The sequence below is a fragment of the Fluviicola chungangensis genome, from assembly GCF_007558725.1.
GTDB classification, from domain to species: Bacteria; Bacteroidota; Bacteroidia; order Flavobacteriales_D; family Crocinitomicaceae; genus Fluviicola; species Fluviicola chungangensis.
This window is the reverse complement of sequence record NZ_VLPL01000005.1, coordinates 115,343-346,028: the sequence shown is the minus strand read 5'-3', so window position 1 is coordinate 346,028 and position 230,686 is coordinate 115,343. Positions and strand designations below refer to the sequence as shown.

Genomic DNA, 230,686 nt, shown 5'->3' with positions numbered 1-230,686 from the left:
AAAATGGCTTTGATTCTGAATACGATTTCTAATAGTGGGTCAGGGTTAATACCGGTTCCACGTTTTATAGCGAATAAAAGTGCAGATGCACACATCGATGGTTTGTATGTGCCATTGTATGATTATCTCTGGGGTTGGGATCCGGACACTGAAAACGACGAAGAAAGAAAACAACATGGATATGATTATGCGAATCTCATGCTGGAAGCAGCGCCATGCGTTGGACCACATAATTTTGGTTATACAAATATTAATCGACCAGGTCATGCACAACCTGATGGACCTTATTCAGCTGTTCAGGATCCGGATGGCATCCCTTACTATTGGAATGTTCCTTTTGTTTTTGACACCGACCATGACAGATGGGACGATGGAAAAGTAGAGATTGTCGAGGCACAAGAATATGGTCCCCCACAGATAACTGGATATAGAATTGACGAGGGGTGGTTTTCAGGAGTGGATTATATGTTGCTATACAACCTGATTTATGCCAATAGCGAGGATGATAAACCCTTGTATCATGATCTGATTAACCGGGTAGTGGATTACGATATCAATACGGATGACTATACTGATATGATGGTTTATTCGGGAACAGGCTTGATGATTGGAGCTTTTGAAAACCTGAAAGTTAATGCGAACATTTACGGAAATACTCCTGTCACATTAAAAGCTTTGGATTATGTGCAATTGGACGCTGGAATCTACGATCCAAACAACATGCCGGATGGTATTACTATTGAAGTAGGAAAAATTACCTGCGGGAATGATTTCACTTCGTCTAATACACCATATTCCATTGCTGTCAGCGATTCCTGTCAAACATGTGGACTAGAAAACCAATTGGGTAGTTTTGTTGCTCCGGTAGCAAGTGGTAGAGACCGAAGTTTACCTTTGAAAGTACCTACTCCTTCTGAATTTCATTCCGATGTCCTATTCAATCAGCAGTTAGGGCTAACTGCGACAGTTGAAAATGAAGTAGCGGTATTTCCAAATCCCACAACAGACTTTGTGCAAATCGCCTCAGATAAAGAATTCAGCGAAATAATTGTTTTGGATCAGCATGGTTCTAAAATCAAACAATTTGCCCCTTCCAATTATTTGTACGATCTTAGTGACCTAGCATCAGGAGTATACACCATTGTTCTAACATTCAACAGCCATGAAACAAAACACATTAAAGTTACTAAGTTGTAGTTTAATTCTATTGTTTGTTTTTTCCTGCAAAAAGGAAAAGGGAGCTTTGGATGAACTTGATTCCGGGAGATTCGATTTTGTATGCATTTGGGAGAAAAATGGAGTTAAAGACACAGTGACAGGCGAGGCGTCCGGACCCTATTTACAATCAATGAACTATTATTTTCGGGTAAAAAAGGAAATCGGAGATATCAACTCTTTGCGAGAATTCAAGGTTGGCACTTATAAAGGAATGACCAATACTAATTTTTATGCTCCCGCATTATATATAGATGCGAGTATAACTTCTTCTGAAAATGACGCAGATAATCTGTTTGTTGGATTCGAGTCAGGAAATGTTTTGAGCGGTACTTTTAGACTAACCAGAAAACAGTAGATATGTTTAGAATCAGATTAATACCATTTTTTATTGTAATCTTTTTATTTGCAGTGATAGGCTGTAAAAAGGAAAATGGAAAGCATACCTATGAAATGAGCTTGATGTTTGACAATGGAGATGTTTTCAAAGATTATGGAATAATGTATGAAAAACCGATCCGTGGAAAAAAATACAGGGATAAAATTCATGATGCATTCAATTTGAACGAATCCCAAGGAAAAGCAGTATACATTGAAGTTTTTAACGGATATATTCTTCTAAAAGAAGGTGATAACAAATTTGTATGTTCAGACCAACTCTTTTGGGAGGGCTTGGTTGGAGATATATATCTTGAAGGAAACTATACCCGGAAAGGAAGAGCCTATACTGTGAGTGATGGATATTTTGAAGTCATTTGGCGTGATCAATTTGGAAACCCGCTATCTAATTCTGTTTTAACTGGCAAATGGACTTTAAAACGATAGCAGAGATTAATTAAAAGACTGTTACATCCTAGCTTAAAACTAGGGTGTAACCTTCTTAAATATCAAAAATTGATAGCAAACCTACTTTTCTGGTAGGTGTTTACTTTCATATTCCTACTTCTAAATTGATTTGAAGAAAACCTAATTTACAAATTTTCACTACGTAAACTTTATGCATAACAATAACACTTTGAATATTTCTTTTGAAGATTTATTCAAGCTAATTATTGGCTTTATTGCTGATGATTTAAAAGTACAAAAACATTTTTACAATCTAAGTCTTAGTGGGCTGGATACCACACAACTACAGCTGAATTTACATGAAGGAATTTTTCAATTGGTAGGATTTAAAAAGAATGAAATATCAGAGGAAGTTAAACAATGGTATTTCCAACAATCCGAAAAAGTTTTTAGGATTGATGGTATCGAAGATAAAAATACCTTGAATGAGTTAGCCATTGAAATATTAGATGGACTTTTGAAAGCTAGAAAGAAAATATTTAAATCGATTGAGAGGTAAAAATATGCAATCAATTCAAAATCCACGAAATTGTTTTCGCCCTTGATATCAATGATAGTGTAACCAAGCGGAAGGAAAACCTGCGAAAGAAAGCAAGGGAAATAATTTCTAAGGTGATAAAGACCTGGTGAATTGTTTTTGACTGCATCACATCTGCTCCAATACTGCAATGCGTTTTTCGATCGGAGGGTGGGTTGCGAATAAACTTGCAAATCCTGCTCCGTCTAAAGCTTTGTGCTCAATAAACATCTGTTTGACGTCTTCGCTTTTTACATTGGAAACTTCCGAATGTCCGGAAATTTTGCGAAGTGCGGAGGCCATGGCACGTGAATTACGTGTCATTTGTACAGCACCCGCATCGGCCAGGTATTCGCGCCTGCGGGACAAAGCGAATTTGAAGAGGATGGAAAGGAATAATGCGACAGCTGAAATTACCAGGGCAATCAAAACTCCCTTATTATCATCTTTATCTCTTCTGCCTCCACCCCAAAGTAAATTGCGGAACAGGACATCCACAGCGAAAGAAAGAATTCCTACAAAAATAATGGATACGATCAGTAAACGAACGTCTTTGTTCCGGATATGTGTCAGTTCGTGTGCGATCACGCCTTCCAGTTCTTCGTCATTCAACTGTTCGATGATCCCGGTTGTGAGAGTAACTGCATAACTTTTTTCATTGATTCCGCTGGCAAAAGCATTCAATGCAGGGGAATCGATCACAAACAATTGTGGCATTTTCATTCCGACGGACATGCACAGGTTTTCCGTCAGGTTGTAAACCCGCATATTCTCTCTCCGTTCCAAAGGCCGTGAACTGGATGCCATTTGAATCAAAGAAGCATTGAAGAAATAGGCGATCAGGAACCAAATCAGGACGCCTCCAACTACGAACGGAATGGTGGTGATAAAACGTTGATTTACCTGGTCTATGTGCTCTTTTCCTCCCATCATAAAGAAGAAAAAAGCATAGACTCCCGCTAAAATTAATAACGGGAATCCAGCCAATATTAAAGCCGATTTGAGGTTATTGCTTCGAATTTGTTCGTGAAGACCAATATAAGCTGCCATTAAAACCGATTAGAATTTAACTTCCGGTGCTTTATCCAATGTCTGACGTTGATCAACTTCCAAATCAAACATCGGTTCGGTTTTGTATCCTTTGAAACCGGCGATGATACTGCTTGGGAATTGTTCGATTCCATTGTTGTATTCCTTTGTAGAGGAATTGAAGAAACGGCGAACTGCAGCTAGTTTGTTTTCCAAATCACTGATTTCCTGCTGTAAGTGCATGAAATTCGTATTTGCTTTTAAATCCGGGTAAGCTTCCAACTGGATATTCAGTCCATTCATTGCAGAAGTCATTTTATTTTCTGCCTCGATCTTTTCGGCAATAGTTCCTGCACGCAAATACCCTGAACGAGCTTCAGTAACGCGAGTTAATACTTCGCTTTCGTGATTCATGTAACCCTTTACGGCTCCAAGTAATTGCGGGATTAAGTCATAACGTTGCTTCAATTGCACATCGATATCGGCAAAAGCGCTTTCGCGGTTGTTTTTCAATGAAACAAGTCGGTTGTTGATAGAGATTAACCAAATGATTAAGATCAATACAACACCTCCAATAATAAGTCCAGCGATCATGTTTTTAAGTTTAAAATGTAAAGCGAATATAGTACTAATTTTTGTTCGTGTGCGGGATTAGGAATTCTTAACTAAAAAGTGATTTTGGACGGTAGTATTGGGTGTATGAATGGGGAGCTTAATTATTTTGGATGAACGAATTAACTAAATGGTTTACAAATAGATTCAGGATTTATTGATTTGTGTTTAATAAGCGGTCAGGATTTAATTTCGCATATGAATTGCTCCATTTTATTGAATCCCTCAGGATTTAATTTGATTTTAAATTCGTGCACATTGTATTTGTAACTTACAATATTGGCTTCACTTAGTTTTAATAAGTGTTTAGTGATGGCAGGTTTACTTAGGTTTAAGACTTTCGATAATCTGGTATTCGTCAGGTTTTTATTTGTCTTTAATAATTGAATCATTCGTTTTCTTGCCGGATGGCAAATAGCTTCTCCTATCACGGTTACCTCAAAATCCTCCAGTGTGTAGTTGTTCGGTTTAAATGCTCTCATAAATAACTGTTTCTATTTAAGTTAGCAGAAAAGTTCATTTGATGCAATAGAAAATAGAAGAATTTTCAACGATTTTGCTGTAAACGAATTAACTAAATGGTTTACAATTGTGATCTGATCGGATTAACGAGTTAACTAAAAGGTTAACGGATACACCAATTAACAACAATTATAGTACATCACCGCTTTTCCCTTTTGCTTTGAAAAAGCCACGTGCCTTCCGTCTTCCGATCCCAGCAAATAATAAAACCCAATAGCTTGCCTATTGCTCTTAATTTCTTCCCAGGTCGCTTTATCGATGTAATAACTTTGGTCTTCAAAAACGTCGTTTTCTTCTATGGCGGGAACAGTGAACCGATCTTCTGAAAAAAATTCCTTCACTCGTTTGGTAATAAATGCGTCAGTTTCCTTTTTGGAATGGATATCGCCAGTGAAATCATAACCGAGCAGGAAATTGGCATCGAATGTTTCTTTCAGTAAATCCTTCCCTTCCGAACTGGTAATGGTCAAAACTGCTTTTCCTTTCAGTAAGCTTTCCCCCGTAATCACTAGTTGGAATTCATCTTGCTTTTTCGGATCCGAAAAGGCGTGAAGTACTTTGTTCTCAATCAGGTATTTCGATTTTTCTGCTGGTTCTTCCGATTCAGTCTGTACTTCTGTTTTCGGTTCCGTTTCCACGGATTTTACGGCCTTTTCTCTGGTGGATTCACCACAGGAAGTGATTGTGATGGATGCCCCGGTCAAAAACATTAAAAGTGTATAATTTACTTTGTTCATACCTTCTATTTTTTAATTTGCGCTAACTTGTTTAATATCCCTGCTTTCAACTCCAAATTCCCGATTTTAAGGTAGGGATACACGTTAACATTCTGATCTGCCATGTTTTACGATTTGTGTTTGATGTAAACGACTTCTTCCGTTCCGTTTGTCATTCGATTCTTCAGGTAAGTTAAGCCAATTTTTTCAAGTACGCGAACAGAAGCTCCATTTTCAGGCATGGCCCTTCCTACAATTGTTTCCATGCCGAATTGATTGAATCCGAGATCTAAACATGCTTCGGCAGCTTCTGTAGCATAACCTTTGCCCCAGAATTTTTTCATCAAACGATAACCAATGTCAAACTCATCGAGTTCAGGAGTATATTTCAACCCGCACCAACCCAGGTACTCCCCGGTTTCTTTCAGGATCATGGCCCAGCGACCGAAACCATACTTTTGATAAGATTCGTAATTCTCCAGGAATTTGCGTGCTTCTTCCACGCCTTCAAACGGATCGTCTCCGGTGTAGCGCAAGACTTCAGGGTCCAGGTTGAGCATATAAGCATTTTCTGCATCGTCGGGTGTCATTTCCCGGAGGAAGAGGCGAGGTGTTTCGATGATTTTCATTGGAATATGCATTCGGTTGAACGTTTACATCGTTCAGGTTTATAATATAAGCACCAAGATATCGTTTTTACGAATTATGAAAACAAAAGCGCCAATCAAAATTCTGACCTTAACACTCTTTATGAGCTTGATTTCCGGGTTTGTTCTATATCAGGGAGGATATCTCTTTTCCGGTAGAAAAAAAGAGAAGTATTTTTCAGATTCCAATGGTGGAACAGGAAGTCAGTTGGGATCGCTTTCCAAGAAAAAGTACGGATTGAGTACGTTTCAAAAATTGCAGTTATCCGGTGGGTTTGATCCGAAATATTTTGACACAATGTATGTCGAACCTGCCCAAAATGATCATTTCATCGGTAGTTCAAAATCAATGATCGTTAAGTTCAAAGAGCCGCAAATAGATTTGGGTTCATCTTATCTCAAAACCCAACTCAAAGCCCAACAAAAAAAGAAGAAGTAAGATGTGGTTATTGGAATTGCTTTTTGCAACAGGAATAAGTTTTTTGTTTCTCGTTTTGGTCTTTGTTCCAATGGAACGTGTGTTTCCCGCAAAGAGACGTCAAGCATTTTTCCGAAAACAGTGGTTTTTGGATCTGTGTTTTTTCCTCGGACAATACCTGGTTTGGAACAGCCTGGTGATTTGGATTTTGTATCATCTGAATGGTTTTATTCAGGGACAACTGTCTCTTTCGTATTTGAAATGGATGCATCAGCAACCGATTTGGCTTCAAGGACTGGAAGTACTTGTTTTAAGCGATTTGTTGATCTATTGGGGACACCGGTTACAGCACAAAGTAGATTTCCTCTGGCGTTTTCATAAGGTTCATCATACCGCAGAAACCATGGATTGGCTGGCTGCACATCGGGAGCATCCGATAGATTCTATTTATACTGTGGGGATTATTAATCTGCCTGCATTCTTGTTGGGATTTGATCTGGAGGCTATTGCAATGATTGTGGTTTTCAGAGGGATCTGGGCAATTTACATTCACAGCAATGTGCGTTTGAATATCGGTTTCCTTCAAAAGATCATTGGTTCACCGGCCTTGCATCACTGGCACCATGACCTGGAACGTGATCGCGGAAATTACGCCAATATTTCTCCCTTGATGGATATTCTTTTCGGAACCTATGTTTGCCCGGACCATGAGCCGGAATATTTTGGGATCAAAGAAGAATTCCCCCGGAATTATTTGGGACAACTCATTAAACCAATGATTCCGAAGTTTGTGAAAAATGCTTTGTCAAAAAGAAATTGATTCAAGTACTGTACCCATCGTTTTAATAAACAATTGGATAATTCGTAATTAATTGATCTCAATTCCCATAATACACACATCGTCAATTTGCTCCAGATCACCTTTCCATTTGAAGAACGTAGATCTTAAAATTTCGATTTGCTGATTGATCTTTTCATTTGAAATCTGTACCAGCAGGTTCTTCAGGTTTTTAGCCTTGAATTTCTTTGATTCCGGTCCGCCAAACTGATCCGCATATCCGTCTGTGATGAGGTAAATGCGGTCGCCTTTTTGCAATTCAACAGAGTGCGTTGTAAAAGGCTTCATGTCGAAATGTTTCCCGATCGGCTGCTTGTTCGGTTTGATCTCCATTATGTCCTGGCTTTCTTTTTTCCAGATCCACAAGGGATTATTGGCCCCGGCCCAGGTAATTTCGTTAGTATCCTTGTTCCAGGTACACAAAGAAATATCCATTCCGTCGGAAATTTCAATGTCTTCCTCTTCTTTAGAGAGTTCATCTACAATGAATTCCCTCGTTTTATCCAGAATTAAGCCCGGGTCTCTTAACCCAAATTCTTTGACCGATCGGTTCAGTGCATTGTGACATATGACACTCATCATAGCTCCAGGAACACCGTGTCCGGTACAATCTGCAACGGCAAAAATGATCGAGTCTTTGGTTTCTTCGAGCCAATAAAAATCTCCTGCCACAATGTCTTTTGGTTCGTATAAAACAAAATGTTCCGGCAATACGCGTTCTCGCAGTTGGTTGGAAGGAAGAATGGCTGTTTGAATGCGTTTTGCATAGTTAATGGAATCTAAGATCTCGTGGTTTTTCTCTTCAACCTGCCGGTTTTTCTCTTCGATGATTAACTTTTGCTTTTTGACCTCGTTCCACCGGCGATATAAAACAAAGGAGAATCCGAGGATCAGCATTCCTACAATGGCAATTGCCCAGTTAATGATCAATGCCTGTTCCTGCTTCTTTTTATTCTCTAAAGCAGTTGCAAGTTGATTCAAACGTTGGGTTTCACGCTCCTTGTCGAAGGTGTAGTTCATTTCTTCCTGGGTTTGCTTGCGAATGTTTTCTTCGTTGTCTAATTCTTTTTCGATCTCGCGGAACTTCACCAAATAGTCGTAAGCCATTTCAAAATCTTTTTTTTCATATCCCAGGTCAGATAAACTTTGGTAAACTGATTTCAGTATTTCTTTGGTACCTAACTTTTGCGCCAAGGTTTCTGCCTCGGATAAATAATTGCCTGCTTTCGCTAGCTGCCCTTGTTTCAGGGCAACCACTCCTAAATTTAATTTAGAGGTAGCAATACCAAGATTTTGTTTTAATTTTTGCTTGATTTCAAGTGATTTGAGGTGGTAGTACTCCGATTTTCCGAAGTCTTTTTTGTTTTGATAACAAACCCCCAAATTATTGTAATCATCTGCCAAACCGATGCTGTCTTTGAGTTCTAAATCAATGGCTACAGACTGATTGTAATAATGAATGGCTTTTTCATATTGTTTCTGGTCCATGAAAACAATAGCCAGGTTATTGATGGAGGCGGAAATGCCTTTTTTGTGATTTATTTCACGCCGGATTTTAAGCGACTTTTGGTGGTATTCGAGTGCTTTCTCATACAATTTTTCGTTGTTGTAGATCAAACCGATATTACTTAGAATATATGCTTCGTTATCGCGGTCTTTGATCCGTTCGGCAACGCGGAGTGCCCTGTAGAAGTGAGAAAGTGCCTGGGAATAATCCCCCTTGTAATCGTAAGCAATTCCGATATTGTTGTCCATTAGGCTGGCAATCGAATCTTGTTTGTATTTGTGTGCCAGTTTCAGGGATTCTTTTCCGTAGCGGATTGCTTTGTCATAATCGCCGTAGTACCAACCGTAAGCGATGGATTCATTGAATAAAAGTAATTTTTTCCGGATGTTTTTTTCCGATTTTCCAAGCTTATAAACGGAATCAATACCGCTGGTTTGTCCCCGGGAAGGAACAAAAAACAGCAATAAAGCAATAGTGAGCAAGGAATTTTTCACATCGCAATAATACGGAATATACTCATAAGCTTTGTTAAACCGAATAAACATTTCAGGTGTTTTATTCGTTGATCCGGGAACTGTTGTTACTTTTGTTGCTTCGCTGAAGCAAGGTCTGCTTAAGCATTGGAACACGTTTGATCGGAATGGAAATGGAATTAATCACCACGTATATTTGTAAGGACTTCGATATTGGCATTCACAACAACATGTTTGGTGGAAAATTGATGTCGCTAATTGATGACGCGGCTGGCTCTTTTGCTTCCCAGATTTGTGATTCCCCCAACATGGTTACCATCAAAGTGGATGAGCTGGTTTTCAAAAAGGCCGTAAAATCAGGTGCGATCCTGAAAGTATATGGCAAAGTACTGCGCTTCGGGAACTCCTCCATTGAATTGTACATGGAAATCCGCAAACACAATGTCTACACCGGGAACCAGGATCTGGTAACGCATACCAACATGACTTTTGTCCGGATTGATGAAGAAGGAAAATCCCTGCCGATTGCCGATTATGTTAAGAAACGTCATGCGCTTCGCATGGAGAAGTATGGGAAAGCTTTGTTGCTGCCGACGGAAGAAGGTTTTTCAGCGGAGTAGCTCAGACTTTTGATTTCAGGTAATTTTCTACCTGTTGCAACACCTCTCTTTTTTTTCTCCTCGGAAGAAATACCTCAAAATCATTGGTTTTTAATCCGATATAACCCGATCCTCCCTGGTCGCAGGTCACAATGTCATCCAGATTAATAATCACCGATTGACTTGCCCGAATCAGGCAAGGGACTTCTGAACATTCGTTTTCCAAAGTACTTAGTGGTTTCGACAACAGGAAAGATTCACCGTCCTTACAAAAAATAGTCGTGTACCCTCCTGATTGTCCGATCATATAGGCAATGGTTGAGCAGGGAATGTAATGCGTTTTTTTGTTTTTAATTACGGTAATTTTGAAATGCTCTTCCAATTGGTTTTTCACAGACCGGAGTACCAGCTTTTCTGAAACACGTTTCTTCGCTTTTTCAACGGCAGCACAAAACCGGTCTTTATCGATCGGTTTCAGCACATAGTCAATAACTGCATGTTCAAATGCCTGTAAAGCAAATTGCTCGAACCCGGTTACCAGGATAACCTCAAAAGTACGTTGCTGAAGCTGATTCAATAAATCAAAACCGGTACTGTCCGGCATCAAAATATCCAGGAACAGTAAATCGGTATCTTGTTGAATTTGCCTGCTTTCCAGAAAGACATTCAAGTTGTCGGACTCGCCGATAATGGTTATTTCCGGGTAATATTTTTGGATCAGGATCTGAAGAACTTCCCGGTTTGCTTGTTCATCGTCAATTAGATATGCCTTCATGCTGTTTGCGTTGATAGAGTAGTGGACTGAAAGTAAATATAACGGTGGTTCCTGATTTGGAACTGAAAACTTCGATGGAAGCGACCTGTTTCTGAAATTGTTGGTTCAGCGCATCAATCCGCTCGGATATCAGCTGGTTCCCTTTCGACAGATGCTCTTCACTTTGATTGGAACTGTTGAATCCGGGACCATTGTCACTGATTTGCACGATCAATTCCTGGTTTTGGTTCAGGTGAAATAGAATCAGGAGTTCCGGGTTGTTTTCCTGGAATTTCAGCCCATGCCAAATGGCATTTTCTAAAATGGGTTGAAGAAGTAAGGACGGGAATTGAATATCAATTAATTGATTTTCTGACAGATTGATTTCTTTCCGGATGTGGAACCGGTTGCGGAAGCGCAGTAATTCCAACTCCAAATATGCGTCCGCCAGTTCCAGTTCTTGTTGAGCGGAAATAAATTGAGTATCACTGTAATAGAGGATTTTGCGCATCAGGAAGCTGAATTTTGCCAGGTAATGAGCAGCCATATCGTTGTTTCCCTTTAAAATTAATGCTTGAATTGCAGCCAGGCCGTTACTTAAGAAATGCGGATTCACCTGTGCTTTTACAGCCAATAATTTGTATTCATTGAGTTTGCTTTCCAGTTCTGAACGTTCTGCACTTCTTCTTTTTCGTCTCAGGTTGATTGCCAGCAAGATTGAAAAGAGGATGGAAATGATCAGGATGACTGATATAATGTAGAAAAAAGTGCTTTCCCAAAAGGTTTCTTCAATGGTGAAACGAAATATTTTTGAATTATTAAATTGGACTTTTCCGTCAATCACCGGATGGACCTTGAGTTCGTATTCACCACTTTTTAGAGCGTCAAAGTTGATTTTGGTTCCTTCAATTTGCTGACTGATAGTCTTTTCTCCCTTTAATATATAGTAGATACCTAATTTATTTACATCGAATTGAAGGATATCAATATCCAAAGAAATGGGATGGTTTGACGGTATGGAACGTGGGAGAGTATTTAGTTCACGAGTACCCAACTTAAATTTGTTTAAAACGATTTCCGGTTTGTAAATGAACCTGTAGTCAGATAAATTTTGTATGATCAGATTTTTATTGTAAGATATAAGCAGCTTTTTGTCTAGAATGAACATATTTTCGGTTTCTCCGCTGAAAAAATGATACCATTTGATAGGGTGGGAAGAAGTTAATTTCCGGATATAAATCCCGTCATTTCCCCGTATGATAAGCTGTTTTTTGTAGACCAGTGAAGAGGAAATAGAGATACAGGGTGCTTTAATCTTACGAATTATTTTGTCCTTAAAAACAACGTACACACCATCGAATCTCGTGCACACCAGGAGTGTATGCTTATCTAGTGTATGGATTCCCGTAATACGAAGTTCTTTGTTGAAAATCTTCAATTGCTTAAACTGATCATTTTTAAGATTGAATTCGAAGAGTCCTTTGCCTGTCCCTAATAGCATAATGGAATCATTTAAGCGGGAGTAGCACTGGACTTCTTTTATCTGAATCCTTGATTTGGAAAAGTTAATGGGGATGGTCTTCAGATCTTTCCAGCAAGATTTGATTATATCATTCCGGACAATAAAATAGAGATTTTCCCGATATGTAAAGAACCCGAAAGCAGAGAGGTAAGGTGTCCTGAAATCTGCTATTTTCCTAAAATCGGGGGTGAAAATAGAAGTCCCGAAACCGTCGTTTAAGACCAGGTTGTTTTTGTTAGAAGTAATGGCATAAATCGCCTCATGAAAAGATCTTTTTAGAGGTGATTTGACAGGGACACATGTTATTCTTTTTTCCAATTTATAACCGGTTGATTGGTATACACATCCTGCTGAGTTTCCTACAAGGTTCATCCCAAGAATGCTTGCTGCCGAAGTTGCAGTGAAATTATAATGAATCCGGTTGTTGATGTTGGATGAGATAAAAACTCCTTTCCGGTTGAATGAAACTGCAATGCCGCCCGACTTTAATGGAGCTACACCACCGATAAGTTCTCCCTTAAAATGATGGTGAACCAGGTTTCCATCAGGCTCTAACTCGATTAATCCATCCAAGGTGCATAGCCAGATCCGGTTGTGGAAATATTCCAAGAAAAGAATATGGTCAAAATTCAATAACGTCACTTGTTTGCCCGTTTTTTTAAACAACCTCATATTGATCAGCAGGTAGTCTGTTTTTCCGATCGTTATCCGGTCCTCTCTAGAGTCGAAATTGATACTGCTCTGTAGGAATTTTTGATTCGTTTCCGGAAAACTGACGTTTATAGAGCTTTTTTTTTGTTTTGAGTTTCCGGTAAATTTGGTAAAGGGGAATTGTTTTTTTGATTGATAGGTAAATTGGATAACGGTGTCGTGTTTATTTGGGAAGGATATTTTTTGTGTTTTAAAAGAATATTTTAAAACGTTTAAATAAGTGGAAATATAAATATGGTCATTTTTGAAGCAAAGTTTGATAAAACTGAGCTTTCGACTAGTAAATTCCGACCCGTTTTTGGGACCTATCCAAATGGCTTTGTCCTGGTGTAATTTGAACAATTCATTTCTGGAATTCAGCAGGTAGATATTTCCCTCCGGATCCTTTTCAAAATCATACATGACTCGTCTTTCCAAGGGTAGGTTGGTACAGATTGGAAGGAATCTTTCACCATCAAACTTCATTGGTCCGTATGGAGTTCCGACAATTAGGTATCCGTTTTCATCGTAATTGATGTCATAACATTCATTGGATAAAAGCCCTTGTTCGTGGCCAAGGTATTTTCCATACAATTCCTGTCCTTTAATTGATTGAACAAGGAGGAATACCAAGGCTATAGAACAAATAAACTTCACGCTGCAAGAATACTAAAAAGAGACGATAATCCATTTATCGTCTCCTGACTCGATTCTAGGTGGGTAGTGTGTTGAGAGTGAATGAAGTTCAATTCTTTCAGAAACAACTGACCTGATGGTGGATACAAATAGACGGCTTTTAAATGTTTTCTGCCGACCATTTAATGAAAGAAATGACCATTTAATGGATTTATTTTCTTTTTTTTAATCATTCCGGTAATTGCCGGCAGCAAAATTTCGATTTTGGCTTATCTTTGGGGTGTTATAAAACAAAAAACGATTACATGGAGCAACAAGCACCCTACAAATCCAAAAATAACATCCGGATTGTTACCGCAGCATCCTTATTTGACGGCCACGACGCAGCCATTAATATTATGCGCCGTATTATTCAGTCTACCGGTTGTGAGGTTATTCACCTGGGTCACGACCGTTCAGTAGAAGAGGTTGTGGATACGGCAATCCAGGAAGATGCTCAGGCTATTGCCATGACATCCTACCAGGGTGGACATACGGAATACTTCAAGTATATGTATGATTTGTTAAAGGAAAAAGGTGCGCCACATATCAAGATCTTTGGCGGTGGCGGAGGAACTATCCTGCTTTCCGAAATTGAAGAACTTCAGAATTACGGGATTACACGTTTGTACCATCCGGATGATGGGCGTGCTTTGGGATTGCAGGGGATGATCAACGATTTGGTTGAACGTTCCGATTACCCGGTCGGAAATGTTCTGAATGGTGAAATCAACCATTTGGCAGAAAAACACGTTCCTTCGATTGCCCGTTTGATATCAGCAGCAGAAAATTATCCCGAACTGGCAGCCCCCGTAATGGAACAGGTACACCAGATGGCGGCTAAAAATGATGTTCCCGTATTAGGGATTACCGGTACAGGCGGTGCAGGGAAGTCTTCTTTGGTAGATGAACTGGTGCGCCGGTTTTTAATGGATTTCACCGACAAACAAATTGCGGTGGTTTCTGTGGATCCGTCCAAACGTAAAACGGGGGGTGCATTGCTCGGAGACAGAATCCGGATGAATGCAATCAAAAACAGCCGTGTGTATATGCGCTCTTTGGCAACACGTCAATCCAATCTGGCCTTATCCAAGCACGTTGCTGAAGCCATTCAGATTTTAAAAGCAGCAAATTACGACTTGATTATCCTGGAAACTTCCGGGATCGGTCAATCGGATACGGAAATTTTAGATCACTCGGATGTTTCCCTGTATGTCATGACTCCGGAATACGGAGCAGCTACGCAGTTGGAGAAAATCGACATGCTGGACTTTGCAGATGTCATCGCATTGAATAAGTTCGATAAAAGAGGCGCCTTGGATGCGTTGAGAGATGTGCGTAAGCAATATCAGCGAAACCATAATTTATGGGATAAGAATGTAGATGAAATGCCTGTTTTCGGAACTATTGCTTCGCAGTTTAACGATCCGGGAATGAACACCCTGTATAAGGTGATCATGGATAAGGTGAAGGAAAAAACGAACGCTCCTTTGGATTCGAAATTCGAGATCACCAAGGAAATGTCTGAAAAAATCTTCGTTATTCCACCGGATAGAACGCGTTATTTATCTGAAATTTCAGAGAACAACCGCAATTTTGATAAATGGGTAAATAAACAGGTGGATGTAGCTGATAAGTTGTATGGTTTGCAGCGTTCCATCGAAACGATCCAGGCAAGTTCCATGGACGACAAAGATCGTTTGGTGAAAGGTGTTCAGGAAGCATTTGAAACCGTAAAGCGCGATTTAGATCCGCATAACTGGCAGCTTTTGGAAGCATGGGAAGCAAAAAAAGCTTCGTACGCTGCTCCTGAATTTATATTCAAAGTGCGTGATAAAGAATTGAGAATGGCTACGCATACCGAATCCTTGTCTCATACGCAGATTCCAAAAGTAGCACTTCCGAAATTCAAATCCTGGGGCGATATCCTGCGCTGGTCATTACAGGAAAATGTTCCCGGAGAATTCCCATACACTGCCGGATTGTTTCCATTCAAAAGAGAAGGAGAAGACCCGACCCGGATGTTTGCCGGTGAAGGTGGTCCGGAAAGAACGAACCGACGCTTCCATTATGTAAGTTTGGGAATGCCTGCAAAGCGTTTATCCACAGCATTTGATTCCGTGACTTTATACGGAAATGATCCTGATTTGAGACCCGATATTTACGGGAAAGTAGGGAATTCAGGTGTTTCGATCTGCTGTCTGGATGACGCCAAGAAATTGTATTCCGGATTTGATCTGTCACATCCTGCAACTTCCGTTTCCATGACCATCAACGGGCCCGCTCCAATGTTGCTGGGATTTTTTATGAATGCTGCCATTGATCAGAATTGTGAGAAATACATCAAGGCAAACGGACTGGAAAAGGAAGTAGAAGCGAAGATCGCTGCTATTTATAAGGCAAAAGGAGTTGAACGACCAAGTTACCAGGGGCCGCTTCCGGAAGGAAATGACGGATTGGGCTTGATGCTTTTGGGAGTTACCGGAGATCAGGTTCTTCCGGCAGATGTATACGCCGAAATCAAAACAGAAACCCTGAAGCAAGTCCGCGGGACTGTTCAGGCGGATATTTTAAAAGAAGACCAGGCTCAGAATACCTGTATTTTCTCAACCGAATTTGCCCTGCGTTTAATGGGGGATGTTCAGCAGTACTTTATTGAAAAGCAGGTACGGAATTTCTATTCGGTTTCCATTTCAGGATATCACATCGCGGAAGCGGGAGCGAATCCGATTACGCAGCTGGCATTTACGTTGGCTAACGGATTTACGTATGTTGAGTATTACCTGAGCCGCGGGATGGATATCAATGCATTCGGACCGAACCTGTCCTTCTTTTTCTCCAATGGAATTGATCCGGAATATGCCGTGATCGGTCGCGTTGCCAGAAGAATCTGGGCAAAAGCATTGGCTAAGAAATATGGGGCAAATCCACGTGCCCAAATGTTGAAATACCACATTCAAACTTCCGGGCGTTCATTGCATGCCCAGGAAATTGACTTTAATGATATCCGCACGACATTACAGGCTTTGTATGCGATTTACGACAACTGCAATTCCCTTCATACCAATGCATACGATGAAGCAATCACAACTCCGACGGAGGAATCTGTTCGCAGAGCAATGGCGATTCAGTTGATTATCAACCGCGAATTGGGATTGGCTAAAAACGAAAACCCGTTACAAGGTTCATTCATTATTGAAGAATTAACCGATTTGGTTGAAGAAGCAGTATTGTCCGAGTTTGATCGCATTACAGAACGCGGTGGAGTATTGGGAGCAATGGAAACGATGTACCAGCGTTCAAAAATCCAGGAAGAATCGCTGTACTATGAAACATTGAAGCACAATGGCGATTTCCCGATCATCGGTGTAAACACGTTCTTAAGTTCCAAAGGTTCGCCAACTGTGGAGCCGAAAGAGGTGATTCGTGCTTCCGAAGAAGAAAAACAGTATCAAATCACTATGCTGAAAAACCTGCAGGAGAGTCATAAAGATAAACTGGAAGGAATGCTGAACGAATTGCAACGCACAGCCATCCAAAACAAGAATATTTTCGAACAGCTCATGGAAGTGTGTAAATATGCCTCGTTAGGGCAGATCACAAAAGCGTTGTTCGAAGTCGGAGGACAATACAGACGAAACATGTAAGTGCGTTTATACGAACAGGATATCCCTTCTTTTACATAAGTAGAAGAGGGGATTTTTGTTTGATGAGCGTTTCTTTTACTGAAAAATAATCATTGACAGCACAATAATTTTACCCGAAACTGTCTTTTTTTGAACCTTTTCAACATTGGTTGAAAAAAAAAGAAGAAAAATCTCACGTGTTAAATTTCAGAACATCTTTGTTGTTTTTTATTATAATCATCCTTCTATTGATTATTTTATGAACTTGATCGATTATTTTTTTTGTTAAGAATACAAACAAAAAATTATTGAAATTTTAACATTATTGTTATAGTTTGTTTACAATTTATTTGGTTTAATTTTACCGTTAAGAACTAAATAACTTTATGAAACTACAACTAATCAAGGGAGCTCTCGCCCTTTTTCTACTGCAAATTTGTCCTCTCTCCATTGGGCAAACAGTCACTCAACAATTAACATCAGAAGAAATTGCCAATCGGGTGGCTTATGTCCACGGAAGCGATTTTGTGATGACTAATCCAACCCTGGTTACTGCATTGGGGAATGTAATGACCAATCGGATTGAATACGGTATCTCACCGCAAATGGAAAATGAGAAGTATCCTTTGCTTTCCTCTTTTCCGTTGATGGCAAAGGCAAATCCGACAATTCAAGGGGCTGATTTTGCCAACTTTAATCTAAGTACATTCAATCCTTTGGTGTACAATCTTGAATTCTTTTCGGATAAAATCCAGGTGATTCGTATTGATAATACGAACTATATCATGGTTGTTAAACCTATTGTAAGAAGCTAGCCATGAGAAAGAATTATAAAAACGGATCTAAATCTTTGATCAAAGCATTTGGACAATTGACTGTATTCATCGCACTGTTTGGTTTTAATGGGTGGTCGCAAAGTGATGGCTGTACAGGAGTTCCATCTCTTACAGTAGGAGCTTCCTGTTCAACAACGAATTTTTCATTACCCGGAAGCTTTTCAAATGGGGGCTTAGTAGTATCTAGTTGTAATGTAACAGACAGGGATGATGGTTGGTATTCGTTTACAGCGACGTCACCGATGACTCAAATTACAGCAACAGCAACCTTGGAAAGTCTGGTAGTGGCGGTGTGGACAAGTTGTGCCGGTGGAAGCCAGGTAGGTTGTGGGAATGCCTCATCTGGAGGAAGCGTGACTGTTACCGTTCCTACCACTTCAGGAACGACTTATTATATTCAGTTACATCGACAGTCCGGGAATGGGACTGCATCCATGAATGGTACGATTTGTTTAACAGCCTTAACCCCTCCTGCAAACGACAATTGCAATACAGCAACCACACTTACTCAATCTTCAAGTTGTGTTACAACCAACGGAACGGTTGCGGGTGCAACGAATTCCGGGATTGCTTCTTGCACCGGTACGGCAGATGATGATGTTTGGTACTCGTTTACTGCAACTAACACAACTGCAATTATTACACGGACAACTACCGGTTCTTGGGATTCGGGGATTGAAATTTTTGCAAGCACAGGAGCCGCTCCGGGTTCTTGTATCGGGGCCTCATTAGGTTGTCAGGATGCGGAAAGCAACTTTACCGTAAACGGTCTTACGGTTGGAATGCATTATTATGTGCGGGTATATTACTGGTACACCGGAGGAATCGCTTCGGGTGATTTCACCATCTGTATTACAGAACCACCTGCATTACCGTCCGGTTCCATTGTAATGCCGGCTTCAGGAAGTACAACTGCTTGTAGCGGGAATTTTTATGATAGCGGAGGACTGGCTGATTATGCAAATTCAGAATCACGTGTTTTTACTATTTGTCCGTCAACAGCCGGAGCGAAATTAAAATTGGTTTTTAGTGCTTTCCAGACTGAAGGAGTAGATTATTTGGAAGTTTTCGATGGAAATTCGGTTGCCGCACCATCGTTAGGAACTTTTTCGGGATCAACAAGTCCCGGAACAATACAGGCAACACCAAGTAATGCTTCGGGATGTCTGACATTCCGTTTTACTTCTGATGGCTCGGTAGTCTATCCGGGGTGGGTTGCGGCAATTTCGTGTGTCATACCTTGTCAATCGATTACCTCTAACTGGGTTAGTTCGAATGAAGCTCCAATGGGCGATGGTGTTATTCGTATTTGCCAGGGGCAGAGCATTAACCTGGTTGGAAGCGGTACATTCGGTACATCAGGAACAGGTGCAACTTATTCCTGGTCAATGGGAAATGGAGTTTCTGTCAGTGGAGCGAATATCAATTACACATACCCGGCCGTTGGAAGTTACCTGGCGAATCTAACGATCACGGATCCCAACGGGTGTACGAACACCAATTACATTAACCGGAATATCCAGGTTTCGACAACACCAACCATTGCAACTTCTGCAACGCCTGCGACGCTTTGTACCAATCAAACTTCTGCTTTGTCAGCGAATGTAACAATGACCCCCTATACCGTGAATTGTACACCGCCGGTTTCGGGAACTACTTTTTTACCGGACGGATCGGGTGCTTCTTATTCGACTTCCATAACAACCAATTGTTACAGTCCAAGTGCAACGGTTACTACTGCTACTGATATTACGAATATTTGTCTCAATATGGAGCATTCTTATTCGGGAGATTTATCCATGCAGATTATATGTCCCAATGGGCAAAGTGTGAGTTTGATCACTTACCCGTCCGGAACGGGATCTGCTAATTTAGGTACTCCATGGGCTACGTCTACGGTAGATGGAAGTTCGACAACAACCACACCTGGTGTCGGGGCGAATTACTGTTTTGCTACTGGAGGTACAGCCTGGGCTACGGGATATGCCTCGGGTGGTACGTTTGTAAGCGGAAACGGACCGGGGACTTATACCGATACGTATATGCCTGCAGGAACGTATGCACCTATGCAAAGTTTTGCCGGTTTGGTCGGGTGTCCGCTTAATGGGAGCTGGACAATCCAGGTGACGGATAACCTGGCTTCCGATAATGGATATATCTTTAACTGGGATATCAATTTCAATGCGGCTTTATTATCTGCCTCTTCGTTTACACCAACGATTGTTTCTCAGGGATGGGTAGCTGCGCCAACGCTTTCCAGTACGGGAAGCACAACCGCAAATGTGACTCCAACCAACCAGGGGACTCCTTGTTTTACGTATAGCGTAACTGATAATTTCGGATGTACCTACACACAGCCGCAATGTATTACCGTGAATTGCGGTACTTCCCTGCCGATCGGTTTGGTAAGTTTTGAAGCGACAGCTGTAAATAACCATTCCGTGAGATTAAACTGGGAAACGAGTTCGGAGCAAAACAATGATTACTTCGTGGTTGAAAGATCATTGAACGGGGAAGACGGTTGGAAACAGGTTGCTGTTGTGGATGGCGCGGGTAATTCGGAAACGCCGAAATATTATGCGGATGCGGATGATATGCCTTTAAGCGGAGTGTCTTATTACCGCTTGAAACAAGTTGATTTCAACGGCCAGGAACGCGTTCATGAAATGGAATCGGTATATATCGATGTTGCGGGAATGAGCGACCTGGTTATTTTCCCGAATCCGGCAACTGACCTGGTGACTTTGAAAGGGGATATTGTTTCGTTGAGCACATTTAAATTACTTAATTCGGTGGGACAGGATGTACGTATGAATGTGACTTCATATAAACAGGGAGATGGTTCTCTGGTCTTGGATATTTCTCCTCTAAGAGCGGGTGTGTATATGATTAAAAACGGTTCCAGGGTGTATTCTTTGGTGAAACAATAGATCGTTTTTCAGATAAAAAGCAATAGGGATGCAATTAATTGTATCCCTATTGTTTTAGATGCATGTTCGGAAAATTTGCTATTTTGTAATCAAATTAATGGAAAGATGAAAAACCTGGTTGGTGTTGTGATCGTTTTATCCCTGGTGGGCGGTATGGTTTCCTGTGGTGCTGAAGAACAAGAAGAAAAGGCCCCTGTCGGAGTAGACCAAAAGACCCCTGAATACAAAGCGTATGATTTGGTTCAAAATCTGCAGATAGTGAAAGATTTGAAAGCAAGTGCCGAAGCGAAGAATCAAACCATTTCACTTCAGTTAAGTAAAGATTTGTTGAACGGGAAAAATGGGTATTACTGGTTTCAGGTTGTTCAGCATGTGGGAACTGCAAAATTGGTTAAGATGAACGTAAAAGTGCGTGAAAATACCTTTAAAGTGACCATACTAGACGATGATAACGGAGCCGATCTGAGTCCGGAAGAGTACGAAGCAAAATATCCTGTGAAATAAGGTCTTAGATCCTGTCCAATACGTATTCGATCAATCCGTTCATTTCTTTTTCGTAACCTTTACTGAACTCCATGCGAGGCCGGTTTGCAATTCCCAGGCAAATGGTAATGCATTCATGGCCCATTGCTTTCCCCAGAGCAAAAAGGGCAGAGCTTTCCATTTCAAAATTCACCACCCGGTGATGATTGAATGCAAATTGCTCCAGTTTTTCGTTCACGTTTGAAGTTCTCGTTCCCAAACGCAATGACCTTCCTTGCGGAGCATAAAAACCGGAACTGGTTACCGTAATTCCTGTATGTACATTCTTGCCTTTCAGTTTCTTTGCCAATATGTCTGAGCCCGCGGAACAATAGGGAGTGATTTCATCCGGGAACCCGACAAAAGAGTCCAGGGCGCTTGCGATCGAACGTTCTTCCGGGCTAAAAGCAATCGGGTAGAAATGGGCTACATTGTCAATTCCAATAGCGTGACTCGATAAAATATAACTGTGAACATCAATGTCTGCCTGCAGAATTCCACATGTTCCGATACGAATTAAGTTCAAGGAAGTAAGTCCGGGACGATTTTCACGGTTTTCCAGGTCGATATTCACCAATGCATCCAATTCATTGATTACAATATCAATGTTATCCGTCCCGATTCCGGTAGAAAGAGCGGTTACCCGCTTGCCTTTATAGGTTCCTGTATGGCAGACAAACTCGCGGTGTTTGGATTGGTGTGTAATGTCATCAAAAAAGGAAGAAATGGCCGCAACGCGGTCCTGATCGCCGACAAGCAAAATGGTCGTGGCGATGTCTTTGGGAGAAATTCCCAAATGATAGACCATTCCTTTTGAGTCCAATACCAATTCTGACGCAGGGTACTTCATTTAATGGAGAATTGAAAATTTTAAAATGTAAAAGTTAATGAAAAATTGAGAAGTGAATTGTATGCATCTGCTTTGGTTTTTATATCGAAAGCAGTGCTTTCTCTTCTTTTCAATTCTTCTTTATTCCATTTTCAATTATTTTTTAACGCTTCCAAAGACTTTGGATAATAAATCGGTAACGCGTGCTGCCGGGTCTTTTCGGATTTTGTTTTCTTCTTTTTCCACCATTTGGAATAATCCTGAAATGGCTCTTTCGGTAACGTATTGGTTCAGATCAGGATTGATTTTTTCTCCGCCTGTCAGACTCATGGCACTGTTGTATTTCGTAATGATCGGATTCCAGTATTCCGTTAATTTTACTTTGGAAATGGCGTCTTTTACTTTCGGTGAAAATGCAGCTACCAATTTAGAAGTGGTATTGTCTTTGAGGAAACGTGTTGCAGCTCCGTCACCACCATTTAAAATACTGAACCCGTCAGAGATACTCATGTTCAGGATTGCATCTTTGAAAATCGGTAATGCTTCTTTTGTTGCTTCTTCAGCAGCTCTGTTCAATGTTGTTTCGAATTTTTCTACCTGGGAACCTAATCCCCAATCAATTGCTTTTTCCCGCACTTTTAAAGCATCCGGAGGAAACGGCAGGCGGATTGCATCGTTTTTCAGAAATCCGTCCGTTACGGAGGTTAAATTCACTGAATTTTGAATCCCGACAGTCAGTGCTTCTTTCAGGCCTGAAATAACTTCTGAATTGGTTAGGGCCGGAGTTGTATTTGTTCCGGTGTTTAAAGCCTCAGCAGCTTCTTTTACGGTTTCACACGCCTGTAAACCAATCATTATAGAGCCTAATGCCAAGATTCTTGTGAATTTTCTCATGGATAATTTTTTATGTTCAAACTTAAGAATAATTTTGTCTTAGCTCAAAAACAGTACCATGATTAATGTTGAAATAATTTCAATCGGAGATGAACTCCTGATTGGACAGACGATTAATACTAACGCTTCATGGATGGGGGCTCAATTGGCGGCTAACGGGATCAAGGTTTCTCATGTGGTTACCATCTCCGATACCTGGGAAGCAATTACAGGTGCTTTGGAGGAAGCGCATGCAAGAAATCAGGTTGTTTTAATCACCGGAGGGTTGGGGCCTACAAAAGACGATATTACGAAACAGGTCCTTTGTAAGTTCTTCGATACGAAACTGGTGTTGGATCAAAACGTTTTAAATCATGTAACTTCCTTTTTCACCAAACGGAACCGGCCGATGCTGGAAACAAATAAAATGCAGGCAATGGTTCCTGAAGCTTGTGAAGTATTGTTTAACGAGCAGGGAACAGCGCCAGGAATGTGGTTTGAAAAGGAAGATACGGTTTTTGTATCCATGCCGGGAGTTCCGTATGAAATGAAATTTCTCATGGAATCACATGTGATTCCTCGTTTGATAAAAAAATATCCTTTTAAGAAACTGGTACAGAAAACGTATCTTACCCAAGGGATCGGTGAATCGTTTTTGGCAGAAAAAATAAGTGGTTGGGAAAATCAATTGCGAAAAGAAGGATTGGACCTGGCCTACCTGCCTTCGCCCGGAATGGTAAAGTTGCGTATCAGTTCGGGGTCCGGGGACCGGGCTCGTGTTGCTTCATTTGGGGAAGAGCTGAAACAAATGATCCCACTTTATTTATATGGTGAGGAAGAAGAGACTTTGCCTGAAGTGGTGGGAAGGTTGTTGCTGACAAACGAAGAAACAGTTGGTACAGTAGAAAGCTGTACTGGAGGAAGTATTATGGCCGGTTTGACAAGTATTTCGGGATCTTCAGCTTACGTTTCAGGAGGGTTGATTACATACAGCAACGATTTGAAAATCAAATTAGCTCAGGTGAACCCGGAAACACTGGAAGATTTCGGGGCGGTGTCCGAAGAAACGGTTCTGGAGATGGCAGCAGGAGGGAAGAAGGAATTGAATGTCGACTGGTGTATTTCTGTTTCGGGAATTGCAGGACCACTTGGCGGGAGTGATGAGAAACCTGTGGGCACCGTTTGGATTGCAATTGACGGGCCGGAGCGAAAAGTCTCCCGGAAATTTCTGTTTGGTACGGATCGTCAAAGAACGGTGCAAATGACAGTGCTCACAGCCTTAAATATGTTGCGTTGCGAAATTTTAGGAATAAATATTGAAAAAAAGCAAGATTAATGTTGCTTAATTGTTGGAATTTGCTTTTCTTTGCACCCGCTTTTAGAATAAGGAAAAATAAAATACAATGTCACGAGTTTGTCAAATAACAGGAAAGTCGGTAATGGTCGGAAACAACGTTTCTCACTCAAACCGCAAAACAAAACGCAAGTTTTACCCGAACTTGTTAACTAAGAAGTTCTACGTGCCGGAAGACGATATGTATGTTACATTGAAGATTTCTGCGTCCGCTTTGAGAACGATTAATAAGAAAGGTATTTCTGCGTGTTTGAAAGAAGCACGTGAAAAAGGTTTTTTAAAGTAAAATCCGGATTCGGTCACGCAAGTGGTTCAATCATAAAGAATTAAGAAAATGGCTAAGAAAGCAAAAGGAAATAGAATCCAGGTTATTTTAGAGTGTACTGAACACAAAGAGTCTGGAATGGCGGGAACTTCCCGTTACATTACGATGAAAAATCGTAAGAACACTCCTGATCGTTTGGAAATTAAAAAATTCAACCCGATCTTGAAGCGTTACACCCTTCATAAAGAAATTAAGTAATTCGAAGCGAAAGCTTCTTTATAAAAATTAAGTCATGGCTAAGAAAGTAGTAGCATCCCTGCAAAAAGGTGGAGGAAAAGAGCATACGAAAGTAATCAAGATGGTTAAGTCTGATAAAGGTTCTTTTACATTCAAAGAAGAGATTGTACACAACGATAAAGTAAAAGAGTGGTTCAGCAAGTAACCACATTCTTAAAGTTGTAAACTCGATATTGTTTTAGAAACCTCTCCGTCATTGCGGAGGGGTTTTTTTATGTATTTTTGAAATTATGGCATTATTTGGTTGGTTTTCGAAGGAAAACAAAGAAACACTTGATAAAGGACTCGAAAAAACAAAAGAAAGTTTTTTTGGTAAGTTAACGCGTTCACTGGTAGGTAAATCAAGAGTTGATGAAGAAGTACTGGATGAATTGGAAGAAATTTTAATTAGTTCCGATGTGGGTGTGAATACAACCCTGAAGATTATTGATCGGATCAACGAACGGGTTTCCAGGGACAAATATGTCGGTACGGATGAACTAAACAAAGTACTCAAAGAAGAAATTGCGGCTTTATTGTCTGAAAATGACAGCAATGGACCGACCGAATACCATATTCCGGAGCATAACGGGAATCCACATGTAATCATGGTTGTTGGTGTCAATGGGGTAGGTAAGACAACTTCAATCGGAAAGTTGGCAAATCAATTTAAAAAAGCCGGTAAAAAAGTGGTTTTGGGAGCGGCAGATACGTTCCGTGCCGCTGCTGTAGACCAATTGATTATTTGGTCAGAACGAGTGGGCGTTCCGATCGTTCAGCAGGGAATGGGGGCAGACCCTGCTTCTGTTGCTTTTGATGCATTGAGTTCTGCAAAAGCCCAGGGAGCCGATGTGGTTATTATCGATACGGCCGGAAGGTTGCACAATAAGGTGAATCTGATGAATGAACTTTCCAAGATCAAGCGTGTAATGGAGAAAGTTGTTCCTGATGCCCCGCACGAAATTTTATTGGTATTGGACGGGTCTACCGGTCAGAATGCATTCGAACAAGCCAAACAATTTGCTTTGGCAACTTCCTTAACAGGTTTGATCATTACAAAACTTGACGGTACAGCAAAAGGTGGTGTGGTGATCGGTATTTCGGATCAAATGAGTATTCCTGTCAGATTTATTGGAGTTGGTGAAGGTATTGAAGACCTGCAGGTTTTCCATAAAGAAGAATTTGTTGCTTCTATTTTTGGAGAATAGACAGAAAAATCAATTGACTAAATTGAAAATCTGGTAATTATATAACTAAATTTATAATTTTAGATGGTAAATTCGTGTTATAATAGTGACATGAATTCAAAACCATTTAATAAGACCTATGCAATAGTCGCATATTGTACGCTGATCGGCTGGATTGTTTCGCTCATCCGGGTTTCGTCTCTTACAGGGGAAGAACGCAGTTTCACGGCATTTCATCTGCGACAAATGCTCATCCTAATGTTGTTCGGATCAGCAGTCAGTATTGTTAATACCGTCTTATTTTTCCTTCCTTATTTCGGATTTATTGTCATTAATATCCTATCCTTCATGCTTTTTATTTGCTGGCTGCTTGGCTTAATTGCTTCCGTCCGGGGAAAGCAAACAGGTGTTTCATTTGTCATACGGGCAGCGGAAAATATGTTGGGTGATATGTTTGAATAAATTTAAACGATGTTAATAATTATTTGTTAAAATATAAACTCGTTAAGTTTCAGGTTAAGTTTTTTTAGTAACATTGGCTTGCTAAAACTAGAATTGAGTGCTCTAAATCAATTATTTCCGAACAGGATGAGGAGCACTCGTTCGAAAATGAAAAAACTGCTTTTATGAAAACTAACGGAGTAAAACTACGTGCCCTCTTCGCATGTTTGTTTTTTTCGGTGCTCTCGAATGGGGTATTCGCTCAAACAAACGGAGTCGTTCGGTGCTACACGGATGAAAATGATGCAATTCTGCGCGCCAATCACCCGGAATTGGAATCAGCACAACAATTTGAACAATGGATACAGTCTGAAATGGCGGCCAATTTGGCTGCTGGAAAAATTATCGGCGGTGTTTACCAAATTCCAGTGGTCGTTCATGTAATCCATAGCGGAACAGCAATCGGTTCCGGGGCCAATGTATCTTATGCTGCAATTCAATCACAAATCGACGTACTCAATGAAGATTTTAGACGGATATTCGGTTCAAATGGTTGGAATACGAACCCGGTTGGTGCAGATACACAAATTGAATTTTGTCTGGCCAGAAGAAGACCGGACGGTTCGGCTTTCCCTTTCAATGGTGCGCAGCAGGAACATGGTGTAAATAGGATTTTATTGTCAACAATAAACACCGCTATGGGAACTTCGGTTACGGCACCTGTATCGCAGACTAATGTGGAGAATGTTATAAAGGCATATACTTATAACGGAAACACTCCTACTGCCACTCGAGGTTGGGATCCGGCTAAATATATGAATATTTGGTTGTGTGATCTCGGAAACGGTTTGTTGGGATATGCTCAGTTTCCTCAATCTCCATTGGGAGGAATGGGCTGTTCTTCACCGGTTAACGGAACGGATGGAGTGGTTTTCCTTTACAGCTCCATTGGTAAAAGTTCCGTAACGGGCTTTCCTGGTCCTTACAACGAAGGAAGAACTGCAACACATGAAATCGGTCATTGGCTGGGATTGCGCCACATTTGGGGTGACGGCGGGTGTTCGGTAGATGATTATTGTAATGATACCCCCTTAGCGGCGGCGGCAAATTTCGGCTGTCCGACAATCAACAGTTGTACCAATGCACCGGATCCCGGAAATGATATGGTAGAGAACTACATGGATTACACCGATGACGCATGTATGAATGTCTTTACAAACGATCAGAAACAACGTATGCGGGCAGTATTGGAAGGTTCTCCCTTGCGTTTGTCGCTCATTAATTCGGATGCCTGTACACCTCCAAATCCAAGTGACGCTTCGATAACAGATGTTTTTGCACCCTTGGGAGACAATTGTGCTGGAGCAATTACACCTAGCGTTCAATTAAAGAACCGGGGATCAAATAACCTGACATCGGCAACAATTTCCTATAAAATTGACAATGGAACGCCGGTTACTTTCAGCTGGACAGGAAACCTTACTCCGAACTCAACTGCAACCGTTGCATTACCTGCATTTACTGCGCCTCTGGGGAATCACACGTTTATAGCCTATTCTACGCTTCCCAACGGAATCACAGATCCTTATGCCGTTTACGATACTTCTGGAATTGATTTTGCAGTTTCGAACGGAATTATGCCGAATTATACTCAGGATTTCGAAGGTCAGTCCTTTCCCCCGGATGTGAGATGGCGGGTGGACAACGTGAATGGTGATTGTTTCAAATGGTCACCTGCTTCGGGAATTTCTTCAACGGGAACATTTACAAACAACATTGCGCAGGTTCCGTGTTACGGAAACAGCTCTTCATCCAATGAAGATTTGTATACTCCTGTTTTCTTATTACCGTGTAATGCAACTGCTGCGACATTAAAGTTCGATGTAGCTTACCGCAAGAGAACATCCACATCGAATGATCAGCTGATTGTCCAGATTTCAACAGACTGTGGTGCTACCTGGTCGAATGTATACAGTAAATCGGGAAATGTAAGTCCATTCCTGTATCAAACCGCAGCTACGGTATCAGCTGAATATTTTCCGACAGCTGCTGCTGACTGGAGAACAGAGACGATCAGTTTGATGTCCTATGTGGCGGCAACATCGAAAAACATCCGCTTCCGGTTCAGAGGAGTTTCGGCAAATGGAAACAACATTTTTATTGACAATGTTAAGTTTGAAGGGACAACCCCGGGAGAAATTAATGTAGACGTGGCAAGCACGGATGTATTGGACGGAGGTTATTATACGTATGCAAATACCCTCTCGGGAGGATCAACGACTGCAACTTTTAACATTACCAATACCGGAACAACGAATTTAACCTTGACCAATCCAATTACGGTGACAGGAACAGGTTTTGCACTGGGAACAGGTTTCGGGACAACAACAGTTACACCTGGCTCAACAACCACCTTTACGGTTGTATTCTCCCCGAATGCGGCAGGAAATTTTACAGGAAATGTATCGTTTGGCACAAATGACTGCGACGAAGGAACTTACAATTTTGTATTGAACGGTTTGGGGATTGTTACTCCGCCTGTAGCAGATTTTTCTGCAGCTCAAACCACTATTTGTCAGGGGTCATCGGTTACCTTTACCAATTTGTCTACTTACGCAAACTCTTATGCATGGACTTTTACAGGTGGAACACCCGGTACATCTACAGCAACCAATCCTACTGTTACCTATAATACAGCCGGAACGTATGCTGTAACGCTTGTAGCAACGAATGCAAACGGATCAGATACGGAAACAAAAACAGGTTATATAACTGTTGTAGCTTCAACAGCAACCGCACTGCCTTTAAATGAAGGCTTTACGACAACGCCTTTCGTTCCAACCGGTTGGTCTCTAATTAACAACAATGCTTCTCCCACATCTTGGGCAAGATCAACAACGGTTGGTAATGCACCTACAGCTGGTAACTCTATGTGGTTTAATAATTTCGCATATAACGATTCGGATGATGATGTTGTTCGCTTGAAAACACTTACTTTCTCCGGTCTTTCATCTGCACAAATGACTTTTGATGTCGCATATGCTCCATACGATGCAGCAAATTTTGATGGTCTGGAAGTATTGGTTTCTACAAACTGCGGAAGTTCATTTACTTCGGTTTATTCGAAATCAAATACTACACTGGCAACGGCATCTGCAATCACAACGGCATTTGTTCCCTCAACAGGACAGTGGAGGACAGAAACGGTTGACCTGACGCCATACATCGGTCAGGCGAACGTGATCATTGCATTCAAAAACTTATCCGGTTATGGAAATAACCTGTATGTGGATAATATCAATGTAACGGGAGTTGTTGCTTCGACTCCTCCGACTCCAAGTTTTTCAACAGCTTCCAGTGCGGTTTGTGCCGGACAAAGTATTACTTATACGAATACTTCGACCGGTTCTCCTACGTCATATTCCTGGTCTTTCCCGGGTGGGACTCCGAGCACTTCTACCGCAGCAAATCCTACGGTTACTTATTCAACAGCCGGAACTTACAACGTGGTATTAACGGCTACTAATGGTTCCGGATCGAATACGGTCACGATGACAAATTATGTAACGGTAAATGCGGTTCCGGCAGCTCCAACGATTACTGCTGGTGGGGCAACGACTTTCTGTTCCGGAGGCTCGGTAACGCTGACTTCCAGTTCCGGGAATTCTTATTTGTGGTCGACCGGTGCGACATCACAATCCATTACGGCAACAACAGCCGGAACATATACGGTTCAGGTTACAAATGCTTCGGGCTGTCAAAGTGCGGCCAGTGCAACCACAACAATTACGGTTAATCCGACACCAAGTACACCGACGATTACTGCTGGTGGGGCAACGACTTTCTGTTCCGGAGGCTCGGTAACGCTGACTTCCAGTTCCGGGAATTCTTATTTGTGGTCGACCGGTGCGACATCGCAATCCATTACGGCAACAACAGCCGGAACATATACGGTTCAGGTTACGAATGCTTCGGGCTGCCAAAGTGCGGCGAGTGCAACTACAACAATTACGGTTAATCCGACACCAAGTACACCGACGATTACTGCTGGTGGGGCAACGACTTTCTGTCCGGGAGGCTCGGTAACGCTGACTTCCAGTTCCGGGAATTCTTATTTGTGGTCGACCGGTGCGACATCACAATCCATTACGGCAACAACAGCCGGAACATATACGGTTCAGGTTACAAATGCTTCGGGCTGTCAAAGTGCAGCGAGTGCAGGAACGACTATTACGGTTAATCCAACTCCTGCTGCACCGACGATTACTGCTGGTGGGGCAACGACTTTCTGTTCGGGAGGCTCGGTAACGCTGACTTCCAGTTCCGGGAATTCTTATTTGTGGTCGACCGGTGCGACATCACAATCCATTACGGCAACAACAGCCGGAACATATACGGTTCAGGTTACGAATGCTTCGGGTTGTCAAAGTGCGGCCAGTGCAACTACAACAATTACGGTTAATCCGACACCAAGTACACCGACGATTACTGCTGGTGGGGCAACGACTTTTTGTTCCGGAGGCTCGGTGACGCTGACTTCCAGTTCCGGGAATTCTTATTTGTGGTCGACCGGTGCGACAACGCAATCCATTACGGCAACCACTGCCGGAACATATACGGTTCAGGTTACGAATGCTTCGGGTTGTCAAAGTGCGGCGAGTGCAACCACAACGGTTACGGTTAATCCGACTCCTGCTGCACCAACGATTACTGCTGGTGGGGCAACAACATTCTGTCCGGGAGGTTCGGTGACGCTGACTTCCAGTTCCGGGAATTCTTATTTGTGGTCGACCGGTGCGACATCACAATCCATTACGGCAACAACAGCCGGAACATATATGGTTCAGGTTACAAATGCTTCGGGTTGTCAAAGTGCGGCGAGTGCAACCACAACGGTTACGGTTAATCCGACTCCTGCTGCACCGACGATTACTGCTAGTGGGGCAACAACATTCTGTCCGGGAGGTTCGGTGACGCTGACTTCCAGTTCCGGGAATTCTTATTTGTGGTCGACCGGTGCGACATCACAATCCATTACGGCAACAACAGCCGGAACATATACGGTTCAGGTTACAAATGCTTCGGGCTGTCAAAGTGCAGCGAGTGCAGGAACGACTATTACGGTTAATCCAACTCCTGCTGCACCGACGATTACTGCTGGTGGGGCAACGACTTTCTGTTCGGGAGGTTCGGTAACGCTGACTTCCAGTTCCGGGAATTCTTATTTGTGGTCGACCGGTGCGACAACGCAATCCATTACGGCAACCACTGCCGGAACATATACGGTTCAGGTTACGAATGCTTCGGGTTGTCAAAGTGCGGCGAGTGCAACCACAACGGTTACGGTTAATCCAACTCCTGCTATTACTTTGGGAACACTTACAAATCCAAGTGCGTGTGCTTCAGCTACAGGTTCTATTGATGTAAACGGAACGGGGTCCGGTTCTGTTTCCTGGTCAGGAACTGCTTCAGGAACAGCTTCGGTAGCTTCCCTGCCGACGACTATTCCGAACCTGGCCGCAGGATCTTATACAATCGTTCTGACAAGTGGAGCCGGTTGCGTATCGAATAGTATTACAGGAAGCTTAACGGATCCTGGATCACCGACACCGCCGGTAATTACTCCAAGCTCAACAATCTTGTGTCCGGGAGGGGCGGTAACTTTAACTTCTTCGTATGCTTCAGGAAACACCTGGTCAACTGCATCAACAGCATCCAGTATTTCTGTTACTGTTGCTGGAACGTATACGGTACAGGTAACGAATGCCGGATGTACTTCTACTTCCAGTCCGATAACCATTACTGATGCGGCACCATTTAGTGTAAATGCAGGAAGCGATGTTGCTGTTTGTTCAGGTGGTTCTGTTACCTTGACTGGAGCATCAACAGGTTCTCCGACTTTAGTATGGGATAACAGCGTCCAGGATGGGGTTTCTTTCGTTCCTGCAAGCACAACAACTTATACACTGACAGGGACTGATGGAAACGGATGTCAGCAGACGGACCAGGTTACGGTTACTGTTAATGCGAATCCAACAGTCGGATTGGCAGACTTAGGACAGGTTTGTACCTATAATCCGGCATTTGTTCTGACAGGTGGATCTCCTTCGGGAGGAACTTATTCGGGAACCGGAGTTTCATCCGGAAGTTTTGACCCGGCTGTAAGTGGTGCAGGAAGCTTCCCGATCACTTATACATACTCGGATGCGAATGGCTGCTCAGGAACAGCTCAAAGTACCATTGTGGTAGATCCGTGTTTATCAGTCAGTGAGAATGAAAAATGGAATATGTCCATTTATCCGAACCCATCAGTTGGCAAAATCGAGATCTTGTCTGACGTACCTTATTCCAACCTGAAAATGGTGGATGCACAAGGGAAATTAATTTTCGATATGGAAATTGATCAGTTTGAATCAGTAAAAGTACTTGATCTCTCATCTTATGCAAACGGACATTATACCTTACAGGTGTCAGGTGAATTCGGTAAAAAATATCACCAGCTTGTGATCAGTAAATAATTTAATTCAGGGAACAAAATGAAGGGAGCCAAGGTTATTTGGCTCCTTTTTTATTTCGTGCACTTAGATTATATGGATATCAGGTTCGTCAATATCTGAGATCGTTACTGGAAAGTCTATAAAATTTGCTTCCTATTTGAATGGGATTGTATCAGATTAATACTGTCTTGTCGGACTACACTTTTTCTTCTTAACTTTGATGTAAAGATTAATCAGGCATGCAAAAACTAAAGATCAACGGTCATGGACACATTTTACCGGAACCATCGGAAATCCCGAAGTTCATGCGTGAGAAAAAGTTGTTTTGGATAGATGATGACAAAAAATTCATGAGACAGGATGATTGGGCCCGGCCGATTACCGATCCGAGTTTCTTTTTTGATGAGAAAATAGAGTGGATGGAAAGACACAATATCGATCATGGTGTGATGCTGAATCTGTCGCAGGTGTATTGTAACGGATGGTCTAGGCAAGATGCATTCGATGCAATCCGTTGGCAAAATGATTTCAATGCAAGTGTCCAGGAACGCCGCCCCGATAAATTTACAAGCGGTTTTGTGGTACAGCCACTTTATATGGAAGATGCTTTAAATGAGATCCGGCGTTGCGTAGAAGGTCTGAATATGAATTTGTTGTGCCTTCCGACCCACTTTTTAAACAAAGACAACGAATGGCTTTCAGTAGTAGACGATTCGACTTTACCCTTGTTTGACCTGGCAAATGAATACAAACTGGCGATCGAAATTCATCCCTATGACGGGGAAAAGATGGTTGCTTTAAAAGATATGTACTGGCGTTTTCACTTGGTTTGGATGATGGCCCAAACTGCAGATACCTTGCACATGTATGCACTCAAAGACTTTGTCAATAAATACCCGGATATCCGCACGTGTTTTGCTCATGGGTGTATGCTGGGACAGGCAAATTACGGAAGAAGATTACAGGGATTTGACGGAAGACCGGACCTGTTTACCGAAACCAGGGACCCGAGGGCAAGCTTAGGTCATCCGAACTTGTTTTTTGACACCCTGGTACACGATTCCTATACCTTGCAATTACTCAAAATCCGGGTAGGCTCGTCCCAGATTGTTTCCGGGTTGGATGATCCGTACCCATTAGGTGAAATGGAAGGTGTAGCGAACTCCTATCCCGGAAGGGTGATTGACTTTGCGGTTGAAGTCGGGATTTTGGATCAAAAAGAATCGGATGCGATCTGGTATGACAATGTGTTGCGTTGGCTTGGAAAGACTTCAATTTAAGAGAAAACATGCTTAGAAAGAATTTCTTTCTTTTCAGTATATGCCTTTTAACAGGCGTTTATGGCTTTTCACAGGAACGAAAGGATACGCTTCCCCATTTACCGATTGAATCCGGACAATTCGTTAAGAATCAGAATCAACGGTTTGGTTTTTTTGAACGGGTGAAGGAGAACAATAAAAATGGATATGAAGCAGAAGTATTCAAATCTGTAGGAAAAGCACAAACGGATGTGGTGGATTTTAAGATTAATCGTCTTAAATTCCCATCTGTTGATTCGATTGAGTTTTACATACGCACGGAACGTATTGCAAGTACACGGGTCAATGAGATCAAACAACGGATCTTTTTACCGGCTTCGAATAAAGATTACGACCTGGTTGCGAAGTTCCAGGGAGGGGTCATTTCAACCCTACATGTTTCCGTATTGCCGGTTGTTATTCAAAAGGTACGGATTGTTCCCTTAATGAAAGCCAAAATCAACGCAGACAGCCTTGAAAAGGAATTGAATGTGCTCTTTGCTCCGGCAAACGTCCGCTTCGAAGTAACGGTAGACCCCGTGTTCGAAAGCGATGCGTTTGAAATGGGAGAATCTTTTGAAAATCCGGGTCCGGACCGTTTGAAATACACCAATCAGATGCGCCATGTTCGGGATGTCTATCAGAATAGTTATAAAGATAAAACAATCAATACGCTTCTTTTTTTTGTTATTCCCCGGTTTGTAAATCCTGCTTTGAAAGGATACATTGTGAAAAACAAGTCGTTGGGCTTTTTGATGAAAAACAATTCAAGGGAATTGGCGCACACTATGGCAATGGAGTACTTGGAAGGATTTGCCAATATAGAGTCGGAACAGGAAAATCCGGAAGTTTGGGGCCTGGATAACGAAATGTGGATCCGGGTCAATAAAAATCCGAGCATTTATTCCATTATCGATGATTATGAAGAAGTGGTTACGAACAACGGACTGATTGCCTATTATTTCTTTGAACAAAATAAAGACGGAAGCATTGTTTTGAAAAATAAGAGTTTCCTGGCTTCGGTTATTCGTCCGATGAAGAAAAATACGTATTCGTATCACCTTCAGATTGATAATATTTTGTACAAAACCCTGTTCCGCATCAAATCAAAACCCTTTAACATCCTGCATCTGCTAAGCGTATTGTTGTCTGTTGGAGGATTTGTTTATGGGTTCCGGAAATTACGCGGATGGCTGAAAATGCGCATGAAAAAGCCACGCCTGGTTTCCTTCTTTTCACGGTTCATTCAATGGACAGGTATACTCGTACTTTCATTTGTTTTAATGAAAGCTGTTGATTTGGGATATTCCTGGTTTGAAGTAACAGATGGAGTGATCAAATCGTATTCGGGATTGAATGAGAAGAAAGTTCTGGACCTGCTGTTTGATAACAGGCATCCCCATAAACTGGAGGAAAAACGTGTCGGATCTGAATTGATTGTCAAACGGAATAAGCAGTATTTTCTTTACGAACGAAAGAAAGTACTTTATTTTAAAATGAATGTTTCCAAACAGCAGGTTCCGGTAAAGTTGCGGCTGATCGCCAATTCGGATTCCCTGAAAACCGATCTGCTGGAAGAAGCGATCGATGCAAAAAGCCATTATATCGTGGTCAAAATCTATTCGGCTAAAGGAAAATGGCTTCGGGACCAGGTCTATAATCATTTGGGGGTGGATTTGACTTCCAAATTAAAATTAGAGGATCCTCCCAAACGGATATTGGTTTTTGTGAACGGATATCGTCCTACTTCCCTGGGAAGTACGTTTGAAGAGAATTTTGAAGATATCCGGAGCAATGGATTGGAATTCCCGAATTCACTCAATCGGTTGTTTACGGAAGACCGCTACAATTATTGGCATCCCTGGAAACAAATCGATGATACTTTCCGGTTGAGAATTAATCCGACAGAGTATTATTATGCAGACGGACATCATTCCGTTTCAACCTCCAATCACAGGAGCTTGCTGAACTTCAGTACAAACTCGGGTATTTACCCGAAAAGATGCCGGAATCCGAAAATGCATACTTGTTATACGACCAGTACGGTGGGTTCCAAACTCTTCGGCTCCCGGAAGGCGAAGACACTCAGTCTGCTGGCAACTAAGCCCAATAAACGAGGTTTTGCGGTTCGCGTAAACGGAGGAAGAATTGCGGGCCGAAATTTGTTCCAAATGCTCAATGAATTACCGAATTCTTCCAAAAATGACACCCTTTATTTGGTTGTACACAGCATGGGATTCGCCTATGCTCAAGGAATGATCGAACAATTGAGAGGCAAAATAAATTTTGGAGCTTATTACATTCTGGCACCTGAAAATGCATCAACCGGAACTGTAAACCGGAAAGAATGGAAGCACGTCTGGCAATACGGCAGTAACTTGCATACAGTGAACCAGGATGCACCCTGTCTGCAGGATGGTGTTGCGCCACAGGCTTCTGTGAAAGGATTGTCGGAAAAACAGCGAATTTATATTCCCAAAAACCTCTACAATCACAAGGGGTATTTTGATTCCCACTTTGTGGGCTGGTACGATTGGGTACTTGCAATTCCTTCGGGTAAAAAAGGGCATGTAGAACAACATTAACCGATTCCCGTTTTTACCATCATACTTCAAATTTCGACTGTCTGATTCACAGGGATCGGGTAGATGATTTACCTTTTTTACGGTATTGTAGATTCCTTCTCAAGAGGGCAATTTTGCTATTTAGAATTATTCTACATAAGATGAACCTGCATTTAGATAGTCGAAATCAATTGATAAGCCTGGGATTCAAAGAGTTGGTACAATCAATTCTTGGAGAGGTCACAATTGAGTGGCATGCGGGAAATCCAAAAGTGCAACATACATCTTCCGGTCAGAAGCAGGTAGTCGTTTACAACTTTGCAGGGAATTACCAGGAAATTGAGAATAATCTGAAAGAAACTCCGGAAGATGCCAATTGTGTTAAGGTGATACTGATTCAAAACAGAGATGTATCCGACCTTCCTAAATTGGTTTCGTTCGGTGTCTCCGGATTCATTGATGTAAATTGTACCCGGGATGAATTAAAAGAAGCCTTTCGAAAAGTGTTACACAACCAGAACTACTATTGTGAATTGGTTTGGAATAAGATCCTGAGCCACGATGATGAAAGTACCCTGTCTGCCCCGTTCAGCTTAACCAAACGCGAAATTGAAATCATAGAATCCCTGTTAAATGGTAAATCAACAATAGAAATAAGCAGGGAACTGGGATTAAGTCCGCATACCGTTCAAACACACCGCAAAAATTGTTTCAAAAAATTAAAAGTGAAATCCTTATCCGAGCTTTTATTGTTTGAAATGGAAAACCAGGTGTTCAAGAAATAAACCTACCCTGTCAAAGGTATCTTTTTCCGCTTGTTTTAGCGATTGCATCCACTCCGTTTCGAACCTAATTTTGCCGTGTTATTTAGATTGAGTTTAAATTAAAATAATCCGCTAGAACGGATACCCAATAAATAAAAACACATCACATGAAAAAAGGATTACTTCTATCATTCTTAACATTGGCTGGATTTTCAAATGCGCAGCTGGTAAGCGACTCAGTAACGATGGGCGCAGGATATGCAAACAACATTTGGTACAGCTTGCAAAACGATGAGCAAGGTACCGCTCAGGCCGCAAATAACTGGGATTTGGGTTTTGCGACAACAATTAACCCTTCCAATCCGCTGGCAGCATCGATTATTTTTAATAACAAGATCGGATCTGTCTATGCGGTTCCGGGTACGGACGGAACAGATTTGGCTACTGCTGATACTACGGGTATGACCTCATGGACTCCGCTTTACAACTCGGAAGCAACATGGAGTGAAGGAGCTTTGAATACTGCCAGTGCCGGCGGTACGGATTACGGTTGGGGAAATTACGATGCGGTAAACCACACAGGAATTGTTGCGAATCGCGTTTTTGCCATTAAATACTCAAACGGTTCTGTCAAATTGTTTACTGTTTCCCTGTCATTTATGTCTTCCGAATACACGGTGGACTACTCGAATGCAGACCACAGTGGGATAGGAACTGCAACTGTCGGGATCACAGCTTATGCGACAAAAAACTTTGTTTATTTGACTTTGGGCGGAACCGTAATTGACAGAGAACCCGTTTCGACGAGCTGGGATTTAGTGTTTACCCAATACGCTGCAAATAACGGCGCTCCTTATCCTTACAACATGGTAACAGGGATATTACACAATGTTGGAGTGCAAGTGGCTGAAGTTCACCCGGTAGATGATCCTGTTACGGATATGACATATACTTCGGTGACCTATTCTGAAGACATCAACACGATCGGGTACGATTGGAAAACATACGCAGGGACTTATACCATTGAAGATTCCCTGGTTTACTTCGTGAAAGATGCAGATGGGGATTACTGGAGATTGATCATGACCGGTTTCTCAGGAAGCAGTTTAGGCAAAACCCTGTTCAAAAAAGAAAAAGTAGCTACGCTGAATGTCGCTGAAAAGAACCAGTTGATTATGGGGATTTTCCCGAACCCGGCTGCAGATATAGTTACAGTAATGGTTGATTCCAAATCAAATGCAACGGTCAAAGTAATGAATATGACCGGTCAGGTGGTATTTGAAAACGCTGCCGGATCCGGCACGTTGGAAGTAATGACCCTTTCTACGGCAACTTTCACAAACGGGGTTTACCTGTTTGAAGTTTCGAACGGAACAGCGACAACAACGCAACGTTTGGTTGTACAACATTAATCTTTGATTGAATAGAAAATGAAAAAAATCAGTTTTTTATTTCTGACTCTTTTAGCACTGACAGCTGCTTGCAATTCGGGTGAAAAGCCGGTAGAAAAAAGAGAGGGAAAAACAGCAGAAAGACGAATCATTTCTTTAAGCGGTTCGGTTACAGAAATCATCTATGCGGTAGGTTCAGAAAAGGAACTCGTTGGGATTGATGTAACGAGTACATATCCTGCGGTCGCTGAAAAGCTCCCGAATTTAGGCCATGTACGCAAATTGGCCATTGAAAGTTTATTGGCATTAAATCCTTCCCATGTAGTGATGCTGGAGGATGAGGTGTCTCCGGACTTGAAATCAAAATTAAAACAGGCTAAGATCGAATTGATCACTTTTAAACACCCGAACAGCGTAGAGGGTGCAAAATACCTGGTAAAAGAAGTGGCTGCCTGGTTAGGAAAAGCAGATGAATCAGCACCCATTGTTACTCAAATCAATTCGGATGTACGGAAAATTTCAAAACCGGACAAAAAGCCTAAAGTATTGTTCGTGTACGCAAGAGGAGCAGGAACATTAATGGTTGCCGGGGAAAATACACCGCTTGAAAAAATGATCGTTTTGGCAGGAGGGGAAAATGCCGGTAAGGGATTCACGGATTTCAAACCGCTTACAAGTGAATCAGTCATTGCCGCCAATCCGGATGTGATTTTGATGTTTACCTCAGGAGCTCAAAGTTTGGGGCCTGATGGAATCTTCCATGTTCCCGGAGTTGCGGCAACAAACGCAGGTAAGAATAAAGCGCTGATCCAAATGGATGGACAGTTATTGAGTGGGTTCGGTCCCCGTGTGGCTGAAGCACTAATGGAGTTAAATAAAGAATTCAAAAAGATTAAATAGTTCAAGTGTTCAATTGGTTTTGAACCTCATTGAACCTTTTCAACTCATTGAACATTGAGAAGTATGTCAAGACAAAGGATAATCGGTTTTTCATTACTTATTTTACTGGTCGTTTGCTTTATTGTGAACCTCTCAGTAGGGAATGTTCGTATCCCGGTTTCTCATGTCTTTGGCAGTTTAATTGAGAAGCTCGGATGCACTACCGGTCTGGAAATAACGGATATCGAATACCAGGTTGTTTACAATATCCGGTTCCCAAGGGCAGTTTATTCGTGTTTGATTGGGGCAGGATTGGCGGTTTCAGGTGCAGCATTACAAGGAATTTTTAGAAACCCTTTAGTGGATTCCGCTTTAATAGGAATTTCAACGGGCGCCTCATTGTTTGCTTCACTATTCATTTTGTTCAACGGATTGGTTCCCTGGTTGATTCTGTTCAGCGAGGGATTTTCCCTTTCCATTGTGGCATTCTTTGGGGCCTCCCTTGTGGCATTTATTGTTTATCGCTTGTCATTGAGTCAGGGTGAAATCAATTCATTGACCCTCATTTTGGCAGGAATCGCATTGAATGCATTAACAGCAGCTTTGACAGGTTTGTTGACATTTTTTGCAACGGATGATGAACTGCGCGATCTGACTTTCTGGACCCTGGGAAGTTTAGGGTCGGCCAACACGGATTCACTTGGGTTACTGGCTGTATTCACGCTTGTTCCCATGATCCTTATTTTCTTCCGGGCTAAGAGCTTAAATGTATTGGCTTTGGGAGAAAGTAATGCGCACTACATGGGATACAAAGTGAAAAATATCAAACTCCTGGTGATCGTTTGTTCGACCTGTATGGTGGGATCGGCAGTTTCAATGGCTGGTGTAATCGGATTTATCGGCTTGGTGGTACCACACATCATTCGCATTGTATCGGGGCCGAATCATCAGTTATTATTGCCTTTCAGTGCTTTTTTCGGTGCCATTTTACTTGCTGTTGCCGATATGATCTCCCGAACAATTCTCCCGCCAACAGAAGTACCTATCGGGATTATTACCGCTTTGATGGGAACACCGGTTTTCATCGCCATCATTTTTAAACACAAACGCAAATTTTCGGTTTGATCGAAGCAAAAAACATAGCATTTGGAGTAAAAGGGAAACAAATCCTGCATCCGGTTAATTTCACGACTGATCGGGAAGAATTTATCGTCATTCTCGGTCCGAACGGAGCAGGGAAGAGTACCCTGGTCAAATTGCTTTCGAACGGACTAAAACCAGGCTCGGGAAGTATTTCCTATTATGGAAAAGAGCTGAAGGAATGGGCACCCGGCGATTTGGCAAAATACCGTGCGTATATGCACCAGGAAAGCATGATCGCCTCCAGTTTTACGGTTCGTGAAGTCTTGGAAATGGCCCGTTACCGCTATCCGGAAATCAAAAGCCAGTTTAACAAAACGGTTATTGAGAAAATTGCAAATGAATTAAACCTCCTGGCACTTTTAGACGTGGAATTCAATTTCCTTTCGGGAGGGGAAAAGCAGCGGGTCCAGTTTGGAAGGGTTTTGCTCCAATTGGAAAGTGAAGGGGAAATTCAGCCAATCAAATATTTGTTCCTGGATGAACCCTTGAACAACCTGGATGTGCGCTACCAAATCGAATTACTGAAGCATGCACGCAAATTTGTGGATGATAAACATGGGAGCGTGATTGTAGTGATGCATGATATTAATTTATGTTACCAATATGCAGACCGCGTTCTGTTGATGCAAAAAGGAAAAGTCATCCGGGATGGTTCTGTCCATGAAGTTATGATCCCGGAATTATTAAGCCAGACATACCAAATCGAATTAGAACAAATCCAATCATTCGACGGAGAGGTTTTTTACAGACATCTGTCTTACACGTCGAATTTACTTGATAATACACTAATAAAATAAAGATGGAAACAACGTTGTCACTAAAAGAAGCTTTCACACATTTAAAGGAAAGCGAACCTAAATTGAGAATCAGAGAATACGCGAAGCGATTGAATGCTTCAGAAGCGGAATTGGTCGCATTGAGTGTTGGAACTGCTGCGGTTCGTTTACGCCCGGAATTTACAGCAATCTTGGGTGAGATCGAATCACTTGGTTTCGTAATGGCTTTAACCAGAAATGACGATGTGGTCCATGAGCGTAAAGGAGTTTACGAGAACTTCAGTACTACTCCGCATGCATCCCTTTTTGTTGGAAAAGATATCGATTTACGCATTTTCCCAAATTCCTGGGCATATGCATTTGCAGTAACGGAAGGAGAGGACAAACCACGTCACAGCTTGCAGTTCTTCACTAACGATGGTGTTGCAACACACAAGATTTACATGGAACCCAAAAGCAACATGGAAGCATATGAAGCTTTGGTTGCGAAATACAAAGACGAAAATCAGTCATCTGAATTGGAGATTGGAGCTTTATTGCCATTGGAATCTCCTGAATTACCGGATAGTGAAATTGACGTGAAAGCATTCCGTGAACAATGGATTAATCTGAAAGACACGCATGAATTCTTCGGTTTGTTGAGAAAACACAAATTGACAAGAACACAGGCTTTGCGTTTGGCCCCGGATGAGAATTATGCGAAAAAAACCGATAACAAAGCATTGCGAAGAGCGTTGGAAGCGGCTGCTAAGGATCAGGTTTCGATCATGGTGTTTGTTGGAAATGCAGGTATGATCCAAATTCATACAGGTGAAGTGAAAAACATCGTGGAACACGGTCCGTGGATCAATGTGCTGGATCCGATGTTCAATCTGCATGCAAAAGAGGATGCGATTACGGAATCCTGGATTGTACGCAAACCAACAGAAGACGGAATGGTGACTTCACTGGAGTTGTTCAATACGAAGAAAGAACTGGTATGTACCCTTTTCGGGGCACGTAAGCCCGGAGTTCCTGAATTGGAATCGTGGAGAAAATTGATCGCAGCTTTGTAAATCATGAACCGGAAAACATATGTACTACTTTTGATGAGCGTCCTGAGTGGTGTGGCTGCCGCTCAGGATACCTTGTATATTAAGGATGAGGCGGGAACAGCTGTGTCTTTTGCACAAGTCGCGATCCAGGATGTGGATGCGAAGAAAATAAAGTTTGTCCAAACCAATGAACAAGGAATGTTACTCGTTCCGCATGGACTTTTTTCTGCTGGGAAATTGATCATAAAAGTCAGCACAGACGGTTTTCATCAGCAAATAGATACCATTTCAAAAGGAAGGCACCTCGTGTACTTAAAAACAAACACCAGGGATATCGGTGAAGTAGTGATTACCGGTCAATTGGGCGCAGGATCAGTGTCAGGGTCCACAAACAAAGTAAAACTGATTGATCGTGCTACTATTGAAGCAAAAGGAGCCGTTAATTTACGCGACTTGTTGCAAAATGAACTCAATATCCGCATCAGCCAAGACCAAATTCTTGGAAGCGGGATGTCCCTGCTTGGAATCGGCGGAGAAGGTGTAAAAATATTGATAGACGGAGTTCCGGTTATCGGCCGTCAAAACGGAAACATTGACCTGAGCCAGATCAATTTGGGAAATATTGAACGAGTGGAAATTGTTGAGGGACCGCTTAGTACCAACTACGGAAGCAACGCCATGGCCGGTACCATTAATTTGATTACAAAAAAGCCGAAGAATAAAGGCTACGACATAAACCTGGGAGCTTTTTACGAAACGGTTGGAAACTACAACCTGAACCTGGGAGTGACTTCGCGGATTAAAAACCATTCGATTTCGGCCTATGGTGCACGTAACTTTTTTGACGGCTGGACTCCCGGAGACAAATGGATCGAATTTCCGAAAAAAGAACTGGCAGATTCCGGGCGTTTCCAGCAATGGAAAATGAAAGAACAGTATTTGGGAGGATTAAAATACGGATACAAATTCAAAAAAGCGGAACTCATCCCGTCATTGGATTTGTTCCGCGAGAAAATCGTGAACCGCGGTTACCCGAGAGCACCTTATCAGATTTCTGCTTTTGATGACGAATATGTTACCCATCGTCAGAATGCAGGGTTGGAAGTGATCAGCTGGTTGAAAAAAGACTTGAAACTGGACATTCAATTGAATTATTCCAATTACAAACGTATCAAGAATTCTTACTTATCGGATCTAACTACACTTGACCGGAAATTGTTGGCGAATACGGAACAGGATACTTCGCGCTTCGTTTTATATTTTAACCGTGTTACGCTTACACGCAATAATTTTGACCGTAAATTCAATTACGAAGTCGGGTATGATATCAATTACGAAACCGGTTTTGGGAATCGCATTGAAAATAAACGAAAAGAAATAGGGGATTATGCCCTGTTCGGAACCTTTAATTGGTCACCCTGGAATTGGCTAAACCTCAAACCCGGATTGCGTATTACGTACAATTCCTTATACAAGGAAGCATTTGTGCCGGCTTTGAATGTAAAAATCGGGAAGAAGAAACACCTTTTACGCGGAAGTATCGCTTCCGGATTCCGTTCGCCTTCTATTAAAGAGTTATACATGGAATTTGTAGATATCAATCACAATATTCATGGGAATCCGGATCTGAAACCGGAAATCTCAAATCACGTTCAGGGCTGGTATAACTTCAACTGGGAACCAAAGAAATTCCAGTCCGGATTTGAATTGTCGGGGTATTACCAGGACATTCACAATCGCATCAGTTTGTCACAATCTGCCGATGGAGTGAACTACAGTTATTTCAACATCGATCGGTTCCATGCACGCGGAATTCAGTCATCTGTGAAAATAGGGCAAAAGCAATGGAGCGTGAGTGCAGGGTTCAATTACATCGGCACAGCTTCCAATTATTCGAACAACCGGTATGCTTATTCTCCGGAATTGGTTTCAACCGTATCGTACCAACTAAAGAACGGAACAACCAAATTCAGCGCGTTTTACAAGTACACCGGTAAAGTGGTGGCTTACTTTGTCAATGAAGACGCTTTCATCACGCAATCTTTCATTTCCGATTACAGCTTGTTGGATTTGCAGGTGCAGCACTGGTTCCTGAAGAAAACGCTGAGTGTTTCTTTGGGAGGCAAAAACCTGTTGGATGTAACCAATATTAACTCAGGAAGCGGTACATCCGGTGGCGCACACGGTTCAAATGCAGGAACCGCTCCGATCGCCTGGGGAAGAAGTTTCTATTTGAATATGACATACCTGATCAAATCAAAACAATGAAAAAAGCGCTTTTAATCGCATTGATCCCACTTTTAAGCGGATGTTTTAAAAAGGAAATCCCGGTGGATAAACCTGTTTACGGAGCTACATCCAGCCAGGTTGAATTGGGAGGGAATTATGCCAACCAGATTTATTATGACCTGGAAACGAGTTCCATTATCCGGCAAAATAACCGGGAGGTTTGGGACCTGGCTTTTGAAGCAGGAGAGAATGGTTTTCACATTTTACTGAACGAATCACGGATCATGGCAGCGGCACTTTCCAACGAAACAGATATCACAGCTTTAACGTCTGATGCCGGTTTGACTTATCACTGGGATTTTCATACCGGAAACCTGGATTCCACAGCAATCGGTGATTGGCAGAGTTTGGGAAAAGTGTATGCAATTGATTTGGGAACAGCACTTACCGGCGGAAGTTTGGGTAAGAAAAAACTGAAAGTTGTTTCGGTCACTTCTGCTGAATATCAAATCCAATTTGCAGATTTGAACAGTTCAGTCATTCAAACTTTTACCATTCCGAAATCGACCATCGCCGGATTCACCTATTTTTCCATGACCGGAAGTGGTTCTTTGGTGGATATCGAACCCAATAAGGAAACGTGGGACCTGATTTTCACAGCTTATTGTCATGTGTTTGACAGTCATACTCCGTATTCAGTGGTTGGGGTTTTATCCAATCGCTACGGAGTGAAGGTACAGGAAGTAACGATCCCGTTTGCAGATCTGAAACATTCCGATATTGCAGAATCCGCTTTTGAAGATCGCATCAACGTAATCGGTTACGACTGGAAAACCTACGATTTTGATAACGGGATTTATGTCGTAAACAGCAACCGAACCTTTATCGTGAAAACTGTTTCAGGCCGTTATTATAAAATGCGTTTCGTGGATTATTACGATGCAAATGGAATAAAAGGCGCCCCGAAATTCGAATTGCAGGAATTGATCCCTTGATTTTTTTAGCTCCGGTTAGTCACCTGTCTATATTTACGTTCACATATTTGAAAGGTGACTGACCGAACAGTAGGTGTGCGATTAATCGCACGCCTACTGTTTTATATCCCGTTTTCGCCAGAAAAAATTACCTTTGCCGCAAATAAATTTACAATGGCTCAAAAACCGGCAATTCCAAAAGGAACAAGAGATTTTCTACCCGATGAGGTGGCGCGCCGTACGTATATTTTCGATACGATCAAGTCTGTATTCAAGAATTACGGATTTGCACCGATCGAAACACCTTCTTTTGAATTGTCCACCACCTTATTGGGGAAATATGGCGAAGAAGGAGATCGTTTGATATTCCGCATTTTGAATTCGGGAGAAAAGATGAAAAAGGCAGATTTAGAAGCCTTACAATCTGAAAATTTGGCCCGTTTTGCAAATTCATTGGCTGAAAAAGCCTTGCGCTACGATTTGACCGTTCCTTTTGCGCGTTTTGTGGTACAGCACCAGAATGAGTTGTCTTTTCCTTTTAAACGATACCAGATCCAACCGGTTTGGAGAGCAGATCGTCCGCAACACGGCCGTTACCAGGAATTTTACCAGTGCGATGCCGATGTAGTTGGTTCGGATTCTTTGTTGTACGAAGTGGATTTCGTGCAGATCTTCGACCAGGTGTTGACCAAGCTTCAAATTCCCGGATTTACCATTCTAATCAACAACCGCAAGATCCTTTCGGGGATTGCAGAAGTTTCGGGAGAAAGTGAAAAATTGATCGATATAACGATAGCAATCGATAAGCTGGACAAGATTGGGGAAGAAGGGGTGGTGAAGGAATTGAAGGAAAAAGGAGTTTCCGACAAAGCCATTGAAATTATTTCGCCTTTGTTTAAAATTTCGGGAAGTAACGAGGCCCGTTTGGACCAAATGAAATCCTTTTTGAAAGACTCGGAAATCGGGTTGAAAGGAATCGAAGAACTGGAATTTGTCTTGAACCAAACGAAAGAATTGGGTCTGGAGCGTGCAGAAGTAGTATTCGACGTGACCCTGGCGCGCGGATTGAACTATTATACCGGAGCCATTTTCGAAGTGAAGGTAAACGACGTAAAAATGGGGTCGATCTGCGGTGGCGGACGTTACGATGACCTGACCGGTTTATTCGGGCTTTCCGGACTTTCGGGAGTGGGAATCTCTTTCGGGGCAGACCGCATTTACGATGTATTGAACGAATTGAACTTATACCCGGAAGATACGAATGCCGGTTTGACCCTGTTGTTTGCCAATTTTGGAGACAAAGAAGCTGCATACTGCATGAAACTGACGAAGAAACTGCGACAGAATGGGGTAGATTGTGAAGTATATCCGAGTGCAGCCAAGATGCAGAAGCAATTCAAATATGCAGATAACCGCAAAGTGAAATTTGTGGCGCTGATCGGTGAAGACGAGCTGAACAAAGGCCAGCTGCAGATCAAGAACATGGAATCGGGAGAACAGCAGGCAATGACGGAAACAGAATTGCTTCACTATTTTAAAGCTTAAACGAAAATGGACCATTTTATCATAGATAATCAATGGGTTTCTTTGGAGAAACTCGATGAAATACTAGCATCAAACGCAAAAATTTCCATTAGTGAAGATGCGAAAGCCGGAATTATAAAATGTCGTACTTACCTGGATGAAAAGGTGGCCAAAAGCGATCGGTTGATCTATGGCGTAAACACCGGTTTCGGAAGTTTGTGTGACACGGCAATTTCCACTGAAGATCTGGAACAGTTGCAACGGAATTTGGTGCTTTCACACGCTTGCGGAATGGGCGAGCGTGTTCCGGAAGAAATTGTCAGAAGATTACTGATTCTGAAAGTGATGGGGCTTTCTCACGGAGCTTCGGGAGTGCAATTGGAAACAGTAGAGCGTTTGGTTTTCTTTTACAACAATCACATTCATCCGGTTGTTTTCCAGCAGGGGAGTTTAGGAGCATCCGGAGATTTGGCTCCTTTAGCACATTTGGTGTTGCCGCTTTTGGGGGAAGGAACCGTATTATTCGAAGGAAAAGAATACTCCTCGCAAGAAATCAATGAACGTTTCGGTCTACAGCCGATTGTTTTGAGATCGAAAGAAGGATTGGCTTTGTTGAACGGAACACAGTTCATGTCGGGATATGCTTCTTACGCCATTTCCCACGCACGTAAATTATGGAAGCAGTTCAACGAGATTGCAGCTATTTCATTGGATGGATACGATGGGCGCAGAGAACCTTTCGGAGTACAGGTGAATGAAATCCGCAACCAGGTCGGGCAAATCAAAACGGCTGAAATTTTCAGAAACTTACTGGCTGACAGTGAATTGGCAAATCGCGAAAAAGCACACGTTCAGGATCCGTATTCGTTCCGTTGCATTCCACAGGTACATGGAGCTTCTTACGATACGATTGAACACTGTGCAACGATCATAGAACGTGAGATTAATGCCGTTACAGATAATCCAACTGTTTTCCCGGATGACGATATTGTGGTTTCAGCGGGAAATTTCCACGGACAGCCGCTTGCCTTGGCAATGGACTTCCTGGCAATTGCTTTGGCAGAAATGGGAAGTATCAGCGAACGCAGAATTTACAAATCGATTTCCGGCACACGCAATTTACCAGCATTTTTGGTTGCAAAACCAGGATTGAATTCCGGGTTCATGATCACGCAGTATACCTGTGCATCCATTGTAAGCCAGAACAAGCAGTTGTGCACCCCGGCCAGCGTCGATACCATTGATTCCAGTAACGGACAGGAAGATCATGTTTCTATGGGCGCCAATGCGGCTACGAAATTGTTCCGTGTGATCGACAATTGCTATTCGATCCAGGGAATAGAGCTTTTGCATGCCTGTCAGTCATTGGAATTCCGAAGACCGGCAACTTCCGGTAAACGGCAGGAAGAGATATTTGCTAACTTTAGAGGAAAAGTTCCTTTTGTAAAAGAGGACGGATATATGCATCCATTGATGCAAACGAGTAAAGAATTTGTAAAAAACGGAATATGAGTGAAGGATATACAGATATGGAGCAACAAGAAGAACAAAGACGCAAAAGACCGGTTTTATTAACGGTATTGTGCATTTTAAGTTTCGTTGTAGTTGGTTTTGGATTACTGGGCGCTTTGTTTTCTCTCATAAGTGGACAACCTACACCGGATGAAATTGATGCAGCTTATAACCAAATTGTCCAAATGGCAAGTGAAATGCGGGACAAGCAGTTAACAACCATTGCGGACATGTTGGAGCAGGGGGCAGAGCTAACAGTATATCAGCAACATCGGTATTGGTCGGTTTTAGGAATTAATACCCTGACAATGCTTACCGGTTTTGCAGGAGTTTTGTTGATGTTCAGGGGGAAGAAATTGGGTTTCCATTTGTACATCATTTATAACTTGTTGAGTGTGGGGGGGACTTTTCTGATCGTTCCGTCTCACATGGTTCCAATGGCTTCCGTGATTATGAACCTGATCATTTCAGGGTTGTTTATTTTCCTCTACAGCTTGAATTTGAAGTGGATGAATAAGTAATTGAAAATGGAGAATTGAAAAGAATTTAAAACAAGAAATTTGATTGAAAGATTTCGAAAGTTATATAAGTAATTAGCTTCTTTAGGAACGTTTGCCTCAGCCATAGTGGCAATAATTACACTGCTTGCTTTAAAGAGACAAACAAATAGTTCTTATATGCCCGATATTTTTTTGTCATTTTACACATCTAATAAGATCAAAGTCTGTGGATGGAATAAATATTTCGAATCTGGATGGTGATAATGATCTAAGTTTAAATGAAATTTTAACTATTGACTTTTTTCCGAGGTTTAATCTTGTGCATTGAATCAAATGAGGTAAAAAGCTTTTCAATTTTCCATTTTAATTTTTCAATTATTTGATAATTAAGTCATTTATAATTGATCATTATCTTAAAATTGGCTACCGTTCATTCTCATTTGAATGACTTTAAATTCTCCTGATAGACATTTAACTAAACAATTGAACATTTAACAAAACGTATAATTACTTCGTCTACATTTGTTTCATGTGATTTTAAAAATGCGAATGGGCCCTCGGATTTGAAAGATTCACATCATAAGTAAATGATGTCCAATCTATTAAGCTATTAAACATGCGCAAAAATTTACCTTTAAGTGTTCTTGTTTTCACCGGATTTCTTGCGACGGGAAATGCAATTGCACAGGAAACACACTTCAGTTGCGGAATTGACAAACAGCGTCAAAAACTGATTGCCGAAAACCCGCAAATCAAAGAAGATTATGAAAAACTGCTCCATCGCTGCACAGAAAACCGTGTTTCTCATGGAAAATCCGAAACTGTTCGTGTCATTCCCATCGTATTCCACGTTATTCATGAATATGGGGCAGAAAACATTTCCGATCAACAGATCCGGGATGCCGTTCGGGTTTTAAATGAAGATTTCGGGAAACAGAACCAGGATACGATTAATGTTGTTTCACCTTTCGATACCATTATCGGGAATACGCACCTGGAATTCCGTTTGGCTACCCTGGATCCATACGGGAATTGTACAAATGGCATTGAGCACATTTACAATCATCAAACAGTTCAGGCAGATGCCTATTCAAAACTGAACCAGTGGGACCGGGATAAATACCTGAATGTTTGGGTTATCGGAACAATGGGGGATCCGGATGTTGCTGGATTTGCCCATTATCCTACAGATGTTACCGGAGCCGGATTCTGGCGGGATGGGGTGGTTATTCTTCACAATTATACCGGAAGTATCGGGACAAGTGCTATTGGCCGTTCCAGGGTATTGACTCATGAGATCGGTCATTATTTGGGCCTGGCACATACCTGGGGAAGTGATAACGATCCGGGAATTGCCAGCAGCTGTAACCAGGATGACGGAATCGGGGATACTCCAAACTGTATCGGGTTAGAATCCTGTGATCTGAATGCGAATACGTGTGTTGAATCGACCATGCCGGGGAATTACTGGCCTGTAGACGTTAATGATAATACACAGAACTACATGGATTATTCGTATTGCAATGCGATGTTCACCAATGGCCAGGCAAACTTTATGAATAATGTGCTCGATCAGCCAACGAGCAGCAGGAATAATTTGTATACCGGAGAAAACCTGATGGCAACAGGAACGTCTACCTTAACTCCTGTGATTTGTATCCCGGTGGCTGATTTCTTTGTGGATGTCAATGGTGCAAGTGGAAACCTGGCACAAAATGCGAATGCCATGACAGCTTGTGTCAATGATCCGATTGCTTTCAAAGATGCTTCCTGGAAGGCATTGGTAACTTCCTGGTCGTGGAGTTTCCCTGGAGGAAGTCCCGCCACTTCTACTGCTCAGAATCCAACGGTAACTTACGCCTCACCGGGATGGTATTCCATTACTTTAACGGTTTCCAATACAGCCGGATCAGATACAAAGACGATCAATCACATGATTTATGTTCAGGGAGACTGGGCCGAATATACCGGACCGAGAATGGAAGATTTCAACCAGAACGGAAACTTCTGGATCACACATAATCCGGAGAATAATTACGCGTCATTTAACCGGGTTGCGACCGGCGGAAGAGGAAATTCAGGCTGTTTCAAATTAAACAATTTTAAAGACGTTTCGGGAGCTCAATTATTTACGGAAGATTGGTATTACAACGATCGTTTGGGAAATTCCAAGGATTACCTGATCTCGCCGGCAATTGATTTAAGAAACACCTCAAATATCACGATCTCATTCGATTACGCTTACGGGACAAAAGCCGTAGCTGCTGCAGATATTACGGAGAAATTAATCGTTTATTCCTCCAGGGATTGCGGTAAAACATGGATTCAAAAGGAAATGCTTACCGGAACAGATTTATTAACAGCCGGTTATGTAGGCAACACGGATTTTGTGCCGGATAACGACTTGGATTGGAAAACAGCCAGTTTCACGTATACCCCAACTGCAGCTGATAACAAAACCAAATTCAAGTTTGAGTTTATAGCGTCCGATTTTTCTTCCAATTTCTATTTCGACAATTTCAACATTACCGGAACGCTTGGCATTGAGGACAAGGGATTGGTGCCTGCTGTTTCTCTTGCTCCGAATCCGGTTGCAAGTGGTTCTGACCTCGTGGTTGAGCTTGCCGATTCGGGGACCGGAATGAAGTTGATTGTGATGGACTTGAAAGGTGCAATCATTTCAACAACGGATGTTCCTGCATCTTCGGGAGTTCAAACTGTAAGTATTCCAATGAATGTGGCCAAAGGATGTTATATTCTGAATGCTGTTCAGGGATCTGCGAAATCGACGCACCGGGTAATTGTTCAGTAGTCAGCAATGATGAATTATCAAGGGTATGTCCGGTTGGATTGCCCTTGATAATTAAAACATTAATAATTGATAATTTCTGAAATTCTTTTTTTTAACGGAGGAATATGTGCTATCTTTGCACCAAAATTCCAAGTATTTCTCATGATTTCAGTAAATAATCTCTCACTTCAATTCGGTAAACGTGTCCTTTTTGATGATGTAAATCTCAAATTCGGTTCTGGTAACTGTTACGGTGTTATCGGTGCGAATGGTGCCGGTAAATCTACGTTCTTAAAGATTTTAACCGGGGAGCAGGATCCGACTTCAGGCCGTGTGGAACTGGAGCCAGGAAAACGGATGGCAGTATTGAGTCAGAACCACTTTGCTTTTGACGAGTACGAAGTATTGCAGACTGTTATTATGGGACACAAGCGTTTGTTCGAGATCATGACTGAAAAGGATGCATTGTATGCAAAACCGGATTTTTCGGATGAAGATGGCATGCGTGCTTCCGAACTGGAGGCTGAATTTGCAGATTTGGAAGGATGGAATGCGGAAACAGATGCAGCAACCTTGTTGAGCAACCTGGGAATTGATGAAAGTAAGCATTACCTGAAAATGGAGGATGTTCCTTCAGAATACAAAGTACGTATTTTGTTGGCACAGGCTCTTTTCGGAAATCCGGATGTATTAGTACTCGATGAACCTACCAATGACTTGGACTTGAAAACCATCAGTTGGTTGGAAGACTTCTTGTTGGATTTTAGAAATACGGTAATTGTGGTATCGCATGACCGTCACTTCCTGGATACGGTTTGCACGCACATTTGCGATATCGACTTTAGCAAGATCAATGTGTTTACCGGTAACTATACTTTCTGGTACCAATCGTCACAATTAGCTGCTCGTCAGCGGGCTGATAAGAATAAGAAAGCGGAAGACAAGAAAAAGGAATTGCAGGACTTTATTTCCCGTTTCTCTGCAAATGCCTCCAAATCCAAGCAGGCAACCAGCCGTCGTAAATTGATCGATAAATTGGATTTGGAAGAAATTCAGCCATCCTCACGTCGTTATCCCGGAATTACATTTCACCAGGAACGTGACGCCGGAAACCAGATTTTAACGGTAAGCGGATTGACGAAAATGCACGAGGGAGAATACCTATTTAAAGATTTATCTTTTACATTGAATAAAGGCGATAAAGTGGCGATCGTGTCTAAAAACTCTATTGCAATCACTCAATTCTTCGAAGTTCTGAATGGAAATATGCAAGCTGATAAAGGTGATTTTACGTATGGAACGACTATTACGACAGCTTATTTGCCAAATGATAACTCTTCATTCTTCCAGGATAAATTGTCCCTGATTGATTGGTTGCGTCAGTATGCACAAACAGATGAAGAAAGAGAAGAAGTAAGTATTCGCGGATTCCTTGGAAGAATGTTGTTCTCCGGTGAAGAAGCTTTGAAAAGTGCTACAGTGCTTTCAGGGGGAGAAAAGGTGCGTTGTATGTTATCGCGAATGATGCTTGCAAAGGCAAACTTCCTGATGATGGACGAACCGACGAATCACCTGGATTTGGAATCGATTACGGCATTAAACAACGGAATGTCTGCTTTTGAAGGAACCATGTTGTTTACATCACATGACCACGAATTGGTTTCGACTGTTGCAAACCGGATTATTGAATTGACACCAAACGGTTTCATTGACAAGATGATGCCATATGACGAATACCTTGCAGATGCAAAAATTGCAGGTCTGCAGGAGGAGCTTTATGCTTAAGATTTTTTTTTTGATGAGAACGCCAACCCATTTCAGGTTGGCGTTTTTTATAGTACTCTCTGTAAGTTGTAGAAATCAATCTCACCTTGTGTCGTGAATACATAACCGCGAAAGGCTTCAATCTCTCCAAGGTATTTACTTTTGATAAATCCTGTTTCCCTCAGTATTTGGATATGCTGAGACACTGCTGCACCACTTAAATTTACCCGTTTGGAAATAGATTTATTCGTTACGATGTGCTATTTGTTTCTTTCTTGAAGAATAACTACTCTCGCAGTTGCAGAAATTGCTCTTCCGATTCGTGCCCTGTTTAATTCTTGTTTGGTGTACTGATGTTGTTTAGATCGTCCCATAAGTTACTGTTTCTTAAATAAGTTGGCAGAAAAGATCATCGGAAACAAGTACCTGAATGAAAAAAACTAAAAATGATATACGAATATGATAATATCATGTATTCGTGATATAACGAAATCATAACATGAAGATTTGACAGAGCAGATATTCCAACAATAAGTGATAACTTCGCCTCCATGTCAATTCCAGAAAGATCCTTTTTATTCCGTCACAAGCTCATCTCCGCCTTGCGTGACTGGGATGTGAAAGGAATTCGCAGACTTTCCGTTGCTTTGCCCAAACTTCTTCTTCCTGATCCTAAATCCATGGGAAAGCATGTCCTGAAAACGATCCACGGTATTAAAATGATGATCGATCCTTCTTTGGATAAAGGAGTAGAACTTTCGCTTTTTGAAACCGGGACTTACGAGAAAGGAACAATTCAATTCCTGAAAGAACACCTGAAACCCGGAGCTTCCTTTTTGGACATCGGAGCGAATATCGGGCTCATGTCCGTGATCGCATCGAAGTGTGTTGGTGAAAAAGGAATCGTGTATGCGGTGGAAGCCAATCCGGCGACAGTTCCGATTTTACAAACCAATATCGAACTGAACCAATGCAAAAATATCGAGGTACTCCCGATTGCGCTTTCAGATACACAAGGAACCGCATTGCTATTTGAAAATTGGGAAGTCAACCGGGGAGGAGCATCCCTGATTTCTCAAAGTTCAGAGGAGAAAGGCATTGAAGTGAAAATGGAACGCCTGGATGATTTGTTTGACGAAAATACGCGGATCGACCTGGTGAAAATCGATGTAGAAGGATTTGAGCCCCAAGTTATTCGCGGAGGAATGAACTGGTTTAAGAAACAGCTACCGGTATTTATCATCGAAGTATCCGAAAAGCGGGAAAAAGAAGCGGGACCAACTCCTAAGGAGATACTAGAATTGGTTGAAAAGATTGGTCCTTATGAGTTTTTCAAACACAAAGGAACCAAAGAACGCAGTGGAAAACTCTTGAAGATTTTACATGTTCAGGAACTGCCGGATCACGACAACATTATTTGCATTCCTTCAGCATGAAACCAGCTTATGCGTGGCCGGTTTTTATTCGGTTTAATGCTGTCATTTTGTCACAAAATATTCCTTGGCACAAACCTTGACATGAAAATGCCAAATTTCAAATAAGTTATGAAAACAGGACAAATACATGTTTCAACGGAAAATATTTTTCCAATCATTAAAAAATTCTTGTATTCCGACCATGAGATTTTTTTGCGTGAGTTGGTTTCAAATGCAGTAGATGCAAGCCAGAAATTGAAAGTGCTTGCTTCAACCGGTGAATATAAAGGAGAGTTGGGGGAACTGAAAGTGGAAGTACTTTTAGACAAAGAAGCCAAAACACTGACAATCCGCGATAATGGAATTGGTATGACAGCCGAAGAGATCGATAAATATATCAACCAGATTGCATTTTCGGGCGCAGAAGAATTTGTGAAACAATACGAAGGAAAAGAGGGTGCTGAAAGCATTATCGGTCATTTCGGGTTAGGATTTTATTCCGCATTCATGGTTGCTGAAAAAGTACAAATACGGACTTTATCCCGCCACGAAGGTGCACAGGCAGTTCAATGGGAAAGTAACGGCTCACCGGAATTTACCCTGACAGAAATTGAAAAAGATACACGCGGAACGGATATTGTCTTATTCATCAATGAAGAGTCCGCAGAGTTCCTTGAAAAATCGCGTATCCAGGGAATTCTGGATAAATACTGTAAATTTCTTCCGATTCCGGTTTTTTTCGGAACAAAAGTAGAGTATATCGACTCACCGGAAGGTGAAAAAGACGAAGACGGGAAAGTGAAACGTGTTTCGGTAGATGTTCCGAATCAGGTGAATAATCCGAAACCTGCCTGGACGATAGCTCCTGTTGATTTGAAAGACGAAGATTACACTGCTTTCTACCGCGAATTATACCCGATGTCTTTTGAAGATCCATTGTTCCATATCCATTTGAATGTGGATTATCCATTCAATTTGACCGGGATTTTGTACTTCCCGAAAATCAAAGAGAATGTAGAGGTTCAGCGAAATAAGATTAATCTGTACTCCAATCAGGTATTTATTACCGATTCGGTGGCGGAGATCGTACCGGAGTTTTTAACCTTGCTTCACGGGGTGATTGACTCCCCGGATATTCCGTTAAATGTCTCCCGTTCGTACCTTCAGAGTGATGGGAATGTGAAGAAAATTTCTGCACACATTACCAAGAAAGTGGCGGACAAATTGGCCGAAATGTTCAAGAAGGACCGCGCTGATTTTGAGGCGAAGTGGGATGATCTGAAGATTTTCGTGGAATACGGTATGCTTTCGGATGATAAGTTCGCAGAAAAAGCGAAGACGTTTGCGTTGATCAAAAATACAGACGGGAAGTATTACACCATCGAAGAGCTTGAAGAACAAATTGCACCGCTTCAGACAAATAAAGACGGAAAGGTAGTTGTTCTGTATACTCATAGTCTGGAAGAACATTTTTCCTTTGTGAAACAGGCAAAAGATCGTGGTTACCAGGTTGCAGTTATCGACGGACCATTGGCTTCACATTGGATTTCGAAAATGGAACAAACGGTTGAGAATTTAAGCTTTGCCAGAGTTGATGCGGATACGCTGGACCACTTGATCCAAAAAGAAGGCGAATTACCGTCAAAATTGACGGAAGAGCAGCAATCGGAGTTGAAACCGCTGTTTGAATCGGCTGTTGACAATCAAAAATTCAAAGTGGAATTTAAGTCCATGAGCGAATCAGATGCCCCGATTATTGTTACACAACCGGAATTCATTCGGAGAATGATGGAGCAGCAAAAGTACGGAGGAGGGGGTTTCTTCGGAGCTTTCCCTGAAACGTATAACCTGGTTGTCAATGCGAACCATCAAAAAGTGGAGGCGCTTTTAAAAATGTCTGATGACTCGGAAAAATCAACCAAAGTGAAACAACTCACAGACTTGGCCCTGCTTGCCCAAGGAATGTTAAAAGGTGAGGAACTGAATAAATTTATTGAGAGAAGCATCTCATTTGTCTAATAAATGAATCCCCGTCGAGAAGGTCTTTGAGACGGGGATTTTAATTTTGTAACGTGTATAGTATCATATTTGCAATTGTAGCATTTGCTGTTTCCGGAGGAAGAATTATCCCGGCAATTATCGGCTTTTTTATCGGAGGGATCGTTGACCAGGTCATGAGATCGAGAAATAATCAGGGAGACAGGAATAGTGACGGTTCCCGTCAGTCGTTCCAGGATATTTTTGAATATTACAGACAGCAAACACAACGATACGATTTCCCTACCCAGCTTTTGGCTCTTTCTGCTTATATGATGAAGAGCGATGGAAAAGTGGTAAAATCGGAATTGGATTTCGTGAAAACTTTTCTGGCTCAACAGTTTGGAAACCAGTTTAATACTTCGCACCTACAAACCCTGAAGCACTTTTTGGATGCCCCGGCTATACCAATTGATCAGATCTGTTCGGATATCCGTATGCGTGCACAGGTAGAGATCCGCATTCAGCTGCTTCACTACCTGTTCGGAATTGCCCAGTCAGACGGACAAGTTTCCGATCAGGAGATTAAAACATTGCAGTATCTCGCAAATTTGCTGCAGGTTCCGCCAATGGATTTCAGGTCTGTACAGGGAATGTTCAAACAAAATCTGAACGCGGACTATGAGATTTTAGGACTTGATGAATCCGCTTCCGATGAAGAAATAAAAAAAGCGTATCGTCAAATGGCTGTGCGGTATCATCCCGATAAAGTAGCTTCTCTTGGAGAAGAGTATCAAAAAGGAGCCAAAGAAAAATTCCAGCGCATTCAGGAAGCGTATGATAATATTAAAAAGGCCAGGGGACTTTGACTCAAATAGCTAAGGCTACAACGTTCTAGTTTTCGCCGGTTTAGCGATATATTAATTGGGGATTAAAAAAACAAAAAACTGACACCACCATGTGAGATTATTTACGTCTATTTGCATATAGCGTTAATAATTTTAGGTACATGCTGACAACAAACTACTCTCGAAACTGCGTTTCTGTCCTATTCTTTTTTTTAGTGGGAATTGCCTCTCTGTATGGTCAGGAGAAACATGCTCAATCCGGTATGACGGCAGTTGAAAAGAACCTGACTTCTTTCCCTGTTTCTGAGATCAGGAATATAGAAGCTTGGAGAAAATACAACGATCCCGGGTATTATTCGCACCCTAATTTTGGAAAGCTCCCTGAAAATGCTCCATGTGAGAATTGTATTGAGGTTCTGGAAAAGAGGACTGTTGACGAGCGTTATTTCATTAACCTGGAGGATACGCATGAATTTTATTCACAAAAAGCACTCGGAGATCTGCATGAACGGATAGATGGGGCATGGGTCACGATTGAACCTGCGTTACATCCCGTATCAGGTACGAGGTATGAATCCGGTTATTTGTCAGATCAGCCGGTGATTGATTTTTCTGCTGCGAGAACCGAGTTGAAGACAGCCAATGGTACATTGTTTTTCAATAATTGGAAATTAATCGTTGTTCAAAACGGAGCGGAATCCAGTCAATTAACAGCAAACTGGTCCGATTATACAGTAGGATCTGATGGTACGCTGATTCACAATGTCTTTCCGGGAATCGATGCTGAAATGCTTGTTCAACGCGGAGGAATCAAAACAAGTTTCATTATTAAGACCAATGAATTCGGTGTGTTTGATCAGTTAGTTTTCCGGGAAGAGCTACATAGTGCATTATCTCCGGTACATGCCGAATTCTCCGAAGGAACACATAACCGTGGAATCGGGAGCTTAAAATTAATGACTGGCACGACACAATTGGCCCTCATGGACGAAGCAAAATTATTTGCAAAGGATGGACCTAAAAGTCTGGCACGTTCAGGGGAATACGTCATACATGCCAATAAGGTTGACTTACTCGTTGATTATGACTGGATCAACGCACATATTGGTTCTTATCAGTTAATCGTTGATCCACTGATAACAGGAACAGCTACTTTGGCACAGGCATCGATTACCGGATCCAGGTATAATGCTTCGTGTAATTTTACGAATTCATGTGATTACAACCTGACGGTTCCTTGTCCGGCCGGTGCATCTATTACAGATTTAACATTCTCATTTACCTATTCTGCTAACGGAACAACCTGTTGGCTTCAGGATGGAGCAATGCGCATTGCAACCGGGGGATGTACAAGTCCTTCAGCAGCTGGATTTTACTGGTTTTGTAATGCAATAGGTGGAGGAACCTGTTCAGCAACTAACCAAACAGTATATACGGATTTAGCAGCCTGCATACCTGCTCCTACCGTTGCAAACTGTACAGCCGGTGGACAAAACATAACCTTTACTTTGAAATTTTACCGTTCATGCTGGGGAGCAAGCGGTTGTTCCAATACCTGTATCGGAGCAGGTTCGCCCTGGGTAATGAATATTGTAGGTAGATCGCTGGAGTATACCAATCCCACAACACCGATTACGCTTTCCGGTACAACTGTCTGTCAGGGAGGATCATTGACTGCATCTACTTCCGCGATTTATGGTATTCCGACTTATAATTACAACTGGAGTTTTAGTCCAACCGGTACTCCAAGTATTGGAACCGGAACAAGTGTAAATATTACGTTTCCAACTTCGGGTTCAGTGACACTTTATTCAATCGTAACAGATCTTTGTGGTAACCAGATCACCAGTAACAGAACAGTTACAGTTACACCGGGAACACCTCCGACCATTGCAGCCGGTGGCCCCACCACATTCTGTGCAGGTGGTTCAGTGACATTGACTTCTTCATCTGCAACAGGAAATACCTGGTCAAATGGTGCCACGACACAATCAATTACTGTTACGACAGGAGGTTCCTATACGGTAACCGTCGTTGGGGGAGGAGGTTGTTCTTCCACTTCTTCAGCAACAGTAGTAACAGTTACACCCCTTCCTGCAACACCAACCATTACACCAAGCGGACCGATTTCATTTTGTACCGGAGGCTCTGTGACATTGACTTCTTCATCTGCAACAGGAAACACCTGGTCAACCGGTGCCACAACACAATCGATTAACGTAACTACAGCAGGAACCTACACCTTGACTGTTACTACGAGTGGGTGTACTTCAGCGCCTGCTTCAACAACCATTACAGTGAACCCACTTCCAGCTGTACCGACCATTTCGACCGGCGGTCCAACAACGTTTTGTTCGGGTGGTTCTGTCACATTGACTTCTTCTTCCCCAAGCGGGAATACCTGGTCAACAGGAGCGACAACCCAATCCATTACCGTTTCAAGCAGTGGTTCCTATACCGTTACGGTTTCGAACGGATCGTGTTCTTCAACTTCAGCGGCGACAGTTGTCACGGTGAATCCGCTACCAGCGGTACCGACCATTTCGGCCGGTGGCCCAACAACCTTTTGTTCGGGTGGTTCTGTCACATTGACCTCTTCTGCTGCGACCGGAAATACCTGGTCAACAGGAGCGACAACCCAATCCATTACCGTTTCAAGCAGTGGTTCCTATACCGTTACGGTTTCGAACGGATCGTGTTCTTCGGCATCTGCAGCAGTGGTTGTTACAGTGAATCCGCTACCAGCGATACCGACCATTTCAGCCAGCGGCTCCACGACATTCTGTGCAGGTGGTTCTGTTACGTTGACTTCCTCTGCTGCGACCGGAAATACCTGGTCGACAACGGAGACAACTCAGGCAATAAATGTAACAACAAGTGGTTCTTATACGGTTACAGTCTCCAGTGGATCATGTTCCTCAACATCTGCTGTGACATTAGTTACAGTAAATCCACTACCAGCGGTGCCGACTATTACAGCCGGCGGTCCAACGACCTTTTGTTCGGGTGGTTCTGTCACATTGACCTCTTCTTCTGCAAGTGGCAATACCTGGTCTACCGGAGCAACAACCCAATCCATTACCGTTTCAAGCAGTGGTTCCTATACCGTTACGGTTTCGAACGGATCGTGTTCTTCGGCATCTGCGGCTACAGTTGTTACGGTGAATCCGCTACCAGCTGTACCGACCATTGCAGCCAGCGGCCCAACAACGTTTTGTAGCGGTGGTTCCGTCACCTTAACTTCGTCTGCTGCAAGCGGGAATACTTGGTCTACCGGAGCAACAACCCAATCCATTATCGTTTCAACCGGTGGTTCGTATACCGTTACGGTTTCGAATGGCTCGTGTTCTTCGGCATCTGCGGCAACGATTGTTACGGTGAATCCGTTACCAGCTGTACCGACCATTGCAGCCAGCGGCCCAACAACCTTTTGTTCGGGTGGTTCCGTTACCTTAACTTCATCTGCTTCAACGGGCAATATCTGGTCTACCGGAGCGACAACCCAATCCATTACCGTTTCAACCGGTGGTTCTTACACCGTGACAGTTTCTGCATCAGGTTGTTCTTCGGCATCTGCGGCAACGATTGTTACGGTGAATCCAATCCCGACAGTTACGGCATCAAATAACGGCCCTTTATGTGTGAATCAACCATTGAACTTAACAGCATCGGGAACGGCAGGCGGAACTTATTCCTGGACAGGGCCGAATTCCTTTAGTTCCGCTTCTCAAAATCCAACAATTGCTTCTGTAACGGGTGCTGATTTTGGAGTTTATACGGTAACAATATCGGTCAATTCATGCACGGCTTCGGCAACTACCAATGTGACCCTCAATTCGGGTATCTCCACTGCTATTTTAGCTGTAGGGCCATTCTGTGCGAATGATGGTGCAATTACCCTCTCTGCTGCAAACCCGGGAGGAAATTGGTCAGGAACAGGAATCGTAAACCCTGTAACAGGTTTATTTGATCCGAGTGTTTCAGGTCCTGGCTCATTTGTAATTACATACGATATTCCGGGATCGTGTTCAGGTGCTTCCACTACAACAATTGTGGTGAATCCCTTACCGGCGACCGATTTTACAGCAGATACCTTATCCGGTTGTGCACCTTTATCCGTCAACTTTACGAATCAAACTCCGTCAAGTGTCAATGCGCAATGGAGTTTCGGGAATGGACAAACATCTGCTTCGCTGTTAAATGCATCGGCAAATTACACATCTGCAGGGTGCTTCACTGTGTCTTTAAACGTAACGGATCTGAACGGATGTGCTGCAACTTTCACGAAAGTAAACTTTATTTGTATCCACCCGAAAGCAGATGCCTCCTTTACTCCATCTCCGTATGAGGCAACAATTACGCATCCTGAAATCCATTTCATCAATACTTCTTCCAATGCGACAAGTTATGCCTGGAATTTTGGAGATGGAGGCAATTCGGTAGCTTTTTCACCGACCTACACCTATGATGAGGTGCCGAGTAACTATGTTGTGAAATTGACTGCTACCAATGCCTTTGGATGCTCAGATACGGCAAAGGTCATTGTTCGCATACTGGATGAATTGATCTATTATGTTCCGAATAGTTTTACACCAAATGGAGATGAGCACAACAATACTTTTCAGCCTGTTTTCACTTCCGGATTTGATCCGTATAGTTTCAAACTCCTCATTTTTAACAGGTGGGGAGAAACGGTGTTTGAATCAAAAGATGCAAAAGTGGGATGGGACGGTACGTACAATGGGATGCTGGTCCAGGAGGGGATTTATACCTGGACAGTAAGTTTTAAAGATCCGGATACAGACAAAAAATATACTGCAAACGGGCATTTAACACTTGTGAAATAATTCAAAGGGTTTAAAGAGTTTTGAGAATTTATAATTTCCCTAGCGCGAACATCGTCAGTTGTTTGCTCAGATCGTATGCGTTTTCTCTCCAGTCCTTAATTGTTTTTGTTTGGATACGTTCATTAAATAAAGTCAGGTTCGAAGCAACGCACAGTAAGGTATCGTCTGCAAGCATGTTTAACAAATCTTCAAAAACGTGCATTGTTCTGAAAGGAGTGTCCATAAATAACTGAGTCTCACCGCTTCTTTTCACGCGTTGTTCCAGGTCTTTTAATTTCCGGATCCGTTCCTTTTGTTCCTTGGGTAAATACCCGTGAAATGAAAATTGCTGTCCGTTAAAGCCGCTCCCGATCAAGGTCAAAAGGATTGAGCTCGGGCCAACCATGGGGCAAACGTGAATGTTGTTCTCATGAGCCAGTGCAACCAGAACAGCCCCTGGATCAGCGATTCCGGCACAACCTGCTTCACTGATGATTCCCACACTTTTTCCTGATTTCATTGTTTTGATCAAGTGGTGAACTTCTGTTGCCGCGGTAGCTTTATTCAGGACAAAAAATTCAGATTCGTCAATCGGAAAAGTACGGTCTATTTTGCGAAGTAGCCTGCGCGCAGATTTAATGTCCTCCACTGCGAACACGCGCAATTCGGAGGCAATCTCAGCCACTTTTTGCGGGATAATATCTTCCGTGGATTCTCCTCCAAGGGTATTTGGAATAAGGTATAAATTACCTGCACTCATTACTTTTCGATTAATTGGTTGTTTTTTAAAAATGCATCAGTGGCACGTTCCAGTAACTCAATGACTTCTTTGAAATTTTGTTCTGTTCCATAATAAGGATCCGGAACTTCCAGGTCCTGGTTCGGGTATAATTCATTCAGGAAAAGTCTGACTTTTTGTTTGTCCTGATCATTTCTGGCTAAGTGCAGGATGTTTTTCGCATTGCTTTTATCCATTGCAAAGATAATGTCATAATTGTCAAAATCGGCAATTGTGAATTGACGTGCCCGTAATTCATCAATCGATACACCATATTCCAGTGAAAGTTTTCGCATCCGATGATCCGGTTTTTCTCCTGTATGATAATTAGCTGTTCCGGCAGAATCTACTACAATTGATAGATCAAGTGATTTTGCTTTCTGCCGCAGCCAGCCGTCTGCCATCGGGGATCGGCAAATGTTTCCCAAACAAACCATTAAAACACGCATCTTTTGATTTTGATTTGGGTGTAAAGTTACTTTTTTAACTTGATTATTCGAAATCTTCGTTGATTCACACAATTTGTTAGTTTAAACAAACCGTTTATTCATTTAACATTTTTTGATTCCAACGAACACAACTCTATGTATCTTATAATCGTTATATTCATGTAAATCAATAGTAAAGACCATGAGACAGTTAAAGATTGTAAAGCAAGTTACAAATCGGGAGACGGCCTCTCTCGATAAATACCTTCAGGAAATTGGTCGCGTTGAATTAATTACTGCTGACGAAGAAGTAGAATTAGCTAAACGAATAAAGGCAGGGGATAAGAGGGCGTTGGAACGTTTAACGAAAGCTAATTTAAGATTCGTGGTATCTGTCTCCAAACAGTACCAAAATCAAGGATTATCACTTCCCGATTTAATCAATGAAGGAAATTTAGGTTTGATCAAAGCGGCAGAACGTTTTGATGAGACCAGAGGATTTAAATTTATTTCCTATGCGGTTTGGTGGATCCGTCAATCAATCCTGCAGGCTCTAGCAGAGCAGGCGCGTATTGTGAGACTCCCATTGAACAAAATCGGGACAATCAATAAAATTAACAGAGCTTACAGCGAATTGGAGCAGCTTTATGAACGTCCGCCTTCAGCAGACGAATTGGCTGAATACCTGGAATGTTCAGTGGAAGATGTTCGTCAGTCGCTGGCAAATACTGCCCGACATTTATCCATGGATGCTCCGTTGGTTGATGGAGACGAAAGTTCGTCGAGTATGTACGATGTGCTGCCGAATGATTCACTTCCAAGCCCGGAAAATGAATTGACAAAAGAGTCGTTGCGAAAAGAAATCGAACGCTCACTTTCTTCTTTGTCGGGCAGGGAAGGCGATGTAGTCAGACTTTACTATGGATTAAACGGAAAACACCCCCTTACTCTGGAAGAGATCGGAGATTTATTCGATCTGACAAGAGAACGGGTAAGACAAATAAAAGAAAAGGCCATTCGACGCCTGAAGCATACATCCCGAAGCCGGATGCTTAAATCATACCTAGGTTAAGCGGGATCTACGTCAGTAATGAGTCGAATAGGTTTGAAATGGGGAACGCTGAAAAATTGATCCGTCAGCTCATGTAGGCGTTCCTTTACTTTCTTTTGTGGAGCATCTTGCTCAATTTTTAAAACAATTTCTTTCAAATAAAAGTTCTGAATCCTCGCAATTACCGGGGATTCAGGACCTAAAACACGTTCGTGGAATTGATCTTTCAGTAATTTACTGAAATGCAATGCTCCGGCATCCACCAAATCTCGGTCCCTGTGTTTTAATGTAAAACGGATCAACTTATAAAATGGCGGATAGTGGTAATTTCTGCGTTCTACCAGTTCATTGATTGCAAATGAATCATAATCGTGTTCCATTACTTTTTGAATCACCCAATGGTCCGGATTCCCCGTCTGGATAATGACCTTACCCCGTTTGTTTCTCCTGCCCGATCTACCTGCGACCTGAGTCATTAGCTGGAATGCACGTTCAAATGCTCTGAAATCGGTTTTATTGAGCATTAAATCGGCATCGAGAATTCCAACAAGACCGACATGATCAAAGTCCAGTCCTTTTGCAACCATCTGTGTTCCTATTAAAACATCAATTTCACGGTTTTCGAATCCTTGGATCAATTCCAAGTGACTATTTTTATTCCGGGTTGTATCCAAATCCATTCTTCCGATCCGAACCTCAGGTAAGATCAATGAAAGATCATCTTCAATTTTCTCCGTTCCGAACCCCAGCATTTTTAACCGGTTGCTTCCGCAGGCCGGGCAGGTCCCGATTGGAGGTGTCTGGTAACTGCAATGATGACATTTCAACAGGTTGGAATGTTTGTGATAGTTTAAAGTTGTATCGCAGTTGATGCAATTTGGGCTGAAACCACAAATCTCGCAAGTCCATATCGGAGTGTAGCCTCTTCTGTTTTGGAAAAGAATAACTTGTTCCTGGTTTTTTATGGTCTCGATGATGTTTTCCAGCAGGAACTTTGAAAAATGTCCGTTCATGCTTTTCTGTCTGCGTTCTTCTTTCATGTCTGCACATAAAATTTCCGGAAGCTGAACCTGTGAAAAGCGTTCGGTCAATAACACATGTCCGTATTTTCCATCCCGTGTATTCTGAAAACTCTCGATGGATGGAGTTGCCGATCCTAACAGTGTTTTGGTTTTGAAAAAATGTGCCAGAACGATCGCCATATCCCGCGCATTGTATCTCGGAGAAGGATCGTGTTGTTTGTAGGAAGTTTCATGTTCTTCGTCCACGATGATCAATCCCAAATCCTGGAACGGTAAAAATATCGAAGAGCGGGCACCAACAACCAATCGGAATTGGTTCGGATCATTTTGAAGCACTTTGTTCCAGATTTCTACCCGTTCGTTGGAATTGAACCTGGAATGATAGACTCCGATCTTTTCGCCGAAATAAGCAGACAAACGCTGGATCAGCTGTGTCGTCAGAGCAATTTCGGGAACAAGAAATAACACTTGTTTTCCCTGATCCAATACGTTTCGAATGAATTCAATGTAAATCTCTGTTTTTCCCGACCCGGTAATGCCTTGCAATAAGACCGTATCTTTCTTTTCAAAAACGTATTTGATTTCTTCCAGTGCACTCGATTGGGCCTGACTTAATTCAGGGAATGTAAATTTGGTTTGATCCAACGAGTGGATACGTGATATTTCCAGACGTTCAATACGTAAAACACCTTGTTTTTCCAATGTATTTATGGCAGATAAGGAACAACCCTGATCTTCCAATGATTTTCGAAGAATGGGAGTTACTTGTCCATCATGAAAACCTCCCAATTGAAGGATTTTCAGCAGCACCTGTTCTTGTTTGTGTGTTGTTTTTTTTCGGGCAAGTTGTTCAAACAATTCATTTAATACCGCATCTGACCGATAATTCTCGTGAAGAACAACAAATAGCCCCGTTTTAGGGGAAAACTTATTTGAAACCTCTTCCAGTGTCAGAACGATGTTCTTTTCGAGCAAGGTTTTAATAAGCGGTTGGATGGTTTTGATCCCGATGATTTCGGATATTTCTTTTAAATCGAGCGTTTCTTTAATCTGAAGTGCTTCAAGAACTAAATATTCCCGATCGGTTAACAGGGAACTTTCTCCGTCAAAATCCGGGTGAATAACAATCTTTGTTTCACTTGCCAGTTTGAAATTAGCCGGAAGTGCTGCATTCATGACATCTCCAAGCGGAGCCATATAATATTCGGACATCCATTTCCAGAATGAAAACTGTTTTTTGGTGATAATGGGAGTCTCATCCAGGATGTGTTCGAGATACTTGGCCTGATACAAGCGGGGTGCTTCCTGATGGATTTTCGTTATAATTCCGGTGTAGAGCTTGCCTTTTCCAAACGGAACGATCACGCGCAGGTACTCCCTGACAGTGTCATTCATTTCGAACGGAACCCTGTAAGTGAACTCCTGGTTTAACGGAATGGGTAAAATGACGTCAACGAAAAGAGTAACACGCTCGCTCATGAAACAAATTTAATGAACTAAAAACAAATTCGTGTCTTTGTTCGAGGTATAAATGATTTATTTACCCTGGTAGCTGGTGGATAATCTTGCACTTATCCCCGAAAAGCCAAAAATCCCGCTTATCTGCTGCTGATAAACGGGATTTTTAAGTTTCAGTTTTTAGATCTTATTGGCAGATCCAGGATTCACCATTGTTAATATCGATTGGATTATCACTACAAAATAAAAGTAAACCCGTAATAGGTCCGGTGCACAATTCTTTGAGTGACAAATAGTCTAATGCCCTTTGATTCGGAATAGTCGGGTTGAATTTCGGTTTGTCTTGTTTGTTCGTCATACGCGAGGTGAATATTCCAATTACCGGTCCACCATCTGCTCGCGCTAGATTGGTGAATGTGGGTTTATTCTGCGCCAGAGAAGAACTTGGCTGATTTACCAAAATATATTTGCTCAGTTCTTCGGAACCTCCGGTCATTAGTACGCGGATAGAAGTCATTTCACGTTTGGTAATGGTTGGATCATTGGTACAGTTATCTTTTACGAGTGTATAGAACGTTTCACCACTAGCAACAAAGGTTGCCTGGGAACCGGTGATTTGTTCTCCATTCGCTTCACCAACTTTCCAAATAAATGATTTTTCAACCGGAACACCATTGAAGTATTCGTTGAAGAAGAACTGAATGCGTGCGTCTATCACTTTTGCATTTCCGGCATTTGCTTTCATACTCAGTTGGTTATATTGCTTCACGCCATTTACGGTTTTAACAAAAGCCAGCGCACCGGCAGCTGATGGCTGACTGATAGCCATTCCCGTTACCAATTTCGTTTCGGCATTTACCACAATTTGTCCTCCGTTGATTGTTGCGATTAATTTGTACGTTGCTTCATCTTTTAATGCTACATTTAAATTCGGGTCTGAAACGGATGGTGGTGATGAAATATTGAAGGTCTCCGTTTTGAAATAATATACTTTTTGATTCGGGCTATAAAAAGCTCCCGGAACTTTAGTGGTTAAAATGGTATCTCTTAAAGTCCAGGTACGCACTTTTGTATTCACATTGTTCGGGGGCAAAGATGCCCATTCTTCAATTTTAATCTCTGCATCCTGGAAATAACTGGAATCTGCGATTTGAGCAACCTCCAATGAATTGTTGGAACCTCCAAAAGTACGGGTCAGTTTTATGTAGTGCAAAGAATCAGTTTTATCCAATATCCCGAATAAAACAGGTGTTTCCACATGGTCTCCGGCAAAATCGATATCATCTTCACAGGAAGCGATCAATACCAGAGAAGTCAGGATAATAGAGTAAAGTGAAAATTGGAGAAATTTCATAGTGTATACAATTTGTCTCAAAAGTACAATTTTAATTAATAGGATAAAACGATTAAAATCAACAGAAGCTACTGTTGAATCAATCCTTTACGCGATTGAACCTCATTGCTCTGAGCATCCAGTTGGGCAAGAAAGCTCCCGGTTTTTTATTCTTCAGGTGGATATACCAGCCTAGTTTTTTCATCACAGGAACCTTATGGGTTTCTACGAACTCGATCCATGTTCCGTCCGGATCTTCGATATAACTGAACCGTCCGCCGGCTTCTCCCATATCGAATGTTTTTCCCGAATCAACCGTGAAAGGAAAGCCTGCCTGTTCACATTCTTTTTGCAGTTCGTCCATTCCCTGTACATCAAAGCACAAATGAATAAATCCCCAATCTCCCCAAAAACGGTTCTTAAAGATCGATTTTGCGTCCGTGCGATCAACTGCCTGGACCAATTCAATTTGAGTAGGTCCTAATAATTTAGCGAATGGGCCTTTTCTGTCTTCCGAATGCTGTAACAATACTCTTCTGATCTTTTGATTTCCATTCGGGATGTTATTGAAGGCCTCAAATGTATCCGTTACATCGTAAACGATCTTGTCATAACCTAAAATGGTTTGATAAAGTGGCAGTGCTTTTTCAATGGAACTCACCCCGATCATTGTGCCGGCAACTCCTCCCGTTTTTCCTTCAAACCCGGTTTCCATGAACCAGCCGGATCCTTCAACGATATCGAATATGTTTCCATTCGGATCTTCTACCATAAAATGGTAACTTCCGTTTGGGAGTTGCTGAGGTTCCGATAATACGTTTGCTCCTTTTTTTACCAGGAATGCATGGGTTGCTTTTACATCTTTTGATTTGATCCTGCAAGCATATAAACCGAAATCACCCAGGATGATCGGTTCGGTACTTTTTTCCGTCGGGCGGGAAGTAAACTGCCAAATCTCAAATCCACCGCCACTTTCCATAGAAAGGGCAAGAGTGGCAGTTCTGGAATGGATAACTCCACCGGTATATCTTGTCATCAGGGGAGCTTCAGCTGCTTCCTCGAAGATCCGCACATCTATGCCGAAGTGTTCTCTATACCATTTCCAGATTGATTGAACATCGGGAACACCGATTCCCATTTGCTGGATACCACAGATGATTTTTGCCATTTTTTTGAATTTGATGCGAATATACTAAAAGTTCAATCGTTCAAAAGTTCAATGGTTCAAAGTTTAGATGATTAGCAATGATTTGAACCTTTAAACAGTTGGAACAGGTTCAACCTTTTTACCGGAATGCCCGTTCGTGGAATATGATGAAACCGTAAGTAAATTGGAAAGCCAAAGGAGTTTTTTGCTTTGGAAAATAATTTAGCGATGCCCTGATCGGACCTAAAGGAGAATGGTAAATTGCAGACAAGGAAGCTACCTGGGATTCTCCCTTAAAAGGTTTGGAATACCCAAATGTTCCGTCGTCGTTTTTGGTGATGGAGATGAAAGGCTGGTACCAGTATCCGTCAACCCGGATATCGATATTTTTTCGAAGCGAGAAAATGATGTTCAATCCACCTCCGACGTATTGAGGGGAACGGTATTCGGAAAAGAAATAAGTTTGCAGGTCCGGAAGTGGTTGAAATGCATTCATGTTTAAGAGTGTCGCGGTGTAATTCTTCAAAAGAGAAAGGTTGGTAATGCTCGCCAGTCCATGGATTCCAAATGAAAAGTACTTGGTACTTAACGGGAAATTTTGGATTTCACCACGGATGTTGAACCAATGGTGACCATTTCTGTAATCGTAATTTTCAAGGGAGGTAGAGCCTGCCAGACTGTGTTCCTGTGCTCCGCTATAGATGGCTTTAAATTGGGCCAATGTTCCGGCTGTTGCCCATTGTTTTCGATTTAATGAATTGTGTTCCAATGTCAGGATCAAGGTGTTTCCGAACAAAATAGTCCGGTCCGTAGTATCCTTATTCGTAAAATCGGTAGTTTGATAATACCGATCCTGTGTTTCAAAATGCCTGTAATCCAACCCGAATTTGGAATTATTGAAGATCGGCAGTTTGATTCCTCCTCCGACATAGACTTCATTTTGGACTAGGAACGATGGTTTTTCATCGTCAAAAAAGGTCGTAAAACTTTTAAAGTAGTCCCATCGGTTAATGACGCCGTAAAAGCTTGCCGAAATAGGATAATATGAGGGAAAGTGTAAATCGATATTTGCCCTTCCTGAGTTGTAAAATTTACCAAAATAACCTCCGGCTTGTATCGTGCTGGCAAAACGGTCCAGGCGCATGTAATTCAACTGGATGAATCCGGTATTAATTGCCCGTGTACTGATAATTCCCCCAAGATCAATTCTGAATGGCTTTGCTTCGGTAACTTTGATGTTCAGCGCGTAAGTTGAGTCTGCTTTTGCTTCCAGTGTCGGGAATAAATATTTGATTTGAGGGGTTGCATAGGTTCTGAAATAACGGCGTTTGAAACGCATATCCGCAATAGTTTCCGTTTTTTTATTCTTCAGGATGGATTTCCGAACGTAACTTTCATCCAATCCATTTTTATTGGTTGTATTGACTTCTGAAATAATTAGCGGATGCACGGATGCCCTGAATTCGGTTCTTCGTTTATTCAACTCTTCGGAGGATATTCGTGAATCAATCATGAGCTTGATACTGTCGATCATAGCGATGGTAGATTCATAACCTGCATCAATGGCTTCGTCCACGTCGTCAAAATCAAAGGTGCTGATATTGGATTTCGGTTCGATGATGATTCCTGATTCACAAGGAATTTTGAAAGAAGTGTGAGTGACCAGCATGTTGGTTAGTTGACTGATCAAATCATCTTCCCTCGGAGGAGCGGCGTTATAAGAAACATTGCTTCCAATAATGAAATCGACCGGGAAACTGTTGTACATGACATCCGACGGAAAGTTATTATATAGCCCGCCATCAAAATAAAGAACACCATTGATCCGGATCGGATTGACGTAAAAGGGGAAAGTCATGGAAGCTCTGACAGCTTCATTCAACTGGCCATTGGAAAAAACTACTCCTTTTTTTGCAACGATATCACTGGCCACACAGCGGAAAGGAACAAACAGGCTGTCGAAGTTGTAGGTATGTGAGGCTCCGCTAACTCCGAATAAACGCAACATTTCAAAGTCTAATAATTCCGGCCGGATAAAGTTCGTAGGTAATGATTTGCTGAAAATACTGTCAATAGAGAAAGAAAAGCTGATTCCCGAAGCATTTTCATTGTCCTCCCGAAGCAGGAACTCGTAACGCTGTTCGATTGCTCCCTGGGACATCAGCTGAAACTTATTGCTCAATACATAATCTTCGATTTCCTGCGGAGAATAACCGCTCGCATACATTGCCCCGACCAATGCACCGGATGATGTACCTGTAATATAGTTGATAGGAATGTTGTTTTCTTCCAATGCTTTAAGCACGCCAATATGAGCAAAACCAGATGCGCCACCACCACTCAATACAACTCCAATCCCCTGAGATTGAACGAATAAAGGGGCGAAGCTTAAAAGTAAAATTATAGTTAGTCGCTTTGCTAATTGCATTAAAATCAAAAGTAATTTTTTTTTACCTAAACGCGGCTTCTTTTGCTTTATTTCTCTGCTATTTAGAAAAGCTCTGTGCTTTTGTAGTACTTTTGCCGCCGGATCCATAATTGAATTTGCCTTATGAAAATTGTACTGAAAACGTTTTACGGTTTAGAAGATGTGCTCGCTGATGAATTGAAAGAGTTGGGTTTTCCCGTTAGTACGAAACTGAATAGGGCTGTTCAGATTGAAGGCGATTGGAAAGATGTTTATTTTTTAAACCTGCATGTTCGCTGTGCGATCTCGGTTTTGGTCGAATTGCGCAAGTTTACGGTTAAAACGGAAAAGGACCTGTACCAGGAAGCAAAGAAGATTAACTGGTCTTCCCTGTTTGATGTAAAGAAAACATTTGCTGTAAAAGGAGCTGTGAATTCCACTATTTTTAATCACTCTCAATTCCCTTTCCTGTTGATCAAAGATGCCATTGTAGATCATTTCAGGGATGTGAAAGGTGAAAGACCGGATATCAACGTCAAATCTCCTCAAATTGTAGTGGATTTATATGTGCGTGAAAACGAAGGGGTGATTTCTGTAAATACCAGCGGTTTGCCGTTGTTCCAAAGAGGGTATCGTCAGTCTACCGGAGATGCACCGCTGAATGAAGTGGTTGCCGCTGCACTTTTGCGGATGAGTGAATGGGATAAAAAAACAACCCTGATCGATCCGTTCTGTGGTTCGGGAACAATCCTGATCGAAGCTGCACTGCTTGCTGCCGGAATTCCCTCAAATATTGAGAGGACTCATTATGCATTCAAGAATATGGCGAATTTTGATTCCGATCTGTGGGAGGAGATCCATTCCAAAGCCAATAGAATCGTAAAGGAACTTCCTTGTACCTTGATTGGTGGGGATATTGATTCTCAAATGGTCATGAAAACGAGAAGAAATCTGCGTGGTTTCTCCTTCGGGAGATTTGTGGAAGTGCACAACGCGGCATTGGATGAATTTCCATTTCCGGAAGGACCGGCTGTTCTGATCACGAATCCTCCGTATGGTGAGCGCCTGGAAACGGATGTGGAAGAGTTGTACGGAACCCTGGGAAGTATTATGAAACACCGCTTGCTGGGTTATTCCTGCTTTGTTATTTCTTCCAGTGAAGCCGGTTTCAAATACCTGGCTTTGAAACCGGATAAAAAATACAAACTATTCAATGGTGATCTGGAATGTTCTTTCCGGAAATACACCATTTACGAGGGTTCCAAAAAAAGGGAGAATTCAGAAGCTTAAGGTATAATGACGATGCGTTCTGATATCATTTCTTCGGCATTGAAGTAAACAATGGTATAAACGCCAACCGGTAATCCTGAAACGGTCAATTTGCCATTTTCTGTAGGTGCACGCTCCAAAGAAATTTCTCTCCCGGATGTGTCAAACAACCGGGCTTCCAACAAGGATTGATAGTCTCCTGTAATTTGAATGGTTCCGTTGGATGGATTGGGATAGATCGTCAGTTTATGCGTGCTTTTTACTTTAATTGACCGGATGTCATGCAACCTGGTGAGTCCGTTAAAATCCGTTTGAGACAAGCGGTAATAATTTACGGCATCCACATACGGATCATAATCATAGATCTTGTAGTGTAAAGGTTCGGAGCTGTTTCCGGCACCGTTCATGTAAGCAATTGCTTCGAAGTGAATACCGTCAGGGCTGCGTTCAACCGTAAAGAAATTATTGTTTAATTCTGTTTCTGTCCACCATTCACAGGCAACAGCATCTGTTTCTTGCGAAACCCGGAAAGCAGTTAGTTCAACAGGTAAAACGCTCAGGCAATTGACGCAGGCGGCTCCGCTGGATGTTGTTGTGTAAGTGATAATTTCGTCAGCACGGTTTGCGCTTCCGGAAACGGTTATTGTTCCCGGACCAACCAGTGTGTAACTGTCGTCCAATGTAGCATTGGAGCTTCCACTTTGAAATCCTTTGCTTCCTCCTGAAACATCTACTTTTATCTTATCCCCGGAATCTCCACCGGAAGCCGTACATCCGCCGGCTCTTTGGCGCATCGTTGCGGTAACGGTATACGTGCATCCGTTTGGGACCGCAATATTCACAAACATGCTTTTTTGTCCGCCGCTGCAATCTCCGCTGACGGAAGGCGAACAATTCGGTCCTCCCAAACTGGTCAGGTTACAGCCTGCAAGGCATCCGCACCCGACACCTGTTACCCCAATGGTTCCCGATGGGCATTGTGCTGATGAGCCGATGGAAAATGTCACACACAAGAATGTGATCAGCAAGAAGTTTTTAAGTGTTGTTGTAGTTTGTTTCATGTTGCTATAATAGAAGAGTTCATTCATCCGATTGGATCGAAACAAATGTATAGCAAGGGTTTAGGTAGTTGTTTATGAGTAAGTTATGAATCGGATAAGTTTTGGATGCTACTAAATTGATTTTGTTTAATTCTATTTAAAGACAATGTTACAGTGTTATTCAGGTGGTTCTTCGGATAGCTTTGATTGAGTGTGTTTGAAGGGAATTCGGAAGAAATGATTCGATTGTTTTCAGGAAGTACTGTTACAGAATAACGTTCGAGTATTTTCCCCTGACCGCACAAAAAAAGGTGTCTGCCAAAACAAACACCTTTCGATTCTATATAAAAAATGATTCTTAACCTCTTTTTGTAATCGGAACGTAATCTCTTGTGATTTCCCCGGTATAAACTTGTCTCGGACGACCGATCGGTTCACCACCTTCAGACATTTCTTTCCATTGTGCAATCCACCCAGGTAAACGTCCTAATGCGAACATAACCGTAAACATTTCAGATGGAATTCCAAGCGCTTTGTAAATAATTCCGGAATAGAAATCTACGTTCGGATATAAGTTTCTTGATTTGAAATAGTCGTCTTCCAAAGCTACTTTTTCCAGCTTCTTTGCAATATCCAGTAATGGATCGTCGATCTTCAATTTTTCCAATACATCATCTGCGGCTTTCTTAATGATCGTAGCACGCGGATCGAAGTTTTTGTAAACGCGGTGACCGAATCCCATCAATCGGAATGGATCATCCTTGTCTTTCGCTTTCAATACCCACTTGTCTACATCGCCCCCATCGTTGTGGATTTTTTCCAGCATTTCAATTACAGCCTGGTTAGCACCTCCGTGAAGTGGTCCCCAAAGTGCGGAAATACCTGCAGAAATTGATGCGTAAAGGTTTGCCTGGGATGAACCTACGATGCGAACTGTCGAAGTTGAACAGTTTTGTTCGTGGTCAGCATGCAGGATCAATAACTTATTCAAAGCATCAACAACAACCGGGTCCACTTTGTAATCTTCTGTTGGCATTGCAAACATCATGTACAGGAAGTTCTTTACGTAATCGTATTCATTCTTCGGATACATAAACGGATGACGCATGGAATTTTTATAAGACCAGGCCGCCAATGTCGGTAATTTTGCTAACAAACGTAAAATTGTTCTGTTCTTTTTCTCAGCACTTCTGTTCGGGTCCAAAGATTCCGGGTAGAATGTAGAAAGGGAACAAACCATTGCAGATAAAACTCCCATTGGGTGAGCTTGCGCAGGATATGCTTCAAAAAATTGCTTCATATCTTCGTGTACCAATGTGTGTTTTGTAATACTCGAGATAAATTCATCCAATTGATCCTGAGTTGGCAAATCACCATAAATCAACAAATAAGCAACCTCAATAAAACTTGCTTTTTCCGCCAATTGCTCGATCGGATATCCGCGGTAACGAAGAATTCCTTCCTCACCATCTAAGAAAGTAATGGCACTCATGGTAGCACCCGTGTTTTTATAACCTGTATCCAGGGTAATGTATCCAGTTTCCTGACGAAGCTTTGAAATATCAATAGCCAATTCATTTTCAGTACCTTGTACAACCGGGAATTCATATACTTTCCCGTCTAATTCGATTTTCGCAATTTTGCTCATGATGATCTATAAGAGTGTTATCTAACAATTTTTATTAGCCGCACTAAATTAGTAAAGAATTAAATACAATAAACTGCATCCGGTAATCTTTTTTTTTACCAAAAATGCATGGCTAAAAAGGCCTGTGAAAATACATTCACAGGCCTTTGATTTTTATCAGTAAAATGGAAAGATCGGTATTACAGGTTCTTCTCCGTGTATTCCAGCATCATGGTAAACAGGTGATTTCTTGTATTCCCACCGTAGATGCCGTGATTTTTATTCGGATAAATGAACAAATCGAATTGTTTATTCGCTTTCACCAGGGCAGTGATGAATTCCATTGTATTTTGATAATGGACGTTATCGTCAGCAGAACCATGGATCAATAAGAATTTCCCTTTTAACTTGTCTGCATGGTTCACAGGGGAATTGTCATCATACCCGCTTGCATTTTCCTGTGGAGTTCTCATGAAGCGTTCGGTATAGATATTGTCATAATATCTCCAGTTGGTTACCGGGGCAACGGCAATTCCCATTTTGAATACATCGGCACCTTTTGTCATCGCCAATGAAGTCATGAAACCTCCGTAGCTCCAACCCATAATCCCGATTCTTCCCGGATCGACATAAGACTCTTTTTGCAGGTTCTTAGCTACCGCAATCAAATCCTCGGTTTCCAGTTTACCCAACTGCAAATAAGTTGATTTTTTAAACTTCGCTCCGCGGAATTGAGTACCGCGTGTATCTACGCAAAATACAATGTATCCTTTGCGGGTAAGCAGTTGGTGGTACAAGTAGTTTGCTCCATCGTAATCATTGGTCACCATGTTGCTTCCAGGTCCGCAGTAAACATTGAAGTAAACCGGGTATTTTTTATTCGGGTCGAAATTTGCAGGTTTCATAATCCATGCATTCAGTTTCCCGTCAGCACCATCTATCTGGATGAATTCCTTCTGGCTCAGGTTCATTCCGTTCAGTTTATTCTGAAGTTCCGTATTGGCCTCAAGTACTTGGAGTTCTTTTCCGTTGCGGTCACATAAGGTATAAGAAGGTACTACATTGGCACTTGAACTGGAACGGATAAAGTAATTGAAACCGGGAGCAAATTCAGCCTCGTGATATCCGCTGGATTTTGAAAGCATTTTTTTGTCCGTTCCTTTCCAATTGATCGAATACAAGGTTTTATTGATCGCCCCATTTTCGGAGGAAGAATAAAAGACTATTCCCTTTTTTTCATCGATTCCGTACAGATCAATAACATCCCAGTTCCCGGAGGTAACGGGACTTAATTTTCCTGCGAACGTTAAATGGTAGATGTGGTTATATCCGTCTTTTTCGGAAGTTCGGAGCATGGAGTTTCCGTCTTTCAATAAGATCACGTTGTCTGCGTCCAAATACGTATCGGATTGTTCTTCGTAAAAAATTCGGTCCGTCGGATTTTCCGGATCGGTAACCAAATGGTATTTTACTGCACTTTGATGCCGGTTCAGGGTAGAAACAAAGACTTCGTTTTTAATCGGTGACCATTGGAAACGAGGTAAATATTCATAAGTACCCAAATTTACTGCTTTAACAGTTCCGCTTTCGCTGTTCGCGATGTGGAAAGTTACTTTTGAATTGTCTTCACCCGCTTTCGGATATTTGAATGTGTACTCATCGGGATAAAGATGTCCGTACATGGCCATCTGGAATTGCTTCACATTGGTTTCGTCAAAGCGCATGAATGCCAGGTATTTGGAGTCCGGCGACCATTCAAACCCTTGGGTGATTGCAAATTCTTCTTCGTAAACCCAGTCGGTTGTACCGTTTATGATGCTGTTTTGTTTTCCGTCGAATGTAATCTGTTTGTTCGTGTGATTTACCAGATCGTATACGAATAGATTGTTCCCTGCAACATATCCCAATTTGGTTTCATCGGGCGAGAATGTTCCCAGCGTTTGAGGAACTTCCGTGTTGCTTACTTTATGTGTTTCTTTTGTCTGAATGTTATAGATATAGTACTTTGTTGAATAACTGTGTCTGTAGATCGGTGTTGTGTTTGACTGGATCAGTAACCATTTTCCGCTTTTGCTCAGTTTTACATCGTCAAATTCCAACGCTTTTCCGTTGAATTGGATTGCGGACAAATTTACCAGGACCATTCCGGCGCCTTTGTAATCTTTGAATTGGTATTTTTTTAAAAAATACTGACCGCTTTCTTCTACGATCTTGGTAAATGACTGGCCGTCACTCAAAGCTGTAAAGCCTTCGACGCGATTCGGGTAAAATTCACCCGATTTCCAGATACTTTCAACTGTCAGGTTTTGAGCATATCCGAATGAGATGATACAAATAAAGGAAATGAATAATTTAATTCTCATATAATTGGTGTTTTGGGCAAAAATAACCAAAAACTGTTCCGAAGCGGTGAATTATTGATGAGTGGTGTAAAATAGTTAACAGCTTGTTTAATATGCGTTTGATCGAATCAAACCAACGTGTATAACCTTAGTTGATTGTTAACAATTATGTAATGTAAGAATAGATTATTTCCCGTAACTTTGCCTCGTAAATTTCTAAATGTTCTCCTTGATGCTGTGTTTTATGCAGACTGAAACCATTTAGAAATGCAATATTTGGTATAATGAAATAGAAATGAAACGCATCCATAATAGCAAAGACTTCACCCGAAGTTTGAAGCGCTATTTTTCAGCAAATAAGCTGAGTGGATTTGTTATACCTATACACTGTATTTTATCTGTAAATTTAATAATCAATTAGTTATGAAAAAAGCATTACTATTTTTAGGTGTGTTATCTGCTGCTGCTGCTCAGGCTCAAAATTGTACGGAAATTTTTATTTCTGAGTATGTGGAGGGATCCGGAAACGACAAAGCGTTGGAATTGTATAACCCAACCGGTACGGCAATTAACTTGTCAGGTTACCGCATTGAGCGTTTCTCTAACGGGGCGAATACTTCCAATTCAGGTGGTGTAACAAACTTAACGGGTACCATTCAACCGTATTCTACTTTTGTAATTACAAACGGACAAACGGTAACACAACCGAATTCACCTGCATGTTCACCTGCACTTCAGGCAATGGCGGATCAGTTGGACGGTGCATATCCTGCTCCGACGTATATGAATGGAAACGATGCTATTGCATTATTTAAAAACTCCGTTATGATCGACTTGATGGGGAAAATCGGTGATGCGGCTATGACCAGTGCTTACGGTTGGGGAGATCAGCCTCCATACGATGGGTCTGTTGGTCGTGTTTGGACAGAAAATCATACATTGATCCGCAAAGCGTCTGTTAAAACAGGGGTGACTGCAAATCCGGATCCGTTTATCGTTAATCAGCAATGGGATTCTTTGCCAAAAGATACCTGGACAAACCTGGGGGCACACACATGTGATTGTTTCCTGAGTGTGGGTGAGAACAAACTGAATTCGGTTTCTATTTTCCCGAACCCTTCTGCAAACGGAGTTCTATACGTAAATACAAACAATACAATCGAATCGATTGAAGTGATTGATTTACTTGGAAAAGTGGTTGCTGCGGAAGTGAAGAAAGACCAAAGTACGGCTGCGGTAGTGGTTACTGATAAAATCAAAAAAGGAGCATATCTGTTAAGAATCAATTTTACAGATAAATCTTCTTCACAGCAAAGCATTATAATCGAGTAATTGTTCATTCTCTAGTTTTATAATGTCTATTAACTGATTTATGAAAAATCTGCTAGTCATCTTTTGCCTGTTTTTTGGGGTGACCGCTTTCTCTCAGGAAACGGTCACGCTGAGCGGCGTGGTAATGGATCCTGAAACAAATGAACCGGTGATCGGAGCGTTGGTCGTATGTGATTCTACTTCGAAGGCAATTACTGATATTGAAGGAAGATATTCCTTTCAGGTTGCTAAGAACACGACGCATATTATTACAATGGAATATTATGGCTTCGAAAATTATAGGGCTGAAGTTGCAGTCGATAACACAAATCATGTTCATGATTTTACACTGAAAGTTAGTGGGAATGTCATTGATGAGGTGGAAATTGTTCGCGACGTTGCAAAACTAAGAGAAACACCGATCGCATTTTCAAATATTACTGCAAAACAAATAGCGGAAGACTTGGGAACCAGGGATTTACCAATGATTCTGAATTCTACTCCGGGTGTTTACGCAACAGAGCAGGGAGGAGGAGCTGGAGATTCACGCATTTCTATTCGTGGTTTTGATCAGCGAAATGTAGCCGTGTTAGTTGACGGAGTTCCAGTAAACGATATGGAAAATGGCCAGGTATATTGGAGTAACTGGGACGGTTTAAGTGATATTACAAGAACCATCCAGGTACAAAGGGGATTAGGAGCTTCCAAGCTGGCAATTACTTCTGTGGGTGGAACGATGAATATCATGACAAAGGGAATTGATCAGAAGTTCGGTGTTCACGTGAAAGGAGAAGTAAACGATTATGGATTGTACAAGGCTTCTTTCGGTTTAAATACCGGGATACTGAAAGGAAACTGGGGAATTGCAGTGGCAGGTTCCAGAAAATGGGGGTCAAGCTATGCGGATGCAACATTTGATGATGCCTGGTCTTACTTTTTTAAAGTTCAGAAGAAATTCGGAAAACACCATATCTTAAGTTTCGGGGTAAACGGAGCGCCACAATCTCATGGACAAAGATCAACCAAATTACCAATTTCGGTGGTGGATGAAAAATTGGCGAAGCAAACCGGAGTTGATTATCAACGACAAATTGATTCCGTAGCAGGTACAAGTAATTTGTATTATACGACATCAGCAATTGGTGCGCGCGGAAATAAATACAATCCGAATTACGGATACATCAACGATGAGATCTTCAATGAAAAAGTGAATTATTTCCATAAGCCGCAATTCAACTTGTCGCATTCCTGGAACCCGAACAATAAATTTAATTGGACAACAATTGCATACTTGTCAATCGGGAAGGGAGGGGGAACATCCATGAAGAATACACCAGCAAGGGATACAACAACCGGCTTGTATAATTTGCAGGGAATTTATGATCAGAACTCTAAAAGTTTCTCTAATTTGTACAGTACAACAGAGCATTCTTCTTCCAATTATCTAAGATCTGCCAATAACGACCATAAATGGGTTGGTTTGATCTCTTCGGTTTCTTATAAGATCAACGATCAGATTTCCACACTTTTTGGTATTGATGCACGTTATTATAGAGGAAGCCATTATCAAACAGTATATGATTTGATGGGGGGCGACTATGCCATTGACAACGCAGATAAAAATCAACCCAAAGGCATAAACAATCTTAGCTATGCGATGAAACGCGAAGGAGATAAGGTTGCTTACCATAATGATGCGATCGTTATGTGGGGCGGAGCATTCGGACAGGTAGAGTACAAAAAAGATAAATGGTCTACTTTCTTAACAGGTTCACTCTCCGAAACAGGAAATCAGCGAATTGATTACTTCAAGAAAAAAGACCTTGTTTTTTCCGATACAACCATGAGACAAGCGGTCGGTTACGGAGATACGGTTGTATATAAAGGACAGAAATATACCAATCAATCTGCAGAAGCCCGAACGGCTACAACAGACAGAAAGTGGTTTTTGGGAGGAACGATCAAAGGAGGTGTGAATTACAATATCAATAAGAGTCACAATGTCTTCCTGAATGTGGGTTATTTGAGTATTGCACCGAAAATGAATACGGTCTTTGACAATAACAACATGCCGTTCCTGGAGACCAAAAACCAAAAAGTATATTCTGCTGAGTTAGGTTATGGCTATAAAAGCAAAAAGTTTGCGGCAAACCTGAACCTGTATTATACGTTGTGGAGAAACAAACCACCGCAATATACACCGACTGTAGTAACTCCTGATGGAACCTTCTCTTACAATATCAATGGATTGGATGCATTGCATAAAGGAGTCGAAGTGGACTTCAATTACAAGATAACCAAAAAGATTAACCTGGAAGGGGTTGTGACGGTTGCTGACTGGAAAACCATTTCGGGATCCAAAGTATACATTGTGGATAACAATGGTGTTCAGGTGGATTCTGTTGATTTCAGTGCTAAGAATGTGCATGTGGGCGATGCGGCCCAGCTTCAGATCGGAGGTTCCGTGCGCTACGAAATTATTAAAGACTTATATGTCAAATTGAGATATACGTATTTCGGTAGAAACTTCGCGAATTTCGATCCTTTGGCACTTGTTGGTCCAAACAAGGACAGGGAATCATGGCAAATGCCAAGCTATGGATTATTGGATTTTAACTTAGGATATACCTTCCGTGTTTCAAAAGTGTATTTCACAGTGAACGGAGGAGTTATGAATATCCTGGATAAAATATATATCACGGATTCACAAAATGGGGCAAACTTTGATGCCAATACAGCGACTGTTTTCGTTGGAATGGGAAGAAGATTTAACCTGGGATTAAAAATAGGAATTTGAAACAAATGAGAACAATGAGAAAGTCTATCTTTTTGGTACTGTTATCAGCTTTTGCTTATAGCGTATCTTTGGCACAAGCAGTGTTGCCTACTTCATGGAGTTTTACAACGACAACACTACCAACAGGTTGGACAGAGTCGGGAACTGCATTTTATACAGCTTCTGGAAATACTCCTCCGGCAATGAAATTTGACGGAACCGGTGATTACCTGATTATCAATTTTGCAAGTGCTCCGGGTGCATTAACTTATTACCTGGCAGGAAACTCTTTCAGCGGTGGAACATTCACTGTGGAAGAATCTGCAGATGGTACTACTTATACTGCGTTGCATACACACACAACACCTCCTGCAGGTGTATACCAGATGTATACGGACAATCCGAATTCACTGACACGTTTTATCCGTTTTATTTACACGAATAAAGTAAGTGGAAATATCGGTTTGGATGATGTAGGTATTGCTGTAGGTGCAGCAACACCCGCTCAAGAAATTAATGTGAAATACGGAAGTACTACGATCGTATCAGGTGGTACGCAATTGGTAAATTCGCCGGTTTCAACAATGACTCCGATCGTCTTTACCGTTGAAAATTTAGGAACAACAAACACATTGAATATTTCAAGCGCGGTGATTTCCGGAGCGGACGCTGCTGATTTTTCAGTTGCATCTTTCCCTTCGACAGTTGCTGCGACGGCAAACCAGTCTTTGACAGTGAACTTTACTCCATCCGTTGCAGGTAACCGAAATGCTGTTTTGACAATCAACAATGATGATGCTGACGAAGCTGCTTACGTCATCAATTTATATGGTATCGGTGGGAACCTGGCAACAGAACCTGCAAGTCAACCGACAAACCTGGTTTTCTCCAATGTAAAATCATATAGATTGACTGCAGGATTTACACCGGCAACAGCAGAAGGATACGTTGTTTTGCGTAAAAAAGGATCTGCAATTACCGGAGTTCCTGTAGACGGAACAGTTTACCAGCGTGGTGACATCGTAGGAGATGGACAAGTTGTTTACTCAGGAACAGCAACTTCTTTTACACCAAATAACATCGTAGCAAGTACAGGATACTACTTTGCAGTTTATTCTTACAACGGACCTGGAACATACAGAAATTACAATACAACTGCTCCATTGACAGGAAACGTAACTTCTTCCGGTTCCATGATGCCGGCAGGTTATTATTCAAGTATCTCCACAAGCAGCCCTACATTTGTTACGGATCTTCATAACCTGACAAACCCGCATAACATGCAGTTCTATAGCAATTACGGACCATTGATGGTTGCTAAATTTGCGTCAAGAGATACCACTTTGAACCGTCGTGTAGTTACATGTGTTTACAGTGGTGAGAATATTATCTACACGGAACCGTTTGACTTTACTGCAACAGGAACAAGCCGTGAGCATACATACTGCCATAGCTGGATGCCTACATATGATGCAAGCGCTCTTCCTGAGTACAACGACTACCACCATTTATTCCCTACAAATCAAAATGATGCAAATGCTTTGAGAAGTAACTACCCGTTAGGGAAAGTTGTGACTCCGACAACTACTTATCTGGGATGTAAATTCGGATTTGACGCAAACGGTCACAAGGTTTTCGAACCAAGAGACGAGCACAAAGGAGATGCTGCACGTGCAATGATGTACGAAGCAATTTGTTACACAACTGTTTCAGGAAACAACTGGGGATTCCCTAATCCGATCAGCGGATCAATTCCTTACGGACAGGATCAGGCAATTCTGAAACAATGGAACCTTCAGGATTTACCGGATTCATGGGAAATTTCAAGAAACGATTACATCGATTCATTACAACAAAACCGTAATCCATTCGTGGATAATCCGAACTTTGCATGTTTTGTAAACTTTACAAACGTGAGCTATGAATCCTTAGGATGTACTGCTGACGTAGAAGAAGCGTTACTGAACGGGTTTGTTTTGTATCCTAATCCTTCGACAAACACCTTATACATGAACGTTGATGCAACAACAATTACAGGCTATGAAATCATCTCCATGGATGGTAAAGTGGTAAAATCAGCTGATGCAATCAACCAGGTTTTAATCGAGTTAAATATTCAGGATTTGAAAACTGGTTCGTATCTTGTGAAAGTAAGAACACCATACGGTACAACTCAAAAAACGATCGTTAAGAATTAACAATGAAGAAACTAGTTTTTCTTTTTTTTCTAATAGGAGCAGGTCTTACAGCCTGCTCTTATCATTTGCAGATCAAAGGATCGAAGCAAATCATAGATAATACGGCCGGTTCTTCCGTTGAAATGGATTCATTGATAGCACCATATCGGAGAGAAATGATGCGGGAATTTGGTTTGGTAATAGGTGAGGCTACCACGGATCTGGTTGTCGGAAGACCTAATTCTACGCTGGGTTTTTGGTTATGCGATGCATTGATCAAAAAAGCAAAAGACAGCTCATTCTTTAAAAATGAGCCGGTGGTAGCTTTTATCAATATCGGAGGTTTGAGAGCTGATTTGCCCAAAGGAGCTATTACAGTAGGTGATATTTACAAGGTTATGCCTTTTGATAATCGCATGGTCTTTCTCAAATTATCCCTGGATAAAATTCCCGAAATGGAGGCTTATCTGAAAGAAAAGGGAGGTGAACCGATCGGTGGATTCAAGCTGGAAAAGGGAAAATTGGTTTTTCCGGATAGCCTGGCGAAAGAAAAAAATTATTTCTGGGTGGTTACCTCTGATTTTCTTGCGAACGGAGGAGACAATATGTTCTTCTTTAACAATCCTTTGCAGCGATTGGATACCAATGTGCTCTTTAGGGACTTCATCATTGAAGCTGTTAAAAAAGAGAAAAAAATTGCATTTTATCCCGAAGAAAGAATAAATTGGTAAGATGGAACGACGATTATTTTTACAGCAAACAGGCGTAGCTGCAGGAGCTGCTATGGTTGCGCCCTCACTAATGAGCGCAAAACAAAAGCAAAACAAATTAGTAATTCTGCATACCAACGATACGCATTCCAATATTGACCCGTTTCCGGTAAATCATCCCAAATTTCCCAATATGGGAGGTGTTTCCCGAAGAGCCAGCCTGATCCAATCCATTCGTGACCAGGAAGAACATGTTTTGTTGCTCGACGCTGGAGATATTTTCCAGGGAACACCTTATTTTAATAAGTTTAAAGGAGTACTGGAAATGAAGACCATGGCTGCTATGAAGTACGATATCGTAACTCTTGGGAACCACGACTTTGATATTGGAATGGAGGCTTACAAAAGTGCATTGTCTCATGCCTCGTTCCAAGTCGTAAATGCAAATTACGAATTGGCTTCAACACCACTTTCCGAAGTGGTAAAACCGTACACGATTATTAAAAAAGCCGGATTAAAGATCGGTATTTTTGGATTGGGCGTGAATCTGCAGGGCTTGGTTCCTGTAGAAAACTGGAAAGGATTAACCTACCTGGATCCTGTTTCGGCAGCTCAAAAACAGGCAGATACCTTGCGTAAAGAAGGATGTGATGTGGTTATTTGTCTGTCCCATTTAGGTTATGAGTATAACACCGATCAGGTCTCAGATAAAGTATTGGCTGCATCAACCGCAGGAATTGACGTCATCATTGGGGGACATACCCATACTTTTTTGGAAGACTTGCAAGAATTTAAAAATAAGGAAGGAAAATCCGTTTTTGTGAACCAGGTTGGATACGGAGGTTTGAAACTGGGACGGATTGATATTGAACGTTGCATGGATTCAGGAAAATTCACCATTGCTTCGACCAATCGCCTTTTGGATGATTATATAGCATAAACAAACATAAGGGCGGAAAATTTTCCGCCCTTATGTTTTGTATTATTTCGGAATAGCCTCCATCTGTTCTTTGGACAACTTCATGATTGCAATGCGATCAAAGCTCCCCATAATTTTAGCCTGAACAAGGATATTCAATTCTCCGTTTTCCGTTTGCAGAAAATCACAAGCTGTAATCGGAATGTTTTTTCCCAAATACTTTTTCCCTGCCAATGTTCCGCTGGATTTGTCATAAATACTCAATAGGAGCTGATTACTTCTTGTAGAGGACAAAAAGGCTTTGTATGCTACACTATTGATAGAAATATCCTTGATTAACACCGGTTTTTGAGCATCCAATTCGGATTGGCCCTGTGCCGAAATGGATTCGGTAATGTCAACAGTTGTTGGGGTAAGGCTTGCTTGCGCGTTGTAATACAGGTTGTCGTATGAAAAACGCGCCAGTGAAAACTGGTTACCTCCCGATGGGGAAATTGCTGCCAATCCCCCGTTAAATCCGGCACCATTATATACTCCTGCAAAGTTGAGATTCTGATCCAGGAAGACCAGTGAAAAACTGTAATTGTAAAAACCGTTCATGACAATGTAATTTTGTTCCGGTGTTGAACTGACAAAGAAAGGCATGCGTTTTCCGCTGAAAGTAATGTGTTCTACGATCCGGTCCTCCACATCCGTGAAAATATCCAGGTCCGCAGATTGAGTAATAGTGCTTAAATCTGCGGTTAACTTATGAAGTCCGGTTTGCATGCTTAACCTGTTATAATTCTGGAGGTAGATGTATTGTCCGGAATTGTAAACGTAAGTCGGGTAGAGGACATCTGTAAATGTGGCAACTTCCGTTGTGGAGTGATTGTTTTCGTCAATTTTCAGGACATAAGTAAACAAACCTACGGCATCCATGCACACCAAATAGTTTTCGCCGTTACTTGTAATCAGGTTGGGTACAGCATTGACATAGTTTGCCGGAAGTTCGTAATTCCATACAAATTCCCCGGTATTATCGACTTTCATCAAATGGATCCTCCAGCTGTCATAAGCGCTCATCACAATATAACCATCGTTGCTTGCAGATGGGCTTATACTTAAAGGATGAAAATGTTTGTTCCCGTCCTGGTCATCGTAAATTTTGATGAAAGGGATTTCTTCTTCTTTTGCTTTTTTGCAGCCTGAAAAACTCATTCCCAGTCCCAGGAAGATCAATGAATAAATAACTAATTTCATACTGAATGGATTAATGTCTGCTTTTTCTAAGAATTCCTAACGAAATGGAGTTGTCTATCGGGAACATGACTGTTAGTTGAATGTCGAGGTTCATCAGCTTTAACTGGTCCATAACATCCAGGTATTGCACACTGAAACCGGTATAATCCGCATAGCGATTTTGATCATTGACAATGGAACGAAATCCGTACCGGAAATTACTTTCCAGGCTAATTGCAAAATAATTGGCAAAATAGGTAAATCCTACACCGGCAGAGAGTCCGAAGTTTGCTTTGTTTATGTGCTCGGTAAGATCTGCTTCACCCGTTTTATCTGCTGTTTTTTTGTCCACTTCTTCATCAATGGTATAATCATAAAAGATTGTTTTTTTCGCTTGGTGTCTGAAATTGGCAAAAATTCCGGCCTGGACATACGGAGAGAATTGGGAACTTGTAAAATCCCAGCGCACCAGTAAAGGAAGATTCACCCCGGACAACTTTTGCTGATGCATCATTTCCATTCTGAAATCGGAACCGTTCATCGTATCTGACCAGGAATAAGCAGTGCGGTAATCAAAACCGCATGTTTGATATGCCGGTTGAAACACGATTGCAAGATTCTTTTTAAAGGAATAGGAAAAATACAAACCGAATTGAGAACCTTTGTTTTTAAATAAAGGCTGGTAATCTTTTTCCGAATCAGTATTACTTGCCGATGATTGGGGGGTAATCATCAGTAGATTATAATCTTTAACAACATGTGCTGCACTGAAGTTCATTCCGCCTGAAATTCCGAGATAGATCCGGCCTTTTCGGTGCACAGTGTATTTTGTTTGGGTCGTTCCGCTGAAACTTATCAGAAGAACCGCCAATAGCAATAAAATTCTGTTTAACATCATTATTTGGAAAGGATTACTTTTTCAGTGAGAACCACGCTGTCGTTGGCAATTAAAGTGACAAAATAGGTTCCGTCGGCATAGCGGGATAAATTAAACTCCAGTACATGTTCTCCGGGAACAGTTGGTGCATCGGGAATATTCCCGATTGTCCGCCCGGAAATATCTTTGACTTCAATGTGAACCTTGGTTTCTTTTTTCAGTATATACGAGATACTGATACCTGAATTCGTTGGATTCGGATAACATTTGAGCCACAAATTTTCTTTGAACAGTTCGGTGACACTCAATTCCTTGCACGCTACATAATCTACCCGGTTGGCGACGAAATTCTCAAACTTCACATGTTCGATTGCTGCATCAGGTGCGCCAAACCAGTCTTTTACCACCGAAGTGAAAACTTGCCTGTAATCGTGCTGTAAGGGAATATTTCCGTTTTGCAGGTTTTGCAAATCAGGGTTGTCTCCATAAACTCCAGGATTCAAACAGGTTCCGTAAACCAACATCGGGGCTGCATTTCCGTGGTCCGTTCCATAACTTGCATTCGATGCCACGCGACGACCGAACTCAGAAAAGGTCATGGTTAATACACGGTCAGCCAATCCTAAGTTTGTCAGGTCGTCATAAAAGGCTTTTACGGCTGATGAAATGTGGTACATCAATGCAGCATGCGAACCCATGGTGGTATTGTTATTGATTACCTGGTTGGCATGTGTATCGAATCCGCCGATCCGACACAGGAAGATTTTTGTTCCGATCCCTCCGCTGATCAATCGGGAAATAATTTTCAACTGTGGAGCCAAAGGATTGTTTAGAGAACCACTTGGAGCAATATACGGGTACAAATCAGGATAAACCGTTCCTGAATTTGTTCCGGCATCATATACGTCTCTCAAACGCTCAGCATAATTATTGGACTGTCGTTCAATTTGCATGATGTATTCGATTTCATCACCCGCGTGTGTAGGAGGAAAATTGGTAGGTTCTTCTGCACCGACACTGTTTATCAGATTATAAAATGCGTCCGGGTTCTGAATGGAAAGTCCAGCCGGAATTCCCTGTTCTCTATGGAATGCAAGGGAAACTCCTGTCCCCATTTCGAGTGCCAAAGGATCAGGAACGGTGGCATTCGGATAACCGGTCGGGTAATCCGGATAATAATGCTCAAAATAGCGTCCCATCCAACCGGAATTGAAGTAGTCGTCGTAATTTCCACCCATATACCAAACATCCCGGCTACGGAAATGAGAACCGTTCATGTTTTCATAGGAAACGTTTTGAATGATTGCCATATGTCCGTTGTCATACATGGCTTTCGAACCGACCATGTCCGGGTGCAGTCCGACCTGTTTGTTGGCAGGTAAGCTCGGGTCTAATGTGATGTAATGCCGGTTCCCGCTTTGAGGAATGGCAATATTCGGTCGCAGGTTATAGTAATTTCCGTATTGGTTGATCGGAATCACCATATTCAATCCGTCATTTCCTCCATGCAATTGGATCAATACCAGTATTTTATCATTCAGACTGGATTTGGCCATGGATTCCAAAAGTCCGTCGGGTTGAACCGTGCTTAAAGCAATACCATTAAATTTTAAGAGCATTCCTGTTCCCAGCAAAGATGAAATGCGTACAAAGTCTCTTCTGTCCATAGGGCGTAGTTTTTAAAATAATTGGTATTCGGGTGTTTGCATCATGGCCGTGATCAGCGACTCTAATTGCAAACGCACGTTTACATCGCTGCTCGTATTCACGTAATTGTTCCATTCGGTTGTCCAGTTGGATGCCGGCAGCTGATCAAGCAATACATCGTCGCGGAAATAATTGAAACGGGTGGCATCCAATGTAATCGGGAAAAGCCAATCCACTAATTCCTGGACCAAAATCGTCGCATCTCCCGGATTTGAGCAATTGGTCTCTACAAATTCTACGACATCCAGTTTCAATAAGTTCCCGCTCATTCCGGTGAAACCGGTAATCAGCAATTCCGAAAATTTATACCGGTTCGCCAGGTAATTGGATGAAATCCAGTAGCGATGGTAATCCGGGAATTGGTAATAGGGTTCGTATCCCGCAACATCATAGGGCTCAAAGAATTGAAGTCCCTGGAGATCGAGCTGACCGATCAGTTGACTGTACATTTCATAATGAGCCGGTAACTGTGTTGTTTTATCCGGAACCGTTAAATTGAACAAGCGCATGGTGCCAATGACCAAATCCATCGGGGATTTAATGATCGCACCGATATTGTTGTCTTCTGTAATAGGAGTGTCAAGGTCATAAAAATGCTCACTTTGAAGAAGTATCCCTAATACAGAAGTAATGTTGTAATTGTTGCTGACCAGGGCTGCTGCCAATGGTTCGATGATGTCCGACTCCACTTCCGCAGTTATATCGTAGTAAACAAATTCCCGGTAAATTCTTCTGCAAATGTGTTTGGCAGTGTGCGGAGAAGCAAAAACCATGTTTAAGACATCATCCAACTCGGTATAAACAGCTGCAACAGCTGCATTTGTTCCGGTAACGCTTCCGGTTTGAATCAAGGTATTGCTGAAAGCACTTGAGAATTGTTTTGCAGTTACATCATGTTGGGAAGAAGTGGTTGCAGAGCCTTTCACTTTTCCGGTAGGAATGCTGGTTACGGGATCAATGGTTTGAAAAGTCGGATCGATGCCCCAGCCAGTCAATGCTTTTGTCAAGGCCTGAACGTCCTGTTCGGTGAAATTGGTGTAATTTCCCAGGCTGATTTCTTCACCTTTCCCAACGGTGTATAACTCCAGGAATTCGCGCGCAAAATTTTCCTGTGGAACCCCTTTGATGTTGAGATTCCCATCCAGGTGCAGCAGCATGGCATTGTCGATGACCAGTGCTTTTGTAAGGTCTTTGTAATTCCCCAAAGCATAATAACGCAGCAAACGCAGGTAATCAATCGCAAATTGCGCATTGTTTTCGATCCGGCTCATGATCATTGGAAAATGCGTGTGGTAAAACCAGATCATCCGTTCGGTGAGATTCGGCCCGGAAGAACGCATGTTTTCCATCCACCAGCTGCGGGTATAATCGGATAAATTCGTGCTGTTGGGATTTACGGTATTGGGATAGACCCAATCGGTGCCGCTTGCCGGATCAATCGGAAGTGCCGGAATAGCCTGGGTTTGTGTAAGAGCAGTAAAGGCTGCCTGAGCTGTCATTCCAGCAAAATTGGAAATATCCTGCAGCCTTGGACCTAAAGTGGCACGGCGCAGCAAATGTGCAGCCTTTTGAGTGCCTAAAGCCCCTGTGATCGGATTGAGTGAAGCCATAAGTACCAGTTGTGTTCGTTTTTTATAAAATCAAAAATGACTAAGTCATAAAACCCAGTTAGATTTTAATTAGGAGAGAAGAAGAGAATCAGTTCTGTCGGAGTTTAGAGAACCCAAGTTAGAATTTTTGTTTTACAATTTCAATAAAAATTGATAGGTCAGGTAAAATTTTACCACCAAGGAATTAGTTCTGTTCTGCTTAGTTATTTTATGATCGGGGAAAAGAAGCTTTCTGAACGAATTCGCTAGTTGACGATTTTTTTTTAAATAAACAAGGGGCGGAAAATTTTCCGCCCCTTGTTTTATCAATAATTATTATTTTCTATTACAAATGGATTACTTCTCCGTATGCCGCTGCCGCAGCTTCCATCACTGCTTCAGACATGGTTGGATGCGGGTGAACTGTTTTGATCAATTCTTCTCCCGTTACTTCCAATTTGCGGATAGCAACAATTTCAGCGATCATTTCTGTAACGTTCGCACCGATCATGTGAGCTCCTAATAATTCACCGTATTTCGCGTCGAAGATCAGCTTCACAAATCCGTCTTTTGCTCCTGCAGCAGATGCTTTACCGGATGCGGAGAACGGGAATTTGCCCACTTTGATCTCCATTCCTGCTTCCTTCGCTGCTTTTTCTGTTATCCCGACAGATGCTACTTCCGGAGAACAATAGGTACATCCCGGGATATTTCCGTAATCCAATGGTTCCGGGTGGTGACCAGCGATTTTTTCAACGCAGATAATTCCTTCGGCAGAAGCTACGTGAGCCAATGCAGCAGTAGGAATTACATCTCCGATTGCAAAGTAACCCGGGATATTTGTTTGGTAGAAATCATTTACAAGGATTCTTCCTTTGTCAACAACGATTCCCAATTCTTCCAGCCCGATATTTTCAATATTTGCCTGGATTCCGACAGCTGACAGAACCACATCGCATTCGATCTTTTCTTCTCCTTTAGCTGTTTTCACAGTCACAACACATCCCTTTCCGGAAGTGTCAACTGCTTCAACAGATGCATTTGTCATGATATTGATTCCCGCTTTTTTGAAGGATTTCTCCAATTGCTTGGATACTTCTTCGTCTTCGATAGGAACTACGTTCGGTAAGTATTCTACAATCGTTACTTCCGTTCCGATTGCATTGTAGAAATAAGCAAATTCCACACCGATTGCACCTGAACCTACCACAACCATTTTTTTAGGTTGTGCCTTCATGCTCATTGCTTCACGATAACCGATGATTTTAGATCCGTCTTGTGGCAAGTTCGGCAACTGACGGGAACGTGCTCCGGTTGCTATGATGATTCCTTTATCAGCGGAATACTCAGTCACTTTACCATCTTCACCGGTTACAGCAACTTTTTTCCCAGCCTTTAAAACACCGGTTCCTTTAATCACATCAATCTTGTTTTTTTTCATCAGGAACTGAATTCCCTGGCTCATTCCGTTGGCAACGCCTCTGGAACGCTCGACCATTCCTCCGAAATCTGCTTTTGAATCCTTTACGGTAATCCCGTAATCAGATGCATGTTGAATGTATTCAAACACGTTGGCACTTTTCAATAATGCTTTTGTTGGAATACATCCCCAGTTTAAACAGATTCCACCCAATGTATCACGCTCTACAACTGCAGTTTTCAAACCCAATTGTGATGCGCGAATAGCGGTAACATATCCGCCGGGACCACTCCCAATAACTATGATATCGTAATTCATTTCTTTTATCAATAAAATGGTAATGGCACGAAATTAATCAATTCTCAGGAATTGTGAACGAATATGTCTTCGAATTGAGAATTTCTCACATCTCCATCCATCATGGGAGGAAACGGATATTTCAAAAAAAGCGTTTATTCCTTCGGGAATTTCTAATTTTGAGCAAAAATTGACAAAATGGCTCAGTATCATCTAGCGATCGAACAGGCAAATCAGCAATACATCCAATTCAAAGTGATTTTTGAAAATGTAAGCCCGAACGCCATTATTCATTTACCGAAATGGAGACCGGGAAGATACGAACTGGGTAATTTTGCAAAAAATGTCCGCGGATTTAAAGTGTTTAACCAGGAAGGGAAAGCGGTTGATTTCCGGAAAGTGGACCTTTCATCCTGGGAAATCCAGGTGAAGGAACCTACAACTATTCGCGTAGAATACAGCTATTACGCATCCGAATTAAATGCCGGGTCAACTTACCTGAGTAAGGAAATGCTGTATTCCAACCCGGTGAATTGCTTCATTTACCAGGAAGGAAAGAAAGATGAGCCATGTGAAGTTGTCCTGGATATTCCTTCGGATTGGAACATCGCCGGTTCGATGGAAAGAGAAGGAAATGTACTGAAAGCTGCCAATTTTGATGAGCTGGCAGATTCTCCGTTCATTTGTTCTGCGACTTTACAGTACAATCAATACGAATCGCATGGAACGATCTTCCATTTGTGGTTCCAGGGTGACTGTACAGTGGACTGGGTCCGTTTGATCAATGATTTCAAAGCCTTTACCGATAAACAGATCGAGAAATTCATGGAATTCCCGGTTCCACATTACCACTTTTTGTTCCACATTCTGCCTTATAAAGCATACCATGGGGTGGAGCATCAGAAATCGACGGTGATTGCTCTTGGCCCTACCTATGATATTTTCGGAGCACTTTATACGGAATTATTGGGGGTTTCTTCCCATGAATTGTATCATACGTGGAATGTGAAGGCCATTCGCCCGATCGAAATGTTTCCATACGATTATCAGTCCGAAAACTTGTCCAAATTGGGCTACTTGTGTGAAGGCGTCACAACGTATATGGGGGATTTGATGTTATACAAATCAGGTGTGTTCGATCTGAAACAATACTTACATGAGTTTACCGGTCAATTGCAAAAGCACTTTGATAATTTCGGACGCTTCCATTATTCCGTTGCCGAATCCTCTTATGATACCTGGTTGGATGGATACATACCGGGTGCGCCGGGTCGTAAAGTTTCCATCTATACGGAAGGTTGTTTGCTGGCATTCGTTTGTGATGTGAAAATCCGTGAGCATTCGTCAAATAAACATGGGTTGGATGAATTGATGAAACGCCTGTATTTCAACTTTGCCTTGAATGGAAAAGGGGTAAGTGAAACGGATTACCTGGACTTATTGAAAGAATTGGCGGGAGCAGGAACAGAAGAATTGATCCATGATTACTTCTATGGGACAAGACCCTTTGAAGCGATTTTAACGGAAGCGTTGGAATCAATCGGATTGGAATTAACCCACAGACCGAACCAGAAATATTCTGCAGGAAGAATTGGGTTTAAAGCAGTGCAGTTGGGAGCACATTTCCAGGTTGCGGCAATTTATCCGGGGTCTCCTGCCGACCTGGCCGGTTTGATGCTTCAAGATGAGATCATTGGAATCAATGAATTTAAACTCAATGGTGACATCGATCAATGGCTGACTTACCTGGATGACCAAAATAAACGTCTGACTGTTATCCGTCAGGGCAAAATACTGGAATTACCTTTACCGGAAGTTCAAAGAAGCTTCTACCTGGAATACGGAGTAAAACCAATAGAGAATCCAAATTCAGCTCAGAAAAAAGCATTTGAATATTGGTCAAAATAAATAGGCAGGCAGTTAACCGCCTGCCTATTGATTGCAAATAATCTGTGTGATTGATTATTTTAATAATTGAACGTGTCCGGTTTTTGTAATTTTCTTATCTGATTGAGAGGATTTAAAACGAATGGTCCAGGTATAGATTCCCGATTTACAAAGTTCTCCATTGTATGTTCCGTCCCAGCCAAATTTCGTGTCGTTTGACTCAAATAAGGTTTCCCCCCAGCGGTTATAGATCGTTAACGTATAGTTGTAAGGATCAAAACCGGAAGTGAATACCGGAGAAAATACATTGTTGAATTCATCGCCATCCGGTGTAAATGTATTCGGGACATAGTAAACCAATTCTTCCTGGATAGTTACTGTTACCTGAGCAGTATCCGGACAATTTCCGGCATTATTTGCGATCAGGGTAATCACGTAATTTCCTGCATTTTCCGAATATATATGACTCGGGTTAAAGGCATTGCTGACATCTCCATCACCAAAATCCCATGAATAAATAGAGGCATTTGCAGAGGTGTTGAAAGTATGGAATTCGGGATTCATTAATCCATGGATCGGGTCGTTTACCGAAAATTCGGCTATTGCATTGGGTAATGCGCAAATGAAACTTGGGAAAGTTGTTGTTGTTGAACATCCCACTGCACTGGTAGAAGTGACAGTCACATCATAACAACCGGCACTGTTGAATGTATGATTAACATTGTTCAGCTGATTGGAATTTGCTGTTCCATCACCAAAATCCCAGGTAATGGAACCTGAAACCGGGGAACTTGCATCGACCAGTGAAGCAGTAAACGGTACACAGCCCGATGTATTCGGAGAGGAAATTTGTACAACCGGTATTGGATTTACGGTAATAGTTGCAGTTCCTGGTATTGCACAGCCTCCTGTAACAGAATAACTAATGGAATGAACACCCGCACCTGCTTGTAAAGGTGAAAATTCACCGGTAGTGGCATTAATAATCCCGTTGCCTGACCAGGTTCCGCCGGCTATGCTGGCTGAAAGAATGGAATTCGGAGCAGTTTCACAAAAAGGACCCGCAGCAGCGATGACCGGTATTTGCCCGGAATTAACAACGACATTCGTAGTGGCAGAAGAAGTACAGCCGTTTAATGAGGTATTAACGGTATAAGTTCCTGCTGCATTGAGCGTAGCAGGAGTAGAAGCATTTTGCGTATTGGCAGAGAATCCGTTTGGTCCGGACCAGCTGTAACTTGCTCCCGGCAAACTTGTCGCTTGGAGTTGCAGGGTGCTTCCTTCACACAAAGGTCCGTTATTCGTTGCATTGACAGTTGGAACAGGATTGACTGTTACCGTCATTGTAGCTGTATTCGCACAGGTCCCGGTACTTCCTGTGACAGTATAGGTTGTAGTGACCGTAGGATTTGCCGTCACAGTTGCTCCGGTTGCGGAGGACAATCCTGTTGAAGGGCTCCAGCTGTAATTAGCAGCTCCGGATGCATTTATTGTTGTTGACGTTCCGCTGCAAATACTGGTGTTTGGAGAAACGCTAACAACTACAGGTGTAACGGTAACAGTTACAGGTAAAGACGATGTACAGCTTCCACTGGTTCCTGAAACAGTATACGTTGTAGTCGTAGAAGGATTTGCCGTAACGGAAGCTCCGGTAGTAGAAGACAAGCCCGTTGATGGCGACCAGGAATAATTGGTTGCACCGCCTGCTGTTAATGTGGTTGATCCACCATTACAAATACTCGTGTTAGGAGAAACGGTAAGCCCCAGGGGAGTCACTGTTACGGTTACTGTTCCGGTAGCGGAACACGATCCGGTTGTTCCCGTCACGGTATACGTTGTAGTAGTTGTCGGACTTGCAGTGACGCTTGCTCCGGTAGAAGCTGATAAACCAGTTGATGGTGACCAGGAATAAGAAGTAGCGCCACTTGCGGTTAAAGTTGCAGAAGCTCCGCTACAGATACTTGTATTGGGAGAAACGGTCAGGTTCAACGGAGTCACAGTAACGGTAACGTTGGCGGTAGCAGAACAGGATCCTGTTGTCCCGGTAACGGTATAAGTTGTGGTTGTCGTTGGATTTGCTGTTACGGAGGCTCCTGTTGTGGAAGACAGTCCTGTTGCCGGTGACCAGGTATAATTAGTTGCTCCGGTTGCCGTTAAAGTCGTGGAAGCTCCCGAACAAATGCTCGCGTTGGGCGAAACACCAATCGTGAGGGGAGCAACAGTCACAGTCACAGTCCCGCTGCTTGTACAACCGGCTGTATTTCCGGTGACCGTATAAGTCGTGGTGCTGGCAGGGCTTGCGGTAACTGTGGCGCCCGTTGTGGCGGATAATCCTGTGGATGGTGACCAGGTATATGTGCCTGCTCCACTGGCAGTCAATGTTGCGCTGCCGCCCGAACAGATTGTTTGAGCTGCCGGAGGAGTAACCGTGGCACTATTCACAGTAATTGTTGTGGATGAAGTGGCATTACAAGGAGCAACACCTACCGAATAATTGATCGTGTGAGTTCCAAGTCCAGCCGTTGCAGGATTGAACATTCCCGATGAGGAAACCCCTGGTCCTGACCAGGTTCCTCCCATATCAGCAGCAATCAATTGAGTTGATCCTGAGGAGATGCAAAATGGGCCTGCTGGAGTAATTGCCGGGTTTGGAGATCCGGTTTGAGCTCCTCCTGCACCAAGTTGCATGGTAAAACTACTCGAAGATCCGCTCCAGTTTTCAACCACGATCATGATTTCCTGTCCTGCGGTTACATATGGCGCCGGTACAGAAGAAGAACAGGGAAAAGAGTTTCCGAATTGGTTACAACCGCTTGCGGCACTGGCGTAATTACACCCGATTTCGTTGCTCAGGTTCTGAATAGCTGTACAAGGAGCCTGGCCATTGGGAATATTGAATACTGCAACATCGAGAAAACCGGTACTTGCATTTCCGTTAATCAGCATATTCAATGGTCCGGAGGTGGTAATATGCAGAATGATGTATCCCATATTAGGTCCAAAGAAATCAAGACAAGAACTGACATAAGGTCCGGGAGTCACAAACGTAAACGGACCGGCTGTTCCGGGCGTACAAATCGACGTGTTTGTATTACACTGGGCACTTGCCGATTGGTTTCCGATAGTTATCGGGAGAATAAAAGAAAAGGAAAAAGAGAGTAGGAGAGCAACAAAAAGTGATTTAATGTATTTCATAACCGTTGTATCCAAAATGTGAAACTAACTCATTGATTATTGCAGGTGTGAGCTGTACGTTGCAGTTGATGCGAACAGATGTAAAATCATCACTGAAATCGATTACGTTCAGATAGGTATAATGAGCCCTTAAACGAAGGTTTACCTTTTCTTCTCTTTGTGCATCTCCCAACGGGCGATAAGATAAGAACGTGAAAGTGTAATTATCCAGTTGCTGAATAATGCATGTTGGGTTGTTTCCCGATTGATGCAGAAGCATGTCCACTTCAGAAGTAGATTGTTTGTTCGAGATCAATTGAGAACGAACCGCATATAAGGAATCGACGTTAGATGATGTCTGACCGAAAGCTATAGTTGAAAAAACGACAGCTGAAGCAGTTACAACATAGCAGATTAGCTTTGTTTTGCAGTAGTAGTACATTATAAAATTAGTTTCTGGTTCGAAGATAAAACGAAACAATTGATTTGTGGTTGCCTGGAATGTTAATTAAAAAAAGCGTGTTATTGATAACACGCTTTTTAAAAATAAAGTTAGAATTTATAACTGATCCCTAAACTCGGTAAGAAGGGGAATTGATAAATCTTCGTATTCGTAACCCGGTTTACATAGAAAATGTTTTTTCTATTGTAAGCATTGGTTACTGCTGCAATAATTTCAAGCTCTGTTTTATTCTTGAATTTGAATTGCTTTTTAACAGTAATGTCCAATCGGTGGTAAGTCGGAAGTCTTTTTGAGTTGAATTCTCCCAATAGAACTCCTACAGAATTTGAATTACTTGTTGTGTAATCGGTATTCACACCCTGGCTAAACGATTCTGTCTGATAGTATCCGGAAGTTGGAGTAAACGGAAGTCCTGATCCGAAGTTCCACCGTACATTCAATTCCAGGTCTTTTTTCTTTCCAAAGGCATAAGAGGCAACAATATTTACGTTATGTCTTCTGTCGAATACCGGTGCATAGGTGGTAAATCCGTCCCATCTGGTTGATTTGGCATAAGAATAAACTCCCCATAAGAACAGGCGGTTTAAAGTATATTTTAACAAGACATCTACCCCGTAAGATTTTCCGCTTTCAATCAGGAAATCTTTTTTGTAAACGTCATCTTCTTTGGAGAATTCGGAAACATCTTCGTATAATTTGTTTGTGTTGATATTACTAAGCTGAGGGAAGTATTTATAATATCCCTCGACATTCAGCATCAGGTTTTTGGTCAGGTCTAATTCACCTCCGAGAATCGCGTGCCAGGAGTATTGAATTCCGTTCTTGGGATTTTTCTCTTTCCCGCTTTCCGTAATAAAATTCTGCTGAACATTTGATGGAGCACTTAACAAGCCATTAAATAAATTCACAATATCCCGGTCTGATGAAGCTGTTGTAAAGTTTTGGGAATAACGTCCTCCCGATAATTTCAGACGGAAAAAATCAGTTGCATTATATTTTACCCCCAAACGAGGTTCCAGTGAAATCGTACTCAAACTTGCGTAAGCCTGAACGCGCAAGCCCGGTTGAACAACGAATCGTTTGGTAACGAACTTGTAGTTGGCATAAGCTCCGATCTCAACTGTATTGTTCTGATCCTGGATTTTGGATGCAACTTCATTGTAGGTCAAATAATCCGTTTTGAAAATGTTGATCCCGATACCGTAATCAATCTGACTTTCATTTTTTAAGAAATAGGAGAAATCAAAGCCAAGATCTGTTCCGAAAATAGAACTTGTTCTCGGTTGGGAACCTACTTCCTCAAAATTAGTCTTGTAGCTGGAAGTTGTCAAATGTCCTTTGATAAAGGTCTTACCACCTCCAGGAAGCAAGATCCACGATAATCCACCTCCTGCTTGCTGAAAATCAAGAGCAGCTGATTCATTGTAATTCACTTTGTCCGTGTTACTGAATCCAAATACCGAGATTTTGGATCCCTGACCGGTTGCAAAAGTCAACTTTCCATACAAGTCAGTGAATTTATACGGTAACCCGTTTCCGTTGTTGACTCCACGGTACAAATCTTTTGCAGTGTAATCCAATAGGGCGTGTTTTGCAGAAAAAATAAATGATCCTGCACCTGGTCTTCCTTCTTTCGCACGGTAAATAGGTCCTTCAACCACTAATTTAGCCAGGAAGGGAGATACCGAAACCTTTCCTCCGAAGTTCTTCTTGTTTCCGTCTCGGTAAGTAATGTCCATGATAGAAGAAATTCTTCCCCCGTATTTGGAGTCAAATCCTCCGGTATAAATATCTACGTTCTTAACCAGTTCGGTTTCGAAGATGGAGAAAAATCCAATGGAGTGAAAAGGGTTGTAAATGGTCATTCCATCCAAAAGTACTTTGTTTTGAATAGGTGTTCCCCCTCTAACATACAATTGTCCACCCTGGTCACCGGTTGTTACAACTCCCGGGGTAACTGAGAAAGCTGCCGTAATATCATTTTCAGCACCTACAGCCGGAATACGTTCCAATCCTTTTTTGTCCAATTTGGTAACGGACATCAATACTTCGGTTGTTTTTGCCTTTGTTTCAGCTGAAATCACCACTTCGTCAATACCTATGGCATCTACCGGTATCAAATCGATGCGCAATTCAGTGATCCCGCCTTTTTCAATAACTTTAACTTCTTTGTTGTACTCTTTGAACTCTACTGTTTGAACCTTTAAAAGGTAGGTCCCGATCGGAACTTTTGGGATGGAAAAGAACCCGTTCACGTCAGTGCTGGCTCCTAAGATAGCTTGTGATTTTTCCGTTGGGATCAAGACTGCTTTTTCAAATGGAACGACCTCTCCGTTTTCATTGTTAAATATGAATCCGCGAACGGTGTGATCTTGAGAAAATGAGACAATTGAAACGGTTAGGAAAGCAAATAAGGAGAGTATGTGTTTCATATGTTTTACCATGGTTTTTAAGAAGTTCCGAAGTTACATAATTAACACTAATTAACGTGTGAAAATGTTGAAAAATGATTAAACGTACAGATTATTGATTAAACGGACTTTAACTAATTGAGAATTGAAAATGTAAAAATTGAAAAGGCATAAGTCTGTTGGTAGTAATGATTGTTTTTTTTAAATCATAGAAGTCTAAAATTTTAAATCCTTTTCAATTGAATCATTCTCCATTTTCAATTCTTGCGGAGCAAGATTTTAGCTTTTTCCCAATAAACATCCATTTCTTCCAGGGACATTTCGCCCATATTCTGCATGTCTTCAGTGATCAGTTCTTCCATTTTCTGAAAACGGGATTTGAATTTGCGGTTGGTGGATTCCAATGCATCTTCCGGGTTCACATCAATGAAACGAGCATAGTTTACCAGTGAAAACAACACATCTCCGAACTCATCCTGGATTTGTTCCGGATCCCTGGTTAGTTGTGCGTCGTGAAGCTCCGTGAATTCTTCGATTACCTTGTTTTTCACGTCTTCAATATCCGACCACTCGAAACCGATTCCTTTTACCTTCTCCTGGATACGCATGGCTTTGATCAGGGCCGGTAAGGTGTTGGGAACTCCTTCGAGAACCGATTTCTTGCCTTCTTTTAATTTGATTTTTTCCCAGTTGGCTTTCACTTCTTCTTCCGAATCAGCTGTTACGTCCCCGTAAATATGCGGATGTCGGTGGATCAGCTTATCACAAATTCCATTCAGAACACTGGTGACATCAAAAGCGTCCAGCTCGGAACCGATTTTAGAATAAAAAACCAAGTGCAGGAATAAATCTCCCAATTCGCCCTGGATTCCGTTCAAGTCATTTGCCTGGATCGCATCCGCCAATTCATAGGTTTCTTCGATAGTCAAATGCCGGAGCGACTGAATGGTCTGTTTCTTATCCCAGGGACATTTTTCCCGGAGGTCATCCATAATGGTTAACAAACGTGCAAATGCTTCCAGTCGCGGGTCGTTGTTTAAATTATTATTAGCTAATTCCATACTGCAAATGTACATAGAACAAAATTTGTAATTTTGGATTATGAAAATTGCCTTGCTGTTTTTTTTGTTGCCTGTTTTTTGTTATTCCCAGGAAAGTAGAATAGATGACTGGGCCTTTTCTTTAAAAGGCAAATCTGGATTTTTAGCTGCTCACCGCGGCACCATGGGGCATCTTGCCAAAGACCGTCTTTTTGCGGGAGAGCTTTCTTTTGCGAAACGGATGAGATCGAAAGATTGGAGTGAAGAATACCGGAATCCGTATGTGGGGGTAACCTTATACGGCTCAAACCTGGGAAACAAAGAGATTCTCGGATATGGATTCGGGGCGTACGGGTTTATTGAGTTTCCGTGGACAAGGAGTGAAAAGCATGTATTCACTTGCAAGTTGGGAGCCGGATTGGGTGCGGTGACAAAGGTATACGATGTTAACAAGAATCCCAAAAATGTTCCGATGAGTACCTATTTGAATGCGGTTATTTGCTTAGGTCTCCAGGGACGCTGGTATATCAAACCCGAACATGCCTTGCTGTACAGTCTGGATATGACTCATTTCTCTAACGGATCCAGTAAAGTCCCTAATCTGGGTGTGAATATGCCTTTTATTGGTTTGGGATATCAATACACTTTTAAAAAGAAAGAACATACTGACTTTAAATTGATGAAATTCGAACGGGTTCCATTCTTTAAGAGCTGGAATGTTTCCCTGGTTGGAATTGTTTCGGATAAACAAATTTTCCCGACCGGAGGAAGACGTTACCCGGTTTATGCGCTAAGTGGAATGCTTTTCAAACAGTTTAAACCGAAAGTGGGAATGGAGATTGCCCTGGATATTATTTCGAAACAATCCATTACGTATTACAGGGAGTACATTCCGAAAACACAATGGGATATTTTGCAAATAGGAGGGTTTGTAGGGTATAACATTCCACTGGATAAATTCCGCTTTGTGATTGGAATGGGTGCGTATATTAAAGACCGTTACCAGCCGGATGCGATGTTCTATCACCGGGTGGGAATGCGTTATCAGTTTGCGAACGGGTTATTGTTGAACCTGGTGCTTAAATCCCATTGGGCAAAAGCAGATTACGTTGAATACGGTGTTGGATACACCTTTAACTATAAAGGAAGATATCATGCGAAATAGTTTGGTGATTTTATTGGCAGGGTTATTTCTTTTTTCCTGCAAAAAACCGGAGAACAGGACCTGCTTCAAATTATTGGGTTCCGAAACAACAATGGAAATTCCGCTTGCATCGTTTGAGCGACTGGATTTGAGAGAACATGTCGAATATGTGTTGATTCAGGATTCGTTGGATAAAGTGGTTTTAAAAGGAGGAAAAAACTTGTTAAACCTGATTGAGGTGAAATCTGAGTCGGGATTACTGACGATTGAGAATAAGAACCGCTGTGGGTTTTTGCGTAATGCGAAAAAGGTTGTTGTTGCAGAGATCCATTTTACCAGCTTAGTGAACATTCGCTTTATTGGTACGGAACCATTGACAAACCTAGGGACGATCAATACGGATTATTTTACATTTTATAGCCGCGACGGGGCAGGAGATGTGATTTTAAATTTGAATGCGATTGAAATCAATGCCGAAGCGAACCACGGCTGGTGTAACTTTACCCTCACTGGCACTGCTCAAAAAGCACGGATTTGTGCCAAGAGCAATAGTTACTGTGATGTGACCGGTTTGGCAGTTAGTGATTCGCTTTATGTTGCTTCGGAAACAGTGGGGGATATTAAGATCAATGCAAATAACCTGATAATCCACGGATACATTACTGAATCCGGGAATATTTTGTATACAGGAACACCGCTTGGTATTGATGTGCTTTTAAATGGTACAGGTACTGTAAAATCATTTTAAAACAGTAGGGGCGGAAAATTTTCCGCCCCTACTGTTTTTTATCAAAGTTATTTTCCTCTTTTCAATTGCATCAACACCTTAAAGGCTTTGTCTACATGATCTTGTTTCACAATGATCGTGAACTCGTTTGCTGTTGAAACGATCTCTACAATGTTCAATCCTTCCCAGGCCAAATGTTTTAAGATATAATAATAAATACCATACACTTCAGAATTTACTGCCGGAAGCTTTACGGTGATCGAAGCCAAATCTCTTGTGTGAGACTTTAAGCGTTCATTGATCAATAAGTTCTCCACCCGTGGCGAGATGCTTTGCGAACAGATTACGGTAGTTTCAGTAACTCCTCTGCAAATCGTATAGAAAATATCGGATTCTGAATTCACTAATTGAACCAGGTCCGCTTGCTTTAAACGCAACGACTCGGTGTTTTCAAAAGTAAAGTCTTCTAAGTTTGAACGAACTAAAAAATCACCCAGTTCCCCGATAATATTCGTGATCTTGATGTTCAGGCGGTGGTAAAGGCCCGGAGACATGCGTTTGATTGCCATGACAATCGCTCCTTCTTTTACTTCTTTTCCTAAGGCTTCTTCAATCTCTGGTTTGATCTTACGCGCTAACGAAGAAATATTGATCAAATCGTCTGTCATTGCTTCACGCAAAAACGGACTTCTTCCGATAATTTCTTCTGTTATTTTTCCAATTGATAACATAATTTGGTTTGAATTAATAGGTGTGCAAATTTAAACGAAAGCAATGGAAAAACAGTGTTAAACTGTTAGATTTTATACAAAATGAACAAACTATTGATTTGAACGAAGAAAACTTAATGTTTGATGAATATTCTATTTCTGTAAGGTTACGAACTGATTAAATCAAGAAACTTTAGTTATAGTTAGTATTATGCGCGCGTATGATTTTTAACAAGATTCATCACATATTCCAACTGTTCTGTTTCACTCATTTCTGAATTGTCAACTACCAAAGCATCTTTTGCCTGGGTAAGCGGACTAATGGCTCTCGTACTGTCAATACGATCGCGGTGTTTCAGATTTTCCAGGATTTCACCCAGGCTGTTTATTTCTCCTTTTGCCTGTAATTCAAGGAACCTTCTTTGTGCGCGGATTTCGGGCTTAGCAGTAATGAAGAGTTTTAGTTCTGCGTGCGGGAAAACGACTGTTCCGATGTCTCTTCCGTCCATCACAACCCCTCCGTTTTTACCCAATTCCTGCTGTTGTTCAACCAGGAATTCACGAACCTCACGGATAGCAGCAACCTCGCTCACGATATTTGCGACTTCCAATTGTCTGATCGCATGCGAAACATCTTCGCCGTTCAGTAATACCGGGCGGTTTCCAAGTTCATCGGCCTCTCCGAATTGAATATGGATTTGCGGAAGGCTGTTTACTACACAAGTCAGATTGATTTTATGCGCTCCTAAAGCGCAGCCGTTTTGGATTGCGTACAATGCAACACAGCGGTACATGGCGCCCGAATCGATAAATGTATAGTTCATTTTCTTTGCCAGTGCTTTTGCCAGTGTACTTTTCCCACAAGAAGAAAAGCCATCAATTGCAATTGTAATGTGTTGCGTTGATTGCATGCTGCGAAGTTAATTTAAAATCAAGTAACCGGCAATTGATTTCAATAAAAAAGGGCTCGTCACTGACGAACCCTTCATATTTTTTAGATGTGATTTCTATTAGAATCTCCATCCTAAACGGAACATACCCATAACGTTGTTAGAGAATCCGCTAATTTTTGTTTCGTTACCTTTGTTTTCAGTAGTTACACCAGCAACTGTGAAAGAATCAGTTCCTTCTTTAGCTGTGTAAGAATTAAATCCTAATCCTAACTCAACTCCTAAGTAGAAGTTCTCAACAAAATAGTAATCAGTACCAGCGATCAAACCAACACCGAAACCAGCAGTTTTGCGCTCATGCTTCTCAGAGTAATCTGCAGCAACCCAAGTAGTACCATCTGTTTGATCACCTTCAGCTGTCATTTTACCCATACCGAAGTTGATATCCAAACCTGCATAAGGAGACAATTTCTCAGTTCCTTTGAAGTGGTACTCACCTCCGATACCGATAGTTGTTGTTCCCATTTTAGATACGTAAGTTCCAGCACCACCAGTGTTGTCTACTTCGTTTTCGTAGAAATTGTCGGTAATCTTGCTAGAGCTGAATCCCAAAGACAAACGAATTGCGATGTTTTCAGTAGCGAAGTAACGGAAACGTAATCCTGGAGCAACGATAGCCGGTTGAGTACCTGCTAATGTTGTAGGATTCAAGTTTGTAGCAGAAGAGTTTCCAAATCCGAATGCAGCTAAACCAGCAACGTTTCCTTCCAATGTCATTGGAGCTCCTTCAGTTGGTTTTTGAGCCATTACAGCAGTTGTTAAAATCATTCCACCTAAAAGTAAACTTAACTTTTTCATGTTATAAATTATTATTGGTTTGGGCAAATCTACGTATTAAAAAGATTCAGGTTACAAAAACATGTTAACAAATTTCGGTGAATAACTTGAATATGAGTTTGATTATAAACTGTAAAACATTGATTTAAAATCAGATATGCTTACTTTTTGGAGAGTAAAAAATTTAAGGTTAGCCCGTGTTGACTACCTGCCGCAGAGTAGATGTACCACCCGTAATCAATGCTAAATCGCTTGAATGCCATTCCGGCTCCAAAACTAAAGCCTGCCAAGCCTCCCCGTCCCACAATGGCCAGTTCTTTTCTTCGCTGATAATCGAATGCTGTGCGGAACTGGAGTTTCTTTCCAATAAGTATTTCGAGTTGTAGCTTACCGTGTCGCGCCAGGTTGTCAAAGAATCCTGATTTTTTCACCTGGATGGTATCACCGGTTAAAGGATCGATGCGGGGTTTTGCATTCGGGTCAACGTAGGAAAGGTCCCATTTCTGCAAATGCTGTGCAACCAAACTGATCCGGAACGGAGCATGTCTTAATTTATGTGAGATTCCCAACTGAACTTCCAGTGGCAAAGGGTTTTTCTCTGCGGTGTATCCTTTCCATTGTACACCCAGGTTCTTGATAACACCTACTATATTTAAGTTTCTGGAAGAATCCCTGTAAAGTCCCGCAATATCCAAACTGGTGCCGAATGCCGTATAGGAGTCTAGTTGAGAATATAAGATGTTTAATGTTGCCCCTACAGACATCCGTTCGTTGAATGCATGTTGCGCACTTGCTCCCAGGATAAAATCTCCCGGAGTGAATGTTCCCAGGTTGGTTCCGTCAATATCCGTGCGCTTCATTTTTCCGTAAGAAGAATATCGGAAATGGACCATTCCCATCGTGCGTTTTATTCGTCGGGCATACGTCAATGCACCGGTATTGACACCGCTCGCCATGATCGATTGATTAAACCCGAAACGTCCATGCATCTGGTAGTTCATAACGGCCGGATTATTCAATCCCAGGTTTAGATCATTGTCATAAATAGTGATTGCATCGCCGCCCAATCCCATCGTTCGTGCATTGTATTGAGCATTTAAGTTCTGGAAGGAATGGATTCCTCCTGTCTGTGCAACTGCAATAGACGAAAGGATATTAAGTAATATGAGCGCCAGTTTATATTTCATACGAGGCAATAACGTTTAAATCTTGTCTTCATTGTTTAGGTTCGATCTTTTTCCGAATTCAATCACCTCCATTTGTTCAATCTTTGTTCCGTTTATCCGGAATCTCAATGCGGTCTGGACCGAATGAAATCCTTTGTTCCCGCAAGCTCCCGGATTTAACCAAAGCAGATTTTTGCTTTTGTCCTGCTGAACCAATAAGACGTGTGAATGCCCGCAGACAAAGATATCGGGTTTTGTCTCAATAATGAAATCGGCGGCATGTTTGCTGTACTTTCCGGGACGGCCGGCTATGTGCGTCATCGAAACAGAAATTCCCTCGACCTGGAAATTCTGGTATTCGGGAAACTCAGACCGGATAACCTGATCGTCAATATTTCCGAAAACAGCACGCAAAGGTTTGAAAGCTTTTAAGCGGTCGGTGACTTCCAGACTTCCGATATCTCCTGCATGCCAGATTTCATCCACATCTTTGAATAATTCAAAAACGCGCTCGGGAAGAAAACCATGTGTATCGGAAAGTAAGCCAATTTTTACCATGAAACGAATAGAATACGTGCAAAACTACACATTTAAAAAATTGAAAAATGAAAACCGGAAATAATTGAAATGGAGAATTGAAAAGGAAACCGCTCTAACGCTTGCTTATATCAAAAGCTTTGCTTTTTCTCCTTTTCAATTTTAAAATTCTCCATTTTCAATTAAGCTTTGACTCCTATCTGCCGAGTTCTTTTTATATTTGTCCGTTAAACAAACAAAAATTGGTAAGCATGGCTACGAAAACAGCTTCAAAACCATCAAAAACAACAAATAAGAGTGCTTTGAAAAGTACGTCTAAGTTTTCAAAGGAGACTTATATTAAATGGTATAAAGACATGCTTTTGATGCGTCGTTTTGAGGAGAAAGCAGGACAATTGTACATTCAGCAGAAGTTTGGTGGATTTTGTCACTTATATATTGGTCAGGAAGCAATCGTTGCCGGAACAGTCAGTGCATCAAAACCTACTGACTCGCATATGACTGCTTATCGCGATCACGCACATCCGATCGGATTGGGAACAGATGTACGTGTATTGATGGCTGAATTATATGGTCGATCAACAGGGTGTTCCAAAGGAAAAGGTGGATCCATGCACTTCTTTGATAAGGAGAAAAACTTCATGGGAGGACACGGGATCGTTGGAGCGCAGATTCCGATGGGAACCGGTGTTGCTTTTGCTGAAAAATACAATGGGACCGATAACGTGGTGTTCGTTTCAATGGGAGACGGAGCAGTTCGCCAGGGAGCGTTGCATGAAACATTCAATATGGCAATGAACTGGAAACTTCCGGTAATCTACATCATTGAAAATAACAATTATGCAATGGGTACCTCTGTTGAACGCACAACGAACGTAACGGATCTGTCTAAGATCGGTGATTCTTATGAAATGCCTTCTAAATCAGTAAACGGAATGTCTCCTGAAGCGGTTCATGAAGCAGTTGAAGAAGCAGTCGCAAGAGCAAGAAGAGGAGACGGCCCAACGTTGTTGGATATCCGCACTTACAGATACAAAGGACACTCCATGTCAGATCCTCAAAAATACCGTACGAAAGAAGAAGTGTCTGAATGGATGGAACAAGACCCGATCGAACATTGCTTGAATGTGATCAAAGAGAACAAATGGCTGACTGCAAAGCAGGTAGAAGAAATCGATGCGTGGGTGAAAAATGAAGTAGAGGAATCGGTGAAATTCGCTGAAGAATCTCCTTATCCGGATGCAGATGATCTGTATGAAGACATCTATCAGGAACCGAATTACCCGTACATTATTGAATATTAATCAGATTATTATAATAGATCGTAGATGGCTGAAATCATTAACATGCCCAAATTGAGTGACACCATGACAGAAGGTGTTGTGGCAGAATGGCACAAGAAAGTTGGAGATACTGTAAAATCAGGTGAATTGTTGGCTGAGATTGAAACAGATAAAGCAACGTTGGAATTCGAATCATTTTTTGATGGTGTCTTATTATATATTGGGGTAGAAAAAGGAAAACCAGCTCCGGTGAATGCGTTATTGGCAATCATCGGTGAAAAAGGAGAAGATATTTCCGGTCTATTGGCTTCATCAGGGAAATCGGATGCGCCTGCTGAGGAAGAGAAAGCGAAGCTTCCGAAGACTGAGGCTTCATCTGGCAAAGATGAAAAGCCGAAGGAAGCTGAAGAGAAAGTTCCTGCAGCAGTTACTTCAGCTCCAAAAACAGCTCCAGCGGTTTCAAATACAGCTTCAAACGGACGTATCCTGGCTTCTCCGTTGGCGAAGAAACTCGCAGAAGAGAAGGGGGTCGATCTGAGTTTTGTCACAGGAACCGGAGAAGGCGGACGTATCACAAAAAGAGATGTAGATCATTATGTTCCTTATGATGCACCGGCAAGACCTGCTGCTTCCGGGGCGGTAATGAGCGAATCGTATACGGATGAACCGGTATCGCAGATGCGCAAAACGATTGCGCGTCGTTTGGGAGAGTCTAAGTTCACGGCTCCTCATTTCTACTTGACTATTTCGTTGGATATGGACAATGCCATTGCAGCTCGCAAAGCAATGAACAGTAACGAGGGAGTAAAAGTTTCATTCAATGATATGGTGATCAAAGCGGTTTCCATGGCCTTACGTAAGCACCCTGCGATCAATTCGTCCTGGTTGGGCGATGTGATCCGCAGAAACAACCATGTACACATTGGAGTTGCTGTGGCTGTTGATGAAGGGTTATTGGTTCCGGTTATTCGCTTTGCAGACAGTAAAGGATTGTCCCAAATCGGGGAGGAAGTCAAAGTATTGGCCCAAAAAGCAAAAGATAAAAAACTGCAACCTGCAGAGTGGGAAGGAAACACGTTTACGGTTTCTAATCTGGGGATGTTCGGAATTGAGCAATTCACAGCGATCATCAATTCTCCGGATAGCTGTATTCTGGCCATCGGTGGAATTTCCCAGGAACCTGTTGTAAAAAACGGACAAGTTGTACCTGGAAATATCATGAAAGTAACGCTTTCCTGTGATCACCGCGTGGTAGATGGAGCAACAGGAGCTGCATTCCTGCAGACCTTTAAACAATACATGGAAAACCCGGTTATGATGCTGGTTTAGAAATTGATAGTTCAACGAAACGGCCGCTCTATTGAGTGGCCGTTTTAATTTTCTGTGTTTTTTTTTAAATAAATAACTCGTATTCAATTTATTATTACATCTTTGTTTATCAAATAAATGAGAATATGAATAAAGGAACGATTAAGTTCTTTAACGAAACGAAAGGTTTTGGTTTTGTTAAAGAAGATGAAACTAACAAAGAATACTTTGTACATGTTTCAGGATTGGTGGACAAAGTAAATGAAAACGACGCTGTTACATTTGACTTGGAAGAAGGAAGAAAAGGATTAATGGCGGTTAACGTGAAGCACGCATAACTATATATAAATTTTTCTTTGAGAACCCCGACTCCGTGCTAACGGAAGTCGGGGTTTTTGTTGGCTCAATGTTGAACCTTTAAACCGGTTGGACAGTTGGATCCTTCAGGAACTTTCTCCGTTGCTTATACGAAAACCGCTTTTCACCCAAAATGATCAAAACCTTCAGTTTCGGAATCTTATTTTTATAGACGGTGGTTTCATCCAATTGAATGAAATATCCGAAAGCTGCAATGCTTTTCTCAGATAGGTGACGGTTTACCTTTTTACGCGAAAACTGGGTTTGGATCAATTGCTGGATTTCTGTATATGTGTAAACTTCTAATGCAATTTCTTTTGGTTCAGGTTCTTCTTTTGTGGAACGGGGTTTGGATTTTCCTTTATACAAGTTAAAACCTCCGTCCGGACCTTTCTTGTTGTAATAAAAGTTTGCCGTCTTTTTCGCCAGCGGAATTTCAAAAGAAATCGTTTCAATCAGTCCGAAGCTGCAATTCGATCCGAAGAAAACCCTGCGGATACGTTTCTCCAAACTTTTTTTACGTTTGGTCTTCTGAGGCATCAGTGTATGGATTCGTTTCACACAAAGTGCCGATAATTGAGTAAGTACCAGACTTTGTTTCAAGGTATCGGCCCGGTTCCGGTTGCCTTTTTTGAGGAGTCCGTTAATCATCAACTCCAATTGAATGGTAGAATCCCGGAAATAGTTGTAGTTACCTGAATAAGTGCCAGTCGACTCAAAATCAAATAAAGAATCTTTTCGCGGCAAATGGTAGCGTGCTTCCTGTATGAATTCACTTTGCGAAAACAGGGAACAGGAAATCAGCATGGAAAAATAAAGCAGCATGGTTCGCATAGTCAAATCGATAAAATAGCTTGGGAAATTTCTGCCGGACTTTTGTCTGTAATATCAATGAGAAAAATATCAGAAACAGTGCTTTCCCCTTTTTGAGGCTTTGAAATACCAATCTTTTTCTCCCCGAGATTAAATACCAGAATGGTGGATTTGAAGCAGCGAATTCCATGAATGGATGCTGTTTCCATATAGAAATTCATCGCCGGGTCAATTGAAATTACGGTTTCCGGGACCTTGTGAGCATTTCCGTTTTGATCTTTCAGTTTGTTCGCCGCAAATATGGAATAGTCTGGCTTATTTCGCTGAAAGAAGTCACAATTAATCAGCCCGAAATTAGTCAGTCCAAAATTCAATTGATTCGGATTAACCAACCAATTATTGCCTGCCTGGGGATTATTGATTCGTGCTGTTTCTATGGTGATCAATCGCTCACGAAGGCTGTTTTCAGCAAGTTTTACCTGCTCTTCCAATGAGTTTTGGTATTTCTGTTCTTCTTTCTTATCGGCAGTTTTTGCCTGTTTTACTCCGGAATGGAATTTCTGTGTATTTCGCTGAATCTGTTTGTTTGAATTTCCTGCCAAAGCAACCGGAAGACTCACCAGGGAATCCCGGTATCTGAAATTCAACCGGTAGTTATCGTGACCAGGATCGGGTTCAATGGTCAACCGGTTGATCAAACGGGGAATAAATTTTTTAGAATCGCGGCTTCTGAATTTTTTGTGATGCCATGCATTGGTTTCCTTCTTCATGACTTTCAGTTGTTTTTTCATCTCCTTACTCACAATCGTATCGATGACCCATTGCTGTTTGGTCATCAACTTCCCCATGGCATTGCTTCGGTTGTGAGTAACAGCCATTCCATTTGGTTGCGCCGGAATAAATTGTGAGAACAAAGAGATTTCTGTTCTGTCCCATCTGGAAAATTTCGGATAAAGTGCAAAAATGCGGTCGTTGTAAACGCGGGGTATCAGATTTTTCAGATCCAGTCGGTTAATGGAATCGATGGCACGCTGGAGTCGGGCATTGGTATTACTTGTGTTTACGGTAGTGGAAATGGTATTCCATTGGGAATTTTGCGCATTGAAAGCATACAATCCACCCGGATTTTGCGGTTGCAGGTTTCCGACGGATGCCTGGATCAGGTTCGCCGGGTTCGGTTGTAAGGTTTCGTTGTTTTCTCCTTTTGCTTCAAATTTCAACATGCCGTTGGAAGCAAATAATTCCTGTTGATTGTTGTCTGTAAATGCCATCGGGATACCTGCCAAAGCCGTTTGTATCGCGTCGTCATAAACCGTGAGCTCCACGTTTACTTTTCCTTTGTACGGTTTTCCTTCAGAATCCAGGAAAGCATTCTCCGGAATGGCAAGTGACACGTTTTTCTCGCTTATCGTGCATGCAACATCCGATTGGATCGTTACGCTCTTTGCAGGGATTTGAATGATCGGTTCGACCTTGTTGGCCAGCATGTTTGCCGTGACTTCTTCTGCATTCCCCGTAATTATCCGGGTAGTTGGTAATTCCTGTTTTAATGTTGCGATGTGTTCTTTTGTGAAACTGGTTTTTGAGACGTCCAGCACCTGTAATTTTTTTAATGGATAAAGTTTCGGGATCTGCGCTTCATCAATGTCGTTCAGAACCAGGACACTTAATGATTTCAGTTTGTCGAGTCCCGGGGCAATGGACGAAGCTGTTAACTCAATTTCAGGGACATTATCAAATTCCGCAGTCGTTTCAGGAGAAAGCCAATTCGGAGAATGGGTGAGGGCCACTTTCCGAATTCCTGTAAAACGCGTGAAATTGATTCCAACAGGTTTTCGGACATCCGAAAGTTCCAATCGCTCCAAATTCATATTGGAAAGCATCTGGATGCTTTTCGATGTTAGTTCGTCACCGTCAATTGCCAGGTTTTTCAGGTGTTTGCTTTCCGCGATGCTTAAGATCAGGTTGTTGGTACTCAATCCGGAATTGTCGGAAATATCCAATTTTTCCAGGGACCAGAGGGCTCCCAGTTCGTTTGCCTGGAGCTTGATTTCATTTTTGGAAACGTTGAGCTCTCTCAAATTCGATAAGTACATCATTTCCACCGGGATGTCTATCAGGTTGTTATCCGAAATGTCCAGACGGGTGAGGTTGTACAGGCTTTGAAGCCCCGACCAGATGAAAGACAATTGATTGCTGCTTAAGTTCAAATGTTCCAGGTTGGGAAATGCCTTCCCGATGGAACCTATTTTCCAGGGATTGTAGGAAGCATGTGCAAGATTAAGCTCTTTCAAAGAAGGGATGGAAACACCTTCTGAAACTTCCAGGATCGGATTGTAAGATAAATCCAGGATTTCGAGTGCTGTGAATTGATTGAAGTTGGTATCAATAACTGTAAGCGGGGAATTCGTCAAATGAAGTTCCTTTACCTGGCGGGGCGCTTTCTTTGCTTCTTCCAGAGAATAACAAACTTTGGACTGGGCACTAGCGATACTTCCGAAAAGAAAGATTGCGATTGGGGTGATTAACTGCTTCATCTGAGATCGTTTTATTGGGTTAACAAAAACAGATGTGAAAATATTGGATTGGTAAACAGTTTTTTTTGAAGAAAAAAACAAATAGTTGGAACGCTCGAAAATTAAACGATTTTGGGTGAGCAGACTATCTTTTGTAAAATCGGGTTTTCTTAAAGGTTTTTGGAAGGAAATAAGACCAATGATTGCTGTTTCCCGTTTGCATTGGGCCAGAAACCGTATAAAGCTGTCCCGTTCCTGCGTATATATGATGATAAGAACGGGGAATCAAGAATGATGTATGCAGGATCGAGTAACCTCACGGACATATTTGTGGCTGATGGGGAATCCGTTATCAATTCACTTGGGAATTATGCGGAGAACTTGTACACGGAAGGACGTACACCGAACTTCATTCAGTGCGTTTATTGGTTCGATAATGTCTATTTGGCTTACAGCGTTCAAAAAATCGATGCGGACGAAGATGCTTCCAAGAAAGAAAAGAAAAACAGACCAACTGTGTTTGTGGTGAATAAAGTTTCTTACCAGGAGTAGTTTTCATTAACCAATGTGAAATCCGGAAATAAATTATTTGTCAAACACGATTCCAATTCGGAATTAGGTCTTCGGAATTCAATTAAAAAGTATTTAATGCTTTTTAATCGCCTCCCACGTCTGGTACATTTTTTCCTGGCTCGGCCGGTTCGGTTCAACTTCTTCCAGAGGCTCGCAGGGAATCAATGTTTCATAGCATTCTTTTGGCAGAGCCTGGTAAAGAGCAGTTCCTTTGGTTTTCCAGGCTATCATTTCGTCGGAAACTTCTTTGATCACTTTTGCGGGATTTCCAACAACCAGGCTTCTTCTCGGAATCACGGTATTTGCCGGGACAAAACACAGTGCCCCGATGATGCATTCGTCTTCGATTACCACGTCGTCCATGATTACGGCATTCATCCCGATCAGGCAATTTTCACCGATCGTTCCGCCGTGTACAATTGCTCCGTGACCGATGTGTGCCCCTTTTTTCAATAAAACAGTCGTTCCCGGGAACATGTGGATGGTACAATTTTCCTGCACATTGCATCCGTCTTCAATGATGATTTGCCCCCAATCACCCCGGATTGCGGCTCCCGGACCGATATATACGTTTTCGCCGATAATCACATTGCCGGTTACAGCAGCTTGCGGGTGAATAAAACTGGATTTTTTAACAACCGGAACGAATCCGTTGAATGAATATACCGCCATGAATACCTATTTTTGGTAAAAATATGAAATCGAAACGGCAAAATGAGTTATTGTGACTATGTTTTAAGCAAACCAAAAGACGATCACCACCGTATATATCATGATTTTCATTATGGCACGCCAATTGAAGATGACAATGAACTTTTCGGGCGGTTAATCCTGGAGATTAACCAGGCAGGTTTGTCCTGGGACATTATTTTAAAGAAACAAACAAACTTTTCGGAAGCTTTTGACGTTTATAGAATAGATAAGATTGCTAATTATCAGGAGGATAAAGTGAATGAATTGCTTCAGAATCCAGGTATAATCAGGAATAAACTCAAAATAAATGCCGTTATTTATAATGCGAACCAGGTATTGTTAATACAAAAAGAATTTGGTAGCTTTAAGTTTTGGTTAGACAGTCACTTAGGGAAATCAAAAGAAGAATGGGTGAAATTATTTAAAAAGCATTTTAAATTTGTCGGAGGAGAGATCGTAAACGAATTTTTAATGAGTACGGGGTATCTTCCGGGAGCACATCACCCGAATTGTTTTAGGTATAAAGAATTAAATAAACAATCCGCGGCGGCGGATTGATTTGATGGGCCACAGTGGTGGAAATGCACCTCAAATGAAGGCGAACATAAAAATGAGAGTCATGAAAGCAAAAATGTTACTGCCGATAATCCTTGTGATTGTTAGCTTTTCTGCAAAAGCGCAGGTTGGTTTGATGATCGGACCAGGCTTGAATTATGGTTTTGGCTCGGGTCAGTTATTCAAGACATTGAATCTTGGAGTAGAAATTCCACGGGATGAAAGCGCGTCGATTATTATTCGGGCATATGCGAGTTTGAAAAACAGCAAAACAGATTCAACCTATGCCGAAGCAATTGATTTGATGACGAGCCCTTCTGTTATGATGGTGAACGTCAAAAACGGTGTTACCCAATTCGGTATCCAGGGTGGAACGAGAAGATACTTTATCGGTTCTAATTTTGACTATGGTTTTGGGTTATACGGAGGGACCGTATTTGATTTTTCATTTTACAAATTATCCAGTAAAGTCATTGATGCCATTGATGAAAGTGCCTACAGGCTGCAAACTTCAAACAAAGGAAGCGTATTCTTACTGAGTTTCGGTTTGCAGGGAGGTGTGAAGAAACAGTTTGCATTCGGAACCTTATTCACAGATCTTTCCCTGTCATACGCAATTGTTGCGGCCGGTTCTTCTAAACTTTCAGGAGATGCAGGTTCCCAGGTATCAGCATTAAATTTTGGCTGGACGATCGGGTTTAGAAAAGACTTGTTCTTTTAATTGAAAATGTAAAATAGACAAGACTTTTCAGTTGTTCCATTACCAATTTTCAATAGTCAAAAGAACCATCGGAATTTTTTCTGTTTGTTTAGTTGCTTTTCAAAATCGGAAATAAATTCGGAATACTTGCTGTATCGTTTATTCATCCCTTTGAGTAATGCGGTTTTCAATTCTTCGGGATTCAGTTTATTGGGAGGTACCGTAAATTGGTGTTTTCCGGATAGTTTTTGTAAAACTTCACTGAATACTTTGTACCTGGAATCGAGGTTGGGTAAGGGATACGTGAGCTGCAGATTCGTTGTGATACTTGGATTGGGATCAATTAAAGGCATTTTGCCCTGTAAACATGTCCAACAGCTAACACCAAGGGCGAAATAATCTGTTCGTGCATCCACCAGGTCCAGCCGGTTCATTAATAATTCAGGAGCGGCAAATCCCAAAGGGAAAAGTGTTTTCCGTGTTTCGGGTTCGTTCGGAGTCCAAGCCAGTCCGAAATCAATCAGTGACACTCTGACACCTTTCGAGGAATCTACAATGATGTTTCCGGGCTTGATGTCTAGATGATAGATCTTATTTTGATGGATATGCTCAAGAATTGGTTCCAGTTGTTCCAATACTTCAAACAACTTGCGTGCTTTTTCTTTCGACCGGAACTGTTCCAGGTAATCTGCCAGGGTAATCCCGGCTTGAAACGACTTGAACAGAAAGATCTCCGAATCGCTTTCGAAAAAATCCAATGTTTCAGGCAACCCGTCTATAATAAATGAAAAAGTAGCTTCTTTTCTTAAGCGGTCCTGAACGACTTGGTTGTCTTCCGTTTTTTGAACGGTTTTTAAGATAGATTTGACTCCCGAAACTTTGTTTTCGGTTAAAAATATGTGAGCAAATTTCCGTTTTTTATGCGCGTCTATTTGCTCCAGAATTCTGTATTTCTCCGCAGGATTCATCGCTTTACTTCAATAGTAAACTGCAATGTACCATAAATAGTAATACCATCCGAAGGAAGAATTCCCGGACCAGGATAAGCAGTTGCTCTCCTTGTGTAGTAGGATGAATTCAATAAATTATTTACACCTGCTTCCAGCTGGAAATACTTTCTAAAGGTATAGCGTGCACTTAGGTCCATAACAAAGTAGGCGGGAATTTCTCCGATTACCGCATCTCCGCTTCCTGTTTTCGAATTGGTAGCATCACTGAACTGCGCTGAATTGTATGATCCCTGTATTTGTACCTGCCAGTTTTTGGCACGTATTTTCAAACCACTTTTGAGCATGATCGGGCTGACATATTCTACCTGTTTACCGATGTAGCTTTTTTCCCTCGAGGAAATGTACGTGGCGTGGATATACGAGAAATTTACGAAAATGGAAGAACCAATTTTGGAACTGTCCCTGATTGCTTTGAGGAAATCAAATTCGACAAAACATTCAACGCCTGCATTTAAAGCATTTCCGATGTTTGTCCGGATTTTTCTGGTTGAATTGGGTTCCGGTGCCAATCCAATTTTATCCCCGTAGAATAAGGTGAAGACGGCCAGGTCCGTATAGAAGTATTTACCGATAAACCCTCTCCAACCCAATTCGGTGGTATTTCCATATTCATCCTTAATCAGTGAATCGACCACGATATTGGGATTTGCGACGCGGATATCCGAAAAATTGACTGCCCGGTAATTCTGGCAGAAGTTCAGGTACGCATTTGAATATTTTCCCGTTTTAAAAGATGTTCCGGCTCCGAAAAGGGGAATGGATCTGCTGATGGTGTTTGAACTTTCAATCCTGGAAACACTCAAGGTGTCCAGTGTAAGCGGATGAATCGCATATTGATTGTAATATCCGGCGGCAGAACTTTTAATGTATTCAAAGCGCAAACCTGCATTTACCGTCCAGCGATTGCCGAGGAACCAAATGTTATCCGTAAAGGCTGCGAAATTTTCAGACGGAAAAAGGAAGTCCGAATTTTCCATTTCAGACGGATGATTGAATTTAAAATCCGGACCGTTCCCATCGGTTGCCAGACCCTGAAGATTGCTTGTCTGGCCTCGATAGTAACGTGCTCCGACAAGGAAAGCACTTTCGTGTTTCTGTTTCGCAGTTAATTTATAACGCTGTAAAACGCGTGCTTCTATGCCCGTGTTTTTGAAATCACCGGCTATCATATCCCGTTTTCCTCCCGGATCTGCAGTGCTGATCTTTCCGAGATAACCTAGCGAATACCTGTCGGATAGCATTCCGAAAGCACGAATGTTTAAAAGGGTCTTTTTGGAAAGTCTTGAATCAAAATGAAGTGCGAGGATGTTCCAGTCTACTTTGAACCAATTCCGGTCGCGTACGCTTTGTCTGGGGTTTTCTTCGAATTGTTTGTCTGTTAATCCGCCGGGTTGCTTGGCCAGGTAGCTCATGCGGGTATATTCCAACCGGATTTGATTCCGTTCATTGAGATGGTAACCGAATTGGACAAAACCCTGTTGTTGGTTGAAATTCGAGTTGGGTCTGTATCCGTTTCCTGTTTTTAACTGGTAATATGCCTGGTATTCAAAGCGACCGGCAGTTCCCGAAATCCGGTTGAAGGTCCCGAAATAGCCATAGTTTCCAACAGTATTCCTGGATGTGAACTGGAACGGACTGTTCTGAACCGGATCTTTGATGATGAAGTTCATCAATCCGCCGAATTGGGTTCCGTATTGTAAACTTGCTGACCCGCGAATGATTTCAATTGCCCGAAGAGCTTCCAGTGGCGGAGTGTAATAACTTTCCGGGTATCCGAGCGCATCAGCTGAAATGTCGTACCCGTTTTGCCGGGTATTGAAATTCGCAGCCCTGTTCGGACTCAATCCTCTTCCGCCAACACCCATTTGGATGCCCGCACCATCACTTTCCCAAATATTTAATCCGGGAACTTTGGCGAACAATTCCCGTGGATTTGCACTTGATTTGGCACCTCCCTGTCGTTCTGTTTCGATCAGTGTATTGGTTCCAGTCGCAATTTGAACACCTTTGATCGGGGGAATGAACCCAATATCGAAATAATGCAGGCGATTGCTGCGGATTTCTACTTCTTCCATCGATTGGGATGTTTGGACCCGGATAATTGGTTGGGGTGCAACGACTCCGTTCAGGATATACACCAGCGTATCAATCTCATTTCCATAAATGATCAAAGGACCTTTATTACATGGAATTTGGAATTTTCCCAGTTCGTCCGTCAGGGTCTTTTTATCGCCGCATTGAACGATGATTCCGAATTGAGGACTGTTGGTCTGATCGATAATTGTTCCTTCGAAGTTTTGAGACCAGGAAAGGGAAACAAGAACAGAAAACAGAATAGAAAGACTTAATTTTCGAGAGGTAAAATCCATTTTCTATGTTTCAAATTGTATTCTTCTTGCATTAAATCTGTTTCCCGGCTTACAAAATGCTGGTTAGGTCTTCCGTTTAAAGTGACATAGACATCCGCGGTTACCCGTGGGCGCGACAAATGTACGCTTTTGCTGCCGAAATGGAGCGTAGTGTCCCGGTACTTTTTCCCGAGGAAGTGAGCAAACTGCAGGATCATATCCGGTTGGCGGGACATTTGATCAATCTGTTGCGGACTTAAATAATCCGAATTGGTGATTTCGATTGATTTTCTGCTGATGCGGTCTTCTACATAAAAAGTGGCGTATCCTTTTTTCTCCATCAGCATCACCCTCCAGGAGAAGCGAAATCCTTCTTCATGCCAGAACAGGTTGTCCGGATAAAGCAAGTAACGAAAAGGGATCAGGATTTGAATGATCAGGAAAAAGGAAATACAGCCAATCACGATCCGTGATGTTGAATGTCTTCCCGGCTGGGTGTTATCGGTCCAACGAACCCATTTTTTGAGTACGTTCAGCCATTTGTTGTGAAAACTTGCCGGAAAGAAAATAAGTGTGCTGAAAATCATCACCCATGGAAAAACCCCGATGGGAAATAAGAGCCAGGTTAAGATATGGAAAACAACGACGAAAACATAAGCCAGGTTTCGCGTTTTGGAATTAGAAAGGAAAAAAGGGATCGTGAGATCGTAAAAGCAGGAAAACCAGGAAAAAACGAAGGCAACCCAGGAACTTGCCAGCAAGTCGCCTACAAGCGGAAGATCTCTGAATGCCTGCAGCCACATGCGAAGTGGTTGTGCTTCGAGCAACCAATCGGAATTCACTTTAGCAATCCCGGCAAAACAATACACAATGCCCAACTGAAATTGGAGCAGGAAGACGGGCCAGTTCGGAATGGTATTTCTCCGGATGGACGGATGCCGTTTTGCGTCCAGGCTGAATTGTGCCTGTGCCGGAAGCCAGATCAGGATAAATGACACCAGGCTTACGAAATAATAATGATTGAGGTAATAACTTTTATCCAGTAATTCGACATAAGTAAACGCCAGGAAGAATAAGGAAGTTGAAATGCGGTAAAATGCTCCGAGAATAATACCCAAACTGGCAATGACCATGACTATAAAAGGCAAGTACATCCAATAGCCGGGAAGTGGTTTTACCCAGTCGAAGCCCAGGTATGAAAAATGAAATGGAGGATCAATGTACAATTGCTTTACCCATCCGTTGGAAAGAAAGCGCAGCGTACTGAATAAGAACAAAGAACCGATAACGATCCGAAAAGCGATCAGGGGAGTAATGGAAACTTCCCTGAACAGAAACCCGGCCCATCGTTCCTTAATCCCCATCTGTATCCTGATAAGTAATCAAGACGCCAAAAGCCGAAGCCATATCCGTTTTCATATTGATAACGGAACTTTGCTGATAAGCATAGAAGTTTTCCAGTGTACCGGGAGAAGAAGTCATCAATTCTTCCAGGGTTTCTGTCCATGATTGTGGCGTCAGGTACATATAATCAAAACGGGCCGCGATCGTAGTTGAAAGACTTGCTTTATCTTCCAGTGCATTTAAATAATCGTCAAAACCGATTCCGTTTGTATTCCCGGACAGGTCCAAACCGTAGAAAATGGCACGGGAAGCTTTGATGTTCTCGATCAGGAGAATTCTTCCGATTCCGGAGCGACGGGCTTCCAGGTAGTTCGGTTGCTGTATTCCCAGCGTATGATTTCCGATCGGGAACCCAATCTTGGTGGTCTTGCACAATTCGAAATCCTTACAGAAATTGTTTACCAGTAAGGCAAAGGGACTTGTTGATTCATTGCTTGTTCCATTCACAAAGGTACTTCTGTAAGCACCCCAACCGTTCACGACTGCTGTAATTTCCGATTTCATTTTGGAAACAATATCGGAAACATAGGTACATGCGCTGGCTGTTGTCTGAAATCGGGTGAGCGCATCGGGTCTGTAGAATAAAAAGTCCAATGCATCCAATCCCGAAGCATCTAAATTTTGTGACGCATTCAGATCATATCCGCCAGTTTGAATATTGCTGTTAATTTGAGTGGTATCGCAGGGAAACGTTCCGAATGTGAATGCAATATTTGCGGTCATTGCCGGCCCGAAATCGAACGCTTTTACGTGCTGAAACGCAATATTGGAATTGATCCATGCCTGTTTCGCGACATCTAATTTTGCTTGAGTTTTGTCTCCAAGGAAATCGTTCCAGGCGGTTTCCAATGCAGTAACCTTTGTTTTTAAGTCCGCATATCCCGGAATGATGTAATTATCTGCCATGTTGACCATGATCGGTCCTTTGTCAAATGCAATATTTTCGTCCTTTTTCTTTTTACAGGCAGTAATTAGAAGAACGGCACATAAAGGAATTGTCCACTTAATTAACTTCATGATAGGAATGTTTAATAATTTGCGTCGATAACTGCCTTGATTGCGTTGATGTCATTTACAGTCAATGACCATAAATTTCCGTTGAAGTCGGCAAGCAAGTTATCCACTTCTGTAATCGAGATGTTCCGGGTTTCAGCAGGAGCGAAACGCAAAGAATAAATAAATCCGTATGCTTCTGATAATACATGTAAATATTTGGCCTGGTCTGTTCCATAATTCGTCACTGCCTGATCTAAATACTTCATTGCCTGGTATGCGGCAATTTTCTCCCACATTTCTCGGATTGCAACAATTGCAGCATCGCGGTCTGTCAGCACATTGTTTGAAATAGCTGCTCGTCCTTTCAGGAAGCTTCCCATCATGACCTGGTTGGAATTCAACGCAGCGTTTTGAGAGTTACAGTATTTACCCCAAAAAGCAAATGCCGGTGCAGTAGGGAAGTTCACAGGAACCGAAAAGTAACCGAAACATTCATCCCAATGGTGTTCCATATTGGTATAGGTTTGTCCTGAAACCGGGGTTGTATTATCTACATTCATATTAGCTGAACCTAAATAAACATTCAAAGCCTGGTATTTAAATACAGCTCCCATGATTGATTTTTCAATGATCTCGGATTTGTCGAAACCGTTTGCGTCAAACAAATAAGTGGAAGTTCCCGATGTCAGTATTCCTGCCTGGCCATTAGAAGCCGTATTCATATAGGAGTTACTGGCAACAGCAATGTCTGAAAAATGAGCAATAATTGTCGCTGTATCCAAGCTGAAACATTTATCCTGTAAGTTTTTGGTGGATGTAAAAGAGAAATTTCCATTTCCATTTCCCCCCGTATTTGCAAACATATCTTTCAAAACCTGGGCAGAGATTGCCTGAGTTGTCCCCAGCTCAGTATATCCAATCATTTCAATCAACTGGTTGATCCGGTCCGTCTGGCCCGCATAGTTGACTGTTGACTGTCCGCTTGAGTTTGTAAATGAATAGGTGGTTGGAATAGTGTATGTAAAATCGTACGTACAACTTCCGTCGTCTTTTTTGGCTTTCGAGTTGTAATTCGACGCTACAGGGTTTGTACAACCGCTTTTTTTACACGAAGCAAGTGGTGTTAATAATGTTCCAAGTGCAAGGAAATAAAGGAAATTCTTCATGAATATGAATCTGAATTTAAAATTTGATTGCAAAGTTAGTTTTGAGGTATCCGAACAACAATACCTTAAAAAAGGTATTTTTGATTTATGGATGTCAAATACATCATTGCTGATTCGGGAGGTTCTTCCACAAGCTGGGCAATTGTGCTGAATAACCAGGAAGTTGTGTTTATTCAGACAGAAAGCCTGCATCCGAAATACGCCCTATCAATCTCTTTTTCGTTATCCGCTTTGAAATCGAAATTCGGCAAGATGTGCGTACCATTGTATTTCTATGGTGCAGGATGTTCCGGTGATGTGATCCAAAAACAGATGGAAGCACTTTTACTGCAAGTGGGATTTTCGGAAGTATATGTTTACCCGGATACCCTGGCTGCTTGCAGAGCTTTGTATGGAAACCAACCAGGATGGGTTGCAATTTTAGGTACGGGTTCGATCCTGGTCCAATACGACGGAATACACATTACCAGAAGAATAGGAGGATATGGTTCGCTGATAGGTGATGAGGGGAGCGGGTTCTATTTCGGTAAACTGGTGGTGCAGGAGTTGCTTCGGACAGAAGAATGGGAAGCGGAGTGGACGAAATTATTTCAATCGCGTGCGCATATTCTTTCCAAATTGGCAGATCCGGATGCACAAAAGTGGATTTCGGGTTTGGGGGCGGAAACGGCAAAAATGGATTTCGGTTTTCTGCACGAAAGGAATGCGGAATTGTTTGTGGAGTTGTATTGCCTTCCGGTTTCGGGATTAAATGAAATTTCATTCATCGGTACATATGGATTTGAACAAGCATCCGTTTTTACGCGTGTATTTGAAGCACATTCTATCCGGGTAAAAAAAGGGATTGCCAGTCCTGTAAAGGATTTGGTGGATTATCACCGGATGAATGAAGGATGAGGTGCCGGATTGGTTTTGAAGATTGATACAGAGGTGTTTAGTCGAAAATATTAAATCTTTCGTAGAAAAGTACCTTGTGGTTTAAAAAATAATTCACAACTTGCAGGAGCGAAAGTGAGAAATGGATACATTATTAATTCAGGCAACTGCTCAAACCCCCTTGGTGAATTTGAATCCTGAGTCAGGAATCATGGAAATTAGAGGACGTTCAATTCCGGATGATCCCGAAGCTTTTTGGGGTGTTGTTTTAACATGGTTTGATAACTACATGGCGAATCCCCATGATGAAACGCTGGTAAGAATTGATTTGGAGTATTTCAACATTACTTCCTCCAAGCGTATTTTATTCTTGCTTTACAAATTGAATGAACTGGTCGATTCAGGGAAGAAAGCGAAAGTGGAATGGTACTACAGACAATCTGATGAAGATATGTACGAAGTGGGCCAGGACTATGCATTTATGGTTCATGTTCCATTTGATTTCCGGGAGTATACGGATAACGATTTAGTAGTAGCATAAGCTCCTTTTCAGTCATTTATTTTTCATTTATCAAAGCGGAAAGAGCCCCTCTTTTTCCAATTTCATTATTTTTGTTGCATTATGCGTGTAATAGCAGACATTCCACATGCCCGCTACAAGATCCAGATATTCTTGTACAATGCGAAGTATTTGGTTAAAATTGAATTGGGACAATTCGAACAAACATTTAAAATCGCCGAGTCGGATGTCAATGGCCTGGAAGAGCTGAAGCGCATGGTAACAGATCAATTATTACGTAACTCGCTTGAACGGTTTCTTTCTATGAGAGCAGATTGGGAAGAAGCATTTAAAAACAAAGAAATATGAAATTAGGACACATTATTGCAACCGGTTTGGTTCTTGGATTAACGACTTTTTCCTGTTCAGATAAGAAAGAAGAGCCCAAAACAAAGGAGGAAAAAGCACCTGAAGTTCCGGTAGTTCATTCCAATGGATTGAAAATAGCGTTCTATTATTCGGATAGTTTAAAATCCGGATTCACCTATTATAAAAATGAAGATTCCCGGATAACGAAGAAGGGAGAAGCTTTCCAGAATGAAATGATGGCAAAGCAGCGGGCACTGGAGCAAAAAGCTCAGAATTACGAAAAATACATGCGGGAAGGTACCTTGACCGGTGCTGAAATGCAGACCCTGGAGAATGAGATCATGCGTATGCGGGAGCAACTCATGAACCAACAGCAAACAAAAGGAGCTCAATTGGAAAAGGAAACCAATGAGGCCCTGACAGTTTTAGGAAAGAAAATCGAAGTTGCGGGAAAAAAATATTGTGAAAAATATGGAATTGATATCCTTTTGATCCATGGACAAGGAGGACAAATCAATTTCATCAATGATCAAATGAATGTCACTCAATCATTTATTGATTTCCTGAACCACGAACAAGAAATCATGGACAGAGACCTGGGGAAATAATCTATGCTGATAGCACAACAAAAGCTTAACGAGAACGTCGCTGAGTATATCTTATACATGTATCAAATCGAAGATTTGATCCGTGCATACCAGTTCGACCTGGACCGTATTATGAAAGAGGTGGTGGAACCGAACCTTCCTGATCGTGCTTATTTGGAGCATTACAAGGCTTGGTATGCCGGATTGATCCGGGATATGAAATCGGAACGGATCATTGAATCCGGACACCGCCTGGAACTGCAGGATGTATTGGTGGAATTGTCCTATCTTCACAATTCATTGCTGACGGTGGTAAATGATGAAAAATACCGAACACTTTATTCGACAGCGCTTCCTTATATTGAAGATTTCATCGAGCATTCCAATTTAAAAGGAATGAATCACCTGGAAGTCTGTTTTCATGCGCTCTATATGAAGTTGCTCCTCCGATTGCAGAAGAAGGAAATTAGCCAGGAAACCGAAGAGGCTTTTGATGCAATGCGTATTTTACTGGCTTATCTGACACGTTCTTACCACCTCATGAAGGGAGGAGAGGGACAGTATTGGAATAATTAATACAGATCTAACTTGCTGACATTGAGATCAACTGTTCCGTTGATTCCCGGTAATTTTCCTGATTCCGAAAACTGCCAATGCACTACGTCGCGATCAGTCATGTATTGAGGCTCCCTGCTGTAAGCTGCGATCCAAAAGTTATATCCGGCCATTTTTCCGCGAAACTTGGTTTCATAGAAATTCAGTGAGGTATAGATAATGGGTTTGATACCGGTTGCTTTTTTAACTTCTTCACACCAGATCAGGACTTTCGCTCTCAAATCTTCATCGGAAAACCCTTCATCTTCCACATCAATTACTGGTGGTAAATCAATGCTTCGGATTTTGTACACAGAAAGAAAGTAAGCGGCTTGAGGCCTTGGAGGTGACTTGGGATTGAAATAGTGATAGGCGCCATTGGAAATTCCATGCTTGTTTAGGTATTCCCTGTTGCGTTCCCATTGAGTATCCATGTGATCCGATCCTTCGGTTACTTTACAATAGACAAAGTCGATGATCGTATCAAATCCTTTTTCGTTCAGTAAGAGGTCCCAATCGATTTCTCCCTGGTGATGTGAAACATCCAGCCCGACAGCTTTGTATCCCCGAGGAATAATTTCGTGAAAATGGGTGGAAGTTTGCACCATTCCTTCCGTTTCGTACCAAAAAAAGAAGAATGCCAATACGCCAGCCGGAATGGCGATCCAGAAAATGAATCTGCTTTTACTTTTTTTACGGGATGCGGATCTGCGTTTGGGAGCCGTTTTTTTTCGGGGCTGTTTTCTTTTTGCCATGACTTGCCTGCGAAATTAGAAGTAAAAAACCGTCCGGCAATCATTTGTTGAAAAGAATCTACTTGAGAGCATAAACCGTCCAGTCTTTGGTATTTACTACCACTGTAAGAGGTAAATAGAGCTCTCCGCCGAGATAGCGTTTCAACACCACAATGTACTTGCATCCTTTTCGCTGAATGTCTTTCCGGAATGTTTCATCCAGTAATTCACCGTTACTTGCAACCCAGCCTTTTCGGTGTGCAAAATAAATGGCTGTCGGGTTGTCTCCGGTATTCACTGCAATCAGGTCGGAACGTTTGGAAAAGCGGTCCAGATCGGATTCCAGTTTCACAAAAGCCAACTCATGTTCTTTTAAGCGGAAGTCGTGCAGCTGATTTAATGTACCTTCCAGGATGATTACTGCCAGGATTGTTATTCGGATTGCTTTTTTACGGAAAATCGTGATTCCGTATGCTGCTGTCAGAGCCATGATGGGAACAAAAGGAATGATATAGTAAGAGTGATGTGTAAAGGTAAAGCCGGCTTTTAGTGCAACAACCAGGAAAGCAGCGAAACCAAGTCCCAGGATCCGCAAAAGCAGTTTATTCCGTTTCCGGATTGCAAGGAATAATCCTGTCAGGAACATTCCGAATCCTATAAACTTCAATGCGGCATCGTAGAAATGTTTTAATCCGTCGCCCAAATTCTCAACAAGTTCCTTTGCACCTAAACTGATGGGTTTTCCCATGAAAAAATGCCAGAATTGATACTTTTCCACCAGGTAAGGAACCCAACTGAAATACCACCAGGCAGCAGGGGCCAGAATAATTCCGCTAAGGATGAAAAAAATGATCTTCAGTCGGATAGATATCTGTCTGTCCAGGATGAAAAATGCGTAAAATGCGAGCAGGAATCCGGCCGGCAGTTTAGCAAGCACTCCCAAAAGCGTAAAAGCTGCAAAAAGGAACAGGTTCAGCCACCTGTATTTTTGTTCTTCAAAATAGCAGGCAGCGTAGTAAAACCCGATAATGACCAGGGAAGTGGCAAAGGTATCGGGCATGATCTTCCGGCTATAGGCAAACCAAATGGATGCCAGTAGGATCAGGGAAGCATTAAAAGCAGTTTCTGAAGTAAAAAAACGCTTTAGAATTCGAAAAAAGAACCAAATCCCGATACTGCTGACGATTAAATTAACCAATCGGCCATACCAATGCTGATAACCGAATAGTTCAGAAACCCAATAATCAATGTAGTTCAGGAGGGGAAATTCCATTCCGGTAATCCCGGTTTTTTCTCCGGCGAAATCAACGCGCGGGTACAGGATATTGGCAGAACCTTCGTAAAAATTACGTGTCACCATGGTTCCGGTGGTTTGTCGCCAGTTGTGTGCTACTTCGAGGGGAGGATTGGTAATTCCGTACATACGGACCAGGAAAAACAGGAGGATCCAGAAGCGGATGTCTTTAAAAACCGGGAGGGTAAAGAATGATTTCACGTATTTTTCTTTATCGTGCTAAGTTAGAGGAAAAGTTTGGAGGAATTATGCGATTTTCCAAAATAGCAATATCGGAATATCGGAACATCGGTATATACCGATGTTCCGATACAAGAAAAAAGCGGAATTCCTTTCGAAACCCCGCTTAATCAATCATTTTTTTGATTGTCTTATTTTTTTGCAAAGTTCGGAGCTACGATCAAATCTTTTGTTCCGTGGTTCCAGGAATAGAATCCTTCACCGGTTTTCACTCCTTTTTTACCGGCAGTCACCATGTTTACCAATAATGGGCATGGGGCGTATTTCGGATTCCCGAAACCATCGTGCAACACTTCCAGGATCGCTAAACATACATCCAAACCGATGAAGTCCGCCAATTGCAATGGTCCCATCGGGTGAGCCATTCCCAATTTCATGACCGTGTCGATTTCTTCCACTCCGGCAACTCCTTCAAACAAAGTATAAATGGCCTCATTGATCATCGGCATCAAAATGCGGTTCGCTACGAATCCCGGGTAATCATTTACTTCTACCGGAACTTTATTCAGTTTTTTGGAAGTTTCCATGATCAGGTTGGTCACCTCATCCGTGGTAGAATATCCGCGGATGATCTCCACCAGTTTCATGACCGGAACCGGGTTCATGAAGTGCATCCCGATTACTTTTTCAGGACGATTCGTTACAGAAGCAATTTTGGTAATGGAAATCGAAGAAGTGTTTGATGCTAAAATAACGTTTTCTGGAGTCAGGGCATCCAATTGTTTGAAGATATTCAGTTTCAGGTCTACGTTTTCTGTAGCCGCTTCAACGACCAATTCCACACCTTTCACTCCTTCTTCCATGGAAGTGAACGTGGTAATGTTTGCCAAAGTTGCCGCTTTATCGGCTTCTGTGATTGCTTCTTTTGCAACCTGGCGGTCCAGGTTCTTCGTGATTGTTGCCAATCCTTTATCCAATGAAGCTTGCGAGACATCGATCAAGGATACCTTATATCCAAATTGTGCGAAGGTGTGGGCAATTCCGTTTCCCATTGTTCCTGCACCAATTACTGCTACCTTTTTCATGAAGTGAGTTCTTATTTTTCGTGTGCGAAGATACAGAAAATTCAAAAGGGGAATTCAAAAATCAAAATGATCCTTGGGAAGGAGCAGGATGGGGTATTTGAAGGATGTTTTTGGAGCGATTCCCGTTGTTAGAGGATTCGTATATTTATGCGGGCCACTTGACGTGACACAAATGAAATAATCCCGATCCACATCCTGCCGGAAACGGAGCGGGATTATTCTTCAATACCGCATGACACGTTCCGATGGTTCGTCCAACATTTGGTTGCGTAGGTTGCGTGGAAACTGGTTGGAAGAGGAGTAAATCAATTTCTCCCGGAAATGCTTTTTGATTTTTCGTGCAAAAGTCCTTCCTCCCTCGATCGTGGCGTAGAAAACAGAATCTTGTTGTTTCCTGAAGTAGAGCGTGGAATTCGACTTGAAATTGAAAGTGTGAAGTTCCGTCCATTCCGAGTGCGGGATCACCCACTTACTTGGCCGTTTGCGGAACATGCCGAAACGTCTCCACGGTTTGGTGAAAATGATCTCATTCGGTGTGATTTCCATAACGGAATACACGTAGTAAATGAGCTCCAGATAGAAAATGAAGATCAGGAAACCGATCAACACCCAGACAAAATAAATCACGCTTAAATAGTCTTTCCTGACCCCCCAGAGGATGATTTGGTAGTTTACGAAAAGTATTAAAATTCCTAATAGTAATAGAGGTATTAAGTTAAGTGTGTTTCGATATTTTGCGGATCGATACATAACTTATAAATTACCATGAAGCGAAAAGTTACTAAATGCACTTTTTCTTTACAAAAAAAGTTTGTTAAAGTTTTTAGGAAAAATCAGCTTGAGAGATGTATCGTTTTTTGTCTTTTTTCTTATTCGTTAAAGCTTTCATCCGAATCAAAAAAATAAAGTGACATGAGTAAAGAGATCAATACCATTACAGGAGATATTTATATTGGAAAGGGAGCCGGGAAAATGATCCTGGACGATATGATGAAAGCTCGGAGATCCATCCGTGTTATGTCGCCTTATTTATCCGCCGGATTGGTTGATGTCCTCCTGGACCGGTTCGCGCTTGGTGTTCATATTGAATTGGTTACCTCAGACACGATCGAAGATCACAAAAACGAAAAAAAGAACAGTTACCGCATTATTCGTCAGCACAAACATGTAGACGAACAGTTGAAAAGCAGGAAGCAGTTCTTTCATTGGACCGGGATCGTACTGATGTTCCTCTTCGGGATGATTGCACTTACCAACCTTCCCGATCTGTTTGCAGAGGAAGTAAAGCCTTCAGACTATATCGGGTTTGCGGTATTTGCCGGAATGGCATTCCTGGGACATGGGATTTGGAAGTATGCGGAAAAAATCCGTTTTTGGTATTTTTCCTATCACCCGCTTTTTCCGTTCAAGATCTTTTATTCGGTTTATTCCCGGAAACCCGATCGGTCAAAAGCCTTTAATCTGCACAGTAAACTCTACATCATTGATGACCGGATCGCCTACCTGGGTTCCGTCAACTTTACGCGCTCCGGCTGTTTACTGAATCACGAAACCCGTATCCGTATCACTGATCCCGAAGCCATTCGTCAGTTGAAAGATGAGTTCAGCGAATTGCTGTGGAGTGAGAAGTACAATCACCGAAGTGTGGATGAGTGGGGTAGGGAGTTGTATGAGATGATGGAATGAGAAGTCTTCAGACACGTGCTCAAACCTACAGAGGATGAAATGCGAATAATTTAGCCATCTTTGTAGCATGGAACCTAAAATCACAACAAATCCGTATACTTTAAAAGCATCTGAATTTGCGGCACTTTATTATACGGACCTTGTTCGAAGGGCCTGGTTTATATTCCTTCCCATTTTAGGAATTTTACTGGGAAAACTGATTTATGACTTTATTCGGGAACCCTCCGTCTTTTCACTTCTCTCATTTGGAATATATGCCATTATCTTCTTTGTGGTAAGATACCGCTTGATTAACGGTTTGAAAAGAAATCCGATAATGGACCGATCGCGGATTGTAAAGCTTTATGAATATTGTCTCGAGTTGGAAGCAGATAACGGAATACTCACTCAATTCTTCCTGGTAGACATCACCTCTGTTTCTCCGTCTCGCAAGCACTTTTGTGTTAGGGCAAAGAACGGACAAACCTTTTGGTTCCCCAAAAGTTGCTTCAAAACCCTGGAAGATCAGAAAACCTTTGAGGAGCATTTGAGGGAGAAGGGGAGGATGAGGTAGTTCGGACAATGGCTGGGAAGCCCCAACTAATGTATCTCAATGAAAAGAATGAATTGGTTACGCATGCAAAACAAAAAATCAGTTCTATTCCCAAATAGTTGGTTCCAGAACTGATTTTGATACATTCGTTGCAGCGGTTTAATCTGCTTATGAACTAGCTATTGAGCTAATTTAAACCAGTAGAAGTTATTCCAGCCTTCAACCAATCTGGTAGGGTCTGTGTTTTTTGTTCTGTCCTGTTCATCCATTAAGATAATTTTACCACCCGCTACACTAAAATTGTAAATCCGTGGTTTTGCTTCATTATCTACTTTTACTTCGATCTTGTATTTCCCGTCCGTGAAATCAGGTAATTGAATAGTCTTTGTACCATCAGCTGATTTCAAGGCGGTAGTCATCTCTTTCCATTCAGCACGCTCCACTTTACCTTTAACAGGTTTCGTTTTGTCATATTGAGTAGCAAAAGGTTTTCCGTCTTTCGTAATGTTTATGGTCCAGCTTACATCTTTCATCGTTTTGTTGGGGTCAGCAGCATTTGGCTTGAATTCCTCGTGTTGCAGGTAAAATCCGAATACCATGTTACCGGATGATTGCTGTTCCATCCAGGCATATTTGTTCCATGGACCTCTGCTTAAATACATTTCATTCAGTTCTGCATACGGATCACTGTTGGTGACTTTATAAACTTCAAATTCGAAGTTGTAGAATAATTTGGAACCGGCATAAAACTCCAGGCGATATGTGCCTTCACCCCATTTTTTCAGATCAATGTTCGTTCCGTCGGCCCAGTCTCCGTTTTTCATATACCGGCTGCCTGGTTCATTGAACTTTCTTAATTTTTGGTTTTCAAAAGTTTGGCTTCCGTCGTATTCAAAATAGTCTATAAACTCGTTCCCTTTGTAAACTTTTACCTTTAAGTATTGTCCCTGGTCATATACTGTACTAACCGGTGTTCCGTCCGCCTTCAAGTATGGGACAAAAGAAGCAGTATAACTTGCGAGACTTGTACCCCCGCCTGTATATACCTGGGTACCATAAAGCAATGAGCTCATGGTGATTGCAGGAGTCATTTTGAAAGTAGTCCAGTCCAATTCCAGGTCTTTAGGTGTCGCTGTTTCTACTTTTGTTGTTTTAACAGGTTCTGAATTGGATTTAACAGGTTCTTCTTTGGTTTTTGCAGGTTCCTCTTTAGATTCACTTTGAGTAGCCTTCTTTACCATGCTCTTTAGCTGTGCATTGGCAATTGGGGATCCTAAACAAATGAGAACAGTTAATATTGAAATACGTTTTAAATTTTTCATCGATTAATTGGTTTGAAATTGGGTGTAAAGAGATTCAATATTTTGATTATAAACAAGTTACATTGAGCAGGAATTGGTTTTAGCAGTTGTTTATTTGGTATCCGCGGTGGTTTGGTTAACATTCGTATTCCTGCAGCTTTTTTTCCACCAACACAGTTCCTGAGTTTTAATGTGGTGCGTATGCATTATCTGTGACCGCAAATCGGGATGTAATTCGTATCTTGTAGCCTATTCTATTCGTTCCGATGAACAATCTGTTTCATGATTATCAGGAATAGCAACAACTGAACGAACTAAAAATGAATGCTATGAGCGAACAAAAAATGGCCGTATTAATAGATGCGGATAATGTGCCATATTCCAGTATTAAAGAAATGCTGGAAGAAGTGGCAAAGAACGGAACACCTACAATCAAGCGTATTTATGCAGACTGGACCAAACCCAATGCCAACGGCTGGAAAGGAGTTTTGCTTGAAAATGCCATCACCCCGATACAACAATACAGTTATACCAGTGGAAAAAATTCGAGTGACAGTGCCTTGATCATTGACGCGATGGACATTTTGTATTCACAGCAGGTGGATGCGTTTTGCATTGTTTCCTCAGACAGTGATTTTACCCGACTGGCAACGCGTTTACGTGAGTCCGGTAAAAAAGTGATGGGAATAGGTGAAAAGAAAACACCGCTTCCTTTTATTACAGCGTGCGATAAATTCGTTTACATCGAGATCCTGAAACAAAAAACGGTTCCGTCGAAATCGGAAGAAAAACAAAAAGAAAACAAGAAAGAAGCAACTCCGATGAATAAAGTCGATCAGAGTTTGGTAGCGCTGTTGAAAGACAGTGTGAGTGATCTGGCCGATGAAACAGGATGGACTTTCCTGGGAGAATTGGGAAATTTCTTGTTGAAAAAGAAACGCGATTTCGATCCGCGAAACTACGGGTTCCAAAAATTACTTCCATTGATCAAAAGCATGGATGAGTTTGAGATTGATATCCGTGAAACCAGTAATAAGAATACCAAGCACATTTTCGTGAAAGTGAAGGAATAATAAATATCTTGCAGAGGATGCAATTTAATTGCATCCTTGAAGGTTTTTCAAAATCGGTTTTCTTTTTTTGAAATAAGCTGAATAAACGGTAACTTTCCTCAATCAATTCTGAAACCATGAAGCAATTCTTCATAATCACCTTTCTCAGTCTCGCTTTTGGAGCATCTTCCCAAAATGAAGTGAGCACACTCTATTTCGGAAAGACTTTGTTGGATTTCCGTTATGAACCTCCTTTAGTACTTAGCACACAAGCTGTTGATCCACGAGAATGTGCAGCTTCCATCTGTGATGAGCAGGGAAATTTATTGTTTTACAGTAATGGGGGAGTTTCACCAACAGCACCGCCTTTTCAGGGTGGCGTATTCGGAAGCAATAACCAATTGCTTTCAAATGGAACGATGATTGATTCAGGCGGTTGTTTAAGCAGTTATCAAGGCGCGATCATTTTGCCGGATCCTGCCGGAATTACTCCCGTAAGCCGCAAGTACTACTTATTTGCCAAGGATTGCCTCGAAAGTTCATTTTCTACAATACATTATAATTCAGGTTTAACTTATTCGGTGATTGATATGAATGCGAATGGCGGCCAGGGAGCAGTTATCTCCAAATACAATCCGGTGGTTCCTTATCATGTTGTTTCCATGCACAGTACAGGTTATGAACCGCTTACGGCTGTGTTGGATGCGGAGGGAGAACTGAAATCGGGAGCTTCCGGGTACTGGTTGTTTTCTTATACTGATGATTCCTTATATCACATTCATTTTGGAGTGAATGGCTTCGATCAATTTCAAAAATTAGTAGACGGAAAAGGCTATTTAGCTGTTTCACCAAGCAGAACACACATGGCAGTTGGAAATAAGCTATACCGGTTGGATCCGTTAATGGGAACAGTTCAATTTCGTGAAAACCTGGATGTGAATGCCTATGATATTACTTTTTCACCGGATGGAACCAAACTATATGTCATTTCAGGAACAACTTTGAAACAATATGATCTGGAACAAAGCAATGTCGCCGCTACAGAACAAACCATTTCTTCCGTACCTTCAGGATCAAGACTGCTATTAGCTCCTTCAAAACGGATTTTGGTGTTTCAGGCCTCATCGAGTTATATAGACGCGGAAATTGTATGTCCCAATAATCCTGGAATGGCCTGCGGGTGGGATCCTGCGAATATTATTCTCGGTAGTAATGCGCTGACACCTTATTCGGGCAAACCAAACATTCCGGCTCATTACTTGTACGGAAATTCCACGAACTGCTCTTTGGGACTCGATGAAAACAATCCGTCTCTTTTGAGTATTCATCCGAACCCTGCAACTACCAGTGTATTTATTACTGGCCTGGAGAATGAAACCACTTATGTAATTTATTCCAGCCTGGGACAGATTGTTTTGGGTGGAACAACCCTTGGTAAGGAACCGATAGATTTACAGAATTTGGAAAAAGGAACCTACTTCATCGAACTGGCAAATCAATATATCCGGTTTGTAAAACAATAAATCAAATTGGGTGGTGAGTTGTGACTTCACCACAGATTCCAATAATTTGTTTTAACAACCCATCGTCCATGGTCCGTTTTTGCTAACCGGAGTGAACAATTGATTCCCGTCAAAAAGAATCAGCCCACCACCACCTCCGAACCAGAATCTTCCTTCGCGATCCTGGTAAATAGATTGCACAGCACCGATATGCAGACCTTGTTTTTCACCAAAGTGTGTCAATTCTCCGTTCAGGTAGCGATACACTCCGAACCCTTCGGATGAAAACCACATGACCTTATTCCGATCTTCGTAAACGGTCCACACTTCGTTGGTGCCGATTTCTTTTCCTGCAACTAAGTGGGTAAAGCTTTTCCCGTTGTATTTACTGATTCCGCCGTCCATGGAACCGAACCAAAGATTTCCCTGATGATCTTCTGCAATACTGGTTAGGTCATTCGAAGACAGACCGTTCTTTTTTGAGAGATGCTGAAATGTTTTTCCATCGAATTTGTAAGCGCCTTTATCAGCTGTTGCAAACCACAGATTTCCTTTGCTGTCCTCCGTAATGGCACGTATCCAGCTTTTTTCTGCTTTGGGAATCGGAAAAACTTCGAAGTGTGTGCCTGTAAAACGACACAAACCCCGAAAAGTTCCGGCCCAGATTGTTCCTTTGCTGTCCTGAAAAATGCTCCAGACTCCCGGATCGCTCAAACCGTCTTGCTCAGTGAATATTTGAATGTTTTGGCCTTTTGCCGAAGGATCATACCTGGTAATACCGGTATTGGTGGAGAACCACATATTCCCGTTTCGGTCTTCCAGTATTCCGGTAACCTGGGAACCGCTTAAACCTTCCCGGATGTTGATATAGGCTAGCCCTTTCCCGTCGTATTTTGCTAATCCGTCGCTATTGGTTCCGAACCAGAGATTTCCTTTGCTGTCTTGGAAAATACGCCGTACATATTCACTGATTGCATTGCTGTAATAACAAGGAAGTTGCGGACCATAGACCAGGGTGTCATCCCAATGTCCGGTTTGTGGAATGCGTACTTCGCGCGTTTTGACATCCAAAGTCTGTACACTGTAAAGACAGCAAATGAAGGATGTTCCGATTAAAAGAGCTCTCATAATTTTTCCTGTTTTCATAAAGGTAGAGAACGTCTTTTTCACTGTTTTTAAAGTAATGTAAATTAGTGTAAAATAGCTGTTAGGGTTTTATTCATTTAGATAGAGCCAGGAAAAAACAAAGTAAGTTTACCCGAAGTGCTTATTAGGAAGGAAAGAAATGTTTTCCCGGAAAACTTCCATAGTTAATCGCTAACTATTCCCAATTTATTACACCAGTATTCTGAATATTCCCTAAATTTGGGACTCATTAACGAAGCAATTTTATGATTCAATTATCAAATCGCGTATTGGAAATGGAAGAGTCGGCTACCCTGGCAATGTCTCGAAAAAGCAGAGAACTGCGTGCACAGGGAAAAGACATCATTTCGTTGAGTTTGGGGGAACCCGATTTTCATACTCCGGACTTTATTAAAAAAGCTGCTCAGGAGGCGATGGAACAGAATTTCACCACTTATACTCCTGTTCCGGGATACGATGATTTGAGAGATGCGATTGCCAATAAGTTTCAGCGTGATAACGGAATTCCTTACAAACGGGAAAATATTGTCGTTTCCACCGGGGCAAAACAATCCATTGCCAATTTGGTAATGGCAGTGATCAATCCAGGGGATGAGGTGATTATTCCTGCTCCATACTGGGTTTCTTATGCTGAAATCGTGAAAGTTGCCGGTGGTATTCCGGTAGTTATCCCGACTACTATCGAAAGTGATTTTAAATTCACTCCGGAACAGTTCCGCAAGGCGCTTTCTCCGAAAACAAAAATGATGATGTTCTCCTCTCCGTGTAATCCCACCGGGACCGTGTATACGAAAGAAGAACTAAGAGCGCTGGCTGATGTAGTCAAAGCAAACCCACATGTGATTGTCATGTCGGATGAGATCTACGAGCATATCAATTTTGTTGGACACAATCATTCCATGGCGCAATTTGAGGATGTTCGCGAACAAATTGTAACCGTAAACGGAGTTTCGAAAGCCTGGGCTATGACCGGTTGGCGGGTTGGATATATCGGTGCTCCAAAGGAAATTGCGGATGCCTGCAATAAAATCCAGGGACAGTTCACTTCAGGGACGTGTTCCATTGCACAGCGCGCAACCATTGCGGCGGTAAATGCAGATCCGGCCATTTTGAAAGACATGGTGAAGGCGTTTGAGAACAGACGAATGTTGGTGTTGGATGCTTTGGATAAAATGCCGGGCGTGAAAACAAATAAACCGGGAGGAGCGTTCTATGTGTTCCCGGATATTTCCAGTTTCTTCGGAAAAAAATACGGAAATACGATCATCAAAAGTGCAGAAGATCTGTGTATGTACTTATTGGACAAAGGAGTCGCATTGGTTTCTGGGGAGGCTTTCGGTGATGCAAATTGCATGCGTATTTCCTATGCCGCATCCGAAGAAACCCTGACGGAGGCAATGAAACGCGTTGCAAACGCATTAGCAGAATTGAACTAAATGACGATACACGAAATACTTGCTGCATTCAAAACCAAACGCATTTTGGTAGTTGGCGATGTTATGATAGATGCTTATATGCTGGGAAAAGTTCACCGGGTAAGTCCGGAAGCACCTGTTCCCATTGTGAGCTTGGAAAGCGAAGAGCAACGACTGGGTGGAGCGGCAAATGTGGCTTTGAATTTGCAGTCCCTGGGTGCAACTCCTATTTTATGTGCATTGGTTGGTGCTGATAAGGACGGCCGCATGCTCAAGGAACTGCTGGAAGCACAAAATATGCTATCCACCGGGATTGTTTCCAGTGAAAATCGAGTGACGACAGTTAAAACGCGTGTGATCGGAAATCAGCAGCAATTATTGCGGATTGATGCGGAAGATACTCATCCTCTCAACCAGGAAGAAGAAGAAGCCTTCCTCAGTTCAGTCCGGAGAACGCTTGAAACCGGGCAAATCGATGCGATCATTTTTGAAGATTACAACAAAGGGCTGTTAACACCGGCTGTGATCGAAGGGATCATTGAACTTGCAAAGAAACACGCTATTCCGACTACGGTTGACCCGAAAAAGGACAATTTCCTGGCTTACAAAGGCGTAACGCTCTTTAAACCGAATATGAAAGAGCTGAAAGAGGGAGTGGGGATAGATTGCAGTTTCCAGAAGAGAGCTTTGTTTGACCAGGCTGTGGAAGTGTTGGAGCAGCATTTGCAGAACGAGATCACCTTCGTAACACTTTCTGAATACGGAGTTTATATTAAAAATGGAGACCGAAAACATCATGCGCCAGCCCATGTTCGCACTATTGCAGATGTGAGCGGAGCAGGAGATACCGTTATCTCAGTGGCAACATTATGTCTGACAGCAGATCTTTCCGTTGAAAGTATTGCCGAATTATCTAATCTGGCCGGAGGGTTGGTGTGTGAAAAAAGTGGAGTGGTAAGTATCGACCCGGACCAGTTGATACAGGAATGTGAAGGAAAACAGTATAGATAGAATTTAATTTGAAAATTGAAAATTGAAAAGTAAAGAAAGCAACGCTTTCGATGTGGAATTCTGAACGAACCATCAGAAAAACCCTTTTCAATGATCCATTTTCCATTCGCAATGAATAAGATGGAAAGAAAAGTTGTAAAGCCATACGGCACAGACGGTAAATCAAAGAAAGAAGAGGTAGCTGAAATGTTCAATAAGATTTCAAAGCGCTACGACTTTCTGAATCACTTTTTATCTGTTGGAATTGATAAGGTCTGGAGACGAAAAGCGGTCAATATGCTCAAAGAGATCCAGCCTAAACGCATTCTCGACCTGGCCACCGGAACGGGTGATTTTGCTATTCAATTAATGAAATTGAACCCGACTGAAATTGTGGGAATGGATATTTCCGAAGGAATGCTGGAAGTGGGACGTGAAAAAATGAAGAAACGCAGTTTCGATCAGGTCATTTCCATGGTGCTGGGAGACTCTGAGAACCTGCCTTTCGAGGACAACTATTTTGACGCATTGACTGTAGGTTTCGGAGTTCGTAACTATGAAAATCTGGAAAAGGGCCTGGCTGAAATGCTGCGGGTCGTTCGTCCGGGAGGAAAACTGATTATCCTGGAATTTTCAAAGCCAAAGAAATTCCCGGTGAAACAATACTATTCCTTTCATTCGAAATACATCATTCCATTTTTTGGAAAGCGGATTTCGAAAGATGAAAAAGCATACGCTTACCTGCCGGAATCGGTCGCTGCATTCCCGGAAGGAAAAGATTTTACGGATATTTTGGAAAAACTGGGATATCGGAAAGTTGCAGCGAGATTGGTTTCCGGCGGTATTGCAACGATTTACTCAGGGGTAAAATAATTGAAAGTTCAAAAGGTTCAAATCCGGAACGCAATCATTTATTACGGATTCAAAGTTTCAACTTTTTGAACATTTAAACTTTTTGAACTGATTTTTTTAAAATAAAAAAATTCAAACAGCGTTTGACAAGTATGAATGGGAAATGGGTCATAACGATTATCAGTCTTTTACTAACGGGTACTCTTTTTGCACAACCTGAAAAACCGAAGAATTATAAACGCTTTGATGAGCGCTGGATTCATTTTGGGTTTATGCTGGGGATCAATTCGGCCAATTTTAAGGCCATTCCCGTGAATGATGCCTATGCTTCTTACAACCTGAAATCGCTTGAAACGCATCGCCAGCCGGGAGGCCAGGTGGGAATCGTGACAACTGTTAAGCTCGGGCATCCGGTTGTTCGTTTGCGTTTTATTCCAACCTTATCTTTCCAGGAACGTGCTGTTCGCTATTATTACCAGGATCCGGATCCTTCCGTTACAAAAGATATTTTTCAGGAAGAACGTGTCAACTCGACCAACCTGGATTTCCCGTTAATGCTTCAATTCAGAACGTTGCGGATCAATAATTTTGCGGCATATGTGCTTGTAGGAGGACAATATTCCTACGATTTGCAGTCACAGGAAGACGCTTCACAAAACTTCATTGATCCTTTTATTAAGATCAAGGCGAACGATTTTCAGGGACAAGTAGGTGGTGGATTGGAATGGTTTGCTCCCTATTTTAAATTTGGTTTTGAAGTGAAGTTTTCTCAAAGTTTCCAGAATTCATTGATCCAGGATAATTCGCCTGTTTCCAAACCGATCGATCGCCTGTACAACAAAGTGCTTTGGATTTCCCTTATCTTTGAAGGCTAGAATCCATTTGAATGCAGGTACAATTTCAATTTTCTCCTGAAGAAGCAAAAGACGAACTCTTCATCCGTTCGGCAATTTCCCGTGAATTAAATATTCCCGCCGGTTCATTTGCTTATAAATGGCACAAACGTTCCATTGATGCACGTAAACGCGACATCAAGATCAATGCAAGTTTTGAGGTGTTTCCGGATGGGATTATTCCCGCTTTTGACGCGGAATTCAATCCGCAAAAAGTAACGGAAAATTCCAAAACAGTTCACATTATCGGGGCTGGTCCTGCCGGGTTGTATGCCGGACTGAGAGCCCTGGAACTGGGACTGAAACCGATTGTGTTTGAGAGAGGAAAGGATGTACGTGCCAGAAGACGGGATTTGGCGAAACTCAACAAAGAACACCAGGTCAATCCCGAATCCAATTATTGTTTCGGAGAGGGTGGAGCCGGAACTTATTCGGATGGAAAATTATATACGCGCTCAAAAAAACGCGGAGACGTGATGCGCGCTCTGAAATGGTTTGTGCATTTTGATGCGCATGAAGACATTATTGTCGACGCGCACCCGCATATCGGGACCAATAAGTTGCCTCAAATCATCGTAGCGATGCGCAATTGTATTCGTGAATTTGGCGGGGAAGTACATTTTGAATCCAAACTGACGGATATTGAAATGACTGATGGAGCAGTTCGGGCAATTGAGATTAACGAACAAACAAAAATCCCATGCAATGCCTTGATCCTGGCAACGGGACATTCTGCCCGGGATATTTTCTACCTGCTGAAAGAAAAGCAAGTCGCTATTCAGGCGAAGGCATTTGCACTGGGAGTAAGAGTAGAGCATACGCAGGAGCTTATTGATGAAATTCAATACCACGGCCGGCACAATGACTGGTTCCTTCCGCCGGCTTCTTATTCGCTGGTAACTCAAGTCCAGGATAAAGGGGTTTATTCCTTCTGTATGTGCCCGGGAGGAATCATTGCGCCTTGTGCAACAGCGGACGGAGAAGTAGTTACCAATGGCTGGTCTCCGTCCAAACGAAATAATCCGACATCCAATTCAGGCATCGTAGTGAGTGTGGAACCTGGTGAATTGCCTGGTTATTCTCCGGATAATCCCTTGGTAGGCCTGGAGTTTCAACAAAAAGTAGAACGCGATTGCTGGAAAGCAGCCGGAAGCACGCAAGCTGTTCCTGCCCAGCGCCTGAAAGATTTTGTAGAAGGAAGGAAATCAATCGACTTCCCGCGTACGTCCTATCAGCCGGGAATTGTTTCGGTAGATTTGAATACGGTACTTCCCGATTTTATTGCCAAAAGATTGCGGCAGGCGTTTATTGATTTCGACCGGAAGATGCGTGGTTTTTTGACCAATGATGCGGTTTTGCACGCCCCGGAATCGCGCACGTCAAGTCCGGTTTCTGTTCCCCGAGACAACGAAACCTGTATGAGTATCAATACCAAAGGATTATTTCCATGTGGAGAAGGTGCCGGATATGCAGGTGGAATAATTTCCGCAGCAATTGACGGAATGAAGTGTGCGGACGCGGTAAAAACATACCTGGAGCAAAACTGATTGGCTTTGAATACAATCTGATTAATCCCCCGTCCTAAATCAAACAGCTTCATTATTTGGGAGCACACTCTGAAAACAGTGTTATGTTTGTTGGAATATTTGCTATGTTGTTCTTTGGTCCGATGTTTTAAAAATGAAAGACATTCGCGTACCACTCGAAGAACTTTCTTACAGAATTGAGAATAAAGTAACCAGGGAAAATGAAAAGAAGCAAAAAATAAAATTCATGAACCATAAGGCATTAGAAATGATTGGGATCATTGATACCAAACATTTTTTTTGGGCGGATAAATTGAGAGCGGTTAAGTCTATGGATTCTTGAATTAAAATCATTAGAGGTTCAAAAGGAACAAAGTCCCGATCATCCGGAACCAGGGAATTTGCCTTTTTGATAGTGAAATTATTGCTGAGAACTACTTTTCAATTTTCAATTGTCCATTTTCAATTTCCTCTGCAAACATCAAATCTTCTTCCATCAATTTTGTCTCTCCCAATTCTTTGTAAATACCGGCGCGAATCCTTAAAAGTTCCGGTGTCGGATATACCAGTTGAAGTAGCAGGTTCATATCTCCCAGAGCTTCATTGTATCGTTTTGCAGCAATGTAAACCAACGTCCGGTTATTCAGCGATGTCGTAAGAAAAGGGTTTAAGGAAAGGGCTTGGGTCAAATCTTCCAATGCTCCGGTCCCGTCACTTTCTGCAATTTTCACCTGTGCTCTTTTCTCGTATGCTTCCGGGTAGCGCGGATCGATCTGGATGGCACGGTTGATGGCTTCCAGAGCCTTTGTGTTGTCTCCCATCCGGAAATAACAGTAACCGATATTGTTCCAGGCCTCTTTGTAAAGCGAATCCTTCGATAGAATGGTCCTGAAATGACTGATGGCCTTCTCGAAATGTTCCAGTTTTGTTTCACAATAGCCCAAGTATAAAAGCTGCGGAAGATCGTCCGGATTGTGTTTCAGCAAAACCAGTAAGTCTGATTTACATGCTTCGTAATTCCCGGTTTTGTAATATAGTGTTGAACGATCGTTGATCGCTTCATAAAAATCGGGCTTGAGTTCGATTGCTTTGTTGATGTCACTGATCGCTTGTTGCAGATCGCCTTTTTCATAGTTTACTTTTGCCCGGGATTTATAAACGGAAGCTTCAGCCGGCTTCAGGGAAAGGTACTTGTCAATATCCCGGAGTGCTCCGTCGAAATCCCGCAATAAATTCCGGTAGTAACCTCTTTGAATGTATGCTTCCGCATTGTTGCTGTCGGCAATGATGCGGTTATTGGCAATACGGATCGATAAACGGTAGGAAGCGTATTTACTGGTATCCGGAGCTTCTTCAAACTGGGAATACAGCAAGGAACACGTAAAAACAAATAGAATGGTACTTAAAAGCTTCATGATTACTGAATGATTTCTGCCAATAAAATGGCGGTTGCAGTGGCTACATTGAGTGATTCTGCTTCTCCGAATCGTGGGATTGTTACAGGAATATCAATCAGCGCTTCGATTTCAGACCGGACACCTTTTCCTTCGTTTCCCATAATGAGAATACCGTCTTTGGGGTAATCTATTTTCTTGTAATTTGTTCCGTTCAGCATGGCACCGTATTTCTGTTGAGGCGTCTGTGTCAAATAGCTTGCCAGGTCTGTATAATGAACCGGTATGCGATAGATTGCTCCCATGGAAGACTGGATTACTTTTGAATTGTAACAATCCACCGTGTCTTTGGAGCAAACAACCTGCTTTACACCGAACCAATCTGCCAATCGAAGGATGGTTCCCATATTCCCCGGATCCTGGATTCCATCGAGAACAATCGTAAAACAATTACTTAACAGCGCCCGGACCGGGCGTTTAAAAATGGCGATGCATTTGTTCGGTGTTTTTAATTCGGAGATGTGTTCCAATTCTTTTGATGTGACGCTAAAAGTTTTGGAGTGAAATTGGCTCGGAATTTGCGGATAAAATGCATCAAGACAAGCAAGCAGTTCTACCTGTGAAGCAAAGGCAGAAAGTCCCTCAAGTACTGATTTTTCGCCTTCTACAACGAAAAGCATTTCCTGGTCCCGGTTTTTTTTTAACTGGAGGGATCGGATCCATTTTTGTTTTGCTTTAGAAAGGGCTTCCACTTTTTTTTGTCAAACATACCAAATTCACGTCTTTTAAATGAATTTTTGTTTTGGTTTCTTATTTTTGTCTATATGTTGAGGGGATTGGAACAACTTAAACTAAAGCACTTATTCGTAATTTTTACGGTTGCTTTTGCTGTTCAGGGATGTTTGTCCACAAAACTGGTTCCCGACAATAAACACTTGCTCAAAAAGAACAAGTTTAAGGTTGAAGGAGACAAGATTAGTACGTCGGAATTGGAAGAGGTATTAAAACAAAAACCAAACCTGAGAGTACTGGGCATTCCTTTCAGGCTGAAACTCTATAACTCCATTGATAGTGTCAGAACAGAGCGCGGAAGGCTCCACAAACTGGACCGGCTGAACAAAAAGAACAAAAAGAGGTTCAAACGCGAGATCCGGATCAATGAAAGACGGAGGCAACGGGCTATTCGAAAGGGAGCACCGGATTATATTTACAAAAAGATCAAATTAAAAGATACGCTTGATCCGAACCTGACTTTGCGTCAATTGATCAAATACAAATTCGGGGAAGCACCCGTTATTGCCGATACCGGGGCAATGTCCCGCTCCAGGACTCAGGTTCAGGCATACATGCACTCAAAGGGGTATTTTTATGCCGAGGTAAGCAGCCATTTCGATACGATTCATCGCATGTTCAACAAACACAAGCTGAAAAAGAAGGTTATCGCTAATTATGAAATCAAGACCGGAAACCGTTATTACATCGACACCATTAAATTGATTTGTAAGAATCCGGGATTACGGGGCGAGTTTAACCGTTTTATTGAAAAGGAGTCAGACAAAAACGGATTGAATACGGATTTCAAAGCAAGCATTATCGATAAAAAGCTGATTCACCTTCCTTTCGATGCGGATAAATTAAGCGCTTATCGAGGTGAATTGGCCCGCTATTTTCGCGACAGGACTTATTTCGGGTTTGTTGAGTCTAATGTCAGTTATAAAGCAGATACCTCCCGGACATCGAATTCGAGTGATGGAGAACTGAAAATGACGCTGACGGTGCTTATTGGAGATCGTGCGATACAGGATAAAGATAATCCGAACTCGGTGAAATATATTCCGCATGTTTCAACACGAATTGAATATGTCTTTTTCCACTTTTCCGATACCAGCAATTACAGAGGAGATTTCAAGCATACGGTAGCAGGGCGGGGACTTGATCTAAAAGAAAATGGGTTTATTATTTCGCTCGATTCCCTTTTATACAAGAAAGTAAGGAGAAGAGTTGAGGACCCTGCGACCAAGGATTTGGGATTGCCGAGAAATAAGCGGGTTTATTTGAAAAGTACAGAACGGAATATCTGGGGAAAACAGAAAGACAGTATTGACTATGATCCGCACCGGATTGCGGTATTCTATTACAATGGGAAGCCATTTGTAAGCCCAACCCTGATCGAAGCGCAGAATTACCTGGAAAACGACAACTACTATAAGGAATATTACCTGGAACGTTCGTTTACACGCTTGGTACAATTGAACTTGTTTTCTGTCATTAAACCGGAAATTGTAGAAACGTATCCGGGAAGCGGTATCGTCCATGTGCATTATTACCTGGTGCCAGCCACGAAACAAAGTTTCAGCTTTGAACCGCGGGCAAAGAACTCGAACGGGTTCCTCGGATTGAGTGCGTCCCTGAATTATACCAATCGCAATATTTTCAGAACGGGAACGAACTTCATTTTTTCTGTTTCCGGAGGTTTTGAATCCAACCCCAGTGTATTTAGTACGGACGATAAAGGGAATAAGATCAAAACACAGGGAAGAAGCTTCAATACTTTTGAATTCGGTCCTTCTGCGAAGCTGGATATTCCGGGCTTGTTTCCTTTTGGGGTGACCATTCTGGGAAAGAGACAACGGCCGAGAACGGAACTTTCTGCGGCTTATAACTACCAGCAGCGACCTGATTTTGCGAGAAGTGTTCTCCAATTCAATTACTTGTATAAATTCCTGGTGGGAAATGGTAAAACACAGTCTGTTTCATTTGGTCTTCCGGGAGCATCCGTTATCAAATACGTTTCATTGGATCCGAAGCCTGATTTCACTGCAAAACTGGCACTGCTGAATGACTTGTTCTTGAAAAATGCCTACCGGGACCAATTTATCTGGGAAGATTTCAAGCTGACATTTGACTATGATAACTTGCTGAAAACCAATAAAATAATCCCTAAATTGCGTGTTACGTATTCAGGAAGTTTTTCGATTGCCGGGAATCTCCTGAATGCAATTACATCCATCAATCCGAATTACGATACCCTGGGACACAAATTATTCATGGGGATTCCATATTCGCAATTTTCTGTGATCGACAATAAGATTGTGGCCTACTACAAAACGGGTAAGCGCACACTGATCGCTTTTCGCACCATGGCCGGAATTGGTTTCCCGATGAAAAACTCTCCGACATCGCTTCCTTATGATTATTCGTTTTTTGCGGGTGGATCAAATGATAACCGGGGTTGGGCTGCAAGAACTCTTGGTCCGGGTGCCTATCAGGGATTACTGGATCCGAACCTGATCGCAACACAGATCGGTGATATCCGCTTCAATGCATCTTTGGAATACCGGATTAATTCCAGGGGAATTTTAAATCATGCCGTGTTTATTGATGCAGGAAATATCTGGACCAGGAATAACGACGTGAACAGGCCCGGAGGACAAATATCTGCACGATTCCTGAAGGAGCTGGGAGTCTCTGTGGGGTATGGACTTCGATTTGACTTCACGTACTTTATCTTGCGTTTTGACCTGGGGCTTCCGATCCATGATCCTAGTTTCCCAACAGGCGAGCGGTGGATTTTCTCTAAGAAAACGGAGTTCTATACCCTGGCGGAGCAGATTTACGGTACAGATTACCGGGATAATATTCCAAATTACCTGTACCAATTGCGTTTGAACTTCGGGATCGGTGTTCCATTCTGATACTTCCGTGTGAATTTTATGGTTTCTACTTTAATATTCGGCACTTTTCATTACTTTTACACCCCAAATAATGACTAAAATGGCTTATTCAATTAAACCCGGAGTTGCCTCCGGAGATGAGGTTCAGGAAATTTTTCGCTATGCGAAAGAAAAGGGATTTGCACTTCCGGCTGTAAACGTTACGAGTACTTCTACGGTCAATGCAGTAATGGAAACAGCGGCGAAATTGAATTCACCGGTGATTATCCAGTTCTCAAACGGCGGGGCACATTTCTTTGCTGGAAAGTCCTTGTCCAATAAAGACGAACAGGCTGCTATTTTAGGAGGGATTTCCGGTGCGAAACACGTACATGCATTGGCTGAAGCTTATGGTGTAACGGTGATCCTGCATACGGACCATTGTGCGAAAAATTTACTTCCCTGGGTGGACGGCTTGCTGGATGCCGGCGAACAGTTTTTTAAAGAAACAGGGAAACCCCTTTACTCTTCTCACATGCTGGATCTTTCAGAAGAACCGATCGAAGAAAACATAACGATTTGCAAGAAGTATTTGGCTCGTATGAGTAAAATGGGAATGACTTTGGAAATCGAATTGGGGATTACCGGTGGGGAAGAAGATGGCGTGGATAACAGCGACGTGGATTCGTCCAAACTATACACTCAACCGGAAGAAGTTGCTTATGCTTACGAGGAACTGATGAAAGTAAGTCCTCGTTTTACGATTGCTGCTGCATTTGGAAATGTTCACGGGGTTTACAAACCCGGAAATGTGAAGTTGACGCCAAAAATCTTATTGAACTCTCAGAAATACGTTCAGGAAAAATTCAATACAGGCCATAATCCGGTGGATTTTGTTTTCCATGGTGGTTCCGGTTCTACGGTAGATGAAATCCGGGAAGCAATCGGGTATGGAGTAATCAAGATGAACCTGGATACCGATCTTCAGTTTGCATTTACGGAAGGTGTACGTGATTACGTCACTTCTAAAATTGATTACCTGAAAACGCAAATTGGTAATCCGGAAGGGGAAGATGCTCCGAACAAGAAATACTATGATCCGAGAAAATGGTTGCGCGAAGGCGAATTGACATTTGTGAAACGTTTGGAGCAATCGTTTTCCGATTTGAATAATATAAACACATTGACAAAATAAGCTGGTGATATGAGTTGGTTTAAACGTTCCAAAGAAGGTATTACTACCTCTACAAAAGATAAGAAAGAAACCCCGGAAGGACTTTGGAGTAAATGTTCCCGTTGTAAAACAGTGTTTACGGCACAGGACCTGGAGAAAAATTCGTGGGTGTGCGATCGTTGTTCAAACCATGAAAGAATTGGTTCCGAGCAATATTTTCAGCTCATTTTTGATGAAGGTAAGTATACCGAGATCAATGAAAAAGTAACATCCGGTGATCCGCTGGAATTCGTAGATACGAAAAAATATACCGACCGAATCAAGGCAACCCAAAAAGCAACCGGGTTAAAAGATGCGATCAGAACAGCCTATGGTGACATGGATGGACATCCGTTCGTTGTTGCAGCTATGGACTTTGCATTTGTGGGTGGCTCCATGGGGTCAGTCATGGGTGAGAAAATCGCACGTGCCATTGACAAAGCAATTGAGTTGAAAGCGCCTTTCATGATCATTTCAAAGTCGGGGGGAGCACGTATGATGGAAGCAGGTTTTTCCCTGATGCAAATGGCGAAGGTTTCAGGTAAACTGGGACAATTGTCCAATCACAAATTGCCTTACATTTCATATTTGACGGATCCTACAACCGGTGGTGTGACCGCTTCCTTTGCCATGTTGGGTGATATTAACATTGCGGAGCCGGAAGCGTTGATCGGTTTTGCCGGACCGCGGGTAGTGAAAGAAACCATTGGCCGGGATCTTCCGGACGGATTCCAGACTTCCGAATTCGTTTTGGAACATGGATTCCTCGACTATATTATCGATCGAACAGAATTGAAAGAAAAGTTAGGACATTCCCTGAAACTTTTCAGATCTTAATGAATAGTTCCTCCCGGTAAAACCGGGAGGATTTTTTTTGCCATGAAAATACTCACAGAAGCGGATTTTAGATCTTCAACGTGGAGCGGAGGGACTACCACGCAGCTGATTATTTCTCCGGAAGGAGCGAGCCTGGAAGAGCGTAATTTTGATTGGAGGATCAGTACGGCTGTAGTGAAGACAGAAGTGTCCGACTTTACCGTTTTTCACGGATATGAACGTATTTTGATTCCTCTGAAAGGAAAGCTGGAAATGGAACATCGAACACCAAATGGGGTAATCCGTCAAGACGTCAGTGAATTTGAATTGGCTCGTTTCAGTGGAGAATGGTCTACGAAAGGAAAGGGGAAGATTACGGACTTCAACATATTTTTCAAGCCCGTTTACCATCCCAAACTGCATATCAGCCATTTTTCAGGGGAGACCGAGGTTGTTTTACCCGAAACAACCGATATGGTGTTTCTTGAATCCGGGTCGTGTACGGCCGGCATTCGATTTATTCACGCTCCGGCACTTTTGTTAATTGAGGATTCGGAAAAGGTACAATTGGCCTGTTCAAAGGATTCCCGGATAATTTCCATCGAACTGGATTTAGTTGACTGATTTCCCGTGAGTACTACAATATTCTCTTGCTATATCAATGAATCGGGCCAAATTCACCGGGGATTCATTTATTCGTTGAAATAGGTTGAATATTCATTTGTTCAGAAAATATTTTCATCAGGAGCTTCTGTATATGGTTGAAAAGTATATATTCGTTCTACTGAAAACTAATGCAGAACTAAAGATATTTTACCTTGAACAAATTAATTAGCATATTCACTTTTTTATTTTTGCTCACCAACATTGGCTGGTCTGCAAAAGTTAGCGAAGCAGATACGTTGAATAAACTGGATGCTCATGGAAAAAGAACAGGGTATTGGGTTGTTGATGAGGAAAATGATGCCACTTCGCTGGATAGCAAATCAAAAAGGAAAGAAGGAAGATACATTAAAGGCCGAAAGTTTGGTGCATGGATCTGTTATTATCCGGATGGAAAAACACCGCGACTGATCGGTGAATATTTAGACAACAGACCCGGCGGTGCTTATTTCCGTTTTGACAGAAAAGGAGAATTGCTTCAGGCTAGCAGCGTTTCAAGAAAAAATACACAGCCTCAAAACCTGGAGGTCCACAACGGATTATTTGATTGCCGTATGATGTTCCACAATCGTGAAATGGTTGCCGGTCAGGTATTCTTTGCGAAACGTGCATTCAGTGTTCCGTTTTCATATCAGTTTTGGGTAGAGGAATCCCTCAATCAAAACCAGTCTCAAAATGCGCATGTGAATTTTGCCTGGTTGTCACAAAATTATCCGCAATTGTACTCCACATACCTGAGTGTAAGAACACCGCATAAAGTCACTGTAGAAAATCCTGAAATTCAGAATGTAGTAAGCCAGATTGAAAAGATTCAGGATTCAAATACCAATTCTCCTGTCCGCAATTCGATCATGAATGCACCGTTTATTCACACTCCGCGTGTTGCCAAAGGGGCTGTTTTCCAACCGAATGGATTCAATAAATTGTACACGGTTTCAGATGAGATCTGGATCGACGGACAATTTAGAAACGGTCAGCTGAAAGATGGAAAAGTATTTGTCTATGACCGGGACGGTGTACTTCTGAAAGTCCGGATCTTCAAAGATGGAATGTATGTCTCCGACGGAGGGCTGTAACCATTTAAACGTTTATTCGGGAGTGTGACGAATGCTCCTTACACTGTCAATTTCTTTTATTTTCGTTTTTACGTCTGAAGCTCAGAATGTACCACATTTGTTCCCAACCGGTTAGTATGCATGGATCAATTTCCCACAGCAATTGAAAAAGTACCGGGAAGTCCTGGAAATCTATCACGAAAAGTAAGCATTGGCTCAACTAATTCATTATTCAGCGTTCATAATTCGGAATTAGTTGCTATCTTTGCACCATAATTCCAAAAGTTGGGGTTCTACATAATAATCATTCAAGTAATATTGGCATGTATTTAGATTCAGCAAAAAAGAAAGAGATCTTCGCTAAACACGGAGGTTCAGAAACAAACACAGGTTCTACAGAAGCACAAGTTGCTTTGTTTACATTTCGTATCGCTCACTTAACGGAGCATTTGAAAAAGAACCGTAAAGATTACGGAACACAAAGATCTTTGCAGTTATTGGTTGGTAAGCGTCGCAGTATGTTAGATTACCTTAAGAAAAAGGATATCGAGAAATACCGTGCGTTGATCAAAGAATTAGGTTTACGTCGTTAATTCGAAACGGTAGGAACGAAAAACGTTTCGTTCCTACGACAAATATTAAAAAGGGGGGCTTGTCGGAATTATCCGGTGTCCCCTTTTTTGTTTAAATCGTTCGTAGAACGATAAAGACAGGGACGCGAGGCCTCGCGTCAGTACATATAAATGAAGGCATTTTAAACACGTAATAGATAAATATGAATATAGGAATCAAAAAGTCCATCGTTACTGGCGGGAAAGAAATTTCCATCGAGACCGGAAAATTGGCAAAACAAGCCGACGGGTCAGTAGTGTTACAAATGGGCAACACGGTGTTATTGGCAACAGTAGTTGCGGCACCAGAGGCAAAAGAAGGAGTAGATTTCCTTCCGTTAACGGTAGATTACCGTGAGAAATATGCGGCAGCAGGACGTTTTCCGGGAGGTTTCTTCCGCAGAGAGGCACGTCCGTCTGAAGCAGAAATTTTGGTCATGCGTTTGGTGGACCGCGCATTGCGTCCATTATTCCCGGACGATTACCATGCAGAAGTTCAGTTGATGATTCAATTGTTGGCTTACGATGGTGTAAACAACCCGGATGCACTGTGTGGTTTGGCAGCTTCTGCTGCAATTGCAGTGTCGGATATTCCGTTCAACGGACCGATGTCTGAAGTACGTGTGGGCCGTGTGAACGGGGAGTGGATCGTGAATCCTACCATGGAAGAAATGAAATCGGCTGATATCGATATGATGGTTGCCGGTACCATGAAAGACGTAAACATGATCGAAGGAGAATTCAAAGAGATCTCGGAATTGGAAATGGTTGAGGCGATTAAAATTGCACATGCTGCAATTAAGGAGCAATGTCAGTTCCAGTTAGATCTTGGAGCTATGATCCCGACAGCTAATCCGAAGCGTGAATACTCTCACGAAACTCATAATGAGGAAGTGAAAGCGAAAGTGTACGAATTGGCAATGGATAAATGTAAAGAAGTTGCTCGTCAGGGTCTTGCTAATAAAGCGAAAAGAACAGAATTGTTTGACGCCATCAAAACGGAAGTGAAAGCTGCATATTCAGAAGAAGAATTGCTTGAAGTAGGAGGATTCATTTCTACTTACTTCTCTGAAGTGAAGAAAAAAGCAGTGCGTTGGGTGATGTTGAACGAACAAAAGCGTTTGGATGGTCGTAAATTCGACGAGATTCGTCCGATTTGGGCGGAAGTAGATTACTTACCAATGGTTCACGGATCTGCAGTATTTACACGCGGAGAAACGCAGTCATTGACCACCTTGACGCTTGGTGGTAAAATGGATGAGCAATTGATCGACGGAGTGACTTTCCACGGAACAGAGAAATTCTTATTACATTATAACTTCCCTCCATTCTCTACAGGAGAAGCGAAGCCTTTGCGTGGAACTTCCCGTCGCGAGATCGGACACGGAAACCTGGCATTACGTGCATTGAAACCGGTTCTTCCGGAAGATAATGCATATACGATCCGCTTGGTGTCAGATATCCTGGAATCAAACGGTTCGTCTTCGATGGCAACTGTGTGTGCAGGTACATTGGCATTGATGGATGGTGGTGTTCAAATCAAGGCGCCTGTTTCAGGAATTGCTATGGGATTGGTTGCCGACGAAGGTAAATTTGCAGTATTGTCCGATATTTTAGGAGATGAAGATCACTTAGGAGATATGGACTTTAAAGTAACCGGAACAGCAGCTGGAATCACAGCTTGCCAAATGGATATTAAAGTAGACGGTTTACCATATGAAGTATTGATCCAGGCATTGGAGCAAGCTCGTGCAGGTCGTTTACACATCTTGAACAAGATTGTTGAAACAATTGCGAAACCAAATCCGGACTTCAAGCCGCAAACTCCTCGTATCGAAGCATTCAATGTGCCGAACGATATGATCGGAGCGATCATCGGACCTGGAGGTAAGATCATCCAGGGAATCCAAAAAGATACGAACACAACTATTACTATCGAAGAATTGGAAACAGGTGAAGGACGTGTTCAGATTATGTCGAACAATGCGAAAGACATGAACGCTGCGAATTCACGCATCCGCTCCATCGCTTTCCCTCCAACTGTAGAAGAAGGCATGGAATACGAAGGAAAAGTGAAAGCGATCAAAGATTTCGGGGTATTCGTTGAAATACTTCCGGGAACAGACGGGTTGATCCACATCTCTGAGTTCTCCTGGGAGAAAGTAGCGAAAATGGAAGACGTAGTAAAAGAAGGAGACGTATTGAAGTTTAAAGTAGTCGGAAAAGATCCGAAAACGAAAAAATGGAAATTGTCCCGTAAAGTGTTATTACCAAGACCGGAGAAAGCTGCTGAAGCTCCAAAAGCTGAGTAATTGAAACTAGCATAAAACAAAAGCCCCGATAAATGTCGGGGCTTTTTTAGTATCTTGAAATTTGTAAAACCATCTTTTCAGTTTTTAATACAGGGGATTAAAAAGGAACAGGGATTTCCCAATAAATGCTAATTCCACAATATCTTCCATTCTTTGCGTTTCAGTAACAGTTAACTGCGCAAAAATGAAAACATCCAACCCTTTTTCCATATCCCAACGACTCCTTAGCTTCAAGCATGCTTTTGCAGGACTGAGAACATTATTCAGTGAAGAGCACAATGCACGGATTCATTTGGTTTCGGCAATAATTGCACTCATTTTGGGGTTTGTCCTGAGAATATCCTTAAGCGAATGGGTTTTACTGGTCATAGTAATCGGCATCGTATTTATTTGTGAGTTGATCAATACGTCACTGGAAGCCCTGGCCGACTTTGTTTCTCCTGAAAAACACCCCCAAATCAAAAAAGTAAAAGACCTGGCAGCGGCTGCTGTGCTGATCAGTGCTGTTTCTGCATTAGTTACTGGAATCATCATTTTCTTACCTAAAATCATCACCTTATGTACAAACAACTAATCAAAATCAACCAATTTCAAATTTCTCTCTTTATGGGGGTTTTGTCCCTTTTCTGTTTTGCTCTGTCTCTTTTCAGGGTAGAATTTTCGGGGACTAAGCATTTTCTCTTTTTAAACTGGAATTTATTCCTGGCATTCATTCCTTGGTTTTTGACCATGCTCTTAAGCATGAGCCCGAATTTGCAAAAAAGTCGTTTGGCTGTTTTCGGAATGTTGGGAATTTGGCTCTTATTCTTCCCGAATGCATCGTACATTTTGACCGATTTGTTTCACCTGAGTCATCACTCTTCCATGCCTATTTGGTTTGACCTGGTGTTGATTCTTTCTTTTGCCTGGACGGGGTTACTTTATGGTTTCCTCAGTTTGTGGAACCTGGAAGAACTGATGGAGCAATTCCTATCCAAAAAAGTCATTACAACTTTATCCGTTTTTCTATTATTTGTAAGCGGTTTTGGAATTTACATCGGAAGGTACCTGCGTTGGAACAGTTGGGATATTTTGCATCAACCGGTCAGATTAATGGGTGATGTAGGTGACCGGATCATCAATCCGTTCGATCACACCAGAACATGGGGAGTCACCATTTTCATGGGCTTGTTCCTCACGATGATATATTTTACGTTCAGATTCTTAAAGAGAAACAGATTTAATTAAGTGTAAACTGAATAGGGTTATATGACAAGGCAGGTTAATCATATAACCCAATCACAAGCTTGTACAACTTGAATTTACATATTCATCTTCAGCGTATAATCAACAGAGTGTTTCCCTGACCCAACCACTAAAAAGAATGTGGCTACCACAAGAGCAGCAATGGCTTGAATCAAAGCCATAGAATCCATCGTTCCGGTAAAATTAATAATAACCGCCCCAACCAAAACGGGCCATTGAAATGCGAGAGAGAGCCGGGTGAGTAAACCCACCGTTACCAGAATACCACCTGCAAAATGGGACATGGCAATGTAATGCGCTATAATTACAATAATTGCATCCTTATTATTCGGAGCAATTAAATGGGCAAGTTCTTTTGTCTGTCCGGCAAATTGAATTCCTTTCCAAAACAAGAAAATACCTAAGGCAATGCGTAGCACATCCAAACCAATTGATGTATGGGCATTTGCCCATTTATTCATTCGAACAATTGTTTTCATGATACAACATTTGTAATATCTTGTAAGTTAATGAATGTCAGATTAATAATCAACTTTATTCTGTGATTTAACCTGTTTGAGCTTTTTATAAAAGTTCTCATTACATCATTTAACAAAACTCTAAATTTTAACGTATCATTTTTCTCTTTCTCAATTAACTCTTGTATCTTTACCCCACTTTAGGGGTGTCGGTTGCGGCTGACTGAGAAATACCCTTCGAACCTGTTCGGTTAGTACCGGCGTAGGGAAAAGTGAAATGGATACTTTCTTTGTAGTCATTCCTAAAGTACGTAAATTACATGTGGATGACAATATCAGTAAACAATCAAGCAACAGAAGTCGAAGCTCAAACAGTGCTTTCAAATGTGGTTTTTCAGCAAATCGGTGAAAACTCCAGGGGAATTGCTGTGGCTATTAACGGACAAGTGATTCCGAAGGATTCCTGGCAGGAAACACCTGTCGGTGAAAATGACGATATTTTAATAATTAAAGCAACGCAGGGAGGTTGATCTCTTCCTCCCTTGAGGGAGGACTGAGGAGGGTGGTCTATTAGACGGAGAACCCCATATTAGTCACACCCCTTTATCCCTTCCTCAAGGAGGAAGTGTTAATGAATCAAGATAAAACTCAATAAAAAAAATGAAAAAAGCAGACAAAACACCCGAAGCAGGAAGTATCACGACAGGTGCTATTTCAGGCTCACAAAAAGTATATGTTAAAGGGAAGATCCACGATATTCGAGTGGCGATGCGTGAAATTACGCTGACACCTACCAAGCATGCCAATGGAAAAGTTGAAGAAAATCCGCCGGTTACAGTTTACGATACCGGAGGAGCATACACAGACAATGATGCGGTGATCGATGTGAAAAAAGGATTGCCCCGCATTCGTCAGCAATGGATCCTGGACCGTGGAGATGTGGAGGAATTGGCAGATGTAAGTTCTGACTACGGAAAAGAGCGTAAAAATGACGAAAAGTTGGATGAATTGCGTTTCGAGCACATCAGTAAACCGTTGCGTGCAAAACCAGGAATGAACGTTTCACAGTTGCATTATGCAAAGAAAGGAATCATTACTCCTGAAATGGAATACATTGCGATTCGTGAAAACCAGCGGGTAGACGAATTGAAAAGTCAATTGAACGGACAATACGAGGCAATGACCGCACAGCACCCCGGAGAGAGTTTCGGAGCGAATACACCAAAGGGATTCATTACTCCTGAATTTGTGCGTGATGAGATCGCCGCGGGTCGTGCCATTATCCCGAATAACATCAATCATCCGGAATCGGAACCGATGATCATCGGGCGTAATTTCCTGGTGAAGATCAACGCGAACATTGGAAACTCTGCGGTTACTTCTTCGATCGAAGAAGAGGTGGAGAAAGCAGTTTGGGCTTGTCGTTGGGGAGCGGATACGATCATGGACCTTTCTACCGGAAAAAATATTCACGAAACGCGCGAATGGATTATTCGCAATTCACCGGTTCCGATCGGAACAGTTCCGATTTACCAGGCCCTGGAAAAAGTAAATGGAGTTGCAGAAGACCTGACATGGGAAATTTTCCGCGATACCCTGATCGAACAAGCGGAGCAGGGAGTTTCTTACTTTACGATCCATGCAGGAGTACTGTTGCGTTATATCCCGTTAACCGCAAAACGCGTAACGGGAATTGTTTCCCGTGGTGGTTCTATCATGGCGAAATGGTGCCTGGCACATCACAAAGAGAATTTCCTGTATACGCACTTCGAAGAAATCTGTGAGATCATGAAAGCGTATGACGTGGCATTTTCATTGGGCGACGGATTGCGTCCGGGATCATTGGCAGATGCAAACGATGCGGCTCAGTTCGGAGAATTGGAAACTTTGGGAGAACTGACGAAAATTGCCTGGAAACACGATGTTCAGGTAATGATCGAAGGTCCGGGACACGTTCCGATGCACATGATCAAGGAAAACATGGACAAGCAGTTGAAAGAATGCCACGAAGCACCTTTCTACACGCTCGGGCCATTGACAACAGATATTGCTCCGGGTTATGACCACATTACATCGGCAATCGGAGCAGCCATGATCGGTTGGTTCGGAACAGCCATGTTGTGTTACGTGACTCCGAAAGAACATTTGGGGTTACCGAATCGCAAGGATGTGAAAGACGGAGTAATTACCTATAAGTTAGCTGCACACGCTGCAGATTTGGCAAAAGGACATCCGGGAGCTCAGTACCGCGATAATGCATTGAGCAAGGCACGTTTCGAATTCCGTTGGGAAGATCAGTTCAACCTGTCTTTGGATCCGGATACGGCGCGTGAATTCCACGATGAAACACTTCCTGCCGAAGGAGCGAAAGTGGCTCACTTCTGTTCGATGTGCGGACCTAAATTCTGTTCCATGAAGATCACACAGGATATTCGTGATGCGGCAGAATCCGGCATGTTCGAGAAATCGGAAGAATTTAGAACGCAGGGAAGCCAAATTTATTCGTAATGCTGATCGTTCTTTCAGACAGCGATTTTAAACCCGGTGAAGCACAGCTTGTCAACCAACTGTTCGGGGCCGGGTTGGATTTGTTCCATATTCGAAAGTATGGAGCAAGTGAGGAATCGTTGCTGGAATTGATCGGTCAAATTGACCCGGAGTTTCATTCCGGGTTGGTTTTGCATCACGATCATGAATGGGGGAAGAGTATAGGGCTGAAACGCTTTCATTATTCCGAAAGAGACCGTCTTAACTGGAAACAGCAGAATTGGTTTGGTGTAAGAGAAGAGTTCATGTATTCCACTTCCGTGCATAGTATGGAAGAATATAATGGGTTACCCGGTCATTTTTCCTATGCTTTTTTGAGCCCGGTGTTTGACAGTATTTCGAAAATAGATTATAAAGCGGTAACATTTGACCTGGAAAAACGTCGGAACCCGGCAACAAAATTGATCGGATTAGGCGGAATTCAGCAGGAGAATATTTCCGAAGTATTTCGAATGGGATTTGACGGAGTGGCATTATTGGGAGCAATCTGGCACTCAGAAAACCCGTTGGAATCATTCGTGGGTGCGCAATTAATCGCGTATCCGTCAATTGAAAATAAATAAATGAAATACAAACGTCCCATAGTTCTTAGCATCGCAGGTTTCGACCCGACTGGGGGAGCCGGTGTGCTTGCAGATATAAAAACATGCGAGCAGCATCGCTGTTTGGGGATGGCCGTTTTGACTGCAAATACCAATCAAACTGAAACGGATTTTCTTTCGGTCGATTGGTTTGATAAACAAACTATCAGGGCTCAATTGCAGCCGATTTTGAGTACGTATGAGATTTCAGCGGTTAAGATTGGAATTGTTGAGAACCTGGACATCTTGCTGGAGTTGGTAACGGTAGTAAAAAGATCGTTTCCCTCTGTTCCCATTATTTGGGACCCGGTTTTAGCAGCATCGTCCGGTTTTGAATTACATGAAAGCTGGAACGAAGAATTGCTCAGCCAGGTGTTGGGTATGATCGATCTGATTACACCGAATGTGAATGAAGTAAGCAGAATTACAGGGATAGAAGATGAAATTGAAGGTGCATTCCAATTGGCTCAGTCAACCCATGTACTCTTGAAAGGCGGGCACAGTGCGGTACGTTTAGGAGTGGACTTATTATTTGAAGGCGGAATTCCAAGAGAAATTCCCTCCAAATCAGATCCTGAAACCTACCATTCCAAGCATGGATCAGGTTGTATCCTTTCATCAGCAATTGCTTCTAACCTGGCATGGGGAAACCCCTTGTTCGAAGCATGTCAGGAGGCAAAACAATACATTGAAAAAAGACTTTCCAGTAACGCATATTTATTAGCATATCATGTTGAGTAAGATTCAGTATATATCTCATGGAGATACGGTTGAAGAACAGAAAAAAAATATTTTGAACGCCCTGGAAGCAGGATGCAAGATGATTCAGGTCCGATTTAAGCATGGTTCAAAAGAGGCTGTTTTGGATGTGGCATCACAGGCACGAACCTGGTGTACTTATGCACAGGCGCATCTGATCATCAACGATTCAATCGAAATAACGAAAGCCGTTGATGCGGACGGAGTTCATTTGGGATTGGCAGATGCTTCGGTAGAAGAAGCCCGTAAGGTCTTAGGATCTGCAAAAATCATCGGCGGAACAGCAAATACATTGGAAGATGTTATTCAGCGGATTACTGAAAAATGTAATTATGTGGGACTGGGACCGTTGCGTTTTACATCCACCAAGGAAAAATTGAGTCCACTCCTTGGATTTGAAGGTTACCAACGGATTGCAAAAGAATTGGAACAACTTGGTTTGGCGATCCCGATTTATGCCATTGGAGGGATTGTTCAAAGCGATGTGGCCCTGCTCAAACGAACAGGAATTTATGGCATTGCTGTTTCGGGAATGATCTCGGATGCAGCAGACAGAAGGACCTTAATTAGTGAAATTGATCAAACATTGAATTATGCTTAAAATAGCAGATAAAGAATTGAAGTCCCGCTTGTTTTTAGGAACAGGAAAATTCGGCTCTTCCAAACAAATGGAAGAAGCTGTTTTGGCTTCCGGATCCGAATTGGTGACAGTGGCCCTGAAACGGGTAGACCTGGAAACAGAAACAGACGATTTGTTGGCGCATCTGAAACATGCTCACATCAATCTTTTACCCAATACCTCGGGGGCAAGAAATGCCAAAGAAGCCGTTTTTGCAGCACAATTGGCGCGCGAAGCAATGGAAACAAATTGGTTGAAACTGGAAATTCATCCGGATCCCAAATACCTGCTTCCGGACCCGATCGAAACGCTGAAAGCGACGGAAGAACTGGCGAAACTGGGTTTTGTCATTTTGCCGTATATCCATGCAGATCCGGTCTTGTGCAAACGATTGGAAGATGTGGGAACTGCAGCAGTGATGCCGTTGGGAGCACCGATTGGTACAAACAAAGGATTGAAAACGCTTGATTTCCTGGAAATTATTATTGAACAAAGTCGCGTTCCGGTGATCGTGGATGCGGGAATCGGTTCGCCATCACATGCTGCACATGCCATGGAATTGGGGGCAGACGCAGTATTGGTCAATACGGCAATCGCTGTTGCTACGAATCCCAAGGAGATGGCTTTGGCGTTTAAAATGGCTGTGGAATCCGGAAGAATGGCCTATGAAGCCGGTTTGGGGGCAATCTCCCGATCTGCAAACGCTTCCAGTCCATTGACAGGATTTTTGAATATGTGATAGAGACGCGATGCTTCGTGTCCCCACCATATTCCAAAACAAAAAAGAATATGATATTTAAAGAATTATTCAAAACAACCAACTGGGACGAAATCAAGTCTTCCATTTACGCCAAAACGGCGGCAGATGTGGAGCGCGCACTGGCTTCATCCAAACGCACGCTCGAAGATTTTAAATCGCTGATCTCACCGGCTGCCGAACCATACCTGGAACAGATGGCACAGGAAAGCAATGCATTGACCCAGAAACGGTTTGGAAAAACCATTCAGCTCTATACCCCCATGTATTTGAGCAATGAATGCAACAACATTTGTACCTATTGCGGTTTTAGTTTTGATAATAAAATTCGCCGCAAAACACTAACGGATGAAGAAATTCTTCAGGAGGTTGCCTATTTGAAAGAACGGGGGTTCAATCACATTTTGCTGGTGACAGGTGAAGCCAATCATACAGTGCATGTTCCGTACTTTAAACGGGTAATGGATTTGATCCGGAATGAATTTGCGAATATCTCGATCGAAGTGCAACCTCTGGACGAGGATGAATACGGAGTTTTGCATGAAGCGGGAGTGTATTCCGTATTGGTGTACCAGGAAACCTATCACCAGGAAGTGTATAAAGCATACCATCCGAAAGGAAAGAAATCGAATTTTGAATACCGTTTGGATACACCGGATCGCTGTGGAAGAGCTGGTATTCACAAGATCGGATTAGGAATTTTATTGGGACTGGAAGACTGGCGAACGGATTCGTTTTTCTGTGCTTTACACCTGGATTACATGCAAAAGAAGTACTGGCAAACCAAGTATTCCATTTCTTTCCCAAGAATGCGTCCGGCCGAAGGAATTATTGAACCCAACGTAATTGTCGGAGATCGCGAGTTGGTGCAACTGATCTGTGCTTACCGCTTGTTTAACGAAGATGTCGAATTATCCATTTCTACGCGCGAATCGGAGCACTTTAGAAATCACGTGATTCCGTTGGGAGTAACCACCATGAGTGCCGGTTCGAAAACCAACCCGGGGGGATACGTGGTAGAACCGGAATCGTTGGAACAATTCGAAATTTCGGACGAGCGCTCCGTAAAAGAGATTGCACAGTTAATCCGCGATAATGGTTATGAAGCCGTTTGGAAAGATTGGGACCGCAGCTTTAGTACCACCCGCTTTAATCCTCCCTCAAAGGAGGATATGGATCCACTTTCCCTCCTTGAGGAGAGACAAAGGGAGGTGGCGATACCAATAATTTCTACCAAAATAAACGACACCAATGTTTAGTCCCAACGAAGCGAAACGCTACGCGAAGCAAACCATTCTGGATGAGGTGGGATTGCTCGGACAGGTAAAACTGAAAAATTCCCGGGTGGCAGTTATCGGTGCGGGTGGTCTGGGTTGTCCGCTTATCCAGTATTTATCGGCTTGTGGGGTTGGAACAATCGGGATTGTGGATTTTGATGTCATTGAACACTCGAATTTACACCGGCAAATTTTGTACGGTCCGGAAGATGTGGGAAAAAAGAAAGCAGAAATAGCGAAGGAACGGGCTTTAGCTCAAAACCCGGATACGGTTATCGAATTGTTTGATTGTGCGCTGACGGACGAAAATGCGGAATTCATTCTTTCCCAATTTGATTTGGTAATTGATGGTTGTGATAATTTCCTCACACGCTACACCGTAAACGATACCTGCGTGAAATTGGGCAAACCACTCGTTTACGGAAGCATTCTCGGCTTCCAGGGACAATTGGCCGTTTTCAACCACCAGGGAAGCAAAAATCTGCGCGACCTTTTTCCGGAACCGCCGAATGCAGAAGATGTACCGAATTGTTCGGATAACGGAGTTTTGGGAGTGGTTCCCGGTATTATCGGGACGCTAATGGCCAATGAAGCGTTGAAAGTGATTCTTGAATTGGAAATCAACTTAAATACCTTTCACGTGTTTGATTTGCTGAGTTTGGAAATGACGAAGTTGCGGTTTTAACACCCTTCCGTTGAGGGGGAGTGACCAATTCCTCCCTTGAGAAGAGAAAGCACAGCTTTCGAAGACCAAACGTTAGTACCGGGAGGACCGAGGAGGGTGGTGTGAGGATTTCCAAAGGTGTGGCTTATCGTCCGAAGGTCCGCTCACACAGGCCATCCCCCTTTATCCCCCTTCAAAGGGGGAGATGGATTACCTTTTCAAAATCTTATTCATTTCTCGAATAGTCAACCCGGTTAATTTCCGGATCTCTTCTGCGGACATGGTATTGAGCGCAAGTATCTTCTTCGAGAACTTTTTTAACCGCAAAGGACGCGGAGTGCGCAAAGGGTATGAAGAAAAACTTTGCGTTCTCCTTCTCTTTACGCCTTCGCTGATCGCATGCCTCCTTAGCTTTAGCGATGGCACAAGCAGCTGCGTAAGCGTTGCGGTTTATTAAAAAAGGCTCTGCCGCAGGCGGAGACGTTACAAATTACCTATTCCTTGTGTTCTTCGCGTACCTAGTGGTCAAAAAAAATTCCGCAGCAGTAATAAATTCACCGAACTTCCTTATTTTTGTACTTCAATAACCATTCTAACAGTTATGAAAAAACTAACCTTCCTTTATCTTTTAATTTCTTCAGGAAATCTATTGAGTCAAACTACCTGGGAAAATGTCCCGCAGGCAACTCAGTTCAGCCCTACGGATATCGAATTTACAGACCTCAACAATGGCTGGGCAACTTCTATTAACGGTTATATTGCACACACAAACGACGGTGGAGATACCTGGTCGCTCCAGGGAAGCTACAACAGTTATGCAGCTACCGTAGGCATTGATATGCTTTCTTCTACCCATGGATATGTAGTTGGTGGGCACAGTATCTATGAAACTACAGACGGAGAGCATTGGGACGCCATTTATACTGATAGTATGGATTATTTTGCAGGAGTAAGTTTTGTAAACGATACACTGGGTATTGCTTATGTTGCGGGATATAAAATTCTGAAAACGACCAACGGCGGACAGACCTGGGACACCATCTTTTTTAATTTTAACGGTGGAATTTACAAAGCCCAATTTGTAGATGAAAATACGATTGTAGCGGTTGGAGAGGATTATGGAGCTGGGAACATCTTTGTATCACATGACAGCGGATTAACCTGGGCCGCACCTCAGGATGCTTCCGGTTTATGGTTAACGGATGTGTTTTTTACAAGTAATCAAAACGGGCACCTTGTGGGGCAGAATGGGATTTACATGACAACTACAGACGGTGGATTGACCTGGCAAAATTCTACCCAATTCCAAAACTTGATGCAGCCTTATCCATCGGTTTACTTTATTTCAGAAACAACCGGATTCGTAAATGCTTCATACGGGCAATGCTTCCGTACAACAGACGGAGGAGCCACCTGGACTGATTTGACAGTTAACGGGAATCGTAACTTCTCGAGTATGTATTTCGTTGATGCACAGCATGGCTGGGCCGCTTCCTCTGTTCTCACAGAAATAAAAAGAACATCGGATGCCGGACTTACCTGGTCTTCTGTCTATACCGGATCAGGATGGGGACTTACAGATGTTGTATTTACTTCCGCTGCGGAAGGCTGGTCTTGTGGGATAAGAGGAACTGTTCTGCACACGGTAGACAACGGAAGTACATGGTCTTTGATTGAATCCCCGGTTCAAACTGCCTTCCTTAAAATTGGTGCTGCAGACCCACAAAATATTTGGATAGTAGATGAACAGGGTAAAGCTTTTCACACTCCGAATGGAGGTACGAACTGGTATTACTCCACCATTTCGCAGGCTGGCGCTAACCTGATGGACATTGATTTTCCAACTCCGCAGGTAGGTTACGTTGCCGGACCGTCTTACATTTATAAAACGGTGAACGGTGGTGGTAACTGGACAGAAGATTGGTATCCGGGTGTTAATTACATGGCCCTGGATTTTTTAAACGCCGATACCGGGATAGTGATCACGACAGAGCAGATTTTTCGAACGTCTGATAGCGCAGTGACCTGGAGCGAAATTACTCCAACAGTTGGAGTCCATGCATACAATGATATAGCTTATCCGGCAATCGATACAGCTTATGTAGTGGGGTACCAGGGAATTATTTTGAGTACCTATGATGGAGGAAATACCTGGACACTGCAAAATTCCGGAACAACAAGTGTGTTGACAGATGTTACTTTCAGCTCATCTACCCATGGAAGGGCTTCCGGTTACGACGGTACTATTTTGGTAACGTGGGATGCCGGAGTCACATGGATACCCGAATCAACGCCTGCTGCAATTCAAATATCCGGAATTACGATGACACAGGATAATAGTGCATGGGCGGCAAAAGCAGACGGGAATCTGCTTAGATTCGAATGTTCAACCGGTGATTCCATGACGGTGAATACCTACACGCTGGATCCAACCAGTAATTGTAACGGTTCTGTACTCCTTTCATCTGTTTCAGGAGAATCATTTGTTACCCATGTTACTAGTCAGGATCAGGTTGTTCAGTCATCTATAAATCTTTCGGGTTTATGTGAAGGATATTATGCTCTCGATGGTTATAATTCATGTGGAAACGACCTGAACGGGAGTTTTGTGATTCCTGTTCCTGGTTATTTTTTCGGAGAAATAACTGGCTTTCCGGACCCTTCAGTTGTTTCTTACCTCGGTAATGTACAGGAGTTCTGCACAGATCAAATTCCAACGATCACATACGCTAGGCTCAAGGAGGTATCTTTGGTCAACTCCACAACAGTATTGGCATTCTGGGAACTGATCAGGCCTTCCGGTGCGTTGCAGTTATCCGGGCTTTACGAGGTGGGGCAAGATGGAATGTATGCGATTCAATTAAGTCTCTATTGTGAAGAAAATCCCTTTGAAGGATTAGTTGTCAGCGGAAAAATATATGTAGACAACAATACCGTAGTGTTGAATACCTCAGAGCTGGAAATGGAAAGCCTAACAATTTTTCCCAACCCTGCATCTGATAAAATCACTATTCGTTTCCAGTCAGCAACTGCAAATCTGATCATTCGGGATATCAATGGAAAACCATTGCTTTCAAAATCAGTAACATCTAATGAGGGACTTGATCTTTCAGGTCTTTCAGCGGGTATTTTATTGGCAGAGATCACCACAGAGAATGGGACAACAACGAAGCGCATTGTTAAGAATTAATCTGTTTGTTTGAGTAAAACAGTTTATTAGTTTACCGCAACACATAGGTAGAATCTTCAATAAGAGATTGTGAGATCGGTGCGCCTCTGCTAAAGGTTCAGCGGCAGACAAACGGCAGAGTGAGGTAAGCATGAAGCGCTTCCAACATTTGTGCATTTATGGGAAATATAGCATCATAATATCCTGGAAATGGTTGGGTGTGAAGAATACTTATCCCGATTCATTGCGCCCTAATGGTTTTTGATTATCATTTCTGATTTCCCAGCTGCAATCCGCGTAAAAAGTTCCGCAAGAACTGATCTCCGCAGACCCGGTAATGGGGATGTTTCGGATCCCGGAAAAAGGCGTTCAATTCGGGTTTTCCAATACGGATATCTGCTTTTTTAAGTGTTTCAACAATGTCATCGTCTTTGAAATTCAGTGCGATTCGCAATTTCCGGAAAATGATGTTGTTCGTTAGCTTTTCTTCGTGTTCCGGAATTTTTCCGTCTTTCAGTCCTCTTTTATCTACGATGAAACCGTTTAGCAAAGCTGCCAAAGCCTGATCGGGCATTGCTTTAAATCCTTCATACTGTTCCTGTTTCATCCAGGCAAAAATATCCAGTGGAGATACCATGAATTCTACCGATTTGAAAAGATTCCCGATTTTCTCCTCGTCCCATTCGTAGATTTTGCGCAGCTTGTAAAAGATGTAATTGTTATCCATAAAGGCAAAGGTAGAATAAAACCGCTTAGGTCTGAAAATGATCAGTTCTTGATCTCATTTAATAAAAGGTCGTTTTTGATTCCCCAGGTTTCAAAGATTCTAATCAGTTCAACGACAACTGATCGAGGGGTTTTGATATTGGTTTGAATATGTTGCGTACCATCTGTGAATTTCAACCAGGCGATTTGTTGATTTGTTCCTTCATACTCAATTTGGTCCGTAGAATCTGCAATAGAGACGACCAGGTTATCCAATTTGAATTCCCAATGTTTATAGGAAATATTCTTTGCTTCGGGTTTATAAATCAGTTTATCGCCTTCCAGGATAAAAAGCTCTTTTCCACATTTATTCCATGTGGCCAAACGGTAAAAGAAATAGGCTATAAACCCGAAAACTGCCCAGGAAATAAATAGTCCGAAGCTCGGTTTTCCTCCTGTGGAAAGGATCACTGTACTGATAATGATCGGTAGCAGGATGGTGAGATACATCAGTGCCAAAGTAATGGTGTATCCGGTTTTGTTTAATTTGAAATTGGAGAGTTCGATTTGATTGGATGTAATGATCGCAGGTGAAAGCATTTTTGATTGATTAAAAGATGAATTTCAATGATTGTACCGGAGCAAAGGTATCAAATTTTAAACTACTTTTCCTTTAAAGTAAATTGTCTCTGCGGAATGAGAATCGTCTGTATACTGATTACCTGTATGATCGCTTATTGGAGTCATGGACAACAAAGTCAGACTGATTCACTTGTCTTATTGCCCCGGATTGAACCGGCAGGTTCTGGATACGGCCTTTGTTTACGGGAGAACAATCTCACCAACTTATGAACGTGCTGTTTGTACGGAATTTGTCATCGGGGTTTTGGGTCATTTTATGGCTCTCACTTCTGAAGATACGATCAATATCCGTATCGATCAGCCACGGGAAAGTATCAAGGATGTTTATGCGCAAATGAAGGATGGATCACCTTATCCGAAAGGAGTTGTTCATGCACTTGTTTCCAAAGGAAGAGGGATTGAAATCACCGATAGACACCAAGTGCTTCCGGGAGATTTTGTTCAGTTCTGGTATCCGAATTCATGGGGACATTGTGGCATCGTGTCGAAAATTGATGTGGAGAACAAAGTTTTATGGTTGCATTCTTCTTATCCCAGTACGGAAGGTTACGGCATTCAACCTTTCCACATGCCGGAATACTGTCATTTTGTGAGACTGAAAGAATGATCAGTGCCAACTGATTGATTTTTATTTGCTCATTCGAATGAAATTAGTTGAATCCGTGCTACTTTTGCTGAAAATTCGAAATTAAAGTGAAGAAACTCTTTAAAAGTAAATGGTTTAAGATCCCATTTTACAGCCTGACCTTTGCCTTTGCGGCCATTGGATTTTTCCTCACGGTATCCTACACCGCCATCCGGATGGGATGGACCAAAGAAGGCGGTATCGTAGATGCAAACAACCGCTATTTCCAGGAGATGCAGGACAAGTATGACCAGGATTTCAAAGTAGACAGCGCCACCATGGTGCAGAAACGCTATGAGGCCATGGAACGCATCATCGTTTTGAATGAATATTACCCGCAAAATGCGCAATATATCCTTTCCGTACTTCAAAAAGGAGCAGATGAATACGAAGTGCTCCGCATGCTTGATGCGGTGGACCTGCAGTTGAAGGACAACAAGCAATACCAAAAGGCGCTTTCAAAAATTAAATTCAATGCCAAAAGAGCGAAGGAAGTCAGCAACCTGAGTGCATTTGAATGGATGAATATTGCCGAATGGAAAACCTTCAAAGAAGCGGTTTCGAAAGATAAAAAACTGATTGACTCTGTATCGAAACAAACCGGGGTCGAAGGACGTTTGATTGTTTCCTGTCTGGTCGGAGAACAAATCCGCCTGTTTAATTCTTCCCGCGAAGCCTATAAAAAATGGATCGGACCGCTTAAGGTACTTTCCGTGGAGTCTCAATTTTCATTTGGTGTAACCGGTATCAAAGAACAAACAGCAATGAACATAGAACACAACCTGAAAGATCCCGGAAGTATTTATTATTTGGGTCCGAAGTATGAAGGATTATTGGATTTTGTGGGACAGGATACAGCTGCAATCAACAAAGAACGGATCGATCGCCTGACGGATTTTCACAATCACTATTATTCCTACTTGTATGCAGCCCTGTTTTTGAAACAGGTCAAAGTGCAGTGGGAAAAAGAAGGATATCCGATAGATAAGCGACCGGAAATTTTAGCGACTTTGTTTAATGTGGGGTACCCGCAATCAAAGCCAAAACCAAATCCGAGAGTCGGAGGTTCAACCATTAAGATTTACGAAAAACCGTATTCTTTCGGAGCTATTGCCTACCAGTTCTATTATTCCGGTGAACTTTTTGATCTGTTCCCATTTGAAAAGAAGAAGTTTGACTGGAATGAAAAAGGGTAGTAACGGAATTGCGACCCTTATTTTAATATGCTCCACCGGGGTGCTATTTGCCCAGGACAGAACCGATACGCTTTACAAGCGACCGAAAGATACTATGGATTTGGTGGTGGAATGGAAACAAATCGGGAAAGGTGTTCAGTTTTGTGAAACAGATGCTCCTGTCAGGTCCATGATTGGAGATTCGAAGTTAACGATATTTAAAATCGATCCGAAACAAGTGGAATTTGACCTGTTTACGGCTTCGGGAATGGACAGTACTTCCAAACCGGTAAATGTTTGGGCTGATACCATGAATTTGAATATTGTGTTCAATGCCGGAATGTATGATTTGGAGAAACCATTGGTTAGCAGGGGATTGTTGAAAAACGGAGCGCATCACAACCAGGCAGATCTTAAAGAGGGTTGGAACGTCATGTTTGCAATCAATCCGCTTGATTCCGTAGATGCGATGGATGCAGTCGTTTATGATATGCAATGTGTTACGTACGATTCGATCCGGAACAAATATGCAAGTTTTGCCCAGGGAATCCGGATGCTGGATTGTTCCGGAAATCCGATGAACTGGAAGAAAAACCAGGCGTGCAGTATGTTGGTCTGTGCACACGATGAGGAGGGAAACCTGATCATTATTTTCAATCGTTCGCCCTTTGCACCCAACCAGATGATCGCGTTTATGAAACAATTCCCGACACCACTGCACAATGCGATCTACATGGAAGGAGGTCCCGAAACCAGTTTATATGCAAGTATCGGGGATTTTTGTCTGCAGAAAGTAGGAAGTTACGTTTCAGGAACGTATGCAAAAGATACAAACGAAACATTTTGGCCTTTGCCAAATGTGATAGGAATTCGTGTAAAATAGTAGCGGCGCGATTAATCGTTTATCGGATCATCGTCACAAAACCATGGTACCGGGTTTTACCTCCGTTGTTATCCGATACGATAAAAACGTAGGTATAAACGCCATCAGGAACAAATTGTCCTTGGTTGGTTTTTCCATCCCATTTCAAATCGTCCGGATGGAATTCCTTGACAATATTTCCCCAGCGGTTGATGATAAATCCCTCCGTCAGATAACCTCCCATGATACTGATAGCAAAGAAATCATTGATGTTGTCATTATTCGGTGTAAAGACATTCGGAATAAAAACGGCGTAGTCTTCGATGCTGCAGTCTTCAAAGATAATTTGTGTGGTGTGCGTCGTCGGACATCCATTTCCATCCGTAACAGCTATAACCGCATTATCTGATTCGTAGTACCAGGTTCCTTCAATCAAAACGGAATCCCCTTGGCAAGGTGTCAGTGTTTGTGAGGTCGGAGTTACTGTAAAAATAGAAAGATTCAATGTGTGTGTACTGTCACACCCGTTCTGACCGGTAAATACAACCGGATAGGCTCCCGCATCAGTCAGAGTCTGACCATTGAAGGTGTAGGTGTCTCCCGGACACATGCTGTGTGATTCACTCGTGGTTTGTGGAGTACATCCGGTTACCGCAATCGTTTTACAATCTTGGTCGGTACAAGCTCCGCTTCCTACCGAATAGCAAACCTGATATGTTCCGGCTCCGGCATTTGCAGGATTAAATAAACCGGAAGCTGAGATACAGGTTCCACAATCAGAAGACCAGGTTCCACCTGTTGAATTTGCAACAAATTGGATTGGTGAATCGGTTGTTGAGAATGGGCCGGTTGTCTGTATGGTTGCATCAGGAATAGGGGATCCGGCTGCAATGGTTCCTGAAGCGGTTCCCGAACACCCGTTTTGATCTGTTACTGTCACGGAATACGTTCCCGGACATTTATTGGAAATAGTCGTCAGTGTGCTATTATCAGACCACAAATAGGAATAAGGAGCGGTTCCTCCGGAAGGTGTTCCCGTCAAACTGCCATCACAAGCTCCGGCACAGGTTTCGTTTGATGAGCTGACCGAAACGTTGATCGAACTCGCCCCGTTTGTAACCGTGGCCTGTGCACTGATCGAACAGCCACCGTTATCTGTTACCTGAACTGTATATATTCCAGCGCATAAATTGCTGATGTTTGCAGTTGTTGTACCGTTCGACCAAAGAATGGTGTAAGGAGCGCTTCCTCCTGAAATGGTTACGTTTGCGGTTCCGTTGCATGAAGGACCACAACCTGTTGGAGTGGCACTTGCCGTTGCCTGAAGGCCGCCACTGGAAACTCCGCATTGAGGATTCATTGAGGCGATCCATGCGCTGTTTGCTGTACTGTTGGGGTTTCCTGGGGTTTCATCTGTGCCCACATTCCCGGATGTCCAGTTGCCTTGAGTTAACGGATTGTTGCCCGTTAGCGAAAATACCTTTCCACTTGCAGAACCGCTGAAATAAATAAAAGTAGCTGCATTGTTACTTCCCCAACTCACAGCGTGATAGGGAGAAGCAGTGATATTTGCCATGATTAAAAACGAGTCTCCGCCGTTTGCCATCGCAACCTGGCTCCAGTTTCCGGCTCCAGCGATCCAGCTTCCATTGGGAGGATAAGCGGTATTCGAACTGTTCGGGCTCGTGCTTTGGCCTTCAAACAAACTCGAACTGATCGGAACGATCAGGCGGCAGTTTCCATCCGACATACTCAAATCATCCGGAGGGATCGCACCGTTCCGGTCATTATCATTATAAACGACGATCAAGGTTCCCTGGGGAATACAGCTCCAAAATGCATTGTTGGCAAATCGTACTGCCCCCGCTGCGATTCCTACACCACTTCCGGAAGCGAATGTACCGTTGTTGTCATCGATCACGACTCCCCGTAGGTCGGCACAAGGTGCCGGAGTCTGGCAGGAAGGGGTTCCCGCAACGATAAACTCAACATATTCCTGGGTACCGCTTCCCTGGGAAACTTCATTAACAATTAACATTTGGGCGTTTGCCTGGAGAATTCCGGCAAACAAAAAACAAAATAGTACGTGAAGAGCGCGCATTGTTTTAATGAAAAAAATCGCTAATCGAACCTGGTTTCAGCAACGGATGGGTGCTTCAAGGATTACAAGTTCAATTTTTCACCGCAAAGGTAGGGCGAAATAGTTAAATGACCGGGTAAAAAATGTTATCAAATGGTTATGAAGCTGTAATGAATCCAAATGAATCCAAATGAATTGTTTAAGTTTAAACGAGTAGTTTTACAGTTAACGAGCAAAACATGTTGAGAACCCTCCTTTTACTGCTTTTTATCATTTCATTTTCTAAGGGTCAGGCTCAGGGAATCCTGGACATAAGTGGGGAAATCGTTTTTCCTTTTATTAATTATTACAGTGCGTATGGCATGAGCCATCAATCTGCAAAGAAATCCATCCGATTTTATGAGAAGCTTTACAAAGAGGAAAAAGAGAAGGATGAATTAAGTGATGAGATGCGTTTGTATGCTTTGATAAAAGAAAAAGGATTATTATTTAATCCGTATATCATTGTAAGAGGATCATTGGATGAGGTGACCATTGTTTATATGGATTCGACAACTTATCAGAAAACCTTTATATGGAATTACAAAGAGGAAGAGTTAAGGGCAAATCAATCTTATTTGTGGTTTTATGCCAGAGCTACCAGGTTGGGTGAAAATGCGTATTGGCTAACGGATTTCTATGGAATAAAATTGATTCGGGATACCATTCGCCCTAAGGTAGTTGGGAAATTTGCCATGGACGTTTACCGGAAATAAATCGGTCAATTAAACTTTTAGTATCATTACAACTCTTAAGACTACCGATAACTGGAAATGACATTCGAACTGCTGTATGAAAACTATGCCAAACAGGTGTATAACCTGGCGTTGCAGTATGTCCGGAATGTGCATGACGCGGAAGAAATCACCCAGGATGTGTTCCTGGGGGCTTACAGGTCATTGGATAAATTTCGGAACGAATCCAATCACAGCACCTGGCTTTACCGGATTACGATCAATAAATCCCTCGACTTTCTCAAAGCGAAAAAACGGAAGAAACGGTTCTTTTGGTTTACCGGTGAATTGACCGAAAATGATTCCATAGAATTTGATCATCCGGGTGTACTGATCGAGTATAAGGAAGAAACCGCATTTATTTTTTCCTGTATCCATGAGCTTCCCGACAATCAAAAAACAGCTTTGATTTTAAATAAAATAGAACAGCTGCCGCTTGCTGAAATAGCAGGGATCATGGAACTTTCGCCCAAGGCGGTGGAGTCATTGGTACAACGGGCTAAAACAAATCTTTCAAAAAAAATAGAACGCAGCGAGGGTTAAACCGTAAAGCGTCGTCTAACAAATCAAACAACATGGAAAAGGATCGATTACATATCTTGAGCAAAATTGAAAGGGTGGAAGTTTCTCCCTTCCTTTTCACACGTATTCATGTGAAAGTGCGGGAACAGGTAATTGACCGGCTATCAACCGGGAAATCGGTTGTTTACCTGGCTGGAATAGCCATGATCATTGCAGTAAATGTATTGGTATTGCGGTCGATGAGTGCTTCGGACAAAAAAACGGATCTGGTTTCTGAACTGAATTTGGCACCCTCTAATCAATTGTATCCATGAAAAAGTCAATGATCAGGAACGGGTTTATCGTGGTGTTGTTGTTAAGCAATATGCTGTTTATCTATAAATGGTGGATGGCACCGGAAAGAAGGCATCAGGGGCCACGAAATGAGATCATAGAAAAACTTCATTTTGACGAAAAACAGGTGGCAGCATACGACGTGTTGATTCAGGGACACCGGAAAGCAATTGAAAACGCTCAGGAAAAATTACTGGATCAGAAACAGCGGCTTTATTCCAACCTGGATGCGCCGTTTTCAGATAGTTTGTTGCAGGAAATCCTAAAAACCGAGGCGAAGATCGAGCGCATTCATTTCAATCACTTTAAAGACATTGAAAAATTGTGCAGGCCGGATCAAAAACACTGCTTCAAAGCGTTGAATCGTGAAATTGCCCGTTTATTTTCACCCGGAAAAAAGCCCAAGCAGTGATAAGAACAGCAACATATCTTGTATTTTTCCTGCCCTTATTCGGCTGGGGCCAGTTGATCGTTGAAATCAATCTGAAAGCAGGGAACGAATTGGTTGAATTAAATGAGCCGGTTCGTTTGAATGGATATTCGTTTCAACTGGAACAAGCGCGCTTGTACCTTTCGAAGTTTGAATTTTATCAGAACGGGCACTTAAAAGCAACAGATTCAACGCTGGCGTATTTGGTTGATTTGGAAATCGACTCTACCCGGAAATTAATTTTTCCAGTCGTTCAGGGTTCGGGGATCGATGAAATTCGCTTTTTATTCGGAATAGACAGCCTGACCAATACATCCGGAGCGATGAATGGAGCACTTGATCCGATGCATGGAATGTATTGGAGCTGGCAAAGCGGTTACATCAATTGCAAACTGGAGGGAACTTTTACTGCTCCCGAACGCGAAACATTTCAATTGCATCTGGGTGGTTATGCGCATCCGTTTTCCGGAGTGCAGCGTATTCTGCTTAAAACGGATAAAACGAATGTCTGCCGTTTAGACATCGACCTGAATGCTTTAATGGAGCGAGTCATTCGGACCAAATCGGAACTGCATGTCATGTCTCCGGGAAGCCGCGCGGTTGAGTATGCACAACTCCTGGCAAAATCCATTGAACTGAAACCATGAAACGGCTGGAACTGATTTGTTTGATGGTGCTTCTAATAACCATTTCTTTTCGCTATACGGAGAAGCTTTGGAAAAAGCCCCTGGATTGGCCGGAACCCGTTTACAATTTCAAAAAAAATCCGCTCGATTCCGCAACAGTGCAATTGGGAAGGGTCCTGTTCTACGATCCGGTATTGTCTTCAGACAGTTCAATTTCCTGTGCAAGTTGTCACTCGCCGTATAATGCTTTTACGCACGTCGATCATGCACTCAGCCATGGAATCAAAGATCGCATCGGAACGCGAAATTCTCCGGTACTGGTGAATTTGGCCTGGGGAAAAAGTTTTATGTGGGACGGAGCTGTGAATCACTTGGACATGCAGGCGCTTGCACCTTTGGAAAATCATGTGGAAATGGATGAAACGCTCCCTCATGTGCTCCAAAAATTGGCTAAACAAGAAAAATACCGACGACTTTTTGAGGCTGCATTTCATTCTGAAACTATGACCGGTGAGCGTTTTCTAAAAGCAATTTCCCAATTTATGCTGACATTGGTAAGTTCCGATTCAAAATATGACCGTGTCTTACGCGGTGAAAATGGGATTCAGTTTACCGAAATGGAGCGCAAGGGATATGCGTTATTTAAGGAACATTGCGCCTCCTGTCATACGGAACCGCTGTTTACCAATCAGACATTTCAAAATAACGGCTTGGCCCCGGATTCAATCCTTCAGGATGTCGGCCGGATGAAAATTACCGGGAAAAGTTCGGATTCATTGAAGTTTAAAGTTCCGACGCTTCGAAATATTGAACGTTCCGCTCCTTATATGCACGACGGGAGGTACCGGAGCCTTCAAATGGTGTTGTTTCATTACTCAACGGATATTCATTCATCAGCAACCCTGGCGCCACAACTTCGCAATGGTATCCGGTTATCGGAAGACGACAAGCGGAATCTCATTGCTTTTTTAAAAACATTGACAGATAATACCTTCTTAAACAATAAACAATTTCAATACCCGCGAACAATTAAATAACTACATGAAAAAAATTACATTACTTGTTTTGGCTTTAATCGCGATTAAAGCACAGGCACAAACCGGATTGGATAACTGGATCATGAACCAGGGAGAGTATGCCAGTTATTGGCAAAATACTGCTTCTCAAGGGCCTCCGACTTACGTCTTTTATACCTCAACAGTATTGGCAAACGTTACGAAAGTTTGCTACGATAACACCTATGTATGGACAGAATCCGACGGGATGACGACCAACATGGGAAGGTTCCTGAATCCCGGTACACCGACAGAGCAAAATTATACATACCGTTTTCCACGGGTACCTTCAGTTCCTGCAACGAAAACAGCCGTCCCGATGGTTGGTGCGATCGCCTTGCTGAACAATGGTGTTCCTGCTTTCGGGTTGTCGAATGCCCATTATTATAACGGAACAAATAATAATGGAATGGGAGTGGGGACCTGGAATGTAGAAGTCTATTTGTCCGAAGGATTTGTATTGGATACAACCATGGGAGCGCATCCGCAGCAGCAGGGAGCATACCACAGTCACGCAAATCCAACACGTTTGTATGAAGGAATGCCTGTAACGGAACATTCCCCGATCATCGGATATGCATTTGACGGTTATCCGATCTACGGACCATACGGATATTCGACAGCTATGGATGCTGGAAGTGCTGTAACACGTATGAAAACAGGTTTTGCTTTGAGAAATATTACCACCAGAACCACACTTCCTGACGGAACTGCTTTGAGTGCGGGGCAATACGGTCCGGCAGTTAGCGGAACCTATCCTTTGGGAACTTATGTGGAAGATTATGCCTGGTCTGCAGCGAACGGCGGAGATTTGGATATCTACAACGGGCGCTTTTGCATTACTCCGGAGTATCCATCCGGAACCTATGCTTATTTCATTACGATCGATGCGAACGGAACTCCTGAATTCCCATACATTCTCGGGACATCGTATTACGGAGCTCCCGAAACAGATGATATTACGATGGGGGCAACGATTACGATTCCTTCTTCGGGGACAACTTGTTTTACGGAACCTTTGTCTGTAAAGGAATACGGTAAAATGGAGGCACAAATCGCTCCGAATCCTTCCAACGGGATGTTTAATTTGAAATTGCCGGATGTAACGGGAATAGTGGAGCTTGAAATTTACAATATGGCAGGACAAGTAGTGTATTCCAATCGATTCGAAGGAAATGAGCAATTCATTGATCTTTCCAAAGAATCTGCAGGTGTTTTCACGCTGAAAGTGACCAATAACGGGAAAATACATTATTCCAAAATTGCATTACAATAATTGTTACCTATCAAAAATTGCGTAAGATAGAAGAAGGTCTGCCCGTCATTTGGTGGGCAGACTTTTTTGAAAGCGAGGGTTTCGTTCAAAAGTGTCGTCTAACCGATTAAATGCTTTTACTATGAAACAGACAGCTGTAATTATTCTATTCGCTATTTCCCACGGAATGGCTTTTTCTCAAGGCCCGGCGATTACATCCTGGCTTCAAAACACCACGTTGATGGGAAGCCATTACGTCAGCGGGAATTCAACCGCAATTCAGGACAATGTTCCGGTAAATACCCAATTAGTCCAATATTCTGCTTCTTGGGTTTATGTAACCACAAATGGAATTCCATCCTATCCGACGGGGCCATTCCTCGATGGGAACCCGAGCCAGGCAACCGATCAGAATGCAATCTTTAAAATTCCTTTGAATCCAACTCAGAACACCGGTACGCTGACAGCAACGAATGCCGGGAACATCGGCGTTTTTATTAATGGCGTGGCACTATTTGATTACCGGGACGGTGTTTCCTGGAAAAACTCTTCGAATGCTCTTGCGGGAGGTCCGCTGGGAGGAATGGGAGATGGCGTTTGGAACCGGGATGCAGTTGTAGGAGAACGCGGAGGCTTTGATTGTGCAAAGGGACATCCGGCAATGGGAAATTATCATCATCACCAAAATCCAAGTGCGTTTGATTTGGATTTACAGCTTGTTTCAACCGTTTGTAATTTGTACGATTCGGACGGTTTATACGCGATTGACAGCACGGTTCATTCTCCGTTAATTGGCTTTGCATACGACGGTTTTCCGATTTATGGTGCATACGGGTTTAAAAATGCGGACGGAACAGGAGGAATTGTGCGTATGAAATCATCTTTTACTCTGAGAAATATCACCGCACGGAATACCTATTATGACGGAACATCAGTTACTTCCGGGCCTGCAGTAAGCGCCACTTACCCTTTGGGCTATTTCAGGGAAGATTATGAATTCACAGCTCCTGTAAGTGCGGATTATTTGGATATTCACAACGGACGATTTTGTATTACCCCAGAATATCCGGCTGGCATCTATTGTTATTTTGCGACGGTGGATGAAAACTGGAATTCTGCTTATCCTTATGTAGTTGGTCCAACATTCTATGGAAACAAGGTAGTGACAAAAGTGACTTCAGTAGGAGAAACCACCACCACATATACTCCCACAACAAACGGTTTGACACAATCCGAACTGGAAAATCTGAACATTGATTTATTCCCGAACCCTGCAACTGATTTGGTAACGCTCCAGGTAAACGGTTTGGTGAAGGAGAATTTGACAGTAGAATTAGCAGACATGACAGGAAGAATTGTTTTGGAAAAAGTGATCCCTTCCGGAAGTACAATTGCCTTTTTCGAAACGCAAACGTTGAATGCCGGAGAATATGTTGTTCGTATTAAAAGTATGGGTAATGCAATTACCCGGAAATTACTCCTGGTGAAGTAAAGACTTTAAGTTGAAGATTGAAACAAACGCAGGCTGAATGGTCTGCGTTCGTTATTAAAAAATAATTAAAATGATGAATTTTCAAATTCGGTGGTTCACAGGGTTTAAAATTATTGGGATAAACAGATTGAATGTTTGGCAACTTCAACTTGTTATTATATTGTATTTCAATTGATTAAGTATAAAAGTGTTCGTATCTTTGGGAACACCCGAATTTCCGAATTCCAAAATTCCCGATCCTGAAAAAGCATTACCAATTATCCCAGATTCACCTGCATTCTCACCAAATCAGAATATGCGCCATTTGTTTCCATCAGATCGGTGTGATTTCCACTTTCAACGATTTTTCCATGTTGCAGGACTAAAATTTTGTCTGCATTCCGGATAGTACTCAAACGATGCGCAATCACAATACAGGTTCTGCCGTGCATCAATTTCTCCAAAGCATCCTGTACAACTCGTTCTGATTCCGAATCCAAAGCGGATGTAGCTTCGTCCAAAATAAGAATCGTAGGGTTCTTTAAAATTGCACGGGCAATGGCAATCCGCTGTTTTTGACCTCCCGATAATTGAATTCCACGATCTCCTACCTGCGTTTTGAAGCCGTCGGGGAAACTCATAATGAAATCATAGGCATTGGCTTGTTTCGCTGCACTGATGATGTCATCTTCGCTTGCACCGGGTTTTCCGAAAGTGATATTTTCAAAAATAGTACCGGCAAACAATAAAACATCCTGTGGTACAATGGCTATGTGTTCACGCAGATATTTGATATCGATGGAATCAGCGTTTGTATTTCCGAAATAGATTGCTCCTTTATTGACTTGGTAATAATTCAGGACCAGGGAAGAAATAGTTGTTTTTCCACCACCCGACGTGCCAACGAGAGCCAAGGTTTCATTGCGGTTCAATTCGAATGAAATCCCCTTCAAAACTTCTATCTCGGGCCGTTGAGGATACGAGAAATGAACATGTTCAAAACGGATAGAACCGTCAATTTCCGGCTTATCAGTTCCTTTGAAAATTTCAGACTCACTGGATTCATTAATGATATCCATTAATTTTTCTGTTCCGCCAATGGTTTTCTGGATACCGGTGTAAAAGTCGGGAAGTGAGCCGATACTTGCTGCCATCAGCAAAGTGACCATTAAGAAGGAAAACAAATCACCTTCACTCAGTTCCGGATTTGTTCCCTGGGTCATTAACAAGCCTTGCCAAACGATAAATACAATGGAACCGAACATACAGAAAACCATGAACGAGATGAACAATCCTCTCCAGATTCCACTTTTGATATTCAAACGGCGAATCTCCTCGATGGCATTTTTGAATCGTTTGATGAGGTAATTTTCGTTTGTAAAAGCTTTGATGTTCCCGATTCCCGTTAAAGATTCTTCTGCTATGGCATTGGCACTGGCTGTCTGATCCTGGGCATCTTTGGATAGACGCTTGATGAACCTTCCGAATAATACGGCAACAATCATGATTATGGGCACCGTCGAAAGCATGATCAGCGAAAGCTTCCATGAAACAAACGTCAGGTAGGCAATCCCACCGACAACCATGACAATTTGCCTGAAAAACTCCGCTACTGTTGTTCGAAGCGTTTCCTGGATTTGTGTAATGTCGGAAGAAATGCGGCTGGTGAGCTCTCCGACTGTATTTCTGTTAAAGAAGTCCATCGGTAAATGAAGCATGCGCTGGAAAACATCGTATCGCAAATCCCTTAGGGCTTTTTCAGTCACATTGGTGAATAAAACGACCCGGAAATAACTGAAAATAGCCTGTCCTCCGAATAAAGCGAATAATGCTACTGCTACAGTGGTGATATTTGAAAGGTCGATTGCTTTGATTGCCTGAGCCATACTTGTTTGAGAACCACTACTCAAACCAAGCAGTTGTCCCAGTAAAATAGGGAAGATCAGCCCCACCGATGTGGAAAGCACCAGGAAGATCCACCCGATGGCGTATTCAAAGCGATAAGGCTTTAAATAATGAAAAAGTTTGCGAGCCTTTTTATAGCTGTCACGTGTCAATTGGATCTTTTCTTTTTTGGCTTGCTTTGGTCGCAACATCTTTTTGCTAGTTTTGTAACACAAAAGTAATAGGCGATTGACTTAATCAAACTTTTTTTTCGATTATTTTCGATTAAAACTTGAAAAATTAGAAAATCTACCTATCTTTGCACCCCATTCTGACAAATGTCTGACATTTCAGGAATGTAACAAGCATTAAGAACATTCGAATAAAGCATAGATCATGAAAAGAACGTTTCAACCGTCTGTAAGAAAAAGAAGAAACAAGCACGGTTTCCGTAGTCGAATGGCGACTAAGAACGGAAGAAAAGTATTAGCGGCTCGTCGTCGCAAAGGTCGTAAGAAGTTAACTGTTTCTGACGAAGGTTTCCACAAGCGTTAATAGCCTGTAAATCTTTATTAAAGATATTGACCATTTTTTCGTTTTTGCGGAGAGGTGGTTTTTTTGTTTGTTGGAGGTGAAAATTAACTGATTTTGTTTATTACTTTTGTCAATCTAATACCTAATGCCATGAAACACATACTCTTTTCTATATTTTTCCTGACAAATTTTTTCGTTGGACTGTCTCAGATAAGTGACTTTACAATGGCAAACAATGGATGTCAATTATCTGGACAAAATTATTCAGCACGGGGTCCCTTGAATTTTATCCCTAATGGACATTTTAATACAGGAAGTACATGTAGTAATCAGAGTACTACCGCTTATTCATATTTCAGTAACGGATATTGGTCTGATAATTTTAGTTCAAATTTGCAACCTCATGGAATACCATCGGTAGAAAATTCTAATTTGAGCTGGGGTTATCCAATGTATTGGAAAAATGAATCGTCTGTTTGGCAAGCGACTAATATTAGTCATGGATATATGTACATTCATGTATATAAAAAAAATAATACTGGAGTTGCTTACAGGAATTACATACTCATTGAGTTAACCAGACCTTTGGAGGTTGGTAAGCAATATAATTTTCAAGCAAGCTTCAATACCTATAACTCTACTTATACCAACGTTGCACCAAGTAATACGAATTTGCAATTGGATCGAATTGGATTTGCTTTAACAGATTCAATTCCAGACTATGTTAGTGGACAACCGTTATTATTGACGCCTTTTTATGAAACTCCAAGGGATTCTATAATTTCATTAGCTAACCACAATGTAAATACAAATATTACAGGTAATGGACAACGTTATTTAATTATCGGGAACTTTCATGAAAATGATTCAATAGCATTTAATGCTATTCCTGCAAATAATTCACATGCAACATACGCCTTTGATGCTTTGAAATTGTATGACCCTAATTGCACTGCATATGGGAATGTTTATTTAAATCAAAATGAAACCATAAGTTGTGCTGAATCGACAGTAAATGTATCCGCACAACATGGAGTTCAACCGTATAAATGGATTCTTAACGGAAATGAGTTGCCCTCCACTATCCAAAATGTGACTTTTGATACACCAATGGATACTTCAATACTTATAGTGCAAACCGGAGTAGGGAATTGTATTTCAAGAGATTCTATGAAAATAATACCACGCTATTATAATTTTGATATGCCTTCGGATACTACATTGTATTGTAATAGGGATGTAGATTTGACTCCTGCCTATAGTTCGGTTGGTGGAGCTTATTCGATTGGGAGTTTTATTTGGCGCGAACAAAGTAATCCAGGTGTTGATCTTGGGTTTTCGAGTAGTTTAACGATTTCTGACACAGGAACCTATATTCTTGAATACTTCCATAGTTATAATTGCTTAGAACATGATACAATTCATGTTGGCGCTAATGAAGAAATTTTGATGGATAGTCTTTCAGTCGAAATTGGTCCAGAGCATTGCATCAATATGCTTGACGGATATATCGAATACGATGTGTCTCAGTATCCTGGGGATGTTCATTTTTATTGGGATTCAGGATTGTTGAATAGTTCTCAAATCGCAGAGCAGGATTCGTTAGATGCAGGACTTTATGAATATTATATTTTTGATGATTTTAATCGTTGTAGTTTAATTACAACAACGGTTCCTATATTATACGATAGTTGTTCAGTCATTTCTGGAAGAATTTATTTAGATACCAATCTCAATTGTCAGCACGATATTTATGAAAATGGATTGAAGGATATTACTGTTTTTGCTCATCCTATAGAAAATTTTGGTGTTACCGATTCATTGGGCTATTTCGAAATTCTTGTTCCCCCAGGTGTATATTCAATTGAACAAAATTTAAGTAATTCAATCGGCATTGGTGAGTTCTGTAATAATCCGCTTATTTCCATTACAAACTCAGGCTTGGTGTTTGATTCGATATTTATTGGAGATACGATTCATCAATTTCATCATAATCCGGGGTTGCAGAGTTTTGTAATAGGGAATGTTTTATTAAGTGATTCTTATTCGATTTCCAGTTTCAAAGTTGCGAATTTTGGTGACTCAATTGACAATATAACGGTTGGATTGTATATAGATCATCCCGCTCTTTATTATGATACTCAGATTCCTGAATACATAGGGATGAATGGAGATACAGCAATGTATTTATTTATGAATATGCAACCAATGTCTTCTGAAACTCGAACAATGTATTTGCCGATCATTCCAAATGTTAATTATATAGGTGATCAGATTAATTCATATCTGTTTTGCAAAGGCGAATTTGGAGACATTGACACCTTAAACAATGATTTAATTCAACAGAATATTGTGCTTGCAGCGTATGATCCTAATATTAAGGTTGTAACACCGATCGGTGAAGAAATAACGAGCCGGACAGAAGTTAAAGAAAGAGAATTTATTTATACCATTCATTTCCAAAATACTGGGAATGCAATTGCTACGAATGTGACAATAATTGATACGCTTTCTCATTTCTTAGATCTATCAACATTCCAGTTGATGAATTCTTCTCATTATGTAAATGTTAGCTGTTTTAATAATGAAGTGAGGTTTGAATTTCCTAATATTTATTTACCAGATTCAACCACAGATGAAGAAAACAGTAAGGGTTTTGTACAATATAAAATCTATGCTCAAATGGACACCTACGTCGGTGATACGATTCGTAACATTGCCAATATTGTCTTTGATAATAATCCTCCGATAATTACACCGCCTGCTATAAATATTTATTACAAACCTGCCATAATTATTGATACAACCGCTTCAATTTGTGATGGATCTTTTTTCTTTTATCATGGTAATTTTTATGATGAAACTGGCAATTTCGCTGATACTATATCTAGTTATGCAATTGATACTGTTTATCAGACTTTTTTGACTGTACATCCAATACAAAATACGGAGTTGTATTCAAATTTGTGTGTAAATGATTCTATCGAATTCTTTGGGTCATATATTAAAACACCTGGGGAATATTCTCAAATAATAATGAGTCAATTTGGTTGTGATTCTACCATTGTCTTGCATTTAGAGAACCATAGCGTAGATGTAGCAGTTAGCTACTTATCTTCGGTTCAATTGAGTGCCAATCTGGATAGCGCAATTGATTATCAATGGATGAATTGTCAAGATTTTCAAGTAGTTCCTGGAGCAATTAATCAAAATTTCGAACCGATTAGTAATGGAAGTTATGCTGTAATTATTAATGACGGCGTGTGTATGGATACCTCCAATTGCTATTCAATTAATTCTCTGGGTTTGGATAATTTCTCAAATCTAAATTTAAGTTATTCCCCCAATCCTGTAAATGACGTATTAACAATTCATTTACCATCCAGTGTGGATCAAACCGAAGTAATTGTTTTTGATGTGAATGGTAAAGAATTGACTAACCAAACATTCTTCTGGGAGGAAAACTTGAACGTAGCAATGAATTCATTAAGTAGTGGTATTTATATTATAAAGATTCGAAATAGCCAATTGGAAATGAACATTCGTGTCGAAAAAATGTAATGGATTCCGCAGCCGTATGGCAACTAAGAACGGACGTAAAGTATTGGCTGCACGTCGCCGTAAGGGCCGTAAAAAATTGACAGTTTCTGACGAAGGTTTCCACAAGCGTTAATAGCCTGTAAATCTTTATTAAAGATATAGACCATCTTTTCGTTTTATGCGAAGAGGTGGTTTTTTTGTGTCCGGATTTTTGGTAAAAAGAATCAGTCCGTTTTTTACAGGGCATTTTCCGTTTCAGTTAAATCAATCCAAAATAACCTGTATCCCGCGTTGGGTATGTTTTCTCAATTGAGATAGGCTTTCGGAAAATGTTTGAAGCTTCCAACGATCTCCATTCAACGAAAAAAGCCACCCGTTTGTCGGATGGCCTTTCAAAAAAATGATATCAATTCTTAGTTAGCTGTACAAGTACGTACACTTCCCTCATAGGTTTTGTAAGCCCCAGTTGCGAATTTATCGCACTCAGATTGCTTGTCTTTTTTCTTGGCAACAACCGGGTATGATTCAGAACTATCGTAGTTAACGAACTCATCCTGGTAAATTTCAGTACAGTTACAAGAGTATGTTTTCTTACAAGAAGTTGCAAAAAGGCTTAAGCCTGCTGCACAAACGATTAAAGCGATTGCTTTCATAAATTTAGATGTTTTAAGTTATTAAATCTGTGCCGAAAATAATATTTTTTTCAGAAACAATGCATATTTGCGAAGAAATTGAAAAAAAGTTTAAATGCGGCTCTTTTTACAAGGAATTGCTCTAAGTTTGCTTCAAAAAAATTATGGACCGTTATTTCGTTGATTTTCGTTCAGATACCGTTACAAAACCATCGATTGAGATGCGGGATGCAATGTTCCGGGCTTTTGTAGGAGACGATGTTTATGGGGAAGATCCGACCGTAAATGAACTGCAGGAGTATGCAGCACAACTTTTTGGTAAGGAAGCAGCATTATTTTGCACAAGCGGAACGCAAACCAACCAGATTGCTATCAATATTCATGTGAAACCCGGCGGTGAAGTTATTTGCCACGAAGAAAGCCATATCTACAAGTATGAAGGAGGAGGGATTGCCAAAAATTCGGGCGCCTCTGTTCGTTTGCTTCAGGGAAGCCGGGGCCGTTTGACTGCTTCTGAGATTGAGAAGTGGATTATGCCGGACGACGTGCATTTTCCGGTTACCCAATTGATTTCTTTGGAGGATACAGCCAATCGGGGTGGTGGTGCCGTTTACGATTTTCAGGAGATTGAAGCAATTGCACACTTGGCGAAATCAAAGAATATTCCCCTTCATTTGGACGGGGCACGCATATTCAATGCCTTGGCTGTGAATGGGGTTGAAATAAAAAGATATGCTGCTGCATTCGATTCGATTTCCATTTGCCTTTCAAAAGGATTGGGAGCTCCGGTGGGATCATTGTTGGTTGGAACCAAAGAGTTCATCCACCAGGCAAGAAGGGTCCGGAAAGTCATGGGAGGAGGTATGCGCCAAGCCGGTTTTTTGGCAGCGGCAGGGATGTTTGCTTTGAAAAATCATGTAAGCAGGCTTCCGGAAGATCATGACAAAGCAAAGCAATTGGAAAGTGTTTTTTTAACATGTGATTGGGTGGAAAGTACTTTACCCGTGGAAACAAATATTTTAGTTGTAATTTTGAAGGAGGAGCTGAAACGCGATCACTATATTCAAAAGTTCGGAGAATTGGGCGTTAAAGTTTCTGCGTTCGGCCCGGGAATGATCCGTTTAGTGACGCACCTGGATATTTCCTCGGAAGACATGGTATATACAATAGAACAAGTCAAGAAAATATGAAACTATTCGCTTTATCTGTTATTGGATTGATGCTCTTACTGTTCCTTTCTTGTAAGGATAATAACGGGACCGAAACAGTTTCGCTCGAAGATATTTCACATACCTCCGATAAGTTTGATCACATTGAAGACAACCGGGAAACTGCGGAAATCAAAGATGAAAAACCGAAGCAGGCCTATTTCCTGACAGCTTTTGATTCGATTTATAAGGATGCATCTTGGTTTATGCTCGACAGTTTATTGTTTCCGGACCGGTTCGGACCATCGAAAATGGAAAAATGGTATTTATTGAGCCAAAAAGACAGCATTGTTGCATTGCATTATGAATTCAGGGACAGTTTGAGAACGAAAAACGCTTTTTTCAACTGGATTGATTGTTATGGACCAACCTGTGATTCTTACCAGGTAGGTTCACAATTTAAGAAACAAAGTAGAAATTCCCTGTTCCTGATAGGAGCAAATCAGTTGGTTTATATAGAATCAAAAACACCGATTGCCACAAAGAAATTGGTGGAATTGCTGAACGAGGAAAAAAAAGATCAGAATTGGATCTATGTACTGGAAATTCCGGGGAGAAAGAAAACCCGCTGGTCGAAGATCAAAGAAGGAGAAATACAAGAATTGAAAGGACAACAGGACAATAAGACAGCGGGACTTTAGGATGATAAGACAGAACAAATGAAGTCCGGACATCTTAAAATCCCGTAATCCTAAATCAAGAAAAATGAAAGTAGTAAACAGAGGATACATTTACGTAGAACCAAAACAAGCCTTTTGCGATTGGGCTAAACAACACGATCCGGAATTTGATTTTGATGAGTCGGATGACCTGGAGGGAAACCTGTATTTAATTGAAGAAGACTTCTTCGAGTATGAACCCCTGATCGAGTCGCATTTCAAAAAGATCATGAAAAACGAATGCCTGGCAGTGGTTGATTCCGATGACGATTATCCGAAACCGACATTGGAATTATTCCTGGAATGGTTTACTGTTCGCATAGGGTCCAGTGTTTTTGATACTCAGAAGACGGATTTGGAAAGCGACAAGTTGTAAACTGCTTTTGACCGATTGGAGAAATCAATTCACCGATTTTCCATCTCGGTTTCTTTTGTTTCGACCTAATTTAGCACCGTAATGAAATGTTATGAAGTATTTACTATTGCTTATTGGCTTGATTCCCATCTGTCTGATTGCACAGACTACCATTGAAGGGACGGTGTTGAATCAAAGTGGAAAACCTGTGTTTATGGCAACCGTTTTTGTGAAAGGAACAACGGACGGGGCTCAGACAGATGAAAAAGGAATGTATAAACTGACCACTAAAATGACCGGTAAGCAAATGCTGGTTGTTCGTGGGGATGAATTGGAGGAACAAACCCTTGAAGTGAATCTGAATGGAACTCCGATAACACAAAATATCAAAGTCAGCCAATCCAGGGCAATCGAAGAAGTGGTTATTTCCGCCGGAACCATGTCCGCATCCAATGACCGCACCGTAGCAATTCTCGATCCTTTGGATATTGTAACGACGGCTGGTGGTCAGGGAGATATTGCCGGAGCAATTCAAACACTTCCTGGTGTTCAGCGAAACGGAGGAGATCAAACCGGTTTAATGGTGCGTGGTGGAGATGTCAGCGAAACATCGTTTATAGTGGACGGTTTGGTAGCACAAAATGCATTCGGAAGCTCTGTTCCAGGAGTGGCTCAAAGGACGCGCTTTAATCCATTTCAGTTTAAAGGAACAGCATTCAGTACAGGTGGTTATACTGCCCGTTACGGACAGGCATTATCTTCCGTGTTGGATTTAAGTACGCTGGACCTGCCGGATCAGACGAACATTAACATCGGGGCAAATTTTGCCGGGATCTTTTTGGGAGGTTCAAAACTGATGGATAAAAATGCAGTGGAATTTACCGGGTATTATCAGAATTTATCCCCGTTTTTGGCCTTGGCGAAGGCAAATGTGAAGTTCTATGAAGCTCCTCAGGGATTCGGTTTTTCAGGGCGGTATGTTTCCAAAACTTCTACCGGTGGAATGTTTAAGACGACTTTCAACCAGACGTATAACAGCTCCGGTTTGGAAATTCCCAATCCGGGTGTAGCCGGGGCAACGATGAAATTCGGCTTGAAAAATCAGAATACCTATGTCAATACAACGTTTATAAATTCCATCAGCGATAAATGGAAGTATTATGTCGGATTTTCTTTAAGTAATAACGACGACGATGTGACCTGGGATACCTTGATCTCTACCCGAAATGATAAGCGGGTCCAGGGACGTGGAGAATTGACCTACACCGCAGGAAATCGATTCAGGATGATCATTGGGTCCGAGTTACAGCATTTTCAATACAAGCAAACATTTGATACGTTAAGCGGACAATTTACGGAAATGCTTAGTGCCGGATACGTCGAAGCCGATATCATTCCCTTCCGGAACTTTGCGATCAAGCCGGGAGTGAGGGCTGAATATTCCAAATTACTGGCAAAAGGAAATATCTCTCCGCGTTTGGCGATGGCAATCAAGACCGGGAAAACCAGTCAGATTTCCCTGGCGTCGGGATATTTTTACCAGTTGGCTTCTCAAAACTATCTGATGCAGGGATACCGGCCAAACTTCCAGGAAGCATTGCACTTAATGGCGAATTACCAGATTATTGCCAAGAACCGTATTTTCCGGGTGGAGGGATATTACAAATCCTATGATCAGTTAATCCGTGAACAGGGAGTTGCTTATACTCCGAATGCGTTCCGTTTCAATTACGGGATGGTGGACAACAGCGGATCAGGTTACGCCCAGGGAATTGATGTTTTCTGGAGAGATAAGAAGTCGATTAAGAATTTCGACTATTGGATCTCGTATAGTTACATCGACACCAAAAGACTGTATCAAAACTATATCAGTAAAGTGACTCCGGATTACGTTTCCGACCACAACCTGAACGTGGTTATGAAGTATTTCTCCATGAAACTTCAAACGAGTTTCTCCCTGACGTATAGTTACGCAAGTGGAAGACCGTATTATAATCCGACCAGTGCACGTTTCCTTGGAGACCGTTCTCCGGACTATCACAACCTGGCATTTACCGCTGCATATTTAACAACTATTAAAAAGTTTTTTACCGTCTTTTATGTTAGTTTAGATAACATTACGAATCAGCACAATGTATTGGGCTATCGTTACAGTTACGACGGAAGTCAGAGATACGAGGTGAAACCTCCGTTTTACTTCAATATTTTCTTTGGATTTAACCTGTCGTTGAAAGAGTTTAACAAAGATGAAATTTAATTAGTGACTATGAAACAAGTAATCTTAACCGTGGTTTTGGCGTTTACACTTCAAGCAAATGCACAGGATGATATTAAAAAGGAACTGGAGCCTATTTGTGCAACCTTTGATTCTACCTACACGCTGGAAGGCTGGAAGGCAAAATCGGACCAGTTGGCATTGGTAAAGGAAAAGTACCCGGAGAGTTGGATGCCCGCATATTATTATGCGTATTCCTGTGTTCAAATGTCTTATTTTGAACCGACACTGGCAATCAAAGATGTTTTGGTGAATAATGCGGAAGACCAATTGGTCAAAATAGAAACCTGCCCTTTGACAGACGAAATTCACATCATGAAAGCATTGATTGCGAACGCGCGTATCGGTGCAGATCCTGAAAATCGTTGGCAGAAGTATGGGAAAATCTTTGATGAAAATTTGAAAGCGGCAAAAACGATCAACGAAAACAATCCGCATATTTATTTGTTGAAAGGAATCTCAACCTTCTACACTCCGAAGATGTTTGGGGGAGGTGCTAAAAATGCACAGACATATTTTGACAAAGCAAAAACAAAATACGATTTGATCACCTTTACTGATATAGACAAGCCTTATTGGTGGGGAAGAAGCACATGTACTTATTTCTTCGGAGAGATTGATAAAGAATTGAATAAATAAAAACAACCTATTTGTAAGTAATAGTTTGTAACCAATAGTGGGCAGGCGATTAATCGCCTGCCCACTATTGGTTTAGGCCTTTTCTATCAGTCTGGAATTGTAATACTGAACGTCCGTGCTGACCTCTTTTTCGATCCAATTCGGAAGTTCAAATAATTCCTCCTCCGATTCCAATTCGATTTCAGCAATCTTCAATCCTTCCAGTTTGCCATGAAAAATATCGATTTCCCATTTCTTTTCTCCTACCACCAGCTCATACCGCTCTTTCTCCAGGACCTTTGCACAAAAATTACTCAATAGTTGATTCGCATCCTCAAACGGAATCTCATATTCAAACTCATCCCTTGAAATACCAACTGATTTTCCCTTAATTGTCAAATATCCCTGATCACCTTTCGTACGCACGCGAACTGTTTTTCCGTCAACGTCCGAAATGTATCCCTGCCTGATCTTTTTTGATTGAAGGTACTTGACAACATCGGATATGGAATCACTTACCAGGTATTTCCGCTCAATTTCTTTCATTTATTTTAGACTAAAAACGTTAGACAAGAGACGGAAGACCAAAATAGTCTCTTGTCTTTGGTCTCAGGTCTAATGTCTGCTAAAATACGATAGATTTTGGAAAAAGAGCCGACGATCTCCTAAACCGAAGGATAATATTATCTTCGCACTTATGCAGGTGATTCTGACATTTGATTACGAGTTATTTTTTGGTACAGATACCGGAAGCGTTCAAAAATGTATGATTGAACCAACTGATCGGCTGTTGGCAATAGCAAAGACTCACCAGGTTCCGCTTGTTTTTTTTGCAGACGTAGGATTTCTGATCAAATTACACGAGTACAAAGACCGATATCCGGATCTTGAAACAGATTTTAAACAAATCACCACTCAGTTGAATCGCATGCTGGAGTTGGATTGCGAAGTACAATTGCATATTCATCCGCATTGGGAGAAATCCTACTACGATGGCGAAAAATGGGTGGTCATAACAGATGGGTGTTACAAATTGTCAGATTTCCCCGATTCGGAAGCGGAAATAATTGTGCGTAAGTATCACCGCTTTTTAACTGGTTTGACCGGAAAAAAGCCCACAACTTACAGGGCCGGAGGTTGGTGTATCCAACCTTTCAAACAAATTGAAACCGTTTTTCAGGAGCTTGGAATTGAAAAGGATTCGACGGTGTTTCCAGGAGGGAAGTTTGAATCGGCTCATTACCAGTTTGACTTTACGGATGTTCCACCTTTTGGGAATCCGTATCGTTTTCAAACAGATGTAACGAAGGGGGAAGCAAATGGTTTTTTCCTGGAAGTTCCTATTTCTTCCTGGGAGTTTTCTCCGTTATTTTATTGGCGACTGTATGCTTTGGGAAGACTTAATCCAACTGCGCATAAAATGATCGGGGATGGTTCGTTTTTGGCCCAGCCGGGAAGAAAGAAATCCGTTTTGTTGCACAAAACCTGGAATCATGTCAGTTCGGATGGTTATTATGCTTCACAATTAATGAAACAGGCAAGGTATTACGAGCATAAAAAAGTGCGGACTTTCGTAGTGATCGGTCACCCGAAGGGAATGACGAATTATTCACTGGATCGACTGGAATCATTTGTTTCAAAAACGAAATCAGTATATGAATTCATAAATTTCGGATCATGCAATTGATAAACGCAGATTCGACAGAGGTAAAAGAGAAATGGGATGAATTGGTTTCATCGTACAATGCTTCGGTATTCTCCGAGTCTACTTACCTGGATGCAACGGCCGGAAATTGGATGATTCTTTATTCGGATGACTTTAAATCAGGGATGGCTTGTCCGTATGTGTTGAAAGGCGGAGTGAAAGTATTGGTGACCCCGTTTTTCAACCGGTTTATGGAATGGATTGGCGAACCGGTCGGGGAAAATGAATTGATCCGGACTTTGAAAAATGAATTTCCGGTTGCGGACCTTCAGGTAGGGAAAGGATTTAACCTGGGCCAACGTGTTTTTCAGAAGTTGGCCCCGGGAAATTTGAAGTTAAATCAACAAGCAAAACGCTCCCTGAATAAAGCCGCTGAACTTCAGGTAGAGCAGGGAGAACATATTTCCGCAATGATGGACCTGTTACGAAATGAATTGCAGAACCGCATTCCCGGAATCAATGAAGAAACCCTTCCGATTCTTGAACATTTAGTGAATAAGTACCGGTATAAAGGACTGGGACAATTCAATCTGTACAATGAAAACGAGTGGCTGGGCGGAATTTGGATCATTGAAACGAGTACCACGGTCCTTTATTTGAAAGGAACAACCAGGGAGGAAGCAAAGAAATCCGGTGGAATGTACAAACTGATGCATCATGCTGTTACATATGCGCATTCCAAAGGGAAAGTGTTCGATTTCGGAGGATCAAATGTAGAGTCGGTAAGACGATTTAATTTGAATTTCGGCGCAGAAGATGTTGTATATTCGCACTTAAGCTGGAATAATGCTCCATTTTGGTGGAAAACAGTAAAAATGATACGGGATAAATGGGTAAAAAAGTAATTTTGATTACAGGAGCAACCGGCGGACTGGGTTCTGCTATGGTAAAGCATTTTGAAAAACAAGATGTCAGATTGGCCTTGCATACCTATCAGCAGGAACCTTTTGATGTGAATTGCGAGCATGCCTGGTTCAAAGCTGATTTGAGAGATGAAAACCAGGTTAAGAATCTTATAGCAAGTATTCTTGCCAATTTTGGAAAAGTGGACGTTTTGATCAATAACGCTGGGATTTCAAAAAATGGCATGAGCTGGAAGCTTGCTTCGGTTGATTTTAACGAGGTGATAGCTGTGAATTTAACAGCTCCGTTTTTGTTATGCCAGGGTTTGATTCCAGCTATGCGCACCCATCAATTTGGACGAATCATCAATATTTCTTCCGTTGTTGCACAAACCGGTGTTCCCGGAACGGTGGCCTATGCAGCCAGTAAAGCCGGAATTCTGGGATTAACCAAAACGGTTGCGAAGGAATTGGCCAATCTCCCGATTACATGTAATGCCCTGGCACTCGGTTATTTTGATCAGGGAATGATCAGTGAGGTTTCCGACGAGATGCAGCAGCAAATTATTGCGCAGATTCCAAAGAACAGATTGGGAGGAGTTGAAACGATTTTGACAACCATTGATTGGCTTTTAAAAGACGAATCGGATTATGTTACGGGACAAACGATTTCTTTAAATGGCGGGTTGTTTACCTGATTTATTCCCTTAAATTTGCAGTCAACAAAATGAATAACACGATCAACATGTTTCCTAAAAAAAATTTGCCCCGGTGGATAATAATTCTAATTGATTTATTCATTTCGGCTTTTTCTTTAGCGATTGCTTATCTGATTCGTTTTGATATAAAAGCAGACGATGCGCAGTGGAGATTGGAGCTGGGAATAGTCAAGTATTCCATTATTGTCTTTTTTGCCGTCAGATTGATTGTATTCTTCTCATTTGGGATTCAGAAAGGGATTGTCCGGCATACCTCAACGTCGGATTTCAAACGGCTTTTTTTAGCGACAACAACCTCTTCGGTAATTTTTGTGATCCTTGGTATTGTTCGCTACAATTGGATCGATAATTATTACCTGTTCCCAAGTTCCATCATCGTAATTGAATACGTTTTCTGTTTCTTTTTTCTTGCGGTTTCACGTTTTATCGTAAAATTACTTTATCTCGAGTCCGTAAAATCAAGCAGTGAACAACAACTCGTATTGATTTACGGAGCCGGAGTTTCCGGTCTGATAGCAAAACGGATCATCGAGAAAGATGTTCGGATCAATCTGAAGGTCTTTGGTTTTTTAGACGATAATAACCGCATTTCAGGAAACAGGATCGAAGGAGTGGAGGTGTTCCATACCTCTAAATTGGAAGAAATCCTGCAAAAGAATAAGATTCATCAGGTCATTATTGCCATCCAGAATTTGGATCCTGAAAAAAGGAGCTGCATCGTGGAGAAATGCATTGATGCTGGGGTAGAAGTAAAAAAGGTGCCAAACCCGAAAAGCTGGATCAACGGAGCATTTACAACCAACCAAATCGCCCAGGTAAACATTGAAGACCTGTTGGGAAGAACCCCGATTGTCCTGAACCAGGAAAAACTGGCGGATGGATTGAAAGATCAGGTTGTTTTGGTAACCGGTGCCGCCGGTTCCATTGGTTCGGGAATTGTGCGCCAAGTATTGGAATACAGACCCAAATTGGTCGTTTTGTTGGATCAGGCTGAATCTGCAATGTACGATTTGGAGTTCGAATTGAACCAATTGAAGGATATTCCACCATTTGAAATTGTCATTGGGGATATTTGCAACGAGGAACGGATGGAACTGCTGTTTGATACGTTTAAACCTTCCTGGGTGTTCCATGCAGCAGCATACAAACATGTTCCGATGATGGAATTAAACCCGTCGGAAGCCGTTAGAAACAATGTAAAAGGTACCAAAATACTGGTCGATCTTTCCAATAAAAAAGCAGTTCACAAATTCGTCATGATCTCTACTGATAAAGCGGTGAATCCGACTAATGTAATGGGGGCGAGTAAACGCATTGCTGAAATTATTGCCCAGGCTGCAAATAACGGACAGACTCAGTTTATCACCACGCGATTCGGGAATGTACTGGGGTCCAACGGTTCGGTTATCCCACTGTTTAAAAGGCAAATTGAGCAAGGCGGACCAATAACTGTAACAGACGAACGAATTACACGTTATTTTATGACGATTCCCGAAGCATGCCAGTTGGTTCTGGAAGCCGGAATTATGGGAAGCGGAGGTGAAATCTATGTGTTTGACATGGGGAAATCCGTTCGGATTGTTGATCTGGCAAAGAAAATGATCCAGTTATCCGGCTTGGAATTGGGAAAGGACATTGAGATCCGTTTTTCGGGGTTAAGGCCGGGTGAAAAACTTTACGAGGAATTATTGAATGATGCTGAAAATGTACAGGAAACACACCATCCGAAGATTTTGATCGCATCTGAAAGGGAAGTGGATGAAAAGGTGTATGATAAGATTGAGCGTTTATTGAATGCGGTCGGAAAAACAGACAACCTTTCACTGGTGCAAATGATGAAGGAAGTTGTTCCTGAGTTTATTTCAAACAACTCCGAATATAGTGTTTTAGATAAAAAATGATACATGTTAGATTCGTATAGACTTCAAGTCCGTTTTTCGGATTGCGATATGATGCAGCACGTAAATAATGCAGTTTACCTGAATTATTTTGAAGAAGCCAGAATTCATTATTTCCGCCAGATGCTGGGTACAGATTGGGATTGGAAAAAGACCGGGGTAATTCTCCGTAAAAATGAGTTGGAATACCTCAAACCGGTTTTCTTGCACGAACCGGTGGAAATATTCGTCTACCTGAAGCACATCGGAGAAAAAAGCTTTACCTTGTCCTACGAAGTAAAAGTGCTGAATGAAGTGAAAACGACCGGAAGTTCGGTGCTCGTTTGTTACGACAGTGCAAACAAATGTTCGATTCCGATTCCGAAGAGAATGAGAGATGCTTTGGGGCGGCTTTCGCTGAAATTGGAACAATAATTGATTGAAAGACATCAAGGTTTTAAGACTAAACAGAATACAGATGGTAATTCAAAGTCCTTAAATCCTGAAGTCCTAATCCCGATAGCTATCGGGACCTAAAATCCAAAATATGAGAATACTAATAATTGTTTTTTGTTTGTTTTCACTGGCGGTTTCCGCTCAACCTAACTTCGGGGTTGCAAGAAAGGATTCTGTTCCGTGTTATCAAAAAGCTGCCGATCGGGCCAAACAAAGATACACCGAATGGGAATGTGGTAAGATTGCGGGAGTAGTGGATTGTAACCAAAAGCTGGAAATGTCCCAGGACGGGAAAAGAGTGGTGACTAGTTCCCAAAAAATGCCTTTTTCAGGAGTTTGCGAGACCTGTCATATGAATGGGATCTTAGAACGTCGGGTGACATTCGTGGATGGATTTACAAATGGTATCGATACCACGTATTACAAATCCGGATGTATTATGGTGATTCGCTCGCATGTTCAGGGAGTCGAAAACGGTCATTGGACTTACTTCAATGATTCCACCCAGATCCCGGCTTGGGAGAAAACGTATTCGATGGGACAGTTTGAAGGTCCGCAGCTGACTTACAATGCCAAAGGAGATACGATTAAATATGAGAATTACGTAGATGGTGTTTTGAATGGTCCTAAAATTACCTATGATTCCAAAGGAGTAAGAAATAAACAGGTAAACTATGTCAAAGGGGTGTTGGATGGTCCGTTCCTTGTTTACAATCGCGAAGGGAAAATCATCGAAGAATTGAACTTTAAGGAAGGAAAAAAACACGGCGTACAGCATTACTATTACGACGATGGGAAATTGCTTCGTACCGAGACATGGGATATGGATTCCCGAAACGGGGAGTTTAAAACATTGTTTTATGACCAGACGCTTCAATCGATTGAAAATTATAAGAAAGTGACTGCAAAACCGAATCAATATGTAACGGCAGAATTGTATGCCTGTCCAACAAAAGAGGTTGCGGATGCATTGGGACAAATGCTGTACGATAAAAAGTCAAAGCAGCAGGCATTGGATAGTTTGAAAGATGCAAATATCGTGGTTACCCAAGTTAGAGGAGAAGCGCTCAGCGAGAATGCAATCCTAAAAGGGAACAATCTTGCAAAAGGTGTGAACCGGCCGATCAAATCAGGGAAGTTCTATTACATAGCTGTAGTAAGCGAGTTGAAATCGATGACAAAGACAGAGGTGCGTGAAGGCTTATTTGAAGAGCGTTTTCCGGATGGGAAAATAAAGAGTCGTGCCATCTATAAAAAGGACGTTCTGATAGAAGAACATGTCTTTGATGAACAGGGAAGGGAAATTCGTACTTTTGGTGGAACTGCTTCATCGGGCAAGGAAGATGATGCGATGCCTACAAGTCCTAAGAAGAAAAAAGAGAAAAAGAAAAAAGAGCCGAAACCGGAGGAAACGAAACCGGAGAAAGCAGGTGAGTAAGTATAAAAAATATAAGGGCGAAAAATTTTTCGCCCTTATATTTTTTCATTCCATTCCAATAATTTTGTTTCCACTCCGTCAAATACCGCATAAGTATTGTAATGGATCCATTCTCCCAGGTTGATGTATACGGCGCGTTCATTGATCTGGATAGTCATGGGAAGGTGGCGGTGACCGAAAATGTAGTAATCCTGCTGTTCGATCTCTTCCTGCTCTTTACAATATTGGACCAGCCATTCCTTGTCTTCGCCTAAGAATTGGCTGTCTGAATCACCTGTTGCGATCCTGCTTTTGCGCGAAAAATAGTTCGCCAGGGCAATCCCGAAATTCGGATGCAGCCGCGCAAACATCCATTGGGACCATTTCGCAGCGAAAACTTTCTTAATAAACTTATATCCGCGATCCCCGGGGCCTAATCCGTCTCCATGTCCGATCACGAATTTCTTGTCATTATACACTCTGTAAATAGGTTCGCGGTATATTTTGACGCCCAATTCCTTTTCGAAATAATCAAACATCCACATGTCATGATTGCCTGTAAAGAAACTCACCGGGATGCCCGAGTCGACCAATTCGGCTATTTTACCCTGGATCCGAACAAAACCTTTCGGAATGGCATGTTTGTATTCAAACCAAAAATCAAAGATATCTCCTACCAGGTAAATCTCAAAAGCATCTTCCCGGATGTGGTCCAACCAGTCGATGATCCGTTTTTCACGGTCAGAGCTTGATTTTCCGGTAGGGACACCTAAATGAAAATCAGAAGCAAAATATATTTTTTTCCCTGTTGGAATATCCATGTCAGAATCCGAAGATCGTTTTTAGTGCCTGTTCCAACTCAACGCCTCTTAATTTGGTGTCAATGACATTTCCGTCGCGATCAATCAATACAGTGAACGGAATGGAAGAAACCTGGTATAATTTTGCTACTTCATTTGACCAATATTTCAAATCGGAAACATGGTTCGGCCAGATCAGCTTATCTTTTTCAATGGCAGCGAGCCAGGGAGCTTTGTCTTTGTCCAGTGAAACGCTCATCACGGTGAACCCCGCATCTTTGTATTTGTTATACAAAGCAACCACATTCGGGTTTTCTTTGCGGCAAGGACCACACCAGGACGCCCAAAAATCAAGCAGAACGATTTTTCCTTTCAAATCAGATAAGGAAACGGGCTTTCCATTGACATCATTTTGAGTGAAATTCGGAGCGGGTTTTCCTGAAGCCAGGAAGTTTTGTTTGTCTTTTTGTGCTTTGAGCTGATCGTAGCTGTTTTTTGCATTTTGTACACTGGGAGAAGAGGGGAAACAAGCCAGGAGTTGGTTCACAATTGCTTCATAAATAGTAATTTCCTTATCTGTGTCCAGGGTGCTGATTACCGGCAGAAGTGCTGCTGAATTTGCGTGTTCGGCAATGAATTTTTGCCGGTATGCCGAGAATTTGTAGTATTCCGTCTGGTAATATTTGTTGATTGCTTCCTGGTTTTCCGGAGTTGTTTTCATGGCATTGATGGCAGAATCCTTCTTTTGATTGAAATACTGCATTTGGCCTACAAATTCATTCAATGCAATACTTTCGTCGGAACCGCTGATGGTATGGAATGCATTGATGTTGTTTCCGTCCGCATTGATCCGGATTGCAGATCCTTCTCTCAGGATAATATTGATGTGTTGCTGTCCTAAACGCAAAACGTAATAATCTGCAACGGGAACAGCTCCTTTTAAGGTGTAATTTCCCTTTTTATCCAGTTTTCCGTTGATGTAATCCACATAGTGAGAACCGTAATATTGTGAGATCTTAATGCTGTCACCATTGGTATTGAAAATATTTCCGCTGACTTCAACTTGTACCGGGTTCTGACCGAAGGCAACTCCGGATAAAAGGGTCAAACAAAGAATCAATTGTTTCATAGTTATGTTCAATTTAACTTGCAGTTGTTTCCAAGGCTGCAAAAGGTTTGTTTTTCAAATCAAAAGCTTCGCTGATCCTCAATTACTTTCGCACTAACGTTTGTCGTAATTTAGTCTTCAAAAGCTTCGCTGATCCCAAATTACTTTCGCACTAACGTTTGTCGTAATTTAGTCTTCAAAAGCTCCGCTGATCCCAAATTACTTTCGCACTAACGTTTGTCGTAATTTAGTCTTCAAAAGCTTCGCTTTTTCTTCTTATTTTTTTGCCAGTTGCTCTATCAATTTCTGTTCCAATTGTGTGCCTCTTAATCCAACTCCTACAATATTGCCTTCTCTGTTCAAAAGAACGGTATGAGGAATTCCCTGGATTCCGTAAGATTGAACAAGTGGTGTTTGCCATCCCATTAAATCAGAAACGTGGTTCGGCCAGATTAATCCATCCTTGGCAATTGCGCCTTTCCACGCTTCAGGATCGTTGTCCAGGGAAACGGAAAATACTTCAAATCCCTGATTCCGGTATTTCTTGTACATGCGTACGACATTCGGGTTTTCTTTACGGCACGGTGCACACCAGGAAGCCCAGAAATCGATCAGGACCACTTTTCCTTTCAAAGCAGATAAACGCAATTCAGTCCCGGAAGGATTTTTCAATGCAATTTCAGGGGCAGCCATCGTTCCTGCATTGTATTGCAGGTAACTTTGGTATTGCGAATCGATCATTGCGACTTGCTGGGCAATCATCCCGGTAATGGGAGAATCCGCATAATTGCGCTGAAAAGCGGTTTCAATCTGTCTCAAATCCTCCAGGTTTGCCGGGTCCCAGTTTGAAAGCCCTTCTTCCTGGGAGGGCATTAATAAACTCATCAAAATGATATTCACCGGATTTCCCGGATCTTTCCGGATTTGCTTTTGTGAAAAGCTGACAAGGGGTTTTTTCAGTTTCACAAAGAGTTCCACCTGTTTTTCCTGTTCTTTGATCTGCGGCATTTGCTCCATTTGTTTTTTTGCAAAATCGCTGAACAAAACCATGTACTTTGTCAATGGTTTTGCCCATTTTGTACCGGAAAAAGAAGGAGTAATGGCAAACGTTTCCTTGGTGGCATTCAATACTACCTGGTCATTCACTTCCATTGGGATAACTACGGCATTCTTGGTCCCTTCTCCTAATGATACGGAGTAAATTCCCATTCCAGGGATATTTCCGTCCAGTTCAAAGTTTCCGGAAGCATCTGTTGTAGTTTGCGCCACTTCAATAGGACCTTGTTCGGATTGTGCCTGAACTTTTAATTTCTGATTGGCAGCACCAGTAATCCGGCCTTCTATGTGGAAGTTATTAACCAAGCCTGTTTCTTCATCCAGGTTACTGTCTCCGCACGAAGTGAAAAGAAATGCCCCTAAAAAACATACACTAAAAAAAGAAAAACGGTTCATCAAACAGTTTGTATTAATTCACGCAATAATGCGTTAGTAGTTTTTGGATCAGCCTTACCGCCGGAAGCCTTCATAATTTGTCCCATGAAAAATCCGGTCAATTGGTTTTCTCCTGCTTTAAAACGGGAAACTTCGTCTGGGTGTTGCCCGAAAACTCCTAAAATAACTTCTTTTAACGAGTCAGCATTGGATTCCTGAATGATATTCAGGGAAACCGCCAATTCGTCGATATTTGCATCCGGACTTGCGATCAGTGCCGGGAAAAGCTTTTGTGCTGCTGCGGAATTGGAAACTTTTCCACTTTCGATCAGGTTGATAATTCCGGCAATTTGTTTCGCTGAAACAGGCAAATCTTCGATTTCTAACCCATTTTGGTTCAGGTAAGATTTTACTTCTCCCATCACCCAGTTCGCCGCACTTTTGTAGCTTTTCGTATTGGAAATAACTTCTTCAAAAAACAAGGCAATGGATTTGGAGTCCGTCAGAATTCCGGCATCGTAGTCGGACAGCTTCAGGTCTTGCGTATATTTGGCATGCAATTCTCTTGGAAGAGCAGGCATTTTCGCTTTCACCTGGTTCACATATGTGGTATCAACAACGATCGGCTGCAGGTCAGGTTCCGGGAAATACCGGTAATCGTTTGCTGCTTCCTTGCTTCGCATGGAGATCGTGATCCCTTTCAAAGCATCAAAACTGCGGGTTTCCTGTGAAATGCGCTCACCGTTTTCGATAGCTGCAATTTGGCGCCCTATTTCGAATTCAATTGCACGCTGCACGTTCCGGATGGAGTTCATGTTTTTGACCTCCACTTTTGTCCCGAATTCATTGGAACCTTTCAGCATGACTGAAATATTTGCGTCGCAACGAAGCGAACCTTCTTCCATGTTCCCGTCACAAATATCCAGGTAACGAACCAATCTGCGTACTTCCGTCAAATAGTTATATGCCTCCTGGCTTGAACGGATCTCGGGTTCGGAAACAATTTCCAATAGGGGAGTTCCGGCACGGTTCAAATCGACTAATGTATCGTACAGATCTACATCGTGAATAGATTTTCCGGCATCTTCCTCCATGTGAATACGCGTCAAACCGATGGTTTTTTCCTCGTTATTCTCTGTTTTGATCACAATCGCACCACCTGTACAAATTGGGGTTGTGTCTTGTGTGATCTGGTATCCTTTCGGAAGATCGGGGTAGAAATAATTCTTACGTGCAAAATGCTGGTGCTCCGCAATCGTACAACCGCAAGCCAAACCTAGTTTGACTGCAAATTCGATCGTTTTTTTGTTCATCACGGGCAATGTTCCCGGATGTCCCAAAGTAATCACACTCACATGGGTGTTCGGGTGTGCACCGTATTCGTTGATATCCGAAGAATATGCTTTGGTTTTGGTGAGCAACTGTGCATGCACCTCCAAGCCGATCACTACTTCGTATTTATCTCTTGTATTCATTTAGTAGATTTTAGGACTTTGAGATTTTTAGGATTTTAAGACTTTAAAATTGGAGTTTAAAGTCTTGAGGTCCTAATGTCTTAATATCTTGAAGTCCAATTAAATTTTGGCAATCAATTCACGCATAATCAGGGTCATTTTCGGCTCTTGTCTGCTAGCCACGTCAATCACATCCTGTAAACTCACCTTTTGAATTTTCCCAGGGACACCTAAGTCTGTAATGATCGAGATCGCGAAACAAGGGATTTCCATGTGGCGAGCTACAATTACTTCCGGAATAGTCGACATTCCGACTGCGTCTGCTCCGATTGCGCGAACGTATCCGTATTCAGCCGGAGTTTCCAATGTTGGTCCTGTCAAGGCTGCGTATGTTCCGACAGAAACTTTGATGTTGTTTTCTGCTGCAATGCTTTTGGCAACTTCAATCATGGAGTGGTCATACGGTTCGCTCATATCCGGGAAACGTGGTCCCAATTCGTCGATGTTCTTTCCGATCAGCGGATGAGCAGGGAACAAATTGATGTGGTCGTTCAGGATCATGATCTCACCAACCTCGAAATCCGGGTTGACACCACCAGATGCATTACTTACAAACAGACGCTCGATTCCAAGCAATTTCATGACGCGAACCGGGAACGTTACCTGTTGCATGTTGTAGCCTTCGTAGAAGTGAAAACGCCCTTGCATGGCAACGACTTTCTTTCCACCTAAATTTCCGAAAATCAATTTTCCCGAATGGCTTTCTACCGTAGAAACCGGAAAATGTGGGATTTGTTCGTAAGGAATTTCATCGATTACCTCAATTTCCTTTACCAATCCTCCCAATCCTGTTCCTAAAATAATACCGATTCCCGGTTTGATTTGTGTTTTGCTGTTGATGTACTCAGCAGCTTCTTTCATTTGTTCTAACAACATAATTTTCAAGTAACGCTTTAAAATCTTCTTCTCTATCTATTTTCACCGAAATGCTTTGCACAAAAAACGGGATTTCGCTTGCTAAAATAGTGTCTTTCCATTCTGCCAAACGCACCGCGTCTTTTTCAGTTGTTACTACCGCACATCGTTGGTTTGCAAAAGTAGCAACTTTTTGCTGAATTTGTTGAATATCCTCACTCGTGAAACTGTGATGATCGGGGAATGTGATCGCCTCAACGCGATGGTTTTCAGCCAGAAAACGATATAGCGGTTCGGGTTGTGCAATTCCGGTTACCAAAATTAATTGATCGAATGATTCCCAAATGGCACCAAAAAGCCCTTTTAGCTCACCGTAAATGACTTCACTAAAGAAAATATGTTCGGTTTTTAGCGGGATTTTTTTTCTAAATGGAGTTTTATCTTTTTCTGAAAGTTGCTGCGGGCATTTGGTGATCAAAGCAATGTCTGCTCGCTTCATCCCGGACCTTGGTTCCCGAAGGTTCCCTGCGGGGAAAACAAAATCCCTGAAAACGGGACGATCATAGGTCATTAACAGAATATTCAAACCGGCTTTTACTGCCCGGTGCTGAAACGCATCATCCAAAAGGATCAGTGCATCGGGGTAATGTGCACGGATCCAATCTATCCCGAGTTGGCGTTTTTCTGCAACGATTACCGGAACCCGGTGATTGAAATTGAGCCAGTACATCATCGGTTCATCGCCGATTTCACTGGCAGTGCTTTTTGGATTTGCGACGTACAACCCTTGTGTTTTCCTTCCGTATCCGCGCGATAAAATAACCGGGTTCTCCTTTTCAAGGAGTTCGGCGATGTAGGCTGTAAGCGGTGATTTGCCGGTTCCACCAACCGTAATATTTCCAACGCAAATGGAAGCTCCGGGAATAGCTCGTGATTTGAAAACTCCCAGGGTATAAAACCAATTCCGCAGACTGACAACTAAGCCGTAAAGCCAGGAAAAGGGAAGTAAACCGATTCGCCATGAATACATGCGGATAAAGATAATAGAAATCCGGCATGTTGATGGAGTAAAAAACAGGGAAGGGAGCCCGCTACGAGCTCCCTTCGGTTATTGAAACTAATGGACGGACCGTTACATCCATTTAGAAACAAACCGATTAAATTCTTCACGTAACTCATTGAATACTTTTTCAAAGATTTGAATCTCGTCCTTTTCTGCCTGATGATAAGCCACTTTCCGGCGATCGGTCGCAACCGGATTTTTGTTTATTTCTTCCTCAAGCTCATTTTCTGAAATGGTAACCTTATGCTGGATCTCATCGATGGTATTGCGGTGAATGATCAATTGGTTCTGAAATTGTTCAACCAAAGCAAGTACGTCTTTGTGATTATTCTTTGCTGCAACCTCTTCCAAGCGATTTTGAAGGATCTTGATTTCGTCTTTATAGAAATCTAATTTATTGGACCATTCAATGTTTTCTTCGTGTTGTTTATAGATAAATTCGTTCTGACTCATGGCTTTTAATTTTTTCGGTGCACTTATTTATAGGTCAAAAGTAAGAAGGACGCCAGGGGGAGAAAATGATATAGATCACTGTCAAGGGTGATTTTAATCTTAAATTGAAAACCTGGAAATCTGGAGAAATCAGAGAATGTATAAAAAGAACATGTAAACTTCACGCAGGACCTTTAATTTTACATACATGGCGCTGGTATCTATTCTCACTCCTTATCGCAATGCGGAAAAGTATATCCGTGAAACCGCCTGCGCTGTCCTGAAACAATCGCATACCGATTGGGAATGGATCCTGGTAAATGATCACAGTGCGGAAAATGAGTTGGAAGCGATTACTGATTTGGTGAATGATCCGCGCATAATCCTGCTTGAAAACAAAGGAAAGGGAATTATCGACGCACTTTGCACGGCAATGGCGAGCGCCGGTGGAGAATACATTACGCGTATGGATGCAGATGATGTGATGCCGGATTTTAAATTGAAAGCATTTTTACAAAGTCTGCAAACTTCTAAAGAGCAAATTGTAACCGGAAAAGTGCATTATTTTTCGACTGAGAGGATCATTTCACCAGGTTATCTGGCCTACGAAAAGTGGTTGAATAATCGCGTGGATCAACAAGATTTTTATGAACACATTTACAGGGAATGTTCCCTGGCGTCCGGAAATTGGATGATGCTGAAAACCGATTTGGAAAAATGTGGTGGTTTTGTTGACCTTTGTTATCCCGAAGATTATGATCTGTTGTTCCGCTGGTATGAAGCCGGATATACAATCAAAGGCTTGGATCTGATAACACATTGGTGGCGTGATCACGATCTGAGAACTTCCAAAACCAGTGTGCATTATCAGCAAAAGGCTTTTTTTTCTTTGAAGATTGATCGCTTCGTGAAGCTGGATTGGAACCCGGAACATCAATTAATTGTCAATGGAACAGGGCAGAAGGGACGTTTGACGGCGAAAATGCTGATGGAAAATGAAGTTCCCTTTGCGTGGGTCTCCCATGAGCCGGAAAAGTTCCCCAAAGGAATTTTTGGCCATCCGATTTTGGGTATTGATGAAATACCTGACAAAAATCGGGCTCAGATCTTAAATACAACACTGCTTGCGGAAGAGGTATTACGCGGTTTCTATGCAACAAAATCGACGGATATGTGCTTTTTACTTTATAACACCCGATTGAGTAAACTGGTTTCCTGATTCGCATTTTCCCTTAGAAATTCGTAACTTTGATAATCAAATTCTTCAAAAAATGCAGGTAAAAGAGCTCGTTTCGTATTTAAATCAGATAGCACCGTTTTCATACCAGGAACCGTATGATAATTCCGGTCTGTTGGTAGGTGACCCGACAGCTGGAATTAAGGGCGTTTTGGTGGCATTGGATTGCATTGAAACGATTATAGATGAAGCAATTTTGCACGGAGCGAATGTAATTGTAACCCATCATCCGATCATTTTCAAAGGATTGAAACGCATTACCGGCGCCAATTATGTGGAACGGACCGTTTTGAAAGCGATCAGGCATGATATTAACCTGATTGCCATTCATACCAACCTGGACAATGTTCATTTCGGTGTGAATCACATTATTTCTGAAAAACTGGGGCTTAAACACGTGCGGATATTGAGCCCGAAAGCAGCGATCAATCACAAACTCGCAGTCTTCGTTCCGCATACACATTCGGACCTGGTGCGTGAAGCGATGGCTAAAGCGGGAGCAGGAATGATCGGCTCCTATGACTCATGCAGTTTTTCTTTGGAAGGAGAAGGAAGATTCAGGCCAGGTATCGATGCGAACCCTTTTCTTGGGAAAGCCGGTGAACTGGAAGTTGTGAGGGAGGTGAAGGTGGAAGTAATCGTTAGCCAGCATGCATTAAATGCAGTTTTGGACGCAATGAAAGCAGCACATCCTTATGAGGAAATTGCATACGATTTGATTGGTTTATCCAATACGAACGAATATATCGGCAGCGGGATGATCGGTACGCTGGAAAAGGAAATGGAAGTAATGGATTTCTTAAATACGGTGAAGAGGACCTTTCATTGTGGCGCGGTCCGTTATACAAATCCGACGAAATCATTGGTTAAAACGATTGCCGTTTGTGGTGGATCGGGAAGTTTTTTATTAAAAGATGCGATCCGGGCAAAAGCAGATGTTTTTATTACGGGAGACTTTAAATACCATGAGTTTTTTGATGCGGAAGATCATTTGATGATTGCGGATATCGGGCATTTTGAGTCGGAACAATATACTTCTGAGTGGTTAGTAGCACAAATGAAGAAAAAATTTACTAATTTTGCGGTTCGTTTAACGAGTGTAAATACGAATCCGATAAATTATCTCTAAAGTATGGCTGCAAAAGCAAGTACAAAAGAAACAACAGTTGCTGAAAAGTTGGACGCATTGTATGCGTTGCAAAAGATTGATTCTCAAATCGATAAAATTAGAACCGTACGTGGTGAATTGCCTTTGGAGGTTCAGGACTTAGAGGACGAGATCGAAGGGTTGGAGACTAGAATCAAGAACCTGCAGGAAGAAGCAAAAGAACTGGATACTGAAGTTGCAGATCGTAAAATTGCAATAAAGGATGCGGAAGCTGCAATCGTAAAGTTCAAGGATCAACAAAATAATGTGCGAAACAATCGCGAATTTGAATCGTTGGCGAAAGAGATCGAATACCAGGAGTTGGAGATTAAATTGCACGACAAACGCATGAAAGAAGCTAAAATCAAGATTACTTCCAAGAAAGAAGTGCTGGATGAGGCGAAAGAGCGTTTGGAATTGCGTAAAGGCGATTTGAAAGTGAAACAAGATGAGTTGAACGAGATCGTTGGAGAAACACAAAAAGAAGAGGAAGCCTTGATCGCTCAGTCTGAAAAGGCAAAATCTTTGATTGATTCACGTTTGATTGCAGCTTATGACCGTTTGCGTTCCAACGCGAAAAACGGATTGGCTGTAGTTGGTGTTGACCGCGATTCTTGCGGAGGATGTTTCAATAAGATTCCACCTCAACGTCAATTGGATATCGATACACGCAGAAAAGTAATCGTTTGCGAACATTGCGGAAGAATTCTGGTTCCTGCGGAAGTCGTAGAACAAGATTAATTATAGACACTGGTTGTTGAAAGGGTTTACGAAAGTGAACCCTTTTTTGTTTTTTTCATTCTCCCCTTGAGGGGAGATAAAGAGGGGTGGCCACCTCCCTTAATCCCTCTTCCAGGAGGGAGATGAAAATTTCCTGGATAAGACATTCGGAATTTGAACCTTGAATTCATAATTCGCTCAAAATATTGAATGAAAAACCCAAACGAATACTTACTTTTGCAACTGAAAATTATCAATCCGTTTTTACATGGAAAAACTAGCAAAAGCTCTTTTCTCGATGAGAGCAATGGCAATGGGATTATTCATCTTCCTTTCCGCAATCGCAATCGCAACCTTTATAGAATCATACGAAAATACACAGGCGGCCAAGTTGTGGATCTATAATGCCAAGTGGTTTGAGATCCTGTTGGCGTTTCTTTGTGTAAATTTGGTTGCGAATATATTCCGTTATGAAATGTGGAAACGGGAAAAGATCGCGGTATTGCTTTTCCATCTTTCGTTCATTGTAATCATCATCGGTGCATGGGTTACCAGATACATCAGCTACGAAGGAATGATGATGATCCGTGAAGATGCTTCTTCCAATATTGTTTATACTTCGGATCCGTATTTGTGGGTAAACGTGAATGATGGCAAGGAGTTTCAGCTGACACACGATGTAAAGACGTTCCTGGCAGAATCCTATCCGTTCAACTCCGCAAACCTCGATATTGAATTTCCCAAGCATAAAACACCGATTTCGATTGAATATGTGGATTTCAAGTCGAAGCAAATCGATACTATCGAGATCAATCCGAAATACAAGAGCAGTGCGTTGGATATTGTCACAGATGGAATGAAGTCCAATTATCTGATAGATAACGAGATTTTTAACCTGAATGGTGTACCTGTTGCTTTTTCACCGAATTTGGTAAATGGGGTAAATATTTACCGGAAGAACGACACTTTGCGTTTGAAACCAAACATGCCGCTGCAATATATCCCTATGAAAGAAATGCAGAAGGCACGTCAAAGTGGTATTGCTCCGCCGGATTCGGCATTCGTACAAGTTGCTCCGGGAGAGGAAGTGGTGTTTGCTACCACAACCCTTTACCAGATTGCTGGACAACAATTCGTGTTTAAACAGGAAATTCCGAATGTTGGTAAGAAATTAATCCCTTCGGGAAGAAGGGATGTTGGTTCGGATTACTTAACGGTAAAGGTGACCGATGGTCCTCATTCCAAAATTGTCCGTTTGAGAGGCGGAGCAAAAGAAATCGGCGAATCTGCCTACTTTGAAATGAATGGATTGAATTACCGACTGGAATATGGAATGAAGCGGATTACAATTCCATTCTATATGAAATGCAACGATTTTATTTTGGACCGCTACCCGGGGTCGGATATGCCTTCTTCCTATGCGAGCGATCTGCAGGTGTTGGATACGGCTAACAATGAGTTCGGCACGAAGCGCGTATTTATGAACCATGTATTGGATTACGGTGGTTATCGTTTCTTCCAGTCTTCGTATGATGCAGACGAGCAGGGAACAATTTTAAGTGTAAATCACGATTTCTGGGGGACGAACATTACTTACTTCGGATATTTAATGATGTTTATCGGTATGGTGTTTAGTTTGTTTGCTCCAAGTTCCCGTTTCAGAGAATTGATCGGAGTATTGAAAAAATCGCATGCAAAATCAGTGATTGCTCTATTGGTTACTTTGTTTTCAGCAGCGGTTTATGCACAGGATTCCTCTGGGCACGTTCATGACCACGAGCATACCCATCAGCACGATCAGGCAATTCCTGCAGCTCCTGTAAAACCGGTTGTTTACTTTATCTCGGAAGATCAGAGTGATGAATTGGCTACCTTGCTTGTCCAGGACAACCGCGGGCGCATCATCCCGATGCATACCATGTGTGACCAGTTATTGAGCAAATTGTACCGTTCCAATACATACGAAGGACGTAATGCCGTACAAACAGTGATCAGCATGCACATGTACCCGGATTATTGGCTGGACCAAAAGGTAATTCTTGTTCCATCGGCATTATTTGATAAATACAACCTGACGAAATACGTTTCTTTCCGGGAATTGACTGATGAGACCGGAAACTTTAAATGGATCGATGATTACAATGCCGCTTTGCAAAAGCCGGAAGGTCAGCAATCCGAAGCACAGAAGAAATTGATCAAATTGGGTGAGAAATACCAGGTGCTATTGGGGATTGTTAACTGGAATTACATGAAAATCATTCCGATGAAAGGGGATAAAGCGAATCGCTGGTTCATGCCTTTCAACCAGGAATTAATGATGCACGACAGTGTTTCGAGCCGATTGGCCTTGTCTTATATTAGTTCGTTGAATGATGCGGCAAAATCAAATACTAATTTCTCCAAATCAACGAAGTTATTGAATGATCTGAAGAAAATGCAGCGTTCGATCGCGCCTGTGTCCATTCTTCCATCCGAATCACATGTGAAAATGGAGGTTTCCTACAATAAAATGGGAATTTTTAAAAATTCAGGAAATTCCTACATCCTGTTTTCATTGATTTTATTGATCATATTCTTCATCCGTGTATTCTTCAATCCATCCGAAAAATCAGATCGCCGTTATTCCATTGCCGGCAAAGTGATTTTTGCCCTGATGGGGATTATTTTTCTGTATCATGGCGCAGGATTGTTCATGAGAAGTATGATCTCGGGACACGCTCCATGGAGTGACGGATACGAAGCGATGGTTTTCATCGCTTGGGTGATAGTTCTTGCAGGATTTATCTTCTCGCGAACAAGCGTGGTGATTTTGGCAGCAGCAGCTTTATTGGCATGGTTCTTCATTTTCGTTTCTCAATTGAACTTACTGGACCCGGAAATTACTCCTTTGCAGCCGGTATTGAAAAGTTACTGGTTGATGATCCATGTAGCAATTATTACGAGTAGTTACGGGTTCCTGGGACTTGGATTCATTATCAGTTTTGTCAATATTATTCTATACCTGACAAGAAGTTCAAAGAATGGAAAGGAAGTAACAAAGAATATTACCGTGCTTACGGCGGTTAGTGAAATGACTATCACCATTGGCCTATTTATGCTGACGATCGGAACCTTCCTTGGGGGAATTTGGGCCAATGAATCGTGGGGAAGATATTGGGGCTGGGACCCGAAAGAAACGTGGGCTTTGGTTTCCGTACTGGTGTATGCAATCATTCTTCATTTCAGATATATTCCGGGATTAAAAGGGAAATTTGCTTTCAACGCTGCAGCTATGTGGGGATATGCGGCTATCCTATTTACCTTCTTTGGAGTGAACTTTATCCTGGTTGGATTACACTCTTATGCGAACGGCGACGGATCGGTAAATTTACCGGGATATGTATGGCTTACCATTGCAATCTTCCTGGTACTGACTATTGTTGCAGGAGTTCGAAATAAGAAGTATCTTCAGACTCAAAGAGAATTGCTATGAGACTATATGATTTTTCATTGAATTACTTAGACGGGAAACCGATTGACTGGAATGATTTTAAAGGGAAGAAAGTCCTATTGGTGAATGTGGCTTCTCAATGCGGGTTAACTCCGCAATATGCGCAGCTTCAAGAGCTGAATGAAGCATTCGGTGGAGATCATTTCGCAATAATAGGAGTTCCCTGCAATGATTTTGCCGGACAGGAGCCGGGAACAGCAGAAGAGATCGCAACTTTTTGTTCCGTCAATTACGGGGTAAGTTTCCCGCTCTCGGAAAAGGTGCATACGATTGGTGAAGAGATTCATCCGATTTATGAATGGCTGAAAGAACAAACCGGTACCGAAGTAAGCTGGAATTTTCAGAAATACCTGATCGATCAGGAAGGCAAAATTGCCGGCTATTTTTCTCCTCAAACAGAGCCTGCAGAATCGCATATTTTAGATTGGATTAAAAAATCATGAGTCAAATTGATATATTAGCTATCGGTGCCCATCCGGACGATGTAGAACTTTCCGCTTCAGGAACTCTTTTGAAGCACCGGGCAATGGGTTACACTACCGGAATTATTGACCTGACACAAGGTGAATTGGGCTCGCGTGGTACGAAAGAAACACGTAAGGAAGAAGCTGCTGCTGCTGCCCGGATACTGGGATTGACCGAACGCGTCAACCTGAAAATGGCCGATGGCTTTTTTGAACATTCGGAAGAAAATCTAAGATTGATTATTGAACAAATCCGGAGATTCAAACCACAAATCGTATTATTAAATGCTGTTTCTGACCGTCATCCGGATCATGGAAGAGGAGGTAAACTGGCTTCCGAAGCGTGTTTTTTAGCCGGGTTGCGTAAAATTGAAACAACATGGAACGGAGAACCGCAGGAAGCACACAGACCACAAGCGGTGTATCATTATGTCCAGGACCGTTACCTGCAACCGGATTTCGTTGTTGATGTGACGGATTTCGTGGAACAGAAATTCGATTCGATTAAAGCATATAAAACCCAATTCTGGGATCCGAATTCGACTGAACCGAAGACCCCGATCTCCGGGGAAGAATTTTTTGAATTTCTTCGTGGAAGAATGGCTGAATTCGGTCGCAATATAGGTGTCCGCTATGCGGAAGGTTATACTGTGGAGCGAATTATCGGTGTGAATTCTCTATTTGAGCTTAGATAAAGTTTCCTTTACGTTTGAAATCAAATCATTAAACTCTTTCGCTAATTCTTCATTGATGATTCCGTCTTTGAAGTTTTCATCAAAACTTGGCAGGCTAAAATGTCCCAGGATATTTGCCGTATGGCGCGGGAAACGGCTTAATGCGGCTTCCAGGGAGAATTTTGCCCCTAGTTTTCCAGGAGAAGTGGAGATTAGCAGCATGGGTTTGTTGTGAAATACGCTGTTGTTTAACCTGGAACACCAATCCAATGTGTTTTTGAACGCAGCCGTATAACTTCCGTTATGTTCCGTCATGGAAATGACTAAAAAGTCCGAATTTTCAATAATGTCATGCAATTCGTGCGCCTGAACCGGGTATCCATCTTTCTTTTCTTTATCCACAGAAAAAACAGGCATTTCGAAGTCGTTTAAGTCGATCATGTTGACCTCTCCATCAAATTGATGGGCAGCAAAATGGGCAAATTGCTGGTTGATAGAAGATTTACTGGTACTTGCTCCGAATGCTAATATTTTCATGATGCTTTTTCTTTAGACCCCGACATGTATGGTCGAATAATTTTGTACGAAGATAGGGATATTATCAGATTAAAATAGGGCTTTAATGACAGATTTTACAGGGATTTGATTAGTTATTTCCAGTCTCACTTTGGTGCCTCTTCGTTATATAACGAAAACATGATAGCATGTTTTCATGTTGTTGCAATTTCACGATATGAAAAAGGGTCCGTCGAAACGAACCCTTTTACTTGCTATAAAACTAAACTAACAGAGAAAACTTTTTCCGTCAGAAATCCGGAATTACTGGATTAGTAGTCTTCGATCAGCCTTAGCTAATCTCTTATTTTACAACGCTCAATTTAACAGTCTTCACTGCATCATTGGTTCTTACTACTGCGTAGTACAACCCTTGAGCGAAATCTGCTGCGTTGATCGTGAACTCATGAGTTCCAACTTCAGCGTATTTAGTACCTACTGTTTGCATTACTTGTCCGTTTGCATTCATTACAACTACTTCAATCGTACTGTTTTGTGCTACGTCAACAAATAATTTAGCATTTGAATTGGTAGGGTTAGGGTATAAAGAAACACCTGCAATTGCTGAAACTTCTTTGATTCCCAAAAGACCTGTAAAATCAGATCCGCTTAAAAGTGGAGAACTTGCTGCCGGACGGTAGTCAGGAGTAAGGTAATTGTAAGGTGTTGTTAAAATTCCTGCTGTAGAAGCGATTGAATCATTTGATCCGGCTGCGAACCAGGATACGATGTCAAAAGTACTTCCTGCATTTTTCTCAGTTACTTTACCGGTAACATTTCCTGCAACGATGTTGTTTTTGTATACGATCAAACCATTGGTTGCATTTCCTTCACAAGCTGCTCCGTCAATGTGAATTCCTCTTTGGAAATCCATAAAGATCGAGTTGCGGATATCTAAAGCGGAATTTCGGCGAATACGTGCTCCACGACGGTATCCTGCAGCAATTGTATTAGCAGTGTTTCCACGGTAAGGCCCGACTGCTGTAACGTTAGAGAATGTAGCATTTGTTTGAGGATTGTTTGTAGATCCTGAAGCGTCGTTATCTGATTCAAAACCTTCTGAAGTAGATACTGACGGGTTATCAGCAATATTCGGGTCACGAACGATCAAACCGAACTGTACATTTCCTGCGAATCCGAAATCCGTATCGAAATCATCATCCAAATTTCTGTAAGAAACCAAATGTTTAGCATTTACTGTTCCACCGAACCACTCATATGCATCATCATTAGAGAAAGAAACCTGTACAAAGTTGATCTCAGTACCTGAACCTACAGATCCGAAAGTCAACCCGTTGATCTCTTTATCCGTTTGGTATGCATAACCCGGGAATTCGATACGTACGAATGTTAAAGCACCTGAATTATCTGCATTGTCAGGAGTCATTCCACCACCAAACTCAGTGTCTGTAGTAGGAGCAAGTCCTTCGATATTCGCAACACCGTTTGTTTGGTTGTTAGCAGCTTTTCCTAACAGGATGATTCCTCCCCAGTCACCTGCCGAACGAGAACCTGCTGCTTGGTTGGATGTAAATACGATCGGAGCGTTTGCTGTACCTTGAGCCATCAATTTCGCTCCTTTTGTAATAAACAAACCTGAACCCTGAACAGCTTTGTCACCCATGATGATTGTTCCCGGTTCAATAGTCAAAGTTGCGTTGTTCTTAACGTAGATCTGACCTTGTAACAAGTAAACATTTCCTGCAGTCCAGGTAGTGTTTGCTGTGATGTTTGTTGTAATCGTTTGGTTTGGGGTACCGTAGTTTGTGTTTTGAGGATCCCAGTTTGCCCATCCTTCTGTCCACATCGGAGTTGGAGCTGGAGCAAAAGCACCGCGATACGTTGTTTGTTCAAACTGTCCAAATGCTGCTAAAGTTCCTAAACCTGCGAACAATGCACTTAAGTAAATTTTTTTCATTTTTCGTTTTTTTTCTTGGTACAAAATTGATTTACTAACCTTGTTCTATCCTTTACTTTAAGTTACGATTCAAGTAAATAAATGTTAAGTTCATCTTAACTGAAGTAGCAATAATTTAATATTAGCTCAATCGTTTTAGTGACACGTAAAAAGTTAAACTGAAAAAGAAAGGCCATCAATCAATTGACTGATGGCCTCCCGGATGTTTTTTATCTTACAATCGGAAGCTGATGGAGGCACTGAATGTTCTTCCGAAATTCGTTTTCCATACTTGCTGATCAATATCCTTGTTGTATCCTTTCACATTATTCTTGTCTCCAACGAAAATGGTGTTAAAGAACCCGTTCATTCCTTTCGCATCAGCTCTTGCTGTTGAACTGTTTTGATAGAAGACCTGGTCTTGCGCAAGAATATTCTGGATGTTTAATTTAAACTGTGCCCGTCCTTTCATAAAGGATTTTGTAATCTGCAGATCAAGGAACGTTCTTGCCTGTTCCCACAAATCCGGCTCATTCACGTTCCCAACGATGGCGATGCGCTGTCCGACACGGTTGATGTTCAATGCAGCTCCCCATTGATTGCGCGGATTGTCATATCGGATTCCCGCGTTGAAAACATACGGAGACTGACCCTGAAGCGGTCTTGAATCTGCTACACTTCCCGCAACACTTGAAACATCTACTTTCGAACGGATAATAGATAAATTCGAGTATACGGTCAAATCATCAAAGAAGGAAGAAGTATCCAAACCGAAGATTGTTGAGATCAGAGTACGCGCCTCCAATTCCAACCCGTAGTTGGTTGCAGAAGCCACATTTTGGAACGAAATCTCATTGATAACATCCGGACGGGATTTTTGCTCGATCGGATTGATGAAGTTTTTGTAGAAGATGGTCGCAGAGAATAATTGACCTCTTCCGGGGAATGTTTCGTATCGTAAATCCAGGTTGTGGATCAATGCTCGTTTCAAACTGTCATTTCCTGAAATTACAAAGTTCGTAGTGAAATCATAGAATGCAAAAGGAGCAAGTTCGCGGTATTCCGGTCTGTTCAATGTTTGCGAGTAACTCAAACGAACATTTGTTCGTCTGTTTGCTTCAAAAATGGCATTGATGGAAGGAAGAACATCCAACTTCTTGGTATTGATTTTCAATTCAGAATTGTCGTCTCTCAGTGCGTTCAATTGTTGCTGGAAATATTCGGCACGAACACCATAGATGAAACGGAAACGTCCGAATCGATTATCCAATTGAAGGTATGCCGCGTTCAACATGGATTGTGCGTCGTATTTATCAGAGAATTTGGTTCCGTCGGTCAATTTAAAACCACCTTTTCCAGGGTTCCCGTTAGCTCCCGGTTCGATTAATCCCATGTTTTGAGAAGAGAAGATCTGGTCCTCCGGCAAATACAATAAACTTTCGTCGAATTGAACACTTCCTCCTGTTACACCGTAACGGGTATATCCCAATTGGCGTGCATCAAACTTTCTGGTACGGACCTGGTTGTACACCCCGATCTTGAATTCGCTTTTGAATTTTCCGAATAAGTTCGTTCCGTATGCCAAATCCACCCGCTCGTTGATTGAACTTTCTTTGTTGTCTGAGAAAAACATTCCTCCTCCGTAGCTCGGACCAACATTCGTGTATGAAATATTGGCTACATATTGCGTATCTCTTGCATTTGGATTACTCGGGTCAATGATGTATTTATTACGGGTATAGATTGATCTGCTCAAATTCGGAACAGTACGGTGAACGTTGCTGTATCCTGCCAACCAGTTTACTTTTAATCCTTTGGCTCTTAAACCGTGCTGTCCTTCCAATTGTCCGGAATAAACCTGATCCGAGGTGAACCAGCGTGCATTGGATCTCAATAAATTCGGATTGGATTCCAGTGGATTGATTTCTCCTGTTCTGTTGATCAGTTTATCGGAAGAGTTGATACTGTAGATATTTTTAAAGTTGATTGTGTTGCGTTCATTGATCTTGAAAGCAAAATTCATTAAAGCTCCCGCAAGTAAGTTGGTCACGTTATTGTGGTCCAAATAGTCGTAATCGATTTGTGTCGATTGAACTGAATTCGGGTCTGTGCTGTTTGAATAACCCCGACGAACGGTTTCATTGTAGCTAAAGCTTCTGCTGTAAGTAAGCGCAGCGATCATCCCGAATTCACGTTTTCCGAATTTCTTATTGAAACCAGCTGAAGCCTGGAGGCTTAGATTCGGAAGGAATTTACTGTCTGTCGTTGCCCAGTCTGTGGATACTTCTTTGGCCAGTTTGGCCTGGTCGTGAATATTTAACGGGTATTGTCCGTATGCCGGTACCGCAGCTGGAATTTTACGTGTTCCGTCATCAATTCCTATCCAATCCGTTTTTCCTCCTTTATAAGAAGTACGGTCTTTAAAAGTCGTGATGGTATTGATTCCGGTTCCTACCTGGAATGAAAAGAAGTTCTTTTCAGGAATACTTTTCGTATTGATTTGGATTAATCCTCCTGCAAATTCTGCCGGTTGGTCCGGAGTTGCGGATTTGGTAATCGTTAAGTTGTCCAGCATATTGGATGGAAACATATCGAATGAGAATGCTTTTCTGTCGCTTTCGGAACTAGGAAGCGGGGAACCATTCAGGAAAGCAGCATTGTATCGGTCGTTCAAACCACGAATGACTGCAAATTTATTGTCCTGGATGCTTGCGCCACTGACCATTTTCAATACATCACTGGTGTTGCTGGCGGTAGATTTTTGAATGGATTGACTGGACACCACATCGCCTACGCTGTTGGCATTCTTCTGGGCCAACACAACTCCCTGGTCTGTATCTGTAATTCTTTTTGCGGAAATAACAATTTCACCGATGGAAGTACTGTCTTCTGCAGGTGGCGACATGACTACGTCAATATTAGTCACTTCTCCCGGCTTAACCTGGATGTCATTTACAACTTGGGTTGGCATTCCGGGATACACGATTTTGATTGTGTACGTCCCCTTTTCCAATTTGTCGAAATTGTAAATACCTTCGATGTCAGACAGGATTCGTTTTGCTTTTTCAACCAATTCTACCTGGGCGGAAGGAAGTCCTTCTCCTGTTTCAGAATCGATCACTTTTCCCTGAATTACTCCGGTGTTTTTGTCTTGCGTAAATGCAAAACCTGCAATTAGTAATGAAACAACGGAAAGAAATATCTTCATAGCTTTAATTTTGCCACAAAGGAACAGCTACAAGATTATTCTAAATTAAGTGCAAAATTATTGGATTGTAAGGCTTGTGTAAACAAATTATGAAGCTTCTTAACATTGAGTTAATACCAGCTAAAAGGATTTTGCAATGGATCAAAAATAGTGTTTTAAAATGTAATCTTTTCCGGTTTCTATGATCGAATGGTCAATTTCACGACAAAAGCTTCTATTTCCGTTTGAATAGGTTGTTTAAATAGTGTCTGTATGGGATATCCAGGGAAAAGCAGAATCCCGAATTCAATGACAGGAGAATTACAAGTAGTTTGAATATTGATTTTTTATGGTGGAGCAGTAAAAAATGTTTGTGCTTGCATCAATAGATTTCTTCGATGATGAATTGCTGATTATTAAAGAAAACCTGGTCTGCTTTCTTTTTGTGCAGTAACAATTGACCAAGAGGAGCACCCAGACCAATCCCGGTCAGTTTCTTGCCTTCAAAGAAATTATTCCCAATCGGAATTCCGATTAGAAACAATCCTTTATTGGTCTGAACAAGTGATCCAGGTTGAACCTGGAGTGTATGTTCAATCGGTTGATTGGCGAGCAAACTTTTCAAACGGTGCTGTTCGTTTAACTGTTTGCTTAGTTTTACCAGTTCCTGCTGTGCCATTTCGCGTGCCGTTTCGAATTTGTCTCCAGCTGAACTTTTACTGTCTTCTGTCATTCCCTTTTGCAAATCGGCAATATCTGCCTGTAAGGAAGTTATTTTCTCAGATATGCCGGCCGTTAAGAGTTGGAAGAGTGTTCTTTTGTCCATGAAAAAGTTTAAGAATTTAAAAATTCAACGATTAAACTGTTTGAACTATTCGTAAATAATGAAATGCTTGTTGAATAACTCGATCAATTGTTTCTTAACGCTTTCCTTGGAAAATTGCATCCCAAAGGCACGTAAGAATTCCTTATCGAATTGGAACTTTCCATTCATCATATCCAAAATTGCATGTTTCAGATCGGCGATGTTGTTGTGTTCTATTCTAATGCCCAATGCTTCAGTCATATTTGCAGCAATTCCCACCGGTGTGGAAATAATGGGAGTTCCAGTTAACCAGGCTTCAGCAATCACAATACTGAACGTTTCATATTCGGATGTCAGGATCAGGGCATCGTGTTCTCTTAACAATTGGCTGACTTCTTCCCATTCGCACGGCCCAATGAAATTGATCGCTTCCCGGCAGCTGTTTAATTTAGCCCATCTTTCCCATTCATCCGTATCCTGATCGGAAACAACCGTTAAACTGACCTTCTTTCCTGATTCCAGGTAGGCATTTAGAAATCCGTCGAAGAGAAAACCCGGATTCTTTGTGTTCTTATCCAGTGTTGAAATGTGAATGAACTTGGTGCGGTGAACCGGATTGGTTTCTCTTAAAGTGAACAGGTCTTCGTCTACAAAATTGGGAACAACCTGGATCTTCGTAGTTGGAAAGACCGGTTTCATGTCTGTTCTCAATACATTTGAAACAGCAACTATTTCACTGGTATGCCTGCTTCCGCGTTTAATAACCTGCTGGTGCAGGGAAATAAAACTTTTAATCAGTTTTTTCCGGTAATACGATCCATGTTCCATCACAATCAGAGGCACGTGGAAATACCGCTGTACCCGGGCGAACTGCATAGCTCTAGGAAGAAAAACATGTGCAAAGATCAAATCAATGTGATCCAGCATTCCCAACCCTTTTCTCAGTGCTTTTCGCTGAAGCCACCAATGAATAAAACGGTTCTTGGAGATGTGATGATAAATGCGGATGATGCGCAGGTTATCGGTTTGCTGATCATCGACTTCAATGGAACTGCAATTTTTGTCGCCCATTGTATGAAGTACGGTTACTTCATAGGTGTCTGAAAGCAAGTGCGCAAAGCGTTCTACAAAATTTCCGGCATACGGGTCGACGCGTGTCGGAAACCAGGAGCTCATAATTAGAATATGTCTTTTTGTGTCGGACATAGGCTAAATTTAGCGCATTTTTTCACTAATTACATATGACGCGAAAAGTTTTTGTGTGATTTTCTTTACGGATTGTGAGAAAATAAACTCCTGCTTGCAAATTTTTCAAAGCGATCTCGTTTCCAATTTGCTGAAAAGGAACGGATTGTCCCTGCTGGTTTTTTAGTTCAAATATTTCGTGTCCCTTTAGCTCGGAAATAAGAATTAACCCATTTGTCGGATTAGGTGAAATTTGGATAGTTTCCAACGATTGATCGGAAATACCGGCAACGCAGGCTAAGCGGTTCATGTATTGCCAAATGGTATCATTGTATTGGGTTCCAACCAGGCTGTTTCCCATGCTGCTTCCCATTCTTACGAGAACCAGGCCTTGAGATGGTACGACGTTAATGATCTGGCCGTTTTTTCCTTCTGCTGCATACATATCTGGCGGTGCATTTGGACATAATTCTCCCGGGAAGATCAGTTGGGATTGCGGAATCATAAAGGAAGTTTTTCCATTGAGCCAGGTCAGGTAACCGTAAGAGTTGTTCAAACTCTGACTGCTGTTCCGCATTTCATTCAAGTAAGTTACATCCGGAAGAACAGGCGTTGTGTTCCAGTAACCGTCTTGTGAGAGCAGTAATCCGAATCGTGCCATCCCCCTTGCTTTGGAAACGAACACATTGTTATATCCTGATTGAATATACAAGCCGGTTAACCCGATTTTTGATGAAATTTTTTGATTCACCCAGGTATTCAGTGTCATTCCTGTGGCAGATTCGATAACAGAATCGAGTAGGGTATACGGTCCGTTGTGGTAAGCCCATCTTGTTCCAGGATCTGCTTTGTAAACCAGACAAGCCGGGTCTGTACAATAGAAGTCAGGAACACCGTCATCTAATCCCGTTGTCATAGTCAGTTGATGCCTGATCGTAATCGCACTTTCCTGTGGAAGCGTTAAGCTGGTCCAACCTGTTCCCAGGTAATCGCTTGTCGGATCATTGATATCCAGGAAGCCTTCATGTTGTGCAATTCCGACAGCATAAGCGGTCAAAGTCTTTCCGGCCGAATTCCAAACATAAAAACTATCCGCAGTAAATGTTCCGAAATACTTCTCCAAAACAATTTTTCCATCCTTCAATACGATGAAGGCTTTGGAGTCGGATGCTTCCAGCCAATCGTATAATTTCGTGATGGAATCCTGGCACCAGCCCAAGGTTGCCGGATCGGTTGTGGACCAGGTAGTTCCCGTTAGGGGAGGAAAATACGTTTGTGCCTTTAAACTTGAAAAGCCGAGGAGGAAAGTCAGCAGGAGTAAGAAGTGTTTCATATCAATTCAAAATGGTGAATTCCGGAGTGTTGGAACAAGTTGCAAATTTTATGGTAAGATAACACTTTTTCAATTTGGTTTAAACCAGCACCTTTTCATAGATCGCCTCGAGTTGTTCGATTGCGAAATCAATTTCTTCTTTGGTAGTATATCTCGAAAAGGAGAAGCGTGCATTCGGGCGGGAATTGTCTGCATGGATTCCCTCCAGTACGTGAGAACCTTTTGCTGCTCCTGAAGAACAAGCGGAGCCACCTGAACAGGCTACACCTTTTAAATCCAATGTAAACAATAACATACCGGATTTTTCTGTCGGAGGCAAACACACATTTAAAACCGTGTAAAGGCTTTTTTCCGGAGCAATTTCACCATGAAAGGTAACTCCCGGAAGGATTGACTGCAGTCGGTTTATCATATAGGATTTCAATCCCTGGACATGTGCCTGGTGCTCTTCCAAATGGCTGTAGGCCAGTTCTATTGCTTTTGCAAGTCCAACGATTCCATATACGTTTTCTGTTCCTCCGCGCAATCCTCTTTCCTGCGCTCCGCCATGAATCAGAACATCTGTTTTAATGCGCTTGTTCGCATATAAGAAACCGATTCCTTTCGGACCGTGAAATTTATGCGCCGCACAAGTCACAAAGTCAATTCCCAGGGCATTCAGATCAAAAGCATAATGCCCCATAGTCTGAACCGTGTCCGTATGAAAATAAGCATTGTATTTTTTGCACAATGCACTTACTTTTTCGATCGGAGTTAAGGTCCCGATTTCATTATTGGCATGCATTAATGAAACCAGGGTTGGTTTTTCATCCTTCAAATACGATTCCAATTCATTTAAATCAATATTTCCTTTGGAATCCACTTTCAACCAACAGGCCTCTATGTTTTCGCGTTCGGCTAAATGCTCAATGGTATGACAAACGGCATGGTGTTCAATGGTTGTTGAAATAATGCGTTTGACCCCCAATTGATAAACAGCGGTGTTCAATGCGATATTATCTGCTTCTGTTCCTCCGGAAGTAAAGATCAGCTCATTGGGAGAACAATTTAACTGCTTTGCAATTGACCGCCTCGAAGTTTCGATTAATGCTTTGGTTTGTCGGCCATAGAAATGCGTAGAAGAAGGATTTCCAAATTCATTTTGTAAAACAGGGATCATCGCTTCGGCAACTTCTTTCGCCAGTGGCGTAGTTGCAGCATTGTCTAAATATACTCGCATCGACTTTTTTATTACAAATTTAATAGATTCAGAAGAAGAAATGAATTAATCCTTTCCAAGAAGGAACCGAAATGTTTCTTTTCCTTGAGGAGCTAAAAGGAGGTTTGACATGAGAAAATGGGTGCGTTCCAGTCTTTTTTCGGTTGATTTTGCAGAGTTAACATGATTCAGGATATACCGTTTCATACCCGGAGTCAAAGCATCGAACCGGTCTTTTGATTCGGGAACCTGGGACCAGTATTCTTTTATTTCTTCTGCAACCGGCACACCAAATTCGGAATCGTCTTTTTCCAATTGAACGGTCACGGTGTCGCCTAAGGTTTTCCCGATTTTTTTCAAGCGATTTTTTTGGACGGTAATGAGCCCGCTTCCTTCGCCGAGAGCCAGGATTCCTGCCTGCCATTGAATTTTGGAATCCAGAGTGATAATCAGACGCTGATTAAAATCACCTTTTTCTTTTCTGCCGGGAAGTAGTGCCAGGATATCCGGGGTAATTTCCACGAACCAATAGTTGAGGTAATCCAATGCTTTGATGTCTGTTTCGAATTCAATCATACGTATTCTTGGAAGCGCAAAGATAGATAAGAGACTGTTAATTGGGAAAAGAATATTCCGATAATATTAATTACCCTGGTAACTGGTGGATAATCTTGCACTTATCCACTGAAAAGCAAAAATCCCCCGATACTACTCGGAGGATCTTCCTTTTATTCAACCGTGAATCCTGTTTTTTGAGCGGTAGCAACTAACGATTCAATGATTGCTGATCCAAGATCCTTTTTTGCATCCGATTCGTTGATTTTTTTCATTTCTTCAGCGATGTATTCTTCCCGTTTTTTGGAAAGCTCCCCGATCTGATTCTGATAACGTGTCCGGTCTGCTTTCTTCTGTTCGATATACTTCGTTTGTTCCTCTTTGGATTTTCCTTTCAGTTCTGCCGGAAGATCTTCCACCCGGATACTGTCCAGGTTTACATTTCCCTGGTCTATTCCATCAACTAAATCCCAATTGGCATTTTTATAATTGGATTTCGATTTGGCTGCAGCGCGTTCACTCATTACGGCATATCCTTTCAAACTGGCATTCTGATCTTCTTCGGCTTGTTTATTGGAACGGTAGTTGCCTTCTCTTCCGTACCCGACATAGGTTTTATTCAATGAATCGTTTACAGAGATAATTTCTTTGTCATAAGGCGTATCAATGTGTCTGATTTCCTCGTTGGAATTGATATTGAAATACGATCCCTGGGTTTGCTGAGCTCCGTCGTACCAAAATTCTTTTACTCCCTGATCGTATGGCCCGCAATAGATCGTATTTACGATAATGTCTTTGCTTGCGGCAATTTTCAGGATTTTCTTATAATCGATCGGTCCCTGGTTGAACGGCTCATTTCCTGCGATATAGATTAATCGAAGGTCTGTTGGATTGGGAGACCATTTGAGGTCATTGATCGAAGATTCGATAACGGCCGCACAGTATTCCGATCCGCCATTGGTCCGGAGTGAAAAAAGTTGTCCGGAAATGGAATCCAAATCGGCGATCAGGTCGGTGCGTTTGCGGACCCAATTCGGAGTTTTGATCTCGTCATTTCCATAATCATACAACGCAATTTCCAGCTGTGGGGTTTTTCCTTTATCCGACATTTTGGATGCCATATTGACAATTTTCCAGATAGTGGACTTGGCTTGTTCGATCAAACCATTCATACTTCCTGAAGTGTCGAACAGGATTGCGATTTGAATTTTACGTGATTCATCACTCGGATGAATGGGTTGAGCAAAAGAAAAAGAACTGATGCAAATGAGTAAGCTTGATAGTATTGTCTTCATGGTTGCTGTTTTTATGCATTACAACCAGGTGTTAAAAAAGTTCAAAGACGATACAATGAATTTCTAAATCAATAGTTTGAATTTGGTTTGAGTTATTTTTTTCCGGATCCGGTTAAAGTGCCGGTTTATTTCAAATGCTTCATTACCTCTTCTTTTTCAACCAGACCCGTCGTTGTCCAGGTCATTTTTTTGTCCTTGTAAACTTGCAATACCGGGATGGCACTTGTTCCTAATGTTTTGCAAAGCTCTTGATTTTCCTCCACGTTGATCCGAATCACCGTGACCGAATTTTTTAACTCTGTTGAAATTTCATTCAGATAAGGCTCCATTTTTTTGCATGGGACACACCAATCGGCATAAAAATCTATCAAAATCAGTTTGTCCGAATTCAGGAGAGCCTGGAAAGCTTGTTCGCTCATCCCTGGAGACGACTCCTGATTGTTTGTTGTTTCAGGAAGGTTTTCGCTTCTCCACTGCATGATTCCACCTTTGAGTTCATACACTTCTTTGAAACCGGCAGATCTCATTTTATCCGCAGCAGCACTACTTCTTCCGCCACTCAGGCAATAGACAAAAACAGGTTTTGATTTATCTAACGAAGCAATTTGTTGGTCGAATTCGGAGCCGTTCCAATCATAATTCAGTGCATTTTCAAGATGTCCGCTTGAAAATTCTCCGGGTGTGCGAACATCAATAATGACCCTATTTGGTGTTTCTTGTATTTTTTCTGCAAATGATTTTGCGGAAAGAGTGAATTGAGGCTGTCCATTGGAGCAACTGACTAAAACAGTTACCAAAAGGAAGATTGAGTATATTTTTTTCATGTTGCTTCTAATTAGTTGAGGGGTTTGCCGGATGATTTTTCGGGCTTGACTTCACAGTTTCCTCCGTAACAATTTCCACTTGCACATCCGAATGAAAATAGTCCCATGGAGGCAAAATAACTGCCAAACAAAATACCAACCCATTCGTGTCTTAAAGCAGACTGAGTAATGATGATGATTCCCAAAATAAGGAACAGAGCCCTTGTAAATGTCCAGTTTTTTAAGATACGTTCTTTCATAGAATAAATGGGCAAGTAAATCAAACCAAACTCGATCCTGTCAGAAAAATCGAGCTTGGTAGTGTATTACTTTATTTAAAGTTATTGACGGATTTTAGTTTGTAACCCATACCATCCGCCGCCATTGTGAACCTGTGTATAACCGTTTGATTTCAGTATGTTTTTTGCAGAAGCACTTCGCATTCCACTGGCACAACAGGTGATAATGGGCTTGTTTTTGTCCTTGAGTTTGCTCAATTGACTTCCCAAAGTATCCAAACTGATGTTGATCGAACCTTTAATATGTCCACCGGCATATTCTCCTTTGCTTCGGACATCCAAAATGATGGCACCGTCTTTTACTAATTGAGCGTAATCTGTTTTGGGTCCCAAGCCCAACAATTGTTTAAGTGAATTCATCATTTGTTTAACGTGTTTGAAAATAATTGACATCTAACCAGGAACCGCCATTGTAACATTCGATTCCATGATGTGATAAAAACCGGGTTGCCTGACCACTTCTTCCACCGGAAGCACAGCAAAGGATTAAGGGTTGTTTTAAGTTTTTTACCTCGTCCAATCTGTGCTCAATTTCCTGCAAAGGAATGTTGATTGAATTTGCGACATTTCCACCTCTAAATTCTGCAATTGTTCTGACATCTACAATAGTGCCTTGTCCTTCTTTGATTAGTTGTTCTATGTTCATGTGATTTTGTTTTAAAAAGTTTTTACTGCTTCACCCAAGTCAATTACGTGTGAAGCATTCTGAATGTTTGATTGGATGATACTGCTTCCAGCGGCACTGCGATATCCGGCGGCACAATGCACAACAATGGGTTTGTCAGTCGGAATTTCATGACAGCGCTCCCTTAGTTCATACAATGGAATGGCAAGCGACTGTTCGAAAATGCGGCGTGTTTTCACCTCGGAAGGATTTCGTACGTCTACTATGGTGTATTCATCCGGATGGTTTTTGAAATATTCCGTATCGAATGTGTGAGAAGTTTCATTTCCATAGTCCGATACAAAAGCGAGTGCAATTTGCGTTTCATATCCGATTTTGGAAGCCCGCTCAATGAGTTGATTCAATGCTGTTTCGTTTTCCGCGATGAGATAAAAAGGTTCTTCCGGATTGACTATACTTCCCAACCATGTTTCGAATTTGGTATCGTCCATTAAATGGATGGCATTTTTCAAGTGTGCTTTTTTGAATTGCTCTTGTGGCCTTGTATCAATGATCAAAATAGCCGGATTGAGCGTACTTGCGCAATCAGGGCAAGTAACGGGTTCTTTGTGTTGCACTTTTGAAATACTTTTTTGAAAGGATTCAGCCCCCTTTTTATTGATGCCGACATCAAAAGGGAAGTATTTCGGAACAAATGGCTGATCAGCTAACAACGCTTCAACAAATGTTTCTTCACTCATTGGCTGTAAACACCAATTACTCCTTTTTTCGGCACCGATCGTACTGCTGTTTTGTTCGCTCAATCCTTTTCCGCATAAACTTCCGGCTCCATGTGCTGGGTAAACAATTACGGAATCAGGCAGTGTGATAAGTTTGTCCCTAAGTGAATGGTACATCTGCTTGGCTAATTCGGTACGCGGTGAAGTAATGGCTCCGGCCTGTTCCCTTAAATCAGGACGCCCGCAATCACCTATAAACAAAGTATCTCCTGTGAAAACAGCTTGTTCTTTTCCGTTTTCATCGATTGCGAGGATACTGATACTATCCGGTGAATGACCAGGTGTATTGAGTGCTTTTAAGAAGCTGTGCCCCAGTTTGATGGTGTCTCCATCATCAAAGGATTGATGGGTGTATTCGGCGCCAAGCAGTTTGCTTACGTAAATTTTCGCATGAGTTGCTTCATGAATTTCCAAATGACTGCTTATAAAATCTGCGTGGGGATGTGTTTCAATTACCGCAGTGATTTTTGCATCGTGCTGTTTGGCGAAGTCGTAATAAGGTTGTGGATTTCTTGCCGGATCGATCAGGGCGATTTCTCCATTGCTGAGAATTGCGTAAGAATAATGTGCTAAGTTTTTGTCTTCGAATTGTTTGATTTCCATGTCTCTTGGTGTTTGATAGTACAAAATTACCGGCTTCTTTTGAGTGATACAGTGACTTTTGTTACATACCGGATTATTTTTGGAACCACATTTTGAGGGCAATTCCTACGAGCATTACGGCAAATACTTTCTTCAGGATTTCCTGTGGAAGTTGTGTGGCAAACTTGGCGCCGAAATAACCTCCAACAAAGAAAAATCCTGCGAGGATTAAAGCGGCTTTGATGTCAACAAATCCCTTTTGATAATATTGGAATGCTGCTAATGCTCCAACCGGAAGTACCATCATGATCAATGCCGTTCCTTGTGCCAATTGCTGAGAATAACCGAGAAAAAGCATTAAGGCGGGAATAATGATGATTGCCCCGCCAAGACCCAGCATACCTCCTAGTAATCCTGCGGCTAAACCAATGGTTCCCAATATCAGTGCGTTTTGTATTTCCATCTTAACAGGTGTTGATTTCGTTAGCGAATAAATATTTCACCACAAAAGTCAGACAATGGAACTTGCTGCACAGCAACCTTTGTTACAAAAGCGCAACTTTATTTCGACCTAATTTAACCAGGCCCTGATCTTCCATGTGTTTAAGCAGTCTCGAAACAACTACACGAGCAGTGCCTAACTCGTTGGCTAATTGCTCATGGGTTACGGAAAGCACTTTACTTCCCGTGAGTTCTCCTTTTTTTTGAAGCAGGTTTAAAAGACGTTCGTCCATTTTTTTAAAAGCAACGGCATTGACTACTTCTAATAGTTCTTCAAAGCGTTTATGATAGAGGCGGAATATAAAGTCAAGCCATTCCGGATAGTCTTTAATCAGCAAACCGACCTTATCGATGGGGATGAATAAAATTTCCGAATCTTCTTCGGCAATTGCCTTCACCTTGCTGGTGTCGTGATGGATTCCACCTAAAAAAGACATGATGCAGCTTTCGCCTGGTTTGATATAATAAAGCAAAATTTCCCTCCCGTCTTCATCCGTTCGCATCACTTTGATGCTTCCCTTGGTGACGATCGGAATGGCTTTGATATAAGCATTCTCATTCAGGATGATCTCTCCCTCGTCAAATGTTTTTGCAAAACCAAGAGCGGTGAGTTTCTCTCTGAGTTCTTTAGAGGATTTGAATTCGGATAGTGTATTTGATTCCATCATAATTAAATAGTTCAAAGCAATCGACTTAAGAGATCGCGGTTTCACACGAAATTACTTTCCGAGCAGGGTTTTGCGCTGAGTACGCAATTCAGTCAGTAAGGGTTCCAATTCCGGGTTTTCTTTATTGAATTCAATGGTTACACGTTTCGTGCCATTGGTCGTTTTGATCTCGATGTATTCGGAACCGCCATCCGCGCAATCCGGGCAACCGTAGCTTTCTTCCAGGTTTTTGAAGGTGTTCCAGTCAATTTTATCCGCAATGCT

General features: G+C 42.0%; 198 protein-coding genes and 1 riboswitch (2 of these 199 cut by a window edge). Of the genes, 117 read left to right on the top strand and 81 right to left on the bottom strand.

From position 1 onward, the window contains the following. From FO442_RS12235 to FO442_RS12220, 4 genes are all read left to right on the top strand, one after another. Window positions 1-1,197, top strand: partial view of a T9SS type A sorting domain-containing protein gene (locus FO442_RS12235; RefSeq protein WP_144333481.1) — the final stretch only. It extends 1,203 nt beyond the left edge of the window; the window shows 1,197 of its 2,400 coding nt (coding positions 1,204-2,400); its start codon lies off the left edge, out of view; it ends in the stop codon at window positions 1,195-1,197. Next, window positions 1,163-1,573 carry a hypothetical protein gene (locus FO442_RS18715; protein WP_186280094.1) on the top strand — a complete coding sequence of 137 codons (411 nt, stop codon included), beginning with the start codon at window positions 1,163-1,165 and terminating at the stop codon, window positions 1,571-1,573. Before FO442_RS12235 ends, FO442_RS18715 begins: the two co-directional genes overlap by 35 nt. A gap of 2 nt (window positions 1,574-1,575) precedes the next feature. Continuing rightward, the gene (locus FO442_RS12225) at window positions 1,576-2,040 is read left to right on the top strand and encodes a hypothetical protein (protein WP_144333479.1); all 465 of its coding nucleotides are present in this window, start codon (window positions 1,576-1,578) and stop codon (window positions 2,038-2,040) included. A 172-nt stretch (window positions 2,041-2,212) separates the two neighbouring features. After that, window positions 2,213-2,560 (top strand): hypothetical protein, encoded by a 348-nt coding sequence (locus tag FO442_RS12220; RefSeq protein ID WP_144333478.1) that lies wholly within the window; start codon window positions 2,213-2,215, stop codon window positions 2,558-2,560. Window positions 2,561-2,707: 147 nt separating this feature from the next. Here FO442_RS12220 and FO442_RS12215 read toward each other — a convergent pair whose 3' ends face one another. From FO442_RS12215 to FO442_RS12195, 5 genes are all read right to left on the bottom strand, one after another. After that, the gene (locus FO442_RS12215; protein WP_144333477.1) at window positions 2,708-3,628 is read right to left on the bottom strand and encodes a M48 family metallopeptidase; all 921 of its coding nucleotides are present in this window, start codon (window positions 3,626-3,628) and stop codon (window positions 2,708-2,710) included. A 9-nt stretch (window positions 3,629-3,637) separates the two neighbouring features. After that, window positions 3,638-4,201, bottom strand: coding sequence for a LemA family protein (locus tag FO442_RS12210; protein WP_144333476.1), 564 nt, complete (start codon window positions 4,199-4,201; stop codon window positions 3,638-3,640). Window positions 4,202-4,398: 197 nt separating this feature from the next. Continuing rightward, window positions 4,399-4,701 (bottom strand): winged helix-turn-helix domain-containing protein, encoded by a 303-nt coding sequence (locus tag FO442_RS12205; protein ID WP_144333475.1) that lies wholly within the window; start codon window positions 4,699-4,701, stop codon window positions 4,399-4,401. A gap of 159 nt (window positions 4,702-4,860) precedes the next feature. Next, window positions 4,861-5,478 carry a hypothetical protein gene (locus FO442_RS12200; RefSeq protein ID WP_144333474.1) on the bottom strand — a complete coding sequence of 206 codons (618 nt, stop codon included), beginning with the start codon at window positions 5,476-5,478 and terminating at the stop codon, window positions 4,861-4,863. Window positions 5,479-5,585: 107 nt separating this feature from the next. Next, a complete protein-coding gene (locus FO442_RS12195) occupies window positions 5,586-6,086 on the bottom strand; it encodes a GNAT family N-acetyltransferase (RefSeq protein ID WP_144333473.1) in 501 nt (166 codons plus the stop codon). A gap of 76 nt (window positions 6,087-6,162) precedes the next feature. On the opposite strand from FO442_RS12195, the gene FO442_RS12190 reads away from it, so the two are divergent. Further along, window positions 6,163-6,543: a hypothetical protein gene (locus FO442_RS12190; RefSeq protein WP_144333472.1), complete on the top strand. Its 381-nt coding sequence runs from the start codon at window positions 6,163-6,165 to the stop codon at window positions 6,541-6,543. Between the two features lies 1 nt (window position 6,544). After that, entirely contained in the window at window positions 6,545-7,342 is a 798-nt protein-coding gene (locus tag FO442_RS12185; RefSeq protein WP_144333471.1) for a sterol desaturase family protein, read from the top strand. A gap of 48 nt (window positions 7,343-7,390) precedes the next feature. Here the strand turns inward: FO442_RS12185 and FO442_RS12180 are convergent, their stop codons facing one another. Beyond that, window positions 7,391-9,412 carry a tetratricopeptide repeat protein gene (locus tag FO442_RS12180; RefSeq protein ID WP_144333470.1) on the bottom strand — a complete coding sequence of 674 codons (2,022 nt, stop codon included), beginning with the start codon at window positions 9,410-9,412 and terminating at the stop codon, window positions 7,391-7,393. 95 nt (window positions 9,413-9,507) lie between these two features. Between FO442_RS12180 and FO442_RS12175 the strand changes: the two genes are divergently transcribed. After that, window positions 9,508-9,960, top strand: a complete 453-nt coding sequence (locus tag FO442_RS12175; protein ID WP_144333469.1) for an acyl-CoA thioesterase — start codon at window positions 9,508-9,510, stop codon at window positions 9,958-9,960. A gap of 1 nt (window position 9,961) precedes the next feature. Here FO442_RS12175 and FO442_RS12170 read toward each other — a convergent pair whose 3' ends face one another. After that, a complete protein-coding gene (locus FO442_RS12170; protein WP_144333468.1) occupies window positions 9,962-10,714 on the bottom strand; it encodes a LytR/AlgR family response regulator transcription factor in 753 nt (250 codons plus the stop codon). After that, the gene (locus tag FO442_RS12165) at window positions 10,695-13,562 is read right to left on the bottom strand and encodes a sensor histidine kinase (protein WP_144333467.1); all 2,868 of its coding nucleotides are present in this window, start codon (window positions 13,560-13,562) and stop codon (window positions 10,695-10,697) included. The genes FO442_RS12170 and FO442_RS12165 overlap by 20 nt, the downstream gene beginning before the upstream one ends. A gap of 284 nt (window positions 13,563-13,846) precedes the next feature. Here FO442_RS12165 and FO442_RS12160 point away from each other — a divergent pair, with 284 nt between their 5' ends. From FO442_RS12160 to FO442_RS12145, 4 genes are all read left to right on the top strand, one after another. Further along, the gene (locus FO442_RS12160; protein ID WP_144333466.1) at window positions 13,847-17,227 is read left to right on the top strand and encodes a methylmalonyl-CoA mutase family protein; all 3,381 of its coding nucleotides are present in this window, start codon (window positions 13,847-13,849) and stop codon (window positions 17,225-17,227) included. A 365-nt stretch (window positions 17,228-17,592) separates the two neighbouring features. Beyond that, window positions 17,593-18,021 carry a hypothetical protein gene (locus FO442_RS12155; RefSeq protein ID WP_144333465.1) on the top strand — a complete coding sequence of 143 codons (429 nt, stop codon included), beginning with the start codon at window positions 17,593-17,595 and terminating at the stop codon, window positions 18,019-18,021. A 2-nt stretch (window positions 18,022-18,023) separates the two neighbouring features. Further along, entirely contained in the window at window positions 18,024-20,972 is a 2,949-nt protein-coding gene (locus FO442_RS12150) for a PKD domain-containing protein (RefSeq protein WP_144333464.1), read from the top strand. A 105-nt stretch (window positions 20,973-21,077) separates the two neighbouring features. Continuing rightward, a complete protein-coding gene (locus FO442_RS12145) occupies window positions 21,078-21,476 on the top strand; it encodes a hypothetical protein (protein WP_144333463.1) in 399 nt (132 codons plus the stop codon). Between the two features lie 4 nt (window positions 21,477-21,480). Here FO442_RS12145 and FO442_RS12140 read toward each other — a convergent pair whose 3' ends face one another. Both FO442_RS12140 and FO442_RS12135 read right to left on the bottom strand, forming a co-directional pair. Next, the gene (locus tag FO442_RS12140) at window positions 21,481-22,344 is read right to left on the bottom strand and encodes a nucleoside phosphorylase (RefSeq protein WP_144333462.1); all 864 of its coding nucleotides are present in this window, start codon (window positions 22,342-22,344) and stop codon (window positions 21,481-21,483) included. Between the two features lie 135 nt (window positions 22,345-22,479). Next, window positions 22,480-23,217, bottom strand: coding sequence for a DUF4197 domain-containing protein (locus tag FO442_RS12135; RefSeq protein WP_144333461.1), 738 nt, complete (start codon window positions 23,215-23,217; stop codon window positions 22,480-22,482). Window positions 23,218-23,275: 58 nt separating this feature from the next. Here FO442_RS12135 and FO442_RS12130 point away from each other — a divergent pair, with 58 nt between their 5' ends. From FO442_RS12130 to FO442_RS12025, 22 genes are all read left to right on the top strand, one after another. Continuing rightward, on the top strand, window positions 23,276-24,532 hold the full coding sequence (locus tag FO442_RS12130) for a competence/damage-inducible protein A (RefSeq protein WP_246073848.1): 1,257 nt from the start codon (window positions 23,276-23,278) through the stop codon (window positions 24,530-24,532). A 67-nt stretch (window positions 24,533-24,599) separates the two neighbouring features. After that, window positions 24,600-24,836, top strand: a complete 237-nt coding sequence (rpmB, locus tag FO442_RS12125) for a 50S ribosomal protein L28 (RefSeq protein ID WP_144333460.1) — start codon at window positions 24,600-24,602, stop codon at window positions 24,834-24,836. A gap of 48 nt (window positions 24,837-24,884) precedes the next feature. Then, the gene (gene rpmG, locus FO442_RS12120; protein WP_144333459.1) at window positions 24,885-25,073 is read left to right on the top strand and encodes a 50S ribosomal protein L33; all 189 of its coding nucleotides are present in this window, start codon (window positions 24,885-24,887) and stop codon (window positions 25,071-25,073) included. Between the two features lie 34 nt (window positions 25,074-25,107). Further along, window positions 25,108-25,257 carry a DUF4295 domain-containing protein gene (locus FO442_RS12115; protein ID WP_144333458.1) on the top strand — a complete coding sequence of 50 codons (150 nt, stop codon included), beginning with the start codon at window positions 25,108-25,110 and terminating at the stop codon, window positions 25,255-25,257. An 85-nt stretch (window positions 25,258-25,342) separates the two neighbouring features. Next, the gene (ftsY, locus tag FO442_RS12110; RefSeq protein ID WP_144333457.1) at window positions 25,343-26,299 is read left to right on the top strand and encodes a signal recognition particle-docking protein FtsY; all 957 of its coding nucleotides are present in this window, start codon (window positions 25,343-25,345) and stop codon (window positions 26,297-26,299) included. Between the two features lie 90 nt (window positions 26,300-26,389). Further along, on the top strand, window positions 26,390-26,740 hold the full coding sequence (locus FO442_RS12105) for a hypothetical protein (RefSeq protein WP_144333456.1): 351 nt from the start codon (window positions 26,390-26,392) through the stop codon (window positions 26,738-26,740). A gap of 164 nt (window positions 26,741-26,904) precedes the next feature. Then, on the top strand, window positions 26,905-33,237 hold the full coding sequence (locus FO442_RS12100) for a PKD domain-containing protein (protein ID WP_144333455.1): 6,333 nt from the start codon (window positions 26,905-26,907) through the stop codon (window positions 33,235-33,237). A gap of 218 nt (window positions 33,238-33,455) precedes the next feature. Continuing rightward, window positions 33,456-34,496, top strand: coding sequence for an amidohydrolase family protein (locus tag FO442_RS12095; protein ID WP_144333454.1), 1,041 nt, complete (start codon window positions 33,456-33,458; stop codon window positions 34,494-34,496). Between the two features lie 8 nt (window positions 34,497-34,504). Beyond that, window positions 34,505-37,099: a hypothetical protein gene (locus FO442_RS12090; RefSeq protein ID WP_144333453.1), complete on the top strand. Its 2,595-nt coding sequence runs from the start codon at window positions 34,505-34,507 to the stop codon at window positions 37,097-37,099. Between the two features lie 140 nt (window positions 37,100-37,239). Then, window positions 37,240-37,863: a helix-turn-helix transcriptional regulator gene (locus FO442_RS12085; RefSeq protein WP_144333452.1), complete on the top strand. Its 624-nt coding sequence runs from the start codon at window positions 37,240-37,242 to the stop codon at window positions 37,861-37,863. Window positions 37,864-38,009: 146 nt separating this feature from the next. Beyond that, window positions 38,010-39,254: a T9SS type A sorting domain-containing protein gene (locus tag FO442_RS12080; RefSeq protein WP_144333451.1), complete on the top strand. Its 1,245-nt coding sequence runs from the start codon at window positions 38,010-38,012 to the stop codon at window positions 39,252-39,254. Window positions 39,255-39,272: 18 nt separating this feature from the next. Continuing rightward, window positions 39,273-40,133, top strand: a complete 861-nt coding sequence (locus tag FO442_RS12075; protein ID WP_144333450.1) for a heme/hemin ABC transporter substrate-binding protein — start codon at window positions 39,273-39,275, stop codon at window positions 40,131-40,133. Between the two features lie 63 nt (window positions 40,134-40,196). Beyond that, complete coding sequence (locus FO442_RS12070) at window positions 40,197-41,237, top strand: FecCD family ABC transporter permease (RefSeq protein ID WP_144333449.1); 1,041 nt, start codon at window positions 40,197-40,199, stop codon at window positions 41,235-41,237. Then, window positions 41,234-42,052, top strand: coding sequence for an ATP-binding cassette domain-containing protein (locus FO442_RS12065; protein ID WP_186280092.1), 819 nt, complete (start codon window positions 41,234-41,236; stop codon window positions 42,050-42,052). Before FO442_RS12070 ends, FO442_RS12065 begins: the two co-directional genes overlap by 4 nt. A gap of 2 nt (window positions 42,053-42,054) precedes the next feature. Further along, window positions 42,055-43,086, top strand: a complete 1,032-nt coding sequence (locus tag FO442_RS12060; RefSeq protein ID WP_144333447.1) for a hemin-degrading factor — start codon at window positions 42,055-42,057, stop codon at window positions 43,084-43,086. A 3-nt stretch (window positions 43,087-43,089) separates the two neighbouring features. After that, on the top strand, window positions 43,090-45,333 hold the full coding sequence (locus FO442_RS12055) for a TonB-dependent receptor plug domain-containing protein (protein ID WP_144333446.1): 2,244 nt from the start codon (window positions 43,090-43,092) through the stop codon (window positions 45,331-45,333). Continuing rightward, window positions 45,330-46,289 (top strand): HmuY family protein, encoded by a 960-nt coding sequence (locus FO442_RS12050; protein WP_144333445.1) that lies wholly within the window; start codon window positions 45,330-45,332, stop codon window positions 46,287-46,289. The genes FO442_RS12055 and FO442_RS12050 overlap by 4 nt, the downstream gene beginning before the upstream one ends. A gap of 153 nt (window positions 46,290-46,442) precedes the next feature. Next, complete coding sequence (gene hisS / locus FO442_RS12045) at window positions 46,443-47,813, top strand: histidine--tRNA ligase (protein WP_144333444.1); 1,371 nt, start codon at window positions 46,443-46,445, stop codon at window positions 47,811-47,813. Window positions 47,814-47,819: 6 nt separating this feature from the next. Then, entirely contained in the window at window positions 47,820-49,304 is a 1,485-nt protein-coding gene (gene hutH / locus FO442_RS12040) for a histidine ammonia-lyase (protein WP_144333443.1), read from the top strand. Then, entirely contained in the window at window positions 49,301-49,825 is a 525-nt protein-coding gene (locus FO442_RS12035) for a hypothetical protein (protein ID WP_144333442.1), read from the top strand. The genes hutH and FO442_RS12035 overlap by 4 nt, the downstream gene beginning before the upstream one ends. A gap of 595 nt (window positions 49,826-50,420) precedes the next feature. Further along, window positions 50,421-52,616 carry a M43 family zinc metalloprotease gene (locus tag FO442_RS12030; RefSeq protein ID WP_144333441.1) on the top strand — a complete coding sequence of 732 codons (2,196 nt, stop codon included), beginning with the start codon at window positions 50,421-50,423 and terminating at the stop codon, window positions 52,614-52,616. Between the two features lie 141 nt (window positions 52,617-52,757). Beyond that, complete coding sequence (locus FO442_RS12025; RefSeq protein WP_144333440.1) at window positions 52,758-54,380, top strand: ABC-F family ATP-binding cassette domain-containing protein; 1,623 nt, start codon at window positions 52,758-52,760, stop codon at window positions 54,378-54,380. Window positions 54,381-54,427: 47 nt separating this feature from the next. Here the strand turns inward: FO442_RS12025 and FO442_RS19065 are convergent, their stop codons facing one another. Next, the gene (locus tag FO442_RS19065) at window positions 54,428-54,598 is read right to left on the bottom strand and encodes a hypothetical protein (RefSeq protein WP_425460005.1); all 171 of its coding nucleotides are present in this window, start codon (window positions 54,596-54,598) and stop codon (window positions 54,428-54,430) included. A gap of 312 nt (window positions 54,599-54,910) precedes the next feature. Here FO442_RS19065 and FO442_RS12015 point away from each other — a divergent pair, with 312 nt between their 5' ends. From FO442_RS12015 to FO442_RS12000, 4 genes are all read left to right on the top strand, one after another. After that, on the top strand, window positions 54,911-55,795 hold the full coding sequence (locus tag FO442_RS12015) for an FkbM family methyltransferase (protein WP_144333439.1): 885 nt from the start codon (window positions 54,911-54,913) through the stop codon (window positions 55,793-55,795). Window positions 55,796-55,903: 108 nt separating this feature from the next. Beyond that, window positions 55,904-57,793, top strand: coding sequence for a molecular chaperone HtpG (htpG, locus tag FO442_RS12010; protein ID WP_144333438.1), 1,890 nt, complete (start codon window positions 55,904-55,906; stop codon window positions 57,791-57,793). 53 nt (window positions 57,794-57,846) lie between these two features. Further along, window positions 57,847-58,620, top strand: coding sequence for a TerB family tellurite resistance protein (locus FO442_RS18960; RefSeq protein ID WP_144333437.1), 774 nt, complete (start codon window positions 57,847-57,849; stop codon window positions 58,618-58,620). Window positions 58,621-58,760: 140 nt separating this feature from the next. Beyond that, complete coding sequence (locus FO442_RS12000; protein ID WP_144333436.1) at window positions 58,761-63,446, top strand: T9SS type B sorting domain-containing protein; 4,686 nt, start codon at window positions 58,761-58,763, stop codon at window positions 63,444-63,446. 28 nt (window positions 63,447-63,474) lie between these two features. Here the strand turns inward: FO442_RS12000 and FO442_RS11995 are convergent, their stop codons facing one another. After that, window positions 63,475-64,185 (bottom strand): SAM-dependent methyltransferase, encoded by a 711-nt coding sequence (locus tag FO442_RS11995; protein WP_144333435.1) that lies wholly within the window; start codon window positions 64,183-64,185, stop codon window positions 63,475-63,477. Next, the gene (locus FO442_RS11990; RefSeq protein ID WP_144333434.1) at window positions 64,185-64,652 is read right to left on the bottom strand and encodes a low molecular weight protein-tyrosine-phosphatase; all 468 of its coding nucleotides are present in this window, start codon (window positions 64,650-64,652) and stop codon (window positions 64,185-64,187) included. The genes FO442_RS11995 and FO442_RS11990 overlap by 1 nt, the downstream gene beginning before the upstream one ends. Window positions 64,653-64,833: 181 nt before the next feature. On the opposite strand from FO442_RS11990, the gene FO442_RS11985 reads away from it, so the two are divergent. Beyond that, window positions 64,834-65,703 (top strand): sigma-70 family RNA polymerase sigma factor, encoded by an 870-nt coding sequence (locus FO442_RS11985; RefSeq protein WP_144333433.1) that lies wholly within the window; start codon window positions 64,834-64,836, stop codon window positions 65,701-65,703. On the opposite strand, the gene priA is transcribed toward FO442_RS11985, so the two are convergent. The 4 genes from priA to FO442_RS11965 form a co-directional block, all read right to left on the bottom strand. Continuing rightward, window positions 65,700-68,183, bottom strand: coding sequence for a replication restart helicase PriA (priA, locus tag FO442_RS11980; RefSeq protein ID WP_144333432.1), 2,484 nt, complete (start codon window positions 68,181-68,183; stop codon window positions 65,700-65,702). The genes FO442_RS11985 and priA overlap by 4 nt on opposite strands. A gap of 166 nt (window positions 68,184-68,349) precedes the next feature. Next, on the bottom strand, window positions 68,350-69,516 hold the full coding sequence (locus FO442_RS11975) for a DUF4249 family protein (protein WP_144333431.1): 1,167 nt from the start codon (window positions 69,514-69,516) through the stop codon (window positions 68,350-68,352). A 79-nt stretch (window positions 69,517-69,595) separates the two neighbouring features. After that, the gene (locus FO442_RS11970) at window positions 69,596-70,663 is read right to left on the bottom strand and encodes a VOC family protein (RefSeq protein WP_144333430.1); all 1,068 of its coding nucleotides are present in this window, start codon (window positions 70,661-70,663) and stop codon (window positions 69,596-69,598) included. A gap of 118 nt (window positions 70,664-70,781) precedes the next feature. Next, the gene (locus FO442_RS11965; protein WP_186280090.1) at window positions 70,782-73,070 is read right to left on the bottom strand and encodes a patatin-like phospholipase family protein; all 2,289 of its coding nucleotides are present in this window, start codon (window positions 73,068-73,070) and stop codon (window positions 70,782-70,784) included. Window positions 73,071-73,193: 123 nt separating this feature from the next. Here FO442_RS11965 and FO442_RS11960 point away from each other — a divergent pair, with 123 nt between their 5' ends. Continuing rightward, a complete protein-coding gene (locus tag FO442_RS11960; RefSeq protein ID WP_144333428.1) occupies window positions 73,194-74,339 on the top strand; it encodes a THUMP domain-containing class I SAM-dependent RNA methyltransferase in 1,146 nt (381 codons plus the stop codon). Here the strand turns inward: FO442_RS11960 and FO442_RS11955 are convergent. From FO442_RS11955 to FO442_RS11945, 3 genes are all read right to left on the bottom strand, one after another. Continuing rightward, complete coding sequence (locus FO442_RS11955) at window positions 74,336-75,379, bottom strand: T9SS type A sorting domain-containing protein (RefSeq protein ID WP_186280088.1); 1,044 nt, start codon at window positions 75,377-75,379, stop codon at window positions 74,336-74,338. The genes FO442_RS11960 and FO442_RS11955 overlap by 4 nt on opposite strands. Before the next feature lie 337 nt (window positions 75,380-75,716). Next, window positions 75,717-77,006: a citrate synthase gene (locus tag FO442_RS11950; protein ID WP_144333426.1), complete on the bottom strand. Its 1,290-nt coding sequence runs from the start codon at window positions 77,004-77,006 to the stop codon at window positions 75,717-75,719. A gap of 179 nt (window positions 77,007-77,185) precedes the next feature. Beyond that, on the bottom strand, window positions 77,186-79,348 hold the full coding sequence (locus FO442_RS11945; RefSeq protein WP_144333425.1) for a S9 family peptidase: 2,163 nt from the start codon (window positions 79,346-79,348) through the stop codon (window positions 77,186-77,188). Window positions 79,349-79,750: 402 nt separating this feature from the next. Here FO442_RS11945 and FO442_RS11940 point away from each other — a divergent pair, with 402 nt between their 5' ends. From FO442_RS11940 to FO442_RS11920, 5 genes are read left to right on the top strand one after another with little or no spacing between them, the layout of a single operon-like run. Further along, on the top strand, window positions 79,751-80,659 hold the full coding sequence (locus FO442_RS11940; protein ID WP_144333424.1) for a T9SS type A sorting domain-containing protein: 909 nt from the start codon (window positions 79,751-79,753) through the stop codon (window positions 80,657-80,659). A 40-nt stretch (window positions 80,660-80,699) separates the two neighbouring features. After that, window positions 80,700-83,435, top strand: coding sequence for a TonB-dependent receptor (locus tag FO442_RS11935; protein WP_144333423.1), 2,736 nt, complete (start codon window positions 80,700-80,702; stop codon window positions 83,433-83,435). Between the two features lie 14 nt (window positions 83,436-83,449). Next, on the top strand, window positions 83,450-85,612 hold the full coding sequence (locus FO442_RS11930; protein WP_186280086.1) for an endonuclease: 2,163 nt from the start codon (window positions 83,450-83,452) through the stop codon (window positions 85,610-85,612). 2 nt (window positions 85,613-85,614) lie between these two features. Beyond that, window positions 85,615-86,322 (top strand): 5'-nucleotidase C-terminal domain-containing protein, encoded by a 708-nt coding sequence (locus tag FO442_RS11925; RefSeq protein ID WP_144333421.1) that lies wholly within the window; start codon window positions 85,615-85,617, stop codon window positions 86,320-86,322. A gap of 1 nt (window position 86,323) precedes the next feature. Further along, window positions 86,324-87,241: a bifunctional metallophosphatase/5'-nucleotidase gene (locus FO442_RS11920; RefSeq protein ID WP_144333420.1), complete on the top strand. Its 918-nt coding sequence runs from the start codon at window positions 86,324-86,326 to the stop codon at window positions 87,239-87,241. A 42-nt stretch (window positions 87,242-87,283) separates the two neighbouring features. On the opposite strand, the gene FO442_RS11915 is transcribed toward FO442_RS11920, so the two are convergent. The 5 genes from FO442_RS11915 to lpdA all read right to left on the bottom strand — a co-directional run bounded on the left by FO442_RS11915 (window position 87,284) and on the right by lpdA (window position 94,352). Further along, on the bottom strand, window positions 87,284-88,462 hold the full coding sequence (locus FO442_RS11915; RefSeq protein WP_144333419.1) for a hypothetical protein: 1,179 nt from the start codon (window positions 88,460-88,462) through the stop codon (window positions 87,284-87,286). Between the two features lie 10 nt (window positions 88,463-88,472). Further along, window positions 88,473-89,339, bottom strand: coding sequence for a porin family protein (locus FO442_RS11910; protein WP_144333418.1), 867 nt, complete (start codon window positions 89,337-89,339; stop codon window positions 88,473-88,475). Then, a complete protein-coding gene (locus FO442_RS11905; RefSeq protein ID WP_144333417.1) occupies window positions 89,339-90,985 on the bottom strand; it encodes a DUF1501 domain-containing protein in 1,647 nt (548 codons plus the stop codon). The genes FO442_RS11910 and FO442_RS11905 overlap by 1 nt, the downstream gene beginning before the upstream one ends. Before the next feature lie 12 nt (window positions 90,986-90,997). Further along, complete coding sequence (locus FO442_RS11900) at window positions 90,998-92,635, bottom strand: DUF1800 domain-containing protein (RefSeq protein WP_144333416.1); 1,638 nt, start codon at window positions 92,633-92,635, stop codon at window positions 90,998-91,000. Window positions 92,636-92,960: 325 nt separating this feature from the next. Continuing rightward, a complete protein-coding gene (gene lpdA, locus FO442_RS11895; RefSeq protein ID WP_144333415.1) occupies window positions 92,961-94,352 on the bottom strand; it encodes a dihydrolipoyl dehydrogenase in 1,392 nt (463 codons plus the stop codon). Window positions 94,353-94,529: 177 nt separating this feature from the next. Between lpdA and FO442_RS11890 the strand changes: the two genes are divergently transcribed. Beyond that, on the top strand, window positions 94,530-96,239 hold the full coding sequence (locus tag FO442_RS11890; RefSeq protein WP_144333414.1) for a M61 family metallopeptidase: 1,710 nt from the start codon (window positions 94,530-94,532) through the stop codon (window positions 96,237-96,239). Window positions 96,240-96,293: 54 nt separating this feature from the next. Here FO442_RS11890 and FO442_RS11885 read toward each other — a convergent pair whose 3' ends face one another. The 4 genes from FO442_RS11885 to mazG form a co-directional block, all read right to left on the bottom strand. Then, the gene (locus tag FO442_RS11885) at window positions 96,294-99,413 is read right to left on the bottom strand and encodes a PKD domain-containing protein (protein ID WP_144333413.1); all 3,120 of its coding nucleotides are present in this window, start codon (window positions 99,411-99,413) and stop codon (window positions 96,294-96,296) included. Beyond that, entirely contained in the window at window positions 99,400-99,834 is a 435-nt protein-coding gene (locus FO442_RS11880; RefSeq protein WP_144333412.1) for a hypothetical protein, read from the bottom strand. Before FO442_RS11880 ends, FO442_RS11885 begins: the two co-directional genes overlap by 14 nt. Window positions 99,835-99,944: 110 nt before the next feature. Further along, window positions 99,945-102,287 (bottom strand): TonB-dependent receptor, encoded by a 2,343-nt coding sequence (locus FO442_RS11875; protein WP_186280084.1) that lies wholly within the window; start codon window positions 102,285-102,287, stop codon window positions 99,945-99,947. Between the two features lie 236 nt (window positions 102,288-102,523). Then, window positions 102,524-103,327: a nucleoside triphosphate pyrophosphohydrolase gene (mazG, locus tag FO442_RS11870; protein WP_144333410.1), complete on the bottom strand. Its 804-nt coding sequence runs from the start codon at window positions 103,325-103,327 to the stop codon at window positions 102,524-102,526. A gap of 40 nt (window positions 103,328-103,367) precedes the next feature. On the opposite strand from mazG, the gene FO442_RS11865 reads away from it, so the two are divergent. Both FO442_RS11865 and FO442_RS11860 read left to right on the top strand, forming a co-directional pair. Beyond that, window positions 103,368-104,471 carry an acyloxyacyl hydrolase gene (locus FO442_RS11865; protein WP_144333409.1) on the top strand — a complete coding sequence of 368 codons (1,104 nt, stop codon included), beginning with the start codon at window positions 103,368-103,370 and terminating at the stop codon, window positions 104,469-104,471. After that, window positions 104,461-105,198 carry a GIN domain-containing protein gene (locus tag FO442_RS11860; RefSeq protein ID WP_144333408.1) on the top strand — a complete coding sequence of 246 codons (738 nt, stop codon included), beginning with the start codon at window positions 104,461-104,463 and terminating at the stop codon, window positions 105,196-105,198. The genes FO442_RS11865 and FO442_RS11860 overlap by 11 nt, the downstream gene beginning before the upstream one ends. A gap of 47 nt (window positions 105,199-105,245) precedes the next feature. Here FO442_RS11860 and FO442_RS11855 read toward each other — a convergent pair whose 3' ends face one another. The 5 genes from FO442_RS11855 to FO442_RS11835 all read right to left on the bottom strand — a co-directional run bounded on the left by FO442_RS11855 (window position 105,246) and on the right by FO442_RS11835 (window position 109,338). Beyond that, the gene (locus FO442_RS11855; protein ID WP_013687505.1) at window positions 105,246-105,908 is read right to left on the bottom strand and encodes a hypothetical protein; all 663 of its coding nucleotides are present in this window, start codon (window positions 105,906-105,908) and stop codon (window positions 105,246-105,248) included. Between the two features lie 188 nt (window positions 105,909-106,096). Next, a complete protein-coding gene (gene cmk, locus FO442_RS11850; RefSeq protein ID WP_144333407.1) occupies window positions 106,097-106,798 on the bottom strand; it encodes a (d)CMP kinase in 702 nt (233 codons plus the stop codon). A gap of 99 nt (window positions 106,799-106,897) precedes the next feature. Next, window positions 106,898-107,635: an outer membrane beta-barrel protein gene (locus tag FO442_RS11845; RefSeq protein WP_144333406.1), complete on the bottom strand. Its 738-nt coding sequence runs from the start codon at window positions 107,633-107,635 to the stop codon at window positions 106,898-106,900. 140 nt (window positions 107,636-107,775) lie between these two features. Further along, window positions 107,776-108,801, bottom strand: coding sequence for a type IX secretion system protein PorQ (porQ, locus tag FO442_RS11840; protein WP_144333405.1), 1,026 nt, complete (start codon window positions 108,799-108,801; stop codon window positions 107,776-107,778). 15 nt (window positions 108,802-108,816) lie between these two features. Then, complete coding sequence (locus tag FO442_RS11835) at window positions 108,817-109,338, bottom strand: metallophosphoesterase family protein (RefSeq protein ID WP_144333404.1); 522 nt, start codon at window positions 109,336-109,338, stop codon at window positions 108,817-108,819. A 230-nt stretch (window positions 109,339-109,568) separates the two neighbouring features. On the opposite strand from FO442_RS11835, the gene pdhA reads away from it, so the two are divergent. The 3 genes from pdhA (at window position 109,569) to FO442_RS11820 (ending at window position 112,246) form a co-directional block, all read left to right on the top strand. Next, window positions 109,569-110,621 (top strand): pyruvate dehydrogenase (acetyl-transferring) E1 component subunit alpha, encoded by a 1,053-nt coding sequence (gene pdhA, locus FO442_RS11830; RefSeq protein ID WP_144333403.1) that lies wholly within the window; start codon window positions 109,569-109,571, stop codon window positions 110,619-110,621. Between the two features lie 24 nt (window positions 110,622-110,645). After that, the gene (locus tag FO442_RS11825; RefSeq protein ID WP_144333402.1) at window positions 110,646-111,929 is read left to right on the top strand and encodes a pyruvate dehydrogenase complex dihydrolipoamide acetyltransferase; all 1,284 of its coding nucleotides are present in this window, start codon (window positions 110,646-110,648) and stop codon (window positions 111,927-111,929) included. 125 nt (window positions 111,930-112,054) lie between these two features. Further along, window positions 112,055-112,246 (top strand): cold-shock protein, encoded by a 192-nt coding sequence (locus tag FO442_RS11820; RefSeq protein WP_013687512.1) that lies wholly within the window; start codon window positions 112,055-112,057, stop codon window positions 112,244-112,246. Between the two features lie 79 nt (window positions 112,247-112,325). Here FO442_RS11820 and FO442_RS11815 read toward each other — a convergent pair whose 3' ends face one another. Together FO442_RS11815 and FO442_RS11810 are read right to left on the bottom strand one after the other, a co-directional pair. Beyond that, complete coding sequence (locus FO442_RS11815; RefSeq protein ID WP_144333401.1) at window positions 112,326-113,090, bottom strand: hypothetical protein; 765 nt, start codon at window positions 113,088-113,090, stop codon at window positions 112,326-112,328. Between the two features lie 11 nt (window positions 113,091-113,101). After that, entirely contained in the window at window positions 113,102-115,615 is a 2,514-nt protein-coding gene (locus FO442_RS11810) for a leucine-rich repeat domain-containing protein (protein ID WP_144333400.1), read from the bottom strand. Window positions 115,616-115,774: 159 nt separating this feature from the next. Here FO442_RS11810 and FO442_RS11805 point away from each other — a divergent pair, with 159 nt between their 5' ends. Further along, the gene (locus FO442_RS11805) at window positions 115,775-116,146 is read left to right on the top strand and encodes a hypothetical protein (protein ID WP_144333399.1); all 372 of its coding nucleotides are present in this window, start codon (window positions 115,775-115,777) and stop codon (window positions 116,144-116,146) included. A gap of 93 nt (window positions 116,147-116,239) precedes the next feature. Here FO442_RS11805 and FO442_RS11800 read toward each other — a convergent pair whose 3' ends face one another. Next, the gene (locus FO442_RS11800; RefSeq protein WP_144333398.1) at window positions 116,240-116,839 is read right to left on the bottom strand and encodes an acyltransferase; all 600 of its coding nucleotides are present in this window, start codon (window positions 116,837-116,839) and stop codon (window positions 116,240-116,242) included. A gap of 42 nt (window positions 116,840-116,881) precedes the next feature. On the opposite strand from FO442_RS11800, the gene FO442_RS11795 reads away from it, so the two are divergent. Together FO442_RS11795 and FO442_RS11790 are read left to right on the top strand one after the other, a co-directional pair. Further along, a complete protein-coding gene (locus tag FO442_RS11795; RefSeq protein ID WP_144333397.1) occupies window positions 116,882-117,418 on the top strand; it encodes a DNA-3-methyladenine glycosylase I in 537 nt (178 codons plus the stop codon). Window positions 117,419-117,479: 61 nt separating this feature from the next. Further along, window positions 117,480-118,136: a hypothetical protein gene (locus FO442_RS11790; protein WP_144333396.1), complete on the top strand. Its 657-nt coding sequence runs from the start codon at window positions 117,480-117,482 to the stop codon at window positions 118,134-118,136. Between the two features lie 56 nt (window positions 118,137-118,192). Here FO442_RS11790 and FO442_RS11785 read toward each other — a convergent pair whose 3' ends face one another. From FO442_RS11785 to FO442_RS11765, 5 genes are read right to left on the bottom strand one after another with little or no spacing between them, the layout of a single operon-like run. Then, window positions 118,193-119,083, bottom strand: a complete 891-nt coding sequence (locus tag FO442_RS11785) for a serine/threonine protein kinase (protein ID WP_144333395.1) — start codon at window positions 119,081-119,083, stop codon at window positions 118,193-118,195. Then, window positions 119,080-121,494: a TonB-dependent receptor family protein gene (locus tag FO442_RS11780; protein WP_144333394.1), complete on the bottom strand. Its 2,415-nt coding sequence runs from the start codon at window positions 121,492-121,494 to the stop codon at window positions 119,080-119,082. The genes FO442_RS11785 and FO442_RS11780 overlap by 4 nt, the downstream gene beginning before the upstream one ends. Continuing rightward, window positions 121,470-122,837, bottom strand: coding sequence for an HTTM domain-containing protein (locus FO442_RS11775; RefSeq protein WP_144333393.1), 1,368 nt, complete (start codon window positions 122,835-122,837; stop codon window positions 121,470-121,472). Before FO442_RS11775 ends, FO442_RS11780 begins: the two co-directional genes overlap by 25 nt. After that, window positions 122,827-123,894, bottom strand: coding sequence for an imelysin family protein (locus FO442_RS11770; RefSeq protein WP_144333392.1), 1,068 nt, complete (start codon window positions 123,892-123,894; stop codon window positions 122,827-122,829). Before FO442_RS11770 ends, FO442_RS11775 begins: the two co-directional genes overlap by 11 nt. Window positions 123,895-123,905: 11 nt before the next feature. Then, window positions 123,906-125,039: a DUF4856 domain-containing protein gene (locus tag FO442_RS11765; RefSeq protein WP_186280082.1), complete on the bottom strand. Its 1,134-nt coding sequence runs from the start codon at window positions 125,037-125,039 to the stop codon at window positions 123,906-123,908. A gap of 87 nt (window positions 125,040-125,126) precedes the next feature. On the opposite strand from FO442_RS11765, the gene FO442_RS11760 reads away from it, so the two are divergent. The 5 genes from FO442_RS11760 to FO442_RS11740 all read left to right on the top strand — a co-directional run bounded on the left by FO442_RS11760 (window position 125,127) and on the right by FO442_RS11740 (window position 127,946). Beyond that, window positions 125,127-125,936, top strand: coding sequence for a hypothetical protein (locus tag FO442_RS11760; RefSeq protein ID WP_186280080.1), 810 nt, complete (start codon window positions 125,127-125,129; stop codon window positions 125,934-125,936). A gap of 121 nt (window positions 125,937-126,057) precedes the next feature. Beyond that, the gene (locus FO442_RS11755; protein WP_144333389.1) at window positions 126,058-126,456 is read left to right on the top strand and encodes a DUF1987 domain-containing protein; all 399 of its coding nucleotides are present in this window, start codon (window positions 126,058-126,060) and stop codon (window positions 126,454-126,456) included. A gap of 81 nt (window positions 126,457-126,537) precedes the next feature. Continuing rightward, window positions 126,538-126,783, top strand: coding sequence for a hypothetical protein (locus FO442_RS11750; protein WP_144333388.1), 246 nt, complete (start codon window positions 126,538-126,540; stop codon window positions 126,781-126,783). Further along, complete coding sequence (locus FO442_RS11745) at window positions 126,780-127,391, top strand: OmpH family outer membrane protein (protein WP_144333387.1); 612 nt, start codon at window positions 126,780-126,782, stop codon at window positions 127,389-127,391. The genes FO442_RS11750 and FO442_RS11745 overlap by 4 nt, the downstream gene beginning before the upstream one ends. A 3-nt stretch (window positions 127,392-127,394) precedes the next feature. Further along, window positions 127,395-127,946: a DUF4924 family protein gene (locus tag FO442_RS11740; protein ID WP_144333386.1), complete on the top strand. Its 552-nt coding sequence runs from the start codon at window positions 127,395-127,397 to the stop codon at window positions 127,944-127,946. Here the strand turns inward: FO442_RS11740 and FO442_RS11735 are convergent. The 4 genes from FO442_RS11735 to FO442_RS11720 all read right to left on the bottom strand — a co-directional run bounded on the left by FO442_RS11735 (window position 127,943) and on the right by FO442_RS11720 (window position 131,884). Further along, window positions 127,943-128,719, bottom strand: coding sequence for a glycoside hydrolase family 25 protein (locus FO442_RS11735; RefSeq protein WP_144333385.1), 777 nt, complete (start codon window positions 128,717-128,719; stop codon window positions 127,943-127,945). The two genes, FO442_RS11740 and FO442_RS11735, sit on opposite strands and share 4 nt — an antisense overlap. A 58-nt stretch (window positions 128,720-128,777) precedes the next feature. After that, complete coding sequence (locus tag FO442_RS11730; protein WP_144333384.1) at window positions 128,778-130,193, bottom strand: ArnT family glycosyltransferase; 1,416 nt, start codon at window positions 130,191-130,193, stop codon at window positions 128,778-128,780. 170 nt (window positions 130,194-130,363) lie between these two features. Continuing rightward, window positions 130,364-131,257, bottom strand: a complete 894-nt coding sequence (locus tag FO442_RS11725; RefSeq protein WP_144333383.1) for a 3-hydroxybutyryl-CoA dehydrogenase — start codon at window positions 131,255-131,257, stop codon at window positions 130,364-130,366. A 222-nt stretch (window positions 131,258-131,479) separates the two neighbouring features. Then, on the bottom strand, window positions 131,480-131,884 hold the full coding sequence (locus tag FO442_RS11720; protein WP_144333382.1) for a hypothetical protein: 405 nt from the start codon (window positions 131,882-131,884) through the stop codon (window positions 131,480-131,482). Between the two features lie 285 nt (window positions 131,885-132,169). Here FO442_RS11720 and FO442_RS18870 point away from each other — a divergent pair, with 285 nt between their 5' ends. Continuing rightward, window positions 132,170-132,943, top strand: a complete 774-nt coding sequence (locus FO442_RS18870; RefSeq protein ID WP_246073846.1) for a phospholipase D family protein — start codon at window positions 132,170-132,172, stop codon at window positions 132,941-132,943. Between the two features lie 67 nt (window positions 132,944-133,010). Next, the gene (locus FO442_RS11710; protein WP_144333381.1) at window positions 133,011-133,496 is read left to right on the top strand and encodes a hypothetical protein; all 486 of its coding nucleotides are present in this window, start codon (window positions 133,011-133,013) and stop codon (window positions 133,494-133,496) included. A gap of 158 nt (window positions 133,497-133,654) precedes the next feature. On the opposite strand, the gene FO442_RS11705 is transcribed toward FO442_RS11710, so the two are convergent. Then, complete coding sequence (locus FO442_RS11705) at window positions 133,655-134,797, bottom strand: hypothetical protein (RefSeq protein WP_144333380.1); 1,143 nt, start codon at window positions 134,795-134,797, stop codon at window positions 133,655-133,657. 308 nt (window positions 134,798-135,105) lie between these two features. Between FO442_RS11705 and FO442_RS11700 the strand changes: the two genes are divergently transcribed. Together FO442_RS11700 and FO442_RS11695 are read left to right on the top strand one after the other, a co-directional pair. After that, window positions 135,106-135,849, top strand: coding sequence for an NYN domain-containing protein (locus FO442_RS11700; protein WP_144333379.1), 744 nt, complete (start codon window positions 135,106-135,108; stop codon window positions 135,847-135,849). Between the two features lie 116 nt (window positions 135,850-135,965). After that, window positions 135,966-137,351 carry a T9SS type A sorting domain-containing protein gene (locus FO442_RS11695; protein WP_144333378.1) on the top strand — a complete coding sequence of 462 codons (1,386 nt, stop codon included), beginning with the start codon at window positions 135,966-135,968 and terminating at the stop codon, window positions 137,349-137,351. 51 nt (window positions 137,352-137,402) lie between these two features. Here FO442_RS11695 and FO442_RS11690 read toward each other — a convergent pair whose 3' ends face one another. After that, entirely contained in the window at window positions 137,403-138,458 is a 1,056-nt protein-coding gene (locus tag FO442_RS11690) for a ligand-binding sensor domain-containing protein (RefSeq protein ID WP_186280078.1), read from the bottom strand. A gap of 263 nt (window positions 138,459-138,721) precedes the next feature. Between FO442_RS11690 and FO442_RS11685 the strand changes: the two genes are divergently transcribed. The 6 genes from FO442_RS11685 to FO442_RS11660 all read left to right on the top strand — a co-directional run bounded on the left by FO442_RS11685 (window position 138,722) and on the right by FO442_RS11660 (window position 144,495). Continuing rightward, window positions 138,722-139,912, top strand: coding sequence for a pyridoxal phosphate-dependent aminotransferase (locus tag FO442_RS11685; protein WP_144333376.1), 1,191 nt, complete (start codon window positions 138,722-138,724; stop codon window positions 139,910-139,912). Beyond that, the gene (locus FO442_RS11680; protein ID WP_144333375.1) at window positions 139,913-140,902 is read left to right on the top strand and encodes a bifunctional heptose 7-phosphate kinase/heptose 1-phosphate adenyltransferase; all 990 of its coding nucleotides are present in this window, start codon (window positions 139,913-139,915) and stop codon (window positions 140,900-140,902) included. Between the two features lie 120 nt (window positions 140,903-141,022). Continuing rightward, a complete protein-coding gene (ubiE, locus tag FO442_RS11675) occupies window positions 141,023-141,754 on the top strand; it encodes a bifunctional demethylmenaquinone methyltransferase/2-methoxy-6-polyprenyl-1,4-benzoquinol methylase UbiE (RefSeq protein ID WP_144333374.1) in 732 nt (243 codons plus the stop codon). Between the two features lie 131 nt (window positions 141,755-141,885). Continuing rightward, a complete protein-coding gene (gene porT, locus FO442_RS11670; RefSeq protein WP_144333373.1) occupies window positions 141,886-142,608 on the top strand; it encodes a type IX secretion/gliding motility protein PorT/SprT in 723 nt (240 codons plus the stop codon). Between the two features lie 11 nt (window positions 142,609-142,619). After that, on the top strand, window positions 142,620-144,173 hold the full coding sequence (locus FO442_RS11665) for an NAD(P)/FAD-dependent oxidoreductase (protein ID WP_144333372.1): 1,554 nt from the start codon (window positions 142,620-142,622) through the stop codon (window positions 144,171-144,173). Window positions 144,174-144,306: 133 nt separating this feature from the next. Further along, on the top strand, window positions 144,307-144,495 hold the full coding sequence (locus tag FO442_RS11660) for a hypothetical protein (protein ID WP_144333371.1): 189 nt from the start codon (window positions 144,307-144,309) through the stop codon (window positions 144,493-144,495). 91 nt (window positions 144,496-144,586) lie between these two features. Here FO442_RS11660 and FO442_RS11655 read toward each other — a convergent pair whose 3' ends face one another. Both FO442_RS11655 and FO442_RS11650 read right to left on the bottom strand, forming a co-directional pair. Beyond that, complete coding sequence (locus FO442_RS11655) at window positions 144,587-145,567, bottom strand: tetratricopeptide repeat protein (protein ID WP_144333370.1); 981 nt, start codon at window positions 145,565-145,567, stop codon at window positions 144,587-144,589. 2 nt (window positions 145,568-145,569) lie between these two features. Continuing rightward, window positions 145,570-146,298: an RNA methyltransferase gene (locus FO442_RS11650; protein ID WP_425460004.1), complete on the bottom strand. Its 729-nt coding sequence runs from the start codon at window positions 146,296-146,298 to the stop codon at window positions 145,570-145,572. Between the two features lie 84 nt (window positions 146,299-146,382). On the opposite strand from FO442_RS11650, the gene FO442_RS11645 reads away from it, so the two are divergent. From FO442_RS11645 to FO442_RS11605, 9 genes are all read left to right on the top strand, one after another. Further along, window positions 146,383-149,241 carry a BamA/TamA family outer membrane protein gene (locus FO442_RS11645; protein WP_186280076.1) on the top strand — a complete coding sequence of 953 codons (2,859 nt, stop codon included), beginning with the start codon at window positions 146,383-146,385 and terminating at the stop codon, window positions 149,239-149,241. Window positions 149,242-149,320: 79 nt separating this feature from the next. Beyond that, the gene (fbaA, locus tag FO442_RS11640) at window positions 149,321-150,394 is read left to right on the top strand and encodes a class II fructose-bisphosphate aldolase (RefSeq protein WP_144333368.1); all 1,074 of its coding nucleotides are present in this window, start codon (window positions 149,321-149,323) and stop codon (window positions 150,392-150,394) included. Between the two features lie 9 nt (window positions 150,395-150,403). Then, window positions 150,404-151,249 (top strand): acetyl-CoA carboxylase, carboxyltransferase subunit beta, encoded by an 846-nt coding sequence (gene accD, locus FO442_RS11635; RefSeq protein WP_144333367.1) that lies wholly within the window; start codon window positions 150,404-150,406, stop codon window positions 151,247-151,249. Between the two features lie 42 nt (window positions 151,250-151,291). Further along, window positions 151,292-151,852 (top strand): HutD/Ves family protein, encoded by a 561-nt coding sequence (locus FO442_RS11630; RefSeq protein ID WP_144333366.1) that lies wholly within the window; start codon window positions 151,292-151,294, stop codon window positions 151,850-151,852. Between the two features lie 194 nt (window positions 151,853-152,046). Next, window positions 152,047-152,967: a toxin-antitoxin system YwqK family antitoxin gene (locus FO442_RS11625; RefSeq protein WP_144333365.1), complete on the top strand. Its 921-nt coding sequence runs from the start codon at window positions 152,047-152,049 to the stop codon at window positions 152,965-152,967. Between the two features lie 302 nt (window positions 152,968-153,269). Beyond that, window positions 153,270-153,539: a 30S ribosomal protein S15 gene (gene rpsO, locus FO442_RS11620; RefSeq protein ID WP_144333364.1), complete on the top strand. Its 270-nt coding sequence runs from the start codon at window positions 153,270-153,272 to the stop codon at window positions 153,537-153,539. A gap of 182 nt (window positions 153,540-153,721) precedes the next feature. Beyond that, window positions 153,722-155,869 carry a polyribonucleotide nucleotidyltransferase gene (locus FO442_RS11615; protein WP_144333363.1) on the top strand — a complete coding sequence of 716 codons (2,148 nt, stop codon included), beginning with the start codon at window positions 153,722-153,724 and terminating at the stop codon, window positions 155,867-155,869. 184 nt (window positions 155,870-156,053) lie between these two features. Then, entirely contained in the window at window positions 156,054-156,443 is a 390-nt protein-coding gene (locus FO442_RS11610; protein ID WP_144333362.1) for a diacylglycerol kinase family protein, read from the top strand. Next, window positions 156,428-157,096: a DUF1361 domain-containing protein gene (locus tag FO442_RS11605; RefSeq protein ID WP_144333361.1), complete on the top strand. Its 669-nt coding sequence runs from the start codon at window positions 156,428-156,430 to the stop codon at window positions 157,094-157,096. Before FO442_RS11610 ends, FO442_RS11605 begins: the two co-directional genes overlap by 16 nt. A 74-nt stretch (window positions 157,097-157,170) precedes the next feature. Here FO442_RS11605 and FO442_RS11600 read toward each other — a convergent pair whose 3' ends face one another. Further along, window positions 157,171-157,593, bottom strand: coding sequence for a DoxX family protein (locus FO442_RS11600; protein WP_144333360.1), 423 nt, complete (start codon window positions 157,591-157,593; stop codon window positions 157,171-157,173). 171 nt (window positions 157,594-157,764) lie between these two features. Then, window positions 157,765-157,858, top strand: a riboswitch (TPP riboswitch). A gap of 40 nt (window positions 157,859-157,898) precedes the next feature. On the opposite strand from FO442_RS11600, the gene thiS reads away from it, so the two are divergent. The 9 genes from thiS (at window position 157,899) to FO442_RS11555 (ending at window position 167,966) form a co-directional block, all read left to right on the top strand. Further along, complete coding sequence (gene thiS / locus FO442_RS11595) at window positions 157,899-158,102, top strand: sulfur carrier protein ThiS (protein ID WP_144333359.1); 204 nt, start codon at window positions 157,899-157,901, stop codon at window positions 158,100-158,102. Window positions 158,103-158,232: 130 nt separating this feature from the next. Continuing rightward, the gene (gene thiC / locus FO442_RS11590) at window positions 158,233-160,080 is read left to right on the top strand and encodes a phosphomethylpyrimidine synthase ThiC (RefSeq protein WP_144333358.1); all 1,848 of its coding nucleotides are present in this window, start codon (window positions 158,233-158,235) and stop codon (window positions 160,078-160,080) included. Next, window positions 160,080-160,682 (top strand): thiamine phosphate synthase, encoded by a 603-nt coding sequence (locus tag FO442_RS11585; protein ID WP_144333357.1) that lies wholly within the window; start codon window positions 160,080-160,082, stop codon window positions 160,680-160,682. The genes thiC and FO442_RS11585 overlap by 1 nt, the downstream gene beginning before the upstream one ends. Next, complete coding sequence (locus FO442_RS11580; protein WP_144333356.1) at window positions 160,683-161,441, top strand: hydroxymethylpyrimidine/phosphomethylpyrimidine kinase; 759 nt, start codon at window positions 160,683-160,685, stop codon at window positions 161,439-161,441. Next, complete coding sequence (locus FO442_RS11575) at window positions 161,431-162,060, top strand: thiamine phosphate synthase (protein ID WP_144333355.1); 630 nt, start codon at window positions 161,431-161,433, stop codon at window positions 162,058-162,060. The genes FO442_RS11580 and FO442_RS11575 overlap by 11 nt, the downstream gene beginning before the upstream one ends. Continuing rightward, a complete protein-coding gene (locus FO442_RS11570) occupies window positions 162,053-162,817 on the top strand; it encodes a thiazole synthase (RefSeq protein ID WP_144333354.1) in 765 nt (254 codons plus the stop codon). The genes FO442_RS11575 and FO442_RS11570 overlap by 8 nt, the downstream gene beginning before the upstream one ends. 50 nt (window positions 162,818-162,867) lie before the next feature. Then, window positions 162,868-164,094, top strand: a complete 1,227-nt coding sequence (gene thiH / locus FO442_RS11565) for a 2-iminoacetate synthase ThiH (RefSeq protein WP_144333353.1) — start codon at window positions 162,868-162,870, stop codon at window positions 164,092-164,094. Beyond that, a complete protein-coding gene (locus FO442_RS11560; RefSeq protein WP_144333352.1) occupies window positions 164,087-164,797 on the top strand; it encodes a HesA/MoeB/ThiF family protein in 711 nt (236 codons plus the stop codon). The genes thiH and FO442_RS11560 overlap by 8 nt, the downstream gene beginning before the upstream one ends. Before the next feature lie 580 nt (window positions 164,798-165,377). After that, the gene (locus FO442_RS11555) at window positions 165,378-167,966 is read left to right on the top strand and encodes a YCF48-related protein (RefSeq protein ID WP_144333351.1); all 2,589 of its coding nucleotides are present in this window, start codon (window positions 165,378-165,380) and stop codon (window positions 167,964-167,966) included. 247 nt (window positions 167,967-168,213) lie between these two features. Here the strand turns inward: FO442_RS11555 and FO442_RS11550 are convergent, their stop codons facing one another. Together FO442_RS11550 and FO442_RS11545 are read right to left on the bottom strand one after the other, a co-directional pair. Continuing rightward, window positions 168,214-168,672, bottom strand: coding sequence for a YehS family protein (locus FO442_RS11550; protein ID WP_144333350.1), 459 nt, complete (start codon window positions 168,670-168,672; stop codon window positions 168,214-168,216). 41 nt (window positions 168,673-168,713) lie between these two features. Then, window positions 168,714-169,250 (bottom strand): hypothetical protein, encoded by a 537-nt coding sequence (locus FO442_RS11545; RefSeq protein WP_144333349.1) that lies wholly within the window; start codon window positions 169,248-169,250, stop codon window positions 168,714-168,716. A 145-nt stretch (window positions 169,251-169,395) separates the two neighbouring features. Here FO442_RS11545 and FO442_RS11540 point away from each other — a divergent pair, with 145 nt between their 5' ends. From FO442_RS11540 to FO442_RS11530, 3 genes are all read left to right on the top strand, one after another. Continuing rightward, complete coding sequence (locus tag FO442_RS11540) at window positions 169,396-169,899, top strand: hypothetical protein (RefSeq protein WP_144333348.1); 504 nt, start codon at window positions 169,396-169,398, stop codon at window positions 169,897-169,899. An 86-nt stretch (window positions 169,900-169,985) separates the two neighbouring features. Then, entirely contained in the window at window positions 169,986-171,113 is a 1,128-nt protein-coding gene (locus FO442_RS11535; protein ID WP_144333347.1) for a hypothetical protein, read from the top strand. After that, window positions 171,100-171,975, top strand: coding sequence for a hypothetical protein (locus FO442_RS11530; protein WP_144333346.1), 876 nt, complete (start codon window positions 171,100-171,102; stop codon window positions 171,973-171,975). Before FO442_RS11535 ends, FO442_RS11530 begins: the two co-directional genes overlap by 14 nt. Window positions 171,976-171,994: 19 nt before the next feature. Here FO442_RS11530 and FO442_RS11525 read toward each other — a convergent pair whose 3' ends face one another. Next, the gene (locus tag FO442_RS11525; RefSeq protein WP_144333345.1) at window positions 171,995-174,055 is read right to left on the bottom strand and encodes a T9SS type B sorting domain-containing protein; all 2,061 of its coding nucleotides are present in this window, start codon (window positions 174,053-174,055) and stop codon (window positions 171,995-171,997) included. A 218-nt stretch (window positions 174,056-174,273) separates the two neighbouring features. Between FO442_RS11525 and FO442_RS11520 the strand changes: the two genes are divergently transcribed. From FO442_RS11520 to FO442_RS11485, 8 genes are all read left to right on the top strand, one after another. Further along, entirely contained in the window at window positions 174,274-174,789 is a 516-nt protein-coding gene (locus tag FO442_RS11520) for a hypothetical protein (protein ID WP_144333344.1), read from the top strand. A 57-nt stretch (window positions 174,790-174,846) separates the two neighbouring features. After that, window positions 174,847-175,350: an RNA polymerase sigma factor gene (locus tag FO442_RS11515; RefSeq protein ID WP_144333343.1), complete on the top strand. Its 504-nt coding sequence runs from the start codon at window positions 174,847-174,849 to the stop codon at window positions 175,348-175,350. Between the two features lie 32 nt (window positions 175,351-175,382). Next, a complete protein-coding gene (locus FO442_RS11510; protein ID WP_144333342.1) occupies window positions 175,383-175,643 on the top strand; it encodes a hypothetical protein in 261 nt (86 codons plus the stop codon). Further along, the gene (locus tag FO442_RS11505) at window positions 175,640-176,074 is read left to right on the top strand and encodes a hypothetical protein (protein ID WP_144333341.1); all 435 of its coding nucleotides are present in this window, start codon (window positions 175,640-175,642) and stop codon (window positions 176,072-176,074) included. The genes FO442_RS11510 and FO442_RS11505 overlap by 4 nt, the downstream gene beginning before the upstream one ends. Further along, window positions 176,071-176,739 carry an MbnP family protein gene (locus tag FO442_RS11500; protein WP_144333340.1) on the top strand — a complete coding sequence of 223 codons (669 nt, stop codon included), beginning with the start codon at window positions 176,071-176,073 and terminating at the stop codon, window positions 176,737-176,739. Before FO442_RS11505 ends, FO442_RS11500 begins: the two co-directional genes overlap by 4 nt. Beyond that, entirely contained in the window at window positions 176,736-177,755 is a 1,020-nt protein-coding gene (locus tag FO442_RS11495) for a cytochrome-c peroxidase (protein WP_144333339.1), read from the top strand. Before FO442_RS11500 ends, FO442_RS11495 begins: the two co-directional genes overlap by 4 nt. A 4-nt stretch (window positions 177,756-177,759) precedes the next feature. After that, entirely contained in the window at window positions 177,760-179,049 is a 1,290-nt protein-coding gene (locus FO442_RS11490) for a YHYH protein (protein ID WP_144333338.1), read from the top strand. A gap of 121 nt (window positions 179,050-179,170) precedes the next feature. Further along, entirely contained in the window at window positions 179,171-180,520 is a 1,350-nt protein-coding gene (locus tag FO442_RS11485; RefSeq protein ID WP_144333337.1) for a T9SS type A sorting domain-containing protein, read from the top strand. Between the two features lie 257 nt (window positions 180,521-180,777). Here FO442_RS11485 and FO442_RS11480 read toward each other — a convergent pair whose 3' ends face one another. Further along, a complete protein-coding gene (locus tag FO442_RS11480; protein ID WP_144333336.1) occupies window positions 180,778-182,595 on the bottom strand; it encodes an ABC transporter ATP-binding protein in 1,818 nt (605 codons plus the stop codon). 184 nt (window positions 182,596-182,779) lie between these two features. On the opposite strand from FO442_RS11480, the gene rpmH (FO442_RS11475) reads away from it, so the two are divergent. From rpmH (FO442_RS11475) to rpmH (FO442_RS11465), 3 genes are all read left to right on the top strand, one after another. Beyond that, the gene (gene rpmH, locus FO442_RS11475; protein WP_144333335.1) at window positions 182,780-182,938 is read left to right on the top strand and encodes a 50S ribosomal protein L34; all 159 of its coding nucleotides are present in this window, start codon (window positions 182,780-182,782) and stop codon (window positions 182,936-182,938) included. A gap of 129 nt (window positions 182,939-183,067) precedes the next feature. Then, window positions 183,068-186,478, top strand: coding sequence for a DUF7619 domain-containing protein (locus FO442_RS11470; RefSeq protein ID WP_144333334.1), 3,411 nt, complete (start codon window positions 183,068-183,070; stop codon window positions 186,476-186,478). Continuing rightward, a complete protein-coding gene (gene rpmH, locus FO442_RS11465) occupies window positions 186,462-186,590 on the top strand; it encodes a 50S ribosomal protein L34 (protein ID WP_246073845.1) in 129 nt (42 codons plus the stop codon). Before FO442_RS11470 ends, rpmH (FO442_RS11465) begins: the two co-directional genes overlap by 17 nt. Before the next feature lie 280 nt (window positions 186,591-186,870). On the opposite strand, the gene FO442_RS11460 is transcribed toward rpmH (FO442_RS11465), so the two are convergent. Further along, complete coding sequence (locus tag FO442_RS11460) at window positions 186,871-187,110, bottom strand: hypothetical protein (protein WP_144333332.1); 240 nt, start codon at window positions 187,108-187,110, stop codon at window positions 186,871-186,873. 143 nt (window positions 187,111-187,253) lie between these two features. Here FO442_RS11460 and FO442_RS11455 point away from each other — a divergent pair, with 143 nt between their 5' ends. The 5 genes from FO442_RS11455 (at window position 187,254) to FO442_RS11435 (ending at window position 192,225) form a co-directional block, all read left to right on the top strand. Then, on the top strand, window positions 187,254-188,279 hold the full coding sequence (locus FO442_RS11455) for a threonine aldolase family protein (RefSeq protein WP_144333331.1): 1,026 nt from the start codon (window positions 187,254-187,256) through the stop codon (window positions 188,277-188,279). Further along, window positions 188,276-188,938: a hypothetical protein gene (locus FO442_RS11450; RefSeq protein ID WP_144333330.1), complete on the top strand. Its 663-nt coding sequence runs from the start codon at window positions 188,276-188,278 to the stop codon at window positions 188,936-188,938. The genes FO442_RS11455 and FO442_RS11450 overlap by 4 nt, the downstream gene beginning before the upstream one ends. 64 nt (window positions 188,939-189,002) lie before the next feature. Next, a complete protein-coding gene (locus tag FO442_RS11445) occupies window positions 189,003-189,332 on the top strand; it encodes a hypothetical protein (protein ID WP_144333329.1) in 330 nt (109 codons plus the stop codon). 91 nt (window positions 189,333-189,423) lie between these two features. Next, a complete protein-coding gene (locus FO442_RS11440) occupies window positions 189,424-191,568 on the top strand; it encodes a TonB-dependent receptor (protein WP_144333328.1) in 2,145 nt (714 codons plus the stop codon). A 9-nt stretch (window positions 191,569-191,577) separates the two neighbouring features. Further along, the gene (locus FO442_RS11435; protein ID WP_144333327.1) at window positions 191,578-192,225 is read left to right on the top strand and encodes a hypothetical protein; all 648 of its coding nucleotides are present in this window, start codon (window positions 191,578-191,580) and stop codon (window positions 192,223-192,225) included. Window positions 192,226-192,297: 72 nt separating this feature from the next. Here the strand turns inward: FO442_RS11435 and FO442_RS11430 are convergent, their stop codons facing one another. Then, window positions 192,298-192,750, bottom strand: coding sequence for a CYTH domain-containing protein (locus FO442_RS11430; RefSeq protein WP_144333326.1), 453 nt, complete (start codon window positions 192,748-192,750; stop codon window positions 192,298-192,300). A gap of 151 nt (window positions 192,751-192,901) precedes the next feature. Between FO442_RS11430 and FO442_RS11425 the strand changes: the two genes are divergently transcribed. The 6 genes from FO442_RS11425 (at window position 192,902) to FO442_RS11400 (ending at window position 199,241) form a co-directional block, all read left to right on the top strand. After that, window positions 192,902-193,891 carry a polysaccharide deacetylase family protein gene (locus tag FO442_RS11425; protein ID WP_144333325.1) on the top strand — a complete coding sequence of 330 codons (990 nt, stop codon included), beginning with the start codon at window positions 192,902-192,904 and terminating at the stop codon, window positions 193,889-193,891. Continuing rightward, on the top strand, window positions 193,882-194,754 hold the full coding sequence (locus FO442_RS11420; RefSeq protein WP_144333324.1) for a GNAT family N-acetyltransferase: 873 nt from the start codon (window positions 193,882-193,884) through the stop codon (window positions 194,752-194,754). The genes FO442_RS11425 and FO442_RS11420 overlap by 10 nt, the downstream gene beginning before the upstream one ends. Then, window positions 194,739-195,449 (top strand): SDR family NAD(P)-dependent oxidoreductase, encoded by a 711-nt coding sequence (locus FO442_RS11415; RefSeq protein ID WP_144333323.1) that lies wholly within the window; start codon window positions 194,739-194,741, stop codon window positions 195,447-195,449. The genes FO442_RS11420 and FO442_RS11415 overlap by 16 nt, the downstream gene beginning before the upstream one ends. A 47-nt stretch (window positions 195,450-195,496) precedes the next feature. Then, the gene (locus tag FO442_RS11410) at window positions 195,497-197,371 is read left to right on the top strand and encodes a polysaccharide biosynthesis protein (RefSeq protein ID WP_246073844.1); all 1,875 of its coding nucleotides are present in this window, start codon (window positions 195,497-195,499) and stop codon (window positions 197,369-197,371) included. Between the two features lie 3 nt (window positions 197,372-197,374). After that, on the top strand, window positions 197,375-197,782 hold the full coding sequence (locus FO442_RS11405) for an acyl-CoA thioesterase (protein WP_144333321.1): 408 nt from the start codon (window positions 197,375-197,377) through the stop codon (window positions 197,780-197,782). Window positions 197,783-197,894: 112 nt separating this feature from the next. Then, window positions 197,895-199,241, top strand: coding sequence for a toxin-antitoxin system YwqK family antitoxin (locus tag FO442_RS11400; protein WP_144333320.1), 1,347 nt, complete (start codon window positions 197,895-197,897; stop codon window positions 199,239-199,241). A 35-nt stretch (window positions 199,242-199,276) separates the two neighbouring features. Here the strand turns inward: FO442_RS11400 and FO442_RS11395 are convergent, their stop codons facing one another. The 7 genes from FO442_RS11395 to FO442_RS11365 form a co-directional block, all read right to left on the bottom strand. Continuing rightward, window positions 199,277-200,041, bottom strand: coding sequence for a UDP-2,3-diacylglucosamine diphosphatase (locus tag FO442_RS11395; RefSeq protein WP_144333319.1), 765 nt, complete (start codon window positions 200,039-200,041; stop codon window positions 199,277-199,279). Window position 200,042: 1 nt separating this feature from the next. Continuing rightward, window positions 200,043-201,149 carry a TlpA family protein disulfide reductase gene (locus FO442_RS18865; protein WP_144333318.1) on the bottom strand — a complete coding sequence of 369 codons (1,107 nt, stop codon included), beginning with the start codon at window positions 201,147-201,149 and terminating at the stop codon, window positions 200,043-200,045. A 255-nt stretch (window positions 201,150-201,404) separates the two neighbouring features. Further along, window positions 201,405-202,580, bottom strand: a complete 1,176-nt coding sequence (locus tag FO442_RS11385; RefSeq protein ID WP_222101991.1) for a redoxin family protein — start codon at window positions 202,578-202,580, stop codon at window positions 201,405-201,407. After that, entirely contained in the window at window positions 202,580-204,034 is a 1,455-nt protein-coding gene (gatB, locus tag FO442_RS11380; RefSeq protein WP_144333317.1) for an Asp-tRNA(Asn)/Glu-tRNA(Gln) amidotransferase subunit GatB, read from the bottom strand. Before gatB ends, FO442_RS11385 begins: the two co-directional genes overlap by 1 nt. A 99-nt stretch (window positions 204,035-204,133) precedes the next feature. Further along, on the bottom strand, window positions 204,134-204,946 hold the full coding sequence (locus FO442_RS11375; protein WP_222101992.1) for a purine-nucleoside phosphorylase: 813 nt from the start codon (window positions 204,944-204,946) through the stop codon (window positions 204,134-204,136). Next, on the bottom strand, window positions 204,918-205,958 hold the full coding sequence (gene lpxK, locus FO442_RS11370) for a tetraacyldisaccharide 4'-kinase (RefSeq protein ID WP_144333315.1): 1,041 nt from the start codon (window positions 205,956-205,958) through the stop codon (window positions 204,918-204,920). Before lpxK ends, FO442_RS11375 begins: the two co-directional genes overlap by 29 nt. A 102-nt stretch (window positions 205,959-206,060) precedes the next feature. Further along, the gene (locus FO442_RS11365; protein ID WP_144333314.1) at window positions 206,061-206,444 is read right to left on the bottom strand and encodes a hypothetical protein; all 384 of its coding nucleotides are present in this window, start codon (window positions 206,442-206,444) and stop codon (window positions 206,061-206,063) included. Window positions 206,445-206,631: 187 nt separating this feature from the next. Between FO442_RS11365 and FO442_RS11360 the strand changes: the two genes are divergently transcribed. The 6 genes from FO442_RS11360 (at window position 206,632) to bshB1 (ending at window position 214,176) form a co-directional block, all read left to right on the top strand. Then, a complete protein-coding gene (locus FO442_RS11360; RefSeq protein WP_144333313.1) occupies window positions 206,632-207,642 on the top strand; it encodes a glycosyltransferase family 2 protein in 1,011 nt (336 codons plus the stop codon). Window positions 207,643-207,694: 52 nt separating this feature from the next. Then, window positions 207,695-208,789 (top strand): Nif3-like dinuclear metal center hexameric protein, encoded by a 1,095-nt coding sequence (locus FO442_RS11355; protein ID WP_144333312.1) that lies wholly within the window; start codon window positions 207,695-207,697, stop codon window positions 208,787-208,789. 3 nt (window positions 208,790-208,792) lie between these two features. Beyond that, window positions 208,793-209,548 carry a zinc ribbon domain-containing protein gene (locus FO442_RS11350; protein WP_144333311.1) on the top strand — a complete coding sequence of 252 codons (756 nt, stop codon included), beginning with the start codon at window positions 208,793-208,795 and terminating at the stop codon, window positions 209,546-209,548. A gap of 247 nt (window positions 209,549-209,795) precedes the next feature. After that, window positions 209,796-212,999, top strand: a complete 3,204-nt coding sequence (locus FO442_RS11345) for a cytochrome c biogenesis protein (protein ID WP_144333310.1) — start codon at window positions 209,796-209,798, stop codon at window positions 212,997-212,999. Then, the gene (locus FO442_RS11340; protein ID WP_144333309.1) at window positions 212,996-213,460 is read left to right on the top strand and encodes a glutathione peroxidase; all 465 of its coding nucleotides are present in this window, start codon (window positions 212,996-212,998) and stop codon (window positions 213,458-213,460) included. Before FO442_RS11345 ends, FO442_RS11340 begins: the two co-directional genes overlap by 4 nt. Next, complete coding sequence (bshB1, locus tag FO442_RS11335) at window positions 213,457-214,176, top strand: bacillithiol biosynthesis deacetylase BshB1 (protein ID WP_186280074.1); 720 nt, start codon at window positions 213,457-213,459, stop codon at window positions 214,174-214,176. Before FO442_RS11340 ends, bshB1 begins: the two co-directional genes overlap by 4 nt. Here the strand turns inward: bshB1 and FO442_RS11330 are convergent. The 17 genes from FO442_RS11330 to FO442_RS11250 form a co-directional block, all read right to left on the bottom strand. Continuing rightward, window positions 214,159-214,692: an NADPH-dependent FMN reductase gene (locus FO442_RS11330; RefSeq protein ID WP_144333307.1), complete on the bottom strand. Its 534-nt coding sequence runs from the start codon at window positions 214,690-214,692 to the stop codon at window positions 214,159-214,161. The two genes, bshB1 and FO442_RS11330, sit on opposite strands and share 18 nt — an antisense overlap. A 322-nt stretch (window positions 214,693-215,014) precedes the next feature. Continuing rightward, entirely contained in the window at window positions 215,015-216,628 is a 1,614-nt protein-coding gene (locus FO442_RS11325) for a T9SS type A sorting domain-containing protein (RefSeq protein WP_144333306.1), read from the bottom strand. A gap of 214 nt (window positions 216,629-216,842) precedes the next feature. Continuing rightward, window positions 216,843-219,815, bottom strand: a complete 2,973-nt coding sequence (locus FO442_RS11320; protein WP_144333305.1) for a TonB-dependent receptor — start codon at window positions 219,813-219,815, stop codon at window positions 216,843-216,845. Window positions 219,816-220,176: 361 nt separating this feature from the next. Beyond that, entirely contained in the window at window positions 220,177-220,620 is a 444-nt protein-coding gene (locus tag FO442_RS11315) for a hypothetical protein (protein ID WP_144333304.1), read from the bottom strand. A 45-nt stretch (window positions 220,621-220,665) separates the two neighbouring features. Further along, window positions 220,666-221,775: a glycosyltransferase family 4 protein gene (locus tag FO442_RS11310; protein ID WP_186280072.1), complete on the bottom strand. Its 1,110-nt coding sequence runs from the start codon at window positions 221,773-221,775 to the stop codon at window positions 220,666-220,668. A 55-nt stretch (window positions 221,776-221,830) separates the two neighbouring features. Next, on the bottom strand, window positions 221,831-223,117 hold the full coding sequence (locus FO442_RS11305) for a serine hydrolase domain-containing protein (RefSeq protein ID WP_144333302.1): 1,287 nt from the start codon (window positions 223,115-223,117) through the stop codon (window positions 221,831-221,833). 79 nt (window positions 223,118-223,196) lie between these two features. Next, window positions 223,197-224,336, bottom strand: coding sequence for a cysteine desulfurase family protein (locus FO442_RS11300; protein WP_144333301.1), 1,140 nt, complete (start codon window positions 224,334-224,336; stop codon window positions 223,197-223,199). A 45-nt stretch (window positions 224,337-224,381) separates the two neighbouring features. Beyond that, window positions 224,382-224,891 carry a YdeI/OmpD-associated family protein gene (locus FO442_RS11295; RefSeq protein ID WP_144333300.1) on the bottom strand — a complete coding sequence of 170 codons (510 nt, stop codon included), beginning with the start codon at window positions 224,889-224,891 and terminating at the stop codon, window positions 224,382-224,384. A gap of 152 nt (window positions 224,892-225,043) precedes the next feature. Then, a complete protein-coding gene (locus tag FO442_RS11290; RefSeq protein ID WP_144333299.1) occupies window positions 225,044-226,165 on the bottom strand; it encodes a vWA domain-containing protein in 1,122 nt (373 codons plus the stop codon). A 125-nt stretch (window positions 226,166-226,290) separates the two neighbouring features. Continuing rightward, window positions 226,291-226,989, bottom strand: coding sequence for a thioredoxin domain-containing protein (locus FO442_RS11285; RefSeq protein WP_144333298.1), 699 nt, complete (start codon window positions 226,987-226,989; stop codon window positions 226,291-226,293). 11 nt (window positions 226,990-227,000) lie between these two features. Next, window positions 227,001-227,228: a hypothetical protein gene (locus FO442_RS11280; protein ID WP_144333297.1), complete on the bottom strand. Its 228-nt coding sequence runs from the start codon at window positions 227,226-227,228 to the stop codon at window positions 227,001-227,003. 81 nt (window positions 227,229-227,309) lie between these two features. Continuing rightward, a complete protein-coding gene (locus tag FO442_RS11275; RefSeq protein WP_144333296.1) occupies window positions 227,310-227,630 on the bottom strand; it encodes a rhodanese-like domain-containing protein in 321 nt (106 codons plus the stop codon). A gap of 4 nt (window positions 227,631-227,634) precedes the next feature. Further along, window positions 227,635-227,913, bottom strand: a complete 279-nt coding sequence (locus FO442_RS11270; RefSeq protein WP_144333295.1) for a rhodanese-like domain-containing protein — start codon at window positions 227,911-227,913, stop codon at window positions 227,635-227,637. An 11-nt stretch (window positions 227,914-227,924) separates the two neighbouring features. Then, entirely contained in the window at window positions 227,925-229,274 is a 1,350-nt protein-coding gene (locus FO442_RS11265) for an MBL fold metallo-hydrolase (protein ID WP_144333294.1), read from the bottom strand. A 73-nt stretch (window positions 229,275-229,347) separates the two neighbouring features. Continuing rightward, window positions 229,348-229,716, bottom strand: a complete 369-nt coding sequence (locus tag FO442_RS11260) for a sulfite exporter TauE/SafE family protein (protein ID WP_144333293.1) — start codon at window positions 229,714-229,716, stop codon at window positions 229,348-229,350. Between the two features lie 82 nt (window positions 229,717-229,798). Then, window positions 229,799-230,419 carry a Crp/Fnr family transcriptional regulator gene (locus tag FO442_RS11255; protein ID WP_144333484.1) on the bottom strand — a complete coding sequence of 207 codons (621 nt, stop codon included), beginning with the start codon at window positions 230,417-230,419 and terminating at the stop codon, window positions 229,799-229,801. A 54-nt stretch (window positions 230,420-230,473) separates the two neighbouring features. Beyond that, on the bottom strand, window positions 230,474-230,686 hold the 3' end of the coding sequence (locus tag FO442_RS11250) for a hypothetical protein (RefSeq protein ID WP_144333292.1). Its footprint extends 249 nt past the window's final position; 213 of the gene's 462 nt are visible here — the last part of the coding sequence; its start codon lies off the right edge, out of view — the gene reads right to left on this strand; the stop codon is at window positions 230,474-230,476.

What these genes read in the sequence shown, in the direction of transcription:
- FO442_RS11310 (WP_186280072.1), bottom strand. Translation starts at nt 221,775, where the DNA reads ATGAGCTCCTGGTTTCCGACACGCGTCGACCCGTATGCCGGAAATTTT.
- FO442_RS11735 (WP_144333385.1), bottom strand. Translation starts at nt 128,719, where the DNA reads ATGGCAAAAAGAAAACAGCCCCGAAAAAAAACGGCTCCCAAACGCAGA.
- FO442_RS11615 (WP_144333363.1), top strand. Translation starts at nt 153,722, where the DNA reads ATGAATATAGGAATCAAAAAGTCCATCGTTACTGGCGGGAAAGAAATT.
- FO442_RS12200 (WP_144333474.1), bottom strand. Translation starts at nt 5,478, where the DNA reads ATGAACAAAGTAAATTATACACTTTTAATGTTTTTGACCGGGGCATCC.
- FO442_RS12215 (WP_144333477.1), bottom strand. Translation starts at nt 3,628, where the DNA reads ATGGCAGCTTATATTGGTCTTCACGAACAAATTCGAAGCAATAACCTC.
- FO442_RS11415 (WP_144333323.1), top strand. Translation starts at nt 194,739, where the DNA reads ATGGGTAAAAAAGTAATTTTGATTACAGGAGCAACCGGCGGACTGGGT.
- FO442_RS11985 (WP_144333433.1), top strand. Translation starts at nt 64,834, where the DNA reads ATGAGACAGTTAAAGATTGTAAAGCAAGTTACAAATCGGGAGACGGCC.
- ubiE (WP_144333374.1), top strand. Translation starts at nt 141,023, where the DNA reads ATGGAAAGAAAAGTTGTAAAGCCATACGGCACAGACGGTAAATCAAAG.
- FO442_RS11865 (WP_144333409.1), top strand. Translation starts at nt 103,368, where the DNA reads ATGAAAATTGCCTTGCTGTTTTTTTTGTTGCCTGTTTTTTGTTATTCC.
- FO442_RS11515 (WP_144333343.1), top strand. Translation starts at nt 174,847, where the DNA reads ATGACATTCGAACTGCTGTATGAAAACTATGCCAAACAGGTGTATAAC.
- FO442_RS11485 (WP_144333337.1), top strand. Translation starts at nt 179,171, where the DNA reads ATGAAACAGACAGCTGTAATTATTCTATTCGCTATTTCCCACGGAATG.
- FO442_RS12095 (WP_144333454.1), top strand. Translation starts at nt 33,456, where the DNA reads ATGCAAAAACTAAAGATCAACGGTCATGGACACATTTTACCGGAACCA.
- FO442_RS12000 (WP_144333436.1), top strand. Translation starts at nt 58,761, where the DNA reads ATGCTGACAACAAACTACTCTCGAAACTGCGTTTCTGTCCTATTCTTT.
- FO442_RS11510 (WP_144333342.1), top strand. Translation starts at nt 175,383, where the DNA reads ATGGAAAAGGATCGATTACATATCTTGAGCAAAATTGAAAGGGTGGAA.
- FO442_RS11880 (WP_144333412.1), bottom strand. Translation starts at nt 99,834, where the DNA reads ATGTACTACTACTGCAAAACAAAGCTAATCTGCTATGTTGTAACTGCT.
- pdhA (WP_144333403.1), top strand. Translation starts at nt 109,569, where the DNA reads ATGGCTACGAAAACAGCTTCAAAACCATCAAAAACAACAAATAAGAGT.
- FO442_RS11360 (WP_144333313.1), top strand. Translation starts at nt 206,632, where the DNA reads ATGGCGCTGGTATCTATTCTCACTCCTTATCGCAATGCGGAAAAGTAT.
- FO442_RS12220 (WP_144333478.1), top strand. Translation starts at nt 2,213, where the DNA reads ATGCATAACAATAACACTTTGAATATTTCTTTTGAAGATTTATTCAAG.
- FO442_RS11925 (WP_144333421.1), top strand. Translation starts at nt 85,615, where the DNA reads ATGAAGAAACTAGTTTTTCTTTTTTTTCTAATAGGAGCAGGTCTTACA.
- porT (WP_144333373.1), top strand. Translation starts at nt 141,886, where the DNA reads ATGAATGGGAAATGGGTCATAACGATTATCAGTCTTTTACTAACGGGT.
- FO442_RS11690 (WP_186280078.1), bottom strand. Translation starts at nt 138,458, where the DNA reads ATGAGAGCTCTTTTAATCGGAACATCCTTCATTTGCTGTCTTTACAGT.
- FO442_RS11525 (WP_144333345.1), bottom strand. Translation starts at nt 174,055, where the DNA reads ATGCGCGCTCTTCACGTACTATTTTGTTTTTTGTTTGCCGGAATTCTC.
- FO442_RS11555 (WP_144333351.1), top strand. Translation starts at nt 165,378, where the DNA reads ATGAAAAAACTAACCTTCCTTTATCTTTTAATTTCTTCAGGAAATCTA.
- FO442_RS11930 (WP_186280086.1), top strand. Translation starts at nt 83,450, where the DNA reads ATGAGAAAGTCTATCTTTTTGGTACTGTTATCAGCTTTTGCTTATAGC.
- FO442_RS11460 (WP_144333332.1), bottom strand. Translation starts at nt 187,110, where the DNA reads ATGAAAGCAATCGCTTTAATCGTTTGTGCAGCAGGCTTAAGCCTTTTT.
- thiH (WP_144333353.1), top strand. Translation starts at nt 162,868, where the DNA reads ATGATATTTAAAGAATTATTCAAAACAACCAACTGGGACGAAATCAAG.
- FO442_RS11970 (WP_144333430.1), bottom strand. Translation starts at nt 70,663, where the DNA reads ATGGCAAAAATCATCTGTGGTATCCAGCAAATGGGAATCGGTGTTCCC.
- FO442_RS11935 (WP_144333423.1), top strand. Translation starts at nt 80,700, where the DNA reads ATGAAAAATCTGCTAGTCATCTTTTGCCTGTTTTTTGGGGTGACCGCT.
- FO442_RS11910 (WP_144333418.1), bottom strand. Translation starts at nt 89,339, where the DNA reads ATGATGTTAAACAGAATTTTATTGCTATTGGCGGTTCTTCTGATAAGT.
- FO442_RS11435 (WP_144333327.1), top strand. Translation starts at nt 191,578, where the DNA reads ATGAAACAAGTAATCTTAACCGTGGTTTTGGCGTTTACACTTCAAGCA.
- FO442_RS11755 (WP_144333389.1), top strand. Translation starts at nt 126,058, where the DNA reads ATGGATACATTATTAATTCAGGCAACTGCTCAAACCCCCTTGGTGAAT.
- FO442_RS11410 (WP_246073844.1), top strand. Translation starts at nt 195,497, where the DNA reads ATGTTTCCTAAAAAAAATTTGCCCCGGTGGATAATAATTCTAATTGAT.
- rpmG (WP_144333459.1), top strand. Translation starts at nt 24,885, where the DNA reads ATGGCTAAGAAAGCAAAAGGAAATAGAATCCAGGTTATTTTAGAGTGT.
- FO442_RS12055 (WP_144333446.1), top strand. Translation starts at nt 43,090, where the DNA reads ATGAACCGGAAAACATATGTACTACTTTTGATGAGCGTCCTGAGTGGT.
- FO442_RS11330 (WP_144333307.1), bottom strand. Translation starts at nt 214,692, where the DNA reads ATGAAAATATTAGCATTCGGAGCAAGTACCAGTAAATCTTCTATCAAC.
- FO442_RS11815 (WP_144333401.1), bottom strand. Translation starts at nt 113,090, where the DNA reads ATGCTGCTTTATTTTTCCATGCTGATTTCCTGTTCCCTGTTTTCGCAA.
- FO442_RS18715 (WP_186280094.1), top strand. Translation starts at nt 1,163, where the DNA reads ATGAAACAAAACACATTAAAGTTACTAAGTTGTAGTTTAATTCTATTG.
- FO442_RS12180 (WP_144333470.1), bottom strand. Translation starts at nt 9,412, where the DNA reads ATGTTTATTCGGTTTAACAAAGCTTATGAGTATATTCCGTATTATTGC.
- FO442_RS11790 (WP_144333396.1), top strand. Translation starts at nt 117,480, where the DNA reads ATGAAAGCAAAAATGTTACTGCCGATAATCCTTGTGATTGTTAGCTTT.
- FO442_RS11900 (WP_144333416.1), bottom strand. Translation starts at nt 92,635, where the DNA reads ATGGCTTCACTCAATCCGATCACAGGGGCTTTAGGCACTCAAAAGGCT.
- FO442_RS11915 (WP_144333419.1), bottom strand. Translation starts at nt 88,462, where the DNA reads ATGAAATTAGTTATTTATTCATTGATCTTCCTGGGACTGGGAATGAGT.
- FO442_RS11575 (WP_144333355.1), top strand. Translation starts at nt 161,431, where the DNA reads ATGTTGAGTAAGATTCAGTATATATCTCATGGAGATACGGTTGAAGAA.
- FO442_RS11835 (WP_144333404.1), bottom strand. Translation starts at nt 109,338, where the DNA reads ATGGTAAAAATTGGCTTACTTTCCGATACACATGGTTTTCTTCCCGAG.
- cmk (WP_144333407.1), bottom strand. Translation starts at nt 106,798, where the DNA reads ATGCAATCAACGCAACACATTACAATTGCAATTGATGGCTTTTCTTCT.
- FO442_RS11885 (WP_144333413.1), bottom strand. Translation starts at nt 99,413, where the DNA reads ATGAAATACATTAAATCACTTTTTGTTGCTCTCCTACTCTCTTTTTCC.
- FO442_RS11680 (WP_144333375.1), top strand. Translation starts at nt 139,913, where the DNA reads ATGACGATACACGAAATACTTGCTGCATTCAAAACCAAACGCATTTTG.
- FO442_RS11710 (WP_144333381.1), top strand. Translation starts at nt 133,011, where the DNA reads ATGGAACCTAAAATCACAACAAATCCGTATACTTTAAAAGCATCTGAA.
- FO442_RS11295 (WP_144333300.1), bottom strand. Translation starts at nt 224,891, where the DNA reads ATGATTGAATTCGAAACAGACATCAAAGCATTGGATTACCTCAACTAT.
- FO442_RS11855 (WP_013687505.1), bottom strand. Translation starts at nt 105,908, where the DNA reads ATGTTATCAATTGGAAAAATAACAGAAGAAATTATCGGAAGAAGTCCG.
- FO442_RS11960 (WP_144333428.1), top strand. Translation starts at nt 73,194, where the DNA reads ATGAAAATTGTACTGAAAACGTTTTACGGTTTAGAAGATGTGCTCGCT.
- hisS (WP_144333444.1), top strand. Translation starts at nt 46,443, where the DNA reads ATGGCTCAAAAACCGGCAATTCCAAAAGGAACAAGAGATTTTCTACCC.
- FO442_RS12210 (WP_144333476.1), bottom strand. Translation starts at nt 4,201, where the DNA reads ATGATCGCTGGACTTATTATTGGAGGTGTTGTATTGATCTTAATCATT.
- FO442_RS11945 (WP_144333425.1), bottom strand. Translation starts at nt 79,348, where the DNA reads ATGAGAATTAAATTATTCATTTCCTTTATTTGTATCATCTCATTCGGA.
- FO442_RS11950 (WP_144333426.1), bottom strand. Translation starts at nt 77,006, where the DNA reads ATGAGCAAAATTGCGAAAATCGAATTAGACGGGAAAGTATATGAATTC.
- FO442_RS11800 (WP_144333398.1), bottom strand. Translation starts at nt 116,839, where the DNA reads ATGGCGGTATATTCATTCAACGGATTCGTTCCGGTTGTTAAAAAATCC.
- ftsY (WP_144333457.1), top strand. Translation starts at nt 25,343, where the DNA reads ATGGCATTATTTGGTTGGTTTTCGAAGGAAAACAAAGAAACACTTGAT.
- FO442_RS11795 (WP_144333397.1), top strand. Translation starts at nt 116,882, where the DNA reads ATGAGTTATTGTGACTATGTTTTAAGCAAACCAAAAGACGATCACCAC.
- FO442_RS12060 (WP_144333447.1), top strand. Translation starts at nt 42,055, where the DNA reads ATGGAAACAACGTTGTCACTAAAAGAAGCTTTCACACATTTAAAGGAA.
- FO442_RS12195 (WP_144333473.1), bottom strand. Translation starts at nt 6,086, where the DNA reads ATGAAAATCATCGAAACACCTCGCCTCTTCCTCCGGGAAATGACACCC.
- FO442_RS12135 (WP_144333461.1), bottom strand. Translation starts at nt 23,217, where the DNA reads ATGAGAAAATTCACAAGAATCTTGGCATTAGGCTCTATAATGATTGGT.
- fbaA (WP_144333368.1), top strand. Translation starts at nt 149,321, where the DNA reads ATGGCTTATTCAATTAAACCCGGAGTTGCCTCCGGAGATGAGGTTCAG.
- FO442_RS11995 (WP_144333435.1), bottom strand. Translation starts at nt 64,185, where the DNA reads ATGAGTGCAGGTAATTTATACCTTATTCCAAATACCCTTGGAGGAGAA.
- FO442_RS11350 (WP_144333311.1), top strand. Translation starts at nt 208,793, where the DNA reads ATGGCTGCAAAAGCAAGTACAAAAGAAACAACAGTTGCTGAAAAGTTG.
- FO442_RS12030 (WP_144333441.1), top strand. Translation starts at nt 50,421, where the DNA reads ATGCGCAAAAATTTACCTTTAAGTGTTCTTGTTTTCACCGGATTTCTT.
- FO442_RS11610 (WP_144333362.1), top strand. Translation starts at nt 156,054, where the DNA reads ATGAAAACATCCAACCCTTTTTCCATATCCCAACGACTCCTTAGCTTC.
- FO442_RS11785 (WP_144333395.1), bottom strand. Translation starts at nt 119,083, where the DNA reads ATGAATCCTGCGGAGAAATACAGAATTCTGGAGCAAATAGACGCGCAT.
- FO442_RS11530 (WP_144333346.1), top strand. Translation starts at nt 171,100, where the DNA reads ATGAAAAAGGGTAGTAACGGAATTGCGACCCTTATTTTAATATGCTCC.
- FO442_RS11685 (WP_144333376.1), top strand. Translation starts at nt 138,722, where the DNA reads ATGATTCAATTATCAAATCGCGTATTGGAAATGGAAGAGTCGGCTACC.
- accD (WP_144333367.1), top strand. Translation starts at nt 150,404, where the DNA reads ATGAGTTGGTTTAAACGTTCCAAAGAAGGTATTACTACCTCTACAAAA.
- FO442_RS11270 (WP_144333295.1), bottom strand. Translation starts at nt 227,913, where the DNA reads ATGAACATAGAACAACTAATCAAAGAAGGACAAGGCACTATTGTAGAT.
- FO442_RS11280 (WP_144333297.1), bottom strand. Translation starts at nt 227,228, where the DNA reads ATGAAAGAACGTATCTTAAAAAACTGGACATTTACAAGGGCTCTGTTC.
- FO442_RS12130 (WP_246073848.1), top strand. Translation starts at nt 23,276, where the DNA reads ATGATTAATGTTGAAATAATTTCAATCGGAGATGAACTCCTGATTGGA.
- FO442_RS11440 (WP_144333328.1), top strand. Translation starts at nt 189,424, where the DNA reads ATGAAGTATTTACTATTGCTTATTGGCTTGATTCCCATCTGTCTGATT.
- FO442_RS11695 (WP_144333378.1), top strand. Translation starts at nt 135,966, where the DNA reads ATGAAGCAATTCTTCATAATCACCTTTCTCAGTCTCGCTTTTGGAGCA.
- FO442_RS12145 (WP_144333463.1), top strand. Translation starts at nt 21,078, where the DNA reads ATGAAAAACCTGGTTGGTGTTGTGATCGTTTTATCCCTGGTGGGCGGT.
- FO442_RS11305 (WP_144333302.1), bottom strand. Translation starts at nt 223,117, where the DNA reads ATGAAACACTTCTTACTCCTGCTGACTTTCCTCCTCGGCTTTTCAAGT.
- FO442_RS11780 (WP_144333394.1), bottom strand. Translation starts at nt 121,494, where the DNA reads ATGGATTTTACCTCTCGAAAATTAAGTCTTTCTATTCTGTTTTCTGTT.
- FO442_RS11425 (WP_144333325.1), top strand. Translation starts at nt 192,902, where the DNA reads ATGCAGGTGATTCTGACATTTGATTACGAGTTATTTTTTGGTACAGAT.
- FO442_RS11570 (WP_144333354.1), top strand. Translation starts at nt 162,053, where the DNA reads ATGCTTAAAATAGCAGATAAAGAATTGAAGTCCCGCTTGTTTTTAGGA.
- FO442_RS11320 (WP_144333305.1), bottom strand. Translation starts at nt 219,815, where the DNA reads ATGAAGATATTTCTTTCCGTTGTTTCATTACTAATTGCAGGTTTTGCA.
- priA (WP_144333432.1), bottom strand. Translation starts at nt 68,183, where the DNA reads ATGAGCGAGCGTGTTACTCTTTTCGTTGACGTCATTTTACCCATTCCG.
- FO442_RS11580 (WP_144333356.1), top strand. Translation starts at nt 160,683, where the DNA reads ATGAAATACAAACGTCCCATAGTTCTTAGCATCGCAGGTTTCGACCCG.
- FO442_RS11540 (WP_144333348.1), top strand. Translation starts at nt 169,396, where the DNA reads ATGGACAACAAAGTCAGACTGATTCACTTGTCTTATTGCCCCGGATTG.
- FO442_RS11660 (WP_144333371.1), top strand. Translation starts at nt 144,307, where the DNA reads ATGAAAGACATTCGCGTACCACTCGAAGAACTTTCTTACAGAATTGAG.
- thiC (WP_144333358.1), top strand. Translation starts at nt 158,233, where the DNA reads ATGAAAAAAGCAGACAAAACACCCGAAGCAGGAAGTATCACGACAGGT.
- FO442_RS11770 (WP_144333392.1), bottom strand. Translation starts at nt 123,894, where the DNA reads ATGAAGTTAATTAAGTGGACAATTCCTTTATGTGCCGTTCTTCTAATT.
- porQ (WP_144333405.1), bottom strand. Translation starts at nt 108,801, where the DNA reads ATGAAATATAAACTGGCGCTCATATTACTTAATATCCTTTCGTCTATT.
- FO442_RS11430 (WP_144333326.1), bottom strand. Translation starts at nt 192,750, where the DNA reads ATGAAAGAAATTGAGCGGAAATACCTGGTAAGTGATTCCATATCCGAT.
- FO442_RS18870 (WP_246073846.1), top strand. Translation starts at nt 132,170, where the DNA reads ATGAGTAAAGAGATCAATACCATTACAGGAGATATTTATATTGGAAAG.
- FO442_RS12050 (WP_144333445.1), top strand. Translation starts at nt 45,330, where the DNA reads ATGAAAAAAGCGCTTTTAATCGCATTGATCCCACTTTTAAGCGGATGT.
- FO442_RS11860 (WP_144333408.1), top strand. Translation starts at nt 104,461, where the DNA reads ATGCGAAATAGTTTGGTGATTTTATTGGCAGGGTTATTTCTTTTTTCC.
- FO442_RS12160 (WP_144333466.1), top strand. Translation starts at nt 13,847, where the DNA reads ATGGAGCAACAAGCACCCTACAAATCCAAAAATAACATCCGGATTGTT.
- FO442_RS11875 (WP_186280084.1), bottom strand. Translation starts at nt 102,287, where the DNA reads ATGAAACACATACTCTCCTTATTTGCTTTCCTAACCGTTTCAATTGTC.
- lpxK (WP_144333315.1), bottom strand. Translation starts at nt 205,958, where the DNA reads ATGTATTCATGGCGAATCGGTTTACTTCCCTTTTCCTGGCTTTACGGC.
- FO442_RS12015 (WP_144333439.1), top strand. Translation starts at nt 54,911, where the DNA reads ATGTCAATTCCAGAAAGATCCTTTTTATTCCGTCACAAGCTCATCTCC.
- FO442_RS11455 (WP_144333331.1), top strand. Translation starts at nt 187,254, where the DNA reads ATGGACCGTTATTTCGTTGATTTTCGTTCAGATACCGTTACAAAACCA.
- lpdA (WP_144333415.1), bottom strand. Translation starts at nt 94,352, where the DNA reads ATGAATTACGATATCATAGTTATTGGGAGTGGTCCCGGCGGATATGTT.
- FO442_RS11560 (WP_144333352.1), top strand. Translation starts at nt 164,087, where the DNA reads ATGTTTAGTCCCAACGAAGCGAAACGCTACGCGAAGCAAACCATTCTG.
- FO442_RS11385 (WP_222101991.1), bottom strand. Translation starts at nt 202,580, where the DNA reads ATGAACCGTTTTTCTTTTTTTAGTGTATGTTTTTTAGGGGCATTTCTT.
- FO442_RS11775 (WP_144333393.1), bottom strand. Translation starts at nt 122,837, where the DNA reads ATGGGGATTAAGGAACGATGGGCCGGGTTTCTGTTCAGGGAAGTTTCC.
- FO442_RS18865 (WP_144333318.1), bottom strand. Translation starts at nt 201,149, where the DNA reads ATGAAACAATTGATTCTTTGTTTGACCCTTTTATCCGGAGTTGCCTTC.
- FO442_RS11495 (WP_144333339.1), top strand. Translation starts at nt 176,736, where the DNA reads ATGAAACGGCTGGAACTGATTTGTTTGATGGTGCTTCTAATAACCATT.
- FO442_RS11255 (WP_144333484.1), bottom strand. Translation starts at nt 230,419, where the DNA reads ATGGAATCAAATACACTATCCGAATTCAAATCCTCTAAAGAACTCAGA.
- FO442_RS12035 (WP_144333442.1), top strand. Translation starts at nt 49,301, where the DNA reads ATGAGTGAAGGATATACAGATATGGAGCAACAAGAAGAACAAAGACGC.
- FO442_RS11745 (WP_144333387.1), top strand. Translation starts at nt 126,780, where the DNA reads ATGAAATTAGGACACATTATTGCAACCGGTTTGGTTCTTGGATTAACG.
- FO442_RS11765 (WP_186280082.1), bottom strand. Translation starts at nt 125,039, where the DNA reads ATGAAGAATTTCCTTTATTTCCTTGCACTTGGAACATTATTAACACCA.
- FO442_RS11810 (WP_144333400.1), bottom strand. Translation starts at nt 115,615, where the DNA reads ATGAAGCAGTTAATCACCCCAATCGCAATCTTTCTTTTCGGAAGTATC.
- FO442_RS12075 (WP_144333450.1), top strand. Translation starts at nt 39,273, where the DNA reads ATGAAAAAAATCAGTTTTTTATTTCTGACTCTTTTAGCACTGACAGCT.
- FO442_RS11355 (WP_144333312.1), top strand. Translation starts at nt 207,695, where the DNA reads ATGCAGGTAAAAGAGCTCGTTTCGTATTTAAATCAGATAGCACCGTTT.
- FO442_RS11260 (WP_144333293.1), bottom strand. Translation starts at nt 229,716, where the DNA reads ATGGAAATACAAAACGCACTGATATTGGGAACCATTGGTTTAGCCGCA.
- FO442_RS12105 (WP_144333456.1), top strand. Translation starts at nt 26,390, where the DNA reads ATGAATTCAAAACCATTTAATAAGACCTATGCAATAGTCGCATATTGT.
- FO442_RS11285 (WP_144333298.1), bottom strand. Translation starts at nt 226,989, where the DNA reads ATGAAAAAAATATACTCAATCTTCCTTTTGGTAACTGTTTTAGTCAGT.
- FO442_RS11445 (WP_144333329.1), top strand. Translation starts at nt 189,003, where the DNA reads ATGAAAGTAGTAAACAGAGGATACATTTACGTAGAACCAAAACAAGCC.
- rpmB (WP_144333460.1), top strand. Translation starts at nt 24,600, where the DNA reads ATGTCACGAGTTTGTCAAATAACAGGAAAGTCGGTAATGGTCGGAAAC.
- FO442_RS11365 (WP_144333314.1), bottom strand. Translation starts at nt 206,444, where the DNA reads ATGAGTCAGAACGAATTTATCTATAAACAACACGAAGAAAACATTGAA.
- FO442_RS11705 (WP_144333380.1), bottom strand. Translation starts at nt 134,797, where the DNA reads ATGAAAAATTTAAAACGTATTTCAATATTAACTGTTCTCATTTGTTTA.
- FO442_RS11290 (WP_144333299.1), bottom strand. Translation starts at nt 226,165, where the DNA reads ATGAAGACAATACTATCAAGCTTACTCATTTGCATCAGTTCTTTTTCT.
- FO442_RS11550 (WP_144333350.1), bottom strand. Translation starts at nt 168,672, where the DNA reads ATGGATAACAATTACATCTTTTACAAGCTGCGCAAAATCTACGAATGG.
- FO442_RS12070 (WP_144333449.1), top strand. Translation starts at nt 40,197, where the DNA reads ATGTCAAGACAAAGGATAATCGGTTTTTCATTACTTATTTTACTGGTC.
- FO442_RS11740 (WP_144333386.1), top strand. Translation starts at nt 127,395, where the DNA reads ATGCTGATAGCACAACAAAAGCTTAACGAGAACGTCGCTGAGTATATC.
- FO442_RS11655 (WP_144333370.1), bottom strand. Translation starts at nt 145,567, where the DNA reads ATGAAGCTTTTAAGTACCATTCTATTTGTTTTTACGTGTTCCTTGCTG.
- FO442_RS11600 (WP_144333360.1), bottom strand. Translation starts at nt 157,593, where the DNA reads ATGAAAACAATTGTTCGAATGAATAAATGGGCAAATGCCCATACATCA.
- FO442_RS11325 (WP_144333306.1), bottom strand. Translation starts at nt 216,628, where the DNA reads ATGAAAAAAATTTACTTAAGTGCATTGTTCGCAGGTTTAGGAACTTTA.
- FO442_RS11315 (WP_144333304.1), bottom strand. Translation starts at nt 220,620, where the DNA reads ATGGACAAAAGAACACTCTTCCAACTCTTAACGGCCGGCATATCTGAG.
- FO442_RS11345 (WP_144333310.1), top strand. Translation starts at nt 209,796, where the DNA reads ATGGAAAAACTAGCAAAAGCTCTTTTCTCGATGAGAGCAATGGCAATG.
- FO442_RS12085 (WP_144333452.1), top strand. Translation starts at nt 37,240, where the DNA reads ATGAACCTGCATTTAGATAGTCGAAATCAATTGATAAGCCTGGGATTC.
- FO442_RS11760 (WP_186280080.1), top strand. Translation starts at nt 125,127, where the DNA reads ATGGATGTCAAATACATCATTGCTGATTCGGGAGGTTCTTCCACAAGC.
- FO442_RS12080 (WP_144333451.1), top strand. Translation starts at nt 38,010, where the DNA reads ATGAAAAAAGGATTACTTCTATCATTCTTAACATTGGCTGGATTTTCA.
- FO442_RS11700 (WP_144333379.1), top strand. Translation starts at nt 135,106, where the DNA reads ATGAGCGAACAAAAAATGGCCGTATTAATAGATGCGGATAATGTGCCA.
- FO442_RS11825 (WP_144333402.1), top strand. Translation starts at nt 110,646, where the DNA reads ATGGCTGAAATCATTAACATGCCCAAATTGAGTGACACCATGACAGAA.
- FO442_RS11750 (WP_144333388.1), top strand. Translation starts at nt 126,538, where the DNA reads ATGCGTGTAATAGCAGACATTCCACATGCCCGCTACAAGATCCAGATA.
- FO442_RS12150 (WP_144333464.1), top strand. Translation starts at nt 18,024, where the DNA reads ATGAGAAAGAATTATAAAAACGGATCTAAATCTTTGATCAAAGCATTT.
- FO442_RS12100 (WP_144333455.1), top strand. Translation starts at nt 26,905, where the DNA reads ATGAAAACTAACGGAGTAAAACTACGTGCCCTCTTCGCATGTTTGTTT.
- FO442_RS12090 (WP_144333453.1), top strand. Translation starts at nt 34,505, where the DNA reads ATGCTTAGAAAGAATTTCTTTCTTTTCAGTATATGCCTTTTAACAGGC.
- FO442_RS11520 (WP_144333344.1), top strand. Translation starts at nt 174,274, where the DNA reads ATGTTGAGAACCCTCCTTTTACTGCTTTTTATCATTTCATTTTCTAAG.
- FO442_RS12115 (WP_144333458.1), top strand. Translation starts at nt 25,108, where the DNA reads ATGGCTAAGAAAGTAGTAGCATCCCTGCAAAAAGGTGGAGGAAAAGAG.
- FO442_RS11405 (WP_144333321.1), top strand. Translation starts at nt 197,375, where the DNA reads ATGTTAGATTCGTATAGACTTCAAGTCCGTTTTTCGGATTGCGATATG.
- FO442_RS11820 (WP_013687512.1), top strand. Translation starts at nt 112,055, where the DNA reads ATGAATAAAGGAACGATTAAGTTCTTTAACGAAACGAAAGGTTTTGGT.
- bshB1 (WP_186280074.1), top strand. Translation starts at nt 213,457, where the DNA reads ATGAGTCAAATTGATATATTAGCTATCGGTGCCCATCCGGACGATGTA.
- FO442_RS11920 (WP_144333420.1), top strand. Translation starts at nt 86,324, where the DNA reads ATGGAACGACGATTATTTTTACAGCAAACAGGCGTAGCTGCAGGAGCT.
- FO442_RS11450 (WP_144333330.1), top strand. Translation starts at nt 188,276, where the DNA reads ATGAAACTATTCGCTTTATCTGTTATTGGATTGATGCTCTTACTGTTC.
- gatB (WP_144333317.1), bottom strand. Translation starts at nt 204,034, where the DNA reads ATGAATACAAGAGATAAATACGAAGTAGTGATCGGCTTGGAGGTGCAT.
- FO442_RS11340 (WP_144333309.1), top strand. Translation starts at nt 212,996, where the DNA reads ATGAGACTATATGATTTTTCATTGAATTACTTAGACGGGAAACCGATT.
- FO442_RS11585 (WP_144333357.1), top strand. Translation starts at nt 160,080, where the DNA reads ATGCTGATCGTTCTTTCAGACAGCGATTTTAAACCCGGTGAAGCACAG.
- FO442_RS11975 (WP_144333431.1), bottom strand. Translation starts at nt 69,516, where the DNA reads ATGAAATTTCTCCAATTTTCACTTTACTCTATTATCCTGACTTCTCTG.
- FO442_RS11300 (WP_144333301.1), bottom strand. Translation starts at nt 224,336, where the DNA reads ATGCGAGTATATTTAGACAATGCTGCAACTACGCCACTGGCGAAAGAA.
- FO442_RS12175 (WP_144333469.1), top strand. Translation starts at nt 9,508, where the DNA reads ATGGAAATGGAATTAATCACCACGTATATTTGTAAGGACTTCGATATT.
- FO442_RS11905 (WP_144333417.1), bottom strand. Translation starts at nt 90,985, where the DNA reads ATGGACAGAAGAGACTTTGTACGCATTTCATCTTTGCTGGGAACAGGA.
- FO442_RS11940 (WP_144333424.1), top strand. Translation starts at nt 79,751, where the DNA reads ATGAAAAAAGCATTACTATTTTTAGGTGTGTTATCTGCTGCTGCTGCT.
- FO442_RS11490 (WP_144333338.1), top strand. Translation starts at nt 177,760, where the DNA reads ATGAAAAAAATTACATTACTTGTTTTGGCTTTAATCGCGATTAAAGCA.
- rpsO (WP_144333364.1), top strand. Translation starts at nt 153,270, where the DNA reads ATGTATTTAGATTCAGCAAAAAAGAAAGAGATCTTCGCTAAACACGGA.
- FO442_RS11395 (WP_144333319.1), bottom strand. Translation starts at nt 200,041, where the DNA reads ATGGATATTCCAACAGGGAAAAAAATATATTTTGCTTCTGATTTTCAT.
- FO442_RS11665 (WP_144333372.1), top strand. Translation starts at nt 142,620, where the DNA reads ATGCAGGTACAATTTCAATTTTCTCCTGAAGAAGCAAAAGACGAACTC.
- FO442_RS11420 (WP_144333324.1), top strand. Translation starts at nt 193,882, where the DNA reads ATGCAATTGATAAACGCAGATTCGACAGAGGTAAAAGAGAAATGGGAT.
- FO442_RS11990 (WP_144333434.1), bottom strand. Translation starts at nt 64,652, where the DNA reads ATGCGTGTTTTAATGGTTTGTTTGGGAAACATTTGCCGATCCCCGATG.
- FO442_RS11725 (WP_144333383.1), bottom strand. Translation starts at nt 131,257, where the DNA reads ATGAAAAAGGTAGCAGTAATTGGTGCAGGAACAATGGGAAACGGAATT.
- thiS (WP_144333359.1), top strand. Translation starts at nt 157,899, where the DNA reads ATGACAATATCAGTAAACAATCAAGCAACAGAAGTCGAAGCTCAAACA.
- mazG (WP_144333410.1), bottom strand. Translation starts at nt 103,327, where the DNA reads ATGGAATTAGCTAATAATAATTTAAACAACGACCCGCGACTGGAAGCA.
- FO442_RS12025 (WP_144333440.1), top strand. Translation starts at nt 52,758, where the DNA reads ATGATTTCAGTAAATAATCTCTCACTTCAATTCGGTAAACGTGTCCTT.
- FO442_RS12155 (WP_144333465.1), top strand. Translation starts at nt 17,593, where the DNA reads ATGAAACTACAACTAATCAAGGGAGCTCTCGCCCTTTTTCTACTGCAA.
- FO442_RS11400 (WP_144333320.1), top strand. Translation starts at nt 197,895, where the DNA reads ATGAGAATACTAATAATTGTTTTTTGTTTGTTTTCACTGGCGGTTTCC.
- rpmH (WP_144333335.1), top strand. Translation starts at nt 182,780, where the DNA reads ATGAAAAGAACGTTTCAACCGTCTGTAAGAAAAAGAAGAAACAAGCAC.
- FO442_RS11505 (WP_144333341.1), top strand. Translation starts at nt 175,640, where the DNA reads ATGAAAAAGTCAATGATCAGGAACGGGTTTATCGTGGTGTTGTTGTTA.
- FO442_RS12205 (WP_144333475.1), bottom strand. Translation starts at nt 4,701, where the DNA reads ATGAGAGCATTTAAACCGAACAACTACACACTGGAGGATTTTGAGGTA.
- hutH (WP_144333443.1), top strand. Translation starts at nt 47,820, where the DNA reads ATGGACCATTTTATCATAGATAATCAATGGGTTTCTTTGGAGAAACTC.
- FO442_RS11890 (WP_144333414.1), top strand. Translation starts at nt 94,530, where the DNA reads ATGGCTCAGTATCATCTAGCGATCGAACAGGCAAATCAGCAATACATC.
- FO442_RS11965 (WP_186280090.1), bottom strand. Translation starts at nt 73,070, where the DNA reads ATGCAATTAGCAAAGCGACTAACTATAATTTTACTTTTAAGCTTCGCC.
- FO442_RS11955 (WP_186280088.1), bottom strand. Translation starts at nt 75,379, where the DNA reads ATGAAACAAACTACAACAACACTTAAAAACTTCTTGCTGATCACATTC.
- FO442_RS11275 (WP_144333296.1), bottom strand. Translation starts at nt 227,630, where the DNA reads ATGATGAATTCACTTAAACAATTGTTGGGCTTGGGACCCAAAACAGAT.
- FO442_RS12225 (WP_144333479.1), top strand. Translation starts at nt 1,576, where the DNA reads ATGTTTAGAATCAGATTAATACCATTTTTTATTGTAATCTTTTTATTT.
- htpG (WP_144333438.1), top strand. Translation starts at nt 55,904, where the DNA reads ATGAAAACAGGACAAATACATGTTTCAACGGAAAATATTTTTCCAATC.
- FO442_RS11545 (WP_144333349.1), bottom strand. Translation starts at nt 169,250, where the DNA reads ATGCTTTCACCTGCGATCATTACATCCAATCAAATCGAACTCTCCAAT.
- FO442_RS11845 (WP_144333406.1), bottom strand. Translation starts at nt 107,635, where the DNA reads ATGAAAAAGTTAAGTTTACTTTTAGGTGGAATGATTTTAACAACTGCT.
- FO442_RS12190 (WP_144333472.1), top strand. Translation starts at nt 6,163, where the DNA reads ATGAAAACAAAAGCGCCAATCAAAATTCTGACCTTAACACTCTTTATG.
- FO442_RS11480 (WP_144333336.1), bottom strand. Translation starts at nt 182,595, where the DNA reads ATGTTGCGACCAAAGCAAGCCAAAAAAGAAAAGATCCAATTGACACGT.
- FO442_RS12140 (WP_144333462.1), bottom strand. Translation starts at nt 22,344, where the DNA reads ATGAAGTACCCTGCGTCAGAATTGGTATTGGACTCAAAAGGAATGGTC.
- FO442_RS11605 (WP_144333361.1), top strand. Translation starts at nt 156,428, where the DNA reads ATGTACAAACAACTAATCAAAATCAACCAATTTCAAATTTCTCTCTTT.
- FO442_RS11470 (WP_144333334.1), top strand. Translation starts at nt 183,068, where the DNA reads ATGAAACACATACTCTTTTCTATATTTTTCCTGACAAATTTTTTCGTT.
- FO442_RS12170 (WP_144333468.1), bottom strand. Translation starts at nt 10,714, where the DNA reads ATGAAGGCATATCTAATTGACGATGAACAAGCAAACCGGGAAGTTCTT.
- FO442_RS11630 (WP_144333366.1), top strand. Translation starts at nt 151,292, where the DNA reads ATGAAAATACTCACAGAAGCGGATTTTAGATCTTCAACGTGGAGCGGA.
- FO442_RS11265 (WP_144333294.1), bottom strand. Translation starts at nt 229,274, where the DNA reads ATGGAAATCAAACAATTCGAAGACAAAAACTTAGCACATTATTCTTAC.
- FO442_RS12185 (WP_144333471.1), top strand. Translation starts at nt 6,545, where the DNA reads ATGTGGTTATTGGAATTGCTTTTTGCAACAGGAATAAGTTTTTTGTTT.